The sequence below is a fragment of the Paracoccus wurundjeri genome (genome assembly GCF_030678915.1).
GTDB classification, from domain to species: domain Bacteria; phylum Pseudomonadota; class Alphaproteobacteria; order Rhodobacterales; family Rhodobacteraceae; genus Paracoccus; species Paracoccus onubensis_A.
The window spans coordinates 1-223,416 of the sequence record NZ_JAUUTZ010000006.1; the positions used below are offsets into that span (position 1 = coordinate 1).

Consider the following 223,416-nt stretch of genomic DNA (forward strand, 5'->3'; position numbering starts at 1 on the left):
CCTTCCCCCCCGCCCGGCGGGAAGGGAGGACGATTAGACCTGGCTCCGCCTCATCCGATCCCGCTGGGTCGGTCCGGCAACCTTTCACCGGCTGGTAAATGAATATGGCAGCGTCCGCGCCGCCTTTGAGGCATTGCCCGAAATCGCCGCCGCTGCCGGCGTAGCGGATTATTCCCCCTGCCCCGAATCCGTCGCCGCCGCCGAATTGCGGGCAGGACGGAAGGCGGGGGCAAAACTGATCCGCCATGATTCGCCACGTTACCCCCCCGCCCTGCGTCAAATCGATGCGCCGCCGCCTGTTCTCTGGTTGCGGGGTGAAGCGGATTGGCTGACGCTTTCGCCGATTGCCGTGATCGGCGCCCGCAACGCCTCGTCGCTTGGGCTGCGCATGGCGCGCGGAATGGCCGTCGGGCTGGGGCAAAACCGCCACGCGGTCATTGCCGGACTGGCACGTGGGATCGACGCGGCCGCCCATCATGCAGCTCTGGCGACCGGGACCGTCGCAGTTCTGGCCGGGGGCGTCGATATCCCATATCCGGCCGAGAATACGGAATTGCTGATGCGGATCGCCGCGCAGGGCGCGATCATATCCGAACAGCCCCCGGGAACCGTCCCGGCCGCACGGCATTTCCCGGCCCGCAACCGAATCATATCCGGTCTTTCACAAGCCGTTGTGGTGATCGAGGCGGCGCACCGGTCCGGCTCATTGATCACCGCCAGATATGCACTGGATCAGGGACGCGAGATCATGGCGGTGCCCGGTCATCCGATGGATTCCAGAGCATCCGGATGCAATCAGCTTATCCGGGACGGCGCCCATCTGGTGCGCAGCGCAACCGATGTGATCGAGGCATTGGAAACGCGGCCTTCTGACAGTTCCTCGGAGAGCGTCATCCAATCCGACCAATCAGGCGCGGATCCTGAACAAGCTGTGGATCACGGCAATCCAGCCACCTGGGAAGCGCAGATACTTTCGCAACTCACGCCTAGCCCAACCGATGAAAACGACCTGATCCGCATACTGGGATTATCCGCCGCTGCGGCAAACGCCGCGATCCTCGCATTGGAGGTACAGGGCAGGATCATCCGGATGCCCGGCGGTAAGATCGCCCTGAACTGACCGGAAAACCCGCGATCGCATATCTTCCGGCCCCATCCCCGGCCTACCGACCGCATGAGGGCCGGCAGTTGTCACAATTGTCATCAGCCGGCGGCTGGCGCCGCGAACCGGTGCATTTGATCCGGCAATTTCACGCTGCCTGCGGGGGCAGACCGGTTACCTTATCGCATATGCGCATCGCCCAATATAAGGCCCTGATGCCATGAGACGTTGACTCTGCCTTCCCTGCCACCCATGTTGCCGCCCCGTTGCAACCGTTCCGAGGTCCCAATGCCCGTCGTCGTCGTCGAATCACCGGCCAAGGCCAAAACCATCGAGAAATATCTCGGCGGCGACTATCGCGTGCTTGCCAGTTTCGGTCATGTCCGCGACCTGCCTCCGAAGGATGGCAGTGTCGATACCGAAGACGATTTCGCCATGAAATGGGAGGTGGCAAGCGACAGCAAGAAACATCTCAAGGCGATCCGGGACGCCCTGAAGGACGACAACAGCCTGATCCTCGCCACCGACCCCGACCGCGAGGGAGAGGCGATTTCATGGCATTTGCTGGAGGCGCTGCAATCATCGCTGAAAGGCGGCAAGGATGTCAGCCGCGTAACTTTCAACGCCATTACCAAGGCAGCCGTCAGCGAGGCAATGAAACAACCGCGCGAGATCGATCAGGCGCTTGTCGATGCCTATCTGGCCCGTCGTGCGCTTGATTATCTGGTCGGCTTCAACCTCTCGCCCGTTCTGTGGCGCAAGCTGCCCGGCGCAAAATCGGCGGGGCGGGTGCAATCGGTCTGCCTGCGCCTGATCGTCGACCGCGAGATGGAGATCGAAGCCTTCAAGGCCCGCGAATACTGGTCGGTCCATGCAAGGCTGGCGACGCCGGCGGGGCAGGAATACGATGCGCAGCTGGTTTCGCTGGCCGGATCGAAGCTGGAACGTTTCGATCTGCCCGATGCCGAAAAAGCCGCCATGGCCGTCAGTGCCGTGACCTCGCGCGATCTGACCGTGACCAGTGTCACCGCGAAACCCGCCAGCCGCAATCCTTGGCCACCCTTCATGACCTCGACACTTCAGCAGGAAGCCAGCCGCAAGATGGGCATGGGCGCGAAGGCCTGCATGTCGGCGGCGCAAAGGCTGTATGAGGCGGGGCTGATTACCTACATGCGAACCGATGGTATCGATATGGCGCCCGAGGCCGTCATGTCCGCCCGCGACGCGATCAAAGCCAAGTTCGGCGAGAAATATCTGCCGAAATCGCCGCGCATGTACAAGAACAAGGCCAAGAACGCGCAGGAAGCGCATGAATGTATCCGCCCCACCGACATGATGCTGTCCACCGACAAGCTGAAGGTGACTGCCGAGGACCAGCGCAAGCTTTATGACCTGATCTGGAAACGCACCATCGCCAGCCAGATGGAAGCCGCCCGGATGGAGCGTACCACGGTCGAGATCGGCAGCGCGGATGGTCAGGTCGGACTGCGCGCGACCGGTCAGGTGATGTTGTTCGACGGCTTCCTGAAAGTCTACGATCAGGGCCGAGACGACGACGAAGGCGAGGACAGCGCCCGTCTGCCCGCGATCGGCAAAGGCGAAACCGCTGCCCTGGTCGCCAAATCCTTCGAGCCTGAATTCGCCAAAGCCCGCGAAAAGGGGGACAGCACGCCCGATGCGCCCGCCGGTCAGCGTGCCGCCCCCGGCCTGCTGATGAATGACGCGGCCAGCACCGCCGCCCGTCAGCATTTCACTCAACCTCCGCCCCGATATACTGAGGCCACATTAGTCAAGCGGATGGAGGAACTGGGAATCGGGCGTCCCTCGACCTATGCCAGCATCGTTACCACGATTCAGGATCGCGACTATGTCCGCAAGGACAAGAACCGCCTGATTCCGGAAGACAAGGGACGGTTGGTCACGACATTCCTTGTCAAATATTTCCCGCGTTATCTGAGTTACGACTTCACCGCCGATCTGGAAAACGAGCTGGATGAGATCAGTGCGGGCGACCGGGTGTGGCGTGACGTGCTGGGGCGTTTCTGGAAAGACTTTTCGAAGGCGCTTGAAGGCACGTCGGACCTGCGCATCGGCGAGGTGCTGGAGGCGATCGACGACGCGCTTGCTCCGCATCTCTACCCGCCGCGTGCCGATGGCGGCGATCCGCGTCAATGCCCGCTTTGCGGCGCCGGGCGGCTGAACCTGAAAACCGCGCGTTCGGGCGGGGCGTTCATCGGATGCACGAATTATCCCGAATGCCGCTATACGCGCCCGCTATCCTCGCCCGATGGTGAGGAAGCCGTGGGCGACCGGCTGCTGGGACAGGATGGTGGCGACGATATCAGCCTGAAGTCCGGACGGTTCGGCCCCTATGTGCAACGGGGCGAGGCAACGGAGGATGTTCCGAAACCGCCACGCGCCTCGGTCCCGAAAGGCTGGAATCCGGCGGAGATCGATCTGGAAAAGGCATTGCAGCTATTGTCGCTGCCCCGCCCGATCGGTCCGCACCCCGATGACGGCGAATTGATCGAGGCCGGGATCGGGCGCTATGGCCCCTATGTCAAACATGGCCGGAAATATGCCAACCTGCCAGAGGTGGACGAAGTGTTCACCGTGGGCATGAATCGCGCCGTCGAGGTTCTTGCCGCCAAACAGATCCGCGGCAGGACCGCCGCGACCCCGTTACGCGAGCTGGGCAGTCATCCCGATGGGGGTTCAATCCAGGTGATGAATGGCCGTTATGGCCCTTATATCAAATGGGAAAAGATCAATGCGACCTTGCCGCGGGATGTCTCTCCCGATGATATCACGCAGGAACAGGCCCTTGAATTGATCGCTGCGAAATCGGCCAAGAAAGGCACGAAAAAGAAGGCCGCATCGAAAGCTGCCAAGAAACCGGCCGCCAAAAAAACCGCCGCAAAGAAACCTGCGGCCAAAAAAGCAGCCGGCTGACATTCGCGGCATCCGAGATAACAGGCGCGGTTCCGCCCTCCTTTGGCGGCGGTTTCGGTATTGGTGGCCGCCCGCTGCCTGCAAGCGACTTAATTTTGATATGTTCGAATAAATTTCAAACTTGAAGCAAACCTACGCCTATGCCAGCCTTCAATCAGGTTTTCGGCTGATCGAAAGCAGTGTTTCAGGTTGCGACAATGAGCTATGATCCTTCCGACGACGGCGCCCGAATGTCTTTTCAGGGGCGCATGTCTTATGGCGACTATCTGTATCTCGACAAGGTTCTGACGGCCCAGCACCCGTTGTCGCAAGCCCATGACGAGATGCTGTTCATCGTCCAGCACCAGACCTCGGAACTCTGGATGAAACTTGCGCTGCATGAATTGAATGCGGCGCGTGCTGCTATTGCCTCGGGCAATTTACAGCCCGCCTTCAAGATGCTGACCCGGGTCGCCCGGATCATGGAACAGCTTAATTCGGCATGGGATGTACTGCGCACCATGACACCCAGCGAATACACAGAATTTCGCGAAAGTCTTGGCGAAAGCAGCGGCTTCCAGTCGTGGCAATACCGGATGATCGAATTCGTTGCCGGCAATCGCAATATCGAGATGCTGCGCCCGCATGAACATCGGGAAGCCTTGGTTGCCTCGCTTCGGGCGGAAATTGCCCGCCCATCGCTTTACGATGTGGTCTTATCGCATCTGCGCGCCTCCGGTTTCGATATTCCGCCGCGTGAAAGGCTGGATCGTCCGCATCTTCCCGATCCCGCTGCCCGCGCCGCCTGGGCCAGCATTTACCGCGACCCCGTCCGCTGGTGGGAATTATATGAACTGGCAGAAAAACTCGTTGATTTCGAGGATTATTTCCGCCGCTGGCGCTTCAACCATGTCACCACGGTCGAGCGCATCATCGGCTTCAAGCGCGGCTCGGGCGGGACATCCGGCGTCAATTACCTGCGCCGGATGCTGGATGTGGTGCTGTTTGCCGATTTGTGGGAATTGCGGACCGAGCTGTGATCGCGACAGCAGGGCCTCCCCCGCTGTCGGATATCGTCAATACAGCCCGCCAGAGGACAGGGTTCCGAAATCCGCCTTGTTGGGGATTACTTTCTGCTCTCCGGTCGAAGTGGTCACGGATTGCCCGCCGCCAGAGCCGGCTTCCCATGGCAGAACGACGTTTTCATCGCCAAAGCCCGCAACAACATAGGGCGACAGCCAGTCAGGATCGGTACCATCGCGGAAATACTCGGCAATGACATTCGGACCATTTGCGTCATCGGGCAGGCGCTGTCCGGTGAAACGGTCGATCTTGACCCAGTATCCGCCCGGCGGCACCTTGAATTCCGAGCCGCCATATTCCTTGATCGCTTCACGCATGAACGCGTTGAACACCGGCACGCAAAGCGTTCCACCATAAGCATGCGGCCCCAATCCGCGCGGCTGATCATAGCCCAGATAACATCCCGCCACGATATTGCTTGAAAAGCCGATGAACCAGACATCCTTGGCGTCGTTCGTCGTTCCGGTCTTGCCTGCAATCGGCACCGGCAGATTCACCCCGCTGCCCGATCCCCGCTTGACGACGCCTTCCAGCATCGAGGTCAGTTGATAGGCCGTCACGGCATCCATGACCCGTTCGCGGTTGCTTTTGATCACCGGGGCACTGCCGGCGGGCAAAGCCTGCATCTCACAGGTTTCGCAGATGCGCCGGTCATGGCGGTAGATCGTCCTGCCGCGGCGGTCCTGAACGCGGTCAACCAGAGTCGGCTCGACCCGCTCGCCGCCATTGGCGAACATCGCATAGGCCGCGACCATCTTGAACAAGGTCGTCTCCTGCGCGCCAAGCGAATTGGCGAGAAACGGCTTCAAATCATCGTAAACCCCGAATTTCTCGGCATAATCGGCGACAATTTCCATACCGATATCCCGCGCGATGCGGATCGTCATCAGGTTTCGGGACTGCTCGATCCCGGTCCGCAGCGGGGTCGGACCATAATGTTTGCCGCTGGAATTCTTCGGCTCCCACAATCCGGCGGGCGTATTCACCCGGATCGGTTCGTCAACAACGATGGTCGCGGGGGTATAATTGTTGTCCAGCGCCGCAGCATAAACGAAAGGCTTGAAGCTGGAACCGGGCTGCCGCTGTGCCTGAGTTGCGCGGTTGAAGACCGAGGATTCATATGAAAACCCGCCCTGCATCGCAATCACGCGCCCCGTATTGACATCCATGGCCATGAAACCGCCCTGGATCCGCGGCACCTGCCGCAGCGTCCAGCGGATAAAGCTGCCGTCTTCGTCATTGGTCATCGCACGCACCAGAACGACATCTCCGACCTCGACCAGATCGCCGGCCACCTGCGCAGGCGGAGCCAGAGTGCCATCCGGCAGCCGCTTGCGTGCCCATTGCACGTCATTTGCCGGAATCCAGTGTCCATCGGGATGCTCTTCAATGCCTTCGATTCCGATCCGGGCGTCTTGCTCGCCAAGTTCCAGAACCACGGCAGGATGCCAGCCGGGAATATCGCGAGGAACCTCCAGCTCCCACAGCGCGCCGCGCCAGGATGCCTCGTCCGTCAGTTGTTCAGCCGGGATCGTTTCACCGGTGCCGTTCCAGATCCCCAGATCCCGGTCGTATTTCTCAAGCGCGGCCCGCAATGCATCTGCCGCCTGACTCTGCATCTGCGGATCGACCGTGGCGCGGATGGTCAGGCCGCCTCCGTAGAATTCGTCATGACCGAAATCGCGGCTGAGCTGACGCCGAATCTCGTCGGTGAAATAGTCGCGCCGGGGCATCTGTTCGCGGAAAGGCGGATAATCACCATTCTGCACGGTCCGGAGCGGCAGCTTCGCTTCAGCCTCATAGGTGGCCTCGTCGATATAGCCATTCTGCCACATTTCCCGCAGCACATAGTTGCGCCGGTTGGTCAGGGCCTCCTTGGCGCGAACGGGGTGAAAATCACTCGGGGCCTTGGGAAGAGATGCAAGCATGGCCGCTTCGTGCGGTGCCAGTTCGGTCAGGGTCTTGTTAAAGAACACCTGTGCGGCGGCGGCGACGCCATAGCTGTTCTGTCCAAGGTAGATTTCATTAAGATACAGTTCGAGGATCTGATCCTTGCTCAGCGTATGTTCCAGCCTGACGGCGAGGATCAGCTCCTTGATCTTCCGCTCAAGCCGGACATCCGAAGACAGCAGGAAGTTCTTGACGACCTGCTGCGGAATGGTCGAAGCGCCACGGGCGCTGTCCCCGCCGGATTTGATGAACTCCAGTCCCGCGGCAGCAATACCGCGTAAATCGTAACCGGGATGGTTATAGAAATTCTTGTCCTCGGCACTGACGAATGCCTGCTTGACCAGATCGGGGATTTCCTTGATCGGAACAAAAATCCGCCGTTCTTCGGCATATTCGTCGATCAGCATGCCCTCGCCCGAATAGATTCGGCTGATGGTCTTGGGACTGTATCTCGCCAGTTGCTCATGACTGGGCAGATCATCCGAGTAAATCCAGAAAATCCCGCCAAGCGTGAGCGCAGCAAAGAAAATGGCGGTTACGCCCCACGCAAATATAGCACCCAGAAATGAAAGTATCGCACGTGCCACAGGGCAAAAGCCTTTCGATATTTGCTTTGTCTATAGCGGCAGGGTCAGAGCGCGTCAAAACAACAGTGATGCGTTACATCACCGTAATCGGCACATTGTTCATCACTCCCGACAACATGTCGGGGAAAGCCGACATCCGGCAAGGCCGGCCCGGTGAATTATCCGTATAATTCATTCGCGCGGGTCTCGAAGGCTTTGACGATGCGCGACATGGCCTCATGAAAAACGACGCCGATCAGTTTTTGAAGAATCGCGTTGCGGAATTCGAAATCCACGAAGAACTCGATCCGGCAACCGCCATCGGGCAGATCCATGAAGGTCCAGCCGCTTTGCATATGCCGGAACGGGCCGTCCAGGTATTCGGTGTCGATCTTCAGCTTGCCACTTTCGGGCTCGGCGGGCCAAAGAACGACGCGGCTGCCGAAACGCTCGCGGAAGACTTTGAAGCTGACGACCAGATCGGCCGCGATTTCCTCTGCGCCGTCAGGACGCGTCTGGCGGGATCGGATCCGCGCCGCGCTGTTCCAAGGTAGGAATTGCGGATAGCTTTCGATATCTGCAACGAGATCGAACATCTGGCGCGCGCTATAGGGAAGGTCGCGGTTGTCCTGGTGATGAGGCACGGGAATTCCTGGTTTCGGCTTGGCTGTCTGTCTGATACTTTCCGGGGACTAACAGGATATGAGGCCGATGAACAACCTGCTGTGGTTTCTGCGCGCATCGCAATGGGTCCGCAACCCTCCCAGTGCGCGGAGGGTCAAGCTGGTGCTGTTCGTCATTCTGGTGATCGTGGCAATCGTCGTGCTCGAAAAGCTTGGCTGGTGGCCGGAATGGGCACAAATGGAACGGGGGCGCAGGGCCGTCATGCCCCGCTAAGGCTGCTATTCAAGACCTGCCTCGGCGAATGTGTCGCATTGCGCCAGCTCACCTGAGCGAAATCCCCGCATAAGCCATTCCTGCCTTTGCTGGGAACTGCCATGGGTGAAACTGTCGGGCATCGGCGTCCGGCCTGCGCTTGCCTGTATGGCATCGTCTCCGACCGCCGCGGCAGCGGTCATCGCCTCGTTCAGATCGCCCTCTTCCAGCGAACCGAAACGATCCTGTGCGTGTCGTGCCCATAGCCCGGCAAAACAATCGGCCTGCAATTCGGTCAGCACCGAAACCGCATTGGCATCCTGTTCGCCAAGACGGCCACGAAGGGAATTCACCTGTTCCAGAACACCTGTCAGATTCTGGACATGGTGACCAATTTCATGCGCGATGACATAGGCATAGGCAAAATCACCGCCAGCCCCCATCCGCTGCCCCATCATGTCGAAAAAGTCGGTGTCCAGATAAACTTGCTGATCGCCCGGACAATAGAACGGCCCCATCGCCGCCGAGGCGCCGCCACAGGCCGATTGCACCGCGCCGCTGAACAGCACCAGCCGGGGTTCCGCATAGGTGATACCGGCCTGTTCCTGCAGAACCTCGCTCCAGATTTCCTCGGTATCGGCCAGAACCACCGATACAAACTCGCCATATTGCTCTTCGGCTTCGGTCAGCGGTCGTTCCGATTGCTGCCCGCCCTGTTCCAGCCCCTGCACGATCGGCGAAATATCGATGCCGAAGAAATAACCGACAGCAAGAATCGCAAGCACACCTACGACGCCCACGCCCCCTGCACCGGCCCGGCCCATACCTCTGCGGTCATCCACATTACTGCTGCCCCGTCGTCCCCGCCACTTCATCGGTCCGCAATCCCTGATTGTTCCCAGTTCTCAATCATCACAGCAGCGCGACCCGATTTGCAAGCGCCTTGACGTCGGGACGCCTTGCGGTCAATCCGGTTTCTGAACGAAGGGGACAGCATGTTACGCAAGCTTTACAACTGGACCATGGGGCTTGCGGGCGGCCGCCACGCCATGCGCGCACTGTTCGGAATCAGCTTCATCGAAAGCTCTGTCTTTCCGATTCCGCCGGATGTGCTGATGATTCCGATGATCCTGTCGCGCAGATCGCGCGCCTTCCTGATCGCGACGATTGCAACCATCGGGTCGGTCCTCGGCGCATTGCTTGGCTATTGGATCGGCGCGGTTCTCATGGATTCGGCGGGACAATGGGTGCTGACCGTCTACGGCAAGCAGGATGCCTATCACCAACTCGCCGGCAGATTTGCCGAATATGGCGGCTGGGCGATCCTGTTCGCCGCCCTGACACCGTTTCCGTTCAAGGTCATCACGATCTTTTCGGGCGCAATCGGTTTCCCCGTGCCGCTATTCGTGCTGGCCTCGATCGCCGGGCGTGCCGGGCGGTTTTTCGTGGTCGCGGCGCTTCTGTGGCGTTATGGCCCGCCGATCCGCGACTTCATCGAGCAGCGCCTGGGGCTGGCCTTCACCCTGTTCATGATCTGTCTCATCGGCGGCTTTATCTTGCTGAGGTACCTATGAAAGACCTGTCTCTTCCGCTTCTAGCCGGGGCCGGCTCTGCCGCGCTTCTGATCGCCGCGCTCGGATTTCAGGCGGCAGGCTATGCGCCTTGCGAATTGTGCATCCTGCAACGTTGGCCGCATCTGGCGGCGGTTATCATTGCCGCTGTAATCTGGCTGACCGGCCGGGTCCGGGCCCTTTCGGTTCTGGGAATGGCCGCAGCCGCAATCGCCCTTGGGCTGGCCATTTATCACAGCGGCGTGGAAATGGCATGGTGGGCGGGTCCGGCGCATTGCTCTGGCGGGGTCGGGAATATCGCCGCCATGTCGACCCAGGATCTGATGGCAAAACTGCAGGAGGCGCCGGTTGTGCGCTGCGATGAGGTCGCGTGGCGGTTCCTTGGCCTTTCCATGGCAAGCTGGAACGCAATCTGTTCGGCGATCCTGCTGGCGGTTTGGGGGAAGGCGGCGCTCCTGCGCCGCTGACATCCGTTTGAAACAGGTTATACGGAAACAGTAAGTAACATAAAAAACAAGGCTCCGACGAAATGTGCCATCGCCGGAGCCTGAAACATCATTCCTTCATGAGGCCAGCCGCTCTGTAGGCCCGAATGCGTCTTGCCCCGGAGAAATGCCGGAACCGGGCTGGGCGTTGCGACCTTCGACGGCACTCATCCGTTCATGCTCTTTGTCCAGCTTGAAGAAGCCGATCACATCGGCAAGCTCTTCGGCGTTTCCGGCAAGTTGCCGGCTTGTTTCCGCAAATTCCTCGGCGGCTGCAGCATTCTTCTGGATAACGGCATCCAGATCTATGATGGCTTGATTGATCTGCCCCGCGCCAACACTCTGTTCCCGCGACGCCGCACTGATTTCCTGCACGAGATCCGCAGTCCGTTGAATATTCGGAACCAGGGCATCCAGCATTCGTCCCGCCTCGCCCGACACGTCAAGTGTCTCTTTCGACAGATTGTTTATTTCGGCGGCGGCAGACTGGCTACGTTCAGCCAGTTTGCGCACTTCCGATGCCACGACGGCAAAGCCTTTGCCGTGCGGTCCTGCCCGAGCGGCCTCGACCGCCGCGTTCAGAGCAAGGAGATCGGTCTGACGGGCGATTTCCTGAATGATGTTGATTTTTTCGGAAATAGACCGCATTGCACTGACCGCCCGCGAGACAGCTTCACCGCTTTTCTTGGCTTCAGCCGCGGATTTGACTGCGGTTGTTTCGGTATGGCCAGCGTTATCCGCCGACAAGTTGGTATTCGCCGTCATTTCCTCGATCGCCGCGGAAGCCTGCTGCACAGCAGAGGCCTGGCGGTTCGAACCATCGCTAAGGGCGCTAGACGCCAAGTTCATCTGCGCAGCACCACCCGCGACATATTCCGCGTTCTGATTTGCCTTGACGATCACCGCACGAAGACGCTGTACCATATCCCGCAGGGCAATGCCTAACCTGTCGTCCTTCGAGCGAGGATCGATTTCGATCGTCAGGTTGCCTTTGGCAATTTCCTTCGCCGCAGAGCTCATGTTGCGCAGATCCAGAACCATCCGGCTCATGGCGTCGAGAAGCGAGCCAATCTCGTCACGAGACACCGCTTTGGGTGCAACATCCAGATTTCCGCGTGCGACAGCCTCGGCGATGGATACCGATTGGCTGAGCCCCCGGCCAATACTGATACTGAAAAATGCCGCAATGCCGCTAGCCGTCAGGATTAATCCGATGGAACCTGCGACAATGGTCATCGTGGCGCGATTCGTCGCATCATGCTTGGCCTTTGTTCACACACTCAGCAGCGCCTCCTCGGCGTCGACGAAATCTTTCACCGTACTCCGAATCTTATCCATGTATGGAATTCCGTTAGCAGCAGTTCTGAGAGTCAAATTTTTATCCTGTTTCTCAGAGCTCATGAAAATATCATTCACCACGACCTGCCACAGCGCTTCGTTAGCCTTTATGGTCCCAAGGCGTTCCTGCTGGGCCGGATTGTCGGAAGTCAGTTCCAAAAGCTCGGAGAGGTTTTTATCGAAAACCTTTCGTTTGACGTCAATTTGCTTAAGCAGCTTTTCATTGGCAAAATAAAGGTACCCGCGAACGCTTCCCTGCTGATCAACCAACGAATTCAGGAGTTCATTGGCACGGGCCAACACCTGATGGGTGTGCTCGGTCCATTTGTCTTGATCCTCGATTGTCAGAAGACCGGAGTAGGTCACATATGAAATAGTCGTGGAAATCGCGACCAGCAAGGAGAAGGCAAGGCCAAGTTTCCGGCCGATTGAAAGAAATTTCAGAAACACGATGCTACTCCGTGATCGGGACAAGAATTGAGCATGGGGACAAAGCGATTGAACGCCTTGCTTCTTTTCGGTTTCCGTAGCGGTATATCCGGTGGTTTAACTTCCGGTGAACAGATACAGTTTGATCTATTTTGGAGCTGCTCCGGGCGTTGCGCGCCCATCCGCAATATCGGCGCAAGCGCGATGAAATTCGGTCAATCCGCCCTGCCAAGATTGCCCCCACCCTGCGTGTCGGCTATACCGGCGTTCAACAAGATGTTGAGGAATTCACGTGGCTGACACTCCTGAAGACGATCTGCCGGAAACTCCAGATTCCGAAGGCCCGACGCGCAGTATCATGACGCATGACGGCCCCCTGATTGATATCTCGCAAGAGATGCGCACCGCCTATCTCGATTACGCCATGTCGGTTATCGTCAGCCGGGCGATTCCCGATCTGCGCGACGGGCTGAAGCCGGTTCATCGCCGCATTCTTTACGCGATGCAGGAAACGGGAAATACCTCGGATAAGGCCTATCGCAAATCGGCCCGCCCTGTAGGCGACGTGATGGGGAAATATCACCCGCATGGTGATGGCGCGATCTATGACGCGCTTGTGCGGATGGCGCAGGATTTCTCGATGTCGCTGCCGCTTCTGGACGGACAGGGCAATTTCGGCTCGATGGATGGCGATCCGCCTGCGGCGATGCGCTACACCGAAGTGCGCATGGACAAGCCCGCCGATTACCTGCTGAAGGATATCGACAAGGACACGGTTGATTTTCAGGACAATTACGACGGCAAGGACCACGAACCGACGGTTCTGCCCGCGCGTTTCCCGAATATGCTGGTCAATGGCGCGGGCGGCATCGCCGTCGGGATGGCCACCAATATTCCGCCGCACAATCTGGGCGAGATCGTGGATGCCACGCTTGCCCTGATCGAAAATCCCGACTTGCCCACCGAAAGGCTGCTGGAAATCGTACCCGGCCCGGATTTTCCGACCGGCGCATTGATCCTTGGCCGCTCCGGCGCCCGCAAGGCCTATCTGGAAGGTCGGGGCAGCGTCATCATCCGCGCCAAAACCCATATCGAAGAGCCGCGTAAGGATCGCTTCGCCATCGTCCTCGACGAAATTCCCTATCAGGTCAACAAATCGACTCTGATCGAGAAGATTGCCGAACTGGCCAAGGAAAAGCGGATCGAGGGTATCTCTGGCGTTCAGGACGAAACCGACCGCTCTGGAGTCCGTGTCGTGATCGAGTTGAAGCGCGATGCCACGCCGGATGTCGTGCTGAACCAACTTTTCCGCTTTACCCCGATGCAGACCAGTTTCGGTTGCAATATGCTGGCTTTGAACGGCGGCCGGCCCGAACAGCTGACATTGCGCGATTTTCTGACGTATTTCATTGCGTTCCGCGAAGAAGTTGTCGCGCGGCGTACCGCTTTCGAGCTTCGAAAGGCACGGGAGCGCAGCCATGTTCTGTGTGGTCTTGCGGTCGCGGTCAGCAATGTCGATGAAGTCGTCGCCACGATCCGCTCGTCGGCGGACGCGGCCGAGGCACGGACACGATTGATGGAGCGCCGCTGGCCGGCCCATGAGATCACCGAATATCTGCGCCTGATTGACGATCCTCTTCATCCGGTCAACGACGACGGCACATATAACCTGTCGGAAACGCAGGCCCGCGCTATTCTGGAGCTGCGTCTACAACGCCTGACCCAGATCGGCGTAAAGGAAGTCACGGACGAGTTGCAGCAGCTTGCCGATGCGATCCGCGAATATCTGACGATCCTTGCCTCGCGCGAGCGGATTCTGGGCATCATCAGCGATGAGCTTCGCGAGGTGAAAGAGCTGTTCGCCGTGCCCCGCCGGACCGAAATCACCGATTGGGCCGGCGATATGGAGGATGAAGATCTCATCGAGCGCGAGGATATGGTCGTCACCATCACCTCGGGCGGCTATATCAAGCGCACCGCTCTGGCCGAGTTCCGGGCACAGCGCCGTGGCGGCAAGGGCCTGTCGGGCATGGCGACCAAGGAAGACGACGTGGTTACCACGCTGTTCGTCGCCAATACCCATACGGAACTTCTGTTCTTCACGACCGACGGGATGGTCTATCGCCTGAAGACATGGCGTTTGCCGCTTGGCGGGCGAACCTCGCGCGGGAAGGCTATCGTCAACATCCTGCCCATTGTTCCCGGTGTATCTATCGCCGCATTGATGCCGATCGACGCGCCTAAAACGGAATGGGAAAATTATCAGGTCGTCTTCGCCACGTCGCAAGGCGATGTGCGCCGGAATGCGCTGTCTGATTTCGCCAATGTGATGCGGAATGGCAAGATCGCCATGAAACTGCCCGATGATGTCAGCCTGATCGGGGTGCGCATGGCGACGGCGGATGACGACGTGATGCTGGTCACGGCGCATGGCCGGGCAATCCGGTTCCCGACCACCGCGGTCCGGGTCTTCGTGGGCCGTGCCTCGACCGGCGTGCGCGGCATCCGCCTGGCCAAGGGCGATCAGGTCGTCAGCATGTCCGTGATCCGCCATTTTGAAACCGATCCCGCCGAACGTGCTGCCTATCTGAAAATGCGCCGGGCGATCGCCGGGGCGCTGGATGACGGAGCGGAGGCCGATGATGACGAGGAAACGATCGAGGAAGGCAATATCTCGCAAGAGCGCTATGCCCAGATGTCCGCGGCCGAGGATCTGATCCTGACCATCACCACCAAGGGTTCGGGCAAAATCAGTTCAAGTCATGGCTACCCGGTTCGCGGACGCGGCGGACAGGGCGTCATGGCCATGGACAAGGCCATGCGCGGCGGGCCTTTGGTTGCCAGCTTCCCGGTCGAAGGCGATGATCAGATCATGCTGGCCACCTCGACCGGGCAATCGATCCGGGTTCCGGTCGAGGGAATCAGCTTCCGTTCGCGTTCGGCAGGCGGGGTCCGGGTATTCAATACCGCCGAGGGCGAAACCGTCGTCTCGGTCGCCCGCATCGCCGAACATGGCGACGCGGAAGCGGATGACATCAACGAGGATGGCATCGACGAAAACAACAACGGCGAAAGTGACATTGACAAGGGCGATGTCTAAAATGTCCCGCGATGCCTCATACCGGCATCGCGGCTCAAGGCGAGGGACGCGGTGGATCAATCTGGCGAAACGGTACTGAGAGAACGACTTCAGACAGGTTTCCTGGGAATCATTGCTTTCGGGCTGATCCTGTTCATGCTTGGGCAGGCAAAATTCATCCTGATTTCGCTGGCAATTGCCATCATCCTGTTTTCGCTGACGACCGACGCGATATTCGCCATCTGCTCACGACTGAAAGTTCCGAACTGGATGGGGACATTTCTGGCCCTGATCGGAATCGCGCTGGGATTACTTTGGGTTTCGACCACTGTCGTCTCGCAGGTGAATCAGGTCGTCCAGACAGCGATCACCTATGCAGAACAGGCGCAGGCCGCCCTGCCGACTTTGACGAACTGGCTGGGGCCAGAAGCGCAAGAGCGGCTTCTGGCTGCGATTTCCAATTTCAACATTACCGGCTGGATACGCTCGCTTGCCGGTCAGGCCTCGGGGGTTCTGTCGGGCAGCGTGCTGGTCATCCTGTTCGTCGGCTTCATGTTCGCCGAGCAGCTCTGGTTCCCCACCAAGATCGAGCGGCTCACCGGCGATCCTGTCAAGGCGCGTCAGGTCCGGCAGATCATCTCGTCGATCATGCACAGGGTAAACCGTTATCTGGTGGTCAAGACGGCCGTCAGCGCGGTGACCGCGCTGATCGTCTGGCTGATCTTCCGGATGGCCGGGCTTGACCTTGCCGGACCGATTGCCCTGATCACCTTCGTTCTGAACTTCATTCCATCGATCGGCTCGATCATCGCCACCATCATTGCCGCCATTCTGGCCTTCGTTCTTAGCGGCGACATCACTCTGACGATAATCGTCACAGCAGCCTGCACGGCGACGCAATTCATCATCGGCAATGTACTGGATCCGATGCTGCTGGGGCAGACCCTGCGCCTGTCCAGCTTTGGAATCATCCTCAGTCTTGCCTTTTGGGGATCGATCTGGGGGATTCCGGGAATGTTTCTTGCCGTGCCGATCATGGTGGCCTTGATGATCGTCTGCGCGCATATCCCATGGCTGCGCCCGGTCGCGGTCTTGCTATCGCGAGAAGGTCTGCCGGATGACGGCAGCAGCGATGACGAGGTTGAAGCCGCGCGGCAGACAATCTGACAAGGTTTTTTCCGAGAATAAGCCGGAGCGTGCCACACTGAACCGGAGACGCCGGTTATTTGCGTTCCGCGATGACCGGGGGCGCTCCCGTCGCCAGCTGGTCTCTCGAACCAGTGCGCGATCCGCCGGCGACCTCCAAGGTATTTGGACAAAGAAGAAGCAGAGGGAGTGAATGGGCGGGGTACAACATGCTCTCACCTCATTCAGATATCACGCCCGGCAGCAGAGCACGTCCCTACGCGCTCAGCGCGCTCCGTCATCCGGACCACCATCGCTATCCGGCAAGCTGTCCCCACCTTCGGCCGTGTCAGCGGCAATGCGCGGATCGGGTTGTGGGGCTGCCGGCCGCACGGCCTGGACCTGCGGTTTTGCGTCGCGATCCAGAGCCTCGGGATTGCGGAGCCAGATATCCCTCTGCATGAAGGGAATCACGATCCCTTCAGCGGCGAAACGTTCGGCGATCTGATGACAGACTTCCGATGTCACCCCAAGACCCGCCCCGACATCGGACAGGATCGCCCGGACCTCGAATTCAAGCCGGTCCGTACCGAAACCACGGAACAAGACGTATGGCGCGGGGTCGACGGTCACCAGCGGCTGATCCTCGATGATTTCCTGCAAAACCTGCTGAACCCGGCGCGTATCGCTGCCAAATGCCACCCCCACCGGGATGATCACACGCCCCGTCTGACTGTTGCGCGTCCAGTTGATCACCGGCTGGCTGATCAGATCGCTGTTGGGAACGATGACCTCGGTCTTGTCGAAGGTTTCGACCTGGGTGGAGCGCACCGAAATCCGCTGAACGATACCTTGCTGACCGCCTGCCTCGATCCAGTCTCCGACACTGATCGGGCGTTCGATCAACAGGATGATGCCGGAAACGAAATTCGACACGATATTCTGAAGGCCGAACCCGATCCCGACCGACAGGGCGCCGGCCACGATGGCCAGTGAGCTGAGGTCGATCCCGGCCGAGGCGATTGCCAGAAGCGCCGCAAGGAAGATCCCGACATATCCAAGCCCCGCCACCACAGCATTCTGCCCGCCGGCATCCAGTTTGGTCTTGGGCAGAATCGTGTTGCGGAACATGCCCTGAAGCCCGCGCGTCATCATGTAACCGATGACGAACACAATCAGCAGCGTCAGTACCGAACCCGGAGAAAGATTGACGCCGCCAAAGCTGACACCCTGCCGGAAGCTGACCCACATCTCGGCCAGATCGGTACCCCGCGCGCCCCAGATCAGCAGGAATACCGGCAGTGACAGAATGATCAGACCGAAGCCGATCAGCATCGGGATCAAACCTTCCCGCGCGCCCTCTTCGCCGCGTTTGATCATGCTGAAGACATCCGCACAGAAATCTTTCAGCAGGATCAGCACCCCGAACAGGGCCAATGTCAGTATCCAGGGCCAAATTATCCCGTTGGCAAGATTGATCATGCCCATGATGCTCGGGATCACCGTTGCCAGCGCTACAAGACGCGAAAGCCTGCCCATGAAGGACATGATGCGGTAGCGGGCGGATTGCTGTTCAAGCTCGCTCCGGTTCAGCCTGCGCAGCGCGTTGCCCAGCCGAAACAGCGCCAGAGCCGCCAGCGCAATCATCAGGAAATGCCAGACAGAAGCGGCGGCTTCTGAGACATCCAGCGGCACGCGGTTGGTCTCGTCGCCCAACCGTTCATAAATGCCCGACAGTGGCAGAACGGCACTGGACAGCAGATGATGCAGCCCGAACAGAACCGCGAGCGTATTCACCATCCTGCGGGCCGAATTCTTCGCCTTCTGCTCCATCCACAGCGTGTCATACGCCACGACCTGGGCCGGGAATAACTGGCGAGACAGCCAGTAACCGCTATAGACGATCATCCCCGTGACCGGCAGCGCATTCCAAAATGGCAGGGTCCATTCGCCGGGCAAGGCACTGGCCTTGATCGCCCGGACCAGCAAGAACAATCCGATCAGGGGCAAGGCGATCTGCCCAAGAGACGCCACGAAGGCGACGACCGCGCGCGAATACTCCGTCGCATGAGCCGATAAGCGCGATGGAAGTCCGTCGATCCAGCGCCGCCCGATTGTCAACAAAAGAACAGCGGCAATGAGATAGCCCAAAACCTGCGGCAGTTTCGGCTGCATCTCGCCCCAGATATCTCGATCCGTCGTACGCTGCCGGGCTTCCGACGCGATCCCCTGTGCAAGTTTCCCTGCATCCGACAGGGCCGCGGGCCAGTTTGACGGCACCAATGGCGATGGCGATACCCGGACAAGTTCCGTCACCTGCCGTTCTGCGGTCACCTCATCAATACGGCGAATGATGGATTCCGCACGGCTGAATGCTTCATCGGCCTGCAGGCGCGGTGCCTGAAGCGCAGAGAGATTTTTCTGCAACTGGGCGCGGCGATCCGCGATTTCTTCATCCTCGGTTTCGCCTTCAGCCGGCGCCGGCCCCAATGCCGCGATCTGGTCTCTTACGGATTTGATTTCCGCGCCGTTGACATTCTTCCCCGCTTGCAGCCTGCCGCGCCATTCGACGATCCGGCCGCGTAGCGCGGCCAGTTCCTCACTGGTGGTTTCGATATTTTCGCTTTGCCTTTCGGCTTGGGTCGCGACATTTTCCCATATCTGATAATCGATCTCGCCACTTTCCTGCGCCAAGAGCGGCTGCGAGAAAATCAGCACGGCCGTCAGAAACAGGGCCAGGTATCGGCGAATGAGTATCATCAATCCGTGAATACTTCGGGCAAAACTTCAGGTTCCCGGATCATCCAGCCCGGCACAGGCAGCCCCTTGGCGCGCAGGAATTCGGGATTGAACAGTTTGGTCTGATAGCGGTTGCCGTAATCGCACAACACCGTGACGATGGTATGTCCCGGACCCATCTCGCGGGCCATACGGATCGCCCCGGCAACGTTGATGCCGCTGGAACCGCCCAGACACAGCCCTTCGTGTTCCAGCAGATCGAAAATGATCGGCAATGCCTCGGAATCCGGAATGCGCCAGCTGAAGTCAGGCGTGAAGCCTTCAAGATTAGCGGTAATCCGGCCCTGCCCGATACCTTCGGTGATGGAACTGCCGGGGCTGTCGAATTCCCCAGAGGTGTAGAACGAATGCAGCGCCGCGCCCTCGGGATCGGCCAGTCCTATCTTGACGCCTTTGGGCTGCAAGACCATCGCCACCCCCGCCAGGGTCCCGCCAGAGCCCACGGCGCAGGTAAAGCCATCCAGTTTCCCGCCGGTTTGCTCCCATATTTCGGGGCCGGTGGTTTCGACATGGGCCTGACGGTTGGCGACATTGTCGAACTGATTGGCCCAGATCGCACCATTTGGTTCGGTTTTCGCCAATTCCTCGGCCAGCCGCCCGGAGTAGCGGACGTAATTGTTGGGATTCCTGTAAGGCGCCGCCGGAACCTCGACCAATGTCGCGCCCGCAAGACGCAGCATGTCCTTCTTTTCCTGGCTTTGCGTTTCGGGAATCACGATGACCGAGCGGAATCCAAGCGACGATCCCACCAACGCCAGACCAATCCCGGTATTCCCCGCCGTTCCTTCAACGATAGTACCGCCCGGACGCAGTTCGCCGCGCGCGACCGCATCGCGGATAATGAACAATGCGGCACGATCCTTGACCGATTGACCGGGATTCATGAATTCGGCCTTGCCGAGGATCTCGCAACCGGTTTCCTCGCTGGCCCGGTTCAGCCGGATCAGAGGCGTATTGCCGATCGTATCGGACAGATCAGAATGGATGAGCATGGGTTTCCGGCCTTCTCGCGGGTGAATTAAGCGTTAGGAATAACTACACACGCTGCGCGGCCCGATGCAACCGCCGGCGGCATCGGAATGCAAGATTGCGCCATGCCATCCGCGTTATCCGGCAACCCGACACCACAGAAACGAGAAACCGATGACAGCCGCAGAGCCGCGACAACGCCGGTGGATTTACCTGTGCAACTCTCTTTATCTCAGCCCTGCCCCGCATCCAGATCCGAAAGTATCCGTGATGCCTGCCCCTCCAGCCACAGGATCAGCATCGATAGCGGCCCATTCGTGATTTCTCCGTCATGCAGCATACGAGCCAATTCACCGCGCGATAGCAGATGACCGCGGATATCTTCCGCTTCATCAGTAAGACCATGAACGCCCGCGACGCCGTCGGGAAGATCGGCAATGCCGATGAACTGATAAAGAAACTCGGTGATGGCGCCCGGGCTGGGATAGCAATGCACGGCAGGAAACAGATGCTGCAGCCGCAGGCCCGCTTCTTCCTCGGCCTCCCGCCTTGCGGCCTCTTCGACGGTTTCGCCCGCATCGATCCGGCCTGCGATCGCCTCCAGCATCCAGGGCTGCGGATCGTGCCGCATTGCCGGGCCCAGCCGGAACTGTTCGATCACCAGTACCCGATCCCTGACGGGATCCCAGGGCAAAACGACCACCGCATCGCCCATGACAAAGCCCTCTCGCCGGATCTGAGGCGTGAAGCTGCCGTCGAACTTTCGGTGAGACAGTCGCCATTCCTCGACCGCGAAAAAACCCGCGAAGGGCTGTTGCCGCTCATGCAACCGGATATCCGAAGGGTCATGCGCTGCAACCACATCACCGCCCGAAGCCAGGGCCGCAGCCGCACGCAACCGGCTTTCCGCCCAAACCCCGATCATCGGAAGGCGACCTGCGATCTGTGCGGGTTGCATATTTTCCGGTTCATCCAGAATGAGCCGTGCAATTTCCGCAGCCAGCATGGGCTGCCAGCCCGCCTCGGACCATTCTTCCTGTTGAACATCGTGCCGCGGCAGAACCCCAAGCAACACGCCACGCTTATGCGCAAATTCGTGCAAACCCATGACCGCGGCATAACGCGCGAGTTCCGGTGTCATAACCACCCGCCGCGCCTCCAGCGGCAGTTCCGCATCAGTGAAGCGTGGCCAGTCACCGGTCTTGATACCCGCATGCTTACCGCCCAGAAGCCGGCCTGAAATCATCACTTTCTCACCGGATACGCCAAGCACATCGCATATCGCGGCATGCGCCAGCGGACCGACCAGCAAAACGTCCCTGTTCATAATCTGCGTCCCTGTATCTGCCCGGCAGCCGCCAACCCCATCTCATAGGATGTCCATTCGAACAGCTTGTCGAAACCACCGAACAGCGTATCGGCCAAAGCCCGCCCGGCGGAAGAACTTGCGAATTCGATATAGCGATCAAGTTCGGCATCGCTCAGCGGGGAATAGGCAAGAAACAGATAGGCCTCCATCCAGCCAAGGGTCCGGGCCCGCAACAAGGGTTCATGCGCCCATGCATCGGACAGCATCTGCGTCTCGGACATCGGCATCGGGTAACCTCCCCCCTCATTGAAGCCCCGCGAGAATGCCAGGGCCGCATTCATTCCGCCCGCAACATTCGGCCCGATCAGATCGGCCTCGTCGATCAGCTGGCCGATCTGCGCGATCCGGGGAAGATCCATGGCAGCTGCATGGGCATAGTTTGCCTTTGCGTCGGCCTCGGCTTCCATATCCAGAATCACCTCGCGCGCCGAAACCTCAAGACCGATCAGCCGTTGACCAAGCGCGGTTTCATAAAATGCCAGCGCCTCTTCGATCAGTGCCGCCTGCTCATCTGCGACGGCTTCTTGCAGGCCGTCGCGCAAGAGCTGTTCAAGCCGCCCGGTCTCATGAATATGCGCAACGATCTGCTCCCAGCGGTTATCTCCGCCCCGCTGAAACAGCGAATCCTGCATTTTCACCGCTTCTGCCAGCGCCTCATTGCGGATGACGGGCATCAAATCGCCCAGATGAAGCACCTGCCAAAGCCGCGCCTGAAGCGTCTGCGCCTCGGCGGCGGGTGCCGTCCGGTTGGCATGAACCATCGCGGGCAGGCCGGCGGCGATCCCCACGGCAAGGAAAATCATTCGCAACATCTGGCAGAACTTTCCGGTTTCTGCAGTTTTTTCCACGAACCCCCTTGCGCTTCAACCCCTGGCCTTCTAAATCCCCGCCTCACCACCCAAGCGCGGAGAGGTGCCGGAGTGGTCGAACGGGGCGGTCTCGAAAACCGTTGAGCCTTCACGGGTTCCGAGGGTTCGAATCCCTCTCTCTCCGCCAATTGCCGCCGATTTTACTTAACCTTGTTCCTGTTGGGCGATCTTACCCACTCTCTACCCCTCTCAAGCTCAGGACTCGGCGAAGAAGCATCACAATCCCCCGGCAGCTATTCCGCGCGTAGAGCGGTGAAATCCGCGCGCGAATCTAACAGCATGCCCTCGGTGGTTATATGCGCGTCCAATAAGCGCGATTTATTGCGGTGTCAGTCCTCTGATCCGCTCGGATCTGCGCCGCAGCAGTTCGACAGTCGTGAGAAGCGCAATCGAGAACAGCACCAGCAGCGTCGCGACCGCCAGGATCGCCGGGCTGATCTGTTCGCGAATGCCATTCCACATCTGCCGGGGAATGGTCTGCTGCTCGGGCCCCGCGATGAACAACACTGCCACCACCTCGTCGAAGCTGGTGACAAAGGCAAACAGCGCGCCCGAGATCACTCCGGGCAGGATCAGCGGCATGGTGATGCGGAAGAAAGTCGTCCTCGGATTGGCGCCAAGCGATGCCGCCGCCCGGTTCAGCGATTGATCGAATCCTACCAGCGTTGCCGTCACGGTAATGATGACGAAGGGAATTCCCAATGTCGCATGCGCAAGGATCACGCCAAGATAGGTACCCGCCAGTCGTCCGCAATTGCTTGGCAACCCGAACAACCCCAGAAGCTCGCAGGGGTTCGAGTAGAAGAAGAACATCCCCGTCGCGGTGATGATCAGCGGCACGATCATGGGCGAGATCAGGATTGCCATGATCGGACGGCGGAACGGCATCTCGGGGCGCGACAATCCCAGCGCAGCCAGAGTGCCCAGAACGGTCGCCAGCAGGGTCGAGAAGAAGCCGATAATGATCGAGTTCTTCGCCGCCTGCACCCATTTCGCATTGGCCCAGGCATCCGCCCACCACCTCCCGTCCCTCGGACCGTCAGCCGAAGTCATACCGAATGTCAGCAGGTTATTATACCAACGCAGGCTGTAACCGTCCGGATCAAAAGAGCGCATCTTCTCGGTAAAGGTAAAGTAGGGCTCCGCATTGAAGGATAGCGGGATGATCACGATGATCGGTGCGATCAGGAAAAAGAAGATCAGCCCGCAGATCACCAGATAGGTATAATGCCAGACGCGTTCCAGCGGGCTTGCATATGTCGGAAGAGCCATCTCGTTATCCCAGCTTGAGATTGTCGACACCCACCAGCCTGTCATACAGCCAGTAGAGGATCAGCACCGAGGCCAGCAGCAGCGCCGCCAACGCGGCCGCCATCGACCAGTTCAGCGTATCGGTCATATGCATCGCGATCATGTTCGAGATCAGTTGCCCCGAGGAGCCACCAACCAATGCGGGCGTGATATAGTAACCGACCGCAAGGATAAACACGAGCAGCGCCCCCGCCCCCAGCCCCGGCAGGGTCTGCGGGAAATAGATCCGGCGGAAAGCCGTCCAGCTTGTCGCACCCAGGCTGCGGGCGGCGCGGACATAGGAGGGGTTGATCGTGCGCATCACCGAGTAAAGCGGAAGGATCATGAACGGCAGCAGAATATGGGTCATGGCGATGATCGTGCCGGTCTGGTTATAGATCATCTGCAACCGCTGACTGCCGCCGATCACCCCCAGCCAGACGAGGATATCATTGACCACCCCCTGTTGTTGCAGCAGCACCATCCACGAGGTCGTCCGGACCAACAGCGAGGTCCAGAAGGGCAGCAGCACAAGGATCATCAGCAGATTGGATTTCCGCATCGGCAAGGTTGCCAGCAGATGCGCCACCGGAAAGCCCAGCAAGAAGGTCAGGCCCGTGATCAGCAACGACAGCCAGAAGGTCCGCATGAACAGCATGACGTAGATCCGCTGCCGGGGCTCGACCTGCTCTATGCTGCCATCATCGGCGCGTGTGCGGTCAACCGCTGCCAGATAGAAATTCCCGGTCACCGGCTTTGATGCCTCGCGCATTGCGCTCCAGATCCGGGGATCGCCCCAATCCTCGTCCATCTCCAGCAACGCCTCGCGGTAAGGCGGTTCGATTCCCCGGCGCACCTTCCGCCCGGTCGAGGTGAACAGCGAACGAGTGCCCGGCACATCGTAATTGATCCGCGTGCCGACGACGCCAATTGTCCGCGCCTCCGCCGATGCCTGCAGGTCATTTGCAAGCGCCGTCCATGCGGCGTCATCGGGATCGGCTCCGCGTGGGTGATCGGCGAACCATTGCGAGATCTCGGGCATATTGGCCGGGAAGCCGGCATTGTAGAAAGACCGCTGCAACATCTGTCCGATCGGCACCACGAAGGTAATCAGAATGAAGGCAAGCAGCGGCAGCACCAGCAGAAAGGCCCGCCGCTTCGCCCGCGCCTGCGACCGGGCCAAAGACCATGCCAGCGGCTTGCCATCGGCAGTGGTCAACCGCCCTTCAGCTGCAGCGACAGGAGTGGTTGCGACCTGCGGATCGGAAGAGTTCACCATGATATCCCCGGAATTCCGGCCGCCGCTCCGATCTTGGGCCGGGGCGGCGGCAATCTCACATCACGAACCGGCCAGCCAGCTGTTGAAACGTTCGGTCAGTTCGGCATCGTGATCAGCCCAGAATTCCGGGTCATCCATCACCGCCGTCTCCAGATATTCCGGATTGGTCGGCATATGCGGCCCCATCTCGGTCTCGCCATCCTGGTAAAGCCCGACTAGCCCGGCCGAGGATTTCCGCGCCGGCCCATAGGCGATATATTTCGCCTGCTCGGCCAGTTGCTCGGTGCTGGTGGCAAATTTCAGATATTCCATCGCTGCCTCGGGATTGGGCGAGCCCTTCGGAATCGCGAACATGTCCAGATCCATGTATTGTCCATCCCAGATGATCTCGAACGGTTTGCCCTCGCCAACCATCGCATCGAAGAACCTGCCGTTATAGCCGGTCGCCATGGTTACCTCGCCATCGGCCAGAAGCTGCACGGGCTGCGCCCCGGCCTCCCACCAGACAACGCTGTCCTTGATCGTGTCCAGCTTGTCGAACGCCTGGTTCACACCTTCTTCCGAACCCAATCGGTCATAGATTTCATCCGCCGGTACGCCATCGGCGATCAGTGCCAGGTACAAGGTCCGCTTAGGCGTTTTAGGCAGGCCACGCTTGCCGGGGAATTTCTCCAGATCGAAGAAATCAGCAGCCATGGAAGGCGCCTCGCCCTCAAATTTCGTGGTGTCATAAGCGATGACCGTGCCCCAGAAGATATTGGCCACAGCACAGTCCTGCAATGCGCTATCAATGAAATCCTCGATCGCCGGGGTCCCGTCGGGCGCCGGCGGCAGATCGGCGGGATCGATCTCGACCAGCGCACCCTCGTCGCAAAGCCGGATAGCGTCGCTGACCTCGATATCGAAGACGTCGCCGGTGACGTTATTCGCCTCGACCTGTGCCTTCAGCGGTGTGGCCGGATTATCGGCGGCAATCATATTAACCTTAATACCGGTCTTTTCGGTGAAGGGTTTATTATAGGCTTCGACCTGTGACCTCTCATAGGCGCCGCCCCAGGACACGACATTGACCTCTTGTGCCGTGGCGGCAAGGCCGAACCCGACCAGCATAGTGGATAGGATCAAAGCGGTTCTCATCTGTTTCTCCCGTTGGATTTGTTTGTTTTTATTCGATTTGGCCCTTTGCGGGCATTGACGGGCGAATTCCCTCCGCCCCTTCTTCTTCGTCTCAAGACCTTGGGAAGTCGGGGGCAATGCCCCCGGCCGTGGCAGGATGCGGGTTCAACCCGCCAGCCAGCTGTTGAAGCGCTCGTTCAATTCGGCATCGTGATCGACCCAGAAATCCAGGTTCGAGCCAAGCGCATTGCTCATATTTTCCTCGGTGGTGGGCAGATGCGGGCTCATCGGTTCCTCGGTGCCCTCGATATTGCCGACCAGCGCGGCAGCCGATCTGCGCGGCGGACCATAGCTGATGAACTCAGCGGCGCGGGCCTGTTGCGCGGGCGCGGTCGAGAAGGTGACGAATTCCAGCGCCTCCTCCTTGTTCGGTGCGCCTTTCGGGATCACCCAGCCCTCCATTTCATAGATCTGGCCGTCCCAGATGATGTTGAAGGGCTTGTCTTCACCTTGCGCCGCGTCGAAGATCCGCCCGTTGAAGGCGAAGGCCATGGTCACCTCGCCATCGGCCAGAAGCTGCGGCGGCTGCGCGCCGGCCTCCCACCAGATCACGCTGCTCTTGATTTCGTCCAGCTTGGCAAAGGCCTGATCCACGCCCTCTGGCGTTTCCAATAAATCATAGACTTCTGCTGCCGGAACGCCATCGGCCATCAACGCGAGTTCCAGGTTGAACTTCGCGCCTTTTCGCATGGTGCGTTTGCCGGGAAATTTCTCCAGATCGAAGAAGTCAGCAGGGGTCGCGGGCTTGGCATCAGAGAATTTCGAATCGTCATAGGCAATAATCATCGAATAGACATCCGTGCCGACGAAACAATCGGTGATCGCGCCTTCGATAAAATCATCGGCCACCTCCGTACCATCGTCAGCCGGAGCCAGCACCGATGGATCGATCAGCTCCAGCAGCCCTTCATCGCAAAGCCGTACCGCGTCGGCATATTCGACCGATGCGATATCAGAGGTGACGTTGCCCGCCTCGACCATCGCCTTGATCGGCGTGGCGGGGTTGTCGGCATCTGCGATGTTGACCTTGATGCCACTTTCGGCTTCGAAGGGTTTGGCATAGGCCTCGACATGGCTGTTGCCATAGGCACCGCCCCAGGACAGCAGATTCACATCGGCGAAGGCCGGCATTGCGACCAGACCGAGCGTGGTTGTAAGAGCAAGGGTTCGTTTCATGATATCAGCTCCAACTACATGAATTTTTAGTATTTTGAGTCTCTCGCAGCCCATGACGGGCACTGCCTCCGGATCGCCCCTCAGATCGGGTCCAGCGCGCGGGCATCCTGCGGATGCCAACCGATGCGGATCGTCTGGCCTGGCTCCAGCCGGGTCTGAGCGATGGTATTGCGGCATTTCATGATGAAATCGTCGCTTCCCGCCACGCGCAGCCGTGTCCGCAGGATGTCGCCCATATAGATGACCTCCAACACATCGGCTTCGATACTATGCGCACCGGGAGGCATCATCTCGGGCTTGAACTCGACCCGTTCGGGACGGATGGATACCGTAGTTTTCTGCCCGCGTTCGCGGATATTGACTGCCGTGGCGTCAATCAGCTCGCCATTGGCCAGCTTGACCACCGCCTTGTCGCCTTCAAGTGTCTCGATCACGCCAGGCAAGGCATTGTTTTCTCCGATGAAACTGGCCACAAAACTGTTCTCTGGCCGCTCATAGAGCTGATTGGGTGTGGCAAGCTGCTGGATGCGGCCGTCATTGAAGACCGCGATCCGATCGGACATGGTCAGCGCCTCGGTCTGATCATGGGTGACATAAACCACTGTGATTCCAAGTTCTTCGTGCAAGTGCTTGATTTCGAATTGCATATGCTCGCGAAGCTGCTTGTCCAACGCACCAAGCGGCTCGTCCATCAGCACCAGATGCGGATCAAAGACCAGCGCCCGCGCCAACGCAATCCGCTGCTGCTGTCCGCCCGATAATTGCGCGGGGCGGCGATTTGCGAAAGCCCCCATCTGGACCATCTCGAGGCTTCGCTTGACGCGGGTTTCGCGCTCCGCCTTGCCAAGACCCCGGACCTCCAGAGGAAAGGACAGGTTTTCACCCACCGTCATATGGGGAAACAGGGCGTAATTCTGAAACACCATGCCGATGCCCCGCTTATGCGGTGGAACCTGGTTGATAGGACGGCCGCCAAGACGGATTTCACCGTGAGTCGCGGTCTCGAATCCTGCCAGCATCATCAGACAGGTGGTCTTGCCCGAACCAGACGGGCCGAGCATCGTCACGAACTCGCCCTTGGCGATAGAAAGATTCAAATCTTTGACGACAAGTGTCTGTCCGTCATAGCTTTTCTGCACGTGTTCGAATGCGACGAATGCGTCACTCGAGGTATTGTCCAGCAATAGGCGCTCTCCCTGTTATGATATGGTTGTTCAGCGCCAGACGAGTTAAACTCCACATCCGGATAATGGCAACACCGTTTCGATTTTTCTTTCACAGTTTGCTGACTGGCAAGAGTCACCGGATTGCTGAAACACAGCTTTATCCGGCAAAGCCTGAATACCAGCGATCGGTGAGAAATGGCATAATCGGAACCCGACATCGCCCGGCAACCGTATCTGCTTCGTTCCGTGCGATTTCAGATATTCCGGCGCAGACGCAATCGCCCCACATCATGACGAACCGGTCCGCCTGAACTTCACCAACCAGCCTTTGCCCCATGGCTGATTGCGGCAAAGACGAGTCCGGATGATAAAAAATACAGTTGTCTGGGCCGGGCGCCTTATTCGGCTTTCTTGCGCTTCCAGTCCATGATGTTCCAGATCATACTGTCCCAGCTATTCAGCCGGACCCCTTCGAGATCACGGGCTTTTCCGGACACGATACCGCGATGGACAATCGGAATGATCGTATAGGATTGCACCAGCATATCGTTCATCTCGCGGGCGACTTCCGCGCGATCTTCGGGCGCTGCCGTCGCATGATATTTCTTTGCCAATGCGTCATATTCTTCAGAGCAGAAGCGTTGAATATTATCGCCCTGCCATTGCGTTTCCGGGCGCGGCGCCTCGTCGCAGACCCAATGTGCAAGATAGGTTTCCGGATCCTGACCCTTCGAATTATCCGTATACATCTGCACATCGGCATAAAATTTCTGACGTGTATCGGGTGAGCCGGCATCGCCGCCGAAGAAAACCGAGGCGTCAACCGATTTCAACTCGGTCTCCACCCCGATCTCAGACCACCATTGCTTGAGCAGTGCCTGCATGTCCTGCCTGACAGCACTGACTGAGCTTTGGAACAACAAGGACAGCTTGATCCCATCCTTTTCTCGGATGCCATCGCCATCATCGTCAACCCATCCCGCTTCTTCCAGCAACGCCCTGGCCTTGTCCGGATCAGGGGTCAGGCAGGCGTCATTCGTGGTCGAGGCATATATCTCCGGCGCGGGAACGATATTGCAGGTGGGTTTCCCGGTTTCGCCGAAAAGCACCTCGGCGATGGCAGCGCGATCAATGACCAGCGATAAAGCCTGCCCAACACGAGGATCAGCCAAAATCGGGTGGGCACCTGCCTGAGCCGTGGAACGTTCGGCCCCCAGCGCCGGATCCGGATTGGTCTGGTTCAGGAACAGATATTCGACGGAAGAGCCGAAAACCGTTACGACTTCGCCCGGCCCTCCGGTTCCCATGCTTTCCAGCACATCCGGGGACAGCAGCAGATTCCAGCCGTAATCCATCTCTCCGGTTTGCAGAACCGCCCGCGCGGCACCCGCCGCATCACCGCCCCCCTTGATCGTCACGGTTTCGAAATAGGGTTTGTCTTCAAAACGGAAATGCGGATTGACGCTGAAGGTCGCCACATCATTCGTCAGAAATTCATCAACGACATAAGGACCGGTCCCGACGGGATGCATATTCTGGTCACTGCATTGCGCGATCCGGCTGCCAACGCAATCGCGGAATTGTGCCTCTTGCAGGATTGGAGCCTCGGAACTGACGAAGGCCGTATAGGGATAGGGTTTCGGCTCGCTGAAATCGACGCGTACGGTCAGATCGTCTACGGCCTCGACCGTCTCGATGCCTTCGAACATTGCCGCTGCGGCACATCCACTATCGGGATCCGAGCAGTAGCGCCAGGTAAAGACCACGTCTTTCGACGTCACCGGGGATCCATCCGACCATAGCAACCCTTCGCGCAGGGTCCACGTAATTCGTTTCAGATCTTCGGAAAGCCCACCATTCTCGAGTGTCGGGATCTCGGCGGCCAGCCAGGGAACGAGTTCGCCATTCTCGTCGAACCGTGCCAGAGGCTCCAGAACCAGCGAGGCCGCCTCGACCTCCTTGGCGATCCCCGAAAGATAGGGGTTCAGATTCGATGCCGCCTGCCAGTAAAGGATGTTGAGATGGCCATCCGAGCCACGTTCGGCATGAGCCATTGTTCCGCAAAGAATAGCAGCGGTTCCGGCAAGTAACGCGATCTTCTTCATGTCTGGCCCCTTGGTGAGTGAACAGGAACGGCACGACATCGTGCGGCAACGCAGATATGATGAATGTAATTTTTATTACGTCAATATTAAAAATTGACATGATGTAACAAAAAGAACAAATTACTTGCACTGACGATCGATCGGGAAACCTGCAGTTACGGAATCTTCATGTCGCAGAATCTTGTCCACCTCATCCGTAACAGCGCGTCATCCGGCGGTGAGCGCAAGGTGGCTGCCGCGCTGCTGGATGGTTATCCCTTCCATGCGCTGTCAACTGTAGAGGCGCTGGCGAAACGAGCCGATGTCAGCAATCCGACGGTGCTGCGCTTCCTGACCAAGATCGGCTTTCCCCGCTTCGCCGATTTTCAGGCCGCAGTGGTGGTGGAAGTGCAAAAACAGGCGGGTTCTCCGTTACAGCAGATCGATGCCTCCCAGTCGGAAACGCCAGAGGGCGCCAACCTCTATCAGACGTCACTCCGCCGGCAGGCCGAGGCTCTTCGCCTGACGGCAGAGGCTGTGGTTCCGGCAGAGGTGGACGCTTTCGTTGCATTGCTTGCCAATCCACGTCATCGCATTCAGTGCCTGGGTGGGCGCTACAGCCAGAACCTGTCCCGCCGTTTCTCCCGGCAATTGGCGCAGTTACGTGCGGATGTGCTGCAGATCGAACCGCAGCCCGGCTTTCATCACGAGCCACTTCTGGATATGGGGCCTCGTGATGTGCTGGTAATGTTCGACTATCGCCGGTATCAGCCCGATCTGTTTGCCTTTGCCCGGCTTGCAAGGGAAACGGGCACACGCATCTGCCTGTTTACGGATGATGATCGTTCTCCTGTCGCGGGAATTGCGCATGCCGTCATGTCAGCGAAAGAAGGTCTTATCTCTCCTTTCGGATCGCGGATCGTCGCAACCGCGCAGATCGAGACGATCATAGCCGCGGTGGTCGAGGCCGATCGCCTTGCCGCAAGGCAACGGCTGGAGCGGATCGAGGAATTGCGCATCCGCCTCGCCGAACTGACGAGACTTGCAGAAAACCGAACCGGCATGGACGAATAAGCCCCGAATGACCAAGATCGAGCCTATCATACTTAACCCAGAAGGCAGGGAACCTGGACTTATCGTGGTCGATCACGCTGGAACGGATTTGCCCGCCTCTCTCGTTGCTCGGGATTTCGCGCGGCAGTGGCGGAATACCCATCACTTCACCGATTTGGGTGTGGCGGCGTTGGCCGAGGCGCTTGCCGAACGCCTCGACATGCCGGTGATCCTCTCGACTGTCAGCCGTCTTGTCATCGACCTGAACCGCTGGCTGGACGATCCGCGTTCCATCCTGAGTAGCGTCGAGGGACTGCCGCTTGACGGAAATACGGGTATCAGCACCTCCGAACGGCAGCTTCGGCATGAGAGCGTATTCTGGCCTTACCACGAAACGGTCGGCCGGATATGGGCGCGCCAGCTCCAAAAACATCAAGCGCCGATCTTCTTCGCGCTGCACAGCTGCACGCGGAATTTTCTTGGCATCCGGCGGCAATGGGATGCAGGAACGATCTGGCATGATGACCGTATCCTGTCGCAAAACCTGCTGGCCTCGCTTGGCCGGTCGGACAATCTGATCCTGGGTGACAACCAGCCCTATTCCGGGATCGATGGCGCTTATACCGTCGACCGTCATACATTCGGCTCGGGAATTCCTGCCTGCGGGTTCGAGGTCAGCAACGATCTTCTGGAAACTGACAGCGACCGAAAACTCTGGGCTCGCCGGCTTGCCGATGCCTTGCGTCTGGCAGCAGAAACGAGATGCACGATATGACCGATCTGTCAGCCCCCGCACAATTCCCACCCTACGCACTGACCGCGCCACCCGCCCCCGAAACACAACCGTTGCAGGGCGATATCCAGACGGATATCGCCATCGTCGGAGCTGGCTTCACCGGCCTGATCGCAGCCCGCGAGCTTGCAAGGCGCGGGGCAAATGTCGTGCTGATCGAAGCGAGTGAGGTCGGGACGGGCGGGTCAGGACGAAACCACGGGCAATGCATCCCGGTATTCGGATATCTGGACCCGAAAATATTGCCGCAAAAAGGATGCGACCTCCTGCGAGACGCCGGACGGCTGGTATTCGACGATATCGCACGGGATCGTATCGAATGCGAAGCGGTTCAATCGGGGACGCTGGCGGCGGCCCATAGCACCAGCGGGCTGAATCGATCGCGCAAAGCACATGCAAAATACGCGGCTCTGGGTAAAAGCGGCGATTATCTCTCGCGCGGGGCAGTTGCCGAACTGACCGGTAATGATCGCTTTCTGGGCGGATGGGTGCATCGGGATGGCGGTCACCTGAACCCTCTTGCCTATGCGCGCGGCCTTGCCCGCGCGGCAATCGAGGCAGGCGCGATTATCCACACCAACAACCCGATAATCTCTCTGCAACGCGATGGGGACCGCTGGCTTCTGAGAACCCCAAAAGGCAGCATCAGCGCGGCGTGCGCGGGATTTGCCACCGATGCATATCCGACCGGCGCGGTACCGGAACGGTTCCGGCAAAGCTCGGTAATCATGTATAGCTACGGGCTTGCCAGCCGCCCGCTGAACGCGGAGCAACGGGCAAAAGTCATGCCCTCGGGCATGAATTTCGGCGACACCCATCGCGATCCGATGTTCTTCCGCATCGATCAGCAGGGCCGATTGATCACCGGCGGGCTGGTCGAATTGCGGCGCGGCCGAAACAGCGCCTATACGAAAGAATTCATGACCCGGCGATTGACCGGGCTTTATCCTGCCTTGGCCGGGCTGGAATGGGATTACCACTGGCAGGGCCGGCTGACGGTATCGTCGGAACAGCGCCCGCAACTCTATGAACTCGGTCCGCGGCTATGGGGACTATCCGGCTATACTGGTCGCGGCGTGCCGACATCTGCTGTCATGGGCCGGGTGCTGGCATCTGCCCTGATCGATCCGGCGGAAGCAGCAGAACTCTGGACGATCCGCCGCCCGGCCAAAATCCCCCTGCGTCACCTGATCGGTGCAGCCGTACAGACTTTTCGAGGGCCGCTCAACAAGCTTCGCGACATGCTGGAATAGATGCGATTTTCGTCCTGAAGCATGTTGCGCCTGCCCGCTTCCTTTCCTCCTCCGCTTCTTCTTTGTCCAAATACCTCTGGGGTCGCTGGCAAGTGCGCCATTGGTTCAAAAGACCTGCCGGCGACGGGCGGCGCCCGGCCATCGCGGCACGCAAGTAACCGGCGTTTCCGATTCAGCACGACAGGACCTAAATCCCCGGACAGGCATCGATGAAAGACCAGTATCTTATCGGAGTGAACCGGCGTACCGTCACCGCTGAGAAATCCGGCGATCTTCCAGACTACAGAAACACCGTCTGTACCGCGTCAAGATGAACACGGTGGACATGGATTGTGGGCGCGAGGTGGTGATCAAACCTGATCGGCTGATGACCCGTGGCCAGCCGCATGGGCTGCCGGATCCGTCCCGCCGGTCCGCGCTCGGCAATCTTTTCGTTGATGTCGAAATAGCGAATCCCGAATCGATCCGCCAGGGCATTGATCCGGCGGTTGAAATCCAGGTGAAACCCGTTCTGCTGACGTTCGTTCAGCACAAGTTCGCGCAGTTTCTTTTCGGCGGCCTCCCTCTCTTCCGGGGCCTTTTCAGTCAGGATACGGCTCAGGTATTTACGGGAAAACAGCGGCGTCGACAGCACGGTCAGATTGACGCCCTTGAGCGCTACTTTGCAAGGTGCGTCCCTGATCCCATCAAGCAGGCCCGCATAGATTTCGGCCAGAAACTCGATATAATCCGCCGGAGCCCATTCCTCGCCCTTGACGGCCTGCCGATAATAGAAACCAAGTTCGAGATCGACCTGCCCCAGCGCAATGATGAGATGCGAGGCGTTCGCCGCCGTTGTCTCGATCAACTCCTTGAGGCGTAGCGTGGACGCATATCTGCGAACCCCTGTCAGGGATGCCGCATTGACCTGTTGCACACGTGGAACGAAGGCGAGGCGCGTGTTAACGCCCATCCGGCGAACCGAATTGAAATCGGCCTTGAAGAACATCGTATGGCTATCACCGATAATATCGACGACAGGGCGAATGGGATCAGTCATCTTGGCCATTGAATCACTTGGTCAGAATGGGCAGGCCGCCAGCAATCGATCCGACATCTCACGCAGATTTTCGCCTGGGGTGGCCAGCTCGAAATCATAATCGTCAGCAGAGAATGGCAGCCTCAGTTTCTGGGCATCGCCGGATCGCGCCTTCGCACCCACCGACATGAAATAATCATCGAACTTGGCGCCGTCTCCGCTTAGCTCCTTGGCGCAAGGTTCGATCCAGGCGGTGGGAATGCCATAGGCCTGCGAGACGATGACGCCGTGCAATGAAGACGATATCGTCCTTTTACAGGCGGTGATCTGATCAATTACGCTTTCAAATCCGTTATTCAGGTAGATGACCTGAACATCTTCCGGCAGAAATTTCTCGAACTGGCGCCAGAAGCCGGTGTCCACCACATGGGCGATGATACCCAACTCACAGGATTTCCTGGCAGCGCCGGAATAGAATGCCGGCAAGCACAGCCCCGGATCTCCAACCACATCGGGAACGTCATAGCCGTGACGCTTCAACCGTTCCTGCGTGACCGGACCCCGGACGGCCAATGTCCGTCTGGGCCGCGCAAATCGTTTCTGAGAGGTGATCACACCGGAACCCCAGACAATCGCGATATCATCCCGCGACAGAAGCTGAAGGATGCTGCCGCAGGTGTAATGGACCAGGTGATCGCCACCGGCCTGATGCGCATGGGCAAGGCGGGGTTTGACGCCCGTTCGCTTCAGATAAATATAAGGGCCGATCCAATCGCCGAAATTTGTCCGTATCTTGGGCCATGCCCAATACATGTTGTGATCATCAAGCTTTCCATCCGACAAAAGCTTCAGATCACGCTCTGACGGCCGTTCAATTCCAAACATTGAGGCTCCAAATGCGCGCGGCTTCGCGGCGATTGGTACCGGCCGGAAATTGGATCTACAACCCCTCTCGTCCACAAATACGCGGCGATCTGCTGACGCAAACAATACCGCGCGAACCCGCGTGAGGCTGCGTCACCATCGCAACCCGCGCAGTGCCCGATACGGGCCGTATCAGCTTTTCAACTGGCGGGACCATCCTCGATCGCGCTCTTGAGACCGTTGAGTCCGTCGTCGATCAACTGTTCCACGGCAGTAACCGCGGCTTCGTCGCTGAAACTCTCTTCCGGTTCGTTCGTGGTATCGGCCCGAAAGAAGCTGGCCTCCCATGTGACCGTCGAGCCCTCGCCCGACGCTGCGACCGTCACGCTGTTGGTATAATAACTGACTGGAAAAGCCTCGCGGTCTTCCTTCGACAATCTCCAACGGATCTCCATGTTCTCTTCATCGATGCGATCGATGCCATCCTCGACCGATCCGCCATCCGCAAATTCCACGACCCGCTTGGCGCCCTTTCCTTCCCCCTCGACGGTGACGGAAGCGATGCCCGGATGCCAGTCGGCATAGGTAGACGGGTCGGAGAGGATTTTCCACACTTCCTCAGGCGACGCCGCGATCTCGATTTCGCCTTCGGCCTGCTGTGGGGTCGGACCATGGGCCAATGCCGTTCCGACCATAAAGATCGCGGCGGATGCTGCCAGAATCAGATGTCTTGCTGTCATGATCTGCTTTCCTTTCTTAGGGGAGTGATAAAGCGACTGCCGGCGATCCAAAGCCCCAGCAGCAAAAGAAGCGCCGCCGCCGCAAAGACGGGCGCAAGGCTGCGAGTGACGGTTACCGGATGGGTGGGTGCATGTGCGGCAAGTGCCCGCTCTATTGCGGCGGGGCCTGCGTCCAGCCGCAGAAAGCCCAGTTCACGGGCCGAAGCCAGTGCCTGCAGATAATCGACCCGCAGGGCCGACAGATGTTCATTGCCGTCTAGATCGGATTCGCCATAGGGATTATTGCGCGGATGATATCCCGGCCGCTCCGAGGCATCGGGCGGGGGCGCGCCAATCCTTGCTGGCGCATGCTGCACATCATTCGGCCCATAGAAACCGATCTCGCGGCCAAGGTCGTCAAATTTGGGTATCTGGGATGGGGTATCCTGACCGACTCCAAGGATAAGCCCTCCGGGAGACTCGCCGCTTTGGCGGGGTTCCTGTGCGAAAGGCAATGGCGGGGCTTCCTGTCCATCGGTGACGAAGATCAACGGCACGCCCAAGCCAGAGGCCCGATTCAAAGCGTGATCCAGTCCTTTCTGAATCATGCTGTCGCCCTCCCACGCCATCCGCCAGTCAAGCCCCATCAATGTGCCCGAAAGCGAAGAATAATCGGCGCAGACCTCCACCGGCTCAAGCAGGGTCAGGCTGCGGCGTTCGGTGAATAGCGCCAGGCCGATCCGGCTGCCGCAGGGTCGCGTCGCGATCCAGTCCCTTAGCGTTTCGCGCGCGAAATCAAGCCGGGAGCGACCGCCCATATCACGAGCATTCATCGATCGGGTAATGTCGATCACCACCAGGGCATCACTCAGACGCTGCTTTCGCGGGATGCCAAGATCAAGTGCCGCCAGCATCGCCAGAACGGTCACGATCGCGGGCAGGATGATACGCCAACTCACGGAGCACCCCGCGGCATTCCCGGCAAATCGGTCCATAATTGCCTCGGTTGATTTTCGGGATCCTCCTCGCCTTCGGCCAGCGGCCGCGGCAGATCGCGCACAAGACGCATGGCCAGTTCCAGATTGACCTTGGCGTCACGATTGCCGGGTTCGGCCCGCAGCGCCTCGCGATAGGCGGATTTGGCCAGTTCGATTTCGGGCGTTGCATCTTCGAAACTGCCGGCCTCGATATGGTCGTATCCGGAACGCATCCGGGCATTGGCAATGGCCAAATGCGCGTCGGACCGTAAATCGGCCTGACCATCGGCCAACCGTGGCAGCAGCTCTTGCGTTTCGGCAAGCTTGTCGCGCCAGGCAAGAAACAGAATACGCGCATGGATTGCATGCGGATCGGCATCCTCGCGCAGCGCAACCTCATGCCCCTCCGCAAGCGCGCGGATTGCGGCGTTATCTTTGAAATTGCCCCGGACGGCATAACCGGACCGCACCAATGCCGCGCCGGAAACCAGCAATGCAAGGATTAATGCGGCAAGGATCAACCGTCTCATGAGAACCTCAGCAATGGTGCGGGACGGGTCGGTGCGAAAGGCCGTTCAAGCCATCGCGCAATTGTCAGTGCGCCCGCAGAAAGCGCGGCAAGCAAATAGAACAACCAACCCAGATCACGGCGGGGCACCCGCCGCTCGGTCAGGATCGGTTTCGTCTCCATCTTGCCGATTTCGTCCACAGCGCCCTGCACGGCTTCGGAGCTTTCGGCCTCGAAGGCGACATAGGTGATACCCAATCGCTGAAGCAGCAGGTGCAGATGCCGTTCAGGACGGGTCTGCGGCGTGTTGGTTTCACCCGGCGGGCTATCCTCGAAGATGCTCTTTGCACCCTCGGTCCGCAGATACAGCCAGTAAAGACTCACCTGCTGTTCGATTGCCAGGCGACGCAGGCTGTCTTGCACTTCGGGCGATATCACCCCTGCCCCGTCCGAAACGAGAACCACGGCGCGCGAACCAAGGGACGGCGCGTCGCGCATCATCTCGAACGAGAGAGCAAGGCCGCGCCCGACATCGGTTTGCGACAATCCGCGTTCGGCCTGTGCGTTGATCGCCGCCGAAATGGCGCTGCGGCTGATCGTCATCGGCAGCACCTGCAAAGGTGCGGTCGAAAAGGCGGCGACACCGATCCTGTCATCGGGGCGGCCCGCGATGAATTCGCGCAGGATGCGGCGCGCAGCGGCCGCCTTGCTTTCTTCGCCGCCGTCCGGGGTACGCCCTGCGAATGTATCATCCATGCTGGACGAGCGGTCGATCAGCAGGACCAGATTGGCCCCCTGCCCCCGATAAGGAACCGTGCCCCCCTTCAGATAGGGCGCCGAGATCCCAAGGATCAACGTCACCATGGCAAGAATGCCCGACGCGGTCAGACATCTGTCGATTGCCCATGATGTCCCCTCTACCGGGCGCAGATCGATCCGGGGCACATCGGTGGACCGCAGCCAGCGCGCCAACAGGGGCAAAGCAGCCAGTGGCAAGGCGTAAAGCGCAAGCGGAAAGCCGAATCCGATCATCTCAGGCCCCGTTCTATCCGGGCGAGATCGCGCGACAATGCAACGACTGACACATCCGGAGCTTCCCGAGTGCCGAAAAAGGCCGCATCGGATGCACGGAAGAACCCGTCCAGTCTGTCAGCCAAGGGCTGATATTCCGGTCGCGCGGCCAGAAACTGCGGCAGATCGGCACTGATCAGAACGCGGCTAAAAGCGGCATCCAGCGCCCGGTGCAATGCGCGACGCTGCAAGTCCGGCTCACGCAGCCGGGCGATACTGCGAGCCGCGCGGGTAAAAGGACGCGCTGGTCGTCTGTGAAATGGCCACCAGGCTTGTGTCCAGCCGATTGCGATCAGGACGCACAGGAAAATCGCGGCCGATACGGCAAGCACGGCATTGTCCCTTCCGGTCTGGATCAGGCGAAAGGGTGGGTCCGGCAAAAGTTGCGCGGGCGAGGATTGATCCGTAATCGGTCGAAGCGGCGCGGCTACGAAAACAAAGCCCGGCAAATTCATTTCGGTGCCGTCGGACAAGCGAACCGGCGAAGGCGGCACTTCCCGACGATCGGGCGCGAGCGCCGAGTAGAAATTCTGCCAGTGCAGAGTCAGTTCGGCATGTCCGGCGGCTTCCTGAAGATCGATACTGCGCAAATCCAGCCAGTAATCCACCGCCCGCGGGCGAGGCAGGCTGGCCCGATCAAAAGTCACACCGGCGGGCAGATCTATCTCGATGCGCTGCACCAGTTCGTCGCCCAACAGCCAGCCATATTCATGCGGATTATCCGCGCGGATCTCTGGCTGCGCCTGTGCGACAGCAGGTAACAACACAAGAAGCGACCACCATCTCATCTTGGCGCCTCATCCAATTCGGCGATCAGATGTGACAGATCGATGCTGTCGCGGATCTCGACGGGGCGCAGGCCGTGGTTAGCGAAGACAGCGCGAAGTTCCCGACGGCGCGACCGGCCCGCCTCGGCCTGCCGCGATGCCCATTTGCGGCCGGTCAGAACGGTGCGTTGGCGCCCGCTTTCGGGATCCCGTATCTCGGAAAGACCGATACGGCCGGGCGGTTCCTCCAGGCCGGTATCCCGAAGCCACAGAGGCAGAACCGGACGCGGCGATAACGCGCCCAGCAACTGGTTAAGTTCAGGCGCCGAATGATCGAAATCCGATATTAATGCGACCAGGGTCCGGCCTTGCGGCAAGCTTGCAGCCGCAGCGCACAGCCCCTCGACCCCATCTCCCAAGACGAATAATCGGTTTACCTCGTTGCGGATCTCTTCGCCGATCCCCATGCGGCGCGTAGGTGGCAGGTTCAGCACCGTCTCCCGGCCGCTGACGGCCTGCAAGGCAACCCGATCTCCCCCCCGTCGCGCCGCCTGCGCAAGCCCGCCGGCCAGAAGCGCCGCAATCCGTTGACGGTCCGATGACGCGACAGTGCCAAGAGAAGCGGATGCATCCAGAAGAATATGCAGCACCAGATCCGTATGCCGTTCGAAACGGCGCACGAAAAAGCCTCCGAAAGGATCGGTGATCGATCGTCGAAGATCCAGTCGTCGCGGATCCGGATGCGCCAGAAGCGGCGCAACGTCCGCAAAGGCGCCACCCGCACCGCGCAACCGGCCCCGATGCGCGCCTTCACGCAATCCGGGCTGACGACGGGTAAGATGCCAGGTCAGCGAGTCGAAAAGATATATTTCGTCCGCATCTGGAATCATTCCGAAGGCACCGGAATTTTTTCGAAAGCCGCCCGGATCAGTTCGGACATCAGAACATCCCGCCGTGGCTCATAGGCAGGGGAAAGAAAGGTGCGATGCGACATGACGGGTTCGAATATTCCTCGCACGTCCTGCGGAAGAACCGCATCCCGGCCCTCGATCCAGGCCGACGCGCGCGCCACCCGGACCAGCGACTGCATCCCGCGCGGACTGACGCCGCCGCGCACAAGCTGGGCGGAATCCGTGCCTTCGATCTGCAAACCGAATTCCGCCGGATCGCGCAAGGCGCTGCACAGATCGAAAACATAGCGTTGCAAGGCCTCGCTGGCATGGATCCGGTCCTGAATTTCCCCGGCCAGCGCGTTAAGCCCGTTATAAGGAAGCAATCCCTCGGTCACGTTGCCGATCAATGTCCCGGTGTCGTGAAATCTCGTCTCGAAAGCCAGTGCGATCCTGTCCTCGCGCAAATGCGGAACATGGATCGGAATCTCCATCATGAACCGGTCCCGGGCGGCAGCGGGCAGTTCAAACGTCTCGTCGCGCTCGATCTGATTGCGGTCTGCGAAAACCTGCAGATGGGGAAAGTGATATTCGCGACGAAAGGCCGTCAGGCTGCGTTCGGCCATCAGCCGCAGCAGCAGGGCATGAACCTGCGGCCGAGCCCGGTTGATCTCGTTGAAGAAAAAGATCGACAGGTCCTCGCCGCGCGACAGAACCGGTCCCGGTTCGATCCGGGGGCGGCCTTCTGCGTCCAGATGTGCGTCATAGATCAGGTCGGTGGGCAAAAGGTCCACCGTGCCTTCGATCCGCGCAAACGGGCCGCCGACCACCCGGGCGACCGCACGCAGCATAGTGGTCTTACCGGTGCCGACATCGCCGGCCAACAACACATGACCACGCGCGAGAGCCGATAGCAAAATCAGCCGGATTGCGCCGGACTGCCCCAGAATGATTTCGTTCAGCTGCGTCTCTGCATCCTGAAAACGGGTCAGCCATTCGGCCGTGGCGAGAGTCTCGTTCGACATGATACCCCGACAATGATGAGAGATGTGCCGCGCCGGGATGTGACATTTGGGATAACCATCCCGGCGCGACACGCCCCGATATTATTCCGAGGGCGGAGTACCGCCTTCTTCGTAACCGGGGATCTTGGTGACGTCATATTCAAACTCGCCCGTCTCCTTCATATGCCAGACACGCCACTCATTCCGGTTGTCCATCACCGCAAGAGACTCGCCCTGCTTCGAGATTTCCGCAGGGTCATGCTGAGGATCATATTCCGAGCCCTCGACCTTTTCCGGATAATCCGGCTTCGGTTCCCAGCAATTTCCCGGCGCCTTGCAATTGGTGCCGTCATAGGCAAAGGCGGGCAAGGCCAGCGACAAGCTTGCGATAACACCCAATAAAAACGGTTTCATGGTTTCTCCTCCTCGTTTGACAGTAATGCCCGGCTTGGGCATCTGGGGCGGATGTTGCCCCGGACGACGGCGCGGATTTGGTGATTACTCCTCCGCGCCGCCTTTCGGCTTGTAAGGCGTGAATTCCTCTTGCTGTTCAGGGGTCAGCCAGCCGGCCGTATCCGGCTCTCCGGTATAGAGGTGGCGGACCCAGGCCATCGCCAGAAGCATTTCGTCCAGCGTCAGGCTGCCCCACATCGGACCCATTTGTCCGGTCGCGCCCCCGTATAACGTTGAAAACAAACCGACATCGGTCTCGTTCTGCGGATAGGTCCAGTAATCGTCGTTCAGACCGGGGCCGATCTTTCCTTCGCCGTAATGGCCGTGACAGCCCGAACACATGGTGTTGTAAGTGTCTTCGGCTTCTTTCATGACCTCTTCGTTTTCATTGTAGATATTTACGCCGGTCTCCAGGAATTCCTTGACGGCTTCGGTGTCACGCCCTTCCTCCATCGCGTCGTCGAAGTTCAGTGGTGACCCGTCGACAGTATTGAAGAACTGGGGTTGCTGCGCGACGACCACGCCACCCCCAAATATCGCGATGATGACTGCAAGCGAAAGGTGCCTCATATCTCGTCCTTGTTGGCTATGAATCCAGCGGCAATGTCGGGATGTTCTCTTCATCCAGAATTGCCTGAATGCGATCTTTCCCCGAGATCAGGGCCTGATCGATTTTCTCCAGCAGTTCCGGCTTGTCCTCGGTGACGCCCACTGACTGGCTGTATTGCAACGGGATGATCATTCCGTCGGAACGCTCGATCTCGTTGGTGATCAGCGTCATCTTCAGAGGTTCGTTGGAATCCCGGACATAACGCCCCGCATCGGGCGCAAAAATGATGGCCATATCGGCATTTCCAGCGGCCACTTCGGACACGACAAGATCGGCAGGAACCTGTGTATATTGATTGCGGCGATCCTCGAAATTGGTCAGCGAGGCCTGATAGACCAGATTATACTCGTAGCGGCCCGAATATTTGAGGATCGTTTCGGCCGGGGTGTGGTAGCGATAGGAAAACGTCTCGAACCCTTCCTGATCGACGTCCTGCCATTTATCGCCCTCGAAATTCCGATCCTGCCGGCTGATGAAAGCATAGCCCGAACGATAGTAAGGTTCGCTGGTCAGAAGTCGTTCGTCACCGGCGTCGACGCCCACCAGCACATCGCACAGATCCTTTTCGATCCCGTCGCGGAACAGATAGATCGCGTCGTTGTCGATCATCACCAGATCCAGCTTCATGCCGGTCTCGTCGGCCAGAACCTCGGCGATGCGGTTTTCAAAACCGGTGCCGTCTTCGGTGGAATACGGTGCATCCTTGGTCGAGGCACAGATGCGGAGGGTCTGATCGTCGTCGACCGGCGCGTCTGCCTCTTGCGCGGTTGCGCTTCCCAGAGCGCACAGCATGACCGCCCCGCCGAATCCAAGGCGCGAAATCGTCGCGTACATTGTCGAGTCTCCCATATGTCAGTTCAAAGGGGGACGGCTGGCGGGGTTTGGAGAGCAGCCAGCCGTCCCGATGCGTATCAGGCGTCTTCGCCCGATACGTATTCGCCGACATTCGGGTCTGAATACGGACCTTCGCCATCAAGCGAGAAGACCATCAGCCCGCCACCCATCTGGGTGAACTCCTTCATGCGGCGGAAGGCGCCAACGGATCCCAGACCGGCGGTCGGGTCATTGAGATCGAAGACCAGACCAACACCGGGCCAGCCACCGACACCATACATGATCGCCACATATTGACGGCCGTCATGCTGATAGGTCATCGGATGACCGATCACGCCGGACGGAAGCTTGAACTTCCACAGCAGATCGCCAGTGTCGCTGTCGCGCGCCTTGATGAAACCGTCCAGAGTGCCGTAGAAGGTCACGCCACCCGCGGTGGACATCGTGCCACCCCAGACAGAGAAACGCTCCATCTTCTCCCAGGCCATTTCGCCGGTGATGGCGTTGTAGGCCTTGATCTGGCCAAGTCCCAGACCATTCTCGCGATCGCCTTTCGGGCCGGGATACATGTTCAGCGTGGCACCCACGAAGAACTGGCCTGCACGATAGGGCAGCATAAAGGGCTCCCAGTCCATGCAGATGTGATTGATACCAAGCATGAACAGCTTGCGCTCGGGATCATAGCTGTCGTGGCCCTGGTTGTGATAACCCATTGCTGACGGACAGATGTCGCGCGCCTGATGATCCATCCGGGTTCCGAATTCCGGATCACGGACCGGCAGGCCGGTATCAAGCTGAACCTCTTTCACCCAGTTGACCGTATCATCCATCTTGTCGGCAGAGATCAGGTCGCCATTGGTGCGATCGAGCGTGTAGACGATGCCGTTACGGTCAGGGTGGGTCAGCAGCTTGCGCATGTTGCCCTCCTTGTCCTCTTGCTCGGACAGCATCATGACGTTGACGCCCGCATAATCCCATTCGTCATGCGGTGTCTTCTGGTAAGCGAACTTGGCTTCGCCGGTTTCGGCCTCGCGGCCCCAGATCGCCATGGTCCATTTGTTGTCACCCGGGCGCATCGTCTCGTTCCACGGAGCCGGATTGCCCGAACCATAATAGAACAGGTCTTCTTCGGGATCATAAGCATACCAACCCCAGTTGGTGCCGCCGCCGATCTTCCAGGCATCGCCTTCCCAGGTTTCGGTGCCGAGATTGAACTGACCATAATGCGGATTGGGTTCGTTGAAATCCTCGGCCAGTTTCAGTTCTTCATCCGGACCGGTCGCAAAGGCGCGCCAGCGCTTTTCACCGGTTTTGACGTCATAGGCAGTCACATAACCACGCACGCCCAGCTCCGCGCCCGAACTGCCGACCAGCACCATGTCCTTGATGACATAGGGTGCGATCGTCAGGGTCGAGCCGACCTTGATGTCCGAATTCTCCATCATCCAGACCGTCTCGCCCGTCTCGGCATCCAGGGCGGCGATATGGCCGTCAAGCTGCGTGCGGAAAATCAGCGGACCGTTTTCGTCATCACCCGGCCAATAAGCCAAACCACGGTTAACGACATCACAGCATGCGACCGTCCGGGCCGTGGGGTTCTGCTGAGGCTTGTTCTGCCACAGGATCGTTCCCGGGTCCTTCAGATCCAGCGCATAGACAATATTCGGAAACGGCGTATGGACAAACATCTTGTCGCCCACGACCAGCGGGGTACCCTCGTGACCGTTCAGCACACCGGTCGAAAACGACCAGGCAGGACGCAATTCCTTTACGTTCTCCTTATTGATTTCGTCCATTTCGGAATAGTTTTGCGCGTTGTAGTCGCGTCCGGTCATCACCCAGTTCGCGGGATCTTTCGCCAGTTCGACCAATTGGTCATTCGCCAGAACCGGACTCGCACCGACGGTACCGACCATCACGGCACTGGCCAATGCCAGCGGCGAGACGTTCATCATAGATTTTCGAAGTATGTTCCTCATGTGTTCCTCTCCCTATCACGCCATCCGAACCGGTTGCCGGAACGCCTCCCACCGATTCAGAGCGTCTCGTCGACGGATCCAGCCGTGATGGCACGGACCGTTCGTGACCCAATTGGAGCACTGGCGATGCCGGCTGTCTGCGTGGAGTACGCCTCGAATTATTCGGGATATTTCCCCTGAATAACCCAGGGGATTTGGCATGTGCTGAAGAAATTCGTCATACCATTGACTGAAGCTTGATCGGTTGTCTCATACTCTGGTCTGACCTAGATTCGGAATTGGAGAAGAAAGGCGTCGCGAATCACTCTTCAGGAGTTACGAGCCCGCATGAGCCAGCCCGGAAGCATTATCACCATCCTCGCGCTCGGCCTGTTTGTGACGGGGACTCTGACGCTAGGCGGTTGTCGAGAAGAAGAGGACGAAACCCTGCCAGCCGCATCGACCTCGCAGAACAAGGAGACCGGCAATTCGGGCAGAAACGAATGGCTGGAGGTGACAAATACGGAAACGCCGCTAGACTTCATCGCCCGCGTCACCGGTGCGCCAGCCGCGCAGATCACCCCGCGGCTGGATCGCGCGACCGCCTTATATCAGGAAAGCCCGCGCATGATTGCAAATCGCAGTGTGCAATTATGGCAGGAAATCCGTGAAAAGCAGGAGGAAATCGATATAATAGATTTACTGGACGATCTGGCGCCCGAAAATGGTTCCGCGCGAACCGGCAGCCTGACCGCAGTGGTCCAGAATTACCGCGTGCTGCGCAGTCAGGGGGCCGATCACACCGCTGCCATCACTACCGCGACACAGGCAGCTCAGTGACGCACCCTGTCAACATATCGGTTGCAACCCACTTCCCCAACCGGGTGCCGACCGTATCTTATGGCAAGCTGTCTCTGCACAGGCTGGTGATGCTGGTTTCAGCGGGGGTAGGACTCCTGCTGTGCATTGCCGTGGCCACGATTATCATCCTTAACGCAAGGCACGCCATCGTCGAAGAGACATCATCGGCATTCCGTATCGCTCAGACGACAGTTGCCATACGCATGCCACAGCGGTTCGCGGGTCGCGATACAATGGGCGATGCAATGCGGTTATCGGCCGAAATCGATGCGCTGCGCCATGTATCATCCCATATCATCGATACACAGGGCGATCCTTTGATGGCACGCGCGGAAAAGGCCGAGAGCGTTCCCGAGAATACCGTACCCGACTGGTTCAACCGGCTTATGCGCCCAGAGCCCCAAACGGACCTGTTTCCGATTTCGCATTATCCGAATATTCTGGGCAGCCTGTGGATCTCGACCGATCCCAGCGATGAAATTGCCGAAGTCTGGGAAGATTTCAGCGTCATCATGCCGCTGCTTGCGTTGACCGGGATCGTGATGGTGGGGCTGACCATGCTTGTCAGCACGCTGATCCTGCGCAGGCTTCGGAGTGTACAGGAAGCATTGACCGCAATCCGTCAGGGCGACCTGACCCGCCGCGCCCCCGACGATCGGCTGGTCGAATTCTCGGCCCTCGCCGAGGGCGTGAACGAGCTTGCCACCCATCTTCAGGCCGAGCGTGCGGAAAACGATCTGCTGCAAACCCGCCTGCTGACACTGTCCGAAGCAGAGCGGGCAAAGATCGCTTCGGATCTGCACGACGAAATGGGACCGCAGCTTTTTGCCCTGAACGCCGCGCTCGCTCAGGCGAGAAGCGTAGCCTCGGATGTCGATGACGCGGCGCGGACCCAGTTGGTCGAGGCGCTGGAAGCCACGCAAACCCACGCCCGCGCCGTGCGTGACAGTGCCCGCACGGCTATCAACGACCTTCGTCCGATGCTTCTGGGACATGGCTCGCTGATCGAGTTGTTGGAGGAACTGGTCGCCGATTTCGCCGAGATCGCGTCCGAAGTGGCGATCGATTTCAAAGCCGACTGTCAGACCGGCACCGGTGAACTTGAAGAGCTTTCCATCTATCGCTTCGCTCGCGAAAGTCTGTTGAATGCCATTCGTCACGGGAATGCGCAAAAGATCGATATCGTCATGCAGTGCGACAATCCCGACAATCCAGGCCAGATCGTTACCCGCATCACGGATGACGGCCGCGGACCTTCGGGCAAGATACTTCCACGCAGTTACGGGCTGATCGGCATACGCGATCGCGCCCGTGCGCTTCACGCCGCTTACATCCCCCCCTATCGTAAGGGCGATGTCACGATCACCGAACTCAGGATGCCACTTCGATGAACGCAACCAAAATTCTGGCCGCCAAGCCCGACGAACGAACCCGCCGGATCGTCATTATCGATGACCATCCGGTTGTGGCGGAAGGCTGGGGACGGATCATCCGCGCACATCTTCCCTGCGAGATCATTCCGGCGGCAACCGCGCTGGAGGGTTGGCGCGCCTGGCGGACGGCCCGGCCCGACCTGATGGTGATCGACCTGACACTGGGCAATGACAAGATTGCCGGCATCAAGCTGATCGACCGCTTCCGGAAACTGGATCCCGGCTTGCCAATCCTGATCTTCACCATGCATCGCAGCGCGGTGCTTGCCCGCCGCGCATTGCATGCCGGCGCCAATGGCATCATCAACAAGGACTCTCCGTCCGAAGAGATTTTAACGGCTTTGACCGAAGTTCTTTCGGGCGGCAATTACCTTGAAAGCCGGCTGGCCACGCAGATCGCATTGATGAACGTTCCGGGCAAGCGCAGCACCGGAACCAGCCTGACCTCCCGCGAGGAGGAAATTCTGGGCATGATCGCGGATGGCATGTCTTACCGTCAGATCGCGGACCGCGCATGTATCAGCTATAAAACCGTCTCGAATGTCAGCCTTGTGCTGCGAGAAAAGCTGGATGCGACGAGTCTTGCCGATCTGGTCGTCAAGGCGATCCGGTATTTCGAGGGTCATTAGAATGGATTGATGCCACGTCTGGCAGCTTTCACCATCGCCACGTGACGCGCGGCTCCAATCAGGGATCGGCAGCATCAGAAGCCGAATATCGTCCAATATCCGGCCAGCCGGTGGATAAACCTGTTTCAAATTCGCTCCTGAAGAGATTTCTCTGCCACATCAGCTTGATCTGAAATTAATCATCTGGCACATGAAAATGAGTTGGCCAGAAGATCGGTCACCATGTGCAGATCAGCATGACAGCCAAACCGTCGCCCCTGCCTGATTCCGGCAATCGGGAAGCGAGGCGGCACATAAGTAAAATGTGTTCGAGCTCTCGCGCAATCTTGCAGGGCAAATGCCCTATCGCAGATTGCATTTCCCAAAAGCTTCGTGCGAAGCAGATGCGCCGCCGAAATTACCACTGACGCCCGATTGAAAAGGACTGCTGCCCGGAATGGACAACCCCGCCGCAATGGTTGAACAAAATCTTCTTCTTTTGCTCGCACTCGCGCCATTCGCGGGCGCATTGCTGCTGACGACGCTTCCCCGACAGGCCGAACAGCGCGCGGCCCTGTTTTCCGGCCTGACCATGCTGGCGTCGTTGGGGTTGCTTGCCGGGATGGCAAAATCAATTACCTCGGATAATGTGCTGACTGTCGATATAGACTGGATCCCGACGCTTGGGTTGTCCCTGTCTCTGCGTGTGGATGGTTTCGTGTGGCTGTTCGCGACGCTTGTCATGATCATCGGCCTGCTGATCGTCGTCTATGCCGGTTTCTACATGAAGGGCAAAGACAGGCTTCCGCGTTTCTTCGGCCTGCTTCTGACATTCACCGGAGCGATGCAGGGCATCCTGTTGTCCGGAAACCTGATCATGCTGGTAGTGTTCTGGGAACTGACCTCTCTCATGTCATTTCTGCTGATCGGCTTCTGGCATGGTAGCGCCGCGGCACGGGATGGTGCACGTACCGCTTTGGTCCTTACCGCAAGTGGGGGGGTGTGCCTGCTTTTCGCGATACTGCTGATCGGTCAGGTGGCAGGCAGCTATCAACTGGATGCGGTTCTGAAGGCGGGCCCCGAAATACAGGCCCATCCCTATTACGGGATCATCCTCGCCCTGTTCCTGATCGGCGCATTCACCAAATCCGCGCAGGTTCCGTTCCATTTCTGGTTGCCCGGCGCCATGGCTGCACCGACGCCTGTGTCTGCCTTCCTGCACAGCGCCACCATGGTCAAGGCCGGGATCTTCCTGCTTGTGCGGTTCTTCCCGGTATTGGGCGGAACCGAGCTGTGGTTCTTCGCTGTCACCGGCATCGGCATGCTGACCATGACCGTGGGCGCGGTGGTCGCATTGTTCCGCCACGATCTGAAAGGTCTTCTGGCCTATTCGACCATCAGCCATCTGGGGCTGATCACGGCACTGGCGGGGATCGGCAGCACCGGCGCGATCACAGCCGCGATTTTCCACATCTGCAACCATGCTGTCTTCAAGGCTTCTCTGTTCATGGTTGCCGGAATCATCGACCATGAGACAGGCACCCGCGACATGCGCAGGCTTGGCGGGCTGTTCCGCGTCATGCCCATCACCGGATTACTCGCAATCGTTGCATCCGCAGCCATGGCGGGTGTCCCGCTGCTGAATGGTTTCCTGTCCAAGGAATTGTTTCTCGCCGAGACGGTGGCCTGGCATAACGGCACATGGCTGGATGACAGCCTACCTTATATCGCGGTCGTCGCCAGCGCCTTATCGGTCGCCTATTCGCTTCGTTTCGTCATGTCGGTTTTCTTCGGACCTCTTGCCAGGGATCTGCCGAAATCACCGCAGGAACCCGCCGCATGGATGCGCCGCCCCGTTGAATTGCTGGTGCTGATCTGCGTGCTGGTCGGGGTTCTGCCGGCCCTGACGCTTGGCCCGTCAATCAATGCTGCCGCCAGGGCGGTATTAGGGGACGATCTGCCCTATTACGATATCGCCATCTGGCATGGCGTCAATGCACCCCTTCTGCTTAGCCTCGTCGCGTTCGGGGTGGGTATCCTGCTTTATAGCAGCATGGCGCGCGGGATTGCCGCCGGGCCAGAGGGGCCGCCCCTGCTGCACCGGCTGCGCGGCCAGAAACTCTATGATCAGATCATGCTAAGGGGAACATGGATCTGGCCCCGCCGCGCTCTGAGCAGGCTTTCAACCGATAGCCTGCAGCCCCAATTGCGGCTTGTCGTTCTGGTGGCATTCATCGTCGCGCTCGGGTCACTATGGCATAATTTCCACCTGGCCGAAACATTGCGCCAGACGGCACCGTCCCCGGGCTTCGCCCTTATGTGGCTGATCGGAGGCGCCTGCGCTATCGGCGCAGCCTGGCAGGCGAAATATCACCGTTTCGCCGCACTGGTCATGTTGGGAGGCGCAGGCGTCGTCACCTGTCTGACCTTTGCGTGGTTCTCTGCTCCCGATCTGGCCGTGACGCAGTTACTGGTCGAAATCATCACGACCACGCTTTTGTTGCTGGGGCTGCGCTGGCTGCCCAATCGCCGGGAAGAGATCCTTCGCGATACGCTCATGCCCGCACGGGTGCGCCGTGCGCGAGATCTGTTCATTGCCGTTTGCAGCGGAATGGGAATAACGGCCATCGCTTACGCGATCATGACCCGGCCGCGGATTCCGAATGTCGGCGACTGGTTTCTGGCCAATGCCTATCACTCCGGCGGAGGCACGAATGTCGTCAACGTGATCCTTGTCGATTTTCGCGCCTTCGATACATTTGGCGAAATTACGGTTCTGGCGATCGTGGGACTTACCGTCTACGCATTGCTGCGCCGTTTCCGTCCTGCCTCTGAAAGTATTGACGCACCCGAGCAGCAGTCAGGCAATATCGCCAATCGGCTGGACGATTACCTGTTTGTGCCGTCAACGATCATGATCTGGATGTTCCCGATACTGATCGTCGTATCGGCCTATTTCTTCTTCCGCGGCCATGATCTGCCCGGCGGCGGTTTCGCTGCGGGTGTGACCATGGCTATCGCATTCCTGCTTCAATACCTTGCTACCAATGTGAAATGGGTCGAGGCGCGACTGACCGTGCTGCCGATACATTGGATGGGGATCGGACTACTGATCGCCGCTGGTACGGGTATCGGATCATGGATCTTCGGTTTTCCGTTCATGACCGCCCATGCGCGTTACGTTACCTTACCGCTAATCGGGGATGTGCCGTTTGCGACAGCACTGATTTTCGATCTGGGGGTCTTTGCGCTCGTCGTCGGCGCGACGGTGCTGATGCTGATCGCGATTGCGCACCAGTCGCTGCGTGCCGCCCGGATGCGCGAACAAGAGGAAGAAGCCAGCAAGGACGCGAATAAGAAAAAGGAGACCCCGGTATGGAACTGATCCTCTCCGGCGCCGTCGGCGTTCTTGCCGCATCGGGCATCTGGCTGATCCTGCGACCGCGCAGCTTCCAGGTCATCGTCGGACTGTGCCTGCTTTCCTACGCTGTCAATCTGTTCATATTCTCGATGGGCAGGCTGACACCGGGTGCGCCGCCGATCATGCCCAAGGGAGGTTTTGTCGATCCGACACTTTACGCCGATCCGGTTCCGCAAGCATTGGTGCTTACCGCCATCGTCATCAGCTTCGCCACCACGGCATTGTTTCTGGTGGTGCTGATCGGCCTGCGCGGCCTGACCGGCACCGATCACGTCAACGGAAAGGAGAAGAGCGAGGCATGAACCAGCATCTCATCATCGCACCGATCCTGATTCCGTTCGTGGCGGGCGCGCTCATGCTTCTTTATGATGACCGGCAGCGCGTGGTGAAATTCTGGATCAGCCTTTCATCGATTCTGGCACAGCTCCTTATCGCAATTCAGCTGGTCATCCGCGCCAAGATCGGCGCAGAGACCGGCGGCGAGGGCATTACCTTTTATCTGCTTGGCAATTGGGAAGCGCCGATGGGGATCGTGCTGGTCCTTGACCGGCTATCCGCCATGATGCTGGTACTTACCGCGTTTCTGGCAACCGTATCGCTTATCTATGCCCGTGCGGGCTGGCACCGGCAGGGGACATATTTCTACTCGCTGTTCCAGTTCCTGCTTGTCGGGCTGAACGGCGCCTTCCTCACCGGGGATCTGTTCAATCTTTTCGTTTTCTTCGAGGTGCTTCTTGCCGCATCCTACGGGCTGTTGTTGCACGGTTCGGGCCAGGTCCGGGTGCGGGCGGGCTTCCATTATATTGCCATCAACCTTACCGCTTCACTGTTATTCCTGATCGGGGTCAGCCTGATTTACGGCGTCACCGGAACGCTGAATATGGCCCATCTGGCGAATATGATATCTCAGGTCGCGCCTGCTGACCGGCCGTTGCTGCATGCCGCCTTCGCAATTCTGGGCGTGGCCTTTCTTGTCAAGGCGGGCAGCTGGCCGCTTTCATTCTGGCTTCCCTCGACATATATGGCGGCCGCTGCCCCGATCGGAGCCATGTTTGCGATCATGACCAAGGTCGGCATCTACGCCATCCTGCGCCTTTCGCTGTTGATGTTCGGAACCACCGGAGGACCATCCGCGGGCTTTGGAGCCTCGGTCCTGATCGCGCTTGGGATGGCGACAATGCTCTTCGGGCTGCTTGGGATCCTTGCCGCAGAAAATATTGGGCGAATTGCCGCCAATACCGTGCTGATTTCATCAGGTTCTCTGCTGATCGTGATTGGCTTTGCCCTGTTGGGCGGCGGTGAAGCGATGCTGGCCGGAGCGCTTTACTATATGATCGGCTCGACATTGGCGACCGGGGCCTTGTTTCTTCTGGTCGAACCCATGGAACGCAAGGATGGTGGGATCGCCGCCCTTCTGGCCCTGACCGCAGATGCCTATGGAATGGATGCGCAGCCGGTCGAAGACGATTCCGTAACCGAGGGGCCACGCATCGGCTATGGGCTGCCGCTTCTGGCCGGCGGTTTCATCGTCGCAGTCCTGTTCTTGGCCGGATTGCCACCGCTGCCCGGTTTCATTGGCAAGGTCGCCATGATTCAGGGGCTTATCGCGGTTACCGGCATCTGGGGGGCGATTGCCTGGGGCAGCATAGCGCTTTTGCTTCTATCGGGACTCGCGGCTCTGATCGGTCTTGTGCGGATCGGCATCCAGACCTTCTGGACCAATGAAGAAAACCCGTCTCAGCTCATGGCTTTGGAAATTGCGCCAGTGCTGGCACTTGCCGCGGCGCTTTGCATGATGACCGTGAAGGCAGAGGCGACTCTGCGCTACACTACCGGCACCGCTGTGGCGCTTCATGAAACATCCGCTTATGCCTACGGTGTCTTCGCGGCCCGTCCTGCTGTCACCAACACCTCTGCCAAAACGGATGGTCAGCCATGAGCCGAATTCTCGTCTATCCCCTGTTTTCGTTTCTTCTGGTTCTGCTGTGGATGATGCTGACGCGCTTCTCGCTGGGTCATTTCATCCTTGGCAGCGCAATTGCGCTGCTCGCCGGAAAGGCTGCCCATGCGCTGCAGCCGGAAACACCGCAGTTCCGAGGCTGGCGCGTGATTCCGCGGCTGATCGCGATATTCTTCGTCGATATCATCCGTTCCAACATCGCCGTAACCCGGCAGATTCTGACCGAAGGTTGGTCAGGCCGAAAATCGAAGTTCATCGAGGTCCCGCTGACGATACAAAGCAGAACGGCGCTTTCGACACTCGCCATCATCCTGACGGCAACGCCTGGCACCGCATGGCTTGAATATGTGCGCGAGACCGAGACTCTGACACTGCACATCTTCGATGCATCCGAACATGAGCGATATCTGGACATAATCTGCAATACCTATGAACCATTGCTCAAGGAGCTCTTCGAATGAGCGCAGCGATCCTGACCTTCGCGCTGGGTTATGCTCAGCTGGTTTTATCTCTTGCCGCATGCGTTGCGGGCGTCCGCATCCTGCGCGGCCCACGTGCGCAAGATCGTGTTCTGGCTCTTGATGCGCTTTATATTATCGTGATGCTGGTGTTTCTTGTCACGGGCATGCAACTTGGCACGATGTTCTTTTTCGAAGCCGCGATGATCGTGGCGACGATGGGTTTCGTTTCATCGATCGCCCTGGCGAAATTCCTGTTCCGCGGGGAGGTGATCGAATGACGCCGCTTGCTGCGATCCCTTTATGGCTGGCGCTGCCGATCGCGTTTCTGGTCATGCTTGGCGCGACCCTGACCCTGATCGGCGCAATCGGCTTTCTGCGACTGGGCAATTTCTATGACCGGCTTCACGCGCCTACGCTTGCCACAAGTTGGGGCATGGGCGGTGTCGTGCTGGGATCGCTGCTGTTGGCCACTCAGGTGGAAGGAAGGGTTATCCTGCATGAACTGGTGATTGCTTTCGCCATCCTGATAACCGCGCCGGTCACCCTGATGCTGTTGGGCCGCGCCGCCCTGCACCGCGACCGGAGCGAAGGATCGACCCAACTTCCCGACGCGCTGCGACATCGTCGCTCATCCGAAACCGCCGAGAATTCGGAATCCGACGAATAGACATCGGGTTCCGATATCACGCAATGATCGCCGCCAGAGCAAGGTGATACGCCGTCATACCTGGAATCGCCTTACAGCAATCGGCCATTGGCCTGAAAGAAATGCGACAATGGCAGGGCCGCCGCCCCCAGTACCCGGGCGCTGCGCCCAAGGCTGCCTGCTATCACATCGGGCAGATCGATTCCTTCCGTGGGCAGTTCCGCCAAAGCCCGCCTTGTCGCCTCGACCAATCCTGTCCGGGTCGTGGCAGGAATTGCCCCGTCGATGATAATCAGAGGCAAATCCGCAAGCGATACTGCGGCAAGCGCAACATGAGCCAGTCCCTTGCCCGCCTGCTCCGCCCATTCCGCCTCGATCTTCAGGGGCGGATCCCAGCCCGAGTCATCCGGCGGCAGGGACCGCCCCAAGCGACGCTCCAGAATGGCAACGGCAGCGTGATCTATCAGCTGCCCGCCGCCCGGCAGCGACATGGATCCCACCGCCGCCGCGTTTCGTTTTGGGCCGAAACGCAGATTGCCATCCAGAACGATGCCGCCGCCCGGAAAATGCGCGATGTAGAAATGCAGGAAATCCGCCGGTAAATCCTTACGCCCGAAGATCAGTTCCGCCGCGCAGGCGGTCGTAGCGTCATTTTCGAGGATGACGGGAAATGGCAGATCGCGGGCCAACTCACCCCGAAGATCGCAATCCTTCCATGCCGCCATGTCTTCGCCCCAGTCCCAAAGCCTGAACGGGGTTGCAATGCCAAGCCCGGCGATTCGTTCTTGTCCCACTTCCGGCAGGCTGGCACGAAATGTCTCGATTCCGCGCCGGGCGAAGTCAATAACTCTATCTGGCTGATGAATACCCTGGACCTCCTGCCGGTGCAGGATGATCCGCCCCGAAAAATCCATGAGCGCCAGTTCGATCAGACGACGGCCCAGCTTCAGCCCCAGAAAATAGGCGCCTTCAGGATTCAGCTCCAACGGTGTGGACGGCTGACCCACCTTACCGCGAACAGCTTCACGTTCGTTGATGAATCTCTTATCTATCAATCTTTTGATAAGGTTTGTCATTGCCTGTGCCGAAACCCCGACAGCATGTGCCAAAGCCGTGCGCGGCATCGGCCCGTTCTTGCGGATCAACGACAGGATCGCCTTTTCATTCTCGCTCAGATTGCCGTTATTTGATCCGGTTTGTGACATTACGGGCTCCTCTCAAATCAATTATTAAATCAAATTGAGTTATTGACAAGCACCTGTTTGCAATGGCTACATAAGGAAGGCCGGGATGACCGTCCGGGCGTATAGGAGGAGAGTTACAGATGTACAGAACCGCCATGCTGCGCATGACCGTCGCCGCTTCCGTTCTTGCGGCCGGAACGGGCCTTGCCATGGCTCAGGAGCCGGTAAAGGCGTGCCTGATCACCAAGACCGACACGAACCCGTTCTTCGTGAAGATGCGCGAGGGTGCGACCGAGAAGGCCAAGGAACTTGGGGTCGAGCTTAGCAATTTTGCGGGCAGGATCGATGGCGACAATGAAACCCAGGTCGCGGCGATCGAAACCTGCATCGCCAATGGCGCGAAGGGCATCCTGATCACCCCTTCGAACAGCTCTGCCATTGTCGGGCCGGTGCAGCAGGCGCGCGACGCGGGGCTGCTGGTCATTGCGCTCGACACCCCGCTTGATCCGGTGGACGCGGCGGATATGACATTTGCCACGGATAATTTCCTTGCCGGCGAAATGATCGGAAAATGGGCCAAGGAAAGCCTGGGCGACAAGGCCGAGGATGCCAAGATCGCCATGCTGAATATCGATATCTCGCAACCCAGTGTCGATGTGCTGAGGAATCAGGGATTCCTGACCGGTTTCGGAATCGATGTCGGCGATCCGAACAAATGGGGCGACGAGGAGGATCCGCGCATCGTCGGGCACGACGTCACGCAGGGCAATGAGGAAGGCGGCCGCAAGGCACTGGAGAATCTGCTTGCCCAAGAACCCTTTATCGATCTGGTCTATACGGTCAACGAACCGGCTGCCGCCGGCGCATATGAGGCGTTGAAATCCGTCGGGCGCGAAGGCGAGGTGACCATCGTTTCCGTCGATGGCGGCTGCCCCGGCGTCGCCAATGTCGAGGCGGGGATCATCGGCGCGACCGCTCAGCAATATCCGCTGCTGATGGCCTCGAAAGGGATCGAAGCAATTGCGGCATTCGCGAATGACGGCACCAAGCCCGAGGCAAGCGACGGCAAGAATTTCTTCGACACCGGCGTCAAGCTTGTGACCGACAGCCCGGTCGAGGGCGTCGACTCGATCCCGGTTGCCGAAGGCAAGGACCTTTGCTGGGGCTGATGCCGTCACGCAGCGATCATAACGGCTCGAGGCGGTACGCCGCCTCTTTCCCGCCATATTCGCCGCAGGCCCGCCACTTCGACCAAGGAGAGGTCCATGTCCAATAGCGACAATTACGAATCCGTTGTCACGTCGGCATCACAGGATGTAGCGAAATTCGATGATCACAGGAAAGGAGTCCTTGGTCATTTTCAGCATATGCTGCATGTGACCCCCTCGCTGGTACCGCTGATCGTGCTTGTGGCCTCGATCATCATCTTCGGAATCGCCGTCGGCAGCAATTTCTTTTCGGCCTATGCCCTGACACTGATCCTTCAGCAGGTGCAGATCGTTGGCGTTCTGGCTGCGGCGCAATCGCTGGTGGTGTTGACTGCCGGGATCGACCTTTCAGTCGGTGCGATTGCGGTCTTTACTTCGGTATTGATGGGGCAGTTCACCTTCCGCTACGGGATCCCTGCCCCGATTTCAATATTGCTTGGCGTGAGCATCGGCACGGCCATCGGCGCGATCAGCGGCTGGCTGGTCAGCCGGGTCAAGCTGCCTCCGTTCATCGTGACGCTTGGCATGTGGCAGATCGTGCTGGCGGCGAATTATCTTTATTCGGCCAACGAAACCATCCGCGCGCAGGATATCGCAACCAATGCCCCTTCCCTGCAATTCCTTGGCAACACGTTCAAACTTGGCGGCGCCACCATGACGCTTGGCGTGGTGATGATGGTCGTCATCGTGGCGGCGCTGGCCTATTACCTGCGCGCGACCGCATGGGGCAGGCATGTCTATGCGGTAGGCGACGACCCCGAGGCGGCAAAGCTGGCAGGCGTGAATGTCCACAAAACGCTGATGTCGGTCTATATGCTGGTTGGCCTGATCTGCGGTTTGGCGGGCTGGGCGATGATAGGCCGTTACGGTTCAATTTCACCTTCCGCAACGACCGGAATGATGGGCAATATCCAGTCCATCACCGCCGTGGTGATCGGAGGTATCTCGCTATTTGGCGGACGCGGCTCGATCCTTGGCGCATTTTTCGGCGCATTGATCGTTGGCGTGTTCGAGCTTGGATTGCGCATGGCGGGCGCGGATGCCCAATGGACCTATCTGCTGATTGGCATATTGATCATCGGGGCGGTTTCCGTGGACCAGTGGATCAGAAAGGTGGCAATGTGATGGAACCCATTCTCAAGGGCAGAAACCTCGTCAAACGCTATGGCAAGGTCACCGCGATCGATCACAGCGATTTCGATCTGATGAAGGGTGAAATTCTGGCCGTTATTGGTGATAATGGAGCAGGAAAGTCAAGCATCATCAAAGCACTGTGCGGCGCGATCATCCCCGATGAAGGTGAAGTCTGGCTGGAGGGAAAAAAGGTTCGCTTCACCTCGCCGATCGACGCGCGCGAAGCCGGGATCGAAACAGTTTACCAGACATTGGCGATGTCGCCCGCCTTGTCGATCACCGACAATATGTTCATGGGCCGGGAAATCCGCATGCCGGGCCTGATGGGGAAATATCTGCGCAAGCTCGACCGTCCTAAAATGGAGAAGTTCGCCCGCGACAAGCTGTCGGAACTGGGGCTGATGACCATTCAGAACATCAATCAGCCGGTTGAATCGCTTTCGGGCGGTCAGCGGCAGGGCGTGGCGGTCGCGCGCGCAGCGGCATTCGGATCGAAGGTCATCATCCTGGACGAACCGACCGCCGCATTGGGCGTCAAGGAAAGCCGCAAAGTTCTGGAACTGATTCAGGATGTCCGTTCGCGCGGAGTGTCCATCATTCTGATCAGCCACAACATGCCCCATGTCTTCGAGGTCGCGGACCGGATCCATGTCCACCGGCTTGGCCGCAAGCTATGCGTCATAAATCCCAAGGACCACAGCATGTCCGACGCGGTCGCCTATATGACCGGAGCAAAACTGCCGGAAGCTGCGTGACGTCCGGAGACCTTCCGGACGGCAAGCTACCGCGGGATAACGATCTCTGCCCGCAACCCGCCAAGCTTTTCACCGCGACTGAGACGCAGCTGCCCGCCATGACCACGGACGACATCGGCAGCGATCGCCAATCCAAGCCCGGCCCCCTGTCCGCTATTACGGTTCCGCGAACTGTCAAGCTGGGTAAAAGGGCGCATCGCCGTCTCCATATCCTCTTCCGGAATCCCCGGCCCATCATCCTCGACACCGATCCGCAGACTGCGCGGTCCTAGCGCTACATCGATCTCGACACTGGTTCCATGACGTACGGCATTGCCGATAAGATTATCCAATGCGCGCCGCAGCATTTCGGGACGGCAACTTACCGGCTGCGACGATCCCCGAAGTTCAGCCAGATGAACATTCTGCCCGACACGTTGCGCAGCCGCCACGATGTCGCGCAGAAACTCAAAGGGATCGATCTCCTCTGCCGGGCTTTCCCGCGCATCGTCCCGCGCATAATCCAGAAATGCATCCAGCATGCGATCCATCTCAGCGATATCCTTTTCCATCGCCGTGATATCATCGGGTTCCGACGCCATCCCCGGCGACAACATGGACAACCCCAGCCGCAAACGCGTCAAAGGCGTGCGCAGGTCATGACTGATACCTGACAGCATCATCTTGCGCTGTTCATTCTGCCTCTCAAGCCTGCTGCGCATATCAAGGAATGCCGTGCCTGCGCTGCGGATTTCGATAGCACCGCCGGGACGATAAGGCTCGACCCGACCCCGGCCATAAGCCTCGGCCACCCGGGCAAGGCGGCGTATAGGGCGAAGCTGGTTGCGCAGGAAAATCGTTGCGATGCCGGACATCAGCAAAGAGGTGAAAATCATCAGGACCAGAAGCTGATGCGGGTTCGAGGCACTGACCCGCTCACGATCGAATGAAATCGTGTAAGGTCCGAATTTACCCGACATCGTAACCGCAACGCGCTTGTTATCCGTCGCCAGATCGATGGCGGTCACATTTGGCAGGCCGGATCGCAGCTCGCGGATCACGATCCTGCCCGAGAAATCATAGAATTTACGCGCGTCACGTTCAGCAGCTATGGCAGGCAGTTGCACTGTCAGACTCAACGGCGCGGCAACTGCCTGCGCTGCCAGCAAAGCAGCGTGCGGGTTCTCCGATCGCTCCACCCGCGTCGCGACGAAGCCCAGCTCATGCGCCATGCTGCGGGTCATCTGCTGGGCGACGTCCTCGAAATGACGCTGAAGAAACATGATGCTGACCACCAGCGTCACCACCACGATCGGCAGGAATAGGATCAATGCGGCCCGACCATAGAGACCGCGCGGGAACATGCGTTTCAGCCAGCCGTGTTCTGTTTCATTTGCCATGGTAAACCTGTCTGCGAAAATCTAGGCTAACCGGATGACCGCCATAACGAAAGAGCCGCGCTGCATTCTTGCGCCCAATCCCTCGCCCCTGACCGGGCCGGGAACCAATAGTTTCCTGATCGGTAAGGATCATGTCGCCGTAATCGATCCCGGGCCTGACGATTCAGGCCATCTCGACGCGATCCTTCAGGCTGGTGCGGGGAAAATCAGCCATATATTCGTGACCCACAGCCATAAAGATCACAGTGCGGGCGCACCGCGTCTTGCCGCCATGACCGGCGCGCCGCTTCTTGCATTCGGCGCTATGGAAGCCGGGCGCTCACCGGCGATGCAGAAACTGGCGGCGACCGGCCTTGTCGGCGGAGGCGAAGGGCTGGATGCGGGTTTCCGGGCCGATATCCTGCTGAAGGACGGTCAGGAAATATCGACGCCCGACTGGACCGTTCGAGCCCTGCACACACCGGGTCATTGCGGAAATCATTTGTGTTTTCAATATGAAGATCTGATGTTCTGCGGCGATATCGTGATGGAATGGTCCTCGACGCTGATTTCACCCCCGGATGGCGATCTGGCGGATTATTTCCGCTCGCTTGACAAGATCGGGCTGGCTACGCCGAAACGATTGCTACCCGCGCATGGAAAACCCATCGAATCGCCCGCTGAAAGGCTATCGGAGCTGGCCGACCATCGCAGGCTGCGCACCGCCCAGATCCTGAACGCCCTGTCGCAATCCCCCGCAAGCGCCCAGGATCTTGCCCGGCGGATATATGACATCGCCCCGATGCTTCTTCCTGCCGCAACCCGCAATGTGCTTGCCCATCTGGTCGCACTCGCGGATCTGGGAGCTGTGATTTACGATGGCGATCTTACCGCCGATACGATTTTCCGGACTGTATGAAAATTGTCGTATTGCCTCTGGACGACCATGGAACAGATTGCTATATCCCGCCTCGTGTTCCGGCGTAGCTCAGCGGTAGAGCAGTTGACTGTTAATCAATTGGTCGTAGGTTCGATCCCTACCGCCGGAGCCAACAAAAACAAAGGCTTAGCTAGAAATAGCTAAGCCTTTGTTTTTTTGAGATAAACCATCGACACTTCGCGCCAGAAAAACGAATTGCAGATGCTGAAATGAAAGCTGCAAGCGCGCAGATTGAAGCGGCTAAGGTGACACACGCATTCCCGTGATTGCAGTGGTCACGTCAGTGATCGCAATTCTGATCACTGCGCCGCTATAGAGTTGAACTGCCTACATACGCCGACCACGGCGAACAAAATATGGAGCAGTATTACGACAACACGGCTGCGAACGTTTCAACCGACGCGAGAAGGACGCGCAGCGTGGAGAATGCAGCGCCCCCTCGGTTTAATCCAAAGTAATGGCGGCGATAATCTGACCCGGGATTTCCTGTCCCCCAAGATCCTCCTGCACCAGGATGACATGCCTGGTATCTTTAGGATTACTTCTTTCGGGTTGCTCCTCCTGGCGTATATTCAGCCGAAGCGGCGTTCTGCCGTCCCAGTCGGCAAGCTTGTCCATCGACAGAACTACATTGACATAATTCATGCTACGCCCGCGATTCTCGCCGGCCTTGATCTCGACGGTCCGGCTGGGAACATAGCTGACCAGCAGAACATCAACCGGATTCGCCAGTTCCGACAGCGGCACGATCTCGATACTATCGCCCTGTTGCGTGGTTTCGCGGTTCAGGCTGACAAGCGCCGGTGTGACCCGATGCGCGTCGATCAGCCCGGCAAGCTGCGCCGGACCGGGCGCGACGGCGGTATCCTGTCCGTCAATGATGAGTTGCGGTGTGTAGACCGAACGTTCGCCTGCGGCACGGGCATATGCCTCTTGCCGGCTGGTGAATTCGGGGCTCGCGAAACTGTCTTCCCAGCCAAGATAGTCCCAGTAATCCACGTGCAGCGACAATGGCAGCACGCCCGGGTCATCTGCCAATGCGCTCAGCATATTGTCTGCGGCGGGACAAGAGGAACAGCCTTGCGACGTGAACAGTTCAACGACGATTGGCGATGTCGAGGGATTGAAATTGTCCAGAGGCGGCGGGGGCGCATCTCCGCTGGCGAAATTGTTGAACCCTGCCGATTCGGGCATTTCATATTGCCTGTCGGATGATGGCGCGGACCGGCCCGGATCAGTCGGCGCCGTGATCAGCGGCGCCTCCGGGTCCTCGGGCACGGTCGGTTGCTGGGCGGACAGGGGCAGTACACCTATCGTCCCGGCAAACATGACGGCCAGAAACATTCTGCTGGTGCCTATGCGCATCTTCGGGTCCGCTTGATCAGATCTCATCTCCATGCATAGACCCATGTGGCGGCCAACACCAAATCAATGCTTTGTTAGCCCAGTCACCTGATTATGGACAAGTGTATGCTTCATTATGGACAAGTGTATGCTTCAGGGCTATTGAGCAAGCCGTCAGATTATGGCATGCCATTGCATACAATTGAGGTGCATTACCCTTGCAGAACCTTTTTGCTTCAGGCAAAGCAGGGTGAGACTCATGCCCGACCCATCCATTTCGCAGACAGGGAGGCCCTGATGCCCATCCAGACCGGAACCGATACCTCCAAGACCCGCCGCAAGCTGAAAGCTGGCGGTAAAGAGGTTTCCTATTACTCCATTGCAGCCGCATCCGACGCCGGACTTGGCGATTTTTCCAAACTTCCGGCATCGCTCAGGGTGGTGCTGGAGAACATGCTCCGGTTCGAAGATGGCGGGCGTACCGTCAGCCAAGACGATATCCGGGCCTTTGCCGAATGGGCCGCGAAGGGTGGCCAGAACCCGCGAGAGATCGCCTATCGCCCTACCCGCGTGCTGATGCAGGATTTCACCGGCGTTCCGGCAGTTGTCGACCTTGCCGCGATGCGCGACGGCATCAAGGCGCTTGGTGGTGATGCGCAGAAAATCAACCCGCTGAACCCGGTCGATCTGGTCATTGACCACTCGGTCATGATTGATGAATTCGGCACCCCCCGCGCCTTCCAGTTCAATGTCGAGCGTGAATATGAACGCAATATCGAACGCTATCAGTTCCTGAAATGGGGTCAGAAGGCGTTTCAGAACTTCCGCGTGGTCCCGCCGGGAACCGGCATCTGCCATCAGGTGAACCTTGAATACCTGGCGCAGACGGTCTGGACCGATACCGACCAAAACGGCGAAGAAGTCGCCTATCCCGATACTCTGGTCGGCACCGACTCCCATACAACCATGGTCAACGGCCTTGCCGTGCTGGGCTGGGGCGTCGGCGGGATTGAGGCCGAGGCAGCGATGCTGGGGCAACCGATCTCTATGCTGATCCCGGAAGTCGTGGGCTTCAAGATCACCGGTTCTCTGCGCGAAGGCGTTACGGCAACCGACCTTGTGCTGAAGGTCGTGCAGATGCTGCGCGAACATGGTGTGGTTGGCAAATTCGTGGAATTCTACGGCGACGGACTGGACCATATGCCCCTGCCCGACCGCGCCACCATTGCCAATATGGCACCGGAATACGGTGCCACCTGCGGCTTCTTCCCGATCGACGACGAAACTCTGCGTTACCTGCGTCAGACGGGCCGCGACGAGGATCGCATTGCACTGGTCGAAGCATATGCCAAGGAGAACGGCTTCTGGCGCGGCAAGGATTACGACCCGGTCTATTCCTCGACGCTGGAACTTGATCAGAGCGATGTCGTGCCCGCGATCTCGGGGCCGAAGCGCCCGCAAGACCACGTCCCGCTGACCGCTTCCGCTTCTGCTTTCCGCAAATATATCTGCGACACCCGCAAACTGCCCGAACCCACCGGTACCGCCACCGGCAGATGGAATGCCGAAGGTGGCGCACCCACCCCCAACGATCTGCCGGGCCATCACGATGGCTATAAGGACGGCACGGTCGAGGGTGAGGATTACAGGCTTCACGACGGTTCAATCGTGATCGCGTCGATCACCTCCTGCACCAATACATCGAACCCCTATGTGCTCATGGCCGCCGGACTGGTTGCCCGTAAGGCGCGCGAATTGGGACTGAACCGGAAACCCTGGGTGAAAACCTCTCTGGCGCCGGGTTCGCAGGTCGTTCAGGAATATCTCGAGGCCGCCGGGCTGCAGGAAGATCTGGATGCCATCGGCTTCAACCTTGTCGGCTTCGGCTGCACCACCTGCATCGGCAATTCGGGCCCGCTTCAGCCGGAAATCTCGAAATCGATCAACGACAACGACCTTGTCGCCGTCTCGGTCTTGTCCGGCAACCGCAATTTCGAGGGCCGGATTTCACCGGATGTGCGCGCCAATTATCTGGCATCGCCGCCTCTGGTCGTGGCATACGCGCTTGCCGGGGACATGAATATCGACCTGACGACGGAACCGCTTGGCACGTCGAAAGACGGCAACCCGGTTTACCTGAAAGACATCTGGCCGACGACGAAAGAGGTCGCCGAACTGGTTGAGTCCATCGTTACCCGTGAGATGTTCCAGGAAAAATATGCCGATGTCTTCAAGGGCGATGAACGGTGGCAGGCTGTTGAAGTCACCGACAGCGAAACTTACGACTGGCCGCCGACATCGACCTATATCCAAAACCCGCCCTATTTCCAGGGCATGTCGAAAGAACCCGGAACCATCAGCAATATCAGTGGCGCCCGCATTCTCGCGCTGCTGGGCGATATGATCACCACCGACCACATCTCGCCCGCCGGCTCCTTCAAGCCTGATACACCTGCCGGGAAATACCTGACCGAACGTCAGGTTCCCGCCCGGGAATTCAACTCCTATGGCTCGCGTCGCGGTAATCACGAGGTGATGATGCGCGGCACATTCGCCAATATCCGCATCAGGAACGAGATGCTGGATGGCGTCGAGGGCGGCTATTCCAAGGGGCCGGACGGTCAGCAGGCCGCGATTTACGACGCTGCCATGAGCTATGCCGAACAAGGCACTCCGCTGGTGGTGATCGGTGGGGCCGAATATGGCGCCGGTTCATCGCGTGACTGGGCTGCCAAAGGCACCAATCTGCTGGGCGTGACAGCCGTGATCGCGGAAAGCTTCGAGCGTATTCACCGTTCGAATCTGGTCGGGATGGGCGTCGTTCCATTCGAATTCACCAATGGCGACACCCGCAAAACGTTGAAACTGACCGGCGACGAAACGGTGACGATCACCGGGCTGGAGGGTGATTTCAAACCTCTGTCACTGGTTCCGGCAACGATCACCTATGCCGACGGCACCGCGAAAGAGATCCAGCTCAAGGCTCGCGTGGATACCGAGGTCGAGATCGAATATCTCAAGAATGGTGGCGTGCTGCATTACGTGCTGCGCAATCTCGCCGCGTCCTGACTTGCCGGAAATTTGTAATGGCGGCCTCCGATACAGATATCGGAGGCCGCTTTTTCTTGTGGTAAACCACAATTGTTACCCCGCTCACTTCCATGTGATCATTGTGGCGCAAATGGGAAGAGGGGAAGAAAATGATCCAACAGCGTAACCTGTCGATGTTGGCCCGGTCGCTTGCCTTGGGGACTGCTTTGGCCGGATCCATTTCGACTGCACAGGCCGAGGAACGCGACGAATTCTTCTGGTTGGGGGAAATCAACAAGGCCAGCATCATCATCAACAGTGATGAAGGTCTGCTGCCGAAAGAGGACACGCCCGGAATAGCCAGCGCGTTGCAAGAGGTCATCGACGCGGGCAATCAACCCGATGGAGAACGCCCCAGCGCAGTCATCAAATTCGAACCGCTCTGGATCGAGGCGGGCGGGCTTGAGGTCACGCTGGTACATGCCGGGCGCTCAAGTCAGGACATGCACGCCACTTACCGCGCGGCGATTCAGCGCGACAAGCTGCTGGAACTCGCGGATCAGTTAAACAAGACATCCGCCACGATGATCGGTCTTGCCGCCAAGCACAAAGACACCATCGTTCCGAATTACACCAATGGCGTCGCGGCGCAGCCGAACAGTTTTGCGCATTATCTTCTGGGACATGCCGCCGGGCTTGACCGCGATGCCCAGCGCATCCGTGAAGCCTATGCACGAATCGACCGCTCGGCCATGGGCACAACGGTTCTGAATGGCACAAGCTGGCCTTTGAACCGGCAGCGCATGGCGGATTATCTGGGCTTTGCCGCATTGGTGGATAACGCCTATGACGCCTCGCAGATCTCGTCGATGGATCAGCCGGTCGAGGTGGCGCAGATCGTCACATCCATCGCGCTTCATACCGGCAATTTCATCGAAGACATAATGACGCAATATGCCCAGACGCGCCCGTGGATCCTGCTCGAGGAAGGGGACGGGAATACCTATGTTTCCTCTGCGATGCCGCAGAAACGGAATCCGGGCCTGCTGAACGACACCCGCAGCGCCGCCTCGCGGACGATTGCCTTGGCGACCGGACCTGTCTTTCAGACCCATAATCTGACGCCCGGAATGCCCGACCCGAAGGAGGTGGAAGACAATTCCGAAATCGTCGATGCCGCAATCACTACGCTGGAGGAGTTCGAAAAGGTGCTGAACGCATTGGTCATCAATTCCGAACGGGCGCTGGAAGAGGTGAACAGCGACTGGACCGCCTCGCAGGAGGTTGCCGATATCCTGATGCGGGAGCATGGCCTGCCCTTCCGCGAAGGCCATCATGTCGCCTCGGAAATCGTCACCCATGCCCGGAACGAGGGCATCGGCCCGTTGGACTTTCCCTATAGCGAAGCGCAGCGCATCTATGCCGAGACGGTCGAAGGCACGGACTATCCGCAGGAACTGCCTCTGAGCGAAGAAGAGTTCCGCGCCGCGTTGGATCCTGTCGCGATCATCGGGAACCGCGCGACCATAGGCGGACCGCAGCCCAGCGAGATCGAACGGATGCTCAAGGACGCACAAGACCGTATCGCCGCACAGGACACATGGACTGAGGACAGGCGCGGACATATCGACGCCGCACTTGCGAAACTGGATCAGGAATTCTCGGCCCTGCTCTCCAGGTGATCCCGGGATGCCGGCGGGAAATGCCGCCGGTTCCCCCCTTGGGATTGCTGCAAAAACGCATATATTAGCGCCAACCCGGCCCGCAATCGCGGGCCAAATGCAATTTCAAGGATCTGTCATGAACACAATCAACCAGATCGCCTGGGACGACACGGTTCTGCCCTTCCAGTTCGACCGCTCGGATATCCGCGGCCGCATTGCGCGACTGGATGGCGTGCTGGATCATATCCTGTCGCGCCACAATTACCCGGCACAGGTCAGTGCCCTTGTCGCGCAACTGGCCTTGCTTGCAGCCCTGATCGGCCCAACGATCAAGCTGCGCTGGAAGCTAAGCCTGCAGGTGCGTGGCAACGGCGCGGTCCGAACGATCGCGGCAGATTACTATGCTCCCGAGGGTGAGGACGAATCCGCCCGGATCCGCGCCTGGGCCAGTTTCGACGAAGACAAGCTGGATGACGGCCCGGCATTCGAACAGATCGGCGACGGATATTTCGCGATCCTGATCCATCAGGGACAGGATATGCAGCCTTATCAGGGCATCACCCCTCTGACCGGAGGATCGCTTTCGGCCTGCGCGCAAACCTATTTCGCTCAGTCCGAACAATTGCCCTCGCGGTTTTCACTGGCCTATGGGCGCTCGCAGCTTTCCGGTCAGCCCGAGCATTGGCGCGCCGGAGGCATCATGCTTCAAACCTTGCCGACGCAGCCGATGGAGGAATCCGACGGCGGGAGCGGTGAACAAGGGCTGATCGAGGCGGCAGATATTCTTCAAGGCGAAGAATCCGAGGATTGGAACCGGGCCAACATGCTTCTGGATACGGTCGAGCAACTGGAACTCATCGGTCCCAATGTCGGGCCCACCGATCTGCTGTTGCGGCTGTTCCACGAAGAAACGCCGCGCGTCTACGATCCGCAGCGGATCGAATTCGGCTGTTCCTGTACAGCCGACAGGGTTCGCGACACACTTGCGATCTATTCGGCCAAGGATATCGCCCATATGACCACCAAAGAGGGCATCGTGACCGCCGACTGTCAGTTTTGCGGCGCACATTACGAACTGGACCCGAACAGCCTTGGTTTTGAGGCCACGGTCGATGCCAATGGTGATCCGATCGACCCCCGAAGCGACGGGACCGGCACGTGAATCCCAACTGGTCAGAAGAACTGCTGCACAGGGCTTTGACAGGAAATGCAAAGCCAAGTTCGGATTACGAACTGAACGATGTCACGCCTCCGGATGTGCCTTTGCGGCCTGCCGGCGTGCTGGCAGCGTTTCACGAGGATGACGGGCGGCTGGTGCTGACCAAGCGGGCATCGGGACTGCGTCACCATCCCGGACAGATCGCCTTGCCGGGCGGCAAGGTCGATCCGGGCGACCGCGACGAGGTTGCCGCCGCCTTGCGCGAGGCGCAGGAAGAAGTCGGTCTTGACCCGGCACAAGTTGATCTGCTGGGTACCCTGCCCTCCCACCGGACCGTTACGGGTTTTTCCGTGACTCCGGTACTGGGGATCATCCGTGGCACGTTCACCCCCATCGCTGAACCGGGCGAAGTCGAAGAAGTGTTCACCCTTCCTTTCGCCCATATCAGTGATCCGGCCAGCTACCGCGTCGAGCAGCGCCGCTGGCGGGAAGGGTGGCGCAGCTATCCCGTAGCGCCGTATGGCCCCTATTACCTGTGGGGGGCAACGGCACGTATCCTGCTGCGACTGGCCAGAAGGCTGCAATCATGACCCGTCTTCCTGCGGATACCCTGAGCGATCCGACGCTGCTCGCGGTTCTGGATGCGATCGAGGCGCGGGGAAATCATGCCTATCTGGTGGGGGGAGCGGTTCGCAACGCGCTGCTTGGCCAGCCGGTTGACGATATCGATATCGCCACGGATGCCCTGCCCGATCAGGTCGCGCAATTGGCTGCCGATGCGGGGCTGAAACCGGTCCCGACAGGAATCGAGCATGGTACGGTTACGGTCGTCGCAGATGGGCGAGGCTTCGAGGTCACGACATTCCGCCGCGATATCGAAACCGACGGGCGCCACGCAGTCGTAACATTCTCGGACAATCTGGAAGAAGATGCCCGCCGCCGAGATTTCACCATGAACGCGCTTTATGCCGGCCGGGACGGGCATGTCATCGACCCGGTCGGCGGACTGCCGGATCTGACCGCGAAAAGACTGCGTTTTGTCGGCCAAGCCGAGCAGCGAATTCAAGAGGATTATCTGCGAATTCTGCGATTCTTTCGCTTTCTTGCGTGGTACGGAGAAGAGGCATCGCCCGAAGCGGTTGCCGCCTGCGCCGCATTGAAAGACGGGCTGGCGCGGATCGCCCGCGAACGTATCGGCGGCGAAATCAGGAAACTGCTGGCAGCGCCCGATCCCGTCGCGTCAATCAGGCTGATGAAGCAGACCGGCGTGCTTGATCAGATCCTGGCTGATGCACAGCCAGAGATTATTGCCGCTCTGGTCGAAATTGAAACGCGCGAACGGGTTCCACCATCCTGGCCCCGCCGCCTCGCCGCGCTGAGCAATAGCAGGAAGTGCAGCGGCGAATTGCGGTTATCGAAGGATGAGACGCGGGCACAAGAAGCATTGGCGCGGGCTTTGGATGCGGACTGGGCGCTGGAGGAGGCGGGCTATCGTCTTGGCGTATCTGCCGCGACGGATTACATTCTTCTGGCCGGAGCAAAAGGAATGAAACTGCCCGCCGACTGGCCGGATCAGCTTATCCGCGCCTCGAAGGCGAAACTTCCGATCAGTGCCCGTGATCTGCAACCGAAACTTGAAGGCCCCGCATTGGGACGCGCGTTGCAGGCCGCCGAAACCCGGTGGATCGCCAGTGGCTTCGCCCTGACCAAATCCGAACTGGTCGCGGCAGCATTGAGTGCAGGAGCAGGCGAATGAAACCGTATTACCGTCTTGGCCAGTTGATCGATGCCTTCAAGCCCGCCGATGGCCCGCCTCCGCAGCGCCTGCTTGCCTTTTTCGGCTGGTGCCTTGCAGGCGCATGGCCGGGACTAGCGCTGGCAGCGGTAGCGTCGGCGCTTGCAGGGGTAGCCGACGTTTTCGCAGCGGTCCTGCTGGGCTGGGTGATCGACGCGGTCGCCATCGGCAACCCTGCCTCGCTCTGGAGCGATAACGGCCTGCTGATCGTGGCATTCCTTGGTTTTTACCTGCTGTTGAGGCCGATGATTTTCGGCATATCCTCGGCAAGCTCCGGTGTGGTCGTCGGGCCCAATGTCCTGCCGCTTGTCCTGTCGCGGCTGCACCGCTGGACGATGGGGCATTCCGTTACTTTCTTCGATAACGATTTCGCAGGCAGGCTGGCGCAAAAACAGATGCAGACGGCGCGCGCCGTGACCGATGTCACTGTCGAACTGATCAATGCGGGGACATTCGGGCTGGCCACAGTCCTGGGCTCGGCCGTATTCCTGATTTCGGTCGATGGCTGGGGGGCGGTGACGCTGATTATCTGGCTAGGGGCCTATCTTGGGCTGATCCGGTTCTTTCTGCCCCGCATCCGCTCGAAATCCAGCGCTCGGGCATCCGCCCGGGCAATGATCACCGGTCAGGTCGTGGATACGATCACCAATATCAAGACCGTCAAATTATTCGCGCATGACGAATACGAAGATCGTGCCGCATTAGGTGCAATGTCGGGATTTCGCGAGCGTGCGCTGGATTTCGGCGTCGTCAGCAGCTCATTTCGCGTTTCGCTGATGTTCATCGCCGGGCTTTTGCCGGTGATCCTGATCGGCGGCTCCATCATCCTGTGGCGGCAAGGATTGGCCACACCGGGCGATATCGCCGCAGCGGGCGCCATTGCCATGAGACTTAGCCAGATGACCGGCTGGATCAGTATGGCAATGATGGGAATCTGGGGCAGTATCGGCGAGGTCGAGGACGGGATGCACACGCTTTCGTCTCCGCACGGCCTGACAGACGATCCCGAGGCCTTACCCAAAGTTCTGACCGAAGGCAGGATCGAGTTCCGCGACGTCAGTTTTTCCTATGGGCGCGGATCGGGTGGATTGCAGGGGATCAACCTGCATATCGCGCCGGGCGAAAAGGTTGGGATTGTCGGCGCATCGGGCGCGGGAAAATCGACCTTGGTCGCGCTTTTGCTCCGGCTTTATGATGTCGAGTCCGGCAGTATCCGCATCGACTCGACCGACCTGCGGAAAATCACCCAGGAAAGCCTGCGCCGTCAGATTGGCATGGTTACGCAGGAAACCGCAATGTTCAACCGGTCGGCGCGCGACAATATCCTTTATGGCCGCCCCGATGCGACACAGGCCGAGGTCGAGGCCGCAGCCCGCGCCGCAGAGGCGCATGATTTCATCCTTGAACTTCAGGACCATGCCGGGCGGAAAGGATATGATGCCCATCTGGGCGAACGCGGCGTCAAACTTTCCGGCGGGCAGCGTCAGCGGATCGCAATCGCCCGCGCCTTTCTGAAAGATGCGCCGATACTGGTTCTGGACGAAGCCACAAGCGCCCTGGACAGCGAGATCGAAGCACAGATTCAAGAGGCACTGGTCCGCGCCATGCATGGCAAGACCGTTCTGGCGATCGCGCACAGGCTTTCGACCATTGCCGAGCTTGACCGGATCGTCGTTCTGGATTCCGGACAGATCATCGAGCAAGGTAGGCATGAACAGCTTCTGGCAAATTCCGGCCTTTATGCACTCTATTGGAACCGGCAGTCAGGCGGCTTTCTGGGCACTGAAGAGGCAGCCGAATGAGCCTTTGGCATATCGACCGGCTTGGCCATCGCGGCGACGGCATCGCGATAAGCGAAGGTCGACGTGCTCTTGCCGCCCTGACCCTGCCCGGCGAAGAGATCGAGGGGGACGTGCAGGATGGCCGGATCGTCTCTCCGCGCATCCTGACGCCCTCACCCGATCGCGTGAAGCCCGCTTGCCGGCATTACCGTTCCTGCGGTGGTTGCTTGCTCATGCATGCGTCGGAAGAGTTCACCTCCCACTGGAAAACCGGCGTCGTCGAAGCCGCATTGACAGCACAAGGGCTTGAGGCGCCGGTCACACTGACGCATGTCTCGCCACCACGATCACGACGCCGGGCGGTTCTGTCCGGACGCAGGACAAAGAAAGGCGCGCTGCTTGGCTTTCATGCGCGCGCGTCCGGCATCATCGTCGATCTGCAGGAATGTCAGGTTCTGCATCCCGCTATTATGCAGGCCTTGCCCATCCTGCGCCGGATCGTCACGGCAGGCGCCTCGCGCTCGGCAGAGCTTGGCATGACCGTCATTCACGGACCCGAAGGGTTGGATGTCGCCGTCGCCGGCGGCAAGCCACTGGATTCTGCGCTGTTTCATCATCTTGCGCAGCTTGGCGAAGCCGGGGATTTGGCAAGGCTCGACTGGGATGGCCAAGCCATCACACGCCGTCCTCCCGCCCTGCCCATAGGGCGTAGCCGGCTGATCCCGCCACCCGGCGCGTTCCTTCAGGCGACAGCGGAAGCGGAAGCCGCTCTTCTCGCTGCGGTATGCAGGATGACAGCAGGTGCCCGGAAAATCGTCGATCTGTTCGCAGGCTGCGGAACCTTCACCTTGCCGCTGGCCGAGGCCGCGCAGGTTCATGCGGTCGAAGGTCTGGCGGCACCGCTTGGGGCATTGGATGCCGCCTGGCGAAGCGCCAAGGGGTTGCAGCGGGTCACCACCGAGATTCGCGATCTGGCCCGTCGCCCGCTTCAGGCCGGTGAGTTGCGCGGATTTGACGCGATTGTGATCGACCCGCCACGCAATGGAGCCGAAGCACAGGCCCGGGAAATCGCAAATTCGGGGGTTTCCAGAGTTGCCTTCATCGCCTGTGATCCGGTGAATTTCGCAAGGGATGCGAAAATTTTAACTTCTGGCGGCTATATCTTGTCCAAGGTCGAGGTCATCGATCAGTTCCGCTGGTCGCCTCATGTCGAAACGGTGGCGGAGTTTCAACTTCGCTAGTCAAATCACCTCCGAGTATGATATTAAGTTCATATAAAACATAAAAGAATCCAGAGGCAGTGATGTATCGAGCAACCCGTCGCACAGTTGCGCTATCTGTGCTGGCTTTCATGGCGGCCTGCGGCAAGCCAAAAAGCAGATTCAAAACCTATTCCGGCCCGCCGGTTACGCAGATCGTCGTAAACAAGGGAAAGCGCAGGCTTTACCTGTTAAGCGGTACAACCGTTCTCAAGGCCTATGATGTCGGGTTGGGCTTCGCCCCTGTGGGCACCAAGCAGTTCGAGGGTGACGGCAAGACGCCGGAAGGCCTCTATTTCATTGACCGCTTCAACCCGCGAAGCCGCTATCACCTGTCGGTCGGCGTTTCCTATCCGCGGCCAGAGCAGGTTGCATTAGCTGAAAGTCTGGGCAGAAAAGCCGGCGGCGACATTTTCATTCACGGTTGGGGGCCCGAGGGCCGGCAGCTCGCCGATCAGAAGCGAGATTGGACAGCCGGCTGTATTGCCGTGAATGACGAAGAGATCGAAGAAATCTTTGCAATGGTCACGACCGGCGTTCCGATCATCATCAATCCCTGACATCACCGTCGGGTTCTCGGCAGCGGAATACCAATGCCCCGGCAGAACAACCGGGGCATTCCGATTGCTGTACCGGTGATCAGTTTGCACCGGTCAGCAGAGTCCACCAGATCTTGCCCGAGGTTTCCTGATACCACGCAATTCCCAATTGGCTCGCGTCGGGATGCATGATCACATCGCGGGTGTCGCGCGTGGCCATCCATGCATTCAAGGTCTGAATATCATTCTCGTATGTTTCCGAGATATTTTCGCCGATCAGATGCCCCTGAAAGCCCTGTCGCCGCGCACGCTCCAGTGGCGAGGAACCATCCGATCCCCAATGCCATGCCCGGTTCTGGGCCGACATGTCACGCGAATGCGCCAATGCCGCCGCATTCAGTTGCGGGTCGAGCGTCACCGGGCTTAACGAAACATTGGCTCGTAAAGTGTTGATCTGCTGCAACACTCGATTGGGAATTTCCGCCTCTTCACGCGCACCGATCTTATAGGCGACAGGCAGCGGTTGCCCGTCCGGACCAAGCTGCGGCGCCAAGCGTGGCTGACAGGCAGCCAGCGCGATTAGCGCAACCACTGGAATTAACTTGATATTTTTCATTTATGCTGTCCCTTGTCTGCTCTGGGTCCAAGATCTACCGAATGGCCGGGCTTCGTTCAAACGCAAGAATCCGTGAACGTGGCGGGTAAATTGCATGGGAATTATCGCATCTGTTTGATTTGGCAGAAATCTGCCGGAGCGTTATATACTCGATCACCAGTTTGGGCAAAGTAGTAACGAGATCGCCGAAAAGAGCGGTCAGAGGAACGAGGATATTTGCTGATGAGCAGTACAGCCTTAAACCGCCGGGCTTTTCTTGGTTCGGCCGCTGCGATTGGAGTCGCCGGTCTGGCATTGCCGGGCCGCGCACAGGAATTCGACCCGAATACCGGTCAGCCGAGTTATGACGCGGCAAACGGTGCCACCCCCGATGCCGGTGTGGTTCAATACGACAACGAAGGAGACCAGCGGCACAATATCTCAAGCTTCCGCACTCAGGACTGGCGTCCGTATTTCACCAACCTGACCAATGGTGCGATCCTGTGCGACATTACCTCGCGGGCGGTGCATTTCTGGTCCGAGGATGGCAACACCTATCGCGTTTACCCGTCATCGATTCCGGTCAGCAAGGATCTGACGCGGCTGGGCAGGACAGAGATCATCAAGAAGGTCGAGGGACCGTCCTGGGCACCGACACCTGCCATGAAAAAAAGCAATCCGTCGTGGCCCGATTTCGTGCCGCCGGGACCAGACAATCCGCTTGGCACCCACGCGCTTTGGCTAAGCTGGCAATATTATCGGATTCACGGCACCCACGACACTCGCAAGATCGGGCGTAAATCGTCGAATGGCTGCATCGGGCTGTATAACGAGCATATCAAGGAATTGTTCGGCTTTGCCAATATCGGCACACAGGTTCTGCTGATCTGACGCAAACAGCCAACGAATACCATGCGGGGGCAGATTCTGCCCCCGTTTCGGTTTTCAGACCCAGCCGGTAATATTTTCACGAATGACGTTCATCATCACATCGATATGTTCCGGATCGGCATTAAGGCAGGGAATATAGGTGAAACGCTCACCGCCCGCATGTTCGAATGCCTCGCGGATTTCGCCCTGAATTTCCTCGAGCGTTTCGATACAGTCCGAAGCGAAAGCGGGTGAGATCACCGCAATATCGCTGTATCCCTGCCGCGCCAGATCCGCGACATGCTCGACGGTATAGGGGCGCAACCATTCCTCGCGCCCGAAGACCGACTGAAAGCTGGTATCGATGATACCGTCTTCCCATCCCAGCCGCTCCTGCAGCAGCCGGGAGGTTTTCTGACACTGACAGTAATAAGGATCGCCCTGCAGCAGGTAGCGCCGGGGCATACCGTGATAAGAAGCAACCAGCTTGGCCGGCTTTTGTCCGTCAAGCGCCCGCTCGACCGAAGCCGCAAGCGCGCCAATATAGTCCGGCCGGTCAAAATAGCGCTCGCAGGTGCGGACCGCAGGTTGCCGCCTCTGCTCCATCAGGGCGCGGAAAAGCTGGTCATTCGCCGTGGCCGAAGTCGCACCTGCATATTGCGGATAAAGCGGCAGAAATACGATCCGGCGACAGCCGGCTTCCACCATACGCCCGACAACCTCCTGCGTTGAAGGATTGCCATAGCGCATGCAGAATTCGACCATCACGTCGTCGCCCCACTCCGCGATCGCCCGAGCGCGCAGCGACTCGGTCTGATCACGGGTGATCGTCATCATGGGGCTTTCGTCCTTTTCCTCGTTCCAGATGGTTTTGTAATTCGCACCGGAACTGAAGGGACGCTTGGTCAGAATGATGCCTTGCAGGATCGGTTGCCATTTCCAGCGCGGCAGATCGATGACGCGGCTATCCGAAAGAAATTCGTTCAGATATCGCCGCATCGACCAGTAATCATACCCATCCGGCGTCCCGAGATTGGCGATCAGAATTCCGGTCTTTGCCGGGGGAAGCCGGGGATGATCGGCGGGCGAAGCTGCTGGCGTCATGAATTTTTCCTGATCTCGTCAAGTGCATCGGCAAGGCTTTTCTGCGCCGAACCGGGGCGCAAGGGTTTCTGCTGGGTTTCGGATGGGGCCCATCCGGTAAGAAAAACCAGATCGAAGCTTGCTTGTATACGGGTCGGATCGTCGCGGTCCGGGAAGCTTTCGGCATAAATCACCGCTGCCCGCGCAAAGATCTCGCGTCTTGTCGGCCGTCTGAGCCTGTTGACCATCGCATTGGACTCGCCCATGTCCCGCAAATCGCGGGCGAGATGAACAAGATCACGATAGCTCGCACGTTGCCCGACAAGGTCGGCCACTGGAAGCGCCAGCCCGACCCGTGACAACAATGCGCCCAGATCGCGGATCTCACCCATTGGAAGAACACGCGGAGAAAGCCCTCCCGTCACCTCGGATTCGGCGGCTGCCATGGCGGCCCGAAGCTCATGCAGGGTCTGGCCTCCGAAGCAGACAGCGATGAACAGCCCGTCTTTTACAAGCGCCCGCGCAGATTGCACGATCTGCCCGACCGGATCGTCGGCCCAATGCAGGGACATGGCATGAATGATCAGATCATGGCTGTCGGGGGCAAGATCCAGTACCGGATCGTCAGGGATCACGCGGAAATGCGGGAACTCGGCTGACCAGAATTCAGGAAAGCCCGTTACGATCGCGGGCCTTTGAAACGTTCTGTTAATCTCGTCCAGCCTATCCTTGAGTTCCGCTGCAGCGATTCGATGCAGCAGATCGACATGTCCCCTGCCTGCCGCTCGCCTGCGTTGCCGCAGCAGGGCGTCGCGGTCGGTCAGGGTTGGTTGCTGAACGACGGAATTGGGTCTTGGACTGTTCATGGATAGTATAGATAAGCTTCTTCATCGGCCGGTAAAAGCCGTGTTGGGCCTATTGTATCCGGCGCAATGCCCCTGCTGTGGCCGAATCGTCGAAAACAGCCCGGATTCCCGGGCGCATGCCGCGCTTTGCCCGGAATGCTGGCAGGATGCACATTTCATCACTGATCCCGCCTGCCTGAAATGTGGCGCGCCTTTACCCGAAAACAATCAGGCCGACGCGGCAGAATGTCTTTGCGACGATTGTCTGAGCATTGCCCGTCCCTGGCACCGGGGCCGGGCGGCACTTGTCTATTCGGGCACCGGACGCATATTGCTGCTTGCCCTTAAACATCGGGATCGCCCGGATCTTGCGCCGGTGCTTGGTGCGTGGTTGTCCGAGGCCGCGCGCCCCATCATCACGCCAGACATGATCGTCGCCCCGGTGCCTTTGCATTTCCGCCGTCTGTTCAAGCGCCGCTATAACCAATCCGCATTGCTTGCCCGTCATCTGGGCGCATTACACGGATTGACCGTCATCCCCGATCTGCTTCTGCGCAAACGCCACACCCCGATGCAGGACCACCGCAATATTACCGATCGTTTCGCCAATATCGCCAATGCGATAACGGTCAATCCTCGGCGACTGCCGCATCTCGGCGGGCGGCCGGTATTGCTGGTCGACGATGTGATGACCTCGGGCGCGACACTTTCTGCCGCTACCGAAGCCCTACATGACGCGGGTTCCGGCAGGATCTGTGTTGCGTCTCTGGCACGTGCGCTTAAGGATGATTAAATGAGTAAAATTACTCAGAAAGGGAAAAGAAAGCATGACTGATCTGGCCAGCGTCGAGATCTATACCACCAGAACCTGTCCCTATTGTATTGCGGCCAAGTCACTGCTTCGGCGCAAAGGTGCCTCGTTCACGGAAATCGATGTCGGCGCGCAGCCCGAATTACGCAGCGAAATGATGCAGCGTGCCATGGGCCGCCGCACCGTCCCGCAGATCTTCATCGACGGCAAGCATATCGGCGGCAGCGACGAATTGCACGCGTTGGAGCGTGACGGGAAACTTGATCCCCTGCTTGCCGGATCGGTGGCATGACTGCCGATGTCCTGAAGGTTGCGATGCTGCAACTGACATCAGGCGACGATCCCTATGCCAATCTGGCAGAGACGATCCCGCTTCTGCGTAAGGCGGCTGCCGGGGGAGCGGATTTGGTACTGACGCCCGAAGTCACCAATCTTCTGTCGCCCGACCGTGCCAGACAGACGGAAATGCTGAAACCGGAATCCCAGGATCCGACCCTGGCAGCCTTGCGGACCGAGGCGCGAGCAGCCGGGATCTGGCTGCTGGTCGGCTCGCTGGCACTGAAAGGCGACGATCCGGAAGACGGGCGTTTTGCCAATCGCAGCTTCCTGATCGACCCCGAGGGTGAGATCGCAGCGCGATACGACAAACTGCACATGTTCGATGTCACCATTTCTGAAACGGAGCGATACCGCGAAAGCGCAGCCTATCGTCCCGGCAATCGCGCCGTCCTGGTGCAGGCCGCCGGGCAACCGCTTGGCATGACGATCTGCTACGATCTGCGGTTTCCTGAATTGTACCTGCGTCTCGCACGGGCCGGCGCACGGCTTATCACGGTTCCCTCGGCTTTCAGCACCATCACCGGCAAGGCCCATTGGGAAGTGCTGCTGCGTGCCCGCGCAATCGAAACCGGTTGTTTCATTCTGGCCCCGGCGCAATGCGCCACACATCCCGCCCCGCATTCCCCGGATCGTCAGCCCCGTCAAAGCTATGGCCACAGCCTCGCGGTCGATCCATGGGGGAAAGTGCTGGCAGACGGTGGCACTGTTCCGGGCGTGACCTTTGTTTCCCTTGACCTTAAGGCGGTTGACAGGGCACGATCCCGTATCCCCTCCCTCAAACATGGCCGGCCTTTCGAAGGCCCATGAGAGATATGGAAACGACAAAGAACGATCTCGAGCATAAAAAAGGCAATGACAGGCTGGCCGCCAGCCTCTTCGCCGAAGTTCTGATCGCGGATCAGCTATCACGGAACCTGATCAGCCAGGCTCTGCCGCGCGGGATGCAGATTTCCCATTTCTCGGTCCTGAACCTGCTTTCCCATGTCAATGAGGAACGCACCCCGGCCCAGTTGGCCGAAGCGTTTCATATTACCCGCGGCGCCATGACCAACACCTTGTCGCGTCTGGAATGGGCCGGGCATATCCATATTCGTCCCGACTGGGACGATGCGCGCCGAAAATTCGTGTCGATCAGTCCGGCAGGTCGGGCGGCGCGTGATACGGCAATCGCCTCATTCATGCCGGTCATCACCGAGGTCGTGCAGGATATCGGCGCCGAACGGGTCCGCCTTGCACTGCCCGTCCTTCGGGAACTTCGCCGCAGACTGGATACCGGCAACCAATAGCGCCGCTATTCCGAACGACGGGCGGCGATCGCGTAATTGACCGACAGATCACGCTCCGAAAGGCTCCAACCCCAGGTCAGGGGATTGAAAACTATTCCGCGCGCATCGACCGGCTGCAATTTCGAATCACCCATCATGCCCGATAATTCCTCTGGCGTGAGGAAACGGTTCCAGTCATGTGTGCCCTTTGGCAGCCAGCGCATGATCCACTCGGCACCAATGATCGCGGCGCCAAAACTTTTCGCGGTGCGGTTCAGGGTCGAGATCACCGCCAGTCCACCGGGGCGCAGCAAATCGCGGCATGTCGAGACGAACGCAGCCGGATCGGCCACATGCTCGACAATCTCCAGTGCGAGCACGACATCGAATTCCTCACCCATCCCTGCAAGGGTTTCAGCCGTCGTGGCACGATAATCGATGTCCAGCCCCTGTTGTTCCGCATGAAGCGAGGCAACCGCGATATTCCCTTCGGCGGCATCCGCGCCAACAACTTTCGCGCCAAGCCGGGCCATGGGCTCTGCGATCAGTCCGCCTCCGCAACCGATATCGAGAATGCGCAACCCCTCGAATGGCCGAAGGCTGCGCCGGTCCAGCCCGAATTCCGCCGCGATCTGCGACACGATATAGTCGAGACGAACCGGATTCATCATGTGAAGCGGCTTGAATTTGCCCTTCGGATCCCACCATTCCTGTGCCATGGCCTCGAATTTTACGATCTCGGCAGGGTCAATGCTTGTCATGTTGGCTCCTTCTGGCGAGTTCCGGCAGTTGGGCTTATAATCCGTTCATGGACAGATTGTCAGAACAAATCGGTTACTCGCCGGGACGCCTTTATTCTGCGGCCGAACCATATGAACGGCGAATCGTCGATACCGGCGACGGGCACCGTCTGTATGTCGAGGAATGCGGCAAACCCGATGGTCAACCGGTCATCGTTCTCCACGGCGGACCGGGCGGCGGATGCAGTCCCTATATGCGCCGTTTCTTCGATCCGGATCATTACCGCGTCATATTGTTCGATCAACGCGGTTGCGGCCGCTCGCGTCCTGCGGCCTCGGTTCAGAACAATACGACCGCGCATCTGATCGGGGACATCGAACAGATTCGCAGACTGCTGGGGATCGATTCGACCCTGCTGTTCGGGGGAAGCTGGGGGGCAACCCTTGCGCTGGCATATGCGCAGGCCCATCCGAAACGGGTATCGGGGCTGATTTTGCGTGGCGTGTTCCTTGGCCGGCAGACCGAACTGGATTGGTTCTATGGCGGCGGTGCCGGACGGTTCTTCCCCGATCTCTGGGCGCGCTTTTGCGATCCGATTCCGGAAACCGAGCGCAATGACATGATCGCCGCATATCATCGCCGCCTTTTCTCTGACGATCTGGGGCAACAATCACGCTATGCGCTGCCGTGGCTTATGTGGGAAAACGCGCTGGCAGGATTGCAGAACCAGTCCGGCGGTCACGCGCCGACGGAATACGCGCGGGCATTTGCCCGGCTGGAGAATCACTACTTCGCCAATGGCTGCTTTCTGGACGAAGGCCAGCTTTTGCGTGACCGCAACCTGATCGCACATCTGCCCGCAGTGATCGTTCAGGGCCGCTATGATATGGTCTGCCCGCCGCTCTCTGCCTGGGAGCTTGCGCAGGGCTGGGGGCGGTGTGAGCTACGATTGATTCCCGCTTCGGGCCACGCCCTGTCCGAACCGCGCATCACGCAGGAGCTGATCAGGGTCATGGATGCCATCCGCGAGGGGCTTTTCGCCAATTCGCATTAATGCGATGCTCCGTAGACAGCGGCCCAGAAATGCGTTCTCCCATCCGATCCGATCGCATGGCCGATACCGAAATCCCGCACTTGCGGACGCAGGATATTGTCACGATGCTTCGGTGACGCGTTCCATACGCTTAACGCCTGGTTCACATCATACGGTCCGGCGGCGATATTTTCAGCCACCAGCATGGGCCTGTAGCCCAGCGCCTTGACGCGCGCATTCGGTCCGGAGGATGAGCTGCCATTATGGGTCATGCTGCCACGCTTCGCCATGTCGCATGCATGTTCGGCGGCGGCCCGCGCCAGAACGGCGTTCTGCTGAACCCTGGGCAATCCGGCTCTTGCACGCGCGATATTCGTTGTCTGCACCCCGATCCGGTTATCGGCCGCCGATGCGCCAGAGCATTGAACGTCGCCACCAGCCGATAACTGCGCGTTATCCGAACCCGCGCTGTCGACGCCTGAAGGCGGAGCCGCGCAAGCAGCGGTTAGCAGGCCAAGCGTGAGTATGGCGTGTTTCGAAGTCAGCATGGTCCTATCCGCCCCGTTTCTTCCCATCCCGGATTTGCTTATCAGACGGTAAACGATCCGGCATCCTCCCCAAGGGTATACAGCACCCTTGCACATTTCTCCAAACCTCAATATATACCCGCTTGACAGCGGCGCAGGCTTCCACCCCCTGCCCCGACCGGAAGTTTCGCACGGGCCCGCTGAAGGCCCGTTTTTTGTATCCAAAGGGAAGTCATGTCCAACGACCTGATCGCCAAGACCGCCATCGACCGGCGCCTTGCCGAGATCATCGCACCGGTGATCGAGGATCTTGGCTTCGAATTGATTCGCGTGCGGCTTCAGGGCGGCAAGCAGGCGACCCTGCAGATCATGGCCGACCGGCCCGAAGGCGGTATCAACGTGGATGATTGCGGCGATATCTCTGTCGCGGTAAGCGCTACGCTGGATGTCGAGGATCCGCTTGAAGAGGCCTATCATCTGGAGGTCAGCAGCCCCGGCATCGACCGCCCGCTAACCCGGCTGAAGGATTTCGAAACCTTCCAGGGCTATGAGGTCAGGCTGGAAACCAATCAGCCGATCGACGGTCGCAAACGCTGGAAGGGCGAGTTGGCTGGTGTCGAGGGCGATGAGGTCTTGCTGAATATCGACGTGGACGGAGAGATTCAGACCATCGGGCTGCATCTCGACTGGTTGTCGGATGCCAAGCTGGTGCTGAGCGACGATCTGATCCGCGAAATGCTGCGTCAGAAGAAGGAAGCCGGTGTCGAGATCGGCAATCTGGACGAATCCGCTTTTGACGAAATCGAAACAGAAGATGATGGCGCGGACCGCGCCGATGACCCAAGGAGTAAGTGATGGCGATCACCTCTGCCAATCAGTTGGAACTGCTGCAAACAGCCGAAGCCGTGGCACGCGAGAAGATGATCGAGCCCGAACTCGTCATCGAAGCGATGGAAGACAGCCTCGCCCGTGCCGCTAAATCCCGCTATGGCGCCGAGATGGATATCCGGGTGAAGATCGACCGCAAGACGGGCAATGCAAGCTTCACCCGCGTCCGCACCGTGGTCGAAGACGACGCGGTCGAAAATTATCAGGCCGAACTGACCGTCGAGCAGGCCCGCCCCTATCTGGACAACCCGCAGGTCGGCGACGTGATCGTGGACGAAGTTCCGCCGGTGGAACTGGGACGAATCGCCGCGCAGTCTGCCAAACAGGTGATCCTGCAACGTGTCCGCGAGGCCGAACGCGACCGTCAGTATGAAGAATTCAAGGACCGCGCCGGAACCATCATCAACGGCGTCGTCAAGCGCGAGGAATACGGCAATATCATCGTCGATGTCGGTCGGGGCGAGGCGGTGCTGCGCCGCAATGAAAAGATCGGCCGCGAAAGCTATCGTCCGAACGACCGGATCCGCGCCTATGTCAAGGATGTGCGTCGCGAAACCCGTGGTCCGCAGATTTTCCTGTCGCGCACCGATCCGCAGTTCATGGCGGAACTGTTCAAGATGGAAGTGCCGGAAATCTATGACGGCATCATCGAGATCAAGGCTGTGGCCCGCGATCCCGGCTCGCGTGCGAAAATCGCTGTGATCAGCTATGACAATTCCATCGATCCGGTCGGTGCCTGTGTCGGCATGCGCGGCAGCCGGGTTCAGGCCGTCGTCGGCGAATTGCAGGGCGAAAAGATCGACATCATCCCCTGGAACGAGGATCAGGCAACCTTCCTTGTGAACGCGCTGCAACCTGCCGAGGTCAGCAAGGTCGTGTTCGACGAGGATGGCGGCAGGATCGAGGTCGTGGTGCCGGATGAGCAGCTTAGCCTTGCCATCGGCCGTCGCGGCCAGAACGTGCGGCTGGCCAGTCAGTTGACCGGCCTCGATATCGACATTCTCACCGAGGAAGAGGAATCCAAGCGCCGTCAGGCCGAATTCAACACCCGCACCCAGATGTTCATGGACGCGCTTGATCTGGACGAATTCTTCGCCCAGCTTCTGGTCGCCGAAGGCTTCACCGATCTGGAAGAGGTCGCCTATGTCGAGCAAGGCGAATTGCTGACCATCGACGGTGTCGACGAAAGCACGGCGGAAGAGCTGCAGGCCCGTGCCCGCGACGTTCTGGAGGCCCGCAACAAGACCGCTCTTGAAAATGCCCGAGCGCTCGGGGTCGAGGATTCGCTGGTTGAATTCGAGGGGCTGAATCCCCAGATGATCGAGGCATTGGCCAAGGACGGCATCAAGACGCTGGAAGATTTCGCCACCTGCGCCGATTGGGAACTTGCCGGCGGCTGGACCACGGTCGACGGACAGCGCGTCAAGGATGAAGGCCTGCTGGAGCCATTCGACGTCTCGCTGGAAGAGGCGCAGCATCTGGTCATGACCGCTCGTGTCAGCCTTGGCTGGGTTGATCCTGCCGAGCTTGAAACAGCCGCGGAAGAAACCGAAACCGACGAGGAGGCCGGGGCCTGACCGCCCCGGATCTGGCAAGGCCGTGAGCCGAGGCGGGCGGGATAAATCGCGCGAGCAGCCCGAGCGGCGTTGCATCGTCACCGGCGAGGTACAGCCCAAGCCCGGGCTGATCCGCTTCGTCGTGGGGCCGGACAACATCATTGTGCCGGATCTGGCCGAAAAATTGCCGGGTCGCGGTATCTGGGTTGCAGCCGATCCCGCAGCGCTTGAAAAGGCCGCAACGAAGGGATTGTTCTCCCGTGCCGCCAGGGCGCAGGTGAAGGCCCCCGAGGATCTGGCCGGGTTGGTCGAAACCGCCCTTGCGCGGCGTGTGGTCGAGCTGATTTCACTTGCCCGCAAGTCCGGCAAGGCGGTAGCAGGGTTTGAAAAGGTTAAGGGCTGGCTCGCGGAAGGCAAGGCAAAGGTTCTGCTGCAGGCCAGCGACGGCTCGGAACGCGGAAAGGGCAAGCTGTGGACACCGACAGGCGGTCGATGGTTCGGTTGCCTGACCGCATCAGAATTGGGTTTGTCCTTCGGGCGCGATCATGTCATACACGGCGCGCTTGCGGCGGGTGGCCTGACGGACAAGGTGATCTTGGAAGCCGGCAGACTGACGGGTCTGCGCGGGCATGACGGCGGCAATACGGCGGCCGGGAAGGAATGAAGACGCAGATGAGCGATAACGACGGTAAAAAAACACTTGGCCTTGGCGGCGGCAGTCGTCCGGGACAGGTCAAACAAAGTTTCAGCCATGGCCGCACCAAGAATGTGGTCGTGGAAACCAAACGCAAGCGCGTCATGGTGCCCAAGCCGGGTACCACGCAATCCGGTTCCGGCGACAAGGGTAAAGTCGGTGGCAGCAAGTCCGGGGGCGCCTCCTCCAAACGGCCGGCGGGAATTTCGGATGCCGAAATGGAGCGCCGCCTGAAGGCTCTGGCTGCCGCCAGAGCTCGCGAAGCCGACGAAACCGCCGCCCGCGAAGCCGATGAAAAGGCCCGCGAGGAAGAGCGTGAACGCCGCCGGGCCGAGATCGAAGAGAAAGCCCGTCAGGAGCGTGAACGCGAAGAAGCTTTGAAGGCCAAGGCCGAGGAAGAAGCGCGTGCCGCCCGCGAAGCGGAAGAACTGGCCAAGCGCAAGGCCGAGCCGAAGAAAGAAACGCCGGCACCGAAGGCGAAACCGGCAGCGGATGCTCCGCCTGCACCTCCTCAGGATCAGGCTGCCATCGAAGCTGCGGCGTCCCGTGCTGAAACCAAGGGTGTCTCTGCTGCGGGTCCGCGCAAGGGTGACCGCGACCGCCCCGACCGGGGCAATGATCGTGACGTACGCAGCAAGGCCGGGCGCGACGACAATCGTCGCTCGGGCAAGCTGTCGCTTTCTCAGGCGCTTGAAGGCGAAGGCGGACGCCAGCGCAGTCTTGCCGCCATGAAACGCAAGCAAGAGCGGGCGCGTCAGAAGGCGATGGGCCAGCAGCAGCGGGCCGAAAAGGTTGCGCGCGAAGTGCAGCTGCCCGAAACCATCGTCGTTCAGGAACTGGCGAATCGGATGGCCGAGCGCGCCGCCGATGTCATCAAATCGCTGATGAATATGGGCATGATGGTGTCGATCAATCAATCCATCGACGCGGATACCGCAGAACTGGTGATCGAGGAATTCGGCCACAAGACCGTGCGCGTCAGCGACTCGGATGTCGAACAGGTTATCGATACGGTCGAGGACAAGCCCGAGGATCGACAGCCGCGTCCACCGGTCATTACCATCATGGGCCATGTCGATCACGGCAAGACCTCGCTTCTGGACGCGATCCGCAAGGCCAATGTTGTCTCGGCCGAAGCCGGCGGAATCACCCAGCATATCGGCGCCTATCAGGTGAAGACCGATTCGGGCAGCGTGCTGACCTTCCTCGATACGCCCGGTCACGCCGCGTTCACGTCGATGCGGGCACGTGGTGCCAATGTGACGGATATCGTCGTTCTGGTGGTTGCCGCCGATGATGCGGTGATGCCGCAGACCATCGAGGCGATCAATCATGCCAAGGCCGCCAAGGTGCCGATGATCGTTGCCATCAACAAGATCGACAAGCCCGAGGCCGATCCCGATAAGGTGCGTACTTCATTGCTGCATCAGGAGGTGATCGTCGAGAAACTCTCTGGTGACGTGCAGGATGTCGAGGTTTCCGCGGCAACCGGTCAGGGTCTGGATGAATTGCTGGAAGCCATTGCGCTGCAAGCGGAAATTCTTGAACTGAAGGCCAATCCCGCCCGCGCTGCTCAGGGTGCGGTGATCGAGGCGCAGCTTGACGTCGGCCGCGGCCCCGTCGCGACGGTTCTGATCCAGAACGGCACCTTGCGGCGCGGCGATATTTTCGTCGTCGGCGAGCAATGGGGCAAGGTTCGCGCACTTATCAACGATCAGGGTGAACGTGTGGAGGAAGCCGGACCTTCGGTTCCGGTGGAGGTCCTGGGCCTTAACGGCACGCCCGAAGCCGGCGATGTTCTGAACGTCGTCGAAACCGAGGCACAGGCTCGCGAAATTGCGGATTATCGTAGTCAGCAAGCCAAGGACAAACGCGCCGCCGCCGGTGCCGCGACCACGCTTGAGCAGCTTATGGCGAAGGCCAAGGCCGACGAGAGTGTTGCAGAGCTTCCGGTGGTGGTGAAAGCCGATGTGCAGGGCTCTGCCGAAGCCATCGTTCAGGCGCTTGAAAAGATCGGCAATGATGAAGTCCGTGTCCGCGTCATCCATTATGGTGTCGGCGCGATCACCGAATCGGACATCACACTGGCGGAAGCGTCGCAAACCCCGGTTATCGGTTTCAATGTCCGCGCGAATGCTCCGGCCCGGAATGCGGCCAACCAGAAGGGTGTCGAGATCCGCTATTACTCGATCATCTACGATCTGGTCGACGACATCAAAGCCGCCGCCTCGGGTCTGTTGTCCGCCGAAGTCCGCGAAAACTTCATCGGCTATGCCGAAATCAAGGAAGTGTTCAAGGTCACCGGCGTCGGCAAGGTCGCTGGTTGTCTTGTGACCGAGGGCGTGGCGCGGCGTTCCGCGGGTGTCCGCCTGCTGCGCGACAGCGTTGTGATCCACGAAGGCACGCTGAAGACACTCAAGCGCTTCAAGGACGAGGTCAAAGAGGTTCAGTCCGGCCAGGAATGCGGCATGGCCTTCGAGAATTACGATGATATCCGTGCAGGCGATGTCATCGAAATCTTCGAACGCGAAGAGGTCGAACGCAACCTGTAACGCCGTCCTGATACGACAACATAAAAAAGGGGCCTTAAAGGCCCCTTTTTCCGTTCAAGACTTCACCGTTCCGCCCGCCAAGAGAGGAGCATCCACCCGGTGTTTCGCCCCTTACAACCACATCTGTAGAGCTGCGATCAAAGGGATATCTGCGGGTGGCATCGGGTAATCGCGCAATTGCTGTGCCCTGACCCATTTCAGCACCTGCCCTTCCTGCGGACGAACCACGCCATTCCATTTGCGGCATGCGAATAGCGGCATCAAAAGATGAAAATCCTCATAGCTGTGGCTGGCGAATGAAAGCGGCGCAAGACAGGATGCCCATGTATCGATGTCCAGCTCTTCCTGCAATTCGCGGATCAGGGCCGCTTCCGGCGTTTCCCCCGGTTCGACCTTGCCGCCGGGAAACTCCCACAAACCGGCCATGGATTTCCCCTCTGGGCGCTGCGCAAGAAGTACGCGCCCATCAGGGTCGATCAAAGCGACCGCAGAAACCAGAACCGTCTTCACGAGCGATAATCGGCGTTGATATCGATATAGCCATGGGTCAGATCACAGGTCCACATGGTCTGCGCGCCCTGCCCCAGCCCCATATCGACAGCGATCAGGAGTTCCTGGTTCTTCATATAGGCACTGGCTGCCCGTTCATCGTAATCAGGCGCACGCCAGCCGTTCTCGGCAAGCACCATATCGCCAAAGCGGATAGTCAGCCTGTCACGATCCGCAGCCGCGCCGGATTTGCCGACCGCCATGACGATACGCCCCCAATTCGCGTCCTCACCGGCGATAGCGGTCTTGACCAGCGGCGAATTGGCAATAGCAGAGGCGACCTTGCGCGCATCCTCGTCCGAGGCGGCGCCGGTTACCCGGATCTCGACGAATTTCGTCGCCCCCTCGCCGTCACGCACGACAAGATGCGCAAGTTCCAGCATGACTCCATGCAGCGCCCTGATGAAGGCCCGTCCTGCCGGATCGTCAAGTGAGAGGATTTCCGCCGCCGGGCTTTGGCCGGTCGCGGCAAGAAGCAACGCATCCGAGGTGGATGTATCGCTGTCGACGGTAATCGCGTTGAAACTTGATCCAAGCCCCTGCGTCAAAGCATCCTGCAGCAATGGCGCGGAAATTTTCGCATCGGTGAAGATATAGACCAGCATCGTCGCCATATCGGGCGCGATCATCCCCGAGCCCTTGGCGATGCCGGTAATGCGTATCTCGCCGCCTTCTGCCGCAATTACGGCGGATGCGCCCTTGGGGAAGGTATCCGTGGTCATGATGGCGCGCGCCGCTTCAGCGGCACCCGCCGGATCGAGTTTGTCAACCAGATCAGAAATCGAGTCCACGATCCGCTCATGTGGCAGGGGTTCGCCGATCACCCCGGTCGAGGAAGAATAGACATTGGTCGCAGGAAGGCCCAGCGCCAGGGCAACCGCACCGGTCACCGCATCGACGGATTCCTGCCCGCGCGCGCCCGTAAAGGCGTTCGCATTGCCGGAATTCACGATGATTGCCGCACCGTCGGGGGCGCCGCCCCCGCCGGCCAGCTTGGCCTGATTGTCCAGCACACAGGCCGCACGGGTGGCCGAGCGTGTAAACACTCCGGCAATCTGCGCCCCCTTGGCGATGCGGATCAGGGTCAGATCGGTGCGCCCCTGATATTTCACCCCTGCCGCAGCAGAGGCGAATTCCACACCAGCAATCCGGGGCAGATCAGGGAAAGACGCGGGTGCCAGAGGCGATACGGTAATCCCGGCCTTGCCCATGATTATTCGGCCTCCAGCAATTCGACCTTGTTGATCAGGGTCGGATCGATGCCTTCGGTCTTTTCGATATCGGCTTCACTCGTCAGCCGCTCGATCTCGCCTTCGATTTTCTCGCGCTGGACAAGTTGCACAAGCTGATCGCGCACCTCTTCGAGTTTCGGCGCCTCTTTCACGCGGGTGTCGTTCAGCTTGATGACGTGCCAGCCGAAATCGGTCTTGATCGGATCGGAAATCTGGCCCGCTTCCATGGCAGCGACGGCTTCAGAGAAAGCCGGAACCATCTGATCGGCGGTGAACCAGCCCAGATCGCCCTGGTTCGGCCCGCTGGGGCCGGTCGAATATTCCTCGGCCAGTTCGCCGAATTCGCCACCGTCATCCAGCTTTTTCTTTACTTCCAGCGCTTTTTCCTCGGAATCGACAAGGATATGCGCAGCAGAATACTCGGTCTGCGGTTCGGCGTCGGCAAAAAGCTTGTCATAGGACGCCTGCAGTTCCTCATCCGTGGGTTCTGCTTGTGACAGGCCCTCGACAGCCTCGGATGCCAAAGCGCTGCGGCGTTGCAGTTCAAGCTGCGCGCGAACGCTGGCCGTTTCTTTGCCGCTCGCGGAAACGGCTGCCTGACGGATAAGCTCATCCAGCAGAACGTCCCACATCGCCTGATCCGGCAGATCCTGCATCTGGGGATTATCCTGCACGGATTGCTTCATCACGATCATCTGGCCCAATGTGATCGTCTGATCGTTCACGGTCGCCACGACGGTTTCGGCATCGCCGTCCTGCGTGGTTGCGGCTTCGCTGTCCTGCGCCGGTTCTGCTTCGCTGCTTTCAGCGGGCGCTGCTTCGTTCTGTGCGGGTTCTGCTTCGCTGTTCTGTGCGGGTTCGGCATTGTTGTCCTGCGCAAGCGCGGCAACGGGCAGCGCGGCAGGCGCCGCAATCACGAAAGCGGCCAGAATGGAATGTTTAAGCATAGAACTCCCTTTGTATAATATGCCTCTCTCCCGTGCGGAGAAGGGCCAGCGTTGACAGTCCGGCGGGCTAGGCATACATCCCACCTAACCAAGAAAGGTGTCGCCGCGCTTCAACCAGACCCTGATAGGACAATGCGGCGGGTACGGGCAAGTGGCCCTACTATCACAGCCTTTCCCAACAATGTGAATGCGAAGGTAACATGCTCGGCATCGGAACTCTGGCGAAAAAGGTCTTTGGCACGCCGAATGACCGCAAGGTGAAATCCACCCGCAGTCTGGTCACGCAGATCAACGCTCTGGAAGAAGAATTCAAGGCGCTCTCAGACGAGGGGCTGGTCGAGAAGACGCATGAATTCCAGGAACGGGTCCGCAACGGGGAAAGCCTTGACGCGATCCTTCCGGAAGCCTTCGCAAACTGCCGTGAAGGCGCGCGCCGGGCGCTTGGTCTGCGCGCTTTCGATACGCAGCTTATGGGCGGGATTTTCCTGCATCAGGGTAATATCTCGGAGATGAAGACGGGCGAGGGCAAGACGCTGGTCGCCACCTTTCCCGCCTATCTGAACGCGCTTACCGGCAGGGGCGTGCATATCGTCACGGTCAACGACTATCTGGCCAAGCGCGACGCCGAATGGATGGGCAAGGTTTACCGTCAGTTGGGTATGACCTGCGGCGTCGTCTACCCCTTCCAGCAAGAGGCCGAGAAACGCAACGCCTATGCCGCCGACGTCGCCTATGCCACCAATAACGAACTGGGCTTCGACTATCTGCGCGACAACATGAAGGGCAGCGTCGAGGAAATGGTTCAACGTGACCATTATTTCGCCATCGTGGACGAGGTCGACTCGATCCTGATCGACGAGGCGCGGACGCCCCTGATCATTTCCGGCCCGTCACAGGACCGATCCGAGCTTTACAAAGTTCTGGACAGCTATATTCCCCAGCTGACCGAAGAACATTTCAAGCTGGACGAAAAGACCCGCAACGCCACCTTTACCGAGGAAGGCAACGAGTTTCTGGAACAGAAACTGCAGGCGGATGGCGTCTTGCCCGAAGGGCAGACCCTGTATGATCCTGAATCGACCACCATCGTGCATCACGCCAGTCAGGCCCTGCGGGCGCATAGGCTGTTCATGAAGGATCAGCATTACATGATCCGCGACGGCGAGGTGGTGCTGATCGACGAATTCACCGGCCGGATGATGAAGGGCCGCCGGTTGTCAGACGGGCTGCATCAGGCGATCGAAGCCAAGGAGGGCGTCGATATACAGCCCGAGAACGTCACCCTGGCAAGCGTAACCTTCCAGAATTATTTCCGCCTTTACGAAAAACTGGCCGGCATGACCGGGACCGCCTCGACCGAAGCGGATGAATTTGCCGAAATCTACAAGCTGGGCGTAGTGGAGGTTCCCACCAATCGCCCCATCGCCCGTGTGGATGAGCATGACCGGGTGTATCGCACAGCGGCCGAGAAATACGCCGCCGTGATCGAAGCCATCAAGGAGGCTCACGCCAAGGGTCAGCCAACGCTTGTCGGGACCACCAGCATCGAGAAATCCGAAATGCTGTCCGAGATGCTGAAAAAAGATGGTATTCCTCACAATGTGTTGAACGCTCGCCAGCACGAGGCCGAAGCGCAGATCGTCGCCGATGCGGGCAAGCCGGGAACCGTAACGATCGCCACCAACATGGCAGGCCGCGGGACCGACATTCAGCTTGGCGGCAATGTCGAGATGAAGGTGCTGGATGCCCTGCGCGCGGATCCCGATGCGGATCCCGATGCCCTGCGCGAGAAAATCGAGGCCGATCACGAATCCGACAAGCAAAAGGTACTGGAAGCCGGCGGGCTGTTCGTGCTTGGCACCGAACGCCATGAAAGCCGCCGTATCGACAACCAGCTTCGCGGCCGCTCGGGCCGTCAGGGCGATCCCGGCCGCTCGCTGTTCTTCCTGTCGCTCGAAGACGATCTGATGCGGATTTTCGGATCCGAGCGTCTGGACAAGGTGCTATCCGGACTTGGCATGAAAGACGGCGAAGCCATCATTCACCCCTGGGTCAACAAATCGCTTGAACGCGCGCAGGCCAAGGTCGAGGGGCGCAATTTCGACATCCGCAAGCAATTGCTGAAATTCGACGATGTGATGAACGATCAGCGGAAGGCGATTTTCAGCCAGCGGCGCGAGATCATGGATAGCGACGAGGTCGGCGAGATCGCCACCGATATGCGCCATCAGGTCATCGAGGATCTGATCTTTGACTACATGCCGCCCAAATCCTATGCCGATCAATGGGATGTCGACGGTCTGACGGCGGCGGTCCGCGAGCGGCTGAACATGGATCTGCCAATCGCGGAATGGGCCGAAGAGGAAGGCGTCGATCAGGAGGTCATGCAAGAGCGGATCATCGAAGAGACCGACCGTTACATGACCGAAAAGACGGAAGCATTCGGCGTCGAGAACATGCGCAGGATCGAAAAGCAGGTCTTGTTGCAGATGATCGACCAGAAATGGCGCGACCACCTGCTGACACTGGAGCATCTGCGCTCGGTCGTGGGTTTCCGGGGTTATGCTCAGCGCGATCCACTGGCAGAATACAAGACCGAAGGTTTTCAGCTTTTCGAAAGCCTGCTGGATAGTCTGCGTGGCGATGTGACCCAGCAACTCGCCCAGATTCGCCCCCTGACCGATACCGAGCGTGAAGAGATGCTGCGTCAGATGGAAGATCAGCAGAAGGCGCGGCAGGAACATCTCACGATGGAACATGGGGCCGATACCCAATCCGGCGATGACGCGGACCGGCCGGAACCACTGCTTGCGGGCTTCGACGAGAACGATCCTTCGACATGGGGTGACCCGTCTCGCAATGATCCCTGCCCTTGCGGTTCAGGCAATAAATTCAAGCATTGCCACGGGGCGATCTGATCCCGGGGTACTTTACCGGACCCCGGGCTCCAGCCGGAAATGCCGGTGGACAAGCACCCGGCTCATGCTCTGCTTCATTTTAAGATATTCTTAATTTTTCTGTTATTGATTGGCGCAAAGGGATGATCTGAATCTTTCCTGCCGTCTTTTGGTCAGGATTACGGCGTCATTGGTTTTAGCGGCATCCGAGCAAGTTGCCTGCTTGTAATTGGTAAAGTGAACATGCGAACGAGTGCCGGACCCGGTCCGCATAACGGCAGGAAAGAGCTTCGCGATGCGGGCTTTGCGGGGTTTTCACTGCTGGTTTCCGTCGGGTTGTTCTCGACTGTCGTGAACCTGCTGATGCTGACCGGACCGCTTTTCATGTTGCAGGTCTATGATCGTGTCCTGTCGTCACGCTCGGTCGAAACACTGACGGCTCTGTTCGTTCTGGTGGCATTCCTGTTCCTGTTCATGGGAATACTCGATCTGGCGCGCAACCGCGTGATGCTTCGGATCGCGGCGCGCTTTCAGAACCGGATGGAACCGCGCATATTCGATGCCGCCTTGCGGGAAGGCGCTAAGGCCGGGGGGTATCCTTCGGCGACGGCAAGCGGATTGCGCGATCTGGACGCGGTGCAGCGCTTCGTCGGTTCTCCGGTCATGCTGGCACTGTTCGATCTGCCATGGGCACCGGTATTTCTTGCATCGGTCTATATCTTTCACCCGCTTCTGGGGGTGGTGGCCACGATCGGCGGTGTGCTGCTGGTCATGTCCACGATCACCAACCGCATTCTTTCCAGGGCGCCTTTGCGGGATTCGGTCATCTCCGCCAATCAGGCACAGCGCATGGCCGACCTGTATCACAATGAGGGAGAGGTGATCGGGGCGCTTGGCATGCGCGGGGCGACCTTCACCCGCTGGCGCCAGGCGCGAACAGAAGCGCAGGATCACTCTGTAAAAGGCGCCGATCTCTCTGCGATCTTCACTGTCTTCTCCCGCAGTTTTCGCCTGTTCCTGCAAAGCGCAATTCTGGCGGCGGGCGCCTGGCTCGTCCTGCGTCAGGAACTGACGCCCGGCGCGATGATCGCCTCGTCGATCATGATGGGCCGTGCGCTTGCCCCGGTTGAACAACTGATCGGCGGATGGGCGTTATTTCAGGCTGCGCAGGACGGACGCGAACGGCTGTCCCTTCTGCTAAGCAAGCATCCCCCGCTGTCACCACAGACCCCGCTACCTCGCCCGCCTGCCCAGATCGACGCGCGGCAGGTCAGCGTCATTCCTCCCGGACAGGATTCCCCTGCCCTGCGCAGCGTCAGTTTCGGCCTTGAACCGGGGCAGGCATTGGGTGTGATCGGCCCTTCCGGCGCGGGCAAATCAACATTGGCACGCGCCCTGATTGGCGCATGGCCGCTTGCGGGCGGCGCGATCAGGCTGGGGGGCGCGACGCTCGATCAATATCAACCGGATGTTCTGGGGAATCTGATTGGTTACCTGCCCCAGCAGGTGACATTGTTCGATGGAACCATCGCCGAGAATATCGCCCGGCTCTCACCCGATCCCGATCCCGACCGCGTCGTCAGGGCGGCACAGGCCGCTGCGGCCCATCAGATGATCCTTGACCTGCCGAAAGGCTATGACACCCGCGTCAGTCAGATCGGCGGGCGCTTGTCCGGCGGTCAGGTCCAGCGGATCGGACTTGCCCGCGCACTCTATCCCGACCCTGTACTGCTGGTGCTGGATGAGCCGAACTCGAATCTCGACAATCAAGGTTCCGAGGCGCTTAACCTCGCGATCCGGCGGGTCAAGGCGCAGGGCGGATCGGTGGTAATTATGGCGCACCGGCCTGCCGCGATTACCCAATGCGAAACCCTGATGGTCCTGGAACACGGCACCCGCAGGGCGTTGGGGCCACGCGACACGATACTGCGTGAAATGGTGCAGAACTCGGCGCAGATCATGGATGCATATAAAAGCGGCAGCCGGGGGGGCGTCGCGTGACCGCCCCGGACAAACATCCCAGCCGAGGTGACAGCATTCCCTGGCCCGATCCACAGCACGCACCGAAGGCTACCAGCAGCACGGAACAAGTATCTGTCCCCACCCCGGCGGTCGCAACCGATCCGGAGCGCTGGCCCGTGCGCGCCCCGCTGTTACTGGGCTTCTTTGCCCTGATCCTGCTATTCGGCGGTTTCGGCATCTGGGCCACGCAAAGCCGTATCGCCGGGGCGGTCGTTGCCTCTGGTCAGGTCGAGGTCCAGCAACAGCGTCAGGTTGTGCAGCATCCGGATGGCGGCGTCGTGCAGGAAATTTTGGTCAGCGAAGGCGACACCGTAGATGCCGGACAGGTTTTGCTGCGCCTTGACGGCACGTTGCTGCTGACCGAACTCGTTATCGTCGAAGGCCAGTATTTCGAAATTCTTGCACGCCGCGGCAGGCTGGAAGCCGAGCGGGCAGATGCCGGATCCCCGGAATTTCCAGAGGAATTGCTTGCGGCGGCCAAGAATGATCCCAAACTTTTCGACCTGATCGCAGGACAGGCAAGCCTGTTTGCCGCCCGCCGCGATACGCTGGCGCAATCTTTGGATCAGTTGGCGAAGCAGTCCGAACAGGTTAGCGCGCAGATCATCGGAAGAGATGCGCAGCTTGCGGCATTGGTCCAGCAAAGGGATTTGATCGCCGAGGAGCTGGAGGATCAGCAATCGCTTCTGGATCGTGGACTTGCGCAGGCTTCACGGGTGTTGGCCCTGCGGCGCGAGGCCGCGCGGATCGATGGGCAGATCGGTGAATTGCAGGCAAGCCGCGCGTCGTCGGAAACCCGCCAGACGGAACTGGATGTCGAACGGCTTCGCATGACCGCTCAGCAGCGTGAAGATGCCGAGACCCAGTTGCGCGATCTGGGTTATCGCGAGTTGGAACTGGCCGAGCGCCGCCGCAGCCTGACCGAGCAGATCAGCCGGCTGGAACTGCGCGCACCCGCCGCAGGAATCGTGTACGATCTGAAGGTAACGACGCCGCGCTCGGTCATTCGCCCGGCAGAGCAACTGATGCATATCATCCCGCAAGACCGGCCATTGGTCATCGGCGCCCGCATCGCCACGATAAATGTCGACGAAATCAGCCCGGGACAGCCAGTTATCCTGCGCTTTGCCGCATTTTCTTCACGCACCACGCCCGAGATCGACGGCCAGCTTCTGCGCGTATCGGCAGATGCATTGATGGACGAGGTCACCCGGACGCCCTATTATCGTGCCGAAGTCACGATCCCTCCAGCAGAGCTCGAGAAGCTCGGCGAGTTGGATTTGATCCCGGGCATGCCGGTCGAAGTCTATATCCAGACAGGGGAGCGAAGCCCCATTGCCTATCTGATGAAACCCCTGACCGATTATTTCAACCGAGCCTTCCGCGAAAGCTGACGGTATATCCGGCAGGTGGATGCGATAGCCGGTAGCAGGTTGGGTTGCTTGTCTTTTGTCATCCCTTGCCCCACGCTCCGGATATCGGTCATTAAGGAGGTTTACCATGCTCAGAATTCTGTCCAGGCCCGCAACCCGCCTGGTCGAACGCTGGCTGCCCGACGCGTTCATTTTCGTCCTGATTCTGACGCTCGTCGCCGCAGTCGCCGCCATTGTTTCAGAGGGAACCTCGCCAGTCGCTCTTGTCGAGATGTGGGGCAGCGGCTTCTGGGAACTGCTGGAATTCTCCATGCAGATGCTTCTGGTGCTGGTCACCGGCTTCATTCTGGCCAGTTCTCCACCAGTTCGACGGATTCTGGCATCAATTGCCGGGCTCGCCTCCGGCCCCGGTTCGGCAATCATTCTTGTGTCGCTGGTCTCACTTGCCGCAAGCTGGCTGAACTGGGGCTTCGGACTTGTCGTCGGAGCAATCTTCGCCAAGGAACTTGCGCGGCAGATCCGGGTGGATTACCGGCTATTGGTCGCCGCGGCCTATTCGGGCTTCGTTATCTGGCACGGCGGTTTGTCCGGCTCGATCCCGCTGACAATCGCGACCGAGGGTCACTTTACCTCCGATCAGATCGGCGTAATTCCGACATCTCAGACAATCTTTTCGGTCTGGAATCTTGCGATTGTGGTCGCGTTGGTCATTGCTGTCCCATTGGTCAACCGCCTGATGTTGCCACTGGAACATGAACAGGTTCTGGTCGACCCGGCATTGCTGAAAGATGTCGGCGATACACCGCAGCCGGTTTCCGCCATGACCCCGGCCGAACGGCTGGAGCATAGCTCCGTCCTGACGTGGTTGATCGGGATACCGGGGCTTATCTGGCTGGGCCTGTATATCATCGGCGGCGGAGGGATTAACCTCAATGTCGTGAACTTCCTGTTCCTGTTCGCCGGGATGGTCTGTCATGGCACGCCCCGCAATCTGCTGAACGCTCTGAATGAAGGGGTTCGCGGAGGTGCAGGGATCGTCATCCAGTTTCCGTTTTATGCCGGGATCATGGCAATCATGACCCAAAGCGGTCTTGCCGCCAGTCTGTCGGAATGGTTCGTGTCCATATCGACGACCGAGACATTGCCATTCTGGAGCTTTATCAGTGCGGGCATCGTCAATATTTTTGTTCCCTCCGGCGGCGGACAATGGGCGGTTCAGGCACCGGTCATGCTACCCGCAGCAGAGGCCCTGGGCGCCGATATCAGCCGCGTTGCGATGGCTGTAGCCTGGGGTGATGCCTGGACGAATCTGCTTCAGCCATTCTGGGCTTTGCCGATGCTTGGAATAGCCGGCCTCAAGGCACGGGACATCATGGGGTTCTGCGTCGTGCAATTGCTGATAACCGGGATCATTATCGGAACGCTGCTATACCTGCTATGAACGCATTCGGGATTGACCTCGGCATATCGTCGGGGTCATCCTCGGGAAGATTTTCGAGGAGGAATATCTAAATAATTGATCTCGCGGTGGTACCCGAGGCCGGACTCGAACCGGCATGCCTTGCGGCGGCGGATTTTGAATCCGCTGCGTCTACCATTCCGCCACTCGGGCACTGGACCGCGTGATAGGTGATAACGCTTTGACGCGCAAGAGGTAGTTCACCTGCCTCGCAAGAAACTGATTTTCTTTGATTTCTACCACTCTCCAATAATTTTTTGCATCACGATTCGGTGGTTTTCGCACCAGCATCCGATACAGAAATGCCGCAATTTGCCGGCTTGCGGGATACGGGCAGAAAATGCACCGACGGCGCCGCCGGCCTATCTGGTCCGGGGCTTGCAATGATCTTTTGGCGGGATTAAGCCGCTTGGATCACCAAGGGGCAATCAGGATATGAGCGTTACGCAGGCCAAGGGGCTTCATCCCCGCACACAAGCCGTCCATCACGGAACCCGCCGCAGCCAATATGGCGAGATGGCCGAGGCGATCTTCATGACGCAGGGCTTCGTCTATGACAATGCCGAACAGGCAGAGGCGCGGTTTGTGGAATCGGGCCCGGACGAGTTTATCTATGCGCGTTACGGCAACCCGACCAATCGCATGTTCGAAGACCGTATGGCGGCGCTGGAAGGCACCGAAGACGCTTTTGCGACCGCAAGCGGAATGGCGGCTGTGAATGGCGCGCTATTCTCGCTTTGCGCACCGGGCGATCATGTGGTCGCCGCACGGGCGCTGTTTGGATCTTGCCTTTATGTTCTGGATTTACTTGCGAAATTCGGGGTCGAGATATCTTATGTCGATGGCACCGATCTGAATCAGTGGAAAGAAGCCATTCGGCCCGGCACCAAGGCGGTCTTCTTCGAGTCGGTCTCGAATCCAGGGCTGGAAATCGTGGATATCGCCGGTGTCTCGGAGCTCGCCCATGCGGCAGGTGCGCTGGTGGTGGTGGATAATGTCTTCGCCACCCCTGTCTTTTCTCGCGCAGTCGACCAGGGCGCTGATATCATTGTCTATTCGGCAACCAAGCATATCGATGGCGGCGGACGCGCCCTTGGCGGGATCATTTGCGGCTCGCGGGATTATGTCCGCGGCACGGCGGAACCCTATCTGAAACATACCGGGGGGGCGATCAGCCCCTTTCATAGCTGGATCATGCTGAACGGACTGACCACGATGGATCTGCGTGTCCGGGCACAGGCGGACAGCGCGGAAAAAATTGCCAAGGCGATGAAGGATCATTCAAAGCTGCACCATGTGGGATATCCCGGCCTGCCCGATCATCCTCAGCATGAACTGGCGATGCAGCAGATGGGTTCGGGCGGAACCATGATCACGTTTGAAGTCCAGGGTGGCAAGGACGCCGCATTCGCGGCCTTGAACCGGCTGAAGATCATCGCGATTTCCAACAATCTGGGAGATGCGAGATCCATCGTGACCCATCCTGCAACGACCACTCATCAGCGGCTTAGCGATGAAAACAAGGCGCAGCTTGGCATTACCCCGGGACTGCTGCGCCTTTCGGTCGGACTGGAGGACACTCAGGATCTGATCGACGATCTGAAACAGGCTCTGGGCGACTAGGCAGATGGATCAGCCCGGTCGCAAGGCTGGGATAAAACCGGTTCAGCAATGCGGGAAAATCGATCCCGGCACCGATAAATGGTGCCGTGACAATGACGCATGCGGGGTTCAAGCGCCCCGATTTCGGGGCAAACCAACAAAAACCCGATTCAAGTGATGACCGGAACCTATTCGGGCAAATATACCAGCAATTTCTTTTTGCTGCCTTTTGTCTGATTTTTCTGCCTCAGACCTTTAGAAATGCTTAAATTAACCTCATATTGGCTGTCGCAGTCCGAAGGAGCTTGCTCGATGACCGAATCTCGCCCGCTTATCCCGGCCTATCCTGCGCTGGTGCGCGATTACGATGCGGATTTCCGCGTTGACGATGCCTATAAGGCAAATCTGCCAGATCTGCAGAACGGCCCTGCCAGCCTGATCGTGGGGGCACATGCGCCTATCCAGCATGTCGGCATCTCGAATTTCCGCTTGCCCATCCGCTATCAGACCCGCGATGGCGGAGAGATCACACTGGAAACCAGCGTCACCGGCACGGTCAGCCTTGAGGCGGATCGCAAGGGGATCAACATGAGCCGGATCATGCGCTCGTTCTATGTCCATGCCGATCATCTTTTCAGCCTCAAAGTGATGGAAGCCGCGCTGGACGATTACAAGGCGGATCTCGAAGCATTCGATGCCCGGATACAGATGCGTTTCTCTTATCCGATCCGTGTGGATTCGCTGCGCTCGGGCCTGTCCGGCTGGCAATATTACGATATTGCGCAGGAAGTGTTCGAGCATCAGGGCCAGCGCCTGCGCGTGATGCATTTCGATTATGTCTATTCCTCGACCTGCCCCTGCTCGCTTGAATTGTCAGAGCATGCGCGGCAGATGCGGGGACGCCTTGCGACCCCGCATTCGCAGCGATCGATCGCGCGGATTTCTCTGGTCATGAAAGGGCATGAAAAGCTGTGGTTCGAGGATATGGTCGAGCTTTGCCGCCGCGCCGTTCCGACCGAAACGCAGGTCATGGTCAAGCGCGAGGATGAGCAGGCATTTGCGGAACTGAACGCCGCGAACCCGATTTTCGTGGAGGATGCGGTTCGGGCATTCTCGCAGGAGCTTCAATCCGATCCACGGATCGGCGATTTCCGCGTCATCGCCAGTCATCAGGAATCCCTGCATTCGCATGACGCAGTCAGCCTGTTGACCGATGGCCCGACATTCGCGCAATCATCGCTCGATCCCATGACCTTTGCAGGAAAGATGGGCTGATTTCTCCATCGGTTTGCGAAAACGCAAAACGATTTTGCCCTGATACCGCCTGACGGATGCTTGCAACACCCCTGCAAGATTCGGATAGTAAACGGGCGGTGAATTCCGCGCGTCCAGGGAGAGCATCGGCATGGATTTCGCACTTAGCGAAGAACAACAGGCCATTTTCGACATGGCCCGCGATTTCGGTCAGACCCGCATCGCGCCAAATGCGCGTGAATGGGAAGCGGCGGGTACGATCCCCCGCGATCTCTGGACCGAAATCGCGCAGCTTGGCTTTGGCGGATTATATGTGGATGAGGAATATGGCGGCTCGGGTCTCAGCCGCCTTGACGCGACGCTGGTCTTCGAGGCGCTGGCCATGGCCGATCCCGCGGTTGGTTCCTTCCTGTCGATTCACAATATGTGCGGCGGAATGATCGACAAGTTCGGCAGCGCAGAAACAAAGGAAAAATGGCTGCCCGATCTGTGCAGCATGAAGAAAATCTTCAGCTATTGCCTGACCGAGCCGGGCAGCGGATCGGATGCCGCCGCGCTTCGGACGCGTGCAGACAAGACGAATGCAGGCTATCGGCTGAACGGCACCAAGGCCTTCATCTCGGGCGGCGGCTATTCGGACGCCTATGTCACCATGCTTCGTACCGGTGAGAACGGACCCAGGGGCATCAGCACCGTGATCGTCGAGGATGGCGCCGCCGGTCTTTCCTTTGGCGCCCTTGAAGACAAGATGGGATGGCGCGCGCAGCCCACGGCACAAGTGCAATTCGACGATTGCATGGTGCCGCATGAAAATCTTCTGGGGGAAGAGGGCAAAGGATTTTCCTATGCAATGGCCGGCCTTGATGGCGGACGTTTGAATATTGCGGCCGGGGCGCTGGGTGGTGCGCAAACCGCGCTTGACCGGACGCTAGCCTATATGGGCGAACGCAAGGCGTTCGGACAGTCTCTCGATCAGTTTCAGGCGCTGCAGTTCCGCCTGGCCGAGATGGAAACCGCGCTGCAATCGGCGCGGATTTTCCTGCGACAGGCGGCATGGAAACTTGACAGCCATGCTTCCGATGCGACGAAATTCTGCGCGATGGCGAAGCTTTACGTAACGGACCGCGCCTTCGATGTCGCAAATCAATGTCTGCAATTGCATGGCGGCTATGGCTATCTGGCCGATTACGGCATCGAAAAGATCGTGCGCGATCTACGCGTGCATCAAATCCTGGAAGGCACGAATGAAATCATGCGGCTGATCGTCGGCCGCGCCATGCTGGCGGAACGGGGGTAACCTAGTTGACTGATCTGAAGATTTATAAATCCGGCCGCGCCGGACATATCACATTCAACCGGCCCAAGGCACTGAACGCACTCAGCCATCAGATGGCGCTTGATCTGCTTGGGGCGTTGAATGAATGGCGTGACGATCCGCAGGTCAATCTGATCATCGTCACGGCCGAAGGCGAAAAAGCGTTCTGCGCGGGGGGCGATGTCGTCGAGGTCTATCGCGCCGGAATGGCGGGCAACCATCAGGTCGGACGTGACTTTTTTCGCGACGAATACCGGATGAACGCGACGATCGCCGATTATCCCAAGCCGATCGCCGCCTTCATGCAGGGTTTCGTAATGGGCGGCGGCGTCGGCGTCGGCGGTCATGCAAGCCACCGTATCGTCAGCGACACGACCAAAATCGCCATGCCGGAATCTACCATCGGTCTGATCCCGGATGTCGGCGGAACATGGCTGCTGGGCCGGGCTCCGGGCCGCATCGGAGAATATCTGGGTCTGACATCCGAGCGTATGGGTCCGGGCGATGCCATCCAGGCCGGTTTTGCCGATTACTACCTGCCCGAAGCCGAATGGCCCGCCCTGATCGCCGATCTGGAACAAAGCGGCGATGCCGCCCGGATCAAGGGCAAGACGCCGCCCCCTGCCCCGTTATCCAGCCGCGACCTGTCCGCCTTTGGCGAGCGGCATGTGGAGGATATCGTCGCCGCACTTGAAAAAGCCGGCGATGAGGACACGCTGAAATCTCTCCGCCGGAGTTCGCCCCTGTCCATGGCGGCGGGTCTGGTAATGATCAGGGCCTCGCGCGGGGACCGGCGCATACAGGAATCGCTGAGCCGCGAATACCGCTTTACCTGGCGCGCGACCGAATTCAGCGACTTTCTGGAGGGCGTGCGTGCACAAATCATCGACAAGGACCGCGAACCACAATGGTCGGCGGATGCATCGGAGGCGAATGTATCAAGGATTCTTGCATCGCTGGGCGAGCATGAACTTCGCTGGAAGGAGGAGACGGCATGAAAATCGGGTTCATCGGTTTGGGAAATATGGGCGCGCCGATGGCCGCCAATCTGGCCGAAGCGGGATATGAGGTCACCGGCTTCGATACTGCCGCGCCCGTCCCCGCCGGGCTGATATCGGCGGGTAGCGCGGCAGATGCGGTGAGGGATGCCGATGTCGTCATCACCATGCTGCCCAATGGTGCGATCCTGAAAATGGTCGCTCAACAGATCATCCCGAACATGAAGCGCGGTGCGGTCCTTTGCGATTGCTCGACCGTGGATGTGAATTCTGCGCGCGCCGTCGCATCGGGGGCAAGCGCGGCGGGACTGGGGGCATTGGATGCGCCGGTATCGGGCGGGATCGGCGGCGCGCAGAACGGCACATTGACCTTTATGGTCGGCGGCGGCGGCGCGGCATTCGCGACAGTATCCCCGCTCTTCGATATCATGGGCCAGAAGGCGGTCCATTGCGGCGATTCCGGCGCCGGACAAGCCGCCAAGATCTGCAATAACATGATCCTTGGCGCAACGATGATCGTTACCTGCGAAGCCTTTGCCCTGGCCGACAAGCTTGGACTGGACCGGCAGAAGATGTTTGATGTGGTTTCAACGAGTTCCGGCTATAGCTGGTCGATGAACGCCTATTGCCCTGCCCCTGGTATCGGCCCGCAATCGCCTGCGGATAACGATTATCGACCGGGTTTCTCCGCCGATCTGATGCTGAAGGATCTTGGACTTGCCCGGGATGCGGCCCGCTCGGCCGGTGCACAAACACCTATGGGCGAACTCGCCCTGCAATTATACGAGCAATTCGTCGAACAAGAGGACGGGCGCGGGCGCGATTTCTCGGCAATGTTGCCAAGATTCGTCAAAATGAACGGATGACCGCGCAAAGCGGGAACCGGATGGAACCCGCGCTGTTGTCGGAAGTTACCTATCTGAAAAGTCATACAGCAAGTAAAAGCCAGGGACTTATATCGCAGATGGGTTATGTTCGTAGTTTTGCAACGGCATGTGTTATGGCCGTACTGACAAGCGGCGGAGTGTTTTATGCGCCGCAGGCATTCGCAGCCGGGACACCGGATGCGGAATCTTCTGAATTCGGAGTCGGCGATGTCCTGCCCGCCGAAGAAGTTCATATTATTTCCCAGCCCGGCCTTTACGGACTGGGTCCCGAACCCGCAGACAGCAAATATGCGATCGCGCATGGCATGCTGATCAGGATCGATCCGAAAACCGGGAAAGTCCTGTCAATTCTGCGTAGCCAAAGCACGGTTCTGGATTAGGACAATTCGCGCCAGAGCAGAAACGCCGCGCTTATGTCCATATCAGTCAATTCCGCGTCCCGGAGGCAAAGTCTTCGGGCGGCATTGTCATAAAAGCACGTCAGTTCGCCGCCCGCATGATATCCCGCAGGGCCGCCGAAGATAGTTCTGCAGGATTGGCTTTCATAGAAGATGAACTCGCCGCTGCTTCAGCTGCTGCTGTTTGCGCTTTTTCATCAATGCTAAGGCCGGTCAGCGTTTCAAGACCATGCGCATGGGACCAATCGGCCAGCATGCCCGCCGCCTGCTCCAGCCCGGCCCCGCCATTGCCGAACATATCGCCAATCCATGCGCCGACTTCATCCAGCCGTTTTGCGGCATCATCGTCGGAGACAGCAAAGCGGTTCGCTACCAGCACATGCGGCAACAGCGCCCCGCAAATCGCGCCATGCGCCGCGCCGGTCAGCCCACCCAATGGCCCGGCCAGGCCATGAACTGCGCCAAGCCCGGCATTGGCAAGCGCAAGGCCGCCGCACAGGCTGACCCATGCCATTTCATCCCTCGCCCCGGCATCCTCGCCCTCTTCCATCAGACGGCGCAGCGCCCCCAAACCCCGCGGAATGGCATCGCGGCACAGCGCATCGGTCAGCGGATTGGCGCGCGTACAGATATATGGCTCGATCACCTGTGTGATGGCGTCCAGCCCCGAGGCCAGCGTGATCGCGGCCGGACAGCCATCCGTCAATGCCGGATCGACGATGGCAAGGCGCGGCAGCATCTGTGCGTCGCGTAGGCTGACCTTGCGCCGATGCTCGGGTACGCCAATCACCGCATTGCGCGTGACTTCCGCACCGGTTCCGGCAGTGGTCGGCATGGCAATGAAGGGCAGCGGAGCATGATCCAGCGGCAATCCCTTCCCCACAACCTCCAAATGATCCAGCATGGGCCGGGTGGCGGGCACCAGCGCGGCGATGGCCTTGCCGGCATCGATCACGGCACCGCCGCCGACGGCGACAACAATCTCGGCATTGCCGGAACGGGCCGCATCTATGCCGGCTTCGATCACGGCAATATCCGGTTCGGACGCCGCCGGATAGCCGGTTACCACACAACCCCTGGCAGCCAAATCGCGCCGCAATCCATCGGTTCGCGCGGGGTTTTTGCCATGCACCAGCAGCACCCTCGATCCAAAAACGGCGATACGCTCCGCCGCAATGGTGGCCTGTCCGCGACCGAACAGGATTTCGGTTGCGGTCGCGAATGAAAAGGGGTTGGCCACGACATGACTCCTCATGCGAAGAAAATGCTTAGACCTTTTATACCGGAAACATATCGCTCTGAAGCCCGTGCTTGCATCAAGGGCAACAAGGCCGACCCTCATTCACATGAGTGCCCGGATGAACCCAGGATCAGGCGACCGCCGCGCGTTCATCCCCGGCCAATTGTGCATCCAGGGCTAAAATCTGCCGCACGGCTTCGGCTGCTTCACGACCTTTCCTGACGAAATGATCGCGGAAGAACGCCGTCATCACCTCGACTTCCTGATAATTATGCGGGGTCAGCGATACCGAAAAACAGGGCACGCCGGTTTCCAGCCCCACATTCATCAAGCCGGTCACGACGGCACCCGCGACGAAATCATGGCGATAAATTCCGCCATCCACAACGAAAGCCGCAGCAACCACGGCGTCATATCTGCCGGTCTGGGCCAGTTTCTTGGCCAGCAAAGGCATCTCGAAGGCGCCGGGCACATCGAAAGTGTCGATCTGCGCAGCGGGAATCAGGCGCGTGGCCTCGTCAGTGAAGCCGTCATGGGCACGATCGACGATGTCGGCATGCCAGCGGGCCTTGATGAATGCGATGCGGGGATTGGTCGTTTTGGTCATAATTCAGGAACCTACCGTTCAATTGCGTCAGGCCCCAGAGCACGAGCCATGACTGATCCATGGGAACGGATGCAGCCACGGTCCTCTTCCGTCCGGACTATACCGTCGGCTCCGGAGTTCCACCGGATCTGCTGACCTTTCCCGGATGGGAAAGCGCTCGCGGGCTATCACCGCCGGTGGGGAATTGCACCCCGCCCTGAGAACGCGAAATGATTAGCATGGTGTTTCGGGGTCGCCAAGTGAAAAGCGGCGACTTGGCGCGATCTGGCCGCGGGCCCCCGATGCCTTTCATGACAAGCCCGGAAGCTTCGATATGGTGCACGAGTGCCTGAATAACGACATGGTTACGCGATACTGTCAGGTGTCCCGGCAGCTTATGGGGCGCTTCGATATCCGGGATCCTCTTGATGCAACAGGCGAAACGCGGATCAGACCAGTCTCAGCCCTGCAATGCCTCTTCTTGCCGGGACTCGGTGATCGCTGCCCGCGTGACCTGTGCCAATGCGGTTTCATAAACCTCGATTCCGCCCCCCGATGCACCTTCGGACAATGTCCGTTTCCACCCGCGCGCGCCGGGCTGTCCATGAAACAGGCCCAGCATATGGCGGGTAACCTGATGCAATCGCCCGCCACCCGCAAGATGATCGCGGATATAGGGGCGCATCGCTTCAGCCACCTGAATCGCTGATGAAAATTGCGGGGCTTCTTCCCAAAGCATATCCGCCTGCCCCAACATGTCCCAGGGCCGGTGATAGGCCGCGCGTCCGATCATCACGCCATCCATGACCTTCAGATGCCCGCGAACCTCATCGAGACTGTCGATTCCACCATTGATTGACAGATCCAGATCAGGGAAAGCGGATTTCATGGCATGGACCAGCGGATAATCCAGCGGCGGCACCTCGCGATTCTCGCGCGGGCTAAGCCCCTGCAACCAGGCTTTCCGGGCATGAATCGTAATGCGGCGTATGCCGGTCCTGCTGATTGTCTCGATGAAATCCGGCAGGATTTCCGCAGGCTCCTGATCATCGACGCCGATCCGGCATTTTACCGTCACTTCAACGGGACTCTCGGCCATCATTTCCGCCACGCAATCCGCCACCAGACCGGGAGTTTTCATCAGCACCGCGCCGAAACATCCCGACTGGACCCGATCACTGGGGCAGCCCACATTAAGGTTGATTTCGTCGTAACCCCAATCCGCCGCAAGGCGCGTCGCATCGCGCAGCTCAGCCGGTTCCGAACCGCCCAGTTGCAACGCGACCGGATGTTCGGCAGCGGTGAAATCCAGGAGTCGCGCCCGATCACCATGGATGATGGCGGGCGCGGTCACCATCTCGGTATAAAGCAATGCCCGCCGCGACATCAGCCGGTGGAAATATCTGCAGTGCCGGTCCGACCAATCCATCATCGGGGCGACGGAAAGCATATGTGCTTGATATTTCTTCATTTCAAATACGCCGTCCATTCGTCGCGCGTGGGCATGCGCACTCCATTCCACGACTCAATACGCCCCTTTTTGCCATGTTCCAACTCTGCGCTGCACAAATGGAGTACATGAAAAGCGCCATGGTTCAAAAACTCCCGTCGCGCCTTTGGCGTATTCAGGTTACAAAACCACTCAATCGGCGGGTTCTTCCTTCGCCGTTGCAACGCGGAGATATGCCCCCGGAAGGTCGAGGACAAGATTGACCGAAGTGAACCTATACACGCCAGCGGCGATACGGCAAAGACGCCGGGAAGATCGGCATGGCGGCCATCGCTGTCTTCTTCCGGCTCCGGGCCGCCACTTCTAACGACGCTCGAATCCGTCACGATTCAAGCCGGGCTTCATGTCGCTGCGACACCACTCCCGCACATCGGCCTGTATAGGGCCAAGGCTGCAGACGATCTCGAACGCGTCGACCATCGCTTGCGGGCCTTGCGCCGCAATCCTGACATTATCGGGACCGGAACTGATCCAGCCATTCAGGCTGAGCCTGCGGGCACGGTCGATGGCAAAGACCACGAAAGGCTCGCCCAAAATGCCGCGATATGTCAGTTCGACCGCGCAAATATTCTGCCCGCCACGCCCGAACTCGCCGCTTTCATAGTCCAATTCATGCATCCTTTCAGACCGTGGAACCGGCAGGCCATCCAGCCTGCACCGCCTTTACTGAGGCAGCGATCCGGACAGACCTTCCACCAGCCAGTCCATCCCGAAAATCTCGGGATCGGGCAGAACCTCGCCCTCGGCCACGCGTTCCGTCCCGCTCTGATCGTTCAGCGGGCCGGCAAAGACATGCACCTCGCCGCTGCGCAACGCCGCCTCGACCTCTTCGATCCGGCCCATCTGCTCTTCAGTCAGCGCGTCATTCCACGCCGCCACCGACACCATCCCCGAGGCCAGCCCGCCGCGTTCGTCATAGCCGGTAAACTCGCCGTCGAGCGACTTGCCGACTGCCTCGACGAAATACGAATTCCAATCCGTCACCACGGAACCCAGAACCGCGTCTGGCCCATGCGCGCTCATATCCGAGCCGGTATTGACCACATAGACACCCTCGGCCTGCGCCACATTGACCACCGATGGCGTGTCCTGATGCAGCGAGAACACCACATCCGCCCCCTGCGAGATCAGTGCCCGGGCAGCCTCTTGTTCGCGGGCCGGATCGAACCAGGTATTCACCCAGACGATGCGGATATTGACGTCGGGGTTTTCCTTCCGCGCGGCCAGCGCAATGGAATTGACCTCGGCGATCACCTCGGGAATTGCGAAGGCCGCAACGATGCCGATTGTGTTGCTTTCGGTCACCATGCCCGCCGCCATCCCGGTCAGATAAAACCCTTCATAGCTGCGCGCGGTGAAGGTCCCCAAATTCTCGGTCTGACGAAAGCCGCTGGCATGGATGAAATCCACATCCGGGCTGCGCTGCGCCAGCCGCAGACCGTCGTTCATGTAACCGAACGACCCAAGTACGACGAATTTCGCCCCATCGGCCACAAGCTGGTTCATCACGCGCCCCGCATCGGGCCCTTCGGGGATATTCTCGACCACCCGGGTGGTTACGCGGTCGCCATAGGCTTCCTCGACGGCCTCGCGGGCCAGATCAAGCTGCTTGGCCCAGCCGACATCCGCAACCGGCGTCGGATAGATCAACCCGATCATGACGGGTTCGGCGGTGACAGCCATCCCGGTCAATGGCAACGCCATGCATGCCGCCGCAATCCAGCTTGTCATTCTATGTTTCATTGACATCGTTCTTTCTCCTGTTGGCATGACCGCTCAGGCGGTGCTGTTATAGGTACGGCCCAGTGAGGCCGGGGAATTCAGGCGCATCTTGCGGCTGTCCATCGACAGGATCGAAATGGCGATGATCGTGGCGATATAGGGAATGCTGGTCAGCAGTTGCGACGGCACCGAGATACCCATCCCCTGCACCAGCAATTCGGCAATCGTGGCCAGCCCGAACAGATAGGCGCCGATCACCAGCCGATCCACGCGCCATGTCGCAAAGACTACCAGTGCCACCACGATCCAGCCTCGCCCCGCGATCAGCCCATCCGACCACAGCGTGGCTGATACGGTGGCGATGAAGGCTCCGGCCAGCCCGGCCATGAAGCCGCCGACCATGATCGCCAGAAACCGGGTCATCAACACGCTGTAGCCGATGGCATGAGCCGATTCCGGAGATTCGCCCACGGCGCGGATCACCAGTCCGATCCTGGTGCTGCGCAGCATCCACCACAGCCCGACAGCCAGCAGCGGCGCCAGATAAACCAGCAGCGAATGATTAAACAGACCCGGTCCGATAATCGGGATCTCGGACAGGACCGGGATCGGCATCCGCTTCATCGGCGCGACCGTCATGCCCTCGTAAGATTTGCCAATCAGCCCAGAAAGGCCCAGACCAAGAATGCCGACCGCGATACCGGTCGCGACCTGATTTCCCAGCGCGAGCAACACCACCCCCGCAAACAGAACCGACAGCGCGACTCCTGCCGTGCCCCCTGCCCCCAATGCCAGCCAATGGCTGCCCGTCGCCATGATCGTCGCGAAACCGACCACCGCACCTAGCGCCATCATCCCCTCGATGCTGAGATTGAGGATACCCGAGCGCTCAACGATCAGCTCTCCTATCGCTGCCAGCAACAGGGGTGTCGCGGCCAGCAATGTGCCCGACAGCAGAAAAGCCAGCGTCGTTCCCATCAGTTCACCCCCTGTTGCGTAATGTCGCGCCGCCACCGCACGCGGTAATCGATGAACAGCCGCGCCGCGATATAGCTTACCAGCAGCACCCCCTGCAGCGAGGTATTCACCGCATAAGGCACCCCGGCCGAGGCTTGCGCCATATCGCCGCCGACATAGATCACCGCCATGAAGAAGGCGGCGAACAGGATGCCGATGGCATTCAATCCGCCCAGAAACGCCACGATGATCGCCGCAAAGCCGTAGCCTGGCGACACCACCCGCTGCAACTGTCCCAGCGGACCGCCCACCTCGAACACTCCCGCCAGACCTGCCGCCGCCCCGCCGATGCACAGGCTCAGCCAGACTGCGCGTTTCTCGCGGAAGCCTGCATAGCGGGCCGCATCCGGAGCCACGCCCCCGACCTGCAGTTTATAACCGGTCATGCTGCGCTCGGCGAATATCCATGCGGCGACGGTGGCCAGTAGCGCCACGATGATCGAAACATTTGTCCGACCCATCCCGAACAGCGATGGCAGCATCGCTACCGGCGGAAACGGCGCGGATTGCGGAAAATTAAACCCATAAGGATCGCGCAGTGGTCCCGACACCAGATAATACAGCAGTTGCAGCGCAATGCTGTTCAACATCAATGTCACCAGAATCTCGTTGGCATTAAACCGCGTGCGCAGAAACGCCGCCAGCGCCGCCCAGCCCATGCCGAACAACATGCCGCACAGCGCCATGGCGGGCAGCATCATCGGGTTCACGCTGTCATTGAACCACAAGGGCAGCAGGCTGCCGCCGATCGCGCCCAGCAGCAGCTGCCCCTCGGCGCCGATATTCCAGACCTTGGCGCGAAAACCGATCGCCAGCCCCTGCGCTATGATCAGCAGGGGCGCCATCTTCAGCAGCACCTCGCTGAGATTATAAAGGCTGGACAGCGGCGCGATATACAGCTGCCAGATCGCGCGTGACGGCGCGACACCCTGCGACGACATCAGAATGACCGCCGCGGCTACTGTCGTGACCACCGCAATCAGCGGCGCCAGCAGGGCGCGGGGGCCGGTCCTGCCGATCCTCGGCTCGGCGATCCAGGGAAGCCGTATCATGCCCTGATCCTTGTCTCGGTTGCGTCACGCGACAGGAAGCCCCCGGTCATGTAATCACCGATAGCCGAAACCGTGGCCGCGGACCGGTCAAGCGCCTCCGACAATCGGCCTCGGAACAGCACGTGAATTCGGTCGCTGACTTCAAACAATTCGTCCAGTTCCTCGCTGATGACCAGAATGCCGACGCCCGAATCGCGCAAATCGATCAATTGCTGGCGGATCAACGCGGCAGCGCCCACATCGACGCCCCATGTCGGCTGCGCGACCACGAGAACCTGCGGCTTCAGCCGGATTTCGCGGCCCATGATGAATTTCTGCAGATTGCCGCCCGACAGGCTGCGCGCCTCGGCCTCCGGGCCGGTGCAGCGCACGCCCATTTCACGGATGCAGGTTTCGGCGAAGGCGCGCATCCGCGACCGCTCGATCAATCCGCGACGCACCATGCCCTGCGCATGGCCGGTTAGCAGCGCGTTTTCCGCCAGCGTCATTTCGGGGACAGAGCCGCGACCGTTGCGATCTTCGGGCACGAAGGCCAGCCCCAGCCTGCGACGGCGGCCGGCATCCATATCGCCGCAAGCGCTGCCCGATACCCGGACCAGATCACGACGGCGCCGATCCAGAAGCATCTCACCCGACAAAAGCGCCGCCAGTTCCTTCTGGCCATTGCCTGAAATCCCCGCGATGCCGACGATCTCACCGGAATACAACCGCAGGTCCAGATCATGCAGGCCAACACCGAAGGGATCGTCGGACGGCTGCGACAACCGCGACAGTTCCAGCACCGGATCCTGCCCCGGCCTGGGCGCCGAGCGTTTTGGATGCGGGATTTCCCGCCCGATCATCAGATGCGCCAGTTCCGATGCGCTGGCCCGGCGCGGATCCACCGTCGCCACGACCTCGCCCGAGCGCATCACCGTGGCGCTGTGGCACAGGCTGCGGATCTCTTCCAGCTTATGGCTGATGAACAATACGGCGCAGCCTTGCGCGGCCAGTTCGCCGATAGTCTCGAACAGCGCCGGAATCCCACTTGGCGGTAGAACCGAGGTCGGCTCGTCCATGATGATCAGCCGGGGCTCCTGCAACAGGCAGCGGATGATCTCGACCCGTTGACGTTCCCCCACGGACAGCGAATGGACCAGCGAATCCGGGTTCACAGGCAGGGAAAACCGTTGCCCGATCTCGCGAATACGGTCCGTCAGTCGGGCCATGCTGTCAGGCACCGTCAATGAGATGTTTTCCGCCACGGTCAGCGATTCAAATAGCGAGAAGTGTTGAAAAACCATGCCGATACCAAGCTTGCGCGCCTGCGCGGGGCTGGTCAGCATGATAGTTTCGCCGTTCCAGCGCATCTCCCCCGCATCGGGAGGAAAGACGCCATAGATCATTTTCATCAGCGTGCTTTTGCCCGCGCCGTTTTCTCCCAGCACCGCATGGATTTCGCCCGGCCGGATGGTTAATGAGACATCGCGGTTCGCGACCACCGTCTGAAACGCCTTGGTCACGCCGCCAAGGTCCAGCAGCGGCGGACCCGCATCGATCGGCTCGGGGCGACAAGCGGCCATGGCGGCTATACCCATATGTTATCTCCCTGTTATGTCTCCGAGGCTGACAGGCACCCTGCCCGCTGCCCGGTTAGATGTTCAGCACCAGCAGCCGGGACTTGCAGCGAGAGACGCAGGGCATGATCAGCCTGCCGCCTTCTTGTTCGTCCGGGCTGAGGTAAAGGTCATTATGTTCCGGTTCTCCCTCGATCACCTCGGTGATGCAGGTGCCGCAAACGCCCTGTTCGCAACTGGTCTTGATCTCGATCCCCGCCTCGCGGATCACCTCGATAATGGTGTGATCCGAGGGTACCACAAGCTCGATACCGCTTTTTGCCAGCCGCAGCACAAATTCGCCTTCACCCGGCGTCAGAACCGGCACTTCTGCTGAAAAATGTTCCAGAATGATCGCGTCGGCAGGCCAGCCGGTCGCCTCGGCGCAATAAAGCACGACATCCATGAAGGGATTGGGCCCGCACAGGTAAACCGAATGGCCGCCGTCGCGCAGGATTTCCTGCAATACTTCGGTCAGCAATGGTGGCACCAGCCCAAAGTGATAAGCGACGCGATCCGACCATTCGCTTTCAAGGATCAGGTCGCGAAAGGCGATCTCGCTGTTGGTGCGTGCGAAATAGTGCAGCTCGAAATCATCGCCTTGCGCAGCCAGCACCTGCGCCATGCTCAGCAGCGGCGTCACCCCGATCCCGCCCGCCAGCAGCAGGCGCCGCCCACCCTCGCCCGGACGCAGAGAAAAATTGTTGCGCGGTGTGGTGATGCGGACAGTGCCGCCCTCTTTCAGATGCGTATGCATCGCGCTGGAACCGCCGCGTCCGTTCAACTCGCGCTTGACCCCGATCAGGTAACGGCTCCGATCCGACGGATCATTGACCAGCGAATATTGCCGTACAACGCCTGGAAAGGGCGAAACCGAGATATGCGCCCCGGCCTGAAACGACGGCAGGGGCTGGCCATTCAATGCCTCGAATTCAAAGCTGCGGATTTCCGATGTCTCGGATCGGATCTTGCGGATGCGGACATCGAATTCACTGTCAGTCGACATCACACATACTCGGAGATGCCAGACATGGCATGAAAACCGGGCAATTTCCGGAATTCACGCAGCCAGTTCCGGATTGCCGGATATTCCTCGTGCCCGATACCGCCATCGCCCGACAGCGCGACATATGGGAAACACGCCAGATCGGCGACGGTGGGATGATCGCCCATGATCCATGTGCCGCCGTCGATCTCTCGATGGGTCAGATGATCGTCCAGAACCCGGAACGCCGAGCGCGCCGATTTGCGCGCGGCTTCGATATCCAGATCATAGCTCATCACGTCATGCAACCGCGCGCTTGATGCCGCCATCAACTCTCCGCCCGCGAACATCAGCCACATCATCACCGGGCCGAAACTGGCCGGATCGCGGGGCAGCCATGTGCCGTCACCGTCGTATTTATTCGCCAGATGGCACAGGATCGCCTGCGCATCGCGCAAGACCAGCCCGTTATCCTCCAGCACCGGCAATTGCCCCAACGGGTTGATCGCCAGAAAACCGGGCGTCTTGTGCTGACGACCCGGATAGAAATCCACCTGCCGGCGTTCATATTCCAGACCCAGAAACCCCAACATCAGCCGGACTTTGTAACAACTGCCCGAAAGCGAATAGTCGTAAAGCGTGATCTTCATGAGTCAGGCTGCCTGCTTTTCATAAATGCCGAAACGAATATCCATCGCCTTCAACCAGCGGCGAAACGCGATCGAGCTGGCATCCGCACGAGTCGGCAATTCATAGGTCGGATCCAGCGGCAGCAGCGCCGGGCGCTGGTTTTCCAGGATTACCCGATCCTGCAGGAAGATCGATTGCTGGAAATCGGCAATATCGGCGGCAGTGTTCTCGTTATCCACGATGGCCATCGGCATATAGGCCAGGCAGCGCGTCTCGGTCAGCGGTTGGATGAAAACGCAGATCGCATCGTTGCGGTCGGAATCCTCACTGATATTCTTGTACAGCATGACGCTGAACGGCGACATCACGCGGTAAAGATAGCGTGTCATCTGCCCGCCCTTCACCGCCTTTGACGCGGCGGGCTGGAAGAAGGTGCAATCCACCGCCCAGATCTCGTCCACATCCTTGCGATGTTCGGTCCGATAGGCCAGCACTTCGGTCTTGTCGGTTGCACCTAGCGTATCGACATGGATGAAGGAGAAATGCGCCATGTCCAGAAAGTTCTCGACCAGCCGATAGGGGCTGGTGTTCACACCCACATTGCCGCAGCCAACGACAACGCGGTCGGCTTCATCGAACTCGTGGATCTCGGGCAAGGGCCGCGTGGGATCGCCCAGAGTGGTGAAAATGCAGGTATAGCGCGTCTGGATCGGCAATTCGCGCCCTTCAGAGCCGTCTTCGCCGATCTCGGAAATACGATAGCTATCTTCGCCCGTTCGGGTGATGCGGATCGGCTGACCCAGAATCATCGTGTCGTGGCTGGCGCCGGGCGCGATCTGGCCCAGCCAGCCGGCTGCGATCCATTCGTTACGGGCAACCGGATCGGTCGTCGCAGTCATGGCATTTCCCTCCGTGTCAGTTGTTTTCGATACGGGCGCGCAATTGCACCACCTGCCGCGCCAACCCATGTCGCCCTTCGGCAGATACCGCCGGGCCGCGCGCGACGAAATGCACCCCGGTCGAACCGGCATCGACAGGCTGGAATGCCGCCGCCAGCGTCGTCCCGTCCGGCAATTCCAGCGTGACCACATCGCCATCACTCAGCGCCCCGTTCCACCCGACCAGATCGTCCATCACGGCCTTGCGGGCATCCTGAACCGCATAGTTCAGAAAGATGCTTCGAACCGCTTCCCAGCCGTCATCGGCGCCCAGATCGGGCAGCCTGGCATGCGGATCTTCCGCCAGATTGGTCCAGATCAGCCCGTAACGGCTTTCCACCGCGTGACGTTGCGCGCAGATCGTCTTGGGCGGGGTCAGGTCGGGATGCGCCGGGATCACCTTGCATTGCCCGTCTGGTCCGTAACCCCAACCGTGATAGATGCAGCGAAGCTTCTCGCCCTCGACAAAGCCCAGGCTTAGCCGCATGCCGCGATGCGGGCAGCGATCCTCCCATGCGTTCACCTCGCCCGAGGCGCTGCGCCACAAGGCCAGGGCATAATCGTTCACGATGACAGGGTTGCTGGATGAGGCGCGGATCTGGCTGTCCAGAGCCACCGCGTTCCACTGGTCGGGGGCCATTCATAATCTCCGTTGCACTGGGCTGCGTCAATTACCGCCCAACTTACGAAGGCTTGCGGCACCGTGCATAGACAGTTATTTTGAAATAAGCGTTCAAGAATGTTGAACAATTATGAATCTTGAAGACATCACGGTGTTTTTGCAGATCGCCGCCGCTGGTTCGCTGACCGGCGCGGCCCGGGTGCTGTATCGCCCCAAGGCGACGGTCAGCCATCAATTGCGCAGGCTGGAAGAGGAAATCGGCGCACCGCTGTTCATCCGCTCGGCCAACCGGCTGGTGCTGTCGGATGCAGGAACCGAGTTTCTGGAGCATGCGCGGGCGATCCGGCGGGCTTGCGAACGCGGGCTGGACAGCACAAGGGCCGGCCAGAAGAATGCGCAGGGTACGATGCGCATCGGTTCGACCGGGGAATTCGCCTCGAACCTGATCGCGCCCCTGATTTTGCATTTCGCGCGCCATAATCCCGATCTGCGGCTGGACCTTACGGTAGTGCGCTCGGACCTGCTGCTAAGTTCGCGGGAAAGCTATGATTGCCTGCTTTATCTGGGCGAACCATCGATGCCGCAGGTCGCCGATATGACCGGCCGCCTGCTGGGCCGGTTTTCATTCGGGCTATATTGCAGCCCCGGCTATCTGGCCCGTCACCCCGCGCCGCGGGAACCCGCAGAACTGCGCCAGCACGATCTGCTTGCCTATCACAACGCCGAAAACATCACCTTGTGGGAATTGCGTAACGGGGATGAGGAATACAGCCTCCCTCCCCATACCAAGCTGCTCAGCAATGATTACTGGGTGATCAAACTGTCGGCCATCCATAACCACGGCATCTGTTTCGTGCCGAAATTCTTCGCCCGGCTGGAGGTCGAACAGGGTCTGCTGGTCCCGGTGCTGCCCAACTGGTCCTCGCGCGAGGTTCCGCTTTATGCACTGTTCGCCAGCCACCGGCTGCGCAACACGCAGATCGCCGATCTGATCAATTCCCTGACGCAGAATTTCGCAGACATGCAGACCTATCTTTATACCGCTTCGGCGAAGAAAGAGTTTTTCAGGTAATTATCCCACCGCTTGCAACCCCGCCATTGGTGCCGGCGGGACTTCCCCCGAAACGGGGTCAGCCGCACATATGCTCGGTCTCGCTGCGATGCGCTGCCGAACAAGGTCTGGTGCACCCACCGGATCCCGGCGGCGATTATCGGGCCAGATGACGGTCTCGTTCACCAAAAGCGTCGCCAAGCGGAGAAAGACGAAGACCCTTCCGCAGGCGTTTCCAGGGAAGTGATGCCGGATCGACCGCCATAGGCCCCGGCGCCGCCGCCACGAGGATCGCCGATGCGATCGGCGCAAAATCGGCGCGGAAATGAACCGAGCTCTTCACAACAATTACCCGCGCTTGCTCGGGGATCAGGCCGAGATGGCGGAACATTTCCCGTTCGGCCATTTGCGCCTTGAGGGAAATGACGCAGATCCGCACATCGCCGATCCGCAGCGCCGCACAGGGCCCGAGATTCATAGGCCCGACCCCATAGTAAGGCCCTTTGGCAAGGAATTTTCCGTCCGAGACCGCCTCGACGATGAATTCCGCTTCGACAGGTGCGTCGCCTCCCGATTGGCCACCTAAAGAAAGCCGGATCGTGGCGCCGACCCCTGCGGCATGAGCGGCAAGGGCGGCCTCCGGATCATAGATGCCGCCGATGAGCGCATTCCGTGCCTCAGCCCTGATGAGAGCATGAAGCATTCCCGTCGTATTGGCATCACCGCCTGCCCCGGGATTGTCCTGGGTATCGGCAATGATGACCGGCATGTCGCCTGCGAGTAGCCGCGCCTTCGCAACAGCTTCATCCGGTGTGAGAACTTCCCCGACAAAAGCGGGTTCCGCAGCCATGACACGATCCATCAGTGCCTGCGCCGCCTCGCCCGCACCCGTGCCATAGGCGGTAACGCTCATTCCGCAATCGGGGAAGTCCGCAGCGGGAAAGCCCATGTTGAAGCTGACCGAAAGAAGGCCCTCGGCCAGTCGCGCGACCTCTGCGTAAAGACCTTTCGCAGGATTTTCGTCGGTGCTTTGCCAGGAAATCGCCGTGAGAAAGGGTGCCTGAAGATAAGCCTTTTCGTTTTTTTCCCCATTCATCAGCCGGCCGAGGATTTCACCACAGCGCTTTCCCGTCGTGAACATGTCCACATGCGGATAGGTGCGGTAACTGTCCAGTACATCCGCCATTTCCACCATCAATGGCGTGACATTGGCGTGCAGGTCCAGGCTGACCACGATTGGCACCTCGCCCACGCAAGCGCGGAGACGCTTGAGCAATTCGCCTTCACCATCATCCAGATGTTCACAGACCATTGCGCCATGAAGATCAAGATAGATCCCGTCGAGAGGAAGCGCCGATGCGATCCGTTCGATCATTTCGCCGGACACGGTCTCGAACGCTTCTTCTGTAGTATGCGCAGAGGGGCTGGCAGCACACCAGATCGTCGGCACGATATCCCATCCTTGTGCGCGGGCGTGATCTATGGCGCCCATGATGCCCTGATTGCTTTTGCCGGAACGGCTAAAGATTTCTTTCCCCCGGGCGATCGGGCCAGAGCCTCCGCCGCGCTCGAAATCTGCAAGAGCAGCCTTGGTTGGCGCGAATGTGTTCGTCTCGTGGAGGAATCCTCCCACAGCGATACGTTTGCTCATCGCGGTTTTCCCCTCTGTCGTCCGCAAGTTTACCAGATCCAGGTGATGGTCAGGTGCATGTTATGCGGCCAGATCTTCGAAAGCCACGGGGGATTTCCAGAAAGACGCGATCCTGTCCGCGGTATTCCTTTATTCGCCCATCGAGTGGGGCCATCCTGTGACCGAGGAAGGCAGCCCGGCAAGGAGCCACCAGGGCTTCACCGACCGGTCCGGGCGCGCCAATCCTGATATTTCTTAAGGTTCTCGTCCTTGGTGGCAGGATAGAGCCCGATGATCGGAGAGCCGGCCAACACCTCTTCCAGAACGAAATCCTCGAAGCTTTCCATTCCGGTGCATTCCTCGGCGATCTCGTCGGCCAGATGGGCGGGGATCACCATCACCCCATCCTTGTCACCCACCATCACGTCGCCCGGAAAAACCGGCGCATCGCCGCAGGAGATGGGAACATCGATATCCAGCGCTTCGTGGTGTGTCAGATTGGTCGGGGCTGAAGATTTGGCGAAATAGGCGGGCATATCCAGCTTGCCGATACCTTCCGCGTCACGCATGCCCGCATCCGTCACCACGCCCGCCGCGCCGCGAAGCGCCAGCCGGGTGATCAGGATCGATCCCGCCGTCGCGGCACGGGCATCCTTTCGGCCATCCATGACCAGCACATGTCCCGCCGGGCAGGTCTCGATGGCGACGCGCTGCGGATGGTCGGCATTGCGGAAGACGGTGATCGGGTTCCGATCCTCGCGCGCGGGGATATAGCGCAGGGTAAAGGCAGGCCCGACCATGTTCTCATCCTTGGGTGCGACCGGCACGACGCCCTGGATGAACTGGTTGCGCAACCCGCGCTTGAACAACGCCGTCGCGATCGAGGCGGTCGAGATCTTCTTCAGCTTCGCGCGGGTTTCTTCGGAAAGGATATGATTGCTCATCGGGGCCTCACTTGAGAACATGGGTTTTCAGAAAGACGTCAAGCCGTTTCTGCTGCGATGGGGTCAACGGCCAGGCCGAAGGCGGGCGGGTCGGGCCGCAATCCAGTCCCATTCCCAACAGTGCGGCCTTGACGCCGGTGACGTTGGTGCCGTTCATTTCCTCGGCACGGATTTCCTCGAAGACGCGCATTTTCGCGATAAGAGCATTGGCCCCGGCATAATCGCCCCTTTCCAACGCCGCGTGAATCGCCATGGACATTTCGGGCCAGACATTGATCAACCCTGATGTGAAACCGCGCGCACCGACAGCATAAAACGCAGGTGCCCAGATTTCGGCCAGCCCGCCCACCCAGGTGATCGAAGGATCGGAAGCGGCGATTGCCTCGGACAGTTTCAGCGGATTCGGAGTCGCCCATTTGACGCCGCGAACCTCGGGCAGCGAAACCAGTTCCACGATCGCCTTCGTGCCAATGGCGTCGTTGCGCAGATAGACCATCATCGGCAGCCCGCCTGACGCGTCGGCTACGGCCTTGAGATAATCAACGATCCCGCGAGGGGCTACGAAAGGATCTGGGGGCTGATGGATCATCAGGGCCGCCGCCCCGGCATCCGCCGAGGCGCGGGCCAGGCGCTGCGCATCGCGGATCCCCCGCCCGACGCCTGACAACAGCGGTGCGCGTCCTCCAACCAGCCCGGCCACCTCCTGCACCATCGTAACGGCTTCGTCGGTGGTAAGGGCGTAGAACTCACCGGTATTTCCGTTCACGACAGGCATATGCACGCCCGCGCCAAGCGCCCGATCAAGAATGGGGGCAAGACGCGCCGGGGCAATGTCCCCGTCCTTGTCATAGGGCGTCACGAGAATACCCGAGATGCCGCCCAGTGCCTTTCCAAGAATGTCTTCTTTCATCGCATCGCCTCAGAAAATATCAGGTTCACCGGCAGCACGACCGAAATCGTGCTGAAGGAAATCGAAATCGCAGCCGGTATCGGCTTGCGTCACATGTTTCGAGAACATCCAGCCCCAGCCCCGTTCGAAACGCGGCTTTGGCGCTTTCCATTCATCGCGGCGGCGCGCGATCTCGGCTTCATCGACCAGCATGTCAAGCCGACGCGATGGCAGATCCAGCCGAACCCTGTCGCCCGTTTCCAACAGCGCCAGCGGCCCGCCGATATAGGCTTCGGGCGCGACATGCAGCACGCAGGCCCCGTAAGAAGTTCCTGACATCCGCGCATCGGATATACGCAGCATGTCGCGATGGCCCTGTCTGATAAGCGCCCTGGGAATGGGCAGCATGCCCCATTCGGGAAAGCCCGGCCCGCCCAGAGGGCCGGCATTGCGCAGCACCAGCACATGGTCGGGCGTCACCTCCAGATTCTCGTCATCGATTGCTGCCTTCATCTCGGGGTAACTGTCGAAGACAAGTGCGGGACCCTCATGGACATGATACTTCGGATCGCAGGCGGCCGGTTTGATCACCGCACCATCGGGGCAAAGATTGCCGCGCAGCACCGCCAGCGAACCTTCCTTGTAGACAGGGTTCGACAGCGGGCGAATCACGTCGTCGTTCCAGACCTTCGCCCCTTCGAGGTTTTCGCCAATCGTCTTCCCCGTCACGGTCAGGCAGGACAGGTCCAGCCTTTCGCGCAACTGCGCCATCAATGCGCGCAGCCCGCCCGCATAATGGAAATCCTCCATCAGGTAATCCGTGCCGGAAGGGCGGACATTGGCGATCAGCGGTGTGTCGCGACCAAGCTGGTCCAGCGTGTCGAGCGACAGCTCCACCCCGGCGCGGCGCGCCATCGCCACCAGATGCACCACCGCATTGGTAGAACATCCCGTCGCCATGGCGACGATGGCGGCGTTGCGCACCGAGGCTTCGGTCACGATCCGGGCGGGGGTCAGGTCTTCCCAGACCATATCGACGATGCGGCGGCCGCAATCCGCACTCATCCTCTGATGGCCGGAATCCACCGCTGGAATCGATGACGCTCCCGGAAGCGTCAGGCCCATCGCGTCGGTGATCGCGGTCATGGTCGAGGCCGTGCCCATGGTCATGCACACGCCCGCCGAACGCGCGATACCGCCCTGCAAGCCTTCCCATTCCTTCTCATCGATATTGCCCGCGCGGCGTTCGTCCCAGTATTTCCATGCGTCGGACCCCGAACCAAGATGCTGGCCGCGATAGTTTCCGCGCAGCATCGGCCCGGCAGGCAGATAGATCATCGGCACGCCCGCAGTAATCGCCCCCATCACAAGGCCCGGCGTGGTCTTGTCGCAGCCGCCCATCAGCACCACGCCGTCGAAAGGATGGGCGCGGATCATCTCTTCGACCTCCATCGCAAGCATGTTGCGATAAAGCATCGAGGTGGGCTTGGTGAAGCTTTCATCCACCGACAGCGACGGCATTTCGACAGCAAAGCCTCCGGCCATCTGGATCCCGCGTTTCACGTCCTTTGCACGTTCGCGGAAATGCGAATGACAGGAATTGATCTCGGACCAGGTATTGAGAATCCCGATGAGCGGGCGGCCCATGAACTCCTCGGGGGAGTAGCCAAGCTGCATCAGGCGCGAGCGATGGCCGAAGCTGCGAAGATCGTCCGGCGCGAACCAGCGGGCCGAGCGCAATTGGGAAGGTTGCTTGCGAACAGGGCGTGTCATCTTGTCTCCGTTGGATCGGCCAGCCACCATGGCGGCGTGCTGGTCGGGAATCAACTGCTTGTCCGGGCAGGCCGCTTTCGCATTCCCGACCAGATCTGCCAGATGATCGAAAGAGCGGCCAGCGCGAGGAAGGCACCGGAAATCGGGTTGGTCAGGAAGCCGGTATAATCACCCTGCGACAATTGAAGCCCGCGCCGGAAATTCGTTTCAGCCATCGGCCCAAGGATGAAGCCGATGATGAAGGGTGCGGTGGGGATGCCCGCCTTGACGAAGGCATAGCCCAGAATGCCGAAGCCCAGCACCGTCCAGATATCGAAGATGCGGCTGGCAAGGCCGAACGCACCTACGGCACACAGGACAAGGATCATCGGCAGCAGGATATGACGCGGAATGGCCAGCAGCTTTACGAAGATGCGCAACCCGTAGAACTCGACAATCAGCATCACGATTGCCGAAACCGTCAGTGCGGCGAAGATCGTATAAACCAGATCGGCCTGCGTCACGAACAGCATCGGACCGGGCTGGATACCATGCATCATCAACCCGCCCAGCAGGATCGCCGTCACGGCATCGCCGGGAATACCCAGCGTCAGCAGCGGGATCATCGCACCGCCGATCCCCGCATTGTTGGCGGCTTCGGGGGCCACGACCCCTTCAAGCGTGCCCTTGCCGAATTCCTCGGGCGTTCTGGAACGCGAGCGGGCGGCGATATAGGCAAGGATGTTCGAGGTACCCGCACCGATCCCTGGAAGGATACCGATGACAATACCGATGGCCGCGGAACGGAAGCCATTGGGCAATTGTTCGAAGAACTCCTTCATGCTGAAGCCGAAACCCTTCACGCCCTTCATGACAGGGGCCATGATCCTTATGTTGCTTCCTGCACGGCCGGCTTCAGCCACCTTGATCACCTCGGCGATGGCGAACATTCCGACCAGTACCGCGAGGATCGAGAACCCCGAATTCAACTCGACCATGCCGAAGGTAAAACGGCGGGTCGCATCGACCGGCGCGATTCCCACGGTCGAAACCGCAAAGCCCACCAGCCCCGAAAAGATCCCCATCGTCATCGAACCGGAAGAAAGCGTCGCGATCAATGTCAGCGAGAAGATTGCAATCGCGAAATATTCATGTGGCCCGAACGACAGCGCCACCCGCGCAAGCGCCGGCGCGACGAAGACAAGCGCAATGATCGACAGGATCGTTCCGATGAAGGAAAAGACGATCCCTGCCCCCAAAGCCTTCACCCCTTCGCCCTTTTCCATCATCGGGCCACCATCGAAAGTGGTGGCGATGGAGGACGGGGTGCCGGGAATCTTGAGAAGAATTGCCGCGATGAGCCCGCCCGAGGTCGCGCCCACGAAAAGCGCGACCAGCAGTGACATGCCTGCAGCGGGTGACATGCCGTAGGTCATGGGCAAACACAGCGCGATGGCCATGACGGCAGTCAGGCCCGGGATGGATCCGAAGATGATGCCCACGACGACGCCCAGAAATATCAGCAGCAGCATCTGAGGCTGAATTGCGGCGAAAAGGCCGGCGGCGAAAAGATCGACCATGGTCTACGCTCCTCAGGACAGGAATGGGGTCAGCGGTCCCGCCGGAAGCATCAGGCTGAAGCCATAGCGGAAAAGGAAGAAAATCGTGGCCGAGACCACCACAGCCATCAGTGCCAGCCGCAACCACGGAATAGGCTTGCCCGACGGGCTGAGCAGCGCGATTTGCAGGAAGAGGTAGATTGAGGCGGCGAAGATGAACCCGATAGGCCGCATCAGCAACACGAAAAAACCGATCAGCAAAAGCGAAAGAACGACACTCAGATAATCCGGAGCCATTTCCCCGGCGGGTGCGTCCTCATCTTCGGCGGCGCCGCGGGCCTGTTCGATGATATCGCCCGACATTTCCTGCGGCATTGCCGCAATAGGCTGGCGCCAGCTTTGAAACAGATGAATCGCTCCCAGCAGGATCATTCCGATCGAAAGCATATGAGGAAAGAAGCTGGCATCCACCCCGCCGCTGCCCGGAATACGGGCTGCGAGTAGAAAATAGATAAGGCCCGTCAAGAGCATGGTCGCCCCGACCACAAGGCCCTTGGTTCTGGATTTCGCCATGATTGATCCGCTTTGTCAGACAGTTCGCAGATTATGCGTCCGAACGGGCCGGACACAGGCTCATCGGTTTTCAGCGAGAAGATTGCAACGCGTCGCGATACTGCATGTAATTGTCGCGAAGCGTGCTCAGCAATTCGATCGATTCCTCGTGCCCATAGGAAAGCACAGGCTGACGGAAGCCCTGTTCCAGATCGGCCGCATATTCCGGCATATCGGAAATCTCGGCCGCGATTTCCGCCATGCGCTCAACGATCGCCTCATCGGTTCCTTTCGGGAAAGCAATGATATACGGATTGTTCATCACGAAATCGACACCCTGCTCGGCAAAGGTGGGGATGTCTCCCAGAAGCGGATTGCGTTCCGCATTGGGCTGGCCAAGCACCACCATCTGGCCGGATTCGTGATAATCCTGGACGGCCCCATAGGCGATACCGGCCACATGAACGCGGCCACCAAGCAGCGACGCAATCTTTTCGGCAGCCGAGCCGGTATCGACAAGGCGCATATCAGCGCCTGTTTCGTTCATGAACAGAAGACCTTGCAGATGCGAATAGCCCCCGAATTCGGTGCCATAGATCACCGCATCCGGATCATCGTTCGTGCGCTTCACCAGATCCTCGACTGAAGTGATCCCGGATTGCGCACTGGTTACGAAAACGGCACCTTGATCCACTGCGGGAATGCAGCAGATCTCGAAATCATCGATGCCGTAATCGGCCAGTCCCGAAACCTCGGTCACGATCAGATGGCCGGTATGGCCAAACAGGATCGTGGAGCCGTCAGGGGCAGCATCGCGCACGGCCGTGGTGGCAATCGTCGCACCACCACCAGGCATGTTGGTGATGACCATGGATGTGCCTGTCACCTGCTCGAAATAGCGGGCAAAGGTGCGGGCGTTGAAATCGGTGTCGCCGCCGGGACTGGCGCCGATGATCACATTGACGGTCTGGTCCGGCCAGTCGGTCTGAGCGAAGGCCGCCCCCGCGACTGCGGTGATGGTCGCAGCCGAAAACAATAATGTCCTGATCGCACTCATATAGGCTCTCCTCCCTGTCGAGTCGTATGGCTTGAATCACCATTATGTGACGCACTAATATATTTGTGCGTCACATTCAACCTCATTTACGCCGCTGGCATTACGTGCGTGGGCGGTGTATTCGGACCGCCAAGGATATTGAGCATGCAGCACAGTCATCGACGACGATCCCGTTCAGACGGTATCTACACCGACCTCCGGCGTCGGATTCTTTCGCTTGAGCTGCCTCCTGGAATCATTCTCAACGATCGGGAACTGAGCGAACGATATGGCACCAGCCGAACGCCGGTGCGTGATGCGGTTCAACAGCTTGCGCAGGACGGACTTGTCCATGTGGCGCCCCAGTTCGCAACTTTCGTCACCCCCTTCGATCCGGTCGCGGTGCGGCAGGCACATTTCCTGCGCATCAATCTTGAGACGCCCCTGATCAAGCGGCTTTGCGCATATGAGACACTTGATCTCACGCCCGCCCGACGCCTGATCGCACGCCAGCGCCTTGCACTGGAAGCAAATGATTTTCTTGGCTTTCTGGAACTCGACGATGCGTTCCACCACGCACTTTTCGAATTGGATGAGATGGGCGGGATCTGGATGCTGATCCAAAGCCACAAAGCACAGCTCGACCGGCTTCGCTATCTGCTGGCCATCGAACATGGGCAGGTGTTTCACCCGATAGAACAGCACAGCGCCATCGTTGATGCGATCGAGGCTCATGAATCCCGGACCGCCACCGACGTATTGCGGGCCCATGTTTCTGGCTCGGCCCAGCGCGTTGACGGAATGGCTGCGCAGCATCCCGACCTGTTCCGTTGGCCCGCCACTCGTGAGCTGGCCCGCAGCAGCGGCCGCGCCGGATTACGCGACACGCAGAAATAACGACAATCTATCAGCCTGACTGCCGACGGGTGAACGAAAGATGAGAAGCTCAAAAAGATTCGAGACAAGAGATGGCGAAATTCGCGCAGATCTGCGCCGTCGGATCATTGCACTTGAATTGCCCCCCGGCACGGCGCTTTCGCGCCAGCAGTTACAGGAACAATATACACTCAGTTCGACTCCGATTCGCGACGCCCTGCTTCAGTTGCAGGAAGAGGGGCTGGTTGCTATTCAACCCCAGTCGCGCACCTGCGTCACCCTCATCGACGGCGAACAGGCCCGACAGGCGCATTTCCTGCGCAGCACCATCGAGCGCGAGATCGCGATCCGTCTGGCGCGATGTGCCGGACCGGATCTTCTGACTACGCTTGACCGCCTGATCCGCCTGCAAGAGGATGTCTCCCATCATGATCTGGATCTCTTCGCCCAGCTCGATCAGGAATTCCATGAAGAGCTTTTCATCGCGGCAGGTTTAGAACATGTGCATGACGCGATCAGGCGGGAAAGCATCCATATAGACAGGATACGCGCCCTGCATCTGCCATTAGGGGACAAAACTGCCCGCATTCTGGACGAGCATCGCCGGATAGCCGAAGCTTTGCGCAGGGGCTCCGAAGAATTGGCAGGCACCGCCATGACACAACACCTGTCGCAATCTATCGGCATGGCCGCGGAACTTCGCAGGCTTCACCCGAACTATTTCGTTGCCTGAGCGCGGCGCCGCTGCTGTTGTGGGCGGCATGAAAGATCCTCCCCATTCTGCGACAAAGGGAAGCAGGGGGCTGCAGGATCACCTGCCTGTTCAGTCTTTACCGACCGCATGCCTCCGCGACAATCAATGGAAGAACTGATCTGCTCCACGACATGGGTGCCTGTGACTGGCGTCCCGCATCCATTCGACGGCTACCGGAAATTCGGCATCTTGCGAGAGTCCATCGGAGATATATTCTTCGACCTTCACCAAGGCAGCTTCATCGATCCAAAGACCGGCATCCTTCGAACCACTTCCGTTCACCGGCAGGACGGCCTTCCCTCTTTCACCTGACCTGCCGATTGCGTGAATTATCAGGCCCGGAAATGAAGACCGGCGCATCTGGAACAAAGCGCACATACACTGGCTTGCGAACGATCATCTGCCCCCTCAGATGAGTTGTTCGACCTCTGGCGCGGGAACGAATCTCCAGTTCCTGCGCGGCCCCGCCATGACATTGAGATAATACAGCTCAAATCCATAGGGCGCGCCGCAGGGGTGGTGGCCGCGCGGGACCAGCACCACATCATGATCCCGGACCGGCATGACCTCGTCGAGACTCCCGTCATCGGTATAGACACGCTGCACGGCCCAACCATCTGCCGGATACAGGCGGTGGTAATAGGTCTCCTCCAGATAGGTGATACGCGGAAAGTCGTCCTCGTCATGACGATGGCTTGGATAACTGGACCAATGGCCCGCAGGCGTGAACACCTCGGTCACCAGCAGGCTATCACAGTAATCCTCGGCCTCCATGGCGATATTATTGATGAACCGGGTATTGGTACCCTCCCCCCGCCCGGTCAGGCTGATGCCGTCTGGCCCGATGCGCCGCGCGTCATGCCCACCTCTGCCAGGGGCTGCGCAGACCGCGATGGTGCAATCGCTCCTGGCCACGGCCCGCCATTCCGCGCCATTGGGCACATAAAGACAATGCGGCGGGGTTTTCTCGAAGACATCCATCCGCTCGCCCAGTATTCCCCAATCGCGGCCCGCGGCATGGAAGGATGCCTTACCCTCCACCATCACCAGGATCACCTCGTTTCCGCCGGTCGCCTCCCCGGCGCTTTCACCGGGCCGCAGCCGATACAGCGAGAACCCCACATATCGCCAACCCGCATCCGCTGGTGTGATCTGATGGATCTTGCCATGGCCGCCGAAGGGTCTGCGTAACAACCGGCTCATCCTCGTCCCTTTCTTCTTTGTCCAAATACCTCGGGGTGAATTGGCCGCAGGCCAAGAGGGGCAGCGCCCCTCTTGTCCCGCGATCACGCCACGGTATTCCGGTCGAGTCCCGCCGCGATGGCCATCCGGCGCAGCGCCTCATATCCCATGCGTTGATAATGCAGAGGATCGCGGACCGCGCTGTCCTGTTCGGCCTCGATCACCAGCCAGCCCTGATAGCCATGCTCTGCCGCGATCTTCAGCACGGGTTCGAACGCAACGCAACCTTCGGGATCCCCGGGCACGGTGAAGGCGCCGCGCTTCACCCCCTCGATAAAGCTCAGCCCATCGGCACGAACCCTCTCCATCACGGGGCGGCGGATATTCTTGCAATGGATATGCCCTACCCGGTCCATATATTTCCGCGCCACCGCCACCGGATCCGCGCCACCGAACAGGCAATGCCCGGTATCCAGCAGCAGCAGCGTGTCCGGCCCAGCCGCTGCCATGAAACGATCGATATCGGCGCCGCTTTCCACGCAGCTTCCCATATGATGATGATAGCAGAACCGCATCCCCTGCACGCTCGCATGAGCGGCAAGCGCGTTGATCCCTTCCATGAAACGATCCCATTCCACATCCGACAGAACGGGCCGGTCGTTCACGGGCCTGTCCGGACAGCCATGCACGGTGTTCGAGCATTCACAGACGATCAGCACATCCGTCCCCGCCGCTTTCGACATGGCGATATGCGCATCCATCGCCGCCTTCTCGCTTTCCAGCGTCGCGCCCTCGACAAGGATATTGGTCGAATGCCAGCCTCCGACAAAGCGCAGCCCGTAATCGCCAAGCGCAGCTTTCAGCGCCGGGCCTTCCGAGGGCATCTTGTGCCCCTTCTCGATCCCGTCAAAACCGATTTCACGGCAATCGGAAAGGCAATCATCAAGACTCAGATGATCGCCGATCGAGTGATCGTCGTCATTCGACCAGGCAATCGGATTGGTACCGTAGAAAATCATCGTATTTCCCTCAATTCGCAAGGCTCTGCCGCGCGGCATGGTCCAGATATTCGGCATAGGCCCGTTTCAGCTTCTCGCTGCCGCCCACCTCCGGCACGGCGACATCCCACCAGTGACCTGCCGCTTCCAGACCGTCGCCCGGCCCCGGCACAGCGGTGGTGTCGATCACGATCACGGTCGGAATGTCGCGGCCCCGCGCGGCGGCGATCTGCGCTTCCAGATCGGGGATACCCGACGCCTTCACCGCATGCGCACCCATGCTGGCAGCATGGGCGACAAAGTCGATCTGCGGCTGCGCCTCGACATTGCAATCCTTGTAGAGATTGTTGAACTCTTCCCCGCCGCAGCCCTGCTGCAACCTGTTGATACAGCCGTAACCGCGATTGTCGGTCAGGATCACGGTAAAGGCGATGCGCCGCATCACCGCCGTCGCAAGTTCGGAATTGGCCATCATGTAGCTGCCATCTCCCACGAAGCACAGCACCTCGCGGTCTGGCCGCGCCAGCTTCAGACCCATGGCGCCCGCGATCTCGTAGCCCATGCAGCTATAGCCATATTCCATATGATAGCCGCCCGGTGCCGCCTGCCACAGCAGCTTGAGCGCCCCCGGCATCGTTCCGGCGGCACACATGGCAATGCTGGCCGGGGTCGAAGCCCGCTGCACCGCACCGATCACCTGCGCATCCGTCGGCAACTCGTTCCCTCCGGCAGGTGCCGCGCAATGCGCATCCACAGCGGTCAGCCAATCCGCGCGGGCCTGCCGATCGGCGGCATCGGCGCGATAATCGCCCAGCTTCGCCGTCAGCTTTTCCAGCGCGACCTTCGCATCGGCGACAAGACTCACCGCGCCATGTCTGGTCGCGTCATAGGGCTGCACATTGATGCCGATCAGCTTCGCCTCCCCGAACAGGGTCCGCGAACCGGTGGTGAAATCCTGTAACCGCGTGCCGATCCCGATCACCAGATCAGCCTTTGCCGCCACCCGGTTCGCCGCCGCCGAGCCGTCTACACCGACCGCGCCATAATTCATCGGATGCGCCTGCCCAAGCGCAGATTTCCCCGCCTGCGTCTCGATCACGGGTATATTGTGACGCTCGGCAAATTCGGTCAGAGCCGCCTCCGCCCCAGAATAGATGACCCCGCCGCCGCAGACGATCACCGGCGACTTCGCCGTTCGGATCAGTTCGGCAGCCTCCTCCAACTCCCGCATATCCGGCTCGGGCCGACGGATGCGCCAGACACGCGGCGCAAAGAACGCCTCGGGCCAGTCATAAGCCTCGGCCTGTACATCCTGACAGAAGGACAGGCAGACCGGCCCGCAATCGGCCGGATCGGTCATCACCCGCAAGGCACGCGGTAACGCCGTCAGCAAATGCTCGGGACGGGTGATGCGGTCGAAATAACGGACCACGGGCCGGAAACAATCATTCGCACTGACCGTGCCGTCATCGAAATTCTCGATCTGCTGCAGTACCGGATCGGGACGACGCCCCGCAAAGACATCGCCCGCGATGAACAGCACCGGCAGCCGGTTCACATGTGCCAGCGCCGCCGCCGTGATCATATTCGTCGCTCCCGGCCCGATGGAACTCGTGACCGCCATCGCCCGCCGGCGCGCATGCCCCTTGGCAAAGGCGATCGCGGCATGGGCCATGGTCTGCTCGTTCTGGCCGCGCCATGTCGGCAGCGCTTCTCCGATCCCATGCAGGGCCTCACCGATCCCGGCGACATTGCCATGCCCGAAAATCGCCCAGACCCCTTCGATGAATCGCACGCCTTCCCCGGTCATCTGCTCTGACAACCAGCGCGTCATGGCCTGAGCCGCCGTCAGCCGAACAGTTCCCCCCATCTCAAGCTTCCTTCTTCTTTGTCCAAATACCTCGGGGTGAATTGGCCACCGGCCAAGAGGGGCCGTGCCCCCCCCCCTGCCCCGCGATCATGCCGCCTGCCTCGCCTTTTCACGCGCCCTGTCCCAGATTCCGCATAGCCGCCGGTAACGCTTGGCCATCCGATCCACCGCATCCTCGTCGCTCACGCGGCCAGCCAGCCAATCCCGCGCCACCTCGCCGAAGATCGTCCGGCCCACGGCAAAGCCCCGCACCAGATCGAACCCTGCGGCCACCTCGAAGCTTGCCGCCAGTTCCGCCTCGGGCGCATCGAGCCCCAGTACCACGATGCCACGCGTGTGCCGGTCATGCTCTTCAATGGCGGCGATCGCATTCGCCCAGGCTGCACGGGTTGTCAGCGGCTCCAGCTTCCACCAGTCGGGATAGATACCCGCCGCGTAGAACTGTCGGATCAATATTCCCGTGGTCTCGTCATCCACCGGGCCGACATTCGACGGAATAATCTCGAGCAGGAATTCCAGGCCGTTGCGCCGCGCCGCCATGAACAATCGCCTGACGACCGCTTCCTGATCCGCGCGGATCACCGCATCGTCATCGGGATGACAGAAGCACAGAACCTTCACCACATTCTCGCGCGCCCATTCCGACAAGCCGCCGCAATCCGCGCCCAGTTCCGGTTCCAGCGTCAAAGGCCGCGACCCGGGCCATTCGCAGGGTCGCCCGATCCACAGCCCCGTGCCACAGGCCGCGTGCAGCGCCCGCTTCCCGATCCGGTTGTCACATAAGATGCCATAACCCCTTTGCCCGTCCTGCACCCGCAGAGCCGCCTTCAGACATAACTCCTTGAAGGCCCCGCCCTTCCCGGGCGTATAACCCTCCATTTCCTCAAGCTGTTTCCGGTGATCGAACGCAAAGACCCGCATGCTTGACCAGTCGCCGCTTCGATTGGTGGCCCAGTGGATCTGCTCCAGTTCCGCGTCATTGCGCAGATCGGGGCGGATCACCCCGCGATCAAGGAAGAACTCCAACTCGGCCAGCGAGGGATATGCGGGCGTGCAACCATGGCGGCTGACCGCGAAAGCCCCGCAGGCATTGGCGTATTTCAACGCGGCCGGCCAGTCGGTCTGGTCGTCCGGGCCCTCCAGCCAGCCTTTCAGCAGCCCCGAGAAAAAGCCGTCCCCCGCGCCCAGCACGTTGAATACCTCGATCGCGAACCCCGGCCCGGTTTCGCCCTTATCCAGACTGCCGGGGATCGCGCCCTCGAAGGCCACCGCCCCCGCCGCCCCGCGCTTGCAGACCAGCACAGCATCCGAAACCTCGCGCACCGCGCACAAAGCCGCCACCGTATCAGAGGTGCCCCCGGCGATGTGGAATTCCTCTTCCGTGCCGACGATCAGGTCGAACAGGTGCAGTACCGATTGCAGCTTCGCCGTGACTTTTTCGCTTTCGACAAAGCGGCTTTCGCCATCGTCATGCCCGGCCACACCCCAGAGATTCGGGCGGTAATCGATATCCAGCGCCGTTTTCGCCCCATATTTCCGCGCCAGCTCCAGCGCCTTGAGCACCGCAGCTTCGGTTCGCGGATTGGACAGATGCGTCCCCGTCGCGAGAACCGAGCGCGCCTCGGCGATGAAACCTTCGTCGATGTCATCTTCGCTCAGCGCCATATCGGCGCAATTCTCGCGATAGAAGATCAGCGGAAACTGTTCCTCATCGCGGATACCCAGAAGCACCAGCGCGGTCAGCCGCTCGGGATCGGTCGTCACGCCCCGCACATCCACACCCTCGCGCACAAGCTGTTCGCGGATGAACCGGCCCATATGCTCGTCTCCGACCCTGGTAATCACCGCGGACCGCAACCCCAGCCGGGCCGTCCCGCACGCAATATTCGTCGGAGATCCGCCGATATATTTCGCAAAACTTCCCATATCCTCGAGGCGGCCACCGATCTGCTGACCGTATAAATCAACGGAACTCCGGCCGATCGTGATAACATCAAGCGTCTTCATGCCGCCCCCTCTTCAGTTAGGGCGGCCAGAATGAAATCCATGCTCTGACGCAGCGCCGCCTCGGGATCGGCGGCATTATGGACCTTTTCCGCGAAAGGTTCGAAAGAGAACGGCCCGTCATATCCCCCTGCCAGAAGCGCCCTGATCTGCGCGATATTTTGCAGCCGGTCGCCACCATCCACCAGAACACGGTGCGCATCCAGCATATCACCCACCTCTACGCCCATATCTGTCACTCCCGAAACATGAACGAGGCCGGTACGGTTCGGGAAAAACTCGATCTCTCCGGCAAGATGGTGGTGGAACGTGTCATGGATCAAAGCATAGGTCCCGTCTGCGCCGGACTCAGTGATAGCGGCAACAGCTTCGGCCTTGCTGCGCAACGAACTGATCGGAAAGCCCAGAGGCTCAACCAGACCGGTCAGGTTCCGCTCCTGCAGGATCTCTTTCATGGCATCCAGCGCCTCTACCACCTTGGAATGCGGCACCTTGTTGCCGTCGTTCAGCGGGCACATGACCAGCGCCCGCGCCCCGCACTCCGCTGCGTAATCTGACATTCGCCGCGCATGGTCGGGAAGATCATCCGCCCACAGATTAAAGGGATATAACGCGTTGATCGACCGGATGGTGATGCCCTGGGCAACTGCCTCGGCACGGACATCGGCGGGGGCCATGGTTCCCAACACGTCCGGGATGTCGTTGCGGATCTCGACTTCCGAGACCCCGAGGCGGCGGCACATGGCGAAAAACTCGGCCAGTGGCAGTTTCGGCGCGGAAATATGGTTGATCGCAAAATGCATGGGTCAGCCCCTGTCGTAAAGCGCCGGTCGGTCCGGCAGTGAGATGGGAATGATCTGACCGGATCTCTGCTGCGCCTCGACGCAGGCATCCGAGGAAATCGCCGCGACATAACCATCCCAACTGGTCGGGCCAGAGGCGGTTCCCTTCGCGGCAGCATTGATGAAATCCTGCAACTCGACATCGTAGCTGTCGATGAATCGGTCCTTCCAGTCCGTCATGATCCCGCTTTGCAGCCGTGCCTCCCTGCGCAGGGTGACCGCCATCGGGTCGGGCAGATTGGCCAGCCCCTCCTCACCGACCACTTGGCACTGGATGTCGTAGCCGTAGCGGCAATTGACGAAAATCTCGACATCGATACGGATGCCTTTCGCCGTTTCCAGAAGCACGATCTGCGGATCGGCCACCTTGTCATGGGCATGGCTGGATTTGCGCGGAAAGACGACCTGTGCCGAAATGTAATCATCGTCCAGCAACCAGCGGAACACGTCGATCTCGTGGATCAGCGTGTCATGGATTGCCATCGGGGTGACATATTGCTTCGGCACCGTGGGATTCCGATGAGCGGCATGAACCATCAGCGGGCTGCCGATCTCGTTGTCTACTGCCTGTTTGAGCATACGGTATCCGGCATCGTAGCGGCGCATGAAACCAACCTGAACCAAACGCTTGCCATGCGCGACCTCGGCATCGACGATGCGAAGCGCGCCTTCGGCGGTAGTCGCCAGCGGTTTTTCGCAGAAACATGGTTTGCCCGCTGCAATCGCCGCCAACACATATTCCTCGTGCGTCGAGCCGGTCGAGCAGACCAGCACCGCGTCCACATCATCGGCGGCGATCAGATCCGCGCCCTTCTCATGGACCCTCGCACCGGGCGCGAGATCCGCCTGAACGGCCCGGGCTGCCTCGGGGCTGTAATCGCTCAGCGCGACCACCTCGGCCCCGGCTAGCACCCGCTGGATTCGCCGCGTGTGATCGCGGCCGATCATGCCTGTTCCGATAACGCCAATCCTGACGGTCATGTCCTGTGCCTCATTTAAAATATTGATCGACATAGCGCTGCATCTCGCTACGCATGAATTTGCCCGACTCGTCGGCCTTTTCTTCCCACGCGAAGACGCAGGCGGTCATGATGCCGTCAAAGCCAATCTCTGCCAGCGTGCGATAAAAGTCGTTCCACGGCACTTCGCCCTGCCCGATATTCAGATGCTGATGCACGCGGGCCGACGATCCCGGCGGGTTGATGATATAGCGCAGGCCGGAACTGGCCTTGTGGTTGAATGTGTCAGCGATATGGACATGGGCCAGCACATCGGCGCATTCGCGCAGCATCGCCACCGTATCATCGCCGAAATAGAACGTATGGGGCGTGCAGTAGAGAAACTTGACCCGGGGCGAGTTCACCGTACGGATCAGATCGACCGAGGGTTGCAGCGTTTCCACCCAATCCTCGGGATGGGGCTCGATATGCAGGCTGATGCCTTCCTTCTCAAGGATCGGTACCAGTTCTTCCATCGAGCGCCACCAGGCATCCTCGCAGGCCTCGATCATCGAACCGGTATGGCAGCAATAGCAGGTGCCCTTGTCGGGATGCGGGCCGCGGCCGAACTCGCTGTTCATCGTATCCACGCCCAGTTCCACGGCAATCTCGATGGCGCGTTTCCAGTGTCGGATAGCTGCCTTGCGCTCTTCCTCGTCGTTGCTGGCCCAGCGATACATGGGCAACAGGCTGGCGATACCGACATTGGCATCGCGCAGCGCCTTCCGGAACGACTTGATGCGGTTGGGGAATACGCGCGGCGCCTTGAACCATTCGAGGAAATCGGCGCGGGGGCTGAGTTCGATCCATTCATAGCCAAGTTCGGCCACTTTCGAGGGTAATTGCTCGAACGACAGGTGGCGGTGCATGAACGGGTCAAGTGCGATTTTCATGGTATGCCTTTTTCAGTTCAACAGAGAGGCCGCCGGATCTTCACCGGCGTGCCGCATGTTCCGCGTGATCAGCAGCGTTGCGGGCGGAACAACCAGTGACCGGGTTAATTCATGGCGTCAGGACCGGCTCTCAGGCCGCAGTCTCATATTCCGGCTGCGTCTTGGCACCGGTGATATAGGCGACGACATCTTCGCCATCGGTTTCCTCTTTTCGCAGATTGGCGCAGATCCGGCCGCGCCGCCAGACGACGATACGGTCGCACAGATCCATCACCTGCCGCATGTTGTGGCTGATCAGGATCAATGGCTCGCCCGCCTCTTTCAAAGTCCGGATGATGTTTTCCACCTGCGCGGTTTCCTGCACGCCAAGCGCTGCCGTAGGCTCGTCCATAATCGTCAGCTTGGAATGAAAGGTCGCCGTGCGGGCGATCGCCACGCATTGCCGTTGACCGCCGGACATATTCTGGATTGTGTTGCGGATATTGGGAATTTTCACTCCCGTCTTTTCCAGCCCGCGCCTTGTCGCCTCTCGCATCGCCTTGTAATCGAGGATCGAGAATGGCCCCAGATTGAACAGCCGCTTTTCCCGCCCGAGGAACAGGTTGTCGGGCACGTCCAGATGATCGGCCAGTGCAAGGGTCTGGAATACCGTCTCGATCCCGGCTTCGCGCGCGGCCAGCGGCCCATCGAACTCGACATAATCGCCATTAAACCAGATCTTGCCCGCTGTCTTTTGCTCGACCGCTGTGATCTGACGGACGAATGTGGATTTGCCCGCACCGTTATCCCCCATGATCGCCACATGCTCGCCCTTGCGGATCTCGAAATTGCAATCGATCAGGGCATGAACCCCGCCGTAATGCTTGGTCAGACCTTCGGTGCGCAGAATGACCTCTCCCAGATTGCCGTGCGGGCGCGGCGCCTCGACACCCGAGATGTTGGTTTGCAGATCGCTTGACATGATATCCCCCTCAGGATCTTGCCGCCGAGCGGCTTTGACGCCACTGGTCCAGTACGACAGCGCCGACAACGATCGCGCCCTTGACCATTTCCTGGTAGTAGGCATCCAGCCTCAGGAAGGTGAAACCAGATATAATGACACCAAAGATGAGCGCGCCAAGAACGGTACCCAGGATCGTCCCGCGTCCACCGGCCAGTGAAATACCGCCGATGACCGCCATTGCGATGGCATCCAGTTCATACATCACCCCCATACCGGCCTGCGCAGTCAGGTTCTTTGCGCTCAGCACGATGGCGGCGATGCCCGCCAGCAATCCGGCGATGGTATAGACCAGAACCTTGTGGCGGGCGACATTGATGCCCGACATGCGCGCCGCAGCCTCGTTCGAGCCGATCGCATATGTATGCTTGCCGTAGACGGTGTATTTCAGGATCAGATAGAACAGGATCGCCAGAAACACGAATATCACGACCGGCATCATCCCCGCACCGATGGCCGCATAGCTTTGGGTCGGGAAGGACACCGGCTGACCGGCGGTCCACCATTTCGCCACGCCGCGCGCCGAGACCATCATCCCCAACGTGGCGATAAAGGGCGGGATTCTGGTATAAGCGATCAGCAACCCGTTGATGAACCCTGCCAGCAGCCCGCAGGCCAATCCGACCAGCACCGGAATGACAACGGGCAGATCGATCCAGCCCCGGTCAAGGAAGACCGCGCGGGTGTTTTCCAGGCCGTTGATCTCACCCACCTGAGCAAAGCTCATGGCGATCATCGCCGTCATGCCGACCACCGATCCCGATGACAGGTCGATGCCTCCGGTAATGATGACCTGCGTCACCCCAAGCGCGATGATCCCGATGATCGAAACCTGCAGAATGATGATCTCCAGCCGCGCCGTGTTAAATATTCCGGCAACATTTTCGCGCGTGTTGAACAGGAAACTGTCATTCATCAATATTCGTCCGAGCAGTTCGAACACGACGACGATCAAGGCAAGTGCGATGGCGACACCTGCTTCCGCCGGAAGACCAGGTTTTGACTGCTCAAAACTCAGCCCGCCGACGCCGTGCGACGTATCTGGCATGATTGATCCTCTCTCGCGGGGTTCAGCCCGCCTGACGATTGCCGGGCGGCACCGCCCGCGCCGCCCGGATGCGAAGCCCCGCCTCAGTTACTCTGCGTGAATTCGGACATGTTCTCGGGCGTCACGAGTTGGAAAGGCACATAGACCTTCTTTTCCACCTCTTCCCCACGCGCGAGCTTCAGTGCCGCGTCCAATGCGCCCGAGCCCTGCCCGGCGGCGTCCTGAAACACGGTGACGTCCAGCTCTCCTGCCGCCATGGCCAGCAGCGCGTCCTGCGTCGCATCGATGCCGCCAATTACGACGTCATCCATGCTGATGCCCGACGCCTTCATGGCCTGAATCGCGCCAATCGCCATTTCGTCATTATTCGAGATTACCGCATCAAAAGGCTGACCCGCGGTGAGCCAGTTGGTCATCAGATCCTGCGCCTCGTCGCGCATCCAGTTAGCTGTCTGCTCGTCGATGATATTCAGTGTGACCGCGCATTTGCCCGCGTCGATCACGTCATGAATATCGGCGGTGCGCTGTACGGCGGCCTGGTTCGAAAGCTCGCCCATCATGACATAGACATTGGCCTCGCTCTTGCCGGCAGCGGCCAGCTGATCGCAAATCTCGATGGTTTCCAGCGTGCCGGATTCGCGCTCATCCGAAGCGACGAAAGCCTGACCGTCCGGTAGCGTATCGACATTGACCGGCTCGCGATTGACGAAGACCAAAGGCACGCCAGCCGCATCTGCTGCATTGGTCATCGCCTGGGTGGCCGAGGTATCCACCGGATTAACGATGATCGCATCCACGCCGCTGGCGATGAAGTTGTTGATCTGGTTAAGCTGCTTGGCCACATCGTTCTGCGCATCCTCGATCTGGACATCCACCCCGTCCATATCCTTGGCGATATCCCGGATACCGTTCCGCAACACGGTCAGGAAATTGTCATCGAACAGGGCCATGCTGACACCGATATTCTCGGCCGATGCCGTTCCGGCCAGCGCGGCGGCCAGGGCGGTCGTAAGCATAATTCTTTTCATTGTCTCCTCCAAACGCGAAACATATGCGCCGTCGACGCCACGCGGGTATGCCTATCCCCCGCCAAAAGCGGTGGCAGCAGTTCGGCTCCCTTCAGATTGCAGCAGGGCCTCCCTACCCGTGCCGCTGGCATTACGATTCCCGATTCCACTTTTCTGGTCAATAAAATGAGTCACCAAAAGACATCATTCATGATGCAAAATGAAATCTTATTGATGTAATTACTTCATAAACTCGCTTTCAGGGGTCCAGATCTGCGCGGGAAAGAACCGCTGGCCGGGCGTTTCCGCCATCCCCTTGTCCGAGGCCGCGATGATCATCCCGACCAGATCATCGGCGATCTGTTGCACCGGCGTCGACAACACGACACTAAGCGTCTGATCCTGCAAACCCGCACGCGATTCCGGCGTCAGTTCATTGACGATCAGCACCATATCACCGGGCTTGCGCATCTCTCGTACGGCCTCGATGGCGCCCTCCATGCCTCCGCCCGCACAATAAAGCCCGACAAGATCGTCATGCCGGGACAACAGATTGACCGTCGCCTCATAGGTCAATTGCCGTGTTTCGAGGTTGATCTGCGTATCCAATAACTGAAACGCAGATGCCGACTGGCGGAAAAAGCTGCGGAAACCCGTCTCTCGCAATTCATGCCCATGGTAACGCGATCCGCCGATGAACAGCGCAACCTTGCCAGGCCGTTTCGACAGACCAGCTATGAACCAGCCCGCTATCCGGCCGACTTTGATGTTATTTGTCCCCAGATAGCTTTCACGCACACCCTGCGCGAAATCCGATAGAAGCGAATAGACCGGCACCCCGGCACCACGCAGTTCCTGCACAGCCTGAGTAACCAGATGATGATCTATGCCTGTCGCCGCAACCGCGTGGACACGTCCACTGAAACTGCGAAGGATATCCGAGATCTCTCCGGGTTGGCCGGTTTCGGTGAAGCGCGTCATGACCTCGATCCGGCGCTGCGTGCAGGCGCGGGTCTGGGTTTCGAAAATCGCCCGCACATCCTGATAGAAGGCATGCCGCGGTTTTTGCAGCAAGAGCCCCAGGCGCAGTTCGGCCTTATCGGCCAGCATCCGATGCCGGATCACATTCGCGCCGTGATACCCGATCTCTCCCGCGGCCTGATGGACACGGCGCACGGTCTCCTCGCGCACGTTCTGGCGGCCGTTCAATACGCGATCAACGGTCGCCGTGCTAACCCCGGCGGTTTTTGCCAAGTCGGCAATCGTTGGTCGTCGAGACATGATGGCCTCACATCATAAAGAATGAGGCAGATCATCAACCAGATTATGATGTATTGCAACAGGCCCCACCACAGCGAAAGCCTAGCAGTTTCGCGCGTGAAGAGGGTACCGGCCTGATTGAATCAAGCTTCATGAGGCAGGCACATACCGATGCTTTCCGCCATTGAGAAATTTCGGGCACCAAAGAAACGATCATCATGGATGGCGAGCGCTTCAACGGGCTGAAGGTTTGCAGTTCGGCGAAGACAAACGCGACCGGGGCTTAAAGAGCTTACCTGCCGGATTGCAGATAGCGTAATTCCCCGCTTTCTTCCCGTTCGATTTCCGTGACCGCAGACTGAGTTATTTTGACCTGAAAGTAATAGAATCCCATAATCTGATCATTCGGTTTGCAAAACATGCGAATTGCGGATGCAACGAAACGCTCGCTGCCCTCGACCATATGGGAAGCCATCCGAGGGTCATGCCTGCGGCTCAAGTCTGAACAGCGACAGGAAATCTTCGGCCGCAGCGGTATCGCCTGCGGCTTCGATCATCCCCTGGGAGATCAGTGTCGGCAGAGGTGTAGCGCCGTAAACCGCCGCCGCCATCAGGTTTCCATTCCCCCGAAGCACAAACGGCGCATCGGGCTTGCTGACCGAGGCCGTCTGCAACCTTCCACTGGCCAATCGCATTTCAAATGCTTCGTTCCCGAAGTCGAATCCAGCCAGCATCTCTCGCCCCCACGCAAGCGCAGGAATCAGATTGACCCTCATTGAGATCATCAAAGCCGAGGGGCTGATGAAACGCGAAACATCATGGCCAGGCACGATCAATGCCCATCGGCAGAGCGCCTCGAGAACCGGCAAAAGGTCGTGTCCAGCCCCGGTCAGTGAATAAACGCCAAGCCGTTCATCGTGATCGATCACCCCGGCCTGCGCAAGCTGTGCCAGACGGCCGGTCAGAACGCTCGCCGTGACGCCCGGCAGACCGGCCCGGATCATCTGGAACCGTTTCGGCGCAAACATGAGCTCGCGCACCACCAGCAATGCCCAGCGGTCGCCGATCAGGTTCAAAGCATGGGCTGCCAGACAGCCTTCATCATAGCGGATGCGTGATTCTTTTATATTATTAGTCATATTTTAATACTTATAGTTGTTTTTTCATACTAATAGTGAAACACTGAAACCGCAAGCGGGAATCGCCCGCTAAAAATCAGCGGAAAGGTGAAATGACATGACTTACTTCACAGGTGCGGTCGCCGCAGTGCCGACCGCCAACAAGGACAAATACGCAGCCCATGTCGCGGCAGCCTGGAAGCTTTTCAAATCCTATGGCGCCACACGCATGGTCGAAACCTGGGGCGTGGATGTGCCCCGGGGGAAGGTTACCGATTTCTATGGTGCGGTAAATGCCGGCGAAGACGAGACCGTCGCCTTCTCCTGGATCGAATGGCCGGACAAGGCGACTGCGGATGCCTCCTGGCAAAGGATGCAGGACGACCCGGCGATGAAGGATCTGCCGGAAATGCCCTTGGACGGCAGCCGCATGATCTTCGGCGGATTTGCCCCGATCTACGAGGCCGGAACGCGGGACGGCGCAGGATATTATCAGGGTTTCCTGCTGGCCGTTCCGGAAAAGAACAAGGCATCCTATACCGAAATGGCCGATGAAGGCTGGAAGATCTTCGAGAAGGGCGGTGCAACCGGCATGATCGAAAACTGGGGAGAAGACGTGCCCCACGGCAAGGTCACGGATTTCTACCGCGCCGCAAAGGCCGAAAAGGGTGAAGTGCCGGTGTTCAGCTGGACGGCCTGGCCCGACCGTGCCACCTGCGATGCCGCATCGAAAGCGATGGAAGCCGAGATGGGCGACATGGACATGTCCGATATGCCTTTCGACGGAATGCGGATGATGTGGGCGGGGTTTGAGCCGTTGTTCGATTCGGCAAAAGCAGCCTGACGGCTGTACAATCCCTTTAGGATGAGGAGGAAATCAGATGACCATCGCGAAGAACACGATTTGTCTCTGGTACGACACCGATGCCGAGGCCGCCGCCCGTTTCTATGCCGAAACCTTCCCCGACAGCGAGGTGACGGGCGTTCATCTTGCGCCAAGCGACTACCCCTCGGGCAAGGCAGGCGACGTTCTGACGGTCGATTTCACCGTCCTCGGGATACCCTGTCTTGGGCTGAATGGCGGCACGGCGTTCCGGCATAGCGAGGCGTTTTCCTTTCAGATATCGACCGATGACCAGGAAGAAACCGACCGCTACTGGAACGCCATTGTCGGAAATGGTGGTGAAGAAAGCGCCTGCGGCTGGTGCAGGGACAAATGGGGCATCTCCTGGCAGATCACTCCACGAATACTGATGGAGGCACTTGCCGCCGGAGGCGACGGGGCGAAGCGGGCGTTCGAGGCGATGATGGGGATGAAGAAGATCGATGTCGCCGCCATCGAGCGCGCGTGCCGCGTGTAGCGCATTCGCCGCCCGCAGCGGTTTGCCGAACCGCTCGGGAAGACAAATGCATCAGCGACAATGCCTGGAAGATCAGCCTACACGGATAGCTAGCCCTCCATGAACGGCCCGGCCATCGCCCGGGCCATTTCAACCGCCGGCTATTGGGGCAAACCGGCCCATTCTTCACAATGTGATCCCGGTTCAGTTCACGGTTGAGCGGTTCAGGATCATATAGCCTAGTGCCGCCACCACGAAAGTAGCAGGGGCTGAATAGACTGCGAAGGTATCCCCGGCGAAATGCATGACAAGACCGATAAAAGCCGCAAACAGCCATGCTCCGAGACCGGCAGGATTGACGGCGGCGGAATGCTCGAGCGAAAAACTGCCGGGATCGCTGGCTGATCGCTCTATCCGCAGGATATGGGTCAGGGCGATGGCAACCCAGGCCACCACGAAGATCCCCTGATAGGCCAGTGCCTGCAGGATATAAGCGAACACATCGGCCAGCATCAACACATATGTGATAGCACCGACCACACATGCCCAGACAATCTTTGGCAACTTGATGCGAAATACCGTTTCCGCAAAGCTCTCCATGTTGACCGCGGCAAGATAGTAATTCGCCGTGTTGATGCGCGTTTGCGAAATCCACACGAATGCCAGACCGGCAAGCCCCATCAGTTGAATCAATGCCAGAACCACGGATATCTCGGTCACGCCACCCTCGGTCGGCAGGCTGGCGGCAAGGAAAATCCCGACCAGACCGTTCACCAGAAAGGTGATCAGATAGAACGGCGCGCCGAAATTGATGTTACCGTGATAATCCGCGTCCTCCTGCTTGCCAAACCGCGCGAAATCATAGGTGAACATCATCAGGATCCAGACACCCATATAGGCGGTGAAGCAGTTCAGCCAACCGTTTTCCGGCGATCCGCCCTCGGGGCCAAGTTTCAGCCATGCATCGGAATAGCCATGGGTGGAAACGGCCAGAATCACGGCCGCCAGTAAACCTAGCAGATAGAAAGGAAGCAGGACGCCATTGAACTTGTCCAGCCAGTTCTGGATCGAACCGAAAATCAGCACCACCGAATAAATCACGACGATCAGTGCAGCCAGCATATAGGACATGCCCGTATAGCTGTTCAGGGCAAGCGCGATGACCGAGCCTTCGAACACCGCATAATAGATGGCGGTGGCGAAGAAGATCAGCGTCGCTATAGCTGCCCCGGTCCGACCCAGCAGAATGCGCGAGAACAGCGAAACCGACAAACCCGTCCTGATGGCGTGGCGCGACAAGACCGCGTTGACCGCCGCGAAGGTGATCACCGACAGCACCATTCCGATGATCGCATTGACCGATCCATAGGCAAGCGCCAGCGTCGCCGCCACGACCAGATAGAACATCGCCGAGCAGACCGACCACCATGCCATGGTCAATGGCAGGCGCGCCATACGCTGATCGGGCGGGACGGGCTGGTCGGAATATTCCAGCCCCTGCTGTTCATCTTCCGTCATTTTTATTGTTCCAGCCATTTTTTTCTCCCTGTTGCGGCGCTCAGATCCGCTATGCCCAGTGGCTAACGGTCCGGCGCTCGAAGCTTTCCCTGAATTGCGCAGTGGTCTTTTTAAGCAACTCGCCCGTCTCCCAATCCAGGATCGTGGCGTAGCGCCGCACCGCATCAAGGCTGTCGATCTCGCCTTTCCGATAAAGCGCGGCGACCTCCTCTGCCGGCATCCGCGCCCAATCCTTGCGCTTGGATCGGATTTCGTCCCGCAACTTCCCGGTTGCAGGCAGATCGACCTCGAATTCGCAAAGATCCGCGTCGATTTCCGTCACGACTACGCCATAGTCCTTGGCCGCCCTTTCAATCGAGACGTAATCGCTGGCCACATCGTCACAGACCGCCTGCGGATCGCGTTCCAGCGGGTCTCCATATCCCCCGCCTCCGGCCGTCGGCCTGGCGAATTCGTCGCCGGTATAAACCGGGTAATCGGAAAAAACCGAGCCCAGCCATTTCGCTTCCTTCTCCCCGCTCCGGCGGATCGAGAGACCGTGCGGCATCGATGGCAAACCGCCCTCGATACCCCAGACGACAGCCCTTTCGCGGTCGCAGATATAGGACATCACGGCATTCTCGCTTTCCAGCAGGATCGAGGTTTTCTGAACCCCTGCCCCCCCGCGCCATTTCCCGGGCCCGGCGCTGTCGCGCAGGATCTGGAATTCGACGGTCCTCGTGGGATTGACCCGCTCATTTCCCTCGTTGGGCTGAGACATGAGGCCGGTCCCGAAACAGGCGGTTGTCACGTCCGAGCCGTCCTTGCCGTTCCGCCCGCCCCAGCCACCCGGCAGCCATTCATAGAACATGAAGATCGGCTTGTCCGGGGAACGAAGATCGCGGCCACCGGCAAGCAGATATTCAAGGTTGAATGCACAGGCGATCGATTTTTCCGGCATGATCTGCGACCACATCTCGAAGATCGCGTTCATGATCTTCTCGAAAGGCATCAGGAAACCCGTGACGGCTACTGGCCACCCCGCACTGACCACGCTGTTCTCGGGCGCCTTGATATCAATCATGCGATAAAAACCCGAGTTCAGCGGAAGATCGGGGAAGAAGGTCTTCATTCCCGCGACAACCGCCGAAAAAGTGGCGCCGGGCGCCGAGTTGTAGATGGACGAAATGGTCGGATGACTGCCCTCGAAATCATACGTGATCCGGTCGTCCTTGATCGTCATCCGGATCCTGATCGGGATCATTCCCTCGCCCTTAGCCGGATCGCGATCTATGTAATCCACTGTCTCCCATTCGCCATCCGGCAGCGCGGCGATTCGACTGCGGACGGATTTCTCGACATAATCCTGCACCGCGCCCATGCCCTGAAGAACCTGATCCTTGCCGTATTTCCGGACGAGGCGCAGGATCTCGCGTTCGGCCACCGCGGTCGCGCCCGCCTGCGAGTGGATATCGCCGATGATCGAGGCCGGATCGCGCGTGTTCTGCGCGATCATCTCGGCGACGTCGTGACAGAATTCGCCCGCGCGAAACAGACGCACCGGCGTGATCCTGACCGCCTCGCGGAACATGTCCCGGGCGGAAACGTCGAATGACCCCGGCACCGAGCCGCCCAGATCCGACCAGTGACCGTTCGACTGCGAAAAGCCGATCAGATCGTCATCGTCGAAGATCGGGCGCACAAGGCGGACGTCCGAGAAATGCGTACCGCCCGCATAGGGATCGTTGATGGCGTAGACATCGCCGGGCAGCATTTTGCCGGAAAAGACCCGGATGACATCCTTGCAGGTGAAATGCAGCGTTCCGACATGAACGGCGATATCCTGATTGCCCTGCGCAACCGAATTGCCTTCGGCGTCATGCAGCGCATTCGAAAAATCCCGGTTATAGATAACGAAGGAATAGCAGGTGCGCAGCATCTGCTCGGCCATCAGGTCAACCGAGGTGATAAAGGAGTTTTTCAGAACCTCGAAAGTCACCGGGTCGAGGCTGCCCGTATCTTGCGTTTTCATATCCATTACTCAGCTTTGTGTATTGATGCGGATGTTGAAATACTCGTCGACCTCTGCGGACATGCCCGGCGGAACGACGGTGGTCGCATCGAATTGCTCGACGATGGCCGGGCCGGCGATCATCGCCCCGGCCTTCAGGTCGTCACGTTGATAGACCGCGGTTTCATGCCCCTCATTCTCGAACCAGACCTGACGCTTACCGGCAGGTTCGGGCAGGTGCTGTTCCACCGGATGTTTCCGAAGTTCGGCCTTGGGGACGAGGCCGACCGCCTTCACCGCCACCCGGAACAGCGACACCTCGGCATCCGCGCGCGCATAATTGTATTCGCGCTCGTGATGGGCGTGGAACTCCTCCACCAATTGACCGATATCGGTGATTTCGACCGGCGCCGGAACCTGAAGCGAGCGCCACTGGCCTTTGTACATCATCTCGACGGTACGACTCAGGATCATGTCACTTTCGGCAACCCCCTCATGCCCAAGCTGGGCCATCGCCTCTTCCTCTATCCGCCGGAAGGCGGCTTCAAGCTCTTCGGGCCGCGTCTCGGCGGCCTGCTTCATGAAGCTGTCGGAAAAATCGTGCTGGATATCGACCAGCAGGCAACCAAGAGCCGAGGTCACGCCGGGATTGAGCGGAACGATCACCGTCGGGATCGAAAGTTCTTTCGCCACCGCCGCACCATGCAACGCGCCCGCCCCGCCAAAGGCGCAAAGCGCGAAGTCGCGCGGATCGTAGCCGCGCGAAATGGACAACAGCCGCACGGCATTCGCCATATTGGCATTCGCCACGCGAATAATCGCCTCGGCCGCCTCATGCAGTTCCATGCCGAACGGTTCGGCAACCGTTGCCTTGACCGCTGCTTCGGCCAGTGCAGGGTCCAGCGTCAGCTTCCCACCGGCCAGCGTCGTTCCCAGCCGGCCAAGCACCAGATTGGCATCGGTATTCGTCGCGACGTCATTGCCGTTCCGGTAGCAGGCCGGGCCGGGATATGCCCCGGCGGATTGCGGGCCGTTGCGAAGCGATCCGCCCTCGTCGCGCCAGGCAAGCGAGCCGCCGCCCGCACCGATGGTCAGAACCTCGATCGAGGGAAACCGGATCGGAAAGCCATACTCGATGTACCAGTCCTTGGTGATCCGCGATTCCCCCTGATAACTGACGGAAACATCCGTCGAGGTTCCGCCCATGTCGAAGCCGATAGCGTTCGGATAACCGCAAAGATTGCCGATGAACCGGCTGGCAATGGCGCCCGCCGCAATTCCCGACCCGGCAAGACGCGCCGCGAAATCGCGCACAGCATGCGGGGTCATCACACCGCCACCGGAATGCAATAGCAGCAGATCGCGCTCGTACCCCTCGGCCGTCAGCCGGTCGCTCAGCCGCGAGACATAATCCACCACCACCGGCGACACGACCGCATTCACCATGGTGGTCGAAAACCGTTCATGCTCGAATATTTCCGGCATGATCTCGGACGAGATCGAGATCGTGACATCCGGCATGACCTCTCTGAGGATGTCCCGCATGCGCCGCTCGTTCTCGGAATTGACATAGGAATTCATGAAGCAGATCGCGACGGATTTGATATCGCGCTTCTTTAATATTTCCCCCACGCGCCGCGCACCGGCCTCGTCGAGCGGTTCGATGATGCGGCCCTCGGCATCGACACGCTCACGAACGGTCAACCGATCCTTGCGTGGAATATAGGGCTTGGCGACGTCCTTGTAGGTATCCCAGAGATCCTCTTTGTTGGCTCTGCGGATTTCGACCACATCCCGGAAGCCTTCGGTACAAATCATCGCGCTTCGTGGCAGGTTGCGGGTAATCAGTGCATTGGTCGCCACCGTCGTACCATGGGAAAACATCGACACGCCGCCAAGGTCGATCTTGCCGACCTCGATTCCATCCATGACCGCGCGCATGGGATCGTCCGGCGTCGAAGCAATCTTCTCGATTCGGATCGCGCCCGTGCCCTCATCCATGATGCAGATGTCGGTGAATGTACCGCCCACATCGACTGCTACTCGTGTATTCTTCATTCAATTTCCTCCTTGGAATCCGGACATGATTTCCCGACCGCCGGGATATGCCCCGGCGAATAGCGGACCCGTTGGGTCCCGGTCAGTTTCTGGAATCTTTCGAAGCGCCGGGTTCGACCGGCACTAAATCTCGCGGATGACCGTCATCGCCTCCCTGCGAGTCTCGGATGCGGTTTCACCAAACTTCGCGCGGTAATATTTCGAGAACTGCGCCTGATCCGAGAAGCCCCAATCATAGGCGATATCCGAGATACTTCGGCTTGATTGAAGTGAACGCAATTCCTCGTTGCAGCGGTTCAGCCGCCTTTCACGGATATAGCCCTGTATCGATTGATCGGATTCCTGAAACAGCCGTTGCAGATAACGCAGGGAAATGCCGCAACCCTCGGCCACCTTTCCCGGGCTCAGCTCCATATCCTTGAGATTCTCGCGGATAAAGTTTTCCGCACGCGACAAATGCGCCGCGCGCACGGATGACAGGCTGCTGGTCAGCACCCGCTGATCATCCATGATCGCCAGACCCAGCAATTCGGTCAGATTCGTTCCGGCCGCGCCACGCGCCACATCGTCAATCAGGTCGATATGGCGGATGACCGTATGCAGGCTGGACACGAAGAAGGATGCAATGCCCGTTCGCCCGTCGAATGTCAGGCCGCCCAACCGTTCAGACCTGCCCAGCCTTGCCCGCAGATGCGCGGTCGGAACCTTCAGAACCCATTGCCGGTTGCGTTTCGTATGCCAGTATTCATAAGGCGCATCGCTGCGTTCGACCAGAAACCCGCCTGGCCGGCAGACCGAACGCCTGTCGCATTGCTCGAAGCTGATGGTATCGTCCTCGGGAACCGCGATCAGCAGCGAGCTCTCGGTTTCTTCCAGCAGGTGACGATCATGCCGCCGGTAGATCAGCCCATCGCAGTGAATCCTTGAAAGCTCGACACTGCCAAGCCGCCAGCGGCTCATGCTGCCGTTGAAACGCTCTCTGTCATGCGGCTCGACATCCAGCGAGAAATAGGCTTGGGACACCGCCTGACGCCACGCGTTGCGGTTTTCCGCCAGAGCATAATTGACCTTTTCACTCCCCATTTCAATTCATCCCTCCAGAGAAGCCATGAATCCCCCCTCAAGAGATAGAACACTAACACGATATCGCCGAAATTCTTGTATATATGCGAACATTCTTTTGTCAGGACGCACATACGGCCCGCTGAATTTCATCGGTTATCGACAACCATGATCGGGGTCTTATCTGCGTGACGGTTCCGGCGCGGGCTTGAACGCCGACGGATGCCCGGGATCGCAAAGGATAAAAAGAATGTGCGACAAAACCTTGAAAGCAAACCTTCGCGCCGGGTTACAGCACCCGCGTCAGCCGCAGCGCGTCATAGATCGCCGCATGGGTATTGCGCGAAGAAACCGCGTCGCCGATGCGGAACAGTTGGAAGCGTCCTTCGGGATTGGTGCAGATCGTCTGCGGATCGCGGTTCCGGAGCGCCGCGATATCCACCTCTCCCAGATTCGAGGAATGGGGTTTGAGGTCGAAATACAGTTCATCCAACGGAATCGTTCCATTATTTACGACGATCTGATCGACTTCGCGGCGGCGGGTGACATCTCCGTAATCGCTGCCCAGTTCAGCCAGCAGGCCGTTGCCGCTACGGCTCACGGATTTCAGACGCCATGTGACGGTGAAATGGGCATCCAGCCTCTGAAGGCTGCGCATATAGGGCGTAAGGCTCATCGGCATGACCTCGGGTGCAAAGCTGCGATCCGGGGTGACGATCTCGACCCTTGCGCCTGTCCGGGCGATCATCTCGGCGGCCTGCAATCCGGCATGATCCCCCGCATTGTCGAATACCAGAACCGAGCGGCCCGGCTGCGCATCGCCCGCAAGAATATCCCATGCCGTCACGGTCAGATCATCTCCGGCGCTCAGCGACACGTGATGCGGCAAGCCACCGGTCGCGACGATCACCACATCGGGTTGTGCCTCGATGATCGTATCCGCCCCGGCAAGACTGTTGAAATGAAACCGCACATTGCGGCGCAGGCATTCCGACATCCGCCATTCGATGATCGAAACCATCTCGCGCCGCCGGGGGGATCGCGCTGTCAAACGGATCTGCCCCCCGGGATCGCTGGCAGCCTCGTGGACGATCACCTCATGCCCTCGCTCGGCCGCGACGCGCGCCGCCTCCATCCCGGCCGGTCCCGCGCCCACGATCAGGACGCGGCGACGGGCCTCTGCCGGCTGGATCGCATGCGGCATGAAGCTTTCCCTGCCGGTCGAGGGGTTATGAATGCAAAGCGCATCCGCTCCCTGAAACCGGCGATCAAGACAATAATTCGCGCCGACGCAGGGACGGATGTCATCTTCCCGGCCCGCGACGATCTTGCGGATGATATCGGGATCGGTGAAATGCGCGCGGGTCATGCCGATCAGATCCACCTTGCCCTCTGCGACGGCATAACGCGCCGTCGCCAGATCGGGGATCTTGGCCGCATGAAAGACCGGGAAGCGGGTGGCGGCACGGATCTCTCCGGCCAGTTCCAGATGCGGCGCGTTGCGCATCCCCTGCACCGGGATCATATCGGTCAGCCCGGCATCGTCGTCGATATGGCCGCGGGTGACATTCAGGAAATCCACCAGCCCGCTGTGCCTGAGGCGGCGCGAGATTTCCAGACCCTCGGCAAGATCCACCCCATCGGCGGCATTCTCGTCCCCGGCATAGCGGATGCCCAGCAGGAAGTCCTTGCCGACCCGTTTTCGCGCCTCGGACAGGACATCGAAGGTCAGGCGCAACCGGTTGTCCAGCGATCCGCCATAAGGCCCTTCCAGATGATTGGAACGCCGGGACCAGAATTGATCCAGCAGATGCCCGGTCGCGATGAATTCGACCCCATCCAGCCCCGCCTCCTTCATCCGTTCGGCGGCATCGGCATAATCCTGCACGATCCGCCGGATATCCCAGTCCTCGGCCATCTTCGCCACAGCGCGATGCGAAACCTCGCGCTCGTGGCTGGCCGATATGGTCGGCAGCCAGTCGCCCTTGTCCCAGCGGGTGCGGCGGCCGTGATGGGTCAGCTGGATCATCACAGCGGTCCCATGCTCGTGGCACTCATCGGCGATCTTGCGCATCCATGTCACGATCTCGTCCCGCCAGGCCTGCACGCCTCCGGCAGAGGGCGGACTGTCCAGCCCCGTAGCGGCCGAGCCGATGGTCATGGTCAGTCCCACCCCGCCCTTGGCGCGCGCAACATGATAGGCGCGATAGCGGTCTTTCGGCAGACCGTCCTCGGCGTAACCCGGTTCGTGCGCGGTCACGATGATCCGGTTCTTCAACCGCAGATGGTTGAGCTGATAGGGTTGCAAGAGCGGGTCAGAGGACATTTCCGATCTCCTGTTGCTGCCTTGTCGGGGCGGCCCCGGTCACAGACCGCCGAAATGGAACGCCTTGGTTTCAAGATATTCCTCGATGCCTTCCTGCGCCCCTTCCCGACCCAGCCCCGAAGCCTTGACCCCACCGAAGGGTGATACCTCGTGACTGATCGCGCCGGTATTCAGGCCGACCAGCCCGAACTCCAGCGCCTCTCCGACGCGGAAGGCGCGGGCCATATCCGTGGTGTAGAAATAGGCGGCAAGGCCGAAGGGGGTGCCATTGGCGATGCTCAGCGCCTCTTCCTCGGTCTCGAAACGGAAGATCGGGGCGACCGGACCGAAAGTTTCTTCCCCGGCCAGTTGCATCTCCGTGGTGGCGCCCGCCAGCACGACCGGATCGGCGAAACGTTCGGACAGATCGCGGAGCCTGGTCGTCCGGGTGGCCCCTTTTGCAAGCGCATCCTCAACATGGGCAGAAATTTTGTCGATGGCGGCGGCATTGATCATCGGGCCGATATTCACGCCCGCATCGGTACCCGCCCCGACGCTCAGCGCATCCACACGGGCTGTCAGTGCCCGGACAAAATCGTCATGGATACCCGATTGCACCAGCAGCCGGTTCGCGCAGACGCAGGTCTGGCCGCCATTGCGGAATTTCGACGCCATCGCGCCCTCAACCGCAGCGCCCAGATCCGCATCGTCGAACACGATGAACGGCGCGTTGCCGCCCAGCTCCAACGACAGTTTCTTGAGGGTCGGCGCGCATTGCGCGGCCAGCATCGCGCCGACACGGGTCGAACCGGTAAAGGACAGTTTCCGCACGGTAGGGGAAGAAGTCAGCGTCGCACCGATCTCTTCGGGCCGTCCGGTCAGGATGTTCAACACGCCTTTCGGAATACCTGCACGCTCAGCCAGAACGCCAAGGGCAAGAGCGGAATAGGGTGTAAAATCAGACGGTTTGATAACCATGGTGCAACCCGCCGCCAGTCCCGGCGCGACTTTGCGGGTGATCATAGCATTGGGAAAGTTCCACGGCGTAATGATCGCGCAAACCCCGACAGGTTCTTTCATAGCGAAGATCTTCTTGCCCGGCACCGGCGAGGGAATGATCGAACCGTTGATCCGCCGTGCCTCCTCGGCGAACCAGCGGACGAAAGAGGCTCCGTAGAGGATCTCTCCCCGCGCCTCTTCCAGCGGCTTTCCCTGTTCGGCGGTCAGGATCCGCGCCAGATCCTCGGCATGATCCAGCATAAGCCGATACCATTTCATCAGCAGATCGGCCCTCTCGGCATGGGTGCGGGCGCGCCAACCCCGCATCGCCTTCTCGGCGGCGGCTATGGCTTCGGTTGTCTCATCGGCGGAACAATCGGGCATAAAGCCCAGAACCTCGCCCGTAGCGGGATCCGTTACCTCCAGATCGGAACGGGACGTCCAGTTCCCGCCGATCAACGCAGCTTGCCGGAACAGATCGGGATCGTCGAGTTTCATGCCTGTTCCTCCAGCGCGGTTATCACGGCTTGGGTAATCTCGGCCGTCGAATGGGACCCCGCCCGAGCGCCGATCCCCCGCCCCGTTGTCGTTTCGATGGCGCTCAGGATGGCGGCGGCGGCCTGCCCCTCGTCCAGATGTTCAAGCATCATCGCGCCGGACCAGATGGCCGCGACCGGATTGGCGATGCCCTGCCGGGCGATATCCGGGGCCGAGCCATGAACCGGCTCGAACATCGAGGGGCCGCTGCCATCCGGACAAATATTGGCCGAGGCCGCGTAACCCAACCCGCCCTGTATCGCCGCGCCCAGATCGGTCAGGATATCCCCGAACAGATTCGAGGCGACCACGACATCAAGGCTTTCCGGCGCCATGACCATCTTCGCCGCCATGGCGTCGATATGCATATGGCTGACCGTCACATCCGGATATTCCGGGGCAAGCTGCCGGGTCATCTCATCCCAGAATACCATGGAATATTTCTGCGCATTGGATTTCGTAACCGAGGTCAGATGCCCCCGCCGTGCCTGCGCCTGTTCGAAACCGAAACGCAGGATCCGCTCGACACCCGCGCGGGTGAAGATCGATGTCTCGACCGCGACCTCATCATCCTTGCCCTGATGTACGCGGCCGCCCGCGCCGGAATATTCGCCTTCGGTATTCTCACGGATGCAGAGAATGTCGAACCCGCCGCTGCGCAGCGGCCCCTCTATCCCGGGCAACAGCCGATGGGGGCGGATATTCGCATATTGATTGAACGCCTTGCGGATCGGCAACAGCAACCCGTGCAACGACACGGCATCCGGAACGGTTTCGGGCCAGCCCACCGCGCCCAGATAGATGGCGTCGAAATCTCGCAGCGTCTCGATCCCGTCATCGGGCATCATCGCGCCGGTCTCCAGATAATACTGACAGGACCACGGCAAGGTCCGGCAATCCAGCTGGAAACCAAAACGACGGGCCGCGGCCCGGATCACCTGCATGGCAGCATCCGTAACATCAACGCCGATCCCATCCCCCGGAATCAACGCAAGCTTGTGGGTTTTCATCTGTTTCTCCTGCCCGGTCAAAAGTCGATCAGCACCGATTTGGTGCGCCTGTTCGCATGATAGGCTTCCCGCCCCAGATCCTTGCCGAGCCCGCTGGCCTTCCAGCCCCCTGTCGGCAGGATATGATCGGCAGAGCGCCCGTAACGGTTGATCCAGACCGTCCCCGCCTCGATACGGCGCGTCAGCCTCAACGCCCGGTGGAGATCCCGCGTGAACAGCCCGGCGCAAAGCCCGTATGCCGGATGGCTGGCAAGCGCCATCGCCTCTTCCTCGCTGTCAAAGGTCTGGAAAGTCGCGACCGGGCCAAAGATTTCCTCGACCACCGCCGGATTGGCCACATCCACGTCCCGGATCAGCGTCGGGCGGTAAAAGCTGCCTTCGCGGTCGAACCGTTCGCCTCCGCACAGGACTTCGCCACCATTCCTGACCGAAGCGCCGACGATACCGTCGATCCGCGCAAGCTGCCCCTCGGATATGATCGGCGAAAAGCCCGGCTCCTCTTCCCATGTCGCGGCGGGTTGGTGCCGGGCGAAACTGGCCGTCAATCTTTCGGCCAGTTCATCCGCGATCTCGCGTGCGACGATGATCCGCGAGCCGGCCACGCAGAACTGCCCCGCATTCGGCGTGATCCCCCGGTCAAGGCATTCCGCTGCTAGATCCAGATCCGCATCGGCAAAGACCACCATCGGACTTTTGCCCCCCAGTTCCAGCGTCATCGGCTTGATGCCTGTGCGGGCGATATTCTCCATGATCTGGCCACCCGCACGGGTCGAACCGGTGAAGGAAACCTTGTCGATACCGGGATGTTGGACCAGCGCCGTTCCCGTTACCGGACCATCGCCAAGCACGATATTGATCAACCCCTCAGGTATTCCCGCCCGTACGGACAATTCGGCAAGATAAAGCGTGGAATAGGGCGTCATCTCCGATGGTTTCAGCACCACGGCGTTCCCCGCCGCCAAGGCCGGACCCAGCTTCCACCCCGCCATCGAGATCGGGAAATTCCACGGGGTGATCGCGCCGATCACCCCGTAAGGCTGGGAAGAAATCATGCCGAGTTGCCCGTCGGATGTCGGCACCAGATCATCGCATTCCTTGTCGGCGAATTCCGCGAAAAACCTGATCTGATCGGCCGTCACGATAATGTCTGCCGCCGCAACCTGAGCAACCGGGCGGGACGAGCAGATTGCTTCAAGCCGCGCAAGCGTCGTCGCCTCAGCCTCCATCAGATCGGCCCAGCGCGACAGCGCGCGCAACCGTTCACGCGGTGCGATGCCACCCCAGCCCGACCGTTCCAGCGCGGCGCGGGCATTGCTGACAGCCCTGTCCACCAATTCGGCATCGGCGCGTGGTATCTCACCCAGAACGGCACCGCTGGACGGAGCGGATATGGCAATCTCGCCCGGCCCCTCGACATATCTGCCGCCGATGAAATGGCCAACAGGAAGTTTCAGATCGGATGGATCGAAGGCAAGCGTCATGGGTGTCCTCTCGTCATCTTGGCACCAGTTTGCCGCGAAAGGATCGGCACCTCCTGCCGAAAGCTCCGGCGCGGCAGCATAATCCTCTTTCAGGCGATGAGGCCGGGGCAGAAGATTGTGCTGGCTTATTCCTCCGGCGCCAATCGGCACAGCGCCGCGATCGGCGCTGGACGTGCCGGCGGTTGCGAGCGAAGCCGCCCCGCATTTGCCACCTCAACCCCGGCCTCGGCGGCGATCAGTTCCGTGCCGGCGCGCCCGCAATAGCGCCCCTGACAACGACCCATCCCGACGCGCCCCAATGATTTCACGCGATTCGCCTCGGCACCCGCCAGTAGCACCGTGCTGCGCAACTCTCCGGCACGGATTCCTTCGCAACGACAGATCACTGTCTCGTCAGGCATTCCCCGAACCATTGCGGCGGGCCAGGGAAAGGCATGGGCGACACCTTGGGCAAAGCGGCGCATTCGAGTCAGACGGCGCAAATCCCGGTATTGATCCCGCCCTGAAACCGGATGACCAAGATCCGCCAGACAGGCACGGGCGGCCAATCGTCCGGCGGTCTCGGCCCCATCCGCCCCAAGGATCCGCAGGCCATCCCCCGCCAGATAAAGCCGGTCGCCCGCGCGCCCCTCGGCATCGGCGCGGGGAAGCCATTGCGCCCATGTATCGGACCAGTCGAATGTCACGCCGGCCAAATCCGCCAGAACCGTTTCCGCCTGCAAATGCCAGCCAAGTGCCACCGTATCGCAGGCGGTGGCATGGAGACGGTTCCGGGCATCGCGCCAATGGATCGCGGATGGTCCGTCCTGCCCGGACTCTATCCGCTCCAGCCGAGCACCCGCGTGATAAAGCCGCCCCAACCCGACCCGCATAAACGCGCCGCGTGCCGTCACAAAAGGACGCGCGGCCAACATCCGCGACCCGCCCCTAAGCTGCATAGACAGCGGCGCGGTATCCAGCACGGCCGCGACACCGGCACCTGCCGCGCGAAGCTGATGCGCCACAAGCGTCAGCAGCGGCCCGGATCCGGCAAGAACGATTCTTCGCCCCAACGCAACCCCTTGCGCCTTGAGCGCGATCTGCGCCGCGCCCAGACTATATATCCCGGCCTGCTCCCAGCCCGGCAGGGGGGCCAGACGGTCGTACGCCCCCGTCGCCAGAATCAGCCGGTCATACGGAATGGCGATCTGTCCTTCCGGGCCAAGCACCATCGCCTCGCCTTCCGAGAAACCCAGAACCGAACTGCGCGAATGATAGGTGACGCGCCTTTGCCGCGCCCATTCGTCGAATATCCGGTGCAGTCTCACGGCCTTGACCGCCTCGGACCCGTAAAGCGCCTTTGGTGAACGGGTGAACCCATCGGGCGGACGACGATAGATCTGGCCGCCCGCTTTCTCTCCCTCATCCACCACGGTTGGAACCAGTCCCGCTTCCGCCAATATATCGGCGGCACGCATGCCCGCGGGACCGGCGCCCACAATCAGCACCCGGCTCATGATCCGCCCCCCGTCCAATCCTGCGATGGCTGCGACAAAAGCCGCATCCCATCGTGCAAAAGGGTCGAGCAGGCGCGCAGGCGCGGGCCGTGCTCCTGCCAGATCCAGCAATCCTGACAGGCACCCATCAGGCAGAATCCGGCACGTTTTTCCGGGCCGAACTCGGCCTGGCGCAGATAGGTGGCGGAGGCCAGAATCCCGGTCAGCACCGTATCGCCCCGAAGCGCCCGCATCTCGACGCCGTCGACATGGAATCTGACAGGCCGACGCGACGTTTCGGACAGGCGCTGCAACCGGCCCGGCTCCTTGGCAAGCTTCATTCCGCAGCCTCCGCGACCGGTCGGGGCAAGGGCAGTTCCGGAAAGCGTGCGCGAGTTTCCGCGAAGGCCTCCTCGACCCCTTCCGCGCCCGACCGGCCGGACATCCGCCGGAAGATCTCTGTCTTGGTAAAGAAACGCCAGTGAACTGGCAGTTCCGACAGGATCTGCGTCAACCGGTCATAGGCGGCATCGGTCCATCGGGACTCGTAACCCTCGCGCTCGGGGCCGTAATGGAAATGCGCGTCCTGCGCTTGCACCCTCGCCCGCAGCGAGGCCGTCGCCGCCTCGTCCACGACACCGGCCTTCAACACCACGCCATATTCCTCTTGCGCGGCCCGGATCGAGACATGGCCACATGCCACATCGCGCGCCACGCGCCACGGTTCGCGCTTCCTGGGGTTGCCGCGCCCGCCGCCTCCGGCAGAACGGATCTCCAGCACGTCGCCGGGTTGCAACACCGCCGTATCGGTATTGCCCAGACGCCTTTCGTCCCCGGTTCCGGGATTGATCACCATATCCGACAAGCCAGCCGCGCGACCGCCCAGAACACCCCAGGGACGGAAAAAGGATCGGTCGCGATTGCGTGCCGTAATCCGTGTATCGGGCGCAAAAACGCGAAAGCTCATTTCGGTCGCCAGCCCGCCCCGCCAGCGTCCGGCCCCGCCGGAATCCCGTGCCAGGCCGTATTTGACGAACTCCACCGGCACCTCGGTCTCGGTAATCTCGATCGGCGTATTCTTGAGATAGGCCGCATCCGCCCCCGAACCGTTGGTACCATCACGATCCGGCATCCCCCCGCCGCCACCCACCACCGGGTTGACAGCGGCGATCACTATTTTCCGGCTGCGCTCGTCATGGGTCATGACATTGACGATGCAGTTGTTTCCGGCGGGCGCGGCAGGCATCCGTTCAGGGATCGCCTGACTGAACGCGCCGAAAATCACCGAGCGCAGCCTTGCGCATGTCAGCGAGCGCATCCCCACGGCCGCCGGAGCCACCGGGTTCAGCACCGTGCCTTCGGGCGCGATGCAGGTGAAGGGGCGGGTCAGGCCGGTATTCAGAAGGATCCGGGGATTGAGCGTGTAAAGCACGTAATAGACGCCGACCAGCAGGATGGTATGGCGCGGATCCCCGCCCGAAGGCACGTTCAGCGAACTGGCAAGCTGCGGATCCGAGCCCGTGAAATCCAGCACCGCATTCCCGCCCCGGATCGAGAGCGTCAGCTTGAGACGGCAGGGATTGCCGATATCGCTGTCCTCATCGGCGTAATCGGCAAAGACGTAATCGCCATCGGGGATTTCCAGCAGTATTTCCCGCGCCTGCGCCTCGGCCTGATCCTTCAACGCCGACACACCGTCAAGAAACCCCTGTTTGCCGAAGCGTTCCAGCATCGCATGAACCTTGCGCTCACCGGTATTCAACGCTCCGACCAGCGCCTTGATATCGCCGATATTCAGCGACGGCTTGCGCACATTGGTTTCCATGATCCGCAGGATCTGCTGATCGAATTCGCCCTCGCGCACCAGTTTCATCGGTGGAAAGCGCACCCCTTCCTGATGCACTTCGGTCAGGGAGCGCGACAAGGATGCAGGAACCGCCCCACCCATATCGGTATTGTGGATATGCCCGCCGGTCCAGGCGACGATCTCTCCATCGGCGAAAACCGGTTTCCACAGATGGGTATCCGGCGCATGGGTCGCCACATGGCCAGAATAGGGATCATTGGTGAAGGCGACATCGCCGGGACGGTAATCGTCGATCATACCGATGGCGCGGCCATAGGTCAGCCCCGGATACCATGTCGCGCCAAGTTCCATTGGAACGGCGAAAGTATCGCCCGCACGGTCCATCAGCATGACCGTGAAATCCTGCGTCTCCTTGACAAAGGCCGAATGGGCGGTGCGGTGCAATGTATGGGCCATGTTCTCGGCGGCGGCGCGGGCGTGATTGGCCAGCACCTGAAGGGTCATCCTGTCATACATCGGCTTTACTCCGTAAAGGAAAGATGAATATTGAGATGGCGATCCACATGGGCCGATACGTGGTCGGGGATGGCAAAAGTCGTATCTTCCTGAACCACGACCGCAGGACCGGCGAATGCCGCGCCTCCGGTCAGCAAGGCCCGCTCGAACAACGGAATCTCGCGGCGGCCATGCAGATGGATCGGCACGTGGCGCAACGGTTCCGCCGGGGTGCTGGGGGCGTCACTTTGGGGAAAAGCCGGTTTTGGTCCCGCGCCTATGGCTGAAAGGCGCAGATTGATGATCTCGATCCGTCCGTCCGGATCATCGAAATCGTAAATCTGCCGATGCGTCGCATGAAAGGCCGAAGCGATCCGGGGCACGTCATCCAGCCAGGCGGGCTTCAATGCCACCTCTATCTCGTAGCTTTGTCCGGCATAGCGCATATCTGCGGACAGGCGAAGCTCGCTCGCCCCGTCATGCCCTTGCGCGGTCAGCCACCGCCGCCCTGCATTGCAAAGCTCCTGAAAGGCGCTTTGCAAACCCGACAGGGCAGCGGGATCGAGATCGGCAAAGACTGTGCGGATGAAATCGCCGCGCAGATCCGCCACCAATCCGCCAAGTGCCGAAACGACCCCCGGCCAGCGAGGCGCGATCACCCGGTTCATACCCAGTTCCCGTGCCAGGAATGCTCCCAGCATCGGTCCCCCACCGCCAAAAGGCATCAACGCAAATTCCCGCAGATCGACCCCGGCCCGCGATGACAGTTTTTCCACCTCGACGAACATTTCGGAAATGGCGATGTCGAGAATGGCTTGCGCCGTCTCTTCGATCCCGCGCCCTAATCTCTTGGCCAGTTCCGCGACAGCCCGACGGGCCAACCCGATATCCATCCGCAACTGCCCATAGGCAAGCTCGGAATGCCCCAGCCAGCCGCAAACGGCCATCGCATCCGTCACCGTCGCACGCGTGCCCCCGCGCCCATAGCAGGCGGGACCGGGCTGAGAACCCGCCGATTCCGGTCCCACGCGCAATACACCCTGACCATCCACCGAAGCGATCGAGCCACCGCCGATCCCTATGGAACTGACCGAAACCGAGGGAATATGAAGCGGGAACTCCCCGATCAGTTCATCGCTGCCATACTGAACCTCGCCATCCACGATCAGCGCGAAATCCGCCGATGTCCCGCCGATATCCAGTGTCAGCACGCGCCTTTCGCCAGCCTGCCGCGCCAGCCACGCCGCGCCCATCACCCCCGAGGCCGTTCCGGAAAGCAACATCGATACGCAGTCGCGCCGCCCCTCACCCGCGCTCATCAACCCGCCATTGGATTTGGTCAGCATCGCCCGCGCAGGAACACCGCGATCCTCCAACCGGGCTTCAAGGGCAGTCAGATAACCCGCCACCCGCGGATGAACATAACCGTTCAGGATCGCGGTCGAGCTGCGCTCGTATTCGCGGATCACGGGCCAAACTTCCGCAGAGGTGAAAACGAAAAGCTCCGGCGCTTCGGCCTCGATCATCGCCTTGACCGCGGCCTCCTGCCCGCCATCGCGCCAGCTATGCAGCAGCGCCACGATGATCCCCTCGGCGCCGGTCTCTTTTGCACGCGCCACCGCTTCGGCCACCACTGCCGAATCCGCGCGCGGACTTTCGCTGCCATCGGCGCGCTGCCGGATCGGGATGCCGAAAATCCTGTCACGCGGGATCAGCGGCTCGGGGCGGTGACAGAACAGCGAATACATGTCGGGCATGCGCAGCCGCGCCAGTTCGATCACATCCTCGAAGCCTGCATTGGTGATCATGGCCAGTTTCGCGCCCCTGCGTTGCAGGATCGTATTGATACCAACGGTGGTACCGTGCACGAAACGGCTGACCTGTGCAGGGTCCAGCCCCTCGCGCTCGGCCAGAAGATCCAATCCGGTCAGCAGTTCCGCTCCGGGATCATCCGGTGATGTCAGCACCTTGAGCGAAGCGACCCGTCCCGAACGCGTCTCGAGCGCGCAGAAATCCATGAAGGTGCCGCCGATATCGACACCAATCTTCCAGTCAGCAAGCGGGGCGCTGCCATCCATGAGAATCCGTCCTTTCCTGATCCGTTGTCAGGAACCGAGCAGAAACCGTCTTTCAGGTCCAAGACGCATTGCATGGCAATGCATAAGGTGAACTTATGGAGATACCGGCGAGACGGCCAGCAAATGGGTACGGATAACCTGTTCGGCCCGCGACAGCACCTTGCCGCGCAGGCTCAGCAACGACAGTGGCAAGGATGGGCTGTTCAGCAATGGCCGCAGGACGATACCGGGAAACTGCGCCCAGGGCAGCAGCGAATCCACGACCGCGACACCAAGCTTCGCCGCAACGAATCCTGCCGCCGAAATCGAAGAATCGATCTCGATCCGAGGCACGAAACCAAAGCCTTCCCGTTGTGCGGCAGCCTCCAGCTCATCGTAAGGCCGGGTCATGCTGCGATAGGAAATCACCACCTCGTCAACCAGATCGGCAAAACTCAGTTTTTCCATCCCGGTCAGCGGATGATCTTCTGGCAGCAGGCAGCAGAAGGACGTATGACCCAGCCGCTCGACCGCTATATCGGGTGGCAGGTGATCGTCCAGCGCCAGTGCAAGTGCGGCATCGCCCGCGCGCAGCATCTCGACCATCGCGGCAATCGGCGCAACATGGGTGCGCAGCAATATATCCGGATGGTTTTGACGGAACGCGGCCACAGCTTGCGGCAAGAGCGACATGGCCGGTGGCGGAGATGCCGCGATCCGCACCAGGCCCGCGCGCCCCAGTCGCAAATCCGAGGTCTTGCGCCGCAAGCCTTCAAGTCCCGAAAACAGCCGCTCCGCCTCGGGGTAAAGCTCCAATGCCTCGGGTGTCGCCCGCAAACGGCCCTTTTCCCGGTCGAACAAGGCGAAACCCAGTTCATCCTCGGCATGGATCAGGATCTGACTCAAGGCGGGCTGCGAGATATTCAGCAGCCGTGCCGCCCCGGTTACCGTCCCCGCCCGCATCACGGCGGTAAATACTTCAAGCTGACGTGCGCGCATATCGCCTCCATAGGCCGGACTTATAGGATGCCTCGTTTCTCGTCTTTGACGCAAGCGGGGTCGCAGCGTTCTGATAGCGAAAGGACAAAGACATGCGAAAGGCGGCGGAATGGATATAATCGTCCTTGGCGGCGGATTGATGGGAACGGCATCGGCCTTTTTCCTTGCGCGGCGCGGCCTGAAGGTCACGCTGATCGAGCGCCGCCGCATCGGCGCAGGCGCGACCGTCGCCTCTTTCGGGAATATCCGCCGCAGTGGACGGCATCTGTCACAACTGCCTCTTGCGCATCGCTCGCTGACGCTGTGGAAGCAAAGCGAAGCACTGTTGGGCCGGGATGTCGAGTTTCGCCCAACCGGCCATCTGCGCCTGATCTTTGACGAGCAGGGGCTGGCCGATATGCGGCATTTCGCCGACAAAGCCCGCGCTTGGGGGCTTGAACTCGAAGAATTGGAGCCTGCCCAGATTCGCCGCCGCTTTCCCGGCCTTGGCCCTGACGCGATCGCCGCCTCCTTTTCGCCCGATGACGGTTCCGCCAATCCACGGCTCGTCAGCCCCGCCTTTGCCGCCGCCGCCGCAGCAGCAGGTGCGAACATCGTGGATCAGGCGCCGGTTCGTGCCATATCCCTCAGCGATTCCGGCTTCACCGCCGAAACCGACCGGGGCCGGTTCGACGCCACCATGCTGTTGAACTGCGCCGGGGCATGGGGCGCAGAAATCGCCGCACAGTTCCGTGAGCCGGTACCGCTGGCCGCTTACGGCCCGCAGATGGCCGTCACCGAACCGCTGCCACATCGGATCCTGCCTGTCGTGGGTATGTGGTCGCGCGCTCATGGCGCTTATCTGCGGCAGGTGGAGCGAGGCAATGTCGTTTTCGGCGGCGCGGTCGAGCGTGTTCCGGTCGACCCCGGTCCCGGCCATGCGCGAGCGGATCCGGCGCGACTGCCCGAACAGCTTCACGCCGTGCTGCGCCTGGCACCCGCCTTGCGGGACGTGACGGTGATCCGCCAATGGTCGGGCTGCGAAGGCTATGTCGGTGACGGATTGCCGGTCATGGGCGCCTCGGCCACGACCCCGGGGCTGTTTCACGCTTTCGGCTTCTGCGGACACGGATTTCAGCTTGGCCCCGGTGTCGGCGACGCCATGGCGGAATTGATCGCCACCGGCAATTGCGAAACTCCGCTGAAGCCCTTTGGCATCGCGCGTTTCGCAGCATGAATCCGCATCGCGCCACAACAGGTCGGGAACATCTCCACCCGTTCTTCCTTACCCGAATATCCGGGTGGGATTTCCGGTTCCTCCACCATTGCGTCAAAAACCCTTCGACATGCTACGCCGCCAGTCGTGGCAGAACCCACAGAACCCGCATTTTCGGCCGACCAAAACAGGCTCTAGAAATCGGCAACCTGTCCCCACTGTCCTTTGCCGAACCGGGCAAGGCGGTACTGCGCGGTCCCGGTGATCGGCTCGCGACCAAGGACCAGATCGGCGGTCAGATGGCCCACCCCCGGCCCGATCCCGAAGCCATGCCCCGACAAACCCGCCGCCAGCACCAGTCCCGGCAGGCCGATATCCGCGTCGATCACGGGCACACCATCGGGCGTGCTGTCGATAAAGCCCGCCCATTGCGCCTGCACGGGCAAAGGCTTCAGCTCGGGCAGCAACCGATGCGCGCGGGACAGGGTTTCGTTCAGCAGCCGCGCCGAGGGGCGCGGATCGAGGACGCGCATCCGCTCCATCGGGGTTTCCCGGTCCAGCCGCCATATGCGGCGGGTTTCGAAACCGGCGCGCCACGCCTGCAACCCGCCCGGCGCGAGCGAGCGCCAGCGTTTTGCGAACATCGGCAGGAAATGCCGCGCCCCACGCAACGCCCCGGGTGTGGGATCAAGATTGGCCCGCCCGGAAATCGCCAGAGTATGCCCGCCATCGCCGCGGCGGGTGACGGACACGGCTGCGGTATGCAGCGCGGGCGGCAGCCCTTCGGCACCTGGCGCGACCGAAAGGATCGAACTGCGCACCGCGGCCTGCGGAAACTCAATCCCGAGTTGATGAAGAAAACTTCCGGCCCAGGCTCCGCCCGCAATGATCGCATTCCGGGTGCGGATCGTGCCCCGTTCGGTGACAACACCGGAAACCGCGCCGCCGGACGTCTCGATCCCGCGCGCAGCGCAAGATTGCAGAACCACACCGCCATGCCGGACCACCCCCTGAGCGATCAAAGGCGCGGCCCGAGACGGATCGGCAATGCCATCGCTTGGCGACCAGACCCCGCCTTTCCAGCCTTTCCCGGTCGCCCCCGCCCGCTCGGCGGCTTCGGCGGAACCAAGCATACGGGTATCGACCCCTTCGCCACGGGCGAAGCGACCCCATTTCGCCCAGCCTTCGATCTCGGATTCGTCCTCGGAAAGATACAGCAATCCGCAGCGCCGGAAGCCCAGATCCATGCCGGTATCCGCCGTGATCTCTTCCCACAATTCAAGGCTGCGGGTGGAAAGCGGCAATTCGCGTGCATCCCGGTTCTGCTGCCGGCACCAGCCCCAGTTGCGGCTGGATTGCTCGGCCCCGACACGGCCCTTTTCCAGCAGCACGACCCGCTGCCCGGCCCGAGCCAGCCAATAGGCCGCGCAGGTGCCGGTGATTCCCGCTCCGATTACGACAGAATCGGCCTCGGCAGGAAATTCGCTGACTGCAGTATCGATATGCAGAAGGGGCGCAGGCATGAAGATCTCCGGTCTTTTCCCAAACCATACCCGGCCCGGATCAAAGCTATCTGCCGGACAATTGGCAAAAGACAGCATTTCATGTTGAAGCATGTTGACCAGACAGGGTTATACCTCTTTCACAAGAGTTCCGCGCCCGGATGGATCGAAGGAGCGAAACGATGAACACCCGCCTGAAACTGGACCGGATCGATGTCAGGATACTTGCCGAATTGCAGCGCAACGGGCGGATCACCAATGTCGAACTGGCCGAACTCGTGCATCTGTCGCCCTCGCCCTGCCTGATGCGGGTCAAGAAATTGCAGAAGGCGGGATATATCGCCGGTTATTCAGCCCAGATCGACATTGCCAAGCTGGGCGAGACATTGACAGTCTTTACCGAGTTCACACTCAGGAATCACCGCCAGATCGACTTCGCCCGCTTTCAGGAGGCGCTGGAGAAGATCGACAGTTGCGTCGAATGCCATCTGATCTCGGGCGGTTACGATTACTTGGTGAAATTCGTCACGGCGGGCATTGTCGATTACCAGACCATCATCGAGGCCCTGATCGACCGCGAAATCGGAATCGACCGTTATTTCAGCTATGTCGTGATCAAATCGCCCTTCGTCAAAACGCAGCTTCCCCTGACCCGGCTGTTCGCCGACAGGGAATAGCCGCCTATCTATGCGCGAAGGCCGCAACCAGTTCCGGGTCCTGCTCGAGCCCGGACAGCCAGCCGGTATCGAGTTGCGGAACCGAGGAAATCAGCAGCCGCGAATAGGGATGCGCCGCCTCGGCAGACATCCGTGCGACGGGCAATGCCTCGACCACCTCGCCCTTGTACATCACCAGCACATCATCGCAGATCGCCTCGACCGTCGACAGATCGTGACTGATGAACATGTAGCTCAGGCCCAGTTCGCGCTGCAGTTCCTTGAGCAGTTCCAGGATTGCAGCCGCAACCACGGTATCCAGCGCCGAGGTGATCTCATCGCACAGGATCAGTTCCGGCTCGGCGGCAAGCGCACGTGCCAGATTGACCCGCTGTTTCTGTCCGCCCGACAGTTCTGACGGAAGCCGGTGGCGCAGGGCGGCAGGCAGATGGACCATATCCAGAAGCTCCGCCACCCGCGCGTCGCACTTTGCTCCACGCAACCCATGATAGAAGGTCAGCGGACGCGCAATGATCGCCCCGACGGAATGAGCGGGGTTCAACGCCGTATCGGCAAGCTGGAATACAATCTGCGCGCGCCGCAGATCCTCCTTGCTGCGGGCATGCAACGCAGGCTCCAGCTTCCGGTCGTCAAGATGAACCGAACCGCGATAGGCCGGAAGAATACCCGCGATCGCCCGCGCCAGGGTCGATTTTCCCGAACCGCTTTCGCCGATTACGCCCAGATTGCGGCCGCGCTCCAACCGGAAATTCACATTCTTCAGCACTTTCGCCACAGGCTCGCCATTCCTGATCGCGCCGTAACCGGCGCTTAGCCCGCGAACCTCCAGGATCGGCTTTCGCTCGACCTCCTCCCCGATTCCGGCAGGGACATGCGGTACCGGTTCGAAAGCGGCCAGAAGTTCCCTGGTATAGGGATGGGCGGGCGCGTTCAGGATTTGCTTGGTCGTGCCCACCTCCTGAATCTCACCCTCTTTCAGGACCACGATCCGATCCGCGATCTGCGCAACGACAGCGAGATCATGGCTGACATAGACCCCGGACATTCCGGTCTTCTCCATCACGGAACGAAAAGCGCGCAATACCTCGATCTGAGTGGTCACATCCAGCGCGGTGGTCGGCTCGTCGAAGATCACCAGCCTTGGATCGCCGATCAGTGCCATCGCAGCCGACAGCCGCTGCAACTGCCCGCCCGAGACCTGATGCGGGTAACGCTGACCGATATGATCGGGATCGGGCAGCGCAAGTGCCCGGAACAGCGTGCGGGCGCGGGATTCGGCCTCGGTGCGCGGCATCAACTTATGGATGGCGGTGATTTCGATGACCTGATCCATGATCCGCTTGGACGGATTGAAGGCCGCCGCCGCCGATTGCGGCACATAGGACACTTCGGTTCCGCGTAACCCGGCACGGCCCGCCTCGGACATGGCCGTGACGTCATGCGTTCCAACGCGGATATTCCCGCCATCGATGCTGCATCCGCTGCGGGCATGGCCCATCAATGACAAGGCGATGGTTGTCTTGCCCGAGCCGGATTCCCCGATCAGTGCAAGAATTTCGCCCGGCGCGATGTCGAAACTGACACCCCGGATGATCTCGACCTTGCGGCCCGCATCGGTAACGGCGCCGATCCTGAGATCGCGGACGGAAACAAGCGGGGATTCAGTCATCAGTCGCTCCTGTCGCGGATTTTGGTGGGCAGGTTGTCGATGAACATATTGACCGAGATGGTCAGCGAAGCTATGGCGATCGACGGAAAGATCACCGCAGGTGCACCGAGACTGAGCCCCTCGATATTTTCGCGGACCAATGCGCCCCAATCGGCATTAGGTGGCTGCACGCCGAGACCAAGAAAGGACAGCCCCGACAGAACCAGCACGATAAAGACAAAACGCAGCCCAAGATCGGCCAACACCGGCCCGAGGATATTGGGAAAGATCTCGCGCGTGATAAGATAGATCGTGCCTTCGCCCCTTGCGCGGGCCACGGTCACGAAATCCATCGTGTTGATATTGACCGCCAAGGCACGCGCGAAGCGGTAAGAACCGGGCATGTAGATCGCGGTCAGCGTCAGGATCAGCACCGGGATCGAAGACCCCACGGCAGCCACGACCACAAGGCCGAAAAGCAGCGAGGGGATGCCGTTGAACGCATCCAGAAGCCGCGACAGCAGCGTATCGAACCAGCCTCCGATCACGGCGGCGACCATGCCCAGGATCACGCCGATAGCCACGGCCAGGGTCACTGCCGCCAGAGCGATGCCGACCGTATAGCGCGCGCCCATCAGGATACGCGAAAGGATGTCACGCCCAAGATAATCGGTGCCCATCCAGAATTCCGGGCTGATCGGGCCGAAATAATCGAAGCCGACAAGATCGCCCGGTGGATAGGGCGCGATCCATTGTCCGATGACGGCGATCACCGCCCAGAACAGGATCACGGCAAGACCGATCCGGCCGGTCCAGCTGAAGGCATAGCCCATCCGCCGAGGCGTGGGGAGGCGAAGCGGGCGGGAGGTTTTGGAAGAAATGCTCATCAATTGCGCAACCTCGGGTTGGAGAGGATGGCGATCATATCCGCCAGTGTCGTCAGGCTCAGATAGCTGATGCAGAAGATCATCGCGCAGGACTGGATCAACGGCAGATCCCGCGTCGAGACCGCATCCACCATAAGCTTGGCGACGCCGGGATAGTTGAACACCGTTTCGACGATGATCACCCCGCCCACCAGGTAAGAGAGAGACAGCGCCACCGCATTGGCGATCGGCCCCAGCGCATTGGGCAGGGCATGAATCAGCACCATGCGCGGTCGCGATGCCCCCTTGAGCAACGCCATTTCGACATAGGGGGTATTGATCGTCTCGATCACCGCCGCGCGCGTCATGCGGATCATCTGGGCCGATACCACGAAGCTGAGGCTGATCACCGGCATCGCATAGGCCCGCAGCATCGCTCCGATACTGTCCACATTGACGCCATAGCTGAGCGCCGGCAGCCAATCCAGCCAGACCGCGAAGATCAGCACCGCGAGTGTCGCCACCATGAACTCGGGTACCGAGATCACCGAAATGGTCAGCACCGACACCATCCGGTCAAGCAGAGTGCCGCGCCACATCGCCGCCGCGATACCCAGCGACAACGCCAGGGGGACGCAGATCACCGTGACAATCCCGGCAAGGCGCAATGAATTCGCCAACCGCCCGGCGATCAGGTCCGCGATCTCGACCTTGTTCACATAAGAGGTTCCCAGATCCCCGGTCAGCAATCCGCCAAGCCAGCCGAGAAACCGCAGCAGCGCGGGCCGATCAAGGCCCATCGCCTCGCGCAGACCGGCCACCGCCTCGGGGGTCGCGGCCTGCCCCAGCATGATCTCGGCCACGTCACCCGGCAAAAGCCCGGTCGCGAAAAACACCGCGAAGGACACGATCACCAGCGTGATCAGTGCAATGCCCAGCCGTTTTCCAACCAGCAGCCATGTGGTTTTGGATCGAAGCATATAACCTCCCTGTGCCGAGGGGCGCGCCCGCGCATCATGGGAAGCGCGGGACACGTATTTTTCCGCGGGATCAGCCCTCGAGCCAGACATATTCCGCAAAAGCGTAACCCATCTGCCCGCCCAGGGGGTTCGGGCGCAGGCCCTTCAACCGGGTCGAAATCGCATCGACATTCGAAATATAGGCAGGGATGATGGTGCCTGCCTCATTGGCGACCATTTCCTGCATCTCCCAGTAGATCTGCTTTCGCTTTTCATCGTCCAGCAGGCCCCGCGCCTCGACCATCATGCTGTCGAATTTCTCGGATTTATACTGGCTTTCGTTCCAGGGCGCATCCGAAGCATAAAGCAGCGAGAACAGGATATCGGGTGTCGGGCGCGGATTGATATTGCCGAAATGCACCGGCTCTTTCAGCCAGTAGTTCGACCAGTAACCGTCCGAGGGAACCCGCTGCACATCGAACGGCATTCCAATCTGGGCGCCTTCCTGCTGCACGATCATGGCCATGTCGATCGAAGAGGTCGCGGCATCGGACGCCACGATGGGGATCGCCTGTCCCAGCACGCCGGCCTTCTCGAACAGCGCCTTGGCCTTTTCGGGATCGTATTCACGTGGCTTCAGTTCGGGGTTGTGATAGCGGTCCGCAGCGGAAACCGGCTGATCGTTGCCGATCTCGGCAAGATCGCGCAACACGGATTTCTGGATCGCCTCGCGATTGACGAGATGCTTCATCCCTTCGATGAAGCCGGCCTTGGCACCCGGCTCCAGATCAAGGCGGATATTGAGATTGGTATAATTCCCCGCAGTGGTGATCGAGGTTTCGACGCCATCCTGCCCCTCGAGCATCCGCAACGAACGCGGATTGACCGAGGCGGCCATCTGGATATCGCCCGAAAGCAGCGCATTGATACGGGCATTGTTATCCGAGATGGCGAAATACTCGAAACTGTCGAGATATGGCCCCTGTTCCTTGAAATAATCCGGGCTTTTCACCGCGATCGAGCGCACGCCCGGTTCGAAGGCTTCACAGATGAAGGCGCCGGTACCATCAGCGGTCGAGAAATCGGTGGTACCATCGGCGATAATCATGAAGTGATGCAGCGACAGGATCACCGGCAGATCGGCATTTGGCTCGACCAGCACGATCTTGACGGTCAGATCGTCCACCGCCTCGATCTCAACCATCTGCGTCGCGATCGAATTCGCCATTGAACCGACGCTCTCATCGAGATGCCGCCGAAGCGAATAAACCACATCGGCCGAACTCAGCGTCTTGCCGCTGTGGAAGGTGACATCCAGTTTCAGCTTTACTTGCCAGGTCTTGGCATCGTCCGACTCGACCGTCTCGGCCAGTTCCATCTGCGCCTCGCCGTTTTCGTCAAGGAAAGTAAGGCGGTTATAGAAGGCGCAGCAGCGCGTATAATCGGTAGACAGGCTCGCCTTGGCCGGGTCGAGCGTGTCGGCGGTCGAGGACGACCAGCCCGCCGCCTTGAGATCGCCACCGGTGACGGGCGTTGCCGCGACTGCAGCACCGGCACGCAGCAACAAGCCGCTGCCTATGGACATGGCCACGCCGGAACTCATCAGCAGCTTCAGCAATTCCCGTCGCGATGCCCCGCGGCGGATTGCATTCTCGACCATGGCATCGTCACGGCCGGTCCAGTTGGCAGGTCTGTTCCTGGTCATTTTGCAGTTCCCTGTTGTTGTGACCCGATCCGGTTCTTGTCGCCATTTCGGGCTGGTTTGGTGAATTTCTCTCAGCGATCAAAGGCGCGGTCCGCAGCCTCCGCCAGTTCGATCAGTGCATTGAAGCGATAATCGGGTTCCGTGAACCGCGCCGGCTCGATAGTCCCGCCATAGCCCTTTTGCGCATGCCTGCGCATGATCCAGGCATTCGTCATTCCCAGTTCGCGCGAAATCCCGATATCGTGATGCTGGCTTTGCGCCGTATGCAGGATATCGGCCATGCCGCCGCCATCGGTTTCGACATGGGCGAAGACCTGATGGAAAAAAGCCGGGTCCGGTTTTTCCGTGCTGGTCTCGTCACAGGTGAAGCTGCTCCAGAACGGCATGGCCAGCTTCTTCTCGTATTTCTCGAAAGCCCAGCGGCGCGCATTGGTCATGGCGATCAGCTTGTAATGGGTTCCTAGCCGCGTCATCGCCTCGACGCTGTCGGGAAACGGCTCGGCCTCGGCAACCGCATCAATCATGAATTGGCGGTTTTTCTTGTTGTCCGGCAGTCCGAGTTCAGCGGCGATGCTGCCATAGCATCGGCCCAGATCATCGGGGAAACGCCCGGCATCCCGCTGATAGCGCGTGTCGCGATAATGGGTCAGTGCCGCCTCCCCATCGATCTGGAGACCGGCCTGTTCCGCGATCTGCGCGAGACCGTTCTTGATCGCGGATTCGAAGTCGATCAGCGTCCCCACCACGTCGAATGTGACGTAAGAGAACGCGGTCAAGGGCTTCACGGCGGTTTCTGTTGCCATTCCCGACGGTCCTTTCTCGCTGATACCGCGGCAGAGAAAGCGCGGCGAAATCCGTTATTCCGGGCCTCAACCGCCCCGGACTGCTATTCTGTTCCCCTCAGCATCGCCGGTTTCCCCGACGTCATTGCACTGAAAGATACGACAAGAGCGGCAGATTCTTTTGTATTGGGAATGGCCACGGTCAGATATGCCGCGCCCTTCCCGGACCCATCAATATCCCCTGTTCTGATCCACGAGGCCGGGAATCGGCTGCCCCGCCCGGCTGGCGCGGATCACCGACAGGGCGTGCCGCGCGCCTTCCTCGGCATCGGTATAAGAGGCGATATGCGGGGTGACGATCACCTCCGGATGGCGCCAGGCCCAATGTTCCGGCGGCAGCGGTTCGGGATCGGTGACATCCAGCATGGCCGCCCCGATCTGGCCGCTGTCCAATGCGTCGCGCAGGGCGTCCATCTCAAGCTGCGCGCCGCGCCCCGCGTGGATCAGCCCTGCCCCGCCCGGCAGCTTTGCCAACAGCCGGGCGTTCAGCAGCCCGCGCGTCGCCTCTGTCAACGGCAACAGGCAGATCAGCATTTCCGTTCGTGCCAGAAAATCATCAAGCGCAGCGGCGCCGTAAACCTCCAGTCCCCCGACCGGGTTACCGGAGCGGCTCCAGCCTGCGACCGGAAAACCCAGCGCGGAAAGGTTTTGCGCGACAAGCCGCCCGACCTGCCCCAACCCCATAACCCCGATCCGGCAACGACGCGTCGGCCGAGCGGGATGGGAATGCCATTCCCCCTGTCTCGCCTGCTCAAGATAGCGCGGCATCTCGCGATGCAGCATCAATGCGGCCATCATCACCCAATCCCGCACCATCTCGGCGATTCCCGGCGCAATCGTCCGCGACAACGCCACCCCATCGGGCATTGGCGGCATCTGGTCGATACCGGCACCAACCCCGATCACCGCCTGAAGATTGGGATAGCGTGACAAATCTTCAGGCGCTATCCAGCAGGCAATATGCGTAATATCGGCCGGGTCGGCAACGGCATCCTCGCCGATCACCATCCGCTCGCCCGCCTCGACGAAAATCGGCGACCAGATCGCCGCGCGTTCCGCAGTAGACAGGTAAAGCAAAGTCATGTCCGCAACGCCTCGCGGATCTCGGGATCGTCCAATGTGAGATCCAGAACCGTTCGGGTGCGTTCGACAATGGCATCGATCTCGGTTTCGGTGCAGCATAGCGGCGGCGCATAGCCAAAGATCCCCTGCGCGAAGGAACGGATGATCAGACCCTGCTCCCATGCCCGGTCGAACAGCCGGGTCGCGGGATCGAGTGCAGCAGGCAGCGGCGTCTTGTTCCGCTTGTCCGAAACCAGCTCGATCGCCGCCAGCATGCCGCGCCCGCGAACGTCCCCGACCAGCGGATGATCCGACAGCCCCTGCAATCCGGCCAGCAGCCGCGCGCCCATCCGGCGGCCATTCTCCAGCAGTCCGCCCTCATACAGCGCCAGCACTTCCAGCGCGACGGCGGCGGAAACCGGATGCGCGGAATAGGTAAAGCCATGCCCCACCGCCTTGGCCCCGGCCCCGTCGGCAATGGTGTCATAGACATGGTTGCGCATGAATACCGCCCCCATCGGGACATAGCCCGAGGTCAGCCCCTTCGCCACCGTCATCAGGTCCGGCACGATCCCTTCATCCTCGCAGGCGAAAAGCGGGCCGGTGCGGCCGAAACCGGTGATCACCTCGTCGGCGACGAAAAGGATGCCCCGCTCGGCGCAAAAATCACGCATCGCCCTGATCCAGCCCGGCGGCGGGACCAGAACCCCGCCCGATCCCTGAATCGGCTCGACATAGAATGCCGCGACGCGATCCTCGCCGATCTCGGCTACCTTGGCGCGCAGTTCGGTCAGCGACGCCTTGATGATCGCCTGTGGATCCTGCCCCACCGGGTTGCGATAAGCGTAATGCGACGAAATCCTGTGCTGCCAATCATAGGGCAGGCCGAAACCCTCGTGGAAAACCGGTAACGCGGTCAATCCTGCCCCGCCCGAGGCGCTGCCGTGATAGCCCTGCCCGACCGAGATGAACTGATCGCGTTGCGGTTTGCCCTTGGAGTGCCAATAATAGCGGATGAAGCGGATCGTGCTGTCCACCGCGTCCGAGCCGCCAAGGCAGAAATAGACATGATCCAGATCGCCGGGTGCGCGCTCGGCCAGTTCGGCGGCCAGCCGGATCGGCGCTTCAGCCCCAAGATCGAAATAACCGGTCACATAGGGCAACTGCCGCATCTGGGCGGAGGCGGCCTCGACCACGCTTTCATGGCCATAGCCGGCATTCACGCACCACAGCCCGGCGAAGCCGTCGATCAGTTCGCGGCCCTCTCCATCGGTCACGGTGGCGCCCCTGGCGGATTGCAGCAGTCTGACCCCCCGGGCTTCATGGCCGCGAAACGAGGAAACCGGATGCACAAGATGGCGGCGGTCGAGTTCGACAAGGGAATTGCTGAGCATGGTCATCTCCGTAAAATCAGCCCAAAGCCTGCGAGACGAGGGCGAAGGTCGTAAATTCATTCTGTTCGGGTGTGGTGGCGGGACATGTCATCGTCGTGCCACCGCCCACATGAGCAAGCCCGAGCGAGGCGACAAAATCGGATAGCCCCCGCTCCTGCGGGATGTCGATACGCAGAAAACCATCCGCACAGCGCCTTGCTCCTTCGGCGATCAAAGCACGGGCGGTCGCCTCATCCCGCGCCACGACCGGCCCCAGCACATGCCCCTTGCCGAAATCCCGCAACATCGCAAAGCCGCCCTCGGCCAACAGCACCCGTCCCTGCCCGGCGATCCGGCGCAGCAACTTGCCCCGCTCCATCCCCGTCGCGTCCCGATCCATCGCCGTCAGCCGATCGGCATCCTCTGCCCTGCCCGGGCTGACCGGCAGCTCCGGCGTGTTTCCAAGGGCAACACCTTGATATTGGGCAATCTGTCCGACAGAAACAAAGCCCAGCTTGCGGTACAGCGGCATCCCCTCGGGCGTGGCCACCAGCCGCATCTCGCGGCCACCCGCAAGCGCGATCGCCTCCTCCATCACCCTGCGGCCCAGGCCACGACCCCGCCGCCGTTCATCGACGATGATCATGTTGAGCAGGGCGACATCGCCAAATCGCGTGCAAAAAGCGGTACCGACAAGGTCTTCGCCCTCCATCACGGCAACGCCATCGGACAGCGACAGGTTCAGTTCCCAATCCTCGACACGATGCGGCCAGCCGACCTGTTCCGACAGACGAAGGGCGGCGGGCAGATGAAGGGGCGTGAATGGAATGCTGCGCAGATCCTGCGGAGCAGCAGCGGAAGAGGCGTGTTCGGCAGTGGTCATGAATCGCATCCATGTTTCATCCGGTTCAGGTTAAATGCGCGCGGACGGCATGTTTTTCCTGATCCCCGCCCGGCACGGCAGTTTGCGTCGCTTCGCTGGCCCCGCACCGCAGGAAATGCCGTCATCAGGCAGCAAGGTTCCGGCCAAGCGCAAGGACCATGTCGGAAGCGGCGCGCAATTCCCCGCGTGTCAGATACTCTTCGGGCCGATGTGCGCGTGCAATATCGCCGGGGCCGCAGACGATCGACGGAATTCCCGCCGTCTGAAACAACCCGGCCTCGGTGCCGAAACTTACCGCGCCCAACGGGTCATTCCCGCTGATGCCAGTCATTAGCGCGACCAGCGGATGTCCGGCGTCAAGCGCGAGCGCCGGGTAGCTGGACAGCCATTCCACCTTGACCGTCTCGTCTGCCGCCGCAATTACAGGGGCCAGCAAATCGCGCGGCTCGATACCCGCTATCGCCCGCGCCTCGATCTCTGCCTCGGCCCAGTCAGGGATGATATTGACCGCCTGTCCGCCCGACAGGGTGCCGATCTGCATGCTGGACCATGGCGGCGCAAAACGTTCGTCCTGCGGGCCCTGCCGCAAGGCCCGCGCCTGCGCGGCGGCGGCCTGCAATGCCGGCAACAGGGCATGAATGGCGTTCGCCCCCAGATCGGGCCGCGAGCTATGGCCGGATCGTCCCCGCGCCATCAGCCGCAGCGCCGCCTTGCCTTTATGGGCCAGCACCGGTACCAGCCCGGTGGGTTCCCCCACGATGCAGCCCGCAGGCGTAGCGCATAGCGACGGCAGCGCCGCAATCATATGCGGCACGCCGCGGCAGCCTGCCTCTTCGTCATAGGACAGAGCGATATGGATGGGCGATCCAAGCTGCATCGATACGAGATCTGGCACCGCCGATAGGACTGCGGCCACGAAGCCCTTCATGTCACAGGCCCCGCGCGCGATCAGCCGATCCTCTTCCTCGCGCAGGTGAAAGGGATTGCCGCGCCATTCCGGCTCTCCTGTGGGAACCACGTCGACATGCCCCGACAGGATATGACCGGCCCGATCGGCGTCGCCGATCGTGGCGAACAGGTTGCTGCGGTCGCCTTCGGGGCCAGGCAGCAGGTGCACCGTCACGCCATGCGCCTGAAGATAATCCCTGACAAAGTCCATCAATGCCGTATTCGGCTGCCCCGTAACGGTTTCGAACCCAACCAGCCGGGCCAGCATTTCCTGAGGCGAGTAGCGCTTTGTCATACCGCCCCGCTTGGGCCGGATTTGGTTGTGTGTGGCATGGCCATTCCCTCACCTTCCCATACGATCACTATCTGCTGATTGGCAGCATGCCTCGATTCCGGCCGCGATCTGCACCAAGTTTCGGGCAGTGACAGCACCTTTTGCCGCCGATCATGCGCGTAACGGAATATCCTGCGTTCAAACCGGCAAACGCGGCAATCCCTGTCGCAGCAAAACTGTGATGCTGGAAACATCGAAACTCCCTCGGAGAAAGCAATGACCTTCCGTCCCAAATTCATCACATTCGACTGCCACGGCACGATGATCTTCTTCGATATGGCCGGAGCGGCGCGCCATCATTACGCAGACCGTCTGTCCGCCGAGCAGATGGAGATATTCATCCGGGATTTCGCGGCCTATCGGCTGGACGAGGTGCTTGGCGCATGGAAACCCTATGCGGAGCTGGTGCATAATTCTCTGGAACGGGCCTGCAAGCGGAACGGCATCCCTTTCGACCCGGCTGTCGCCGCCGAGATCTACGAGCGTGTGCCCACATGGGGGCCGCATGCCGATGTCCCCGCCGGACTGTCACGGATCGCAGGCCGGATCCCGCTGGTGGCACTGACCAATTCGATGAACAGCCAGATCCCGCATAATATCGCGAAACTCGGCGCGCCGATCGCGCATGTCTTCACCGCCGAGGATGCGCAGGCCTACAAGCCGCAAATGCGCGCATTCGAATACATGTTCGACATGCTGGGCTGCGGACCCGAGGATGTGCTGCATGTCTCGTCAAGCTTCCGCTACGATCTGATGACCGCGCATGATCTGGGCATCAGGAACAAGGCATGGGTCAACCGTGGTCATGAGCCCGCCAACCCCTATTACGGCTATACCGAGGTTTCCGACATATCGGGTCTTGCCGATCTGGTCGGGCTGTAAGCGCCGGAGGCCGCGATGAAATACATGTCCTATTGGCACGACAGCGCCACCCCCTTTGCTGATGCCCGGCAGGGACCGGTCGAAGGGAATTATGACGTCGCGGTGATCGGAGCCGGTTTCACGGGGCTGAACGCCGCCCGCAAACTGGCGCGGGAAGGGCTGCGCGTCGCGATTCTGGAAGCCCGTCATGTCGGTGCGGGCGGCTCGGGCCGCAATGGCGGGCATCTGAATAACGGTATCGCGCATGGCTATGCCGAAGCGAAAGCCCATCTGGGTACGGAACGGGCGCACGCGCTTTATCGCGCTTATGACCGCTCGATCGACATGATCGAGCAGGTCATCGCCGAAGAGGGCATCGATTGCGATTTCCGCCGTTCAGGAAAGCTGAAACTGGCCTCGAAACCCTCGCATCTGAACGGGCTGCGAGCGAATTTCGAACTGATCCATCGCGAGGTGGATCAGGATACGCGCTGGCTCGACCGTAACGAACTGAGGGAAGAGATCGGCTCGGACGCGTTTCACGGCGCGATGCTATATGGCAAATCCGCGATGATGCATATGGGGCGCTATGTCGTGGGGCTGGCCGATGCGGCGCATCGCCACGGCACCCATATCTGGGAAGGGGCGCCGGTCACCGGACGCGAAGCCGTTGCGGACGGCTGGGAATTGCATACCCCCAAGGGCAGCCTTCGGGCCGAACGGGTGATTGCGGCAACGGACGGCTATTCCGGGGAAGTTCCCGGCGCACCGCTGCGATATTTCCGGCGGCGCATCGTCTCGGTCGGCTCTTTCATCATCGCTACCCGTCCACTGAGCGACGACGAGATCGCAGCCACCCTGCCCGGTAACCGGACTTGCGTCACCTCGATGAATATCGGCAACTATTTCCGCCTGTCCCCGGACAACCGGCTGATCTTCGGCGGGCGCGCGCGGTTCTCGGCGGTCTCGAACCAGCAATCCGACGCAAAATCGGGCGAGATCCTGCGCAGCGCAATGACCCGTATTTTCCCGCAGCTGGCACAGACCGAGATCGACTATTGCTGGGGCGGCCTTGTCGGGATGACCAAGGACCGCTTCCCCCGCGCGGGCGAGGCCGACAGCATGATCTACGGCATGGGCTATTCGGGCCACGGCGCGCAGATGTCCACGTTGATCGGGCAGGCATTGGCGGATATGGCGATGGGCCGCAAAGGGACGAATCCGCTGGACGGGCTGGACTGGCCGGCGATCCCCGCACATAGCGGCAAGCCGTGGTTCCTGCCATTGGTGGGGCTGTGGTTCGGGCTGAAAGACCGGCTGTCCTGACGGCTATCGGCCTTGCCGCTTCACCGTTTCAACCCAGCGAGTGCGAGGCCAGACCGAAAATCCGCATCCCTTCCAACGCCCGCCGCTGTTGTCCCATATACATCTCGGTCACGGTATCGTGGAGCCGCATTCCCGCTTCGGTCAGGAATTGCGAAAGTCTCTCATTTTGCGCCGATGTGTCGAGGCGAACGAACTTGCCTTCGTGCTGCCGGATCAGCGGGAAGGCAAGCGCCATCGCCATCCGCTCATCCTCGGCTACCAGCGGGCCGATCACCACGCCGCGCCCGAATTTGCGCAGCAAGGCGAAACCGCAAATTTCGCCACTGCGCTCGATCACCATGCCCGAGGATAATTTCAGCATCATGTCCAGCGTCACCTTCCGCTCGGTCCCGTAAGCGATGCGGTCAAGTTCCCGCAACGCCGGAATATCGGCAGGTGTCAGCGGGCGAAGATGGGTTCCCGGTACCGTTTCCGGCACGGATGGAACACGGGCAAGACCCTGATGCTGCCGGATGACACCCAACGGTATGAACCCCTCGCTTTCATACAGCCGATAACCCGAATGGGTCGCGCTCAGCCGCAGATCACGGATGCCGCAATCCTTCCTGACCCGGCGCAACAGCCAGCGCCCGGTGCCTCGCGCCTGCAGACGCGGCGCGGTAACCATCATGCCCAACATCGCGAGTTCCTCGCCCGCGGTAAAATACATGGCGGAACCCAGGGGACGACCGATCTCGTCAATGGCCAGATAGCCTTCGCCCAGCGAGATGAAAACATCCAGATCATGCGCCCGATGCGGCCAGAAGACGCCTACGGTCAATTCATGCAGAAGCGCGAGGTCCTCTGGTGTGATCGGCCTGGCCTGTGCGTCGAAATTATCGACCCGCATCAGATCCGCCTTTTCCGAGCCGTCTTGTCCCGTTCCGCCGCTTACCATTATTCCGTCGCCTTACCATAATCGTCATGAACCGTCCTGTATTCCAGGACAAATCTATTTTCATCGAGTGTCGCTTAAAAGCTGCGCATTTTTCTGCTGTATCTAACCTGTAGACGACAGCATTATGTGGTAAATCCCGCTTGTGAAGGCTTCGATTGCGTTCAGCCCCCGATCAACGCGTTGTGGTTATTTAGACATCGCTCGATGATATTCCCTGTCAGTTGCCATGTAAAAACTCTCGAGTGAAATCATCGCGCAGGTCGCCACCCGTACGGCAAACCCATCCGGCGGCAATACCGCGCTTCGGAAGCGCAATGCTTTGCTGATCGTACGTCTCCCGGCATCCGCTGCGAAAGGCACAAAGTGGATTTATGCCCGGAATTCCGCGATTCCACAGCAAAAATGAGGCAGTTTTCCTCGATCCGATGCGTTCTTATTATTGTGATGCGTCAATCTAGGCTGTACCATCCGTATTCACCGAACAATCCAGTTTAGCTTGGTCCGGGATTGCAAGAGGAAACGCCGATGAACGCCCCTTTTAAACAGTTCGAACGTCTTGGCCGCCTTTCCACGGAACTTGGCGAAGATGTTTTGGTTCTTCTGCGCTTTGACGGTACGGATTATCTTAACGAATTGTTCGAATATCGCGTCGAAGCGCTGGCCACGCGCGACGATCTGGATTTCGACGCATTGATCGGCACCCATGCCACCGTCGAGGTCGAGGCGCATCAATCCGTAAAACCATTCGACGGGATCGTGACAAGCGCCCGCTGGGCTGGCGTGGGTGAGAACGGGCACCGTTACGACCTGACCCTGCGGCCCTGGTTCTGGCTTGCGGGCAAGCGGCGCAACCAGCGGATCTTCCATCGCAAGACCGTGGACCAGATCCTGCAGGAATTACTAGGCGATTATGCCGGCCTGGGCGATCCTCATCTTGAGATCAAGCTGAGCAATCAATATCCGGAACTTGAATACACTGTCCAATACCGCGAATCCGACCTTCAATTCGCCCGGCGTCTGCTGGAGCGTTTTGGGATCAGCTTCTATTTCCGCCACGACAAGGGCAGCCACACATTGGTGATCACCGATGACGAATTGAACCTTGCCGAAATCGGCGAGCGGCCCTTCAAGCGGTTCGACGGGCATCATCAATATGACCAGGAGCATTTCTGGGAATGGGCGCCCGAGCGCAATGTGACCACGGGTGCGATCCGGCAGACCGATTATAATTTCAAGATGCCCACCCAGAAGATGGAGACTGCCCATCAGGGCGATGCCGCATATGCTCAGGGTCAGATCGAAAGCTTCGACTACCCCGGAGATTATCTTGCCGAGGCTCCGGGCAAGATCCTGACGCGGATGCGCACCGCGCAGGAGCGTGGCGGGGATCGCCGCAACCGGGCCGTAGGCGACTGCGTAAGTCTGGCATCGGGGCTGCGGGTCAAGCTGGGCGGGGACAAGGTACCGGGTCACGGCGAAACATATGTCTGCCTGTCCGCCACACATAGTTTCGTCAGCGAAGCCTATGGCTCGGGCGGCCGGGACAGCGACGGTTACAGCTATTCCGGTTCATGGGTACTGATGCCGGACACCGCGCCAATGGTGCCGCCGAAACGCACCGATATCGCGCGCGTCTACGGCCCGCAAACGGCCGAAGTCGTTGGCGAGGGCGAGATCGACTGTGACGAATTCGGACGGATTCTGGTGAAGTTCCACTGGGATCTGGACCGGGCCTATTCGATGCGCTGCCGCGTCAGCCAGAACTGGGCAGGCAATGGCTGGGGCGGGATGGTGATCCCGCGCATCGGCATGGAGGTCGTCGTCGAATTTCTTGAGGGCGATCCGGACAAGCCGCTGGTGACGGGCTGCGTCTATAACGGCAAGAACAGGGTTCCCTATGACCTGCCCGCCAACAAGACCGTCAGCACTTTCAAATCAGATACCCATCAGGGCAGCGGTTACAACGAATTCCGGTTCGAGGACGAGAAGGACCGCGAAGAGGTCTTCATGCATGCGCAGAAAGACCATAACACGATCATCGAGAACGATGAGAGCCACTCGATCGGCCACGACCGCAGCAAGACGGTTGGCAATGACCAGTCGGAATCCATCGGACATGACAAGACGATCAGCGTCGGGAACGACCACCGGGAAAATATCGGGAACGATATGTTTTACACGGTCGCGCGCAACCAGCAGGAGGATTACGGCAAGGATCATATCCACCGTGTCGGCAATGTGCACAAGCAGACCATCTTTGCCGATCACCTGTATGAGGCCGGCCGCAATTTCGAGGGCGAGGTTTTCGGACGCTATACCTTGGATGTGGGCGACTCGATCACGAACAATACGAAGCGGCACACGCTGATGGCCTATCAGACGATGCAGATCAAAGGCCCCGGCGGCAAGATCACCATCGACGCCTCTGGCATCACGCTCGAGGCGCCGACGATCTGGCTGAAAGGCAATGTCATCATGGGAGGCTCGGGCGGCGCGCAGGTCCCGACCCTGCAAATGGCCGCGCGTGAGGGTTTGCCGCTCTGCGAGGAATGCGGAAAATTCGACGAGGAACAGAAATGATCGTTGCATGCGTGGGGGACCAGCATTCTTGCCCCATTCACGGACAGAACACGATCGTCGAAGGTGGCAGCAGCACGGTCAACGGCCGCGCCATCGCCCGCGTGGGGGATAAATGCGCCTGTGGCGGCGTCATCGTGGAAGGGAAATCCGGAGCATTATCCGATGGAAAGCCCGTCGCCTATCTGGGCTCGAAGACCAGCTGCGGCGGGGTCATCAGTGCCTGCAGTGGAACCGCGCGCTTTTCGTGACTGTCGGTAAAAATTGCCACGCCGTCGATATTGCACGATTGCCCGCATCCATCCTGTGGATCCAGCGTCAGTCCGGTTTCTACGATAAAGCGCGCCCCACCTGCCGCCGATCCGGGCACGAAACGGCGGCAAAGTCATTATACAGCATAGCAAACAAGCTGCTCAACCTCGGGTTCTGGGGCGTCGCGGTGGCGCATTGCCGCCATCTGGGCGTCGGGATGGCGCATGCTTGCCTTTGGGTTTTCCGGCAGGTTTGCCAGAAGGCTTTCCGCCGGTACGGGCTTTGGCTTTGGGCGCGGCCGGTTTGCTGTCGCGTGCCGGTGCCGTACCGCCTTTCTTGCCCTTGGCGGCCTTTTGCGCAGCACTCCAGCGCGGTTTTTTACGGGGTGTCTCGACAGATATCGGCGCGATATCGGTATCCGTAGGTGACCACGCGCGGGCAGGCTTGGCGGGAAGGTCCGTCGCTGGCATCGCCGTGGCTTTTTTGGCTTTAGAAGGCTTGTCAGCGGCGGGTTTGCCGATCTTCCGGAGCGGATGCCGTTCCGGCTTCTGATCAAGCGATGGTTCGCCTTTCAACCGGCACATCATCAGGCCCTGCTCAATCTCGATCACCTCTCCGAAGCGCGGAGCATCGGCAGTGGCGATCTGAACATAGGTTTCCTCGTCACGCACACGGATGGCGCCGATCGCATCGCGGGTGATACCTCCTGCCTCGCAGACCTTGGGCAGAATCCAGCGGGCCTCGGCGCGGCCGGCATGGCCGACCGACAACGCGAACCAAACCGAGGAACCGAATTCGCGCGGAGCGCGGGGCGCAGCACCCGAAGGCGGCGCGCTTTCCGTCAGTTCCTCTGGCGGCGGACGGCCTTCGCGCCAAAGCTGAACGAAAGCGGCTGCAACCTGCTCGGCTCCGGCACGGGCAAGCAAATCCCGGGCAATGGTCATATCGTCCAGCCTGGCGGTCAGTGCCGGATGATCCAGCATCCGCACGTCATCCCTAGCACTGACCTCTTCAGCGGATGGCGCCTTGCCCCACTCGGCCACGACCTTGGCACCCTGTAGCAAACGCTGTGCCTTCTTGTAATCCGCCGGCGTAACGACCAGCGCGGAAACCCCCTTGGCACCAGCACGACCGGTACGGCCCGACCGATGAAGCAGGGTTTCGGAATTGGTTGGCAAATCGGCATGAATGACCAGTTCCAGTCCCGGCAGGTCAATCCCCCGCGCAGCGACATCGGTGGCGATACAGACCCGCGCCCGTCCATCCCGCAGGGCCTGCAGGGCATGAGTCCGTTCTTGCTGGGACAATTCGCCCGACAAAGCCACTACGCGAAAGCCGCGGTTCCCCATCCGCGCCAGTAAATGATTCACATTGGCGCGTGTCTTGCAGAACACGATGGCGGTCCGCGCCTCGTAGAATCGCAACAGGTTGAAAATCGCATTTTCACGATCACGGTTTGCGATCGACAGTGCCCGATAGGTGATATCGCCATGCTGCCGCGCCTCGCCCATCGCCGTCACGCGCAGGGAATTCTGTTGAAAATCCCGCGCCAGTTTCTCGATGGCCGCAGGCACAGTTGCCGAGAACATCAAGGTCCGGCGGGTTTCCGGCGCAGCCTGCAGGATGAATTCCAGATCCTCGCGAAAACCGAGATCCAGCATTTCATCCGCTTCGTCCAGCACCGCGACGCGCAGATCCGACAAATCGAGGCCGCCGCGATCGATATGGTCGCGCAGGCGGCCCGGCGTGCCGACCACGATCTGCGCCCCACGGGCCAGCGCCCGACGCTCGGTCCGGTAATCCATGCCCCCGACACAAGTCGCGATACGCGCGCCGGTCGCGGCATAAAGCCAGCCCAGTTCCGCCGCCACCTGCAATGCCAGTTCCCGCGTGGGTGCAATCGCAAGCGCAAGCGGGGCCGTGCCCTCTGTAAAGCTGCCGCCGTCACACAGCAGATCCTCCGCGGCGGCAATTCCAAAGGCAACGGTCTTGCCTGAACCGGTCTGCGCAGAAACCAGAAGGTCGCGCCCCCGTGCATCCGCTTTCAGCATCGCCTGCTGCACGGCGGTCAAAGTTTCATAGCCTCGTTCGGCCAGTGCTGCGGCCAATGGCGCAGCAATCTCGTTTTGGGTCATTCGTTCTGCCTAGAATGGGCTCTTGGCCCGGGTTGACGGCCCGGTCCTGCCCGCACGCGGCCCACCACCCGCGCACCATCCAGAACAGCCGATCCGCAGCCCTACAACCCAGCCCCGGCAGAGTCAAAGGCTGTTTGTTCCCAGAGACAGGCAAATGAATCAGATCGCTTGACCCACTTAGGGCCGTTTCGAGAAGAGCCGTCGGTATAAAGAAGCCATGTAACCGGGTAATCCGCAGGATTGCCGCTGCGATCCGGGCAAGATCAATGTGTCCAAGGGCCACGCCTGTCAGTCGCGAAATTCTCGCCATAGCCACGGGGACGGATATTCTGCGCACGCTTATGAGGTTCCTGCACGACGTAATCCAACCCGAGCTCTTTCGCGTAATCTTCAGCCTGTTTGCGGGTCTCGAAACGCAGGCGGACTTGCGATTGCGTGTCATCGCTGCTGGTCCAGCCCATCAGCGGATCGATTTCGCGCGGATCGGCGGGCGGGTATTCCAGCACCCAGTTCTTGCTGCGCGCGGTGCCTGATTGCATGGCGTTGCGGGCGGGCTGATAGATGCGGACACGCATGGCGGAATTCCTTACACTTGAACCGCCCGAGTTATCGCCAAAGCCGGGCCTGTGATCAAGCCCCTATGCGCTTCTGTCCCTCCGGGGGCAATCATCTATTCTTCCAGGGTGTTTGCAGCCCGCTTCATCTCGATCTCGATAAAGGAAAGCGGTCCCGGTCCCGCGTTCCTGACATCATGCTGCACGCCTTTCGGTCGAAGATAGCTGTCGCCAATTTTCACGGGTTTCTCGGTCACCTCGCCATCCGCCTCATAGGCCATAATGGAATCCGTCAGGATCACGACCGCATAATCCATTTCATGTTCATGCCATCCGGTCGTCGCACCAGGCGCAAAATCCCAGCGTGTGATCTTTGTGTGATCGTCTTCGGCAAGGACGGTCGGAACGGCAGAGGCGGTGGATTCGAACGGCATTGCGGCTTCTCCTTGATCATGTGGCGCCTGAAAAGGGTAGCGTATTATCGCGAATTGTCACGGCCTCACTGGATATGCGGCATATTTCCGTCTGCCAGATCAACCATGACGGGAACGGCTTCGGGATTCATGCGTTCTCTCGTGAAGACAGGAGGTAATCCCATGTGCGCAACCCGAATTTTCCCGCTGATCGCGGCAGGCGTCATTCTAGGCGCGTGTACGCAAGAAACGGTAGAAGCCAAAACAACCTGCGATGCCGAGCTTCATCAAAGCCTGATCGGCAAGAATATCGGTGAGGTGACCTTTCCGCCCAAGCTCGTCAAGCGCGTGATGCAGGACGGTGATCCCGCAACGATGGACTTCAATCCGGAACGGCTGAATGTCATCGTGGACGACAAGGGCTGGATCGAAAAGGCTTATTGCGGCTGAGATTCAACCAGGCCGGACACTGGCGGGCAAAAAACGCTCTGTTTGGACAGAACGCGGTTCCTTGACGAGGCAAACGCCTGTTTGCACGACAACTGCCCAATTAGACGGATCGAACGGATCCGCCCTATCTCCGTTTGCGCCGCTTGTTCCCGCCGCGCTGCCCCGCCCTGCCAGCAGTCGACCGCCCCGAGGCATTGACGGCAGCCTCCGCCGCCGCCTCGACCGCCGATTGACGGGCCAAAGGATCATCGGCCACCGCCAGATCCACGGCTTCCAATCGCTTGACCTCGTCGCGCAGTCTTGCGGCTTCCTCGAATTCCAGATTCTCGGCAGCCTCGCGCATCTGCGCGCGCAGCCCGTCCAGATGCGCCTGAAGATTTGCGCCGACAAGCGGTTTATCCACCCGGGCAGTGATGCGCGATTCATCGGTATCGCCCTGCCACAGCCCGGCCAGAACATCCTCGACATTCTTGCGGACCGTTTGCGGCGTGATGCCATGTTCTTCGTTATACGCCATCTGCTTGATGCGACGACGGTCGGTTTCAGCAATGGCCCGCTCCATGCTGCCGGTGATGCGATCCGCATACATGATAACCCGGCCGTCAGCGTTCCGCGCTGCCCGCCCGATGGTCTGGACCAGCGAGGTTTCGGAACGCAGAAAGCCCTCCTTATCCGCATCCAGAATGGCGACAAGGCCACATTCCGGTATATCCAGCCCCTCGCGCAGCAGGTTGATCCCGATCAACACGTCGAAAGCACCAAGACGCAGATCGCGCAGAATCTCGATCCGCTCGATCGTGTCGATATCGCTGTGCATATAGCGGACCTTGATGCCCTGTTCATGCAGATATTCGGTCAGATCCTCTGCCATGCGCTTGGTCAGCGTGGTGCAAAGCGTGCGATAACCCTGTGCGGTCACCCTGCGCACCTCGTCCAGCAGATCATCGACCTGCATCTCGACCGGGCGTATTTCGATCTGCGGGTCCAGCAGGCCAGTGGGGCGAATGATCTGTTCGGTGAACACGCCGCCGGTCTGGTCCAGTTCCCATTTCTGTGGCGTCGCACTGACGAAAACGGATTGGGGCCGCATCGCGTCCCATTCCTCGAATTTCAGCGGTCGGTTATCGGTGCATGACGGCAGGCGGAAACCATGTTCGGACAGCACCGATTTACGGCGGTAGTCGCCCCGGTACATCCCGCCGATCTGCGGCACAGACACATGAGATTCATCCGCGAAAACAATGGCATTATCCGGGATAAACTCGAAAAGCGTGGGCGGAGGCTCCCCCGGCGCCCTGCCGGTCAGATAACGGCTGTAATTCTCGATCCCGTTGCAGACGCCGGTGGCCTCCAGCATCTCCAGATCGAAATTCGTCCGCTGCTCCAGCCGCTGCGCCTCCAGCAGCTTGCCCTCATCCTGAAACTGCTTCAGCCGCTCGATCAGTTCCTTGCGAATCCCCTTGATCGCCTGCTGCATGGTTGGCCGGGGCGTGACATAGTGACTATTCGCATAGATACGGATCTGGCGGAAATTGTCGGTCTTGGCGCCGGTCAAAGGGTCGAATTCGGTAATCGCCTCCAGCTCATTGCCAAAGAAGTCGAAACGCCATGCGCGGTCTTCGAGGTGGGCGGGCCAAACCTCGACGATATCGCCACGCACCCGAAAACCACCGCGCTGGAAACTGCCATCAAGGCGGCGATATTGCTGCGCGACAAGCTGCCCTAAAAACTCACGCTGATCATAGCTGTCGCCGACGATCATATCCTGCGTCATCGCCGAATAGGTCTCGACCGAGCCGATACCGTAGATGCAGGATACCGAGGCCACGATGATCACATCATCCCGTTCCAGAAGCGCGCGCGTGGCCGAGTGGCGCATCCGGTCGATGGCCTCGTTGATCTGCGATTCCTTCTCGATATAGGTATCGCTGCGCGCCACATAGGCCTCGGGCTGGTAGTAATCGTAGTAACTTACGAAATATTCCACCGCGTTATCGGGGAAAAACCCCTTGAATTCGCCGTAAAGCTGCGCCGCCAGCGTCTTGTTCGGCGCAAGAATAATGGCCGGACGCTGGGTCTGCTCGATCACTTTCGCCATGGTATAGGTCTTGCCGGTACCCGTCGCGCCCAGAAGAACCTGATCACGCTCCCCGGTTTCGACACCTTCCGCCAGTTCCGCGATTGCGGTCGGCTGATCGCCTGCGGGTTGAAACTCGCTATTCATGACGAAGCGCTTGCCGCCTTCCAGCTTGGGGCGGGTGACTTCGGGTACGCGCGCGATTGGCGCGTTGGTGTTGTTATGGGCCATCAGCCATGTCCTGTCCGGGTCATCCCTCAAGGTGAGAACTGACGCGCGAAAGTCAACTGCCCCTGCTGACAGTAACCGTCATCAGCGAGAATCCCTTTCTTCTTCACGCAAATATCCCGGGCTCCGGGACAGCGCCCCGGCTTCAGGATCACCGTTTCAGACGATCCGGCTGTAATGCAGCCCAGCCCTCGCCGCCATCCATCTCATCCGCAAGGATTTCAGCCGTCACCGGTCCAAGCGTAAAACCCTGATGCCCATGCCCGAAATGCGCCCACAAATTCGGCTGTTCCGGCACACGGCCCACGACCGGCAGCATATCCGGCATACAGGGCCGCCGCCCCGTCCAGGGCTCTGCCTCGACCGGATCACCGATGTCGAACAACTCTCGCGCACCCTCTTCGGCATGTTTCAGTTGCGGAGGCACAAGTCGCGGATGGCGTGTCAGTTCGGCCGCCGTTGCGATCCGCAGGCCGCGGCGCATGGGCGATGTCACCATGGAATTGGCGAAATCCGCGATCGGATGATGCGGAGGCGTTTCCATATGGTAATGCCGGTGATAGCCACGCTTGTAGACCATCGGCACTTTCAGCCCGTAACGGGCCAGCATCATCGGCGACCATGGACCAAGGGCGACCACTGCATGCTCACCTTCGGCCTCATCGGCAACCCATGCTGCCCCTTTGCGATGCAGGTCGCCCGCATCGCCATTCAGGACCCGCCCGCCACGCTTCTGGAACAGCGCCGCATATGCCGCCACGAGCCCACCGGGATCAGAGCAATTCCAGCTGTCGGACCAATGAGTTGCCCCCGTAACCTCAATCTTGACCGAAGGTTCCAGCGTCCGAAGCTGCTTGCCATCCAGCAGCACTGCCTCGACTCCGAATTCGGTCTTGAACCGTTCCGCCGCAGCCAGCGCCTTATCCATCAGGGCCGGAGTCCGGTGCAACTCGATATAACCGTTCCTGCGAATGATGTTATCCGCCCCCGCCGCCGCGACCAACGGCGCATGACGCTCGGTCGATTGCCGGATCAGCTTGCCCCAGACATGCGAGGCACGCTTATGAGCGGCAGGCAGTGAATTGCGCGCATAGGCCAGCACCGCCCATGCCTGATCCAGCAGACCCGGAATATTCCACTTCACGTCATATCCACGGCCCAGCGCAATCTGCAAAAGCGCACCGGGAGCCAGGGGCATCGCATAAGGCTCGACCGCTTCGGTCTGGATCAGCCCGGCATTGCCATAGCTGGTCTCGCGCCCCGGCGCGTTGCGGTCGATAATGGTGACCTCATGCCCACGCTCTTGCAGGGCCAGCGCGGTACTGACGCCGATCATGCCTGCGCCCAGAACCAGAATCTCCGCCATATCTGCCTCCTTGCCGACTCGCGTTCACCGTATGCCGCAACGCGGGACCGGCATAGCGATTACGAAAATGCTTGGCTTTCAGGGATGCAGAATCCTGCTGTTTGCAGCAAGAATTAACAGACAATCTTTGGCATTTACCAAAATATTTGCAAGATTCAGGCGAAAAGCTCACGGCAAAAGGTCAAAGCTTCGATCAGAGCATCCACTTCCTCGACCGTATTATACATGCCGAAGGACGCCCGTGCGCTTGCATTGATTCCATAGAACTCCATCAGCGGCATGGCGCAATGCGTCCCCGCCCGCACAGCGATCCCGCGTTTATCGAGAATGGTCGACATGTCATGCGCATGCGCCCCGTCCATCGTCATCGAGAAGATCGCGCCCTTATCCGGCGCATCGCCCTGCACGTTCAGCCAGTTCAATGCCCGCAGCCGATCGCGCGCATGATCGCGCAGCACGCGTTCATGCGCCGAGATCGCCTCCATCCCGATATCCATCAGATATTCAAGCGCCGCTCCCAGCCCGATCTGGTTGACGATGCCGGGGGTGCCCGCCTCGAACCGCAGAGGCGGATCGGCATAGGTCACCTCATCCCTCGCAACGGTACGGATCATGTCGCCGCCGCCCATGAAAGGACGCATCTCCGCCTGCCGCGAATCACGAATCCAGATCGCGCCAGAACCCGACGGACCGTACAGTTTATGTCCGGTGATACAGTAGAAATCGACCCCAAGCGCCGAAAGATCAACTGGCAGATGCACCGCCGCCTGCGAGCCGTCAACCAGCACCGGCACATCGGTCCCCCGCGCAATCGTACCGACATCGACAATGGTACCGGTCACGTTCGACATATGGGTCACCGCAATCAACCGGGTTCTCGGTCCGACGGCTTCCAGCACCTTTGCAGGCGGCAGACTGCCATCCGGTTCGGGCTCGACCCATTTCAGAACCACACCCTGACGTTCGCGCAGGAAATGCCACGGCACGATATTCGCGTGATGTTCAAGCACCGACAGCACGATCTCATCGCCCGGCTCAAGGCGCGGCGCGGCCCAGCCATAGCTGACCAGATTGATGCCTTCGGTCGCACCCGAGGTAAATATTATCTCATCCTCGCGCGGGGCATTCAGAAACCGGGCAATGATAGATCGCACCCGCTCGTAATTATCCGTCGCGAGGTTCGACAGGTAATGCAGCCCGCGATGGACATTCGAATATTCCGCCTCATAGGCATGGGTAACAGCCTCGATCACCTGACGCGGCTTCTGCGCGCTTGCGCCATTGTCCAGATAGACCAGAGGCTTGCCATTGACCTGCCGCGACAGGATCGGAAAATCGGCGCGGATCCGTGCAAGATCGAAGCTCATTGCGGCACCTCGGGCAGCAGGCCGAAACTGGCGGCGATGATCGAAAGGACGAAACCCGTTACGAAAGCGGTACCGATCAGGCCCAGCAGGACCTTGCCCCCGCTGGTGAAACCGTGCAGCGTCTTGGTGAACTGAACGGTCAGCCAGAAGAACAGCACAATCGCAAGCACGCCCAGTATTCCCGACAATCCGGGAAGGATCAGCGACGTGGCCACCTGCACCACCTGAACCAGCAGAAGCACGATTTCGATCCAGACAGTCAGCAGCAAGGCATCCTCGAAGGAACCCCGTCCGCCGAATATCCGCCCCACCCCGGTCATGAGCGACGCAGCCAGCACGATCGCGAAAAGCTGGATGACGGCGAGAACCAGCGGTTGGGCTGTCAGCGACAGAACCGGCATATCTTCAGCTTCGGGAATCGGAAATAATTGCGATGACAGCCAGGCCAGCAATGCGGATACCGAGACCGCCAGAAACAATCCCATCCAGCGAACGGAAAGCGGCCAGTTCATCGCGATCAGTGAACGCGCAGCGGTTGCCGGATCCCGGAAAGTCAGGCTTACCAGAGCTTTGAAATCGTCAAACGTCATGCTTGCCTCGCCAGTGCAGAGATTCCGGCGCCCCAGATCATCAGGAAACCGATGCCCGAAAATGCGCGTGTCATGGTCAGCGCAGGCCCCTGCCCGATCAGCCCCGCAACCAGCCCGGCCAGCAGCACTGCCGGCGCGGCCGCCAGAAGCGCCCAGAACAGTGCCAGACGAGACCTGCCCTGATCCAGCGGCCAGGGTGTGACGCGCGAGAGCAATGAGACGAAACCAGCAATCGCATAGGCAATCAGCGGCATCAGGAACATGACCGCAAGCAATGAGCCACCCATCCGGGCCTCGAACGGAACCGAAGGATCAAGTTCGGCGGCACGGGCATGCATCGGCGCCTGTGCAACCAGAAAGATCAGCATTGCCAGCATCAATACCACCAGCTTCACCCGCTCGGGCATATCGGCCAGCCCCCGCACCACAAGACGGGGGGACCACCAGCTTTGCAGGATGCGGGGCAGCATGCCGCCCCGCGCTCTCGCCCCGGTCGTCACTGATTTTCGTGCCGGGTCAGCCAAGCTTCCAACCGATCGCTGATCTGTCCGCGCAGGTCCTCATCCTCGATCTCCTCCAGCGCATCCGCCAGGAAAGACAGAACCAGGAACACGATGGCACGCTCTTTCGGAACCCCGCGCGAGCGCAGATAGAACAGGGCCGTTTCATCAATCGCCCCGGTCGTCGAACCATGCGAGCACACGACGTCATCCGCATAGATTTCGAGTTCCGGCTTGGCCAGAAACTGGCTGCGCTCATCCAGAAGCAGGGCCTGACTGATCTGATAACCGTCGGTTTTCTGTGCCCCGGGCTTGACGAGTATCTTGCCCTGAAACACTCCCTCCGCCCCGTTCTTCAGCACCTTCTTGTAGACTTGACGGCTTTCGCAGCGCAGGCCTCCATGAGTGATGAAGATGGTGTCGTCATGGTGAAACGGCCCGTCATTGCCATCGCCCAACACTGCCCCGGCAACATGAGCAAGCGCATCATCGCCGACGATATCCACAACGGTTTCATGCCGCATCAGGGTTCCGTTGACCGAAAGAACAAAGGCTTTCAGTTGCGCTTCGCTCTCGACCCGGGCGAAGATATGGGACAGTTCCAGCTTCTGATGAACCGCCTGTCTCGCCCCGATATAGTTAAGCTTTGCGCCCCGGGCGAGATCAGCCTCGATCATGCCATTCGAGCGCGCGCCGACCATACCGGTTTCCAGCAGCGTAAGCTCCGCGCCCTCTTCGGCCCGGATGACATGATGCCATGTCACATCCGCGTCCTCCGAGGCGCGGCGGTGGACGATATGCACAGGCTTCGATGGTTTTCCCGTCACCCGGATCAGCATGCCGTCCCGGGCCGAGACCGTGTTAAGCGCAGCAAAGGGGCGGTTGACCGGCTTCTGACCAGCTGCCTCGAGGCTGCCGTAAATTCCCTTGGCCCAGTGATCCGCCACCTCATCCGCCTGTGCCAGCGTTTCGATCTGGATCCCCTCAAGCCCAAGGGAATCCGAAGCAACCGCATCGAACTCCCCGTCCACGAAGATCAGTTTCAGCCGGTCGAGATCCTGAAACAGCGGCGAATCCTGCATTTTTTCCGGGACTGAAATCGGTGCAGGAGCAGGCGCATTGAAATCGCGCGGATTGGTGAAGCGCCAATATTCATCGCGCGGCCCCGGCAATCCCATGTCGCGCAGCCGTGTCAGGGCATCGGCGCGCGCCGCCGAGGTAAAGCCGCCCGCAGGCAGGTGCATCGCGTCAAGACGGGTCTGCAGCGCATCGGCAGCAACCGGCGCTCCGCTGACCTGCGGCGTCACTTCCTTTGTCTGAACGGCGGTATCAGACATCAGCCGGCCTCCGCCAGAAGATCGCCATAGCCTTCCTCTTCCACCTGCAATGCCAGTTCCGGCCCACCGGATTTGACGATGCGGCCATTGGACATGATATGCACGACATCGGGCTGGATATGATTCAGCAGACGTTGATAATGGGTGATGACCAGAAAACTGCGATCTGGCGAGCGCAGCGCATTCACGCCATCGGCCACCAGACGCATCGCATCGACATCAAGGCCGGAATCGGTTTCATCCATAATGCACATGCGCGGTTCCAGCATGGCCATCTGCAGGATTTCGTTGCGCTTTTTCTCACCGCCCGAAAACCCGACATTGACCGGACGTTTCAGCATCTCGGCATCGATCTGCAATTCAGCGGCCTTGGCGCGGATCGCCTTGAGAAATTCGGCCGAAGACATCTCGGCCAGGCCGCGCGCCTTGCGCTGCGCGTTCACTGCGGTGCGCAGGAAGGTCATGTTTCCTACGCCGGGGATCTCGACCGGATACTGGAACGCAAGGAACAGACCGGCCGCGGCCCGTTCTTCCGGCTCCAGGTCCAGAAGATCGTTGCCATCCAGAGTCGCCTCACCCTCGGTAACCTCATATCCGTCGCGGCCCGACAACACATAGGAAAGCGTCGACTTCCCCGAACCATTCGGCCCCATGATCGCATGGACCTGACCCGCGGGAACCTCAAGGCTGAGCCCCTTGAGGATTTGCTTGTCTTCTTCCTCAAGTTTCACATGCAAATTATTGATTTTCAGCATTCTCTTACCTCAGTCGATGGTGACGGCGGTGCCGGAGGCCGACACCATCAGCATATTGTTGATGACCTCGTAATCGAGATCGACCCCGACGACGGCATTCGCGCCAAGACTCGTCGCATATTCCTGCATTTCCGCAAGCGCGGTCAGCCGCGCCTCTGCCAAAGCCGTCTCATAGGCCCCCGAACGCCCGCCGACAATATCGCGGATTCCGGCGAAAACATCGCGGAAAACATTCGCGCCGATGATCGTCTCTCCGGTCGCAATGCCGTGATAGGCGGTAATCTTGTGACCGTCGATGCTTTGCGTGGTGGTTACGATCATCCGACGCTGCCCTCCAGCGATATGGCCACCAGCGATTGCGCCTCCATGGCGAATTCCATGGGCAGCGCCTGCAGAACCTCACGGCAGAAACCATTGACGACAAGCGCGACGGCCTCTTCCTCATCCATGCCGCGCGAACGGCAATAGAAAAGCTGGTCGTCATCGACCTTGCTGGTCGTCGCCTCATGCTCCACGCGGCTGCTGGTGTTCTTGACTTCGATATAGGGCACCGTATGCGCGCCGCATTTATCGCCGATTAACAGGCTGTCGCATTGCGTGTAATTCCGACTGTTCGTGGCACGCGGATGCATGCTGACCAGGCCGCGATAGGTATTCTGGGCCTTGCCCGCCGAGATCCCCTTGGACACGATCCGCGAGCGGGTGTTCTTGCCCAGATGCACCATCTTGGTGCCTGTATCCGCCTGTTGAAAATTATTGGCGATGGCGATCGAGTAGAACTCGCCCTGCGATTCGTCACCACGCAGGATGCAGGACGGGTATTTCCACGTAATCGCCGAGCCGGTTTCGACCTGCGTCCACATCACCTTGGCCCGCGCCTCGCGGCAATCGGCGCGCTTGGTGACGAAATTGTAGATGCCCCCCTTGCCTTCCTCGTCGCCGGGGAACCAGTTCTGCACCGTGGAATATTTGACCTCGGCATCTTCCAGAATGACAATCTCGACCACGGCCGCATGCAATTGATGCGTATCGCGCTTGGGCGCGGTGCAGCCTTCAAGATAGCTGACATATGCGCCCTTGTCGGCAATGATCAGCGTACGCTCGAACTGGCCGGTATTTTCGGCATTGATCCGGAAATAGGTACTGAGTTCCATCGGGCAATGCACGCCGGGCGGAACATACACAAAGGAACCGTCCGAGAATACGGCACTGTTCAGCGTGGCATAGTAGTTATCCGATTGCGGAACAACCGAGCCGAGATATTTCTTCACCAACTCGGGATATTCCCGGATCGCCTCGGAAATCGAGCAGAAAATCACTCCGGCCTTGGCCAGTTCATCCTTGAAGGTCGTCCCGACGCTAACCGAATCGAAAACCGCATCGACGGCAACCTTCCGACCATCGGCAGGAGCCTCGCCCGCGCCCTCGACGCCTGCGAGAATCATCTGCTCTTTCAGCGGAATGCCCAGCTTTTCATAGGTTGCCAGCAGCTTGGGATCGACCTCATCCAGGGATTTGGGCTTTTCTTCCATGCTTTTCGGGCGCGCATAGTAATATTGATCCTGGAAATCGATCTTTGGATAGTGAAGCATCGCCCATTTGGGTTCCTTCATGGTCACCCAACGGCGATAAGCCTCAAGCCGCCATTCCGTCATCCATTCCGGCTCTTCGTTTTTTTGCGAAATCAGGCGGACGATATCTTCGTTCAGCCCCTTGGGGGCATAGTCCATCTCGATCTCGGTATCCCAGCCATATTTATAGCTGCCCATGTTCTGGACAGTCTCAACCGTTTCCCGGTCAACGCCTTCCCGAACTTCAAGATCGGTGGTCTCGTTCATCTCGTGTCCTTCCTCAGCAAGCCGCGGCTCACCCGTTTCTCTCGCGCCAGCGTGAATACGCGGATTCCCACGCATCCGCAAATCGGTTAATCTGATCGTCGTCCAAACCCGGACTTATCGAGATCCGTATCGCAGATTGCGCCTGCGCATCGTCAAAACCCATCGCCTGAAGAGTTCCGCTGGCCCGGATTTTGCCGGAAGAACAGGCCGATCCCGCCGACACCGCAAATCCCGCAAGATCCATCTGCATGACCTGCGTTTCACCCTTCCACCCCGATGTAAGAAGGCAAATCGTATTCGGCAAGCGCTTGTTGTCTTTTCCAACAATGATCGCATCGGGTGCGATTCCTGTCAGCCGCGCCTCCAGCTTGTCGCGCCGGGCCGCCACCTCGTCCCACAACCCGGCTTCCAGATCACGCTGCGCAACCTCTGCCGCCGCCGCAAACCCCGCGATTCCAATCAGATTTTCGGTCCCCGCACGGCGCCCCTGTTCCTGTCCGCCACCACGAAGCCGCACTTCGATATCAGTGCCTTTCTTCAGAATCAACGCCCCGATCCCTTTGGGGCCGCCGAGTTTATGCGCGGAAACAAACCCTGCCATCACACCCAGCCAATTGAATGCAAAAGGAATCTTTCCGAAAGCTTGCGTCAGATCGCTGACCGCCAATCCCTCGGGCAGGGTCTGGATCACGCCGGTTTCACTATTCGCAAGCTGCACCGCCGCCCGGGTGGGATCGGATACGGATATGATTCCACCGCCATCGACCGGCAAAGAAAGATCACACCACGCCTTCACGGCCTCATGCTCGACCGGAGCGCATTGAATACCCTGCCCCGCCAGCATCATCGCCGCAGCTTCCGTCGCACCCGAGGTAAAGATCACATCGGCGCCTTCTGCCCCCAGACTGGCCGCAATACGTTCACGCGACCGTTCCATCAGCATTTTCGCGGCCCGCCCCTCGGCATGCACCGACGAGGGATTGCCGATCACATCCATCGCCTCGATCATTGCCGCCCGTGCCTCGGGACGCAAAGGGGTTGTGGCGTTCCAGTCAAGGTAAACGCGATTCATCCCAATTCCTTCGCGATCTCATCCGCCAGGCGTCGGGCGACTTCGTGCTTGCTCATGCGCGGCCATTCCTCGGCCCCAGTCGCGCGAAGCAGAATCACCGCATTTTCATCGCCGCCCATGATCCCGGTGGAAGGGCTGACATCATTCGCAACAATCCAGTCACAGCCTTTGCGCTGCCGCTTGGCCGTCGCATGGGCGATCACGTCATGGGTCTCGGCGGCGAACCCCACGACAAGCAAGGGGCGCTGTGCCTTCAGCCCGCTGACCCATGCCAGAATATCGGGATTTTCGGCCATTTCCAATGCCGGAGGTTGACCGGTTCCGTCCTTCTTCATCTTGCGCTGCGAAGAATTGACGACCCGCCAATCCGCTACCGCCGCCGCCATAACCGCGGCTTCGGCGGGAAGTGCCGCCTCGACCGCGTCGCGCATTTGCATGGCCGTCTCGACCCGAATGACCTCGACACCTTCAGGGGCAGGAACCACCGCCGGCCCGGTCACGAAACTGACTCGCGCACCCAGATCGCGCAACGCAGCCGCAATCGCCGCGCCCTGCGCACCAGATGACCGGTTTGCGATATATCGCACCGGGTCGATTGGCTCATGCGTCGGGCCGGAGGTCACGATCACATGCCGCCCCGTCAGAGGCCCCGAAGCACGGGTTTCCGGCGCCGGCCTCAAAGAAACATTCAAAGCCTCACGGATCGCTGCCATGATCGCCTCGGGCTCGGCCATCCTGCCCGGGCCGAATTCACCACAGGCCATATCGCCTTCGTCCGGGCCGATCATGAGGATCCCGTCATCCCGCAGCAGCGCCAGATTGCGCTGCGTCGCCGGGTGGTGCCACATGCGCACATTCATGGCAGGCGCGATCAGAACCCGCTTGTCCGTCGCCAAAAGCAGCGTCGATGCCAGATCGTCGGCAAGTCCCTGTGCCATCTTGGCCATCAGGTCAGCCGTCGCGGGCGCGACAACCACCAGATCCGCATTGCGCGAAAGCTGGATATGCCCGATCTCGGCTTCGGTCGAAATATCGAACAACCCTTCATGCGCAGCTTCGCCGGCCAGGACCGAGATTGTCATCGCCGTGGTGAATTCCCCGCCCGCCCGCGTCAGGATCGGAGTCACCGCCATGCCCTCGGCCCGGATCAACCGGATCAGCTGAGGAATCTTATAGGCCGCGATACCGCCGCCGATAATCAGAAGAATGCGTTTGCCGGTCATATCAGCTCCCGAATACCTTGCCGAGCAATAGCGACCCAATCCGCGACCCGCAAGGAAAGCCGTCCGTTAACCCGCCCTTAGCACCGCTGCATTAATCACTCAGGCGGATATCGCAGAGGATCTGATGGTCGCAACCGCCTATTCCGTCGCCTTCTCAGGAATCGAGGCTCGTCTGGTCGAGGTGCAATGCGCCGTCTCGGCAGGATTGCCGGGATTTGCTATCGTCGGCCTGCCCGACAAGGCGGTCAGCGAAGCCCGGGAACGGATCAGGGCAGCCTTTAGCGCGATTTCCATCGCCATGCCCAACAGACGGGTGACGGTAAACCTGTCTCCTGCCGATATGCCGAAAGAGGGCTCTCATTTCGATCTGCCCATTGCGCTGGCTGTTCTTGCCGCGCTTGAAATCGTTCCGATCGACGAACTCGCCCGCTGCGTCTGTCTGGGCGAACTCGCATTGGACGGGCGGCTCGTCCCGGTCGCCGGCGCCCTGCCCGCCGCCATGGCTGCGGCGGAAGACGACCGGGCCCTGCTCTGCCCATATCCCTGCGGTCCCGAAGCCGCATGGGTCGATTCCGTCCCCGTTCTTGCTCCGGTCAGCCTGCGCGATGCGGTCGATCACCTGACCGATCGTCGCCCTCTGGCGCGCGCGCAACCGGGCATGGTCAGCGAAATATCCGAGACGGCATGCCTTTCCGAGGTGAAGGGACAGGAACGCGCGAAACGCGCCCTTGAGATCGCCGCAGCTGGGCGGCACCATCTGCTGATGGTCGGGCCGCCCGGCGCTGGTAAATCCATGCTGACCTCGCGCCTGCCGGGCCTGATGCCGCCGCTTGAACCCGCTGAAGCCCTGGAAACCTCGATGATCCATTCGCTGGCGGGATTGCTGAAGGATGGCGGAATTACGCGTTTCGCGCCGTTCCGCGAACCGCATCACACCGCCTCGATGGCAGCGATTGTCGGCGGCGGTCGCGGGGCCAAGCCGGGGGAAATCAGTCTGGCCCATAACGGCGTACTCTTCATGGACGAGTTTCCGGAGTTTCCCCGCCCTGTGCTGGAAACCCTGCGTCAGCCGATCGAAACCGGCGAGGTCACGATCGCCCGCGCCAACGCCCATATCCGCTATCCCTGCCGTTTCCTGCTGGTTGCAGCGGCCAATCCCTGCCGCTGCGGATATCTGGTGGAGGCGAATCGGGCCTGCTCGCGCGCACCGATTTGCGGCGGTGAATATATGGGCCGGATTTCAGGGCCGCTGATGGATCGGTTCGACCTGCGTCTCGAGGTTCCGGCAGTGCATTTCCGTGATCTCGAATTACCTTCAAGCGGAGAAAATTCCACCCGAATAGCTGCCCGCGTCGCACGTGCCCGAACCATTCAGGCAGAGCGCTTCCGGGACCATGACGGGTTGCGCGTCAATGCGGATGCTACTGGACAGATCCTTGATGAGATCGCCAGTCCGGACAGTGAGGGCCGCGAGTTGATCAGAACCGCATCCGAGCGGCTGGGGCTGACAGCGCGCGGATATCACCGGATTCTCCGCAGCGCACGGACAATTGCCGATCTGGCCGAATCCCAAGACGTTCGCGCACCACATATCGCGGAAGCAATAAGCTACCGATTGCCGTTTGTTGCCGGGGGCTGATCGCATGGCAGATCAATCGGGCGCTAGGTCTCGCAACAGGCTGTTATGCGCCCGGTCCGCGACGCGTTTTTCGATCGCCTCCCAAATCAAAGCGGCGACATTTATGCCGTCAAATCGCTCCAGTTCCTGAATTCCTGTCGGCGAGGTGACATTTATCTCGGTCAGCCAACCGCCGATAACATCGATCCCCGTAAAGATCAGGCCCTTCTCCCGCAGAACCGGGCCGATCCGCTTGCATATTTCACGCTCGCGATCGGTCAGCGCGATTTTTTCCGCCCGGCCACCGACATGCATGTTCGAGCGTGTCTCGCCCTGCTGCGGCACGCGATTGATCGCGCCCACCGGTTCACCATCGACGAGGATGATCCGCTTGTCGCCCTGGGTGACATCCGGAAGATATTTCTGGGCGATCATCGGCTCACGATTGATGCCGGCAAATGTCTCAAGCAGGGAAGACAGGTTCGGATCGTCGCGACGAAGATGGAACACTCCCGCACCACCGTTTCCGTACAGCGGCTTGATGATCATTTCTCCATGACGCTCCCGAAAACGCCGGAAATCGGTCGGGTTGCGCGAGATCATGGTCGGAGGCGTGAGATCGGGGAAATCCAGCACCATCAGTTTCTCCGGGCAGTTCCTCACCCAGAAGGGATCATTTACGACCAGTGACCTGGGATGTACCCGATCCAGCAGATGCGTCGATGTCACATAGGCCATGTCGAAAGGCGGGTCCTGCCGCAGCCAGATCACATCGAATTCGGTCAGATCCACTTCGGTCCAGTCGCCGAATGTCACATGATCGCCGGCTACACGTTGCAAACTCACCGATCGCCCGCGAACAATCACTTGCCCTTCGTCATAGCGCATCTGATCGACGGTATATTGAAAAAGCCGGTGTCCCCGGGCCTCGGCTTCCAGTCCGATACGAAATGTGCTGTCACCGTTGATGTCCACAGACTCCAACGGGTCCATCTGTAATGCGACGTATAGGCTCATCGCGCTCTCCTGCAGCTTGCCGGTCGCTTGTCACCCGGCTTCAGGTTGGATGCAAGGCCCGGAATTCAGCCGCCAAACGCGTTCTCAATGACATCGATCCGTCCAGAGGCGTCAACCAACGCCGCATCGAAGCGCATCTCGCTTAACAGGCCGGCAGATCGATTACCGCAAAATTCGCATGCGGCACGGCAAATTCGGTTCATCTGGCGACGGCTAAGACGCTCTCCGGCACGAGCATGGCTGCGCGACGATTTCACCTCGACGAAAACCAGACAGTCGCCGATCTGGCATATCAGGTCGATTTCACCGGCCTTGCCGCGCCAGCGCCGGGCAAGAATATCGTATCCTTGGGCGTTGTAGCGGCTTGCGACCCGATCCTCGGCTATCTGCCCTGAAATCGCGGCAATTCTGCCTCGTCTCGCACGTCCGGTGGCAATGCGCCTGGACCGCAGCGCCGGGCAAAACTGCACCTTGCCGATATGATCGAGTAATTCGAGTTGACAGCCCATCAGCGTCCCTTTCAACGTCACTGCGTGACGACGACATGTCGCGCAGCATTCCACAGATACAAATCATCGGGAAATCAGGATTCCCCGTCATCCACGCCCTTCTGAGCGGTAAGATCGATGGCGGCCTGATAAACGTCCCGCCGGCTCAGACCCAGTTCCGCCGCCACATCACGCGCGGCATCCTTGACGGACATGGTCCGGAGTTTCTCTTCCAATGCGGCCTGCACCGTCCCGGCATCAGCTATGACAGGCGCCGGCCGATCAAGAACGACAACGACTTCCCCCCTGATGCCGTCAAGCCGCGGGTCGGAAAGCAGTTCTGCCGCCGTCCCTCGAATCACTTCTTCGAATTTTTTCGTCAATTCTCTGGCCACGACGATAATCCGATTCGGCTCAATTTCGAACAACTCTTCCAACATGTGGTTAACACGTCGCGGGCTTTCGAACAGGATCACCGTCGCGTCGATCATCGTCCATTGTCTCAGCCAGCTCGCCCTTGCGGATTTACCCATGGGCGGAAATCCTGCGAAAAGAAAGCGGTCGCTGGGCAGCCCGGACAGGCTGAGCGCCGCCAAAGCCGCCGAAGGTCCCGGAACCGCATGTACGCGGCTTCCCTGCATGGCGGCGTCGCGGGCAAGCCGAAATCCCGGATCGGCGACAAGCGGTGTTCCCGCGTCGGAGGCATAGGCGAGGCTGCGTCCCTCTTTCAGGGCCGCCATGATTGCGGGACGCTGACGGTCCGCGTTATGATCGTGATAGGCGATAATCCTGCGCCCGCGCAGCGGGATGCCGTGAATATCCATCAGGTGACGCATCACGCGGGTATCCTCGGCCGCCAGAAGCTCGGCGGAATTCAACACATCAAGGGCGCGCAAGGTAATATCGCGGGCGGTCCCGATCGGCGTTGCGACCAGATAGAGACCGGGCAAAAGAGCTGCCGCCTCAACATGGGCGGAAATCCGGTGGGCCGGTTCGTCCCGGCCCGTTCTCATCGCCGGTTTCACGCCGGATTTTCGTTCGCTCACGGGTCACTCCTCTGGCTGATACGAGCTTGCGCGCGATTGCCATTCGCAAGCGATGGACATAGTTTGCGCTTAATCCGCCGTTATCCAGTCTACAGCAGGGAAATTCCACATGTCCGCAATTATCACAACCCGGAGACCGAACCTTCTCCGCCGTGCCGCCTTGCGTGCGGGTGCGATCCTGAGTGTGGTCGCAATCGCCGCATGTCAGCCCAGCGGCGGCAATGTCGGTGCGGTCGGCCCTGAATCCGGCCAGATGATCGATCCCGGCCAGCCCGTCAAGGTCGCCCTGCTCGTACCCGGCGGCAGCGGAAATCCAAATGTCGAGGTTCTTGCCCGCAGCCTGAAAAACGCCGCACAAATGGCGGTCGCCGATGCGCAGGGGGCAACAATCGATCTGAGCATCTATGACACCGGCGGGGATACCGCGAAGGCCGTGGCGCAAGCGAATGCCGCCGCCGACGCGGGTGCGAAGATCATCGTCGGACCGCTTTATGCCGAGGCGGCGAATGCGGTCGGCAGCGCCATGGCGCCGCGCAGCATCAACGTGCTGTCATTCTCGAATAACAGCGAGATCGCCGGCGGCAATGTCTTCGTCATGGGCACGAATTTCTCGAATGTCGCCAACCGCCTGGTAAGCTATGGCGTGCGGCAGGGGAAACGCAATATCTATGTGGTGGCCGAAAACGACGTAGCGGGCCAGATCGGCGGCCGCGCCATCGAGACGGCAATTGCGCGCAATGGCGCACGTCTGGCCGGCCGCAGCAACCATCCGGTGTCGATCACCGGGGTAGACGGGGTAACGCCGCAAATCACGCAGGCGGCGAAATCCGGTCAGGTGGATGCCATTTTCATGACCGCCAATCATGCCGCGGTACTGCCTTACCTGACCGAGAAACTGGCAGCAGCCGGCGTCACCTCGCAAGTCACGCAATTCATGGGGCTGACACGCTGGGACGAGCCTCGCTCGCGTCGCGGGATGCCTCAGCTGCAGAACGGCTGGTTCGCCATTCCCGACCAAAATCTGATCCAGCAGTTCAACGCACGTTATCAGGCGGCATATGGCGAAGCGCCGCATGATCTGGCCAGCTTGTCCTATGATGCCATCGCCGCCATCGCATCGCAGGTGCGCGCCGGGAACCGCAATGCCCTGACGACCAGCGGGCTGACCCGGTCCTCGGGCTTTGCCGGCGTGGGCGGCGTCTTCCGGCTGCGGGCCGACCGCACCGCCGAGCGCGGGCTGGCGGTGGCCACGATCCGCAACGGTCAGCTTGTCATCCTTGACCCGGCGCCGCGCGGCTTCGGCGGTTTCGGCTTCTGATCTTGACCAGCACGACTTCTGAAAGCGGCATACAAAGCGCCCCGGCATTGCCCGGGGCGCATGCGATATTCGACCCTGAAAGCTTCCTTCCGCTGCTTGATGAGGCCCTGTCGGGAGTAAAGGAGCCGCGCGATATCCGGGCAACTACGGTGGCGCGGCTCGTCGAAGCACGGAATTCGGCGATGGATGACATCACGGCGGGGTTCCAGGGTCACCCCCGCGCGGCACGCGAAACCGTGCGCGCAATCGCCATGTTGACCGATGGTGTCGTCACCGCGATCCATCATGTCGCGACGACCTATCTGCATTCACAGCACGCTTCCTCGGAAGCGGAGCGGCTGGCCATTCTGGCCGTTGGGGGTTATGGCCGGGCCGAAATGGCACCGGGATCCGATGTCGACCTGCTGTTTCTGACCCCCTACAAGATCACGCCCTGGGCCGAGAGCGTGGTCGAATCCATGCTGTATATGCTGTGGGATCTGAAATTGAAGATCGGCCATTCCATCCGCACGATCGACGATTGCCTGCGCCTGGGTGCAAGCGACATGACGATCCGCACCTCGCTGGTCGAGCATCGGCTGATCGCTGGTCATGCCGCGCTGGCACATGAATTGGGCGACAGGTTGTGGTCCGAACTTTTCGAAAAGACCATTCCGCAATTCGTCGAAGCCAAGCTGGAAGAACGCTCTGCCCGCCATCAGCGTCAGGGCGGGCAGCGTTATGTCCTCGAACCCAACGTCAAAGAGGGCAAAGGCGGGCTGCGCGACCTGCAGACGCTTTACTGGATCGCCAAATATATCCACCATGTCGACCGCGCCGTCGAGCTGGTGGCGATGGGCGTATTCACCCGCGACGAGCATCTGGCCTTCTGGCAGGCCGAGGATTTCCTTTGGGCGGTGCGCTGTCATCTGCATCTGATTGCGGGTCGGCCCGTCGATGTGCTGTCTTTCGACATGCAGGTCGAGGTCGCCAGCCGAATGGGTTATTCCGACACGCGCGCCCGGCGCGGCGTCGAGTATTTCATGCAAGATTATTTCCGTCACGCGACGCGAGTGGGTGAGCTGACCCGCGTATTCCTGACCGCGCTCGAGGCACAGCATGTCCGCTCGGCCCCGTTCCTCGGCAGACTGTTCCGCAAACGGCGCAAACTGAAGGCGGGCTTCGTCGATCATCATGGCCGGCTGGCGATCCAGAACGAAGCGGAATTCACCGCCGATCCGCTGAATATCCTGCGCCTGTTCGAAGAAGCACTGCGCACCGGGATCCTGATCCATCCGGACGCCATGCGGATTGTCGCGGCCAATCTGGACCTGATCGACGATACTATTCGCTCGGATCCCGAAGCGATTCGCATCTTCATGGATCTGCTCCTGAAACACGGCAATCCGGAACGTTCTTTGCGGCGCATGAACGAACTTGGCGTGCTGGCCGCTTTCATCCCGGAATTCGAGCCCGTTGTGGCGATGATGCAGTTCAACCTGTACCATCATTACACGGTGGACGAGCATTCCATCCAATGCGTCGCCGCCCTTGCCGAGATCGAACGGGGCGAGCATCCATCGGATCTGCCCCTGTCCAGCGAGATCATGGAGGCCGGCGTCAATCGCCGAGTCCTTTACCTGGCCACGCTTCTGCATGATATCGGCAAGGGACGTCCCGAAGATCACTCGATCCTCGGAGCCCGCATCGCCCGCCGCATCGCGATTCGTTTCGGTTTCTCGGCCGAGGATGTTGAGACCGTGGAATGGCTGGTGCGAAACCATCTGTTGATGTCGGATGTCGCGCAAAAGCGCGATATTTCCGATCCGCGCACCCTGCGCGATTTTGCCAAGGCGGTGAAAACCCGCAAACGTCTGGACCTGCTGCTGGTTCTGACGACCTGCGATATCCGCGGCGTCGGCCCGGGCGTCTGGAACAACTGGAAAGCTGCACTTTTGCGCAAGCTTCATCTGGATACCGCCACCATCCTGGAAAACGGCATGGAGGACCTGAATCGCGACAGGCGCCAGAACGAGGCGAAACGCTCCTTGCGGCATCTGCTGATCGCCAAGGGATGGGAAGCGCGGGAGATCCGGGCCGAGATCGGGCGGCATTACGATAATTACTGGCCCGGCCTGCCAACCGAAACCCAGGCGGTATTTGCCGAATTGCTGCAGGAAATCGGTGCTGATGAAATCCGCATCGACCTGCATCCCGACACTGACCGGGATGCGACCCGCGCCGCCTTCGTGCTGGCCGATCATCCGGGAATATTCTCGCGGCTCTGCGGGGCATTGACCCTGATGGGCGCGAATGTCGTGGACGCCCGGACCTATACAACCCGGGACGGCTATGCGACGGCGGTCTTCTGGATACAGGACGCTGAGGGGCATCCCTTTGCCGAAGACCGCCTGCCCCGGTTGCGCCAGACAATCCTGCGCACGCTCAGCGGTGAAATCGTCGCGCGCGAGGCCTTTGCTACTCGCGACAAACCGAAGAAGCGGAATCGGGAATTCCGCTTTCCCACCCATGTCACCTTCGATGACGAGGGCAGCGACATCTACACGATCATCGAGATCGATACCCGGGACCGCCCCGGCCTGCTGTATGACCTGACCCGCACGCTCGCGGCAAATCATATCCAGATCGTGAGCGCCGTGATCGCCACATATGGCGCGCAGGTGGTTGACAGTTTCTACGTCAAGGACATGTTCGGCCTGAAGCTGCACAGCGAGGCCAAGCGCAACTCGCTGGAGAAGAAACTGCGATCGGCCATTGCGGACGGTGCGAAACGGGCAGAGGACAAGAACGCATGAAGTCAGGACTGATGCGCGGATTCCTGTCGGTCGGGATCTGGACCTTCATCTCCCGCGTGTCGGGCTTTGTCCGCGACATCCTGATGGCAGCCTGGCTGGGAACCGGCCCGGTCGCGGAAGCCTTTCTGATCGCGCTGTCGCTGCCCAACATGTTCCGCCGTTTTTTCGCGGAAGGTGCGTTCAATACGGCCTTTGTCCCGATCTTCTCGAAGAAGCTGGAGAACCGCGCCGATGCCCAGCGCTTTGCCGCCGAGGCATTTTCCGGGCTGTTATCGGTGGTACTGGTCCTGACCGCGATTGCGATGATCTTCATGCCAGTGCTGGTCTGGCTGATGGCTGCGGGCTTTGCCGGAGACGAACGTTTCGCGCTTACGGTCGAATATGGCCGGATCACTTTCCCCTATATCCTGCTGATCTCGCTGGCTTCCATGATATCGGGCGTGCTGAACGCCAATGGCCGCTTCACCGCCGCGGCGGCAGCGCCGGTCCTGCTTAACCTGCTGTTCATCATTGGCATGGGACTGGGCCGGCTGCTGGGCTGGGATCTGGGTCTGACACTGGCATGGGCGACGCCGCTCACGGGCATCTCCCAGCTTGCGCTTGTCTGGTGGGACGCGCATCGCAACGGCTGGACATTCTTTCCGCGCAAGCCGCGCCTTTCGCCCGATATGCGCCGCCTGCTGGCCGTGGCGCTGCCGGCCGCCTTCGCTGGCGGTGTAGTGCAGCTTAACCTTCTGATCGGTCGCCAGGTCGGCTCGCGCTTCGACGGCGCAATCGGCTGGTTGTCTTATTCGGATCGCCTTTACCAGTTGCCCCTTGGCGTCGTCGGGGCTGCCGTCGCGGTGGTCCTGTTGCCCGAACTCGCCCGCCGCATCCGGGCCGAGGATCACGCGGGCGGACAATCCGCCTATTCCCGGGCCACCGAATTCGGCCTGTTCCTGACCATTCCTTCCGCTTTTGCAATCGCAGTCATTGCGGAACCGATGGTTGCGACCCTGTTCGAACGTGGCCAGTTCTCCGCCCATGATACCAGTCAGACCGCGAAAGCGCTGGTCGTCTATGCACTTGGCCTGCCTGCCTTCGTGCTGCAGAAAATCCTGCAACCGCTTTACTTCGCGCGCGAGGATACCCGCACACCTTTCCGCTATGCCGTAATGTCGATGGTGGTGAATGCGGTCATCGCCTTTGGGCTGATGCCGCTGATCGGCTTTCTTGCCGCCGCGATCGGCACCACGGTCGCGGCATGGGTGATGGTGGGCCAGCTCTGGTGGGGTACCCGCGCCATGGGACAGGCCGCCCGCGCCGATGCCCGCCTGAAACGCACCGCCCCTCGCATAATTGCCGCCGCCGCATTTATGGCGGTTGCCCTGTGGCTCATGGAGATCTGGATCGAGTCGGTCGGAATGGGGCGCGGCGCAGGGCTGGCGTTTCTGGTCTTCGGCGGGGCGGCAATCTATTTCATCCTCAGCTTCGTGACAGGAGCCTATCACCTGTCAGAACTCAGGGCGGCCATCCGACGCGGCAAATAGACCCGCAAGCCGGGTGGGTCACAGCATGCCCCCGTCGCAGATGCGTATTCGTCACCTTCCTGCCACCCGAGGCTTCCGCAACGCCTCCGCCAAGGCGGCAAAGCTTTCCGCGACCGAGGGGCAGGAGCCGGCAATGAAAGCGTCCAGACGAGGATAGAGCTGCACAGCCTCGTCAAGCTGTGGATCCGATCCGGCCGCATATAGTCCCGAACGGATCATCAGCTCGGATTCGGCATATGTCCCCAATGCTTTGCGCGCATGTGCGATCATGGCATTTTCCGTCTCGCTCGCGGCATCGGGTAAGGCCCGCGACACCGAGCGGACAACATCCACCGCCGGGAAACGTCCCCGCTCGGCGATGGTCCGGTCAAGGATCACATGTCCGTCCAGCGTTCCGCGAAGAATATCGGCGATCGGCTCCTCCATATCCGAGCCAGCCACCAGAACCGAGAAAATTCCCGTGATATCCCCGCTACCCTCTGCCCCGGGCCCAGCTCTTTCGGCCAGTGCCATGATCAGATTGGCCACCGAGGGCGGGAAACCGCGATAGCTCGGAGGCTCTCCGGCGGCGAAGGCGATTTCGCGATGTGCCTCCGCGAAACGGGTGATCGAATCTGCCAATAGCAGCACATGATGGCCCTGATCGCGAAAATGCTCGGCCACGGCCATGGCGGCCCACGCGCATCGGCGCCGCATCAAAGGCGAGCGATCCGATGTTGCCGCCACGATCACCGCCCGCCGCATGCCCTCCGGGCCAAGCGTTTTCTCGACGAATTCCCGCAATTCGCGCCCGCGCTCGCCAATCATGGCAATGACCACGATGTCAGCCTGCACATTGCGGGCCAGCCGGGACAGCAGACTGGATTTGCCGACGCCCGATCCCGCGAACAACCCGATCCGCTGTCCCCGCACCAGGGGCAACAGCGTGTCGAAGACCGCAAGACCCGTCGCCAGACGCGCGCCCAGCCGTTTGCGCGCGATTGCGGGAAGTGCTTCGCAGCGAAACGGACGCGGCGCGGCGCCTTGTGGTAACGGCCGACCGTCCAGCGGTTGACCAAGAGGGTCGATAATTCGACCGATCCAGCTGTCGCAGGGCGAAATCTCGGGTGCGAACAGCAATTCCACCCGGGCGTCGATGGACAGCCCCTCGGGTTCGCCTTCGGGCAGAATCTCTGCGAACGACTGCCGCAATCCCACGATCTCGCCGCCGATACTGCCCGATTGCAGACCAATGCGCACCCGATCGCCGACCGAAGCATGGGCATTCAACCCGGAAACGCTGATTACCCCGGCCCGGATCGAACGCACGCGCCCGTAATACGTGACGGGGGTCAGCCGTTTCAGTCTTTGGGTCAAGGTGGCGATTTTCTGCATTCTCATATCCGATTCAACTGCGACGGCCCCGCGCATCGAAACGGTTTTTAAACCTCTGCCGGTTAAGACCGGGTTTATCGAGACAATGGAGAACGCCAATGTTCGAAAGAATCGAGTTGATGAGTCTGGTCCGGGCGTCGACCAGCCACGCGGCCCTGCGTAACGCTGTCGTGGCCCGGAATATCGCCAATGCCGACACGCCCGGCTTCAGGGCACGCGATCTGCAACCTTTTGCGGAAAGCTACCGTCAGAACCACACCGCACCACTGCGCCGAACACGCGCGGGCCATATTCCGAACCCGGCATGGTCGCCCGGCCCGGCACGTGAATTCCAGCCTGGAGCCGAGGCTTCGCCCAATGGCAATACGATCTCACTTGAAGACGAAATGTTCAAACTGGCCGAGGTCAAGCGCCAGCACGAACTGTCGGTAGGGATCTACCAATCCGCATTGAACCTGATGCGAACCAGCATCGATCGCCGCAACTGAAGGAACCGGGCATGACAGAACAGATTTCTCCCCTTAAACTCGCGGTGTCCGGCATGCGCGCTCAGGCCGAGCGGCTTCGCTACACAGCCGAGAATATCGCAAATGAGGACACGCCCGGCTATCGCCGCAAGCTGGTCTCTTTCGAAGAAGCGACCAGCTTTGGCCAGCCGACCGGCGAGGTCGAAGCATCGCGCACGTGGCTGGATCAAAGCGAATTGCCCCGGCATTACGATCCCGCCCACCCGCTGGCCGATGAGCAGGGATACTACCTTGGCTCGAATGTCGATCTGATCGTCGAGATCGCCAATTCGCGCGAAGCCAGCCGCAGTTATGACGCCAATCTCCGCGTTTTCGAGCAGACACGGCAGATGAACGCCTCGCTGCTTGAACTTCTGCGTCGCTGAAAGGACCTTTCATGATTTCTTCCTTGAATGCAGCCAATGCCTATTCCTCTGCCCGTCCGGCCATCGCGCCATTGCAGGATGCCGGATCCGGGGACCGGGTCGATATTGGCACCGCCGCACAGGAATTCGCCGAGCAAATGCAGCAATTCGATCAGGCTGCAACCGACGCATTGACCGGAACGACCGGCACGCATGAACTGGTGCAGGCCATAGCGCAGTCACAGCTTGCGATGGAAACCGTCGTCGCGGTCCGGAACAAGATTGTCGAATCCTATCAGGAAATCCTGCGGATGCCGGTCTGAGGCGGAACATGACAGAGCACCTGCTTTTCGACATGATGCGTCAGGCTTTGCTGATCGCAGTCCGAATCTCGGCTCCGATGCTTGGGGTTGCCCTGATCGCGGGCATGGCCATCGGATTGTTTCAGGCATTGACCTCGATTCAGGAAATGACACTGACCTTCGTGCCGAAAGTCGGGCTGATGCTGATCGTCTTCTGGGTCACGATGAGCTTCATGACCACCGCGCTGTCGGATTTCTATACCGACGAAATCATTCCTCTGATCGCAGGAAGCTGAGCCATGGACAACGCGATTTACACCGCACTCACCCGTCAGTCCGGCCTGATGAAAGAGATGCAGATCGTCGCCAACAACATCGCCAATGCGAATACCAGCGGCTTCCGCCGCGAGGGGGTGATCTTCGCGGAACATCTCGCCTCGCTCGATCGTCAGGGGGGGACATTGTCGATGGCCCATGCACGGGGCCGCCTTGTCGATTTACGCCAGGGGGTGCTGACCCAGACAGGCGGCGTTTTTGATCTTGCGGTTGAAGGCGAGGGATTTTTTATGATCGAAACAGCCGGCGGCAACCGGCTGACACGCGCCGGTGCCTTTCTGACCTCCCCCGAAGGAGAGCTGGTGAACCCCGACGGCCACCGTCTGCTGGACGAGGGGCAGGCGCCGATCATTGTCCCGGATGGCGCCGGAGCGATCACCGTCGGACCGGACGGCACCTTGTCCGCAAATGGGCTGCCTTTCGGACGCATCGGGGTATTCGCTCCGCCCGACCCGGTCGAATTGACCCATGAGGGCGGCACCGTTTTCGCCTTCGAAACCGAGCCAGAAGCACTCGAAAATCCAGGCATCCGGCAAGGGTTCCTTGAAGAATCGAATGTTGATCCGGTTTTCGAAATCACCCGGATGATCGAGGTCCAGCGAGCATATGAGCTGGGCCAGACTTTTCTTGACCGGGAAGACCAGCGCATTCGCAGCGTCATTACCGCAATGAGCCGATAAGGAATCAAAGGATGAGAGCACTTCAGATCGCCGCCACCGGAATGAGCGCGCAGCAGACCCGGGTCGAGGTCATCTCGAACAATCTCGCGAACATGTCTACCACCGGCTACAATACCCGTCGCGCCGAATTCGCAGATCTGCATTACCAGCAGGCGACGCGCCCGGGCAGCGTGACCGCTTCGGATGGAACAATTGTGCCCGCTGGTGTGCAGCTTGGCCTTGGGGTGCGGCCGACCGCGGTCAGCGTCATTCTGGCTCAGGGCAGCCCGGTCGAAACCGGCGGTGATCTGGATCTGGCAATTCAGGGTGAGGGTTACCTTGAAGTCACCCTGCCCTCGGGCGCTTCGGCATATACGCGTGACGGAGGATTGAAACGTTCACCCGACGGGCTGATCATCACCTCTGACGGCTATCCGGTGGCGCCCGGAATCACCATTCCGGAGGACGCGAGTTCTATCTCTATCAGCCCGGACGGCGAAATCTATGCCTTCTTCAGCGACCGGCCCGAAGAGCCCGAACTCCTGGGGCAGTTCACGCTGGCCGGTTTCACCAATCAAAAGGGCCTCGAAGCAATCGGTTCGAACCTGTTCCTTGAAACCGGCGCTTCCGGCCCCGCCCGGGTGACGACCCCCGGGCAGGACGGGTTGGGGACGGTCCTGCAGGGATATCTTGAGGAAAGCTCGGTCGATGCTGTCCGCGAGATCACCGAACTGATCAAGGCGCAGCGCGGATATGAGCTTAACGCCAAGGTCATCACCGCCGCAGACCAGATGCTGGGCGCAACCGTGCAGGTCCGCTGATGCGCATCCTGACATGGATAATGGCAGCCCTGCTTCCCCTGCCCTCTCTGGCCGCTGATTTCGTGGCGGCGCGCGATCTGCCAGCAGGTACCGTCATCATCCCGGCGGATCTGCGCCCCGCCGAAAACTCACAGGAGGCCGGCGATCCTTCGCGCTTCATCGGACTGGAAACCCGCGTAACCGTCTATGAGGGCCGTCCCGTGTTGGAAAAGCTGTTACGTGCGCCAACCCTGATCGAACGAAATCAGATCGTGCGGCTGCAATTTCGGCGCGGCGAAGTTTATATCGCAACCGATGGCCGCGCGCTGGAAGAGGGGGGTGCCGGTGATCTGATCCGTGTACTGAACCAGGCTTCGCGCAATACGATCATCGCACGGATCCAGCCTGATGGAACCTTGCATGTCGCCCGATAACTCGTTTTCGCCGTTTCGTTCGTCGGCCCGCAAGGACAATCTCATGAAGAAATCGCTTTTTCTTTGTTTCCTTCTGACCCTCGCTGCATGCAATCGTGTCGGCCATATCGGCCGGCCCCCGGATCTCAGCACCCCGCGCGGGTCCGGCGAATTCGAGGCGATGATCAATCCGCCCCTCGACATTCCCGTGGATTCAGGCCGCCCCGAAGCCTCGGCCTCATTATGGCAAGGGGCACGTTCATCGTTGATCCACGACCGCCGGGCATCTGCCCGGGGCGATATCCTGACGGTCGTCATCAAGATCGACGACCGGGCGGAAATCAGCAACAGCTCGGGGCAGTCCCGAAATGCGTCGGAAGATCTTTCGCTTCCGGATCTTGCGGGCATTCCCCAGCGCCTGGCCCCGAAACTACCCGAAGGCGCAAGCTTCGACGAGCTTGCACAGCTTGATTCGTCGTCAAGCTATCGCGGAGCGGGAAACATCTCCCGGCGCGACAAGCTGACGCTGCGAGTTGCCGCCACGGTCATCTCGACCCTGCCCAACGGCACGCTTGAAATCGAGGGATCGCAGGAAGTCCGGGTCAATAACGAATTGCGTGAATTGACGGTGAACGGTTTTGTTCGGCCCGCCGATATCGGCCGCAACAACGAGATTGATTACGACCGTATTGCTGGCGCGCGCATCTCTTACGGCGGGCGCGGTCATATCACCGACGTGCAACAGCCGCGCTACGGTCAGCAAGTAACTGACATCCTTTTACCATTCTAAGGTCCGCCAATGCTGAAAAAGATTCTCATGATCCTTGTGCCGCTGATCGCTTTCGCTGCGGGTGCCTTTGGCGGTTTGCAACTGAAACCCGACAAAGAGATATCGCAGGCCGGTCATGGCGGCGGTGAACATGGCAGCCACGCCGAACCGGAGGATGAGCACAGCGATAGCGGGCAGATATCCAGAAAACATGATGGCTACCATGATGCAAACAAGCAGGCCGCCAAAGAGCCGCCCCAAACCTTTACCTTTCCAAGCCAGTTCTTCGTACCTTTGGTACGGCGCGGAGACTCGGACGGCATGATGATCATGACGATATCTCTGCAAACCACCCATGAGGAACTCGAGCAACTGGCCCAGCAGGAACATCGGCTAAGGGATATCCTTCTGCGCCAATTGCTGATCATCGCCAACACCGGGGGCTTTGACGGCAATTTCACGACCGAAGGACGCCAGCGATCCCTTCGCAGGGCCTTGCTCGAGGCGCTTCAGAAAAATTTCGGCGAGAATGTCACCGGAATCCTGATCGAGGACATCGCCCGGCAGGACACATAAACGGACAGGCCCGCTTGCAAGCCCGGGCAAGGCACGGCAACACTGGGATATCGACCCCAAACCGTGCTGTCATGTCCCGTTCCGAACACGTTACCCTTCTACTGGCCAGCTATCAGGGCGAGGCCTATCTGAAGCAGCAACTGACCAGCCTTGCCGCGCAAAGCCATTCCGATTGGTCGCTGATCGTCGGGGATGACGGTTCCCGGGACGGAACAGCGGCGATCGTAAAGGAATTTGGGGCAACGCAGCCAGCCGGACGGGTCACCATGATCAAGGGACCGCAAGCGGGTGCAACGCAGAATTTTCTGAACCTGCTCGAAGCCGCCCCCTCCGGGACCGCCATCGCTTTTTGCGATCAGGATGATATCTGGCTGCCACACAAGCTTGAACATGCTCTGGAATTTCTGCGGAAGACCGACGGACCCGCACATTACGCCGCCAGAACGATCATATGCGACAGCGATATGACTCCGTTGACGAATTCACGCCGGTTCGCGCGCCCGCTGGGCTTTCGCAATGCATTGGTTCAGGCCTGCATGGCAGGCAATACATCGGTCTTCAACCCGGCAGCCGCCGAATTGCTGAAAGCCGCTGCTTCTGCGGCACGCGCCACGCGGATATTATCGCATGACTGGTGGGCCTATCAGATCACCTCTGGCGCGGGCGCCGAGCTGTATCACGATCCCCGTCCCGTTCTGTACTACCGGCAGCACGGCAGAAGCGAGGTCGGCCGTAACGATACGCTTCGCGCCATGGCGGCACGTGCGGCAAAGCTTTTTGCCGGTGATTTCGGCGAATGGCTGGCACGCAATCATCAGGCGCTTCGGGATTCTCCCATATCGTTTAACAGTGAAAACCGTGATCTTCTGGACCGTTTCGAAGACGTGCTGACCATGCCGGGACCGAAGGCCGCTAGGCAGATCGGCAGGCTTGGGCTTTATCGGCAAACCCGGCCGGGAACCATTGCCCTGATTGGCGCCGCGCTGGCCGGACGGTTACGCACGGGCAGGCCGGCAGATCATGAAAGGCATTGTCATGATTGACTTTTCTTAGGTATTTGATCAGGAATAAGATGACCGGCTATCCGCAAAAGCGGCACGGCCTGCCAACAGGAGAGTTCAAAATGAAAACCACCTTTATCGTCGCCTCGCTGGCCTGCTCGGTTGCATTGCCGTCCTTCGCCGGAGAGCCCGAAGTCACCGCGACTTATATCGATATCGCTCATGCCGCCTATGAAGACAGCCTGATCAAGGCTAAGGAACTGCAATCCGCCGTGGACGCCCTGCTGGCCGAACCGTCCGAGGATGCTCTGAACGCCGCCCAGGATGCATGGATCGCCGCGCGGGTACCCTATATGCAGACCGAGGTCTACCGGTTCGGAAACCCGATCGTCGACGAATGGGAGGGCAAGGTGAACGCCTGGCCGCTGGATGAGGGCCTGATCGATTATGTCGACGCATCCTATGGAGGAGCGACCGATGAAAACGAATATGCAGCCTTGAACGTCATCGCCTCACCAAGCTTTACCCTTTCGGGCGAAGAGGTCGATGCGAGTGAAATCACTCCGGAACTTTTGTCAGAGACGCTTCAGGAGGCGGACGGGATCGAAGCGAATGTCGCCACCGGCTATCATGCCGTGGAATTCCTGCTATGGGGGCAGGATCTGCACGGCACCGAAGCCGGCGCGGGCGAACGGCCATGGACGGATTATGCCACGGATGACCAATGCACCGGCGAGAATTGCGACCGCCGCGGCGCTTATCTGAAGGCTGCCACCGATCTTCTGGTCAGCGATCTGGAATGGATGGTCGCCCAATGGGCAGAGGGCGGAGAAGCCGCCGAGGGGCTGAAAGCCGATCCGAAGGCCGCGATCTCGGCCATGCTGACCGGCATGGGCAGCCTGTCCTATGGAGAATTGGCGGGCGAGCGGATGAAGCTGGGCCTGATGCTGAACGATCCAGAGGAAGAGCATGACTGTTTCTCGGACAATACCCATGAAAGCCATTTCTACGACGGGATCGGCATCCAGAATGTCTGGCTGGGCAAATATACCCGCGTCGATGGCAGTGAGGTCAGCGGCGAATCCCTGCATGATCTGGTCGCCGAAGCCGATCCCGCCGTTGCCGATGCGGTCACGGACGGCATCTCGTCTTCCGTGAACAAGCTTCAGGCGATCTGGGATGTGGTCGATACAGGTCAGGCCTATGATCAGATGCTGGCCCGCGACAATGCGGAGGGCGAAGCACTGATCATGGCGGCCGTCGATTCACTGGTCGCACAGACCCGGGAAATCGAACGTGCCGTCAATTCGCTGGGATTACAGGAGATCGGGTTCGAAGGCTCGGACAGTCTCGACGATCCTGATGCCGTGTTCCAGTAAGTATCTGGCGGCGATGGCGATGCTGATCGGCATCGCCGCTCCTGTCGCGGCCGATGCCCCTGCCCTGACCGACCTGCATCTGTCTATTGTCCCACGCAGTCCGGATGAGGCAAAGCGCATCTCTGCCGTTACCCGGCTGACCGATGATTTCTCGGCGCCCGAGAAATTCGAAGCGAAACCGGCAGGCGCGGCGACCGTGCGTCTGCGCGATGACGCGGATGCGTTTTCGCTGCCGTCCGGGAATATTTCCTTCGAAGGCGAGCTTGATTTCAAGGTCGGAAACGGGCTGTTCCGCAAATTATGGGTGTCCTCGCCCTCTTCCACGCAGGCATCGGACGGGCTTGGCCCGCTTTACAATTCGCGCGGTTGCCAGAACTGCCATCTCAAGGACGGTCGCGGACATCCGCCCGGACCGGATGAGCGTGGCGGCTCGATGTTCCTGCGATTGTCGGTTCCGGCGAATGATGCCGCAACAACCGAAATCGAGGAATATCTGGCCGGTCTCGGGCATGACATGGCGCGCACCCGCCCCGATCCGGTCTATGGCGACCAGTTGCAAGAGCTTTCCGTGCAGGGAATCCCTGCCGAAGGACGAATGCGGATCAATTATACCGAAACCACCGTCAAACTTTCGGGCGGCGAGACGGTGAAACTGCGCAAACCCACCTACGCTATCGACGGTTCCGCCTATGGTCCGCTGCGCGACGATCTGATGATCAGCCCGCGCGTCGCACCGCAGATGATCGGGCTGGGATTGCTGGAGGCCGTGTCCAGCGATGATATCCTGGCGCTTGCCGATTCCGACGATGCGGATGGCGACGGAATTTCCGGGCTTGCGCAGATTGTGTGGTCGTCACGGTTTGACGCGCCGATGCTGGGCCGTTTCGGCTGGAAGGCCGGGAAGCCGACGATCGAAGAACAATCGGGAAGCGCCTTTTCGGGTGATCTTGGCATCTCGAATCCGTTGCATCCCGCAGCCTGGGGCGATTGCAGCGAAACTCAGACCGCCTGCCGCAGGGCGCCGCATGGCGACGGCGACGCACGGGGGACCGAGATCGATACCGAGGGGCTTGATCTCGTCACCTTCTACAGCCGCAATCTGGGTGTTCCGCCCCGTCGCGATCCGGGCAACCGTCAGGTTCTGCGCGGCAAGCAGGTCTTCTACGATACCGGTTGCGCCGATTGCCATCATCCGAAATTCGTCACCGCCCGGCTGACGGACCGTCCCGAGCAAAGCTTTCAGCTGATCTGGCCCTATACCGACATGCTGCTGCACGATATGGGCGAGGGGCTGGCCGATAACCGGCCCGAAGGTCTGGCGAATGGCCGCGAATGGCGGACTGCGCCACTGTGGGGCATAGGCTTGACGAAACAGGTGAACGGGCACAGCCTGTTCCTGCATGACGGCCGCGCCCGTTCCCTGCTGGAAGCTATCCTGTGGCATGGCGGCGAGGCCCGGACCGCGCGCGACAAGATCGTCAGAATGCCACCCGAAGACCGTGTCGCCCTGATCCGATTTGTGGAAAGCCTGTGATGCGCAAATTCGCCCTTCTTCTCGCCCTGCTGCCGCTACCTGCCGTTGCGGGAATTCAGGAAACCATCGACACGCATATCATGCCCGCGGCCGAAGCGTTTTCCACGGCCACGAAAGCGCTGGCCGACGCGGCGGCGGAGGATTGCACCGCCAAGGCATTGCATCCGGATTATCAGCATGCATTCGACGCATGGATGGGCCTGTCGCATCTGAGTTTCGGGCCGCTTGAGACCGAGGGGCGCGCGCTGGCGATCGAATTCTGGCCCGATCCACGGGGCATGGTGGCCCGCACTGTCGGCGGAATGATTGCTGATGCCGATCCGGCCGTCGACGATCCTGTGCAATTCGCCACTGTCTCGGTCGCCGGGCGCGGCTTCATGGCTCTTGAACAGCTGCTTTATGACGATGACCTGTCGGCTTACGGCCCGGATGATTACACCTGCCGCTATGTACAAGCGATCAGCGGCGATCTGAACCGCATGGCTGGCGATATCCTGGCCGACTGGTCCGATCATGCCAGGTTGATGACCGGCGCCGGCGCAGACGGGAACACGCATTACCTGTCGGAAAGCGAAGTCACGCAGACATTCTACACCGCCCTGCTGACAACGCTTGAATTCGACGCAGATCAGCGGCTTGGCCGCCCGCTGGGCACATTCGAGCGCCCGCGCCTGACCCGCGCAGAAGCCTATCGATCCGGGCGTTCGCTAAGAAACCTCAGTCTGTCGCTTTCCGCATTGCATGATCTTGCCGGAACCATGTTCGGGGCCGACATGCCGGTGACCGATCGCAGCTTCGCAACCGCGCTGGAAACTGCCGGCTCGCTTGACGATCCGATATTCGCCGGAGTCGAAGAGCCGCAATCCCGGCTCAGGATCGAGATCCTGCAACAGCAGGTCCATGCCGCCCGCGAAGCCGTCAGTGCCGAGATCGGCGGAGAGCTGGGGCTTTCGGCAGGGTTCAATTCCCGAGATGGAGACTAGAATGCGCCGCCGCAATTTCCTTGCCGCACTTCTTGCAGGTTCCACCGTTCCGCGCCTGTCATGGGCCGATGCAGGCAGCCCCGCCATCCTGGGCGCGGCACGCGAAGCGGATGGCGGCTATGCCCTGTTCGGCATCGCGGCGAACGGAGACGACTGTTTTCGCGTTCCCCTGCCTGCTCGCGGCCATGCCGCCGCCGCCCATCCAACCGCACCCGAGGCCGTGGCCTTCGCCCGCTCGCCGGGAAATTTCGCCGTGGTGCTGAATTGTGCCACCGGCGTGGTGCTGGCGCGGTTGACCGCACCCGAGGGGCGGCATTTCTACGGGCATGGCACCTTCATCGCGGATGGCGACATCCTGTGCACCTCTGAAAACCATTTCGAAACCGGACAGGGGCGTATCGGCCTGTGGTCGCGCAGCGAGGATTGGCGACGCGTGGGAGAAATCTCGACCCACGGCATCGGACCGCATGAGATCAAGCATCTGCCCGGGGATATCCTGGTCGCCGCGAATGGCGGCTATCGCAACCATCCCGGCAGCCCCGGCGTCAAGCTGGACGTGCCGGACATGCGCCCCAATCTCGCCTATATCCGCCCCGATGGCGAATTGCTTGAGAAAGTGGAACTCGGCGAGGATCTGCGCCTGAACTCGATCCGCCATATCGCGCTTGGCCGCGACGGGCTTGTCGCTTTCGCGATGCAATGGCAGGGCGATCCGGCGCTTGGAATGCCGTTGATGGGGGTGCATCGCCGTGGCGAAGCCACCGTTCTGGACCAGATGCCGGTCTTCGAAGCCATGGCGATGAAGGGTTATGCCGGCTCGATCGCCTTCAACGCGCAACGGACCCATGTCGCAATCAGCTCTCCGCGCGGCGGCCGGGTGCAGATATTCGACGATACCGGCCGCCACTTGCGCAGCATCGCGCGCGAAGATGTCTGCGGGATCGCTCCGGCGGCGCAGGGGTTCTTTCTGTCGGACGGGCTGGGCGGGCTGATAGAGACGGGTGAAACCATGCGGCCACTGGCAAAATATCCGGGCCGCTCATGGGATCATCATCTGGTGCCGGTGATGGCCTGACCGGCATCGGGCAGGCAACCGGGGCCCGCGCGTCATTGCTCTGCGGCGATGGCCTGTGGCAAAAGCGGCAGACGGCCCTCATCCGTCAGCAGCTCAACGCCGTCTTCCCCGATCACGACAGCGCAAAGCGGCCTGCCATAGGCGGCCCCGCCGTCGATATTCAGGCGGTTACCGTAATGCGTGGCGGTCCGGATTGCCGTATGGCCGTGGACGATCAGCGGCCCGTGATCAACCGTGCTTTCAAGAAAGCCCTTGCGGATCCAGACCAGATCCAGCTCGATCTGATCCTGCAGATCGACTCCCGGACGAATCCCCGCATGAACCACCAATGCCCGGGGATGCAGATACCAAAGCGGCAGGGAAGACAGGAATTCGGCATGCGCAGCCGGCACCGCCCGCACCGCCTCTGCATGCAGCCGGTCGCGCGGCAAGCCGATATCGACACCGTAAGAGGCAAGCGTCGCATCCGCCCCCAGTCCCGGATGATCGATCCAGTGCCGGGGCGAGCTTAGCCCCGGGTCGATCCAGTCCGGCTGACGCAGGAAATTGGGCAGGAAACGGTCGTGATTGCCGCGCATCACGATCCAGGGCCGTCCGGCCTTCCGCCCCAGGGACAGATATTCCACAACACCCCGCGAATCCGGCCCCCGGTCGATCAGATCGCCGACATGCGCAATTACCGCATCACGCCCACCGTCGCAAAAAATGCGCTCATGCGCATCTTTCAGCAGGTCCAGTTGACCATGAATATCACCGATAGCGTATAGGCGCATGTTACCCCGCCAGATGGATTCCGCATGGCAATGCAATGTCACCATGCGGAAGATTGCTCAGATTTCGAATTTCAGCCGACGGGCCTGAAGGAACTTGCCGGTATTCTGCAACGCGGCCAAAGCTTCGTCGCTGATCGCCTCGTCCAGATAAAGGATCGCGATGGCATCCTCACCCGTGGATGCGCGGCCAAGAGTGAAGTTGGCGATATTCACGCCCAGATCACCCAGCGTCCCGCCAAGCGCACCGATGACGCCCGGCACGTCCCTGTTGCGGGTATAAAGCATATGCTCGCCCACCTCGGCATCGATATTGATCCCGCGGATCTGGATGAAACGCGGCTTGCCGTCACTGAATACCGTGCCTGCGATGGAACGCTCGCGCTCGGCGGTCACGACAGTCAGCTTGATATAGCCCTCGAACACACCGGCCTGATCCTGCCGCGTCGTGGCAACCTGAATGCCGCGATCCTTGGCGATGACCGGAGCGGAAACCGTGTTCACATCCGGATTGGTCGCCTTCATCACACCGGCAATGACCGAGGCGTTAAGCGCGTTCAGATTCATCTCGGACACGACGCCGTCATAAAGCACATTGATGGCACGGATCGGCTCATCGGTCATCTGACCGACAAAGGCGCCCAAGTGACCAGCCAGCCTGATCCACGGCCCCATGACGGCCGCTTCCTCGGCAGTGACAGAGGGCATGTTCAGCGCATTCTGCACCGCGCCGGTCAGCAGGTAATCCGACATCTGTTCGGCCACCTGCAAGGCGACATTCTCCTGCGCTTCGGTGGTCGAGGCGCCCAGATGCGGCGTCACCACGACATTGGGCAGATTGAACAGCGGGCTTTCCGTAGCAGGCTCCACCGCGAAGACATCGAATGCCGCCCCGGCCACATGCCCGGCTTTCAATGCCTCTGCCAGAGCCTCTTCATCGACCAATCCCCCTCGGGCGCAGTTGATGATCCGCACACCCGGCTTCAGCTTGGCGATGGCTTCGCGGGACAGAATGTTGCGGGTCTTGTCCGTCAGCGGCACATGGAAGGTAATGAAATCCGATTTACCCAGCAATTCGTCCAGTTCGACCTTCGTCACGCCAATCTCGGCAGCGCGCTCTTCCGACAGGAAGGGATCATAGGCCAGCACCCGCATATGCAGCCCAAGCGCCCGGTCAATTACGATCGCGCCGATATTTCCGGCACCGATCACACCAAGGGTCTTGTTGAACAGCTCGACCCCCATGAACCGGCTTTTCTCCCATTTCCCGGCATGGGTCGAAACGCTTGCCTCCGGCAATTGCCGGGCCACCGCGAACATCATCGCAACGGCGTGCTCGGCGGTGGTGATGCTGTTGCCGAAAGGCGTGTTCATCACGATCACACCTTTTTTCGAAGCCGCCGGAATATCGACATTATCGACCCCGATCCCGGCGCGCCCCACCACCTTCAGCTTCTCCGCCTGTCTCAGCAGCTTTTCGGTCACCTTGGTGGCCGAGCGGATCGCCAACCCATCATATTGCCCTATCACCTCGGCCAGTTTTTCCTTGTCCTTGCCCAGATCGGGCAAGTAATCCACCTCGACCCCGCGATCACGGAAGATCTGCACGGCGGTTTCCGACAATTTGTCGGATACGAGAACCTTCGGCATATCTGTTATCCTTTTGTAATGATGCGTCACGCCCTTTTTGCGCCGGTCGCATCTTCTTCTTTGTCCAAATACCTTCGGGAGGGGTGCGGGGGGGGGGGGGCCCCCCCCCCCCCGGCCCCGGGGGTTTTTGTGGGGGAGGGGGGGGCGGGGGGGCGCCCCCCCCCCCCCCCCCCCCCCCCCCCCCCCCCCCCCCCGCCCCCCCCCGCCCCCCC

The 223,416-nt window shown here is 60.0% G+C and carries 197 protein-coding genes, 3 tRNA genes and 1 riboswitch; of the genes, 85 read left to right on the top strand and 115 right to left on the bottom strand.

Going from position 1 to position 223,416, the window contains the following annotated elements:
- Positions 1-91 precede the first annotated feature (91 nt).
- The 3 genes from dprA to kynA all read left to right on the top strand — a co-directional run bounded on the left by dprA (position 92) and on the right by kynA (position 5,073).
- A complete protein-coding gene (gene dprA / locus Q0601_RS07565; RefSeq protein ID WP_370656105.1) occupies positions 92-1,120 on the top strand; it encodes a DNA-processing protein DprA in 1,029 nt (342 codons plus the stop codon).
- 270 nt (positions 1,121-1,390) lie between these two features.
- Positions 1,391-4,054: a type I DNA topoisomerase gene (topA, locus tag Q0601_RS07570; protein WP_305288777.1), complete on the top strand. Its 2,664-nt coding sequence runs from the start codon at positions 1,391-1,393 to the stop codon at positions 4,052-4,054.
- Between the two features lie 197 nt (positions 4,055-4,251).
- A complete protein-coding gene (gene kynA / locus Q0601_RS07575; RefSeq protein WP_305288778.1) occupies positions 4,252-5,073 on the top strand; it encodes a tryptophan 2,3-dioxygenase in 822 nt (273 codons plus the stop codon).
- A gap of 36 nt (positions 5,074-5,109) precedes the next feature.
- Here kynA and Q0601_RS07580 read toward each other — a convergent pair whose 3' ends face one another.
- Positions 5,110-7,653, bottom strand: coding sequence for a penicillin-binding protein 1A (locus tag Q0601_RS07580; protein WP_370656101.1), 2,544 nt, complete (start codon positions 7,651-7,653; stop codon positions 5,110-5,112).
- A 158-nt stretch (positions 7,654-7,811) separates the two neighbouring features.
- Positions 7,812-8,276 carry a type II toxin-antitoxin system RatA family toxin gene (locus Q0601_RS07585; RefSeq protein ID WP_305288779.1) on the bottom strand — a complete coding sequence of 155 codons (465 nt, stop codon included), beginning with the start codon at positions 8,274-8,276 and terminating at the stop codon, positions 7,812-7,814.
- Positions 8,277-8,343: 67 nt separating this feature from the next.
- On the opposite strand from Q0601_RS07585, the gene Q0601_RS07590 reads away from it, so the two are divergent.
- On the top strand, positions 8,344-8,529 hold the full coding sequence (locus Q0601_RS07590) for a hypothetical protein (protein WP_305288781.1): 186 nt from the start codon (positions 8,344-8,346) through the stop codon (positions 8,527-8,529).
- Positions 8,530-8,534: 5 nt separating this feature from the next.
- Here Q0601_RS07590 and ypfJ read toward each other — a convergent pair whose 3' ends face one another.
- Positions 8,535-9,383, bottom strand: coding sequence for a KPN_02809 family neutral zinc metallopeptidase (gene ypfJ, locus Q0601_RS07595; protein ID WP_305288783.1), 849 nt, complete (start codon positions 9,381-9,383; stop codon positions 8,535-8,537).
- 120 nt (positions 9,384-9,503) lie between these two features.
- Between ypfJ and Q0601_RS07600 the strand changes: the two genes are divergently transcribed.
- Positions 9,504-10,082, top strand: coding sequence for a YqaA family protein (locus tag Q0601_RS07600; protein ID WP_305288785.1), 579 nt, complete (start codon positions 9,504-9,506; stop codon positions 10,080-10,082).
- Positions 10,079-10,546, top strand: coding sequence for a disulfide bond formation protein B (locus Q0601_RS07605; RefSeq protein WP_305288786.1), 468 nt, complete (start codon positions 10,079-10,081; stop codon positions 10,544-10,546). The genes Q0601_RS07600 and Q0601_RS07605 overlap by 4 nt, the downstream gene beginning before the upstream one ends.
- Positions 10,547-10,642: 96 nt before the next feature.
- Here Q0601_RS07605 and Q0601_RS07610 read toward each other — a convergent pair whose 3' ends face one another.
- Together Q0601_RS07610 and Q0601_RS07615 are read right to left on the bottom strand one after the other, a co-directional pair.
- Complete coding sequence (locus tag Q0601_RS07610; RefSeq protein WP_305288787.1) at positions 10,643-11,800, bottom strand: methyl-accepting chemotaxis protein; 1,158 nt, start codon at positions 11,798-11,800, stop codon at positions 10,643-10,645.
- Positions 11,801-11,836: 36 nt separating this feature from the next.
- Positions 11,837-12,352, bottom strand: a complete 516-nt coding sequence (locus Q0601_RS07615; protein ID WP_305288788.1) for a CHASE3 domain-containing protein — start codon at positions 12,350-12,352, stop codon at positions 11,837-11,839.
- 271 nt (positions 12,353-12,623) lie between these two features.
- Here Q0601_RS07615 and gyrA point away from each other — a divergent pair, with 271 nt between their 5' ends.
- Positions 12,624-15,431 carry a DNA gyrase subunit A gene (gene gyrA, locus Q0601_RS07620; protein ID WP_305288789.1) on the top strand — a complete coding sequence of 936 codons (2,808 nt, stop codon included), beginning with the start codon at positions 12,624-12,626 and terminating at the stop codon, positions 15,429-15,431.
- Positions 15,432-15,482: 51 nt separating this feature from the next.
- Entirely contained in the window at positions 15,483-16,577 is a 1,095-nt protein-coding gene (locus Q0601_RS07625) for an AI-2E family transporter (protein WP_305288790.1), read from the top strand.
- Positions 16,578-16,820: 243 nt separating this feature from the next.
- On the opposite strand, the gene Q0601_RS07630 is transcribed toward Q0601_RS07625, so the two are convergent.
- The 4 genes from Q0601_RS07630 to Q0601_RS07645 all read right to left on the bottom strand — a co-directional run bounded on the left by Q0601_RS07630 (position 16,821) and on the right by Q0601_RS07645 (position 22,484).
- Positions 16,821-19,295, bottom strand: coding sequence for a DUF3772 domain-containing protein (locus Q0601_RS07630; RefSeq protein ID WP_305288791.1), 2,475 nt, complete (start codon positions 19,293-19,295; stop codon positions 16,821-16,823).
- Entirely contained in the window at positions 19,295-20,326 is a 1,032-nt protein-coding gene (locus tag Q0601_RS07635) for a cysteine synthase A (RefSeq protein WP_305288792.1), read from the bottom strand. Before Q0601_RS07635 ends, Q0601_RS07630 begins: the two co-directional genes overlap by 1 nt.
- A gap of 209 nt (positions 20,327-20,535) precedes the next feature.
- Positions 20,536-21,630 (bottom strand): NUDIX domain-containing protein, encoded by a 1,095-nt coding sequence (locus Q0601_RS07640; RefSeq protein ID WP_305288793.1) that lies wholly within the window; start codon positions 21,628-21,630, stop codon positions 20,536-20,538.
- Positions 21,627-22,484 carry a DUF2059 domain-containing protein gene (locus Q0601_RS07645; protein ID WP_305288794.1) on the bottom strand — a complete coding sequence of 286 codons (858 nt, stop codon included), beginning with the start codon at positions 22,482-22,484 and terminating at the stop codon, positions 21,627-21,629. The genes Q0601_RS07640 and Q0601_RS07645 overlap by 4 nt, the downstream gene beginning before the upstream one ends.
- A 94-nt stretch (positions 22,485-22,578) precedes the next feature.
- Here Q0601_RS07645 and Q0601_RS07650 point away from each other — a divergent pair.
- Positions 22,579-22,668: transfer RNA gene (locus tag Q0601_RS07650), tRNA-Ser, on the top strand.
- Positions 22,669-22,859: 191 nt separating this feature from the next.
- On the opposite strand, the gene Q0601_RS07655 is transcribed toward Q0601_RS07650, so the two are convergent.
- The 6 genes from Q0601_RS07655 to Q0601_RS07680 all read right to left on the bottom strand — a co-directional run bounded on the left by Q0601_RS07655 (position 22,860) and on the right by Q0601_RS07680 (position 30,733).
- Positions 22,860-23,813, bottom strand: a complete 954-nt coding sequence (locus Q0601_RS07655; protein WP_305288795.1) for an ABC transporter permease — start codon at positions 23,811-23,813, stop codon at positions 22,860-22,862.
- A 4-nt stretch (positions 23,814-23,817) separates the two neighbouring features.
- Entirely contained in the window at positions 23,818-25,110 is a 1,293-nt protein-coding gene (locus tag Q0601_RS07660; RefSeq protein WP_305288796.1) for an ABC transporter permease, read from the bottom strand.
- 60 nt (positions 25,111-25,170) lie between these two features.
- Complete coding sequence (locus Q0601_RS07665) at positions 25,171-26,247, bottom strand: ABC transporter substrate-binding protein (protein WP_305288797.1); 1,077 nt, start codon at positions 26,245-26,247, stop codon at positions 25,171-25,173.
- Between the two features lie 144 nt (positions 26,248-26,391).
- Positions 26,392-27,462 (bottom strand): ABC transporter substrate-binding protein, encoded by a 1,071-nt coding sequence (locus Q0601_RS07670; protein ID WP_305288798.1) that lies wholly within the window; start codon positions 27,460-27,462, stop codon positions 26,392-26,394.
- Between the two features lie 80 nt (positions 27,463-27,542).
- A complete protein-coding gene (locus Q0601_RS07675) occupies positions 27,543-28,646 on the bottom strand; it encodes an ABC transporter ATP-binding protein (protein WP_305288799.1) in 1,104 nt (367 codons plus the stop codon).
- A gap of 380 nt (positions 28,647-29,026) precedes the next feature.
- The gene (locus Q0601_RS07680) at positions 29,027-30,733 is read right to left on the bottom strand and encodes a peptide ABC transporter substrate-binding protein (protein WP_305288800.1); all 1,707 of its coding nucleotides are present in this window, start codon (positions 30,731-30,733) and stop codon (positions 29,027-29,029) included.
- Positions 30,734-30,901: 168 nt separating this feature from the next.
- Here Q0601_RS07680 and Q0601_RS07685 point away from each other — a divergent pair, with 168 nt between their 5' ends.
- From Q0601_RS07685 to Q0601_RS07695, 3 genes are read left to right on the top strand one after another with little or no spacing between them, the layout of a single operon-like run.
- Complete coding sequence (locus Q0601_RS07685) at positions 30,902-31,786, top strand: MurR/RpiR family transcriptional regulator (protein ID WP_305288801.1); 885 nt, start codon at positions 30,902-30,904, stop codon at positions 31,784-31,786.
- A 7-nt stretch (positions 31,787-31,793) separates the two neighbouring features.
- Positions 31,794-32,540: an N-formylglutamate amidohydrolase gene (locus Q0601_RS07690; RefSeq protein ID WP_305288802.1), complete on the top strand. Its 747-nt coding sequence runs from the start codon at positions 31,794-31,796 to the stop codon at positions 32,538-32,540.
- On the top strand, positions 32,537-33,811 hold the full coding sequence (locus Q0601_RS07695; RefSeq protein WP_305288803.1) for an NAD(P)/FAD-dependent oxidoreductase: 1,275 nt from the start codon (positions 32,537-32,539) through the stop codon (positions 33,809-33,811). The genes Q0601_RS07690 and Q0601_RS07695 overlap by 4 nt, the downstream gene beginning before the upstream one ends.
- Positions 33,812-34,091: 280 nt before the next feature.
- Here the strand turns inward: Q0601_RS07695 and Q0601_RS07700 are convergent, their stop codons facing one another.
- The 13 genes from Q0601_RS07700 to Q0601_RS07760 all read right to left on the bottom strand — a co-directional run bounded on the left by Q0601_RS07700 (position 34,092) and on the right by Q0601_RS07760 (position 45,505).
- Positions 34,092-34,859 carry a hypothetical protein gene (locus Q0601_RS07700; RefSeq protein ID WP_305288804.1) on the bottom strand — a complete coding sequence of 256 codons (768 nt, stop codon included), beginning with the start codon at positions 34,857-34,859 and terminating at the stop codon, positions 34,092-34,094.
- Between the two features lie 12 nt (positions 34,860-34,871).
- The gene (locus Q0601_RS07705; RefSeq protein WP_305288805.1) at positions 34,872-35,714 is read right to left on the bottom strand and encodes a polysaccharide pyruvyl transferase family protein; all 843 of its coding nucleotides are present in this window, start codon (positions 35,712-35,714) and stop codon (positions 34,872-34,874) included.
- Between the two features lie 179 nt (positions 35,715-35,893).
- A complete protein-coding gene (locus Q0601_RS07710) occupies positions 35,894-36,433 on the bottom strand; it encodes an SRPBCC family protein (protein WP_305288806.1) in 540 nt (179 codons plus the stop codon).
- On the bottom strand, positions 36,430-37,371 hold the full coding sequence (locus Q0601_RS07715; protein ID WP_305288807.1) for a vWA domain-containing protein: 942 nt from the start codon (positions 37,369-37,371) through the stop codon (positions 36,430-36,432). Before Q0601_RS07715 ends, Q0601_RS07710 begins: the two co-directional genes overlap by 4 nt.
- A complete protein-coding gene (locus Q0601_RS07720; protein WP_305288809.1) occupies positions 37,368-37,919 on the bottom strand; it encodes a hypothetical protein in 552 nt (183 codons plus the stop codon). The genes Q0601_RS07715 and Q0601_RS07720 overlap by 4 nt, the downstream gene beginning before the upstream one ends.
- Positions 37,916-38,929, bottom strand: a complete 1,014-nt coding sequence (locus tag Q0601_RS07725; protein ID WP_305288811.1) for a vWA domain-containing protein — start codon at positions 38,927-38,929, stop codon at positions 37,916-37,918. Before Q0601_RS07725 ends, Q0601_RS07720 begins: the two co-directional genes overlap by 4 nt.
- Positions 38,926-39,756 carry a nonribosomal peptide synthetase MxaA gene (locus Q0601_RS07730; RefSeq protein WP_305288813.1) on the bottom strand — a complete coding sequence of 277 codons (831 nt, stop codon included), beginning with the start codon at positions 39,754-39,756 and terminating at the stop codon, positions 38,926-38,928. Before Q0601_RS07730 ends, Q0601_RS07725 begins: the two co-directional genes overlap by 4 nt.
- The gene (locus Q0601_RS07735; RefSeq protein WP_305288815.1) at positions 39,753-40,625 is read right to left on the bottom strand and encodes a DUF58 domain-containing protein; all 873 of its coding nucleotides are present in this window, start codon (positions 40,623-40,625) and stop codon (positions 39,753-39,755) included. The genes Q0601_RS07730 and Q0601_RS07735 overlap by 4 nt, the downstream gene beginning before the upstream one ends.
- Complete coding sequence (locus tag Q0601_RS07740) at positions 40,622-41,650, bottom strand: AAA family ATPase (RefSeq protein WP_305288816.1); 1,029 nt, start codon at positions 41,648-41,650, stop codon at positions 40,622-40,624. The genes Q0601_RS07735 and Q0601_RS07740 overlap by 4 nt, the downstream gene beginning before the upstream one ends.
- Before the next feature lie 81 nt (positions 41,651-41,731).
- Positions 41,732-42,043, bottom strand: coding sequence for a methanol dehydrogenase [cytochrome c] subunit (locus tag Q0601_RS07745; RefSeq protein ID WP_305288818.1), 312 nt, complete (start codon positions 42,041-42,043; stop codon positions 41,732-41,734).
- 84 nt (positions 42,044-42,127) lie between these two features.
- The gene (moxG, locus tag Q0601_RS07750; protein ID WP_370656102.1) at positions 42,128-42,652 is read right to left on the bottom strand and encodes a cytochrome c(L), periplasmic; all 525 of its coding nucleotides are present in this window, start codon (positions 42,650-42,652) and stop codon (positions 42,128-42,130) included.
- A gap of 16 nt (positions 42,653-42,668) precedes the next feature.
- Complete coding sequence (moxJ, locus tag Q0601_RS07755; protein ID WP_305288820.1) at positions 42,669-43,526, bottom strand: methanol oxidation system protein MoxJ; 858 nt, start codon at positions 43,524-43,526, stop codon at positions 42,669-42,671.
- A gap of 77 nt (positions 43,527-43,603) precedes the next feature.
- Positions 43,604-45,505 (bottom strand): methanol/ethanol family PQQ-dependent dehydrogenase, encoded by a 1,902-nt coding sequence (locus tag Q0601_RS07760; RefSeq protein WP_305288821.1) that lies wholly within the window; start codon positions 45,503-45,505, stop codon positions 43,604-43,606.
- A gap of 327 nt (positions 45,506-45,832) precedes the next feature.
- On the opposite strand from Q0601_RS07760, the gene Q0601_RS07765 reads away from it, so the two are divergent.
- The 9 genes from Q0601_RS07765 (at position 45,833) to mnhG (ending at position 54,895) form a co-directional block, all read left to right on the top strand.
- Positions 45,833-46,324 carry a hypothetical protein gene (locus Q0601_RS07765; protein WP_305288822.1) on the top strand — a complete coding sequence of 164 codons (492 nt, stop codon included), beginning with the start codon at positions 45,833-45,835 and terminating at the stop codon, positions 46,322-46,324.
- Positions 46,321-47,736, top strand: coding sequence for a LapD/MoxY N-terminal periplasmic domain-containing protein (locus tag Q0601_RS07770; protein ID WP_305288823.1), 1,416 nt, complete (start codon positions 46,321-46,323; stop codon positions 47,734-47,736). The genes Q0601_RS07765 and Q0601_RS07770 overlap by 4 nt, the downstream gene beginning before the upstream one ends.
- Positions 47,733-48,407 carry a response regulator transcription factor gene (locus Q0601_RS07775; protein ID WP_305288824.1) on the top strand — a complete coding sequence of 225 codons (675 nt, stop codon included), beginning with the start codon at positions 47,733-47,735 and terminating at the stop codon, positions 48,405-48,407. Before Q0601_RS07770 ends, Q0601_RS07775 begins: the two co-directional genes overlap by 4 nt.
- A gap of 454 nt (positions 48,408-48,861) precedes the next feature.
- Positions 48,862-51,771 (top strand): monovalent cation/H+ antiporter subunit A, encoded by a 2,910-nt coding sequence (locus Q0601_RS07780; RefSeq protein ID WP_305289124.1) that lies wholly within the window; start codon positions 48,862-48,864, stop codon positions 51,769-51,771.
- Positions 51,762-52,109 carry a Na+/H+ antiporter subunit C gene (locus Q0601_RS07785; protein WP_305288825.1) on the top strand — a complete coding sequence of 116 codons (348 nt, stop codon included), beginning with the start codon at positions 51,762-51,764 and terminating at the stop codon, positions 52,107-52,109. Before Q0601_RS07780 ends, Q0601_RS07785 begins: the two co-directional genes overlap by 10 nt.
- Complete coding sequence (locus Q0601_RS07790) at positions 52,106-53,746, top strand: monovalent cation/H+ antiporter subunit D (RefSeq protein ID WP_305288826.1); 1,641 nt, start codon at positions 52,106-52,108, stop codon at positions 53,744-53,746. Before Q0601_RS07785 ends, Q0601_RS07790 begins: the two co-directional genes overlap by 4 nt.
- Entirely contained in the window at positions 53,743-54,228 is a 486-nt protein-coding gene (locus Q0601_RS07795; RefSeq protein ID WP_305288827.1) for a Na+/H+ antiporter subunit E, read from the top strand. The genes Q0601_RS07790 and Q0601_RS07795 overlap by 4 nt, the downstream gene beginning before the upstream one ends.
- Positions 54,225-54,506 (top strand): K+/H+ antiporter subunit F, encoded by a 282-nt coding sequence (locus Q0601_RS07800; protein ID WP_305288828.1) that lies wholly within the window; start codon positions 54,225-54,227, stop codon positions 54,504-54,506. The genes Q0601_RS07795 and Q0601_RS07800 overlap by 4 nt, the downstream gene beginning before the upstream one ends.
- Positions 54,503-54,895, top strand: coding sequence for a monovalent cation/H(+) antiporter subunit G (mnhG, locus tag Q0601_RS07805; RefSeq protein ID WP_305288829.1), 393 nt, complete (start codon positions 54,503-54,505; stop codon positions 54,893-54,895). The genes Q0601_RS07800 and mnhG overlap by 4 nt, the downstream gene beginning before the upstream one ends.
- A gap of 71 nt (positions 54,896-54,966) precedes the next feature.
- Here mnhG and Q0601_RS07810 read toward each other — a convergent pair whose 3' ends face one another.
- A complete protein-coding gene (locus Q0601_RS07810) occupies positions 54,967-56,079 on the bottom strand; it encodes an ROK family transcriptional regulator (RefSeq protein WP_305288830.1) in 1,113 nt (370 codons plus the stop codon).
- 143 nt (positions 56,080-56,222) lie between these two features.
- On the opposite strand from Q0601_RS07810, the gene Q0601_RS07815 reads away from it, so the two are divergent.
- The 3 genes from Q0601_RS07815 (at position 56,223) to Q0601_RS07825 (ending at position 59,155) form a co-directional block, all read left to right on the top strand.
- Positions 56,223-57,227 (top strand): sugar ABC transporter substrate-binding protein, encoded by a 1,005-nt coding sequence (locus tag Q0601_RS07815; protein ID WP_370656106.1) that lies wholly within the window; start codon positions 56,223-56,225, stop codon positions 57,225-57,227.
- 96 nt (positions 57,228-57,323) lie between these two features.
- The gene (locus Q0601_RS07820; protein ID WP_305288831.1) at positions 57,324-58,391 is read left to right on the top strand and encodes an ABC transporter permease; all 1,068 of its coding nucleotides are present in this window, start codon (positions 57,324-57,326) and stop codon (positions 58,389-58,391) included.
- A complete protein-coding gene (locus Q0601_RS07825) occupies positions 58,391-59,155 on the top strand; it encodes an ATP-binding cassette domain-containing protein (protein WP_305288833.1) in 765 nt (254 codons plus the stop codon). The genes Q0601_RS07820 and Q0601_RS07825 overlap by 1 nt, the downstream gene beginning before the upstream one ends.
- A 26-nt stretch (positions 59,156-59,181) precedes the next feature.
- Here the strand turns inward: Q0601_RS07825 and Q0601_RS07830 are convergent, their stop codons facing one another.
- A complete protein-coding gene (locus tag Q0601_RS07830) occupies positions 59,182-60,534 on the bottom strand; it encodes an ATP-binding protein (protein WP_305288835.1) in 1,353 nt (450 codons plus the stop codon).
- 34 nt (positions 60,535-60,568) lie between these two features.
- Here Q0601_RS07830 and Q0601_RS07835 point away from each other — a divergent pair, with 34 nt between their 5' ends.
- Positions 60,569-61,432 (top strand): MBL fold metallo-hydrolase, encoded by an 864-nt coding sequence (locus Q0601_RS07835; RefSeq protein WP_305288836.1) that lies wholly within the window; start codon positions 60,569-60,571, stop codon positions 61,430-61,432.
- A 58-nt stretch (positions 61,433-61,490) separates the two neighbouring features.
- Positions 61,491-61,565 (top strand) — tRNA-Asn (locus tag Q0601_RS07840).
- Positions 61,566-61,897: 332 nt separating this feature from the next.
- Here the strand turns inward: Q0601_RS07840 and Q0601_RS07845 are convergent.
- Positions 61,898-62,818 (bottom strand): DUF1223 domain-containing protein, encoded by a 921-nt coding sequence (locus Q0601_RS07845; protein WP_305288838.1) that lies wholly within the window; start codon positions 62,816-62,818, stop codon positions 61,898-61,900.
- Positions 62,819-63,094: 276 nt separating this feature from the next.
- Between Q0601_RS07845 and acnA the strand changes: the two genes are divergently transcribed.
- From acnA to Q0601_RS07885, 8 genes are all read left to right on the top strand, one after another.
- Positions 63,095-65,866: an aconitate hydratase AcnA gene (gene acnA, locus Q0601_RS07850; protein WP_305288839.1), complete on the top strand. Its 2,772-nt coding sequence runs from the start codon at positions 63,095-63,097 to the stop codon at positions 65,864-65,866.
- Between the two features lie 131 nt (positions 65,867-65,997).
- On the top strand, positions 65,998-67,509 hold the full coding sequence (locus tag Q0601_RS07855; protein ID WP_305288841.1) for an argininosuccinate lyase: 1,512 nt from the start codon (positions 65,998-66,000) through the stop codon (positions 67,507-67,509).
- 118 nt (positions 67,510-67,627) lie between these two features.
- The gene (hslO, locus tag Q0601_RS07860) at positions 67,628-68,653 is read left to right on the top strand and encodes an Hsp33 family molecular chaperone HslO (RefSeq protein WP_305288843.1); all 1,026 of its coding nucleotides are present in this window, start codon (positions 67,628-67,630) and stop codon (positions 68,651-68,653) included.
- Complete coding sequence (locus Q0601_RS07865; RefSeq protein WP_305288846.1) at positions 68,650-69,240, top strand: NUDIX hydrolase; 591 nt, start codon at positions 68,650-68,652, stop codon at positions 69,238-69,240. Before hslO ends, Q0601_RS07865 begins: the two co-directional genes overlap by 4 nt.
- The gene (locus Q0601_RS07870) at positions 69,237-70,406 is read left to right on the top strand and encodes a CCA tRNA nucleotidyltransferase (RefSeq protein ID WP_305288848.1); all 1,170 of its coding nucleotides are present in this window, start codon (positions 69,237-69,239) and stop codon (positions 70,404-70,406) included. The genes Q0601_RS07865 and Q0601_RS07870 overlap by 4 nt, the downstream gene beginning before the upstream one ends.
- Entirely contained in the window at positions 70,403-72,247 is a 1,845-nt protein-coding gene (locus Q0601_RS07875; RefSeq protein WP_305288850.1) for an ABC transporter ATP-binding protein, read from the top strand. The genes Q0601_RS07870 and Q0601_RS07875 overlap by 4 nt, the downstream gene beginning before the upstream one ends.
- On the top strand, positions 72,244-73,467 hold the full coding sequence (locus Q0601_RS07880; protein WP_305288852.1) for a class I SAM-dependent RNA methyltransferase: 1,224 nt from the start codon (positions 72,244-72,246) through the stop codon (positions 73,465-73,467). The genes Q0601_RS07875 and Q0601_RS07880 overlap by 4 nt, the downstream gene beginning before the upstream one ends.
- Before the next feature lie 62 nt (positions 73,468-73,529).
- Positions 73,530-74,045: a L,D-transpeptidase family protein gene (locus Q0601_RS07885; protein ID WP_305288854.1), complete on the top strand. Its 516-nt coding sequence runs from the start codon at positions 73,530-73,532 to the stop codon at positions 74,043-74,045.
- A 79-nt stretch (positions 74,046-74,124) separates the two neighbouring features.
- On the opposite strand, the gene dalA is transcribed toward Q0601_RS07885, so the two are convergent.
- Positions 74,125-74,640: a divisome-associated lipoprotein DalA gene (dalA, locus tag Q0601_RS07890; protein ID WP_305288855.1), complete on the bottom strand. Its 516-nt coding sequence runs from the start codon at positions 74,638-74,640 to the stop codon at positions 74,125-74,127.
- Between the two features lie 216 nt (positions 74,641-74,856).
- Between dalA and Q0601_RS07895 the strand changes: the two genes are divergently transcribed.
- The gene (locus tag Q0601_RS07895; RefSeq protein ID WP_370656103.1) at positions 74,857-75,510 is read left to right on the top strand and encodes a L,D-transpeptidase; all 654 of its coding nucleotides are present in this window, start codon (positions 74,857-74,859) and stop codon (positions 75,508-75,510) included.
- A 54-nt stretch (positions 75,511-75,564) separates the two neighbouring features.
- Here Q0601_RS07895 and hemH read toward each other — a convergent pair whose 3' ends face one another.
- Both hemH and Q0601_RS07905 read right to left on the bottom strand, forming a co-directional pair.
- A complete protein-coding gene (gene hemH / locus Q0601_RS07900) occupies positions 75,565-76,593 on the bottom strand; it encodes a ferrochelatase (RefSeq protein ID WP_305288859.1) in 1,029 nt (342 codons plus the stop codon).
- On the bottom strand, positions 76,590-77,438 hold the full coding sequence (locus tag Q0601_RS07905) for a methyltransferase domain-containing protein (protein ID WP_305288862.1): 849 nt from the start codon (positions 77,436-77,438) through the stop codon (positions 76,590-76,592). The genes hemH and Q0601_RS07905 overlap by 4 nt, the downstream gene beginning before the upstream one ends.
- Positions 77,439-77,478: 40 nt before the next feature.
- Between Q0601_RS07905 and Q0601_RS07910 the strand changes: the two genes are divergently transcribed.
- Genes Q0601_RS07910 through Q0601_RS07925 form a run of 4 tightly spaced genes read left to right on the top strand, consistent with a single transcriptional unit; the run spans position 77,479 to position 79,853 of the window.
- On the top strand, positions 77,479-78,210 hold the full coding sequence (locus Q0601_RS07910; protein ID WP_305288864.1) for a ComF family protein: 732 nt from the start codon (positions 77,479-77,481) through the stop codon (positions 78,208-78,210).
- A gap of 43 nt (positions 78,211-78,253) precedes the next feature.
- Positions 78,254-78,520, top strand: coding sequence for a glutaredoxin 3 (gene grxC / locus Q0601_RS07915; RefSeq protein ID WP_305289128.1), 267 nt, complete (start codon positions 78,254-78,256; stop codon positions 78,518-78,520).
- A gap of 11 nt (positions 78,521-78,531) precedes the next feature.
- Positions 78,532-79,374: a carbon-nitrogen hydrolase family protein gene (locus Q0601_RS07920; protein ID WP_305289130.1), complete on the top strand. Its 843-nt coding sequence runs from the start codon at positions 78,532-78,534 to the stop codon at positions 79,372-79,374.
- A gap of 5 nt (positions 79,375-79,379) precedes the next feature.
- Positions 79,380-79,853 (top strand): MarR family winged helix-turn-helix transcriptional regulator, encoded by a 474-nt coding sequence (locus tag Q0601_RS07925; protein WP_305288866.1) that lies wholly within the window; start codon positions 79,380-79,382, stop codon positions 79,851-79,853.
- Between the two features lie 5 nt (positions 79,854-79,858).
- On the opposite strand, the gene ubiG is transcribed toward Q0601_RS07925, so the two are convergent.
- The gene (gene ubiG / locus Q0601_RS07930; RefSeq protein ID WP_305288868.1) at positions 79,859-80,593 is read right to left on the bottom strand and encodes a bifunctional 2-polyprenyl-6-hydroxyphenol methylase/3-demethylubiquinol 3-O-methyltransferase UbiG; all 735 of its coding nucleotides are present in this window, start codon (positions 80,591-80,593) and stop codon (positions 79,859-79,861) included.
- A gap of 47 nt (positions 80,594-80,640) precedes the next feature.
- Here ubiG and pip point away from each other — a divergent pair, with 47 nt between their 5' ends.
- Positions 80,641-81,627: a prolyl aminopeptidase gene (gene pip, locus Q0601_RS07935; protein WP_305288870.1), complete on the top strand. Its 987-nt coding sequence runs from the start codon at positions 80,641-80,643 to the stop codon at positions 81,625-81,627.
- Here the strand turns inward: pip and Q0601_RS07940 are convergent.
- Positions 81,624-82,154 carry a CAP domain-containing protein gene (locus Q0601_RS07940; protein ID WP_305288873.1) on the bottom strand — a complete coding sequence of 177 codons (531 nt, stop codon included), beginning with the start codon at positions 82,152-82,154 and terminating at the stop codon, positions 81,624-81,626. The genes pip and Q0601_RS07940 overlap by 4 nt on opposite strands.
- A 213-nt stretch (positions 82,155-82,367) precedes the next feature.
- On the opposite strand from Q0601_RS07940, the gene rimP reads away from it, so the two are divergent.
- Genes rimP through infB form a run of 4 tightly spaced genes read left to right on the top strand, consistent with a single transcriptional unit; the run spans position 82,368 to position 87,823 of the window.
- Positions 82,368-82,988, top strand: coding sequence for a ribosome maturation factor RimP (gene rimP / locus Q0601_RS07945; protein ID WP_305288875.1), 621 nt, complete (start codon positions 82,368-82,370; stop codon positions 82,986-82,988).
- Positions 82,988-84,598, top strand: a complete 1,611-nt coding sequence (gene nusA / locus Q0601_RS07950) for a transcription termination factor NusA (RefSeq protein ID WP_305288877.1) — start codon at positions 82,988-82,990, stop codon at positions 84,596-84,598. Before rimP ends, nusA begins: the two co-directional genes overlap by 1 nt.
- 22 nt (positions 84,599-84,620) lie before the next feature.
- A complete protein-coding gene (locus Q0601_RS07955; RefSeq protein ID WP_305288879.1) occupies positions 84,621-85,241 on the top strand; it encodes an RNA-binding protein in 621 nt (206 codons plus the stop codon).
- Between the two features lie 8 nt (positions 85,242-85,249).
- Positions 85,250-87,823, top strand: a complete 2,574-nt coding sequence (gene infB, locus Q0601_RS07960) for a translation initiation factor IF-2 (RefSeq protein ID WP_305288881.1) — start codon at positions 85,250-85,252, stop codon at positions 87,821-87,823.
- A 111-nt stretch (positions 87,824-87,934) separates the two neighbouring features.
- Here infB and Q0601_RS07965 read toward each other — a convergent pair whose 3' ends face one another.
- Genes Q0601_RS07965 through Q0601_RS07975 form a run of 3 tightly spaced genes read right to left on the bottom strand, consistent with a single transcriptional unit; the run spans position 87,935 to position 90,551 of the window.
- On the bottom strand, positions 87,935-88,333 hold the full coding sequence (locus Q0601_RS07965; protein WP_305288884.1) for a (deoxy)nucleoside triphosphate pyrophosphohydrolase: 399 nt from the start codon (positions 88,331-88,333) through the stop codon (positions 87,935-87,937).
- The gene (gene argJ, locus Q0601_RS07970) at positions 88,330-89,583 is read right to left on the bottom strand and encodes a bifunctional glutamate N-acetyltransferase/amino-acid acetyltransferase ArgJ (protein ID WP_305288886.1); all 1,254 of its coding nucleotides are present in this window, start codon (positions 89,581-89,583) and stop codon (positions 88,330-88,332) included. The genes Q0601_RS07965 and argJ overlap by 4 nt, the downstream gene beginning before the upstream one ends.
- 2 nt (positions 89,584-89,585) lie before the next feature.
- Complete coding sequence (locus tag Q0601_RS07975; RefSeq protein ID WP_305288888.1) at positions 89,586-90,551, bottom strand: peptidylprolyl isomerase; 966 nt, start codon at positions 90,549-90,551, stop codon at positions 89,586-89,588.
- A gap of 200 nt (positions 90,552-90,751) precedes the next feature.
- Between Q0601_RS07975 and secA the strand changes: the two genes are divergently transcribed.
- From secA to Q0601_RS07995, 4 genes are all read left to right on the top strand, one after another.
- A complete protein-coding gene (gene secA, locus Q0601_RS07980; RefSeq protein WP_305288890.1) occupies positions 90,752-93,469 on the top strand; it encodes a preprotein translocase subunit SecA in 2,718 nt (905 codons plus the stop codon).
- A 222-nt stretch (positions 93,470-93,691) separates the two neighbouring features.
- The gene (locus Q0601_RS07985; protein WP_305288892.1) at positions 93,692-95,449 is read left to right on the top strand and encodes a type I secretion system permease/ATPase; all 1,758 of its coding nucleotides are present in this window, start codon (positions 93,692-93,694) and stop codon (positions 95,447-95,449) included.
- Positions 95,450-95,586: 137 nt separating this feature from the next.
- A complete protein-coding gene (locus Q0601_RS07990; RefSeq protein WP_305289132.1) occupies positions 95,587-96,864 on the top strand; it encodes an HlyD family type I secretion periplasmic adaptor subunit in 1,278 nt (425 codons plus the stop codon).
- A 106-nt stretch (positions 96,865-96,970) separates the two neighbouring features.
- Positions 96,971-98,284: a short-chain fatty acid transporter gene (locus Q0601_RS07995; RefSeq protein ID WP_305288894.1), complete on the top strand. Its 1,314-nt coding sequence runs from the start codon at positions 96,971-96,973 to the stop codon at positions 98,282-98,284.
- 87 nt (positions 98,285-98,371) lie between these two features.
- On the opposite strand, the gene Q0601_RS08000 is transcribed toward Q0601_RS07995, so the two are convergent.
- Positions 98,372-98,455, bottom strand: a tRNA-Leu gene (locus Q0601_RS08000).
- Positions 98,456-98,737: 282 nt separating this feature from the next.
- On the opposite strand from Q0601_RS08000, the gene metZ reads away from it, so the two are divergent.
- The 6 genes from metZ to Q0601_RS08030 all read left to right on the top strand — a co-directional run bounded on the left by metZ (position 98,738) and on the right by Q0601_RS08030 (position 104,738).
- Entirely contained in the window at positions 98,738-99,925 is a 1,188-nt protein-coding gene (gene metZ / locus Q0601_RS08005; RefSeq protein WP_305288895.1) for an O-succinylhomoserine sulfhydrylase, read from the top strand.
- Between the two features lie 291 nt (positions 99,926-100,216).
- A complete protein-coding gene (gene folE2 / locus Q0601_RS08010) occupies positions 100,217-101,179 on the top strand; it encodes a GTP cyclohydrolase FolE2 (RefSeq protein ID WP_305288897.1) in 963 nt (320 codons plus the stop codon).
- Between the two features lie 130 nt (positions 101,180-101,309).
- A complete protein-coding gene (locus Q0601_RS08015) occupies positions 101,310-102,455 on the top strand; it encodes an acyl-CoA dehydrogenase family protein (RefSeq protein WP_305288900.1) in 1,146 nt (381 codons plus the stop codon).
- A 5-nt stretch (positions 102,456-102,460) separates the two neighbouring features.
- Positions 102,461-103,471 (top strand): enoyl-CoA hydratase/isomerase family protein, encoded by a 1,011-nt coding sequence (locus Q0601_RS08020; protein ID WP_305288902.1) that lies wholly within the window; start codon positions 102,461-102,463, stop codon positions 103,469-103,471.
- Positions 103,468-104,337 (top strand): 3-hydroxyisobutyrate dehydrogenase, encoded by an 870-nt coding sequence (gene mmsB / locus Q0601_RS08025; RefSeq protein ID WP_305288905.1) that lies wholly within the window; start codon positions 103,468-103,470, stop codon positions 104,335-104,337. The genes Q0601_RS08020 and mmsB overlap by 4 nt, the downstream gene beginning before the upstream one ends.
- A 134-nt stretch (positions 104,338-104,471) precedes the next feature.
- Positions 104,472-104,738 (top strand): hypothetical protein, encoded by a 267-nt coding sequence (locus Q0601_RS08030; RefSeq protein WP_305288907.1) that lies wholly within the window; start codon positions 104,472-104,474, stop codon positions 104,736-104,738.
- Positions 104,739-104,838: 100 nt separating this feature from the next.
- Here Q0601_RS08030 and Q0601_RS08035 read toward each other — a convergent pair whose 3' ends face one another.
- The 12 genes from Q0601_RS08035 to Q0601_RS08090 all read right to left on the bottom strand — a co-directional run bounded on the left by Q0601_RS08035 (position 104,839) and on the right by Q0601_RS08090 (position 116,671).
- A complete protein-coding gene (locus tag Q0601_RS08035; RefSeq protein ID WP_305288909.1) occupies positions 104,839-105,996 on the bottom strand; it encodes an iron-containing alcohol dehydrogenase in 1,158 nt (385 codons plus the stop codon).
- A 130-nt stretch (positions 105,997-106,126) separates the two neighbouring features.
- On the bottom strand, positions 106,127-106,603 hold the full coding sequence (locus Q0601_RS08040) for a 6,7-dimethyl-8-ribityllumazine synthase (RefSeq protein WP_305288911.1): 477 nt from the start codon (positions 106,601-106,603) through the stop codon (positions 106,127-106,129).
- Between the two features lie 76 nt (positions 106,604-106,679).
- Positions 106,680-106,811: riboswitch (FMN riboswitch) on the bottom strand.
- 231 nt (positions 106,812-107,042) lie between these two features.
- Positions 107,043-108,053, bottom strand: coding sequence for a tRNA dihydrouridine(20/20a) synthase DusA (gene dusA, locus Q0601_RS08045; protein WP_305288913.1), 1,011 nt, complete (start codon positions 108,051-108,053; stop codon positions 107,043-107,045).
- 342 nt (positions 108,054-108,395) lie between these two features.
- The gene (locus Q0601_RS08050; protein WP_305288916.1) at positions 108,396-108,701 is read right to left on the bottom strand and encodes an acylphosphatase; all 306 of its coding nucleotides are present in this window, start codon (positions 108,699-108,701) and stop codon (positions 108,396-108,398) included.
- Between the two features lie 54 nt (positions 108,702-108,755).
- Positions 108,756-109,823 (bottom strand): BMP family ABC transporter substrate-binding protein, encoded by a 1,068-nt coding sequence (locus tag Q0601_RS08055; protein ID WP_305288918.1) that lies wholly within the window; start codon positions 109,821-109,823, stop codon positions 108,756-108,758.
- Positions 109,824-109,868: 45 nt separating this feature from the next.
- Positions 109,869-110,792: an ABC transporter permease gene (locus Q0601_RS08060; RefSeq protein WP_305288920.1), complete on the bottom strand. Its 924-nt coding sequence runs from the start codon at positions 110,790-110,792 to the stop codon at positions 109,869-109,871.
- Positions 110,792-111,883, bottom strand: coding sequence for an ABC transporter permease (locus Q0601_RS08065; RefSeq protein ID WP_305288922.1), 1,092 nt, complete (start codon positions 111,881-111,883; stop codon positions 110,792-110,794). The genes Q0601_RS08060 and Q0601_RS08065 overlap by 1 nt, the downstream gene beginning before the upstream one ends.
- Positions 111,880-113,460 (bottom strand): ABC transporter ATP-binding protein, encoded by a 1,581-nt coding sequence (locus tag Q0601_RS08070; RefSeq protein ID WP_305288924.1) that lies wholly within the window; start codon positions 113,458-113,460, stop codon positions 111,880-111,882. Before Q0601_RS08070 ends, Q0601_RS08065 begins: the two co-directional genes overlap by 4 nt.
- A gap of 55 nt (positions 113,461-113,515) precedes the next feature.
- A complete protein-coding gene (locus tag Q0601_RS08075; protein WP_305288926.1) occupies positions 113,516-114,484 on the bottom strand; it encodes a PDR/VanB family oxidoreductase in 969 nt (322 codons plus the stop codon).
- The gene (locus Q0601_RS08080; RefSeq protein WP_305288928.1) at positions 114,484-115,113 is read right to left on the bottom strand and encodes a glutathione S-transferase family protein; all 630 of its coding nucleotides are present in this window, start codon (positions 115,111-115,113) and stop codon (positions 114,484-114,486) included. The genes Q0601_RS08075 and Q0601_RS08080 overlap by 1 nt, the downstream gene beginning before the upstream one ends.
- A 3-nt stretch (positions 115,114-115,116) precedes the next feature.
- Complete coding sequence (locus Q0601_RS08085; RefSeq protein WP_305288930.1) at positions 115,117-115,992, bottom strand: aromatic ring-hydroxylating dioxygenase subunit alpha; 876 nt, start codon at positions 115,990-115,992, stop codon at positions 115,117-115,119.
- Between the two features lie 16 nt (positions 115,993-116,008).
- Positions 116,009-116,671: a Rieske (2Fe-2S) protein gene (locus tag Q0601_RS08090; protein WP_305288931.1), complete on the bottom strand. Its 663-nt coding sequence runs from the start codon at positions 116,669-116,671 to the stop codon at positions 116,009-116,011.
- A gap of 112 nt (positions 116,672-116,783) precedes the next feature.
- Between Q0601_RS08090 and Q0601_RS08095 the strand changes: the two genes are divergently transcribed.
- Positions 116,784-117,725: a LysR family transcriptional regulator gene (locus Q0601_RS08095; protein ID WP_305288932.1), complete on the top strand. Its 942-nt coding sequence runs from the start codon at positions 116,784-116,786 to the stop codon at positions 117,723-117,725.
- Positions 117,726-117,861: 136 nt separating this feature from the next.
- Here Q0601_RS08095 and Q0601_RS08100 read toward each other — a convergent pair whose 3' ends face one another.
- The 7 genes from Q0601_RS08100 to Q0601_RS08130 all read right to left on the bottom strand — a co-directional run bounded on the left by Q0601_RS08100 (position 117,862) and on the right by Q0601_RS08130 (position 126,087).
- Positions 117,862-119,355: a M81 family metallopeptidase gene (locus tag Q0601_RS08100; RefSeq protein WP_305288934.1), complete on the bottom strand. Its 1,494-nt coding sequence runs from the start codon at positions 119,353-119,355 to the stop codon at positions 117,862-117,864.
- 197 nt (positions 119,356-119,552) lie between these two features.
- Positions 119,553-120,278, bottom strand: coding sequence for a ribonuclease activity regulator RraA (locus Q0601_RS08105; protein ID WP_305288936.1), 726 nt, complete (start codon positions 120,276-120,278; stop codon positions 119,553-119,555).
- Positions 120,279-120,285: 7 nt separating this feature from the next.
- Positions 120,286-121,188, bottom strand: coding sequence for a dihydrodipicolinate synthase family protein (locus Q0601_RS08110; protein ID WP_305288938.1), 903 nt, complete (start codon positions 121,186-121,188; stop codon positions 120,286-120,288).
- Positions 121,189-121,197: 9 nt separating this feature from the next.
- Positions 121,198-122,940 carry an L-arabinonate dehydratase gene (araD, locus tag Q0601_RS08115; protein ID WP_305288941.1) on the bottom strand — a complete coding sequence of 581 codons (1,743 nt, stop codon included), beginning with the start codon at positions 122,938-122,940 and terminating at the stop codon, positions 121,198-121,200.
- 50 nt (positions 122,941-122,990) lie between these two features.
- On the bottom strand, positions 122,991-124,499 hold the full coding sequence (locus tag Q0601_RS08120) for a tripartite tricarboxylate transporter permease (RefSeq protein WP_305288942.1): 1,509 nt from the start codon (positions 124,497-124,499) through the stop codon (positions 122,991-122,993).
- Between the two features lie 12 nt (positions 124,500-124,511).
- Positions 124,512-125,051, bottom strand: a complete 540-nt coding sequence (locus tag Q0601_RS08125; RefSeq protein ID WP_305288944.1) for a tripartite tricarboxylate transporter TctB family protein — start codon at positions 125,049-125,051, stop codon at positions 124,512-124,514.
- Positions 125,052-125,121: 70 nt separating this feature from the next.
- Positions 125,122-126,087: a Bug family tripartite tricarboxylate transporter substrate binding protein gene (locus tag Q0601_RS08130; RefSeq protein ID WP_305288946.1), complete on the bottom strand. Its 966-nt coding sequence runs from the start codon at positions 126,085-126,087 to the stop codon at positions 125,122-125,124.
- Between the two features lie 144 nt (positions 126,088-126,231).
- On the opposite strand from Q0601_RS08130, the gene Q0601_RS08135 reads away from it, so the two are divergent.
- The 3 genes from Q0601_RS08135 to Q0601_RS08145 all read left to right on the top strand — a co-directional run bounded on the left by Q0601_RS08135 (position 126,232) and on the right by Q0601_RS08145 (position 128,008).
- Entirely contained in the window at positions 126,232-126,963 is a 732-nt protein-coding gene (locus tag Q0601_RS08135; protein WP_305288948.1) for a GntR family transcriptional regulator, read from the top strand.
- Between the two features lie 40 nt (positions 126,964-127,003).
- Positions 127,004-127,675 (top strand): GntR family transcriptional regulator, encoded by a 672-nt coding sequence (locus Q0601_RS08140; protein ID WP_305288951.1) that lies wholly within the window; start codon positions 127,004-127,006, stop codon positions 127,673-127,675.
- Between the two features lie 126 nt (positions 127,676-127,801).
- Positions 127,802-128,008 carry a hypothetical protein gene (locus tag Q0601_RS08145; protein ID WP_305288953.1) on the top strand — a complete coding sequence of 69 codons (207 nt, stop codon included), beginning with the start codon at positions 127,802-127,804 and terminating at the stop codon, positions 128,006-128,008.
- Positions 128,009-128,104: 96 nt separating this feature from the next.
- Here the strand turns inward: Q0601_RS08145 and iolB are convergent, their stop codons facing one another.
- From iolB to Q0601_RS08205, 12 genes are all read right to left on the bottom strand, one after another.
- Positions 128,105-128,899 carry a 5-deoxy-glucuronate isomerase gene (iolB, locus tag Q0601_RS08150; RefSeq protein WP_305288958.1) on the bottom strand — a complete coding sequence of 265 codons (795 nt, stop codon included), beginning with the start codon at positions 128,897-128,899 and terminating at the stop codon, positions 128,105-128,107.
- A gap of 83 nt (positions 128,900-128,982) precedes the next feature.
- Entirely contained in the window at positions 128,983-129,897 is a 915-nt protein-coding gene (gene iolE / locus Q0601_RS08155) for a myo-inosose-2 dehydratase (RefSeq protein WP_305288960.1), read from the bottom strand.
- A 10-nt stretch (positions 129,898-129,907) separates the two neighbouring features.
- On the bottom strand, positions 129,908-131,746 hold the full coding sequence (iolD, locus tag Q0601_RS08160) for a 3D-(3,5/4)-trihydroxycyclohexane-1,2-dione acylhydrolase (decyclizing) (protein WP_305288962.1): 1,839 nt from the start codon (positions 131,744-131,746) through the stop codon (positions 129,908-129,910).
- 87 nt (positions 131,747-131,833) lie between these two features.
- Complete coding sequence (locus Q0601_RS08165) at positions 131,834-133,753, bottom strand: bifunctional 5-dehydro-2-deoxygluconokinase/5-dehydro-2-deoxyphosphogluconate aldolase (RefSeq protein ID WP_305288964.1); 1,920 nt, start codon at positions 133,751-133,753, stop codon at positions 131,834-131,836.
- Positions 133,750-134,553: a TIM barrel protein gene (locus tag Q0601_RS08170; RefSeq protein WP_305288966.1), complete on the bottom strand. Its 804-nt coding sequence runs from the start codon at positions 134,551-134,553 to the stop codon at positions 133,750-133,752. The genes Q0601_RS08165 and Q0601_RS08170 overlap by 4 nt, the downstream gene beginning before the upstream one ends.
- Positions 134,554-134,556: 3 nt before the next feature.
- A complete protein-coding gene (locus Q0601_RS08175; protein ID WP_305288968.1) occupies positions 134,557-135,573 on the bottom strand; it encodes a Gfo/Idh/MocA family protein in 1,017 nt (338 codons plus the stop codon).
- A 10-nt stretch (positions 135,574-135,583) separates the two neighbouring features.
- Positions 135,584-136,483, bottom strand: a complete 900-nt coding sequence (locus Q0601_RS08180) for a sugar phosphate isomerase/epimerase family protein (RefSeq protein ID WP_305288970.1) — start codon at positions 136,481-136,483, stop codon at positions 135,584-135,586.
- 130 nt (positions 136,484-136,613) lie between these two features.
- Positions 136,614-137,444, bottom strand: a complete 831-nt coding sequence (locus tag Q0601_RS08185) for an ATP-binding cassette domain-containing protein (protein WP_305288972.1) — start codon at positions 137,442-137,444, stop codon at positions 136,614-136,616.
- A 10-nt stretch (positions 137,445-137,454) separates the two neighbouring features.
- The gene (locus Q0601_RS08190; RefSeq protein ID WP_305288975.1) at positions 137,455-138,531 is read right to left on the bottom strand and encodes an ABC transporter permease; all 1,077 of its coding nucleotides are present in this window, start codon (positions 138,529-138,531) and stop codon (positions 137,455-137,457) included.
- An 83-nt stretch (positions 138,532-138,614) separates the two neighbouring features.
- Complete coding sequence (locus Q0601_RS08195; RefSeq protein WP_305288977.1) at positions 138,615-139,559, bottom strand: sugar ABC transporter substrate-binding protein; 945 nt, start codon at positions 139,557-139,559, stop codon at positions 138,615-138,617.
- Positions 139,560-139,778: 219 nt separating this feature from the next.
- On the bottom strand, positions 139,779-140,819 hold the full coding sequence (locus Q0601_RS08200) for a LacI family DNA-binding transcriptional regulator (protein ID WP_305288980.1): 1,041 nt from the start codon (positions 140,817-140,819) through the stop codon (positions 139,779-139,781).
- 461 nt (positions 140,820-141,280) lie between these two features.
- A complete protein-coding gene (locus tag Q0601_RS08205) occupies positions 141,281-141,937 on the bottom strand; it encodes a winged helix-turn-helix transcriptional regulator (RefSeq protein ID WP_305288982.1) in 657 nt (218 codons plus the stop codon).
- Between the two features lie 97 nt (positions 141,938-142,034).
- Between Q0601_RS08205 and Q0601_RS08210 the strand changes: the two genes are divergently transcribed.
- Both Q0601_RS08210 and Q0601_RS08215 read left to right on the top strand, forming a co-directional pair.
- A complete protein-coding gene (locus Q0601_RS08210) occupies positions 142,035-142,760 on the top strand; it encodes a DUF1428 domain-containing protein (RefSeq protein ID WP_305288983.1) in 726 nt (241 codons plus the stop codon).
- A gap of 37 nt (positions 142,761-142,797) precedes the next feature.
- Positions 142,798-143,277 carry a VOC family protein gene (locus Q0601_RS08215; RefSeq protein WP_305288985.1) on the top strand — a complete coding sequence of 160 codons (480 nt, stop codon included), beginning with the start codon at positions 142,798-142,800 and terminating at the stop codon, positions 143,275-143,277.
- 183 nt (positions 143,278-143,460) lie between these two features.
- Here the strand turns inward: Q0601_RS08215 and Q0601_RS08220 are convergent, their stop codons facing one another.
- From Q0601_RS08220 to Q0601_RS08280, 13 genes are all read right to left on the bottom strand, one after another.
- Positions 143,461-144,792 (bottom strand): purine-cytosine permease family protein, encoded by a 1,332-nt coding sequence (locus Q0601_RS08220; RefSeq protein WP_305288987.1) that lies wholly within the window; start codon positions 144,790-144,792, stop codon positions 143,461-143,463.
- A gap of 31 nt (positions 144,793-144,823) precedes the next feature.
- Positions 144,824-146,785: a hydantoinase B/oxoprolinase family protein gene (locus tag Q0601_RS08225; protein WP_305288989.1), complete on the bottom strand. Its 1,962-nt coding sequence runs from the start codon at positions 146,783-146,785 to the stop codon at positions 144,824-144,826.
- A 9-nt stretch (positions 146,786-146,794) separates the two neighbouring features.
- Complete coding sequence (locus Q0601_RS08230; protein ID WP_305288991.1) at positions 146,795-148,822, bottom strand: hydantoinase/oxoprolinase family protein; 2,028 nt, start codon at positions 148,820-148,822, stop codon at positions 146,795-146,797.
- Between the two features lie 123 nt (positions 148,823-148,945).
- Positions 148,946-149,905 carry an AraC-like ligand-binding domain-containing protein gene (locus Q0601_RS08235; RefSeq protein ID WP_305288993.1) on the bottom strand — a complete coding sequence of 320 codons (960 nt, stop codon included), beginning with the start codon at positions 149,903-149,905 and terminating at the stop codon, positions 148,946-148,948.
- A 268-nt stretch (positions 149,906-150,173) separates the two neighbouring features.
- On the bottom strand, positions 150,174-152,210 hold the full coding sequence (locus tag Q0601_RS08240) for an NADH:flavin oxidoreductase (RefSeq protein WP_305288995.1): 2,037 nt from the start codon (positions 152,208-152,210) through the stop codon (positions 150,174-150,176).
- Between the two features lie 39 nt (positions 152,211-152,249).
- Positions 152,250-153,686 carry an NAD-dependent succinate-semialdehyde dehydrogenase gene (locus Q0601_RS08245; RefSeq protein WP_305288998.1) on the bottom strand — a complete coding sequence of 479 codons (1,437 nt, stop codon included), beginning with the start codon at positions 153,684-153,686 and terminating at the stop codon, positions 152,250-152,252.
- Positions 153,683-154,735, bottom strand: coding sequence for a tartrate dehydrogenase (locus Q0601_RS08250; protein ID WP_305289000.1), 1,053 nt, complete (start codon positions 154,733-154,735; stop codon positions 153,683-153,685). Before Q0601_RS08250 ends, Q0601_RS08245 begins: the two co-directional genes overlap by 4 nt.
- Positions 154,736-154,752: 17 nt before the next feature.
- Entirely contained in the window at positions 154,753-156,216 is a 1,464-nt protein-coding gene (locus Q0601_RS08255) for an aldehyde dehydrogenase family protein (protein WP_305289002.1), read from the bottom strand.
- 125 nt (positions 156,217-156,341) lie between these two features.
- On the bottom strand, positions 156,342-157,712 hold the full coding sequence (locus Q0601_RS08260) for an NAD(P)/FAD-dependent oxidoreductase (RefSeq protein WP_305289003.1): 1,371 nt from the start codon (positions 157,710-157,712) through the stop codon (positions 156,342-156,344).
- On the bottom strand, positions 157,709-158,032 hold the full coding sequence (locus Q0601_RS08265) for a (2Fe-2S)-binding protein (RefSeq protein WP_305289005.1): 324 nt from the start codon (positions 158,030-158,032) through the stop codon (positions 157,709-157,711). The genes Q0601_RS08260 and Q0601_RS08265 overlap by 4 nt, the downstream gene beginning before the upstream one ends.
- Complete coding sequence (locus Q0601_RS08270; protein ID WP_305289007.1) at positions 158,029-160,014, bottom strand: hydantoinase B/oxoprolinase family protein; 1,986 nt, start codon at positions 160,012-160,014, stop codon at positions 158,029-158,031. The genes Q0601_RS08265 and Q0601_RS08270 overlap by 4 nt, the downstream gene beginning before the upstream one ends.
- 5 nt (positions 160,015-160,019) lie before the next feature.
- Complete coding sequence (locus Q0601_RS08275; protein ID WP_305289009.1) at positions 160,020-162,071, bottom strand: hydantoinase/oxoprolinase family protein; 2,052 nt, start codon at positions 162,069-162,071, stop codon at positions 160,020-160,022.
- 93 nt (positions 162,072-162,164) lie between these two features.
- A complete protein-coding gene (locus Q0601_RS08280) occupies positions 162,165-163,049 on the bottom strand; it encodes a LysR family transcriptional regulator (protein ID WP_305289011.1) in 885 nt (294 codons plus the stop codon).
- A gap of 109 nt (positions 163,050-163,158) precedes the next feature.
- On the opposite strand from Q0601_RS08280, the gene Q0601_RS08285 reads away from it, so the two are divergent.
- Complete coding sequence (locus Q0601_RS08285; protein ID WP_305289013.1) at positions 163,159-164,265, top strand: NAD(P)/FAD-dependent oxidoreductase; 1,107 nt, start codon at positions 163,159-163,161, stop codon at positions 164,263-164,265.
- 173 nt (positions 164,266-164,438) lie between these two features.
- Here the strand turns inward: Q0601_RS08285 and Q0601_RS08290 are convergent, their stop codons facing one another.
- Complete coding sequence (locus tag Q0601_RS08290; RefSeq protein ID WP_305289015.1) at positions 164,439-165,767, bottom strand: NAD(P)/FAD-dependent oxidoreductase; 1,329 nt, start codon at positions 165,765-165,767, stop codon at positions 164,439-164,441.
- A 161-nt stretch (positions 165,768-165,928) separates the two neighbouring features.
- Here Q0601_RS08290 and Q0601_RS08295 point away from each other — a divergent pair, with 161 nt between their 5' ends.
- Entirely contained in the window at positions 165,929-166,423 is a 495-nt protein-coding gene (locus Q0601_RS08295) for an Lrp/AsnC family transcriptional regulator (protein WP_305289017.1), read from the top strand.
- Positions 166,424-166,427: 4 nt separating this feature from the next.
- Here the strand turns inward: Q0601_RS08295 and Q0601_RS08300 are convergent, their stop codons facing one another.
- The 9 genes from Q0601_RS08300 to argE all read right to left on the bottom strand — a co-directional run bounded on the left by Q0601_RS08300 (position 166,428) and on the right by argE (position 177,004).
- On the bottom strand, positions 166,428-168,092 hold the full coding sequence (locus Q0601_RS08300) for an ABC transporter ATP-binding protein (protein WP_305289020.1): 1,665 nt from the start codon (positions 168,090-168,092) through the stop codon (positions 166,428-166,430).
- Positions 168,092-168,958: an ABC transporter permease gene (locus Q0601_RS08305; RefSeq protein WP_305289022.1), complete on the bottom strand. Its 867-nt coding sequence runs from the start codon at positions 168,956-168,958 to the stop codon at positions 168,092-168,094. Before Q0601_RS08305 ends, Q0601_RS08300 begins: the two co-directional genes overlap by 1 nt.
- On the bottom strand, positions 168,958-169,917 hold the full coding sequence (locus Q0601_RS08310; protein WP_305289025.1) for an ABC transporter permease: 960 nt from the start codon (positions 169,915-169,917) through the stop codon (positions 168,958-168,960). Before Q0601_RS08310 ends, Q0601_RS08305 begins: the two co-directional genes overlap by 1 nt.
- Positions 169,918-169,987: 70 nt before the next feature.
- Positions 169,988-171,601 carry an ABC transporter substrate-binding protein gene (locus tag Q0601_RS08315; RefSeq protein ID WP_305289027.1) on the bottom strand — a complete coding sequence of 538 codons (1,614 nt, stop codon included), beginning with the start codon at positions 171,599-171,601 and terminating at the stop codon, positions 169,988-169,990.
- A gap of 71 nt (positions 171,602-171,672) precedes the next feature.
- A complete protein-coding gene (locus Q0601_RS08320; RefSeq protein WP_305289029.1) occupies positions 171,673-172,404 on the bottom strand; it encodes an HAD-IA family hydrolase in 732 nt (243 codons plus the stop codon).
- 210 nt (positions 172,405-172,614) lie between these two features.
- Complete coding sequence (locus tag Q0601_RS08325) at positions 172,615-173,526, bottom strand: 2-hydroxyacid dehydrogenase (RefSeq protein ID WP_305289031.1); 912 nt, start codon at positions 173,524-173,526, stop codon at positions 172,615-172,617.
- On the bottom strand, positions 173,523-174,899 hold the full coding sequence (locus tag Q0601_RS08330) for an aspartate aminotransferase family protein (protein ID WP_305289032.1): 1,377 nt from the start codon (positions 174,897-174,899) through the stop codon (positions 173,523-173,525). Before Q0601_RS08330 ends, Q0601_RS08325 begins: the two co-directional genes overlap by 4 nt.
- 16 nt (positions 174,900-174,915) lie before the next feature.
- On the bottom strand, positions 174,916-175,761 hold the full coding sequence (locus Q0601_RS08335; RefSeq protein WP_305289033.1) for a GNAT family N-acetyltransferase: 846 nt from the start codon (positions 175,759-175,761) through the stop codon (positions 174,916-174,918).
- Between the two features lie 124 nt (positions 175,762-175,885).
- The gene (gene argE, locus Q0601_RS08340) at positions 175,886-177,004 is read right to left on the bottom strand and encodes an acetylornithine deacetylase (RefSeq protein WP_305289035.1); all 1,119 of its coding nucleotides are present in this window, start codon (positions 177,002-177,004) and stop codon (positions 175,886-175,888) included.
- 255 nt (positions 177,005-177,259) lie between these two features.
- Between argE and Q0601_RS08345 the strand changes: the two genes are divergently transcribed.
- Positions 177,260-177,925 carry a haloacid dehalogenase type II gene (locus Q0601_RS08345; protein WP_305289037.1) on the top strand — a complete coding sequence of 222 codons (666 nt, stop codon included), beginning with the start codon at positions 177,260-177,262 and terminating at the stop codon, positions 177,923-177,925.
- A gap of 15 nt (positions 177,926-177,940) precedes the next feature.
- Entirely contained in the window at positions 177,941-179,230 is a 1,290-nt protein-coding gene (locus tag Q0601_RS08350; protein WP_305289039.1) for an NAD(P)/FAD-dependent oxidoreductase, read from the top strand.
- 28 nt (positions 179,231-179,258) lie between these two features.
- On the opposite strand, the gene Q0601_RS08355 is transcribed toward Q0601_RS08350, so the two are convergent.
- A complete protein-coding gene (locus tag Q0601_RS08355) occupies positions 179,259-180,167 on the bottom strand; it encodes a GNAT family N-acetyltransferase (RefSeq protein ID WP_305289040.1) in 909 nt (302 codons plus the stop codon).
- Between the two features lie 525 nt (positions 180,168-180,692).
- On the opposite strand from Q0601_RS08355, the gene Q0601_RS08360 reads away from it, so the two are divergent.
- Together Q0601_RS08360 and Q0601_RS08365 are read left to right on the top strand one after the other, a co-directional pair.
- Positions 180,693-182,747: a type VI secretion system Vgr family protein gene (locus Q0601_RS08360; RefSeq protein WP_305289043.1), complete on the top strand. Its 2,055-nt coding sequence runs from the start codon at positions 180,693-180,695 to the stop codon at positions 182,745-182,747.
- Positions 182,744-182,995: a PAAR domain-containing protein gene (locus Q0601_RS08365; protein WP_305289045.1), complete on the top strand. Its 252-nt coding sequence runs from the start codon at positions 182,744-182,746 to the stop codon at positions 182,993-182,995. Before Q0601_RS08360 ends, Q0601_RS08365 begins: the two co-directional genes overlap by 4 nt.
- Positions 182,996-183,157: 162 nt before the next feature.
- Here Q0601_RS08365 and Q0601_RS08370 read toward each other — a convergent pair whose 3' ends face one another.
- The 3 genes from Q0601_RS08370 to Q0601_RS08380 form a co-directional block, all read right to left on the bottom strand.
- Positions 183,158-185,131: a DEAD/DEAH box helicase gene (locus Q0601_RS08370; RefSeq protein ID WP_305289047.1), complete on the bottom strand. Its 1,974-nt coding sequence runs from the start codon at positions 185,129-185,131 to the stop codon at positions 183,158-183,160.
- Between the two features lie 263 nt (positions 185,132-185,394).
- The gene (locus Q0601_RS08375) at positions 185,395-185,706 is read right to left on the bottom strand and encodes an ETC complex I subunit (protein ID WP_305289049.1); all 312 of its coding nucleotides are present in this window, start codon (positions 185,704-185,706) and stop codon (positions 185,395-185,397) included.
- Between the two features lie 95 nt (positions 185,707-185,801).
- A complete protein-coding gene (locus tag Q0601_RS08380; RefSeq protein WP_305289051.1) occupies positions 185,802-186,119 on the bottom strand; it encodes a cupin domain-containing protein in 318 nt (105 codons plus the stop codon).
- Positions 186,120-186,281: 162 nt separating this feature from the next.
- Between Q0601_RS08380 and Q0601_RS08385 the strand changes: the two genes are divergently transcribed.
- Positions 186,282-186,548 carry an I78 family peptidase inhibitor gene (locus tag Q0601_RS08385; RefSeq protein WP_305289053.1) on the top strand — a complete coding sequence of 89 codons (267 nt, stop codon included), beginning with the start codon at positions 186,282-186,284 and terminating at the stop codon, positions 186,546-186,548.
- A gap of 124 nt (positions 186,549-186,672) precedes the next feature.
- Here the strand turns inward: Q0601_RS08385 and uvrB are convergent, their stop codons facing one another.
- The 11 genes from uvrB to coaBC all read right to left on the bottom strand — a co-directional run bounded on the left by uvrB (position 186,673) and on the right by coaBC (position 198,901).
- Positions 186,673-188,856 (bottom strand): excinuclease ABC subunit UvrB, encoded by a 2,184-nt coding sequence (gene uvrB / locus Q0601_RS08390; protein ID WP_305289055.1) that lies wholly within the window; start codon positions 188,854-188,856, stop codon positions 186,673-186,675.
- A gap of 148 nt (positions 188,857-189,004) precedes the next feature.
- Positions 189,005-190,219: an NAD(P)/FAD-dependent oxidoreductase gene (locus Q0601_RS08395; protein WP_305289057.1), complete on the bottom strand. Its 1,215-nt coding sequence runs from the start codon at positions 190,217-190,219 to the stop codon at positions 189,005-189,007.
- Positions 190,220-190,374: 155 nt separating this feature from the next.
- On the bottom strand, positions 190,375-191,586 hold the full coding sequence (locus tag Q0601_RS08400; protein ID WP_305289059.1) for a cysteine desulfurase: 1,212 nt from the start codon (positions 191,584-191,586) through the stop codon (positions 190,375-190,377).
- Positions 191,583-192,176 carry a Yip1 family protein gene (locus Q0601_RS08405; RefSeq protein ID WP_119748964.1) on the bottom strand — a complete coding sequence of 198 codons (594 nt, stop codon included), beginning with the start codon at positions 192,174-192,176 and terminating at the stop codon, positions 191,583-191,585. Before Q0601_RS08405 ends, Q0601_RS08400 begins: the two co-directional genes overlap by 4 nt.
- The gene (locus Q0601_RS08410) at positions 192,173-192,646 is read right to left on the bottom strand and encodes a hypothetical protein (protein WP_305289064.1); all 474 of its coding nucleotides are present in this window, start codon (positions 192,644-192,646) and stop codon (positions 192,173-192,175) included. The genes Q0601_RS08405 and Q0601_RS08410 overlap by 4 nt, the downstream gene beginning before the upstream one ends.
- Before the next feature lie 26 nt (positions 192,647-192,672).
- Positions 192,673-194,013 carry a SufB/SufD family protein gene (locus Q0601_RS08415; protein ID WP_305289066.1) on the bottom strand — a complete coding sequence of 447 codons (1,341 nt, stop codon included), beginning with the start codon at positions 194,011-194,013 and terminating at the stop codon, positions 192,673-192,675.
- Positions 194,013-194,768: a Fe-S cluster assembly ATPase SufC gene (sufC, locus tag Q0601_RS08420; protein WP_305289067.1), complete on the bottom strand. Its 756-nt coding sequence runs from the start codon at positions 194,766-194,768 to the stop codon at positions 194,013-194,015. The genes Q0601_RS08415 and sufC overlap by 1 nt, the downstream gene beginning before the upstream one ends.
- Positions 194,769-194,777: 9 nt before the next feature.
- A complete protein-coding gene (locus Q0601_RS08425; protein WP_119748956.1) occupies positions 194,778-195,089 on the bottom strand; it encodes a heavy metal-binding domain-containing protein in 312 nt (103 codons plus the stop codon).
- Entirely contained in the window at positions 195,086-196,606 is a 1,521-nt protein-coding gene (gene sufB / locus Q0601_RS08430) for a Fe-S cluster assembly protein SufB (RefSeq protein WP_305289068.1), read from the bottom strand. The genes Q0601_RS08425 and sufB overlap by 4 nt, the downstream gene beginning before the upstream one ends.
- Before the next feature lie 28 nt (positions 196,607-196,634).
- A complete protein-coding gene (locus Q0601_RS08435; RefSeq protein WP_305289070.1) occupies positions 196,635-197,678 on the bottom strand; it encodes a cysteine desulfurase family protein in 1,044 nt (347 codons plus the stop codon).
- Complete coding sequence (gene coaBC, locus Q0601_RS08440; protein ID WP_305289072.1) at positions 197,675-198,901, bottom strand: bifunctional phosphopantothenoylcysteine decarboxylase/phosphopantothenate--cysteine ligase CoaBC; 1,227 nt, start codon at positions 198,899-198,901, stop codon at positions 197,675-197,677. The genes Q0601_RS08435 and coaBC overlap by 4 nt, the downstream gene beginning before the upstream one ends.
- Positions 198,902-199,025: 124 nt before the next feature.
- Between coaBC and Q0601_RS08445 the strand changes: the two genes are divergently transcribed.
- Entirely contained in the window at positions 199,026-200,540 is a 1,515-nt protein-coding gene (locus tag Q0601_RS08445) for a YifB family Mg chelatase-like AAA ATPase (RefSeq protein ID WP_305289074.1), read from the top strand.
- Positions 200,541-200,552: 12 nt separating this feature from the next.
- Here the strand turns inward: Q0601_RS08445 and gshB are convergent, their stop codons facing one another.
- From gshB to rsmI, 3 genes are all read right to left on the bottom strand, one after another.
- Positions 200,553-201,536: a glutathione synthase gene (gene gshB / locus Q0601_RS08450; RefSeq protein ID WP_305289076.1), complete on the bottom strand. Its 984-nt coding sequence runs from the start codon at positions 201,534-201,536 to the stop codon at positions 200,553-200,555.
- 65 nt (positions 201,537-201,601) lie between these two features.
- Entirely contained in the window at positions 201,602-202,045 is a 444-nt protein-coding gene (locus tag Q0601_RS08455; protein ID WP_305289078.1) for a YraN family protein, read from the bottom strand.
- Between the two features lie 74 nt (positions 202,046-202,119).
- A complete protein-coding gene (gene rsmI, locus Q0601_RS08460) occupies positions 202,120-203,037 on the bottom strand; it encodes a 16S rRNA (cytidine(1402)-2'-O)-methyltransferase (protein WP_370656107.1) in 918 nt (305 codons plus the stop codon).
- Between the two features lie 142 nt (positions 203,038-203,179).
- Here rsmI and Q0601_RS08465 point away from each other — a divergent pair, with 142 nt between their 5' ends.
- Genes Q0601_RS08465 through murJ form a run of 3 tightly spaced genes read left to right on the top strand, consistent with a single transcriptional unit; the run spans position 203,180 to position 208,712 of the window.
- Positions 203,180-204,388, top strand: coding sequence for a penicillin-binding protein activator (locus tag Q0601_RS08465; protein WP_305289082.1), 1,209 nt, complete (start codon positions 203,180-203,182; stop codon positions 204,386-204,388).
- A 2-nt stretch (positions 204,389-204,390) separates the two neighbouring features.
- Positions 204,391-207,183, top strand: a complete 2,793-nt coding sequence (locus Q0601_RS08470) for a [protein-PII] uridylyltransferase (protein WP_305289084.1) — start codon at positions 204,391-204,393, stop codon at positions 207,181-207,183.
- Positions 207,180-208,712, top strand: coding sequence for a murein biosynthesis integral membrane protein MurJ (gene murJ, locus Q0601_RS08475; protein ID WP_305289086.1), 1,533 nt, complete (start codon positions 207,180-207,182; stop codon positions 208,710-208,712). Before Q0601_RS08470 ends, murJ begins: the two co-directional genes overlap by 4 nt.
- A 51-nt stretch (positions 208,713-208,763) precedes the next feature.
- Here the strand turns inward: murJ and Q0601_RS08480 are convergent, their stop codons facing one another.
- Positions 208,764-210,086 (bottom strand): FliI/YscN family ATPase, encoded by a 1,323-nt coding sequence (locus tag Q0601_RS08480; RefSeq protein ID WP_305289089.1) that lies wholly within the window; start codon positions 210,084-210,086, stop codon positions 208,764-208,766.
- A gap of 98 nt (positions 210,087-210,184) precedes the next feature.
- Here Q0601_RS08480 and Q0601_RS08485 point away from each other — a divergent pair, with 98 nt between their 5' ends.
- The 14 genes from Q0601_RS08485 to Q0601_RS08550 all read left to right on the top strand — a co-directional run bounded on the left by Q0601_RS08485 (position 210,185) and on the right by Q0601_RS08550 (position 220,784).
- The gene (locus Q0601_RS08485; protein WP_305289092.1) at positions 210,185-210,574 is read left to right on the top strand and encodes a FlgB family protein; all 390 of its coding nucleotides are present in this window, start codon (positions 210,185-210,187) and stop codon (positions 210,572-210,574) included.
- A gap of 11 nt (positions 210,575-210,585) precedes the next feature.
- Positions 210,586-210,978 carry a flagellar basal body rod protein FlgC gene (gene flgC, locus Q0601_RS08490; RefSeq protein WP_305289094.1) on the top strand — a complete coding sequence of 131 codons (393 nt, stop codon included), beginning with the start codon at positions 210,586-210,588 and terminating at the stop codon, positions 210,976-210,978.
- 11 nt (positions 210,979-210,989) lie between these two features.
- A complete protein-coding gene (gene fliE / locus Q0601_RS08495; protein WP_305289096.1) occupies positions 210,990-211,280 on the top strand; it encodes a flagellar hook-basal body complex protein FliE in 291 nt (96 codons plus the stop codon).
- Positions 211,281-211,288: 8 nt separating this feature from the next.
- The gene (locus Q0601_RS08500) at positions 211,289-211,555 is read left to right on the top strand and encodes a flagellar biosynthetic protein FliQ (protein WP_305289098.1); all 267 of its coding nucleotides are present in this window, start codon (positions 211,289-211,291) and stop codon (positions 211,553-211,555) included.
- A 3-nt stretch (positions 211,556-211,558) separates the two neighbouring features.
- On the top strand, positions 211,559-212,275 hold the full coding sequence (locus Q0601_RS08505; RefSeq protein ID WP_305289100.1) for a flagellar hook-basal body complex protein: 717 nt from the start codon (positions 211,559-211,561) through the stop codon (positions 212,273-212,275).
- An 11-nt stretch (positions 212,276-212,286) separates the two neighbouring features.
- The gene (gene flgG, locus Q0601_RS08510; RefSeq protein WP_305289102.1) at positions 212,287-213,075 is read left to right on the top strand and encodes a flagellar basal-body rod protein FlgG; all 789 of its coding nucleotides are present in this window, start codon (positions 212,287-212,289) and stop codon (positions 213,073-213,075) included.
- A 20-nt stretch (positions 213,076-213,095) separates the two neighbouring features.
- Positions 213,096-213,488, top strand: a complete 393-nt coding sequence (gene flgA, locus Q0601_RS08515; RefSeq protein ID WP_305289104.1) for a flagellar basal body P-ring formation chaperone FlgA — start codon at positions 213,096-213,098, stop codon at positions 213,486-213,488.
- A 43-nt stretch (positions 213,489-213,531) separates the two neighbouring features.
- Entirely contained in the window at positions 213,532-214,257 is a 726-nt protein-coding gene (gene flgH / locus Q0601_RS08520) for a flagellar basal body L-ring protein FlgH (protein ID WP_305289106.1), read from the top strand.
- Positions 214,258-214,266: 9 nt separating this feature from the next.
- Positions 214,267-214,812, top strand: coding sequence for a flagellar basal body-associated FliL family protein (locus Q0601_RS08525; RefSeq protein WP_305289108.1), 546 nt, complete (start codon positions 214,267-214,269; stop codon positions 214,810-214,812).
- 71 nt (positions 214,813-214,883) lie between these two features.
- Positions 214,884-215,855 carry a glycosyltransferase gene (locus Q0601_RS08530; RefSeq protein WP_305289110.1) on the top strand — a complete coding sequence of 324 codons (972 nt, stop codon included), beginning with the start codon at positions 214,884-214,886 and terminating at the stop codon, positions 215,853-215,855.
- 80 nt (positions 215,856-215,935) lie between these two features.
- Positions 215,936-217,192 carry an imelysin family protein gene (locus Q0601_RS08535; protein ID WP_305289112.1) on the top strand — a complete coding sequence of 419 codons (1,257 nt, stop codon included), beginning with the start codon at positions 215,936-215,938 and terminating at the stop codon, positions 217,190-217,192.
- Positions 217,176-218,726, top strand: a complete 1,551-nt coding sequence (locus Q0601_RS08540; protein WP_370656104.1) for a di-heme oxidoreductase family protein — start codon at positions 217,176-217,178, stop codon at positions 218,724-218,726. The genes Q0601_RS08535 and Q0601_RS08540 overlap by 17 nt, the downstream gene beginning before the upstream one ends.
- Positions 218,726-219,709 (top strand): imelysin family protein, encoded by a 984-nt coding sequence (locus Q0601_RS08545; protein WP_305289114.1) that lies wholly within the window; start codon positions 218,726-218,728, stop codon positions 219,707-219,709. Before Q0601_RS08540 ends, Q0601_RS08545 begins: the two co-directional genes overlap by 1 nt.
- Before the next feature lies 1 nt (position 219,710).
- Entirely contained in the window at positions 219,711-220,784 is a 1,074-nt protein-coding gene (locus Q0601_RS08550; RefSeq protein WP_305289116.1) for a DUF1513 domain-containing protein, read from the top strand.
- Positions 220,785-220,816: 32 nt separating this feature from the next.
- Here Q0601_RS08550 and Q0601_RS08555 read toward each other — a convergent pair whose 3' ends face one another.
- Together Q0601_RS08555 and serA are read right to left on the bottom strand one after the other, a co-directional pair.
- Positions 220,817-221,557, bottom strand: a complete 741-nt coding sequence (locus Q0601_RS08555; protein ID WP_305289118.1) for a metallophosphoesterase — start codon at positions 221,555-221,557, stop codon at positions 220,817-220,819.
- 57 nt (positions 221,558-221,614) lie between these two features.
- On the bottom strand, positions 221,615-223,204 hold the full coding sequence (gene serA, locus Q0601_RS08560) for a phosphoglycerate dehydrogenase (protein ID WP_305289120.1): 1,590 nt from the start codon (positions 223,202-223,204) through the stop codon (positions 221,615-221,617).
- Positions 223,205-223,416 lie beyond the last annotated feature (212 nt).

Coding starts and splice junctions, on each gene's coding strand:
- topA (WP_305288777.1), top strand. CDS start 1,391: ATGCCCGTCGTCGTCGTCGAATCACCGGCCAAGGCCAAAACCATCGAG.
- kynA (WP_305288778.1), top strand. CDS start 4,252: ATGAGCTATGATCCTTCCGACGACGGCGCCCGAATGTCTTTTCAGGGG.
- Q0601_RS07590 (WP_305288781.1), top strand. CDS start 8,344: ATGAACAACCTGCTGTGGTTTCTGCGCGCATCGCAATGGGTCCGCAAC.
- ypfJ (WP_305288783.1), bottom strand. CDS start 9,383: ATGAAGTGGCGGGGACGACGGGGCAGCAGTAATGTGGATGACCGCAGA.
- Q0601_RS07600 (WP_305288785.1), top strand. CDS start 9,504: ATGTTACGCAAGCTTTACAACTGGACCATGGGGCTTGCGGGCGGCCGC.
- Q0601_RS07605 (WP_305288786.1), top strand. CDS start 10,079: ATGAAAGACCTGTCTCTTCCGCTTCTAGCCGGGGCCGGCTCTGCCGCG.
- Q0601_RS07610 (WP_305288787.1), bottom strand. CDS start 11,800: ATGACCATTGTCGCAGGTTCCATCGGATTAATCCTGACGGCTAGCGGC.
- Q0601_RS07630 (WP_305288791.1), bottom strand. CDS start 19,295: ATGATACTCATTCGCCGATACCTGGCCCTGTTTCTGACGGCCGTGCTG.
- Q0601_RS07635 (WP_305288792.1), bottom strand. CDS start 20,326: ATGCTCATCCATTCTGATCTGTCCGATACGATCGGCAATACGCCTCTG.
- Q0601_RS07640 (WP_305288793.1), bottom strand. CDS start 21,630: ATGAACAGGGACGTTTTGCTGGTCGGTCCGCTGGCGCATGCCGCGATA.
- Q0601_RS07645 (WP_305288794.1), bottom strand. CDS start 22,484: ATGTTGCGAATGATTTTCCTTGCCGTGGGGATCGCCGCCGGCCTGCCC.
- Q0601_RS07655 (WP_305288795.1), bottom strand. CDS start 23,813: ATGGCTCTTCCGACATATGCAAGCCCGCTGGAACGCGTCTGGCATTAT.
- Q0601_RS07660 (WP_305288796.1), bottom strand. CDS start 25,110: ATGGTGAACTCTTCCGATCCGCAGGTCGCAACCACTCCTGTCGCTGCA.
- Q0601_RS07665 (WP_305288797.1), bottom strand. CDS start 26,247: ATGAGAACCGCTTTGATCCTATCCACTATGCTGGTCGGGTTCGGCCTT.
- Q0601_RS07670 (WP_305288798.1), bottom strand. CDS start 27,462: ATGAAACGAACCCTTGCTCTTACAACCACGCTCGGTCTGGTCGCAATG.
- Q0601_RS07680 (WP_305288800.1), bottom strand. CDS start 30,733: ATGAAGAAGATCGCGTTACTTGCCGGAACCGCTGCTATTCTTTGCGGA.
- Q0601_RS07685 (WP_305288801.1), top strand. CDS start 30,902: ATGTCGCAGAATCTTGTCCACCTCATCCGTAACAGCGCGTCATCCGGC.
- Q0601_RS07690 (WP_305288802.1), top strand. CDS start 31,794: ATGACCAAGATCGAGCCTATCATACTTAACCCAGAAGGCAGGGAACCT.
- Q0601_RS07695 (WP_305288803.1), top strand. CDS start 32,537: ATGACCGATCTGTCAGCCCCCGCACAATTCCCACCCTACGCACTGACC.
- Q0601_RS07700 (WP_305288804.1), bottom strand. CDS start 34,859: ATGGCCAAGATGACTGATCCCATTCGCCCTGTCGTCGATATTATCGGT.
- Q0601_RS07705 (WP_305288805.1), bottom strand. CDS start 35,714: ATGTTTGGAATTGAACGGCCGTCAGAGCGTGATCTGAAGCTTTTGTCG.
- Q0601_RS07710 (WP_305288806.1), bottom strand. CDS start 36,433: ATGACAGCAAGACATCTGATTCTGGCAGCATCCGCCGCGATCTTTATG.
- Q0601_RS07720 (WP_305288809.1), bottom strand. CDS start 37,919: ATGAGACGGTTGATCCTTGCCGCATTAATCCTTGCATTGCTGGTTTCC.
- Q0601_RS07725 (WP_305288811.1), bottom strand. CDS start 38,929: ATGATCGGATTCGGCTTTCCGCTTGCGCTTTACGCCTTGCCACTGGCT.
- Q0601_RS07730 (WP_305288813.1), bottom strand. CDS start 39,756: ATGAGATGGTGGTCGCTTCTTGTGTTGTTACCTGCTGTCGCACAGGCG.
- Q0601_RS07735 (WP_305288815.1), bottom strand. CDS start 40,625: ATGATTCCAGATGCGGACGAAATATATCTTTTCGACTCGCTGACCTGG.
- Q0601_RS07740 (WP_305288816.1), bottom strand. CDS start 41,650: ATGTCGAACGAGACTCTCGCCACGGCCGAATGGCTGACCCGTTTTCAG.
- Q0601_RS07745 (WP_305288818.1), bottom strand. CDS start 42,043: ATGAAACCGTTTTTATTGGGTGTTATCGCAAGCTTGTCGCTGGCCTTG.
- moxG (WP_370656102.1), bottom strand. CDS start 42,652: ATGAGGCACCTTTCGCTTGCAGTCATCATCGCGATATTTGGGGGTGGC.
- moxJ (WP_305288820.1), bottom strand. CDS start 43,526: ATGTACGCGACGATTTCGCGCCTTGGATTCGGCGGGGCGGTCATGCTG.
- Q0601_RS07760 (WP_305288821.1), bottom strand. CDS start 45,505: ATGAGGAACATACTTCGAAAATCTATGATGAACGTCTCGCCGCTGGCA.
- Q0601_RS07765 (WP_305288822.1), top strand. CDS start 45,833: ATGAGCCAGCCCGGAAGCATTATCACCATCCTCGCGCTCGGCCTGTTT.
- Q0601_RS07775 (WP_305288824.1), top strand. CDS start 47,733: ATGAACGCAACCAAAATTCTGGCCGCCAAGCCCGACGAACGAACCCGC.
- Q0601_RS07780 (WP_305289124.1), top strand. CDS start 48,862: ATGGTTGAACAAAATCTTCTTCTTTTGCTCGCACTCGCGCCATTCGCG.
- Q0601_RS07785 (WP_305288825.1), top strand. CDS start 51,762: ATGGAACTGATCCTCTCCGGCGCCGTCGGCGTTCTTGCCGCATCGGGC.
- Q0601_RS07790 (WP_305288826.1), top strand. CDS start 52,106: ATGAACCAGCATCTCATCATCGCACCGATCCTGATTCCGTTCGTGGCG.
- Q0601_RS07795 (WP_305288827.1), top strand. CDS start 53,743: ATGAGCCGAATTCTCGTCTATCCCCTGTTTTCGTTTCTTCTGGTTCTG.
- Q0601_RS07800 (WP_305288828.1), top strand. CDS start 54,225: ATGAGCGCAGCGATCCTGACCTTCGCGCTGGGTTATGCTCAGCTGGTT.
- mnhG (WP_305288829.1), top strand. CDS start 54,503: ATGACGCCGCTTGCTGCGATCCCTTTATGGCTGGCGCTGCCGATCGCG.
- Q0601_RS07810 (WP_305288830.1), bottom strand. CDS start 56,079: ATGTCACAAACCGGATCAAATAACGGCAATCTGAGCGAGAATGAAAAG.
- Q0601_RS07815 (WP_370656106.1), top strand. CDS start 56,223: ATGACCGTCGCCGCTTCCGTTCTTGCGGCCGGAACGGGCCTTGCCATG.
- Q0601_RS07820 (WP_305288831.1), top strand. CDS start 57,324: ATGTCCAATAGCGACAATTACGAATCCGTTGTCACGTCGGCATCACAG.
- Q0601_RS07825 (WP_305288833.1), top strand. CDS start 58,391: ATGGAACCCATTCTCAAGGGCAGAAACCTCGTCAAACGCTATGGCAAG.
- Q0601_RS07830 (WP_305288835.1), bottom strand. CDS start 60,534: ATGGCAAATGAAACAGAACACGGCTGGCTGAAACGCATGTTCCCGCGC.
- Q0601_RS07835 (WP_305288836.1), top strand. CDS start 60,569: ATGACCGCCATAACGAAAGAGCCGCGCTGCATTCTTGCGCCCAATCCC.
- Q0601_RS07845 (WP_305288838.1), bottom strand. CDS start 62,818: ATGCGCATAGGCACCAGCAGAATGTTTCTGGCCGTCATGTTTGCCGGG.
- acnA (WP_305288839.1), top strand. CDS start 63,095: ATGCCCATCCAGACCGGAACCGATACCTCCAAGACCCGCCGCAAGCTG.
- Q0601_RS07855 (WP_305288841.1), top strand. CDS start 65,998: ATGATCCAACAGCGTAACCTGTCGATGTTGGCCCGGTCGCTTGCCTTG.
- hslO (WP_305288843.1), top strand. CDS start 67,628: ATGAACACAATCAACCAGATCGCCTGGGACGACACGGTTCTGCCCTTC.
- Q0601_RS07870 (WP_305288848.1), top strand. CDS start 69,237: ATGACCCGTCTTCCTGCGGATACCCTGAGCGATCCGACGCTGCTCGCG.
- Q0601_RS07875 (WP_305288850.1), top strand. CDS start 70,403: ATGAAACCGTATTACCGTCTTGGCCAGTTGATCGATGCCTTCAAGCCC.
- Q0601_RS07880 (WP_305288852.1), top strand. CDS start 72,244: ATGAGCCTTTGGCATATCGACCGGCTTGGCCATCGCGGCGACGGCATC.
- Q0601_RS07885 (WP_305288854.1), top strand. CDS start 73,530: ATGTATCGAGCAACCCGTCGCACAGTTGCGCTATCTGTGCTGGCTTTC.
- dalA (WP_305288855.1), bottom strand. CDS start 74,640: ATGAAAAATATCAAGTTAATTCCAGTGGTTGCGCTAATCGCGCTGGCT.
- hemH (WP_305288859.1), bottom strand. CDS start 76,593: ATGACGCCAGCAGCTTCGCCCGCCGATCATCCCCGGCTTCCCCCGGCA.
- Q0601_RS07905 (WP_305288862.1), bottom strand. CDS start 77,438: ATGAACAGTCCAAGACCCAATTCCGTCGTTCAGCAACCAACCCTGACC.
- Q0601_RS07925 (WP_305288866.1), top strand. CDS start 79,380: ATGGAAACGACAAAGAACGATCTCGAGCATAAAAAAGGCAATGACAGG.
- ubiG (WP_305288868.1), bottom strand. CDS start 80,593: ATGACAAGCATTGACCCTGCCGAGATCGTAAAATTCGAGGCCATGGCA.
- pip (WP_305288870.1), top strand. CDS start 80,641: ATGGACAGATTGTCAGAACAAATCGGTTACTCGCCGGGACGCCTTTAT.
- Q0601_RS07940 (WP_305288873.1), bottom strand. CDS start 82,154: ATGCTGACTTCGAAACACGCCATACTCACGCTTGGCCTGCTAACCGCT.
- rimP (WP_305288875.1), top strand. CDS start 82,368: ATGTCCAACGACCTGATCGCCAAGACCGCCATCGACCGGCGCCTTGCC.
- nusA (WP_305288877.1), top strand. CDS start 82,988: ATGGCGATCACCTCTGCCAATCAGTTGGAACTGCTGCAAACAGCCGAA.
- infB (WP_305288881.1), top strand. CDS start 85,250: ATGAGCGATAACGACGGTAAAAAAACACTTGGCCTTGGCGGCGGCAGT.
- argJ (WP_305288886.1), bottom strand. CDS start 89,583: ATGGGCAAGGCCGGGATTACCGTATCGCCTCTGGCACCCGCGTCTTTC.
- Q0601_RS07975 (WP_305288888.1), bottom strand. CDS start 90,551: ATGCTTAAACATTCCATTCTGGCCGCTTTCGTGATTGCGGCGCCTGCC.
- secA (WP_305288890.1), top strand. CDS start 90,752: ATGCTCGGCATCGGAACTCTGGCGAAAAAGGTCTTTGGCACGCCGAAT.
- Q0601_RS07985 (WP_305288892.1), top strand. CDS start 93,692: ATGCGAACGAGTGCCGGACCCGGTCCGCATAACGGCAGGAAAGAGCTT.
- Q0601_RS07995 (WP_305288894.1), top strand. CDS start 96,971: ATGCTCAGAATTCTGTCCAGGCCCGCAACCCGCCTGGTCGAACGCTGG.
- metZ (WP_305288895.1), top strand. CDS start 98,738: ATGAGCGTTACGCAGGCCAAGGGGCTTCATCCCCGCACACAAGCCGTC.
- folE2 (WP_305288897.1), top strand. CDS start 100,217: ATGACCGAATCTCGCCCGCTTATCCCGGCCTATCCTGCGCTGGTGCGC.
- Q0601_RS08015 (WP_305288900.1), top strand. CDS start 101,310: ATGGATTTCGCACTTAGCGAAGAACAACAGGCCATTTTCGACATGGCC.
- mmsB (WP_305288905.1), top strand. CDS start 103,468: ATGAAAATCGGGTTCATCGGTTTGGGAAATATGGGCGCGCCGATGGCC.
- Q0601_RS08030 (WP_305288907.1), top strand. CDS start 104,472: ATGGCCGTACTGACAAGCGGCGGAGTGTTTTATGCGCCGCAGGCATTC.
- Q0601_RS08040 (WP_305288911.1), bottom strand. CDS start 106,603: ATGACCAAAACGACCAATCCCCGCATCGCATTCATCAAGGCCCGCTGG.
- dusA (WP_305288913.1), bottom strand. CDS start 108,053: ATGAAGAAATATCAAGCACATATGCTTTCCGTCGCCCCGATGATGGAT.
- Q0601_RS08055 (WP_305288918.1), bottom strand. CDS start 109,823: ATGACAAGCTGGATTGCGGCGGCATGCATGGCGTTGCCATTGACCGGG.
- Q0601_RS08060 (WP_305288920.1), bottom strand. CDS start 110,792: ATGGGAACGACGCTGGCTTTTCTGCTGTCGGGCACATTGCTGGCCGCG.
- Q0601_RS08065 (WP_305288922.1), bottom strand. CDS start 111,883: ATGATACGGCTTCCCTGGATCGCCGAGCCGAGGATCGGCAGGACCGGC.
- Q0601_RS08070 (WP_305288924.1), bottom strand. CDS start 113,460: ATGGGTATAGCCGCCATGGCCGCTTGTCGCCCCGAGCCGATCGATGCG.
- Q0601_RS08075 (WP_305288926.1), bottom strand. CDS start 114,484: ATGTCGACTGACAGTGAATTCGATGTCCGCATCCGCAAGATCCGATCC.
- Q0601_RS08080 (WP_305288928.1), bottom strand. CDS start 115,113: ATGAAGATCACGCTTTACGACTATTCGCTTTCGGGCAGTTGTTACAAA.
- Q0601_RS08085 (WP_305288930.1), bottom strand. CDS start 115,992: ATGACTGCGACGACCGATCCGGTTGCCCGTAACGAATGGATCGCAGCC.
- Q0601_RS08090 (WP_305288931.1), bottom strand. CDS start 116,671: ATGGCCCCCGACCAGTGGAACGCGGTGGCTCTGGACAGCCAGATCCGC.
- Q0601_RS08095 (WP_305288932.1), top strand. CDS start 116,784: ATGAATCTTGAAGACATCACGGTGTTTTTGCAGATCGCCGCCGCTGGT.
- Q0601_RS08100 (WP_305288934.1), bottom strand. CDS start 119,355: ATGAGCAAACGTATCGCTGTGGGAGGATTCCTCCACGAGACGAACACA.
- Q0601_RS08105 (WP_305288936.1), bottom strand. CDS start 120,278: ATGAGCAATCATATCCTTTCCGAAGAAACCCGCGCGAAGCTGAAGAAG.
- Q0601_RS08110 (WP_305288938.1), bottom strand. CDS start 121,188: ATGAAAGAAGACATTCTTGGAAAGGCACTGGGCGGCATCTCGGGTATT.
- araD (WP_305288941.1), bottom strand. CDS start 122,940: ATGACACGCCCTGTTCGCAAGCAACCTTCCCAATTGCGCTCGGCCCGC.
- Q0601_RS08120 (WP_305288942.1), bottom strand. CDS start 124,499: ATGGTCGATCTTTTCGCCGCCGGCCTTTTCGCCGCAATTCAGCCTCAG.
- Q0601_RS08125 (WP_305288944.1), bottom strand. CDS start 125,051: ATGGCGAAATCCAGAACCAAGGGCCTTGTGGTCGGGGCGACCATGCTC.
- Q0601_RS08130 (WP_305288946.1), bottom strand. CDS start 126,087: ATGAGTGCGATCAGGACATTATTGTTTTCGGCTGCGACCATCACCGCA.
- Q0601_RS08135 (WP_305288948.1), top strand. CDS start 126,232: ATGCAGCACAGTCATCGACGACGATCCCGTTCAGACGGTATCTACACC.
- Q0601_RS08140 (WP_305288951.1), top strand. CDS start 127,004: ATGAGAAGCTCAAAAAGATTCGAGACAAGAGATGGCGAAATTCGCGCA.
- Q0601_RS08145 (WP_305288953.1), top strand. CDS start 127,802: ATGGAAGAACTGATCTGCTCCACGACATGGGTGCCTGTGACTGGCGTC.
- iolB (WP_305288958.1), bottom strand. CDS start 128,899: ATGAGCCGGTTGTTACGCAGACCCTTCGGCGGCCATGGCAAGATCCAT.
- iolE (WP_305288960.1), bottom strand. CDS start 129,897: ATGATTTTCTACGGTACCAATCCGATTGCCTGGTCGAATGACGACGAT.
- iolD (WP_305288962.1), bottom strand. CDS start 131,746: ATGGGGGGAACTGTTCGGCTGACGGCGGCTCAGGCCATGACGCGCTGG.
- Q0601_RS08165 (WP_305288964.1), bottom strand. CDS start 133,753: ATGAAGACGCTTGATGTTATCACGATCGGCCGGAGTTCCGTTGATTTA.
- Q0601_RS08170 (WP_305288966.1), bottom strand. CDS start 134,553: ATGCATTTTGCGATCAACCATATTTCCGCGCCGAAACTGCCACTGGCC.
- Q0601_RS08175 (WP_305288968.1), bottom strand. CDS start 135,573: ATGACCGTCAGGATTGGCGTTATCGGAACAGGCATGATCGGCCGCGAT.
- Q0601_RS08180 (WP_305288970.1), bottom strand. CDS start 136,483: ATGAAAATCGCACTTGACCCGTTCATGCACCGCCACCTGTCGTTCGAG.
- Q0601_RS08185 (WP_305288972.1), bottom strand. CDS start 137,444: ATGTCAAGCGATCTGCAAACCAACATCTCGGGTGTCGAGGCGCCGCGC.
- Q0601_RS08190 (WP_305288975.1), bottom strand. CDS start 138,531: ATGCCAGATACGTCGCACGGCGTCGGCGGGCTGAGTTTTGAGCAGTCA.
- Q0601_RS08195 (WP_305288977.1), bottom strand. CDS start 139,559: ATGAAAAGAATTATGCTTACGACCGCCCTGGCCGCCGCGCTGGCCGGA.
- Q0601_RS08200 (WP_305288980.1), bottom strand. CDS start 140,819: ATGTCTCGACGACCAACGATTGCCGACTTGGCAAAAACCGCCGGGGTT.
- Q0601_RS08205 (WP_305288982.1), bottom strand. CDS start 141,937: ATGACTAATAATATAAAAGAATCACGCATCCGCTATGATGAAGGCTGT.
- Q0601_RS08210 (WP_305288983.1), top strand. CDS start 142,035: ATGACTTACTTCACAGGTGCGGTCGCCGCAGTGCCGACCGCCAACAAG.
- Q0601_RS08215 (WP_305288985.1), top strand. CDS start 142,798: ATGACCATCGCGAAGAACACGATTTGTCTCTGGTACGACACCGATGCC.
- Q0601_RS08220 (WP_305288987.1), bottom strand. CDS start 144,792: ATGGCTGGAACAATAAAAATGACGGAAGATGAACAGCAGGGGCTGGAA.
- Q0601_RS08225 (WP_305288989.1), bottom strand. CDS start 146,785: ATGAAAACGCAAGATACGGGCAGCCTCGACCCGGTGACTTTCGAGGTT.
- Q0601_RS08230 (WP_305288991.1), bottom strand. CDS start 148,822: ATGAAGAATACACGAGTAGCAGTCGATGTGGGCGGTACATTCACCGAC.
- Q0601_RS08235 (WP_305288993.1), bottom strand. CDS start 149,905: ATGGGGAGTGAAAAGGTCAATTATGCTCTGGCGGAAAACCGCAACGCG.
- Q0601_RS08240 (WP_305288995.1), bottom strand. CDS start 152,210: ATGTCCTCTGACCCGCTCTTGCAACCCTATCAGCTCAACCATCTGCGG.
- Q0601_RS08245 (WP_305288998.1), bottom strand. CDS start 153,686: ATGAAACTCGACGATCCCGATCTGTTCCGGCAAGCTGCGTTGATCGGC.
- Q0601_RS08250 (WP_305289000.1), bottom strand. CDS start 154,735: ATGAAAACCCACAAGCTTGCGTTGATTCCGGGGGATGGGATCGGCGTT.
- Q0601_RS08255 (WP_305289002.1), bottom strand. CDS start 156,216: ATGACGCTTGCCTTCGATCCATCCGATCTGAAACTTCCTGTTGGCCAT.
- Q0601_RS08260 (WP_305289003.1), bottom strand. CDS start 157,712: ATGAGCCGGGTGCTGATTGTGGGCGCCGGTCCCGCGGGCATGCGTGCC.
- Q0601_RS08265 (WP_305289005.1), bottom strand. CDS start 158,032: ATGAAGCTTGCCAAGGAGCCGGGCCGGTTGCAGCGCCTGTCCGAAACG.
- Q0601_RS08270 (WP_305289007.1), bottom strand. CDS start 160,014: ATGTATGACAGGATGACCCTTCAGGTGCTGGCCAATCACGCCCGCGCC.
- Q0601_RS08275 (WP_305289009.1), bottom strand. CDS start 162,071: ATGGATGGCAGCGCCCCGCTTGCTGACTGGAAGATTGGTGTCGATATC.
- Q0601_RS08280 (WP_305289011.1), bottom strand. CDS start 163,049: ATGCGCGCACGTCAGCTTGAAGTATTTACCGCCGTGATGCGGGCGGGG.
- Q0601_RS08285 (WP_305289013.1), top strand. CDS start 163,159: ATGGATATAATCGTCCTTGGCGGCGGATTGATGGGAACGGCATCGGCC.
- Q0601_RS08290 (WP_305289015.1), bottom strand. CDS start 165,767: ATGCCTGCGCCCCTTCTGCATATCGATACTGCAGTCAGCGAATTTCCT.
- Q0601_RS08295 (WP_305289017.1), top strand. CDS start 165,929: ATGAACACCCGCCTGAAACTGGACCGGATCGATGTCAGGATACTTGCC.
- Q0601_RS08300 (WP_305289020.1), bottom strand. CDS start 168,092: ATGACTGAATCCCCGCTTGTTTCCGTCCGCGATCTCAGGATCGGCGCC.
- Q0601_RS08305 (WP_305289022.1), bottom strand. CDS start 168,958: ATGAGCATTTCTTCCAAAACCTCCCGCCCGCTTCGCCTCCCCACGCCT.
- Q0601_RS08310 (WP_305289025.1), bottom strand. CDS start 169,917: ATGCTTCGATCCAAAACCACATGGCTGCTGGTTGGAAAACGGCTGGGC.
- Q0601_RS08315 (WP_305289027.1), bottom strand. CDS start 171,601: ATGACCAGGAACAGACCTGCCAACTGGACCGGCCGTGACGATGCCATG.
- Q0601_RS08320 (WP_305289029.1), bottom strand. CDS start 172,404: ATGGCAACAGAAACCGCCGTGAAGCCCTTGACCGCGTTCTCTTACGTC.
- Q0601_RS08325 (WP_305289031.1), bottom strand. CDS start 173,526: ATGACTTTGCTTTACCTGTCTACTGCGGAACGCGCGGCGATCTGGTCG.
- Q0601_RS08330 (WP_305289032.1), bottom strand. CDS start 174,899: ATGCTCAGCAATTCCCTTGTCGAACTCGACCGCCGCCATCTTGTGCAT.
- Q0601_RS08335 (WP_305289033.1), bottom strand. CDS start 175,761: ATGACCACTGCCGAACACGCCTCTTCCGCTGCTGCTCCGCAGGATCTG.
- argE (WP_305289035.1), bottom strand. CDS start 177,004: ATGACAAAGCGCTACTCGCCTCAGGAAATGCTGGCCCGGCTGGTTGGG.
- Q0601_RS08345 (WP_305289037.1), top strand. CDS start 177,260: ATGACCTTCCGTCCCAAATTCATCACATTCGACTGCCACGGCACGATG.
- Q0601_RS08350 (WP_305289039.1), top strand. CDS start 177,941: ATGAAATACATGTCCTATTGGCACGACAGCGCCACCCCCTTTGCTGAT.
- Q0601_RS08355 (WP_305289040.1), bottom strand. CDS start 180,167: ATGGTAAGCGGCGGAACGGGACAAGACGGCTCGGAAAAGGCGGATCTG.
- Q0601_RS08360 (WP_305289043.1), top strand. CDS start 180,693: ATGAACGCCCCTTTTAAACAGTTCGAACGTCTTGGCCGCCTTTCCACG.
- Q0601_RS08365 (WP_305289045.1), top strand. CDS start 182,744: ATGATCGTTGCATGCGTGGGGGACCAGCATTCTTGCCCCATTCACGGA.
- Q0601_RS08370 (WP_305289047.1), bottom strand. CDS start 185,131: ATGACCCAAAACGAGATTGCTGCGCCATTGGCCGCAGCACTGGCCGAA.
- Q0601_RS08375 (WP_305289049.1), bottom strand. CDS start 185,706: ATGCGTGTCCGCATCTATCAGCCCGCCCGCAACGCCATGCAATCAGGC.
- Q0601_RS08380 (WP_305289051.1), bottom strand. CDS start 186,119: ATGCCGTTCGAATCCACCGCCTCTGCCGTTCCGACCGTCCTTGCCGAA.
- Q0601_RS08385 (WP_305289053.1), top strand. CDS start 186,282: ATGTGCGCAACCCGAATTTTCCCGCTGATCGCGGCAGGCGTCATTCTA.
- uvrB (WP_305289055.1), bottom strand. CDS start 188,856: ATGGCCCATAACAACACCAACGCGCCAATCGCGCGCGTACCCGAAGTC.
- Q0601_RS08395 (WP_305289057.1), bottom strand. CDS start 190,219: ATGGCGGAGATTCTGGTTCTGGGCGCAGGCATGATCGGCGTCAGTACC.
- Q0601_RS08400 (WP_305289059.1), bottom strand. CDS start 191,586: ATGAGCTTCGATCTTGCACGGATCCGCGCCGATTTTCCGATCCTGTCG.
- Q0601_RS08405 (WP_119748964.1), bottom strand. CDS start 192,176: ATGACGTTTGACGATTTCAAAGCTCTGGTAAGCCTGACTTTCCGGGAT.
- Q0601_RS08410 (WP_305289064.1), bottom strand. CDS start 192,646: ATGCTGCCCCGCATCCTGCAAAGCTGGTGGTCCCCCCGTCTTGTGGTG.
- Q0601_RS08415 (WP_305289066.1), bottom strand. CDS start 194,013: ATGTCTGATACCGCCGTTCAGACAAAGGAAGTGACGCCGCAGGTCAGC.
- sufC (WP_305289067.1), bottom strand. CDS start 194,768: ATGCTGAAAATCAATAATTTGCATGTGAAACTTGAGGAAGAAGACAAG.
- Q0601_RS08425 (WP_119748956.1), bottom strand. CDS start 195,089: ATGATCGTAACCACCACGCAAAGCATCGACGGTCACAAGATTACCGCC.
- sufB (WP_305289068.1), bottom strand. CDS start 196,606: ATGAACGAGACCACCGATCTTGAAGTTCGGGAAGGCGTTGACCGGGAA.
- Q0601_RS08435 (WP_305289070.1), bottom strand. CDS start 197,678: ATGAATCGCGTTTACCTTGACTGGAACGCCACAACCCCTTTGCGTCCC.
- coaBC (WP_305289072.1), bottom strand. CDS start 198,901: ATGACCGGCAAACGCATTCTTCTGATTATCGGCGGCGGTATCGCGGCC.
- Q0601_RS08445 (WP_305289074.1), top strand. CDS start 199,026: ATGGTCGCAACCGCCTATTCCGTCGCCTTCTCAGGAATCGAGGCTCGT.
- gshB (WP_305289076.1), bottom strand. CDS start 201,536: ATGAGCCTATACGTCGCATTACAGATGGACCCGTTGGAGTCTGTGGAC.
- Q0601_RS08455 (WP_305289078.1), bottom strand. CDS start 202,045: ATGGGCTGTCAACTCGAATTACTCGATCATATCGGCAAGGTGCAGTTT.
- rsmI (WP_370656107.1), bottom strand. CDS start 203,037: ATGAGAACGGGCCGGGACGAACCGGCCCACCGGATTTCCGCCCATGTT.
- Q0601_RS08465 (WP_305289082.1), top strand. CDS start 203,180: ATGTCCGCAATTATCACAACCCGGAGACCGAACCTTCTCCGCCGTGCC.
- murJ (WP_305289086.1), top strand. CDS start 207,180: ATGAAGTCAGGACTGATGCGCGGATTCCTGTCGGTCGGGATCTGGACC.
- Q0601_RS08480 (WP_305289089.1), bottom strand. CDS start 210,086: ATGCAGAAAATCGCCACCTTGACCCAAAGACTGAAACGGCTGACCCCC.
- Q0601_RS08485 (WP_305289092.1), top strand. CDS start 210,185: ATGTTCGAAAGAATCGAGTTGATGAGTCTGGTCCGGGCGTCGACCAGC.
- flgC (WP_305289094.1), top strand. CDS start 210,586: ATGACAGAACAGATTTCTCCCCTTAAACTCGCGGTGTCCGGCATGCGC.
- fliE (WP_305289096.1), top strand. CDS start 210,990: ATGATTTCTTCCTTGAATGCAGCCAATGCCTATTCCTCTGCCCGTCCG.
- Q0601_RS08500 (WP_305289098.1), top strand. CDS start 211,289: ATGACAGAGCACCTGCTTTTCGACATGATGCGTCAGGCTTTGCTGATC.
- Q0601_RS08505 (WP_305289100.1), top strand. CDS start 211,559: ATGGACAACGCGATTTACACCGCACTCACCCGTCAGTCCGGCCTGATG.
- flgG (WP_305289102.1), top strand. CDS start 212,287: ATGAGAGCACTTCAGATCGCCGCCACCGGAATGAGCGCGCAGCAGACC.
- flgA (WP_305289104.1), top strand. CDS start 213,096: ATGGCAGCCCTGCTTCCCCTGCCCTCTCTGGCCGCTGATTTCGTGGCG.
- flgH (WP_305289106.1), top strand. CDS start 213,532: ATGAAGAAATCGCTTTTTCTTTGTTTCCTTCTGACCCTCGCTGCATGC.
- Q0601_RS08525 (WP_305289108.1), top strand. CDS start 214,267: ATGCTGAAAAAGATTCTCATGATCCTTGTGCCGCTGATCGCTTTCGCT.
- Q0601_RS08530 (WP_305289110.1), top strand. CDS start 214,884: ATGTCCCGTTCCGAACACGTTACCCTTCTACTGGCCAGCTATCAGGGC.
- Q0601_RS08535 (WP_305289112.1), top strand. CDS start 215,936: ATGAAAACCACCTTTATCGTCGCCTCGCTGGCCTGCTCGGTTGCATTG.
- Q0601_RS08540 (WP_370656104.1), top strand. CDS start 217,176: ATGCCGTGTTCCAGTAAGTATCTGGCGGCGATGGCGATGCTGATCGGC.
- Q0601_RS08545 (WP_305289114.1), top strand. CDS start 218,726: ATGCGCAAATTCGCCCTTCTTCTCGCCCTGCTGCCGCTACCTGCCGTT.
- Q0601_RS08550 (WP_305289116.1), top strand. CDS start 219,711: ATGCGCCGCCGCAATTTCCTTGCCGCACTTCTTGCAGGTTCCACCGTT.
- Q0601_RS08555 (WP_305289118.1), bottom strand. CDS start 221,557: ATGCGCCTATACGCTATCGGTGATATTCATGGTCAACTGGACCTGCTG.
- serA (WP_305289120.1), bottom strand. CDS start 223,204: ATGCCGAAGGTTCTCGTATCCGACAAATTGTCGGAAACCGCCGTGCAG.